The 229,107-nt window shown below is 63.3% G+C and carries 211 protein-coding genes and 6 pseudogenes (2 of these 217 running past the window's edge); 85 read left to right on the top strand and 132 right to left on the bottom strand.

The window, feature by feature from the left end:
* From JJC00_RS14005 to JJC00_RS13995, 3 genes are all read left to right on the top strand, one after another.
* Positions 1 to 1,067, top strand: partial view of a branched-chain amino acid ABC transporter permease gene (locus JJC00_RS14005; RefSeq protein WP_200473112.1) — the 3' portion only. Its footprint begins 7 nt before the window's first position; 1,067 of the gene's 1,074 nt are visible here — the last part of the coding sequence; the start codon falls outside the window, past its left edge; its stop codon occupies positions 1,065 to 1,067.
* A 44-nt stretch (positions 1,068 to 1,111) separates the two neighbouring features.
* Positions 1,112 to 2,395, top strand: a complete 1,284-nt coding sequence (locus tag JJC00_RS14000) for an ABC transporter substrate-binding protein (protein ID WP_200473111.1) — start codon at positions 1,112 to 1,114, stop codon at positions 2,393 to 2,395.
* A 149-nt stretch (positions 2,396 to 2,544) separates the two neighbouring features.
* Positions 2,545 to 3,384, top strand: a complete 840-nt coding sequence (locus tag JJC00_RS13995; protein ID WP_200473110.1) for an ABC transporter ATP-binding protein — start codon at positions 2,545 to 2,547, stop codon at positions 3,382 to 3,384.
* On the opposite strand, the gene JJC00_RS13990 is transcribed toward JJC00_RS13995, so the two are convergent.
* Positions 3,381 to 4,535: an AGE family epimerase/isomerase gene (locus tag JJC00_RS13990; RefSeq protein WP_200473109.1), complete on the bottom strand. Its 1,155-nt coding sequence runs from the start codon at positions 4,533 to 4,535 to the stop codon at positions 3,381 to 3,383. The two genes, JJC00_RS13995 and JJC00_RS13990, sit on opposite strands and share 4 nt — an antisense overlap.
* Positions 4,536 to 4,621: 86 nt before the next feature.
* On the opposite strand from JJC00_RS13990, the gene JJC00_RS13985 reads away from it, so the two are divergent.
* Both JJC00_RS13985 and JJC00_RS13980 read left to right on the top strand, forming a co-directional pair.
* Positions 4,622 to 5,845, top strand: a complete 1,224-nt coding sequence (locus JJC00_RS13985) for a phenylacetate--CoA ligase family protein (protein ID WP_200473108.1) — start codon at positions 4,622 to 4,624, stop codon at positions 5,843 to 5,845.
* 626 nt (positions 5,846 to 6,471) lie between these two features.
* The gene (locus tag JJC00_RS13980) at positions 6,472 to 7,029 is read left to right on the top strand and encodes an HAD-IIIA family hydrolase (protein WP_246774206.1); all 558 of its coding nucleotides are present in this window, start codon (positions 6,472 to 6,474) and stop codon (positions 7,027 to 7,029) included.
* A gap of 30 nt (positions 7,030 to 7,059) precedes the next feature.
* Here JJC00_RS13980 and JJC00_RS13975 read toward each other — a convergent pair whose 3' ends face one another.
* The 7 genes and pseudogenes from JJC00_RS13975 to JJC00_RS13945 all read right to left on the bottom strand — a co-directional run bounded on the left by JJC00_RS13975 (position 7,060) and on the right by JJC00_RS13945 (position 16,715).
* The gene (locus JJC00_RS13975) at positions 7,060 to 8,427 is read right to left on the bottom strand and encodes a hypothetical protein (protein ID WP_200473107.1); all 1,368 of its coding nucleotides are present in this window, start codon (positions 8,425 to 8,427) and stop codon (positions 7,060 to 7,062) included.
* A gap of 141 nt (positions 8,428 to 8,568) precedes the next feature.
* Positions 8,569 to 9,034 (bottom strand): annotated as a pseudogene (locus tag JJC00_RS38105) (carbamoyltransferase C-terminal domain-containing protein).
* A gap of 277 nt (positions 9,035 to 9,311) precedes the next feature.
* The gene (locus JJC00_RS13965; protein ID WP_200473106.1) at positions 9,312 to 11,438 is read right to left on the bottom strand and encodes a bi-domain-containing oxidoreductase; all 2,127 of its coding nucleotides are present in this window, start codon (positions 11,436 to 11,438) and stop codon (positions 9,312 to 9,314) included.
* Entirely contained in the window at positions 11,435 to 12,700 is a 1,266-nt protein-coding gene (wecC, locus tag JJC00_RS13960; RefSeq protein ID WP_200473105.1) for a UDP-N-acetyl-D-mannosamine dehydrogenase, read from the bottom strand. The genes JJC00_RS13965 and wecC overlap by 4 nt, the downstream gene beginning before the upstream one ends.
* Positions 12,697 to 13,770, bottom strand: a complete 1,074-nt coding sequence (wecB, locus tag JJC00_RS13955; protein WP_349643541.1) for a non-hydrolyzing UDP-N-acetylglucosamine 2-epimerase — start codon at positions 13,768 to 13,770, stop codon at positions 12,697 to 12,699. Before wecB ends, wecC begins: the two co-directional genes overlap by 4 nt.
* A gap of 232 nt (positions 13,771 to 14,002) precedes the next feature.
* On the bottom strand, positions 14,003 to 15,280 hold the full coding sequence (locus JJC00_RS13950) for a glycosyltransferase family 4 protein (protein WP_200473103.1): 1,278 nt from the start codon (positions 15,278 to 15,280) through the stop codon (positions 14,003 to 14,005).
* A gap of 1 nt (position 15,281) precedes the next feature.
* Positions 15,282 to 16,715 (bottom strand): heparinase II/III family protein, encoded by a 1,434-nt coding sequence (locus JJC00_RS13945; protein WP_210347359.1) that lies wholly within the window; start codon positions 16,713 to 16,715, stop codon positions 15,282 to 15,284.
* Positions 16,716 to 17,145: 430 nt separating this feature from the next.
* Between JJC00_RS13945 and JJC00_RS13940 the strand changes: the two genes are divergently transcribed.
* Positions 17,146 to 17,979 (top strand): class I SAM-dependent methyltransferase, encoded by an 834-nt coding sequence (locus JJC00_RS13940; protein WP_200473101.1) that lies wholly within the window; start codon positions 17,146 to 17,148, stop codon positions 17,977 to 17,979.
* A 107-nt stretch (positions 17,980 to 18,086) separates the two neighbouring features.
* Here JJC00_RS13940 and JJC00_RS13935 read toward each other — a convergent pair whose 3' ends face one another.
* The 4 genes from JJC00_RS13935 to JJC00_RS13920 are packed head-to-tail and all read right to left on the bottom strand — an operon-like array spanning position 18,087 to position 25,113.
* Complete coding sequence (locus JJC00_RS13935) at positions 18,087 to 19,307, bottom strand: oligosaccharide flippase family protein (protein ID WP_200473100.1); 1,221 nt, start codon at positions 19,305 to 19,307, stop codon at positions 18,087 to 18,089.
* Entirely contained in the window at positions 19,295 to 21,313 is a 2,019-nt protein-coding gene (locus JJC00_RS13930; RefSeq protein WP_200473099.1) for an alginate lyase family protein, read from the bottom strand. Before JJC00_RS13930 ends, JJC00_RS13935 begins: the two co-directional genes overlap by 13 nt.
* Positions 21,306 to 23,348: an asparagine synthase (glutamine-hydrolyzing) gene (gene asnB, locus JJC00_RS13925; RefSeq protein WP_200473098.1), complete on the bottom strand. Its 2,043-nt coding sequence runs from the start codon at positions 23,346 to 23,348 to the stop codon at positions 21,306 to 21,308. The genes JJC00_RS13930 and asnB overlap by 8 nt, the downstream gene beginning before the upstream one ends.
* A 31-nt stretch (positions 23,349 to 23,379) precedes the next feature.
* Positions 23,380 to 25,113: a glycosyltransferase gene (locus tag JJC00_RS13920; protein ID WP_200473097.1), complete on the bottom strand. Its 1,734-nt coding sequence runs from the start codon at positions 25,111 to 25,113 to the stop codon at positions 23,380 to 23,382.
* A gap of 509 nt (positions 25,114 to 25,622) precedes the next feature.
* Between JJC00_RS13920 and JJC00_RS13915 the strand changes: the two genes are divergently transcribed.
* Positions 25,623 to 26,939, top strand: a complete 1,317-nt coding sequence (locus JJC00_RS13915) for a hypothetical protein (protein WP_200473096.1) — start codon at positions 25,623 to 25,625, stop codon at positions 26,937 to 26,939.
* A gap of 68 nt (positions 26,940 to 27,007) precedes the next feature.
* On the opposite strand, the gene JJC00_RS13910 is transcribed toward JJC00_RS13915, so the two are convergent.
* The 7 genes from JJC00_RS13910 to JJC00_RS13880 are packed head-to-tail and all read right to left on the bottom strand — an operon-like array spanning position 27,008 to position 34,742.
* The gene (locus tag JJC00_RS13910; RefSeq protein ID WP_200473095.1) at positions 27,008 to 28,336 is read right to left on the bottom strand and encodes a hypothetical protein; all 1,329 of its coding nucleotides are present in this window, start codon (positions 28,334 to 28,336) and stop codon (positions 27,008 to 27,010) included.
* A gap of 27 nt (positions 28,337 to 28,363) precedes the next feature.
* Positions 28,364 to 30,217 carry a hypothetical protein gene (locus JJC00_RS13905; protein WP_200473094.1) on the bottom strand — a complete coding sequence of 618 codons (1,854 nt, stop codon included), beginning with the start codon at positions 30,215 to 30,217 and terminating at the stop codon, positions 28,364 to 28,366.
* 12 nt (positions 30,218 to 30,229) lie between these two features.
* Positions 30,230 to 31,228 carry a Gfo/Idh/MocA family protein gene (locus JJC00_RS13900; RefSeq protein ID WP_200473093.1) on the bottom strand — a complete coding sequence of 333 codons (999 nt, stop codon included), beginning with the start codon at positions 31,226 to 31,228 and terminating at the stop codon, positions 30,230 to 30,232.
* A 31-nt stretch (positions 31,229 to 31,259) separates the two neighbouring features.
* Positions 31,260 to 32,093, bottom strand: coding sequence for a class I SAM-dependent methyltransferase (locus JJC00_RS13895; RefSeq protein ID WP_200473092.1), 834 nt, complete (start codon positions 32,091 to 32,093; stop codon positions 31,260 to 31,262).
* Positions 31,991 to 32,455, bottom strand: a complete 465-nt coding sequence (locus JJC00_RS13890) for a GtrA family protein (RefSeq protein WP_200473091.1) — start codon at positions 32,453 to 32,455, stop codon at positions 31,991 to 31,993. Before JJC00_RS13890 ends, JJC00_RS13895 begins: the two co-directional genes overlap by 103 nt.
* Positions 32,452 to 33,483, bottom strand: a complete 1,032-nt coding sequence (locus JJC00_RS13885) for a glycosyltransferase family 2 protein (RefSeq protein ID WP_200473090.1) — start codon at positions 33,481 to 33,483, stop codon at positions 32,452 to 32,454. Before JJC00_RS13885 ends, JJC00_RS13890 begins: the two co-directional genes overlap by 4 nt.
* 26 nt (positions 33,484 to 33,509) lie before the next feature.
* The gene (locus JJC00_RS13880; protein ID WP_200473089.1) at positions 33,510 to 34,742 is read right to left on the bottom strand and encodes a class I SAM-dependent methyltransferase; all 1,233 of its coding nucleotides are present in this window, start codon (positions 34,740 to 34,742) and stop codon (positions 33,510 to 33,512) included.
* Positions 34,743 to 34,950: 208 nt separating this feature from the next.
* On the opposite strand from JJC00_RS13880, the gene JJC00_RS13875 reads away from it, so the two are divergent.
* Positions 34,951 to 36,843, top strand: a complete 1,893-nt coding sequence (locus JJC00_RS13875) for an acyltransferase family protein (protein ID WP_200473088.1) — start codon at positions 34,951 to 34,953, stop codon at positions 36,841 to 36,843.
* A 106-nt stretch (positions 36,844 to 36,949) separates the two neighbouring features.
* Here JJC00_RS13875 and JJC00_RS13870 read toward each other — a convergent pair whose 3' ends face one another.
* Positions 36,950 to 39,571: a M10 family metallopeptidase C-terminal domain-containing protein gene (locus tag JJC00_RS13870; RefSeq protein ID WP_200473087.1), complete on the bottom strand. Its 2,622-nt coding sequence runs from the start codon at positions 39,569 to 39,571 to the stop codon at positions 36,950 to 36,952.
* A gap of 196 nt (positions 39,572 to 39,767) precedes the next feature.
* On the opposite strand from JJC00_RS13870, the gene JJC00_RS13865 reads away from it, so the two are divergent.
* Together JJC00_RS13865 and JJC00_RS38960 are read left to right on the top strand one after the other, a co-directional pair.
* The gene (locus tag JJC00_RS13865) at positions 39,768 to 40,094 is read left to right on the top strand and encodes a hypothetical protein (RefSeq protein ID WP_200473086.1); all 327 of its coding nucleotides are present in this window, start codon (positions 39,768 to 39,770) and stop codon (positions 40,092 to 40,094) included.
* A 24-nt stretch (positions 40,095 to 40,118) separates the two neighbouring features.
* A pseudogene (locus JJC00_RS38960) lies at positions 40,119 to 40,301 on the top strand (chloride channel protein); the annotation flags it as partial.
* 285 nt (positions 40,302 to 40,586) lie between these two features.
* Here JJC00_RS38960 and rfbG read toward each other — a convergent pair.
* Together rfbG and rfbF are read right to left on the bottom strand one after the other, a co-directional pair.
* On the bottom strand, positions 40,587 to 41,660 hold the full coding sequence (gene rfbG, locus JJC00_RS13860) for a CDP-glucose 4,6-dehydratase (RefSeq protein ID WP_200473085.1): 1,074 nt from the start codon (positions 41,658 to 41,660) through the stop codon (positions 40,587 to 40,589).
* Positions 41,657 to 42,427 (bottom strand): glucose-1-phosphate cytidylyltransferase, encoded by a 771-nt coding sequence (rfbF, locus tag JJC00_RS13855; protein ID WP_200473084.1) that lies wholly within the window; start codon positions 42,425 to 42,427, stop codon positions 41,657 to 41,659. Before rfbF ends, rfbG begins: the two co-directional genes overlap by 4 nt.
* 413 nt (positions 42,428 to 42,840) lie before the next feature.
* On the opposite strand from rfbF, the gene JJC00_RS13850 reads away from it, so the two are divergent.
* The 5 genes from JJC00_RS13850 to JJC00_RS13830 all read left to right on the top strand — a co-directional run bounded on the left by JJC00_RS13850 (position 42,841) and on the right by JJC00_RS13830 (position 47,772).
* Positions 42,841 to 44,124 carry a CgeB family protein gene (locus tag JJC00_RS13850; protein WP_246774205.1) on the top strand — a complete coding sequence of 428 codons (1,284 nt, stop codon included), beginning with the start codon at positions 42,841 to 42,843 and terminating at the stop codon, positions 44,122 to 44,124.
* A gap of 102 nt (positions 44,125 to 44,226) precedes the next feature.
* Complete coding sequence (locus JJC00_RS13845) at positions 44,227 to 44,673, top strand: hypothetical protein (protein WP_200473083.1); 447 nt, start codon at positions 44,227 to 44,229, stop codon at positions 44,671 to 44,673.
* Positions 44,670 to 45,803, top strand: a complete 1,134-nt coding sequence (locus tag JJC00_RS13840; protein WP_246774204.1) for a DegT/DnrJ/EryC1/StrS family aminotransferase — start codon at positions 44,670 to 44,672, stop codon at positions 45,801 to 45,803. Before JJC00_RS13845 ends, JJC00_RS13840 begins: the two co-directional genes overlap by 4 nt.
* Positions 45,800 to 46,567 (top strand): class I SAM-dependent DNA methyltransferase, encoded by a 768-nt coding sequence (locus JJC00_RS13835; RefSeq protein WP_200473082.1) that lies wholly within the window; start codon positions 45,800 to 45,802, stop codon positions 46,565 to 46,567. Before JJC00_RS13840 ends, JJC00_RS13835 begins: the two co-directional genes overlap by 4 nt.
* Entirely contained in the window at positions 46,564 to 47,772 is a 1,209-nt protein-coding gene (locus tag JJC00_RS13830; RefSeq protein ID WP_200473081.1) for a glycosyltransferase, read from the top strand. The genes JJC00_RS13835 and JJC00_RS13830 overlap by 4 nt, the downstream gene beginning before the upstream one ends.
* 9 nt (positions 47,773 to 47,781) lie before the next feature.
* Here the strand turns inward: JJC00_RS13830 and JJC00_RS13825 are convergent, their stop codons facing one another.
* The 11 genes from JJC00_RS13825 to JJC00_RS13775 all read right to left on the bottom strand — a co-directional run bounded on the left by JJC00_RS13825 (position 47,782) and on the right by JJC00_RS13775 (position 57,736).
* Positions 47,782 to 49,362, bottom strand: a complete 1,581-nt coding sequence (locus JJC00_RS13825) for a hypothetical protein (protein WP_200473080.1) — start codon at positions 49,360 to 49,362, stop codon at positions 47,782 to 47,784.
* A gap of 108 nt (positions 49,363 to 49,470) precedes the next feature.
* Positions 49,471 to 50,169: a hypothetical protein gene (locus JJC00_RS13820; protein ID WP_200473079.1), complete on the bottom strand. Its 699-nt coding sequence runs from the start codon at positions 50,167 to 50,169 to the stop codon at positions 49,471 to 49,473.
* A gap of 108 nt (positions 50,170 to 50,277) precedes the next feature.
* Positions 50,278 to 50,871, bottom strand: coding sequence for a type II secretion system protein GspM (gene gspM / locus JJC00_RS13815; protein WP_246774203.1), 594 nt, complete (start codon positions 50,869 to 50,871; stop codon positions 50,278 to 50,280).
* Complete coding sequence (locus tag JJC00_RS13810; protein WP_200473078.1) at positions 50,868 to 51,905, bottom strand: PilN domain-containing protein; 1,038 nt, start codon at positions 51,903 to 51,905, stop codon at positions 50,868 to 50,870. Before JJC00_RS13810 ends, gspM begins: the two co-directional genes overlap by 4 nt.
* Position 51,906: 1 nt before the next feature.
* Positions 51,907 to 52,821 (bottom strand): general secretion pathway protein GspK, encoded by a 915-nt coding sequence (locus tag JJC00_RS13805; RefSeq protein ID WP_200473077.1) that lies wholly within the window; start codon positions 52,819 to 52,821, stop codon positions 51,907 to 51,909.
* The gene (locus tag JJC00_RS13800; protein ID WP_200473076.1) at positions 52,818 to 53,522 is read right to left on the bottom strand and encodes a general secretion pathway protein GspJ; all 705 of its coding nucleotides are present in this window, start codon (positions 53,520 to 53,522) and stop codon (positions 52,818 to 52,820) included. The genes JJC00_RS13805 and JJC00_RS13800 overlap by 4 nt, the downstream gene beginning before the upstream one ends.
* Entirely contained in the window at positions 53,519 to 53,926 is a 408-nt protein-coding gene (locus tag JJC00_RS13795) for a type IV pilus modification PilV family protein (RefSeq protein WP_246774202.1), read from the bottom strand. The genes JJC00_RS13800 and JJC00_RS13795 overlap by 4 nt, the downstream gene beginning before the upstream one ends.
* Positions 53,895 to 54,389: a type II secretion system protein gene (locus JJC00_RS13790; protein ID WP_200473074.1), complete on the bottom strand. Its 495-nt coding sequence runs from the start codon at positions 54,387 to 54,389 to the stop codon at positions 53,895 to 53,897. Before JJC00_RS13790 ends, JJC00_RS13795 begins: the two co-directional genes overlap by 32 nt.
* Positions 54,352 to 54,807: a type II secretion system major pseudopilin GspG gene (gene gspG / locus JJC00_RS13785; protein WP_200473073.1), complete on the bottom strand. Its 456-nt coding sequence runs from the start codon at positions 54,805 to 54,807 to the stop codon at positions 54,352 to 54,354. The genes JJC00_RS13790 and gspG overlap by 38 nt, the downstream gene beginning before the upstream one ends.
* A 27-nt stretch (positions 54,808 to 54,834) precedes the next feature.
* Complete coding sequence (locus JJC00_RS13780) at positions 54,835 to 56,046, bottom strand: type II secretion system F family protein (protein WP_200473072.1); 1,212 nt, start codon at positions 56,044 to 56,046, stop codon at positions 54,835 to 54,837.
* Positions 56,047 to 56,050: 4 nt separating this feature from the next.
* Entirely contained in the window at positions 56,051 to 57,736 is a 1,686-nt protein-coding gene (locus tag JJC00_RS13775; protein WP_433996506.1) for a GspE/PulE family protein, read from the bottom strand.
* Between the two features lie 224 nt (positions 57,737 to 57,960).
* Between JJC00_RS13775 and gspD the strand changes: the two genes are divergently transcribed.
* Positions 57,961 to 60,258 (top strand): type II secretion system secretin GspD, encoded by a 2,298-nt coding sequence (gene gspD / locus JJC00_RS13770; RefSeq protein WP_433996528.1) that lies wholly within the window; start codon positions 57,961 to 57,963, stop codon positions 60,256 to 60,258.
* A gap of 4 nt (positions 60,259 to 60,262) precedes the next feature.
* Positions 60,263 to 60,859: a prepilin peptidase gene (locus JJC00_RS13765; protein ID WP_200473069.1), complete on the top strand. Its 597-nt coding sequence runs from the start codon at positions 60,263 to 60,265 to the stop codon at positions 60,857 to 60,859.
* A 133-nt stretch (positions 60,860 to 60,992) separates the two neighbouring features.
* On the opposite strand, the gene JJC00_RS13760 is transcribed toward JJC00_RS13765, so the two are convergent.
* Positions 60,993 to 61,535 carry a tetratricopeptide repeat protein gene (locus JJC00_RS13760; RefSeq protein ID WP_200473068.1) on the bottom strand — a complete coding sequence of 181 codons (543 nt, stop codon included), beginning with the start codon at positions 61,533 to 61,535 and terminating at the stop codon, positions 60,993 to 60,995.
* Positions 61,536 to 61,736: 201 nt separating this feature from the next.
* Between JJC00_RS13760 and JJC00_RS38595 the strand changes: the two genes are divergently transcribed.
* Together JJC00_RS38595 and JJC00_RS13755 are read left to right on the top strand one after the other, a co-directional pair.
* Positions 61,737 to 61,862, top strand: coding sequence for a hypothetical protein (locus tag JJC00_RS38595; RefSeq protein WP_283816817.1), 126 nt, complete (start codon positions 61,737 to 61,739; stop codon positions 61,860 to 61,862).
* A 146-nt stretch (positions 61,863 to 62,008) separates the two neighbouring features.
* The gene (locus tag JJC00_RS13755) at positions 62,009 to 63,202 is read left to right on the top strand and encodes a CaiB/BaiF CoA transferase family protein (protein WP_200473067.1); all 1,194 of its coding nucleotides are present in this window, start codon (positions 62,009 to 62,011) and stop codon (positions 63,200 to 63,202) included.
* A gap of 24 nt (positions 63,203 to 63,226) precedes the next feature.
* On the opposite strand, the gene JJC00_RS13750 is transcribed toward JJC00_RS13755, so the two are convergent.
* The 7 genes from JJC00_RS13750 to JJC00_RS13720 form a co-directional block, all read right to left on the bottom strand.
* Positions 63,227 to 64,741, bottom strand: coding sequence for a tripartite tricarboxylate transporter permease (locus tag JJC00_RS13750; RefSeq protein WP_200473066.1), 1,515 nt, complete (start codon positions 64,739 to 64,741; stop codon positions 63,227 to 63,229).
* Positions 64,742 to 64,752: 11 nt separating this feature from the next.
* On the bottom strand, positions 64,753 to 65,295 hold the full coding sequence (locus JJC00_RS13745) for a tripartite tricarboxylate transporter TctB family protein (RefSeq protein ID WP_200473065.1): 543 nt from the start codon (positions 65,293 to 65,295) through the stop codon (positions 64,753 to 64,755).
* 135 nt (positions 65,296 to 65,430) lie between these two features.
* A complete protein-coding gene (locus tag JJC00_RS13740; RefSeq protein ID WP_433996505.1) occupies positions 65,431 to 66,405 on the bottom strand; it encodes a Bug family tripartite tricarboxylate transporter substrate binding protein in 975 nt (324 codons plus the stop codon).
* A gap of 144 nt (positions 66,406 to 66,549) precedes the next feature.
* Positions 66,550 to 67,347 carry an enoyl-CoA hydratase/isomerase family protein gene (locus tag JJC00_RS13735; protein ID WP_200473063.1) on the bottom strand — a complete coding sequence of 266 codons (798 nt, stop codon included), beginning with the start codon at positions 67,345 to 67,347 and terminating at the stop codon, positions 66,550 to 66,552.
* Between the two features lie 23 nt (positions 67,348 to 67,370).
* Positions 67,371 to 68,570: a pyridoxal-phosphate-dependent aminotransferase family protein gene (locus JJC00_RS13730; RefSeq protein ID WP_200473062.1), complete on the bottom strand. Its 1,200-nt coding sequence runs from the start codon at positions 68,568 to 68,570 to the stop codon at positions 67,371 to 67,373.
* A 115-nt stretch (positions 68,571 to 68,685) separates the two neighbouring features.
* The gene (locus JJC00_RS13725) at positions 68,686 to 69,969 is read right to left on the bottom strand and encodes an MFS transporter (RefSeq protein WP_200473061.1); all 1,284 of its coding nucleotides are present in this window, start codon (positions 69,967 to 69,969) and stop codon (positions 68,686 to 68,688) included.
* A gap of 52 nt (positions 69,970 to 70,021) precedes the next feature.
* A complete protein-coding gene (locus JJC00_RS13720) occupies positions 70,022 to 71,224 on the bottom strand; it encodes a pyridoxal-phosphate-dependent aminotransferase family protein (RefSeq protein WP_200473060.1) in 1,203 nt (400 codons plus the stop codon).
* A 133-nt stretch (positions 71,225 to 71,357) separates the two neighbouring features.
* Between JJC00_RS13720 and JJC00_RS13715 the strand changes: the two genes are divergently transcribed.
* The 3 genes from JJC00_RS13715 (at position 71,358) to JJC00_RS13705 (ending at position 75,597) form a co-directional block, all read left to right on the top strand.
* On the top strand, positions 71,358 to 72,095 hold the full coding sequence (locus tag JJC00_RS13715; protein WP_200473059.1) for a GntR family transcriptional regulator: 738 nt from the start codon (positions 71,358 to 71,360) through the stop codon (positions 72,093 to 72,095).
* A 105-nt stretch (positions 72,096 to 72,200) separates the two neighbouring features.
* Positions 72,201 to 75,176, top strand: a complete 2,976-nt coding sequence (locus JJC00_RS13710) for an FAD-binding and (Fe-S)-binding domain-containing protein (RefSeq protein ID WP_200473058.1) — start codon at positions 72,201 to 72,203, stop codon at positions 75,174 to 75,176.
* Positions 75,169 to 75,597 (top strand): GlcG/HbpS family heme-binding protein, encoded by a 429-nt coding sequence (locus tag JJC00_RS13705; protein WP_200473057.1) that lies wholly within the window; start codon positions 75,169 to 75,171, stop codon positions 75,595 to 75,597. The genes JJC00_RS13710 and JJC00_RS13705 overlap by 8 nt, the downstream gene beginning before the upstream one ends.
* 845 nt (positions 75,598 to 76,442) lie before the next feature.
* Here the strand turns inward: JJC00_RS13705 and JJC00_RS13700 are convergent.
* Complete coding sequence (locus JJC00_RS13700) at positions 76,443 to 77,225, bottom strand: enoyl-CoA hydratase/isomerase family protein (protein WP_200473056.1); 783 nt, start codon at positions 77,223 to 77,225, stop codon at positions 76,443 to 76,445.
* A 126-nt stretch (positions 77,226 to 77,351) separates the two neighbouring features.
* Positions 77,352 to 79,442, bottom strand: coding sequence for a molybdopterin oxidoreductase family protein (locus JJC00_RS13695; protein ID WP_200473055.1), 2,091 nt, complete (start codon positions 79,440 to 79,442; stop codon positions 77,352 to 77,354).
* A 252-nt stretch (positions 79,443 to 79,694) separates the two neighbouring features.
* On the opposite strand from JJC00_RS13695, the gene JJC00_RS13690 reads away from it, so the two are divergent.
* Genes JJC00_RS13690 through JJC00_RS13675 form a run of 4 tightly spaced genes read left to right on the top strand, consistent with a single transcriptional unit; the run spans position 79,695 to position 83,956 of the window.
* Positions 79,695 to 80,651 carry a Bug family tripartite tricarboxylate transporter substrate binding protein gene (locus tag JJC00_RS13690; protein WP_200474109.1) on the top strand — a complete coding sequence of 319 codons (957 nt, stop codon included), beginning with the start codon at positions 79,695 to 79,697 and terminating at the stop codon, positions 80,649 to 80,651.
* Between the two features lie 13 nt (positions 80,652 to 80,664).
* Positions 80,665 to 81,135, top strand: a complete 471-nt coding sequence (locus JJC00_RS13685) for a (2Fe-2S)-binding protein (protein ID WP_200473054.1) — start codon at positions 80,665 to 80,667, stop codon at positions 81,133 to 81,135.
* Positions 81,132 to 83,261, top strand: a complete 2,130-nt coding sequence (locus JJC00_RS13680) for a xanthine dehydrogenase family protein molybdopterin-binding subunit (RefSeq protein ID WP_200473053.1) — start codon at positions 81,132 to 81,134, stop codon at positions 83,259 to 83,261. Before JJC00_RS13685 ends, JJC00_RS13680 begins: the two co-directional genes overlap by 4 nt.
* On the top strand, positions 83,258 to 83,956 hold the full coding sequence (locus tag JJC00_RS13675) for a molybdate ABC transporter substrate-binding protein (RefSeq protein WP_200473052.1): 699 nt from the start codon (positions 83,258 to 83,260) through the stop codon (positions 83,954 to 83,956). Before JJC00_RS13680 ends, JJC00_RS13675 begins: the two co-directional genes overlap by 4 nt.
* 9 nt (positions 83,957 to 83,965) lie before the next feature.
* Here JJC00_RS13675 and JJC00_RS13670 read toward each other — a convergent pair whose 3' ends face one another.
* The 4 genes from JJC00_RS13670 to JJC00_RS13655 all read right to left on the bottom strand — a co-directional run bounded on the left by JJC00_RS13670 (position 83,966) and on the right by JJC00_RS13655 (position 87,719).
* Positions 83,966 to 84,772: an SDR family NAD(P)-dependent oxidoreductase gene (locus JJC00_RS13670; protein ID WP_200473051.1), complete on the bottom strand. Its 807-nt coding sequence runs from the start codon at positions 84,770 to 84,772 to the stop codon at positions 83,966 to 83,968.
* Between the two features lie 78 nt (positions 84,773 to 84,850).
* Complete coding sequence (locus JJC00_RS13665; protein ID WP_200473050.1) at positions 84,851 to 86,143, bottom strand: TRAP transporter large permease; 1,293 nt, start codon at positions 86,141 to 86,143, stop codon at positions 84,851 to 84,853.
* Complete coding sequence (locus tag JJC00_RS13660; RefSeq protein ID WP_200473049.1) at positions 86,134 to 86,682, bottom strand: TRAP transporter small permease; 549 nt, start codon at positions 86,680 to 86,682, stop codon at positions 86,134 to 86,136. The genes JJC00_RS13665 and JJC00_RS13660 overlap by 10 nt, the downstream gene beginning before the upstream one ends.
* Before the next feature lie 65 nt (positions 86,683 to 86,747).
* A complete protein-coding gene (locus JJC00_RS13655) occupies positions 86,748 to 87,719 on the bottom strand; it encodes a TRAP transporter substrate-binding protein (protein WP_200473048.1) in 972 nt (323 codons plus the stop codon).
* 528 nt (positions 87,720 to 88,247) lie between these two features.
* Between JJC00_RS13655 and JJC00_RS38095 the strand changes: the two are divergent.
* Positions 88,248 to 88,398: pseudogene (locus JJC00_RS38095) on the top strand (cyclase family protein); the annotation flags it as partial.
* 12 nt (positions 88,399 to 88,410) lie between these two features.
* On the opposite strand, the gene JJC00_RS13645 reads toward JJC00_RS38095, so the two are convergent.
* Together JJC00_RS13645 and JJC00_RS13640 are read right to left on the bottom strand one after the other, a co-directional pair.
* A complete protein-coding gene (locus JJC00_RS13645; RefSeq protein ID WP_200473046.1) occupies positions 88,411 to 89,139 on the bottom strand; it encodes a Crp/Fnr family transcriptional regulator in 729 nt (242 codons plus the stop codon).
* A 349-nt stretch (positions 89,140 to 89,488) separates the two neighbouring features.
* Positions 89,489 to 90,295, bottom strand: coding sequence for a class I SAM-dependent methyltransferase (locus JJC00_RS13640; protein ID WP_200473045.1), 807 nt, complete (start codon positions 90,293 to 90,295; stop codon positions 89,489 to 89,491).
* Between the two features lie 419 nt (positions 90,296 to 90,714).
* Between JJC00_RS13640 and JJC00_RS13635 the strand changes: the two genes are divergently transcribed.
* Positions 90,715 to 90,879, top strand: a complete 165-nt coding sequence (locus JJC00_RS13635; RefSeq protein ID WP_200473044.1) for a hypothetical protein — start codon at positions 90,715 to 90,717, stop codon at positions 90,877 to 90,879.
* Positions 90,880 to 91,480: 601 nt separating this feature from the next.
* Here JJC00_RS13635 and JJC00_RS13630 read toward each other — a convergent pair.
* Genes JJC00_RS13630 through JJC00_RS13620 form a run of 3 tightly spaced genes read right to left on the bottom strand, consistent with a single transcriptional unit; the run spans position 91,481 to position 94,497 of the window.
* Positions 91,481 to 92,584 carry an ABC-type transport auxiliary lipoprotein family protein gene (locus JJC00_RS13630; protein WP_200473043.1) on the bottom strand — a complete coding sequence of 368 codons (1,104 nt, stop codon included), beginning with the start codon at positions 92,582 to 92,584 and terminating at the stop codon, positions 91,481 to 91,483.
* A gap of 3 nt (positions 92,585 to 92,587) precedes the next feature.
* Positions 92,588 to 93,358, bottom strand: a complete 771-nt coding sequence (locus tag JJC00_RS13625) for an ABC transporter ATP-binding protein (protein WP_200473042.1) — start codon at positions 93,356 to 93,358, stop codon at positions 92,588 to 92,590.
* Positions 93,359 to 93,360: 2 nt separating this feature from the next.
* Complete coding sequence (locus JJC00_RS13620) at positions 93,361 to 94,497, bottom strand: ABC transporter permease (protein ID WP_200473041.1); 1,137 nt, start codon at positions 94,495 to 94,497, stop codon at positions 93,361 to 93,363.
* A 184-nt stretch (positions 94,498 to 94,681) separates the two neighbouring features.
* Between JJC00_RS13620 and JJC00_RS13615 the strand changes: the two genes are divergently transcribed.
* Complete coding sequence (locus tag JJC00_RS13615) at positions 94,682 to 94,957, top strand: hypothetical protein (RefSeq protein WP_200473040.1); 276 nt, start codon at positions 94,682 to 94,684, stop codon at positions 94,955 to 94,957.
* Positions 94,958 to 95,050, top strand: a pseudogene (locus JJC00_RS38090) (phage holin family protein); the annotation flags it as partial.
* A 74-nt stretch (positions 95,051 to 95,124) separates the two neighbouring features.
* Here JJC00_RS38090 and JJC00_RS13610 read toward each other — a convergent pair.
* Both JJC00_RS13610 and JJC00_RS13605 read right to left on the bottom strand, forming a co-directional pair.
* Complete coding sequence (locus JJC00_RS13610; protein ID WP_200473039.1) at positions 95,125 to 97,815, bottom strand: bifunctional acetate--CoA ligase family protein/GNAT family N-acetyltransferase; 2,691 nt, start codon at positions 97,813 to 97,815, stop codon at positions 95,125 to 95,127.
* A 71-nt stretch (positions 97,816 to 97,886) separates the two neighbouring features.
* Positions 97,887 to 98,726, bottom strand: a complete 840-nt coding sequence (locus tag JJC00_RS13605; protein WP_200473038.1) for a universal stress protein — start codon at positions 98,724 to 98,726, stop codon at positions 97,887 to 97,889.
* Between the two features lie 195 nt (positions 98,727 to 98,921).
* On the opposite strand from JJC00_RS13605, the gene JJC00_RS13600 reads away from it, so the two are divergent.
* Both JJC00_RS13600 and JJC00_RS13595 read left to right on the top strand, forming a co-directional pair.
* On the top strand, positions 98,922 to 100,445 hold the full coding sequence (locus JJC00_RS13600; RefSeq protein ID WP_200473037.1) for an AAA family ATPase: 1,524 nt from the start codon (positions 98,922 to 98,924) through the stop codon (positions 100,443 to 100,445).
* 25 nt (positions 100,446 to 100,470) lie between these two features.
* Positions 100,471 to 101,445 (top strand): CHAD domain-containing protein, encoded by a 975-nt coding sequence (locus JJC00_RS13595; RefSeq protein ID WP_200473036.1) that lies wholly within the window; start codon positions 100,471 to 100,473, stop codon positions 101,443 to 101,445.
* A 107-nt stretch (positions 101,446 to 101,552) separates the two neighbouring features.
* On the opposite strand, the gene JJC00_RS13590 is transcribed toward JJC00_RS13595, so the two are convergent.
* From JJC00_RS13590 to JJC00_RS13580, 3 genes are all read right to left on the bottom strand, one after another.
* Entirely contained in the window at positions 101,553 to 102,011 is a 459-nt protein-coding gene (locus JJC00_RS13590; RefSeq protein ID WP_200473035.1) for a RidA family protein, read from the bottom strand.
* A gap of 21 nt (positions 102,012 to 102,032) precedes the next feature.
* Entirely contained in the window at positions 102,033 to 103,724 is a 1,692-nt protein-coding gene (locus tag JJC00_RS13585; protein ID WP_200473034.1) for a benzoate-CoA ligase family protein, read from the bottom strand.
* Positions 103,725 to 103,872: 148 nt separating this feature from the next.
* Positions 103,873 to 104,391, bottom strand: a complete 519-nt coding sequence (locus JJC00_RS13580; RefSeq protein ID WP_027531946.1) for a MarR family winged helix-turn-helix transcriptional regulator — start codon at positions 104,389 to 104,391, stop codon at positions 103,873 to 103,875.
* A gap of 250 nt (positions 104,392 to 104,641) precedes the next feature.
* Between JJC00_RS13580 and JJC00_RS13575 the strand changes: the two genes are divergently transcribed.
* Entirely contained in the window at positions 104,642 to 105,814 is a 1,173-nt protein-coding gene (locus tag JJC00_RS13575) for an ABC transporter substrate-binding protein (protein ID WP_200473033.1), read from the top strand.
* Between the two features lie 30 nt (positions 105,815 to 105,844).
* On the top strand, positions 105,845 to 106,303 hold the full coding sequence (locus tag JJC00_RS13570) for a cupin domain-containing protein (protein ID WP_148752669.1): 459 nt from the start codon (positions 105,845 to 105,847) through the stop codon (positions 106,301 to 106,303).
* Between the two features lie 10 nt (positions 106,304 to 106,313).
* On the opposite strand, the gene JJC00_RS13565 is transcribed toward JJC00_RS13570, so the two are convergent.
* From JJC00_RS13565 to JJC00_RS13550, 4 genes are all read right to left on the bottom strand, one after another.
* Positions 106,314 to 107,564 carry a flavin-dependent oxidoreductase gene (locus JJC00_RS13565; RefSeq protein ID WP_200473032.1) on the bottom strand — a complete coding sequence of 417 codons (1,251 nt, stop codon included), beginning with the start codon at positions 107,562 to 107,564 and terminating at the stop codon, positions 106,314 to 106,316.
* A gap of 52 nt (positions 107,565 to 107,616) precedes the next feature.
* Positions 107,617 to 109,968, bottom strand: coding sequence for a bifunctional salicylyl-CoA 5-hydroxylase/oxidoreductase (locus tag JJC00_RS13560; RefSeq protein WP_200473031.1), 2,352 nt, complete (start codon positions 109,966 to 109,968; stop codon positions 107,617 to 107,619).
* A 96-nt stretch (positions 109,969 to 110,064) separates the two neighbouring features.
* Entirely contained in the window at positions 110,065 to 110,901 is an 837-nt protein-coding gene (locus tag JJC00_RS13555; RefSeq protein ID WP_200473030.1) for an enoyl-CoA hydratase family protein, read from the bottom strand.
* A gap of 43 nt (positions 110,902 to 110,944) precedes the next feature.
* Positions 110,945 to 111,706, bottom strand: coding sequence for an SDR family NAD(P)-dependent oxidoreductase (locus tag JJC00_RS13550; RefSeq protein WP_200473029.1), 762 nt, complete (start codon positions 111,704 to 111,706; stop codon positions 110,945 to 110,947).
* A gap of 197 nt (positions 111,707 to 111,903) precedes the next feature.
* On the opposite strand from JJC00_RS13550, the gene JJC00_RS13545 reads away from it, so the two are divergent.
* From JJC00_RS13545 to JJC00_RS13525, 5 genes are read left to right on the top strand one after another with little or no spacing between them, the layout of a single operon-like run.
* Positions 111,904 to 112,722, top strand: a complete 819-nt coding sequence (locus tag JJC00_RS13545; protein ID WP_200473028.1) for an alpha/beta fold hydrolase — start codon at positions 111,904 to 111,906, stop codon at positions 112,720 to 112,722.
* 7 nt (positions 112,723 to 112,729) lie between these two features.
* The gene (locus JJC00_RS13540; protein WP_200473027.1) at positions 112,730 to 114,019 is read left to right on the top strand and encodes an acyl-CoA dehydrogenase family protein; all 1,290 of its coding nucleotides are present in this window, start codon (positions 112,730 to 112,732) and stop codon (positions 114,017 to 114,019) included.
* A gap of 2 nt (positions 114,020 to 114,021) precedes the next feature.
* Entirely contained in the window at positions 114,022 to 115,548 is a 1,527-nt protein-coding gene (locus tag JJC00_RS13535; RefSeq protein WP_200473026.1) for a class I adenylate-forming enzyme family protein, read from the top strand.
* Positions 115,545 to 116,633, top strand: a complete 1,089-nt coding sequence (locus tag JJC00_RS13530) for an NAD/NADP-dependent octopine/nopaline dehydrogenase family protein (RefSeq protein ID WP_200473025.1) — start codon at positions 115,545 to 115,547, stop codon at positions 116,631 to 116,633. The genes JJC00_RS13535 and JJC00_RS13530 overlap by 4 nt, the downstream gene beginning before the upstream one ends.
* Positions 116,634 to 116,636: 3 nt before the next feature.
* Positions 116,637 to 117,629 (top strand): 3-hydroxybutyryl-CoA dehydrogenase, encoded by a 993-nt coding sequence (locus tag JJC00_RS13525; RefSeq protein ID WP_200473024.1) that lies wholly within the window; start codon positions 116,637 to 116,639, stop codon positions 117,627 to 117,629.
* On the opposite strand, the gene JJC00_RS13520 is transcribed toward JJC00_RS13525, so the two are convergent.
* From JJC00_RS13520 to JJC00_RS13495, 6 genes are all read right to left on the bottom strand, one after another.
* Positions 117,626 to 118,672: a peptidase M29 gene (locus tag JJC00_RS13520; RefSeq protein WP_200473023.1), complete on the bottom strand. Its 1,047-nt coding sequence runs from the start codon at positions 118,670 to 118,672 to the stop codon at positions 117,626 to 117,628. The genes JJC00_RS13525 and JJC00_RS13520 overlap by 4 nt on opposite strands.
* 37 nt (positions 118,673 to 118,709) lie before the next feature.
* Positions 118,710 to 119,477 (bottom strand): ABC transporter permease, encoded by a 768-nt coding sequence (locus JJC00_RS13515; RefSeq protein ID WP_200473022.1) that lies wholly within the window; start codon positions 119,475 to 119,477, stop codon positions 118,710 to 118,712.
* Positions 119,474 to 120,259 carry an ABC transporter permease gene (locus tag JJC00_RS13510; protein WP_200473021.1) on the bottom strand — a complete coding sequence of 262 codons (786 nt, stop codon included), beginning with the start codon at positions 120,257 to 120,259 and terminating at the stop codon, positions 119,474 to 119,476. The genes JJC00_RS13515 and JJC00_RS13510 overlap by 4 nt, the downstream gene beginning before the upstream one ends.
* Positions 120,256 to 121,101 (bottom strand): ABC transporter ATP-binding protein, encoded by an 846-nt coding sequence (locus JJC00_RS13505; protein ID WP_200473020.1) that lies wholly within the window; start codon positions 121,099 to 121,101, stop codon positions 120,256 to 120,258. The genes JJC00_RS13510 and JJC00_RS13505 overlap by 4 nt, the downstream gene beginning before the upstream one ends.
* Before the next feature lie 123 nt (positions 121,102 to 121,224).
* A complete protein-coding gene (gene ilvD, locus JJC00_RS13500; RefSeq protein ID WP_200473019.1) occupies positions 121,225 to 122,919 on the bottom strand; it encodes a dihydroxy-acid dehydratase in 1,695 nt (564 codons plus the stop codon).
* A gap of 78 nt (positions 122,920 to 122,997) precedes the next feature.
* A complete protein-coding gene (locus JJC00_RS13495; protein WP_200473018.1) occupies positions 122,998 to 123,981 on the bottom strand; it encodes an ABC transporter substrate-binding protein in 984 nt (327 codons plus the stop codon).
* Positions 123,982 to 124,157: 176 nt separating this feature from the next.
* Between JJC00_RS13495 and JJC00_RS13490 the strand changes: the two genes are divergently transcribed.
* The gene (locus JJC00_RS13490; protein WP_200473017.1) at positions 124,158 to 125,066 is read left to right on the top strand and encodes an NAD(P)-dependent oxidoreductase; all 909 of its coding nucleotides are present in this window, start codon (positions 124,158 to 124,160) and stop codon (positions 125,064 to 125,066) included.
* A 24-nt stretch (positions 125,067 to 125,090) separates the two neighbouring features.
* Here the strand turns inward: JJC00_RS13490 and JJC00_RS13485 are convergent, their stop codons facing one another.
* The 9 genes from JJC00_RS13485 to JJC00_RS13445 all read right to left on the bottom strand — a co-directional run bounded on the left by JJC00_RS13485 (position 125,091) and on the right by JJC00_RS13445 (position 130,702).
* Positions 125,091 to 125,654, bottom strand: coding sequence for a flavin reductase family protein (locus tag JJC00_RS13485; protein WP_200473016.1), 564 nt, complete (start codon positions 125,652 to 125,654; stop codon positions 125,091 to 125,093).
* An 8-nt stretch (positions 125,655 to 125,662) separates the two neighbouring features.
* A complete protein-coding gene (locus JJC00_RS13480; protein ID WP_200473015.1) occupies positions 125,663 to 126,892 on the bottom strand; it encodes an acyl-CoA dehydrogenase family protein in 1,230 nt (409 codons plus the stop codon).
* A 63-nt stretch (positions 126,893 to 126,955) separates the two neighbouring features.
* Positions 126,956 to 128,224 (bottom strand): CaiB/BaiF CoA transferase family protein, encoded by a 1,269-nt coding sequence (locus JJC00_RS13475; protein ID WP_200473014.1) that lies wholly within the window; start codon positions 128,222 to 128,224, stop codon positions 126,956 to 126,958.
* A gap of 225 nt (positions 128,225 to 128,449) precedes the next feature.
* On the bottom strand, positions 128,450 to 128,878 hold the full coding sequence (locus JJC00_RS13470; RefSeq protein WP_200473013.1) for a GNAT family N-acetyltransferase: 429 nt from the start codon (positions 128,876 to 128,878) through the stop codon (positions 128,450 to 128,452).
* Between the two features lie 64 nt (positions 128,879 to 128,942).
* On the bottom strand, positions 128,943 to 129,242 hold the full coding sequence (locus JJC00_RS13465; RefSeq protein ID WP_200473012.1) for a hypothetical protein: 300 nt from the start codon (positions 129,240 to 129,242) through the stop codon (positions 128,943 to 128,945).
* Positions 129,239 to 129,622 (bottom strand): hypothetical protein, encoded by a 384-nt coding sequence (locus tag JJC00_RS13460; protein ID WP_200473011.1) that lies wholly within the window; start codon positions 129,620 to 129,622, stop codon positions 129,239 to 129,241. The genes JJC00_RS13465 and JJC00_RS13460 overlap by 4 nt, the downstream gene beginning before the upstream one ends.
* The gene (locus tag JJC00_RS13455; protein WP_200473010.1) at positions 129,622 to 129,864 is read right to left on the bottom strand and encodes a hypothetical protein; all 243 of its coding nucleotides are present in this window, start codon (positions 129,862 to 129,864) and stop codon (positions 129,622 to 129,624) included. The genes JJC00_RS13460 and JJC00_RS13455 overlap by 1 nt, the downstream gene beginning before the upstream one ends.
* Positions 129,864 to 130,013, bottom strand: coding sequence for a hypothetical protein (locus JJC00_RS13450; RefSeq protein ID WP_200473009.1), 150 nt, complete (start codon positions 130,011 to 130,013; stop codon positions 129,864 to 129,866). The genes JJC00_RS13455 and JJC00_RS13450 overlap by 1 nt, the downstream gene beginning before the upstream one ends.
* A 2-nt stretch (positions 130,014 to 130,015) precedes the next feature.
* The gene (locus tag JJC00_RS13445; RefSeq protein WP_200473008.1) at positions 130,016 to 130,702 is read right to left on the bottom strand and encodes a hypothetical protein; all 687 of its coding nucleotides are present in this window, start codon (positions 130,700 to 130,702) and stop codon (positions 130,016 to 130,018) included.
* Positions 130,703 to 130,861: 159 nt separating this feature from the next.
* Here JJC00_RS13445 and JJC00_RS13440 point away from each other — a divergent pair, with 159 nt between their 5' ends.
* On the top strand, positions 130,862 to 131,584 hold the full coding sequence (locus JJC00_RS13440; protein WP_200473007.1) for an FkbM family methyltransferase: 723 nt from the start codon (positions 130,862 to 130,864) through the stop codon (positions 131,582 to 131,584).
* Here JJC00_RS13440 and JJC00_RS13435 read toward each other — a convergent pair.
* From JJC00_RS13435 to JJC00_RS38955, 9 genes and pseudogenes are all read right to left on the bottom strand, one after another.
* Positions 131,581 to 132,582 (bottom strand): phage tail protein, encoded by a 1,002-nt coding sequence (locus JJC00_RS13435; protein ID WP_200473006.1) that lies wholly within the window; start codon positions 132,580 to 132,582, stop codon positions 131,581 to 131,583. The two genes, JJC00_RS13440 and JJC00_RS13435, sit on opposite strands and share 4 nt — an antisense overlap.
* A 75-nt stretch (positions 132,583 to 132,657) precedes the next feature.
* Complete coding sequence (locus JJC00_RS13430; RefSeq protein ID WP_200473005.1) at positions 132,658 to 132,876, bottom strand: hypothetical protein; 219 nt, start codon at positions 132,874 to 132,876, stop codon at positions 132,658 to 132,660.
* Positions 132,845 to 133,141 carry a hypothetical protein gene (locus JJC00_RS38085; RefSeq protein ID WP_246774201.1) on the bottom strand — a complete coding sequence of 99 codons (297 nt, stop codon included), beginning with the start codon at positions 133,139 to 133,141 and terminating at the stop codon, positions 132,845 to 132,847. The genes JJC00_RS13430 and JJC00_RS38085 overlap by 32 nt, the downstream gene beginning before the upstream one ends.
* Before the next feature lie 185 nt (positions 133,142 to 133,326).
* Positions 133,327 to 133,593 carry a hypothetical protein gene (locus tag JJC00_RS13420; RefSeq protein WP_200473003.1) on the bottom strand — a complete coding sequence of 89 codons (267 nt, stop codon included), beginning with the start codon at positions 133,591 to 133,593 and terminating at the stop codon, positions 133,327 to 133,329.
* Positions 133,594 to 133,664: 71 nt separating this feature from the next.
* Positions 133,665 to 134,189 (bottom strand): hypothetical protein, encoded by a 525-nt coding sequence (locus JJC00_RS13415; RefSeq protein ID WP_200473002.1) that lies wholly within the window; start codon positions 134,187 to 134,189, stop codon positions 133,665 to 133,667.
* Positions 134,190 to 134,304: 115 nt separating this feature from the next.
* Complete coding sequence (locus JJC00_RS13410; RefSeq protein WP_200473001.1) at positions 134,305 to 134,763, bottom strand: hypothetical protein; 459 nt, start codon at positions 134,761 to 134,763, stop codon at positions 134,305 to 134,307.
* A 304-nt stretch (positions 134,764 to 135,067) separates the two neighbouring features.
* A pseudogene (locus JJC00_RS13405) lies at positions 135,068 to 135,382 on the bottom strand (phage terminase large subunit); the annotation flags it as partial.
* On the bottom strand, positions 135,370 to 135,744 hold the full coding sequence (locus JJC00_RS13400; RefSeq protein ID WP_246774200.1) for a hypothetical protein: 375 nt from the start codon (positions 135,742 to 135,744) through the stop codon (positions 135,370 to 135,372). The gene JJC00_RS13400 and the pseudogene JJC00_RS13405, both read right to left, overlap by 13 nt.
* A gap of 304 nt (positions 135,745 to 136,048) precedes the next feature.
* Positions 136,049 to 136,708: a M23 family metallopeptidase gene (locus JJC00_RS38955; RefSeq protein WP_200473000.1), complete on the bottom strand. Its 660-nt coding sequence runs from the start codon at positions 136,706 to 136,708 to the stop codon at positions 136,049 to 136,051.
* 456 nt (positions 136,709 to 137,164) lie between these two features.
* Between JJC00_RS38955 and JJC00_RS13390 the strand changes: the two genes are divergently transcribed.
* A complete protein-coding gene (locus JJC00_RS13390; RefSeq protein ID WP_200472999.1) occupies positions 137,165 to 137,974 on the top strand; it encodes a hypothetical protein in 810 nt (269 codons plus the stop codon).
* Between the two features lie 145 nt (positions 137,975 to 138,119).
* Here JJC00_RS13390 and JJC00_RS13385 read toward each other — a convergent pair whose 3' ends face one another.
* From JJC00_RS13385 to JJC00_RS13355, 7 genes are all read right to left on the bottom strand, one after another.
* A complete protein-coding gene (locus JJC00_RS13385) occupies positions 138,120 to 138,452 on the bottom strand; it encodes a hypothetical protein (RefSeq protein ID WP_200472998.1) in 333 nt (110 codons plus the stop codon).
* Positions 138,449 to 138,709 carry a hypothetical protein gene (locus tag JJC00_RS13380; protein WP_200472997.1) on the bottom strand — a complete coding sequence of 87 codons (261 nt, stop codon included), beginning with the start codon at positions 138,707 to 138,709 and terminating at the stop codon, positions 138,449 to 138,451. Before JJC00_RS13380 ends, JJC00_RS13385 begins: the two co-directional genes overlap by 4 nt.
* A 337-nt stretch (positions 138,710 to 139,046) precedes the next feature.
* Positions 139,047 to 140,690 (bottom strand): hypothetical protein, encoded by a 1,644-nt coding sequence (locus JJC00_RS13375; RefSeq protein ID WP_200472996.1) that lies wholly within the window; start codon positions 140,688 to 140,690, stop codon positions 139,047 to 139,049.
* Positions 140,691 to 141,023: 333 nt separating this feature from the next.
* Positions 141,024 to 141,530: an imm11 family protein gene (locus tag JJC00_RS13370; protein ID WP_246774198.1), complete on the bottom strand. Its 507-nt coding sequence runs from the start codon at positions 141,528 to 141,530 to the stop codon at positions 141,024 to 141,026.
* Positions 141,531 to 141,654: 124 nt separating this feature from the next.
* Positions 141,655 to 142,452, bottom strand: coding sequence for a DUF4261 domain-containing protein (locus JJC00_RS13365; RefSeq protein ID WP_200472994.1), 798 nt, complete (start codon positions 142,450 to 142,452; stop codon positions 141,655 to 141,657).
* A 326-nt stretch (positions 142,453 to 142,778) separates the two neighbouring features.
* A complete protein-coding gene (locus tag JJC00_RS13360; RefSeq protein WP_200472993.1) occupies positions 142,779 to 142,970 on the bottom strand; it encodes a hypothetical protein in 192 nt (63 codons plus the stop codon).
* A gap of 309 nt (positions 142,971 to 143,279) precedes the next feature.
* A complete protein-coding gene (locus JJC00_RS13355; protein WP_200472992.1) occupies positions 143,280 to 144,131 on the bottom strand; it encodes a dienelactone hydrolase family protein in 852 nt (283 codons plus the stop codon).
* A gap of 310 nt (positions 144,132 to 144,441) precedes the next feature.
* On the opposite strand from JJC00_RS13355, the gene JJC00_RS13350 reads away from it, so the two are divergent.
* On the top strand, positions 144,442 to 144,627 hold the full coding sequence (locus JJC00_RS13350; RefSeq protein WP_200472991.1) for a hypothetical protein: 186 nt from the start codon (positions 144,442 to 144,444) through the stop codon (positions 144,625 to 144,627).
* Positions 144,628 to 144,822: 195 nt separating this feature from the next.
* Positions 144,823 to 146,358, top strand: coding sequence for an FAD-dependent monooxygenase (locus tag JJC00_RS13345; RefSeq protein WP_200472990.1), 1,536 nt, complete (start codon positions 144,823 to 144,825; stop codon positions 146,356 to 146,358).
* 307 nt (positions 146,359 to 146,665) lie between these two features.
* Here the strand turns inward: JJC00_RS13345 and JJC00_RS13340 are convergent, their stop codons facing one another.
* Positions 146,666 to 146,914: a hypothetical protein gene (locus tag JJC00_RS13340; RefSeq protein WP_200472989.1), complete on the bottom strand. Its 249-nt coding sequence runs from the start codon at positions 146,912 to 146,914 to the stop codon at positions 146,666 to 146,668.
* A gap of 307 nt (positions 146,915 to 147,221) precedes the next feature.
* On the opposite strand from JJC00_RS13340, the gene JJC00_RS13335 reads away from it, so the two are divergent.
* The 3 genes from JJC00_RS13335 to JJC00_RS13325 all read left to right on the top strand — a co-directional run bounded on the left by JJC00_RS13335 (position 147,222) and on the right by JJC00_RS13325 (position 150,312).
* A complete protein-coding gene (locus tag JJC00_RS13335) occupies positions 147,222 to 147,407 on the top strand; it encodes a hypothetical protein (RefSeq protein WP_148753489.1) in 186 nt (61 codons plus the stop codon).
* Positions 147,408 to 147,615: 208 nt separating this feature from the next.
* The gene (locus JJC00_RS13330) at positions 147,616 to 148,863 is read left to right on the top strand and encodes an NRAMP family divalent metal transporter (RefSeq protein ID WP_200472988.1); all 1,248 of its coding nucleotides are present in this window, start codon (positions 147,616 to 147,618) and stop codon (positions 148,861 to 148,863) included.
* A gap of 234 nt (positions 148,864 to 149,097) precedes the next feature.
* On the top strand, positions 149,098 to 150,312 hold the full coding sequence (locus JJC00_RS13325) for a mandelate racemase/muconate lactonizing enzyme family protein (RefSeq protein ID WP_200472987.1): 1,215 nt from the start codon (positions 149,098 to 149,100) through the stop codon (positions 150,310 to 150,312).
* 3 nt (positions 150,313 to 150,315) lie between these two features.
* On the opposite strand, the gene JJC00_RS13320 is transcribed toward JJC00_RS13325, so the two are convergent.
* From JJC00_RS13320 to rocF, 4 genes are all read right to left on the bottom strand, one after another.
* On the bottom strand, positions 150,316 to 150,612 hold the full coding sequence (locus tag JJC00_RS13320; RefSeq protein WP_200474107.1) for a hypothetical protein: 297 nt from the start codon (positions 150,610 to 150,612) through the stop codon (positions 150,316 to 150,318).
* A 102-nt stretch (positions 150,613 to 150,714) separates the two neighbouring features.
* The gene (locus JJC00_RS13315; RefSeq protein WP_200472986.1) at positions 150,715 to 151,257 is read right to left on the bottom strand and encodes a c-type cytochrome; all 543 of its coding nucleotides are present in this window, start codon (positions 151,255 to 151,257) and stop codon (positions 150,715 to 150,717) included.
* Positions 151,244 to 152,515, bottom strand: a complete 1,272-nt coding sequence (gene soxC / locus JJC00_RS13310; RefSeq protein ID WP_200472985.1) for a sulfite dehydrogenase — start codon at positions 152,513 to 152,515, stop codon at positions 151,244 to 151,246. The genes JJC00_RS13315 and soxC overlap by 14 nt, the downstream gene beginning before the upstream one ends.
* 161 nt (positions 152,516 to 152,676) lie before the next feature.
* Positions 152,677 to 153,654, bottom strand: a complete 978-nt coding sequence (rocF, locus tag JJC00_RS13305; RefSeq protein ID WP_200472984.1) for an arginase — start codon at positions 153,652 to 153,654, stop codon at positions 152,677 to 152,679.
* A gap of 244 nt (positions 153,655 to 153,898) precedes the next feature.
* Here rocF and JJC00_RS13300 point away from each other — a divergent pair, with 244 nt between their 5' ends.
* Positions 153,899 to 154,153, top strand: a complete 255-nt coding sequence (locus JJC00_RS13300; protein ID WP_200472983.1) for a hypothetical protein — start codon at positions 153,899 to 153,901, stop codon at positions 154,151 to 154,153.
* Positions 154,154 to 154,169: 16 nt separating this feature from the next.
* Here JJC00_RS13300 and JJC00_RS13295 read toward each other — a convergent pair whose 3' ends face one another.
* The gene (locus tag JJC00_RS13295; RefSeq protein WP_200472982.1) at positions 154,170 to 156,914 is read right to left on the bottom strand and encodes an EAL domain-containing protein; all 2,745 of its coding nucleotides are present in this window, start codon (positions 156,912 to 156,914) and stop codon (positions 154,170 to 154,172) included.
* Positions 156,915 to 156,971: 57 nt separating this feature from the next.
* The gene (locus JJC00_RS13290) at positions 156,972 to 158,180 is read right to left on the bottom strand and encodes a FecR family protein (RefSeq protein ID WP_200474106.1); all 1,209 of its coding nucleotides are present in this window, start codon (positions 158,178 to 158,180) and stop codon (positions 156,972 to 156,974) included.
* Positions 158,181 to 158,309: 129 nt separating this feature from the next.
* Here JJC00_RS13290 and JJC00_RS13285 point away from each other — a divergent pair, with 129 nt between their 5' ends.
* The 3 genes from JJC00_RS13285 to JJC00_RS13275 all read left to right on the top strand — a co-directional run bounded on the left by JJC00_RS13285 (position 158,310) and on the right by JJC00_RS13275 (position 161,332).
* A complete protein-coding gene (locus JJC00_RS13285) occupies positions 158,310 to 160,106 on the top strand; it encodes a ShlB/FhaC/HecB family hemolysin secretion/activation protein (RefSeq protein WP_200472981.1) in 1,797 nt (598 codons plus the stop codon).
* A gap of 142 nt (positions 160,107 to 160,248) precedes the next feature.
* Entirely contained in the window at positions 160,249 to 161,079 is an 831-nt protein-coding gene (locus JJC00_RS13280) for an alpha/beta fold hydrolase (protein WP_200472980.1), read from the top strand.
* A 76-nt stretch (positions 161,080 to 161,155) separates the two neighbouring features.
* Complete coding sequence (locus tag JJC00_RS13275) at positions 161,156 to 161,332, top strand: hypothetical protein (RefSeq protein ID WP_200472979.1); 177 nt, start codon at positions 161,156 to 161,158, stop codon at positions 161,330 to 161,332.
* 212 nt (positions 161,333 to 161,544) lie between these two features.
* Here the strand turns inward: JJC00_RS13275 and JJC00_RS13270 are convergent, their stop codons facing one another.
* The 3 genes from JJC00_RS13270 to JJC00_RS13260 all read right to left on the bottom strand — a co-directional run bounded on the left by JJC00_RS13270 (position 161,545) and on the right by JJC00_RS13260 (position 162,777).
* Positions 161,545 to 161,886 carry a phasin gene (locus JJC00_RS13270; protein WP_200472978.1) on the bottom strand — a complete coding sequence of 114 codons (342 nt, stop codon included), beginning with the start codon at positions 161,884 to 161,886 and terminating at the stop codon, positions 161,545 to 161,547.
* Positions 161,887 to 162,033: 147 nt separating this feature from the next.
* Positions 162,034 to 162,219 (bottom strand): hypothetical protein, encoded by a 186-nt coding sequence (locus tag JJC00_RS13265; protein WP_027531907.1) that lies wholly within the window; start codon positions 162,217 to 162,219, stop codon positions 162,034 to 162,036.
* Positions 162,220 to 162,612: 393 nt separating this feature from the next.
* Positions 162,613 to 162,777, bottom strand: coding sequence for a hypothetical protein (locus tag JJC00_RS13260; protein WP_200474389.1), 165 nt, complete (start codon positions 162,775 to 162,777; stop codon positions 162,613 to 162,615).
* 51 nt (positions 162,778 to 162,828) lie between these two features.
* Between JJC00_RS13260 and JJC00_RS13255 the strand changes: the two genes are divergently transcribed.
* Positions 162,829 to 163,185, top strand: coding sequence for a hypothetical protein (locus tag JJC00_RS13255; protein WP_200472977.1), 357 nt, complete (start codon positions 162,829 to 162,831; stop codon positions 163,183 to 163,185).
* Positions 163,186 to 163,231: 46 nt separating this feature from the next.
* On the opposite strand, the gene JJC00_RS13250 is transcribed toward JJC00_RS13255, so the two are convergent.
* Positions 163,232 to 163,795, bottom strand: a complete 564-nt coding sequence (locus JJC00_RS13250) for a hypothetical protein (RefSeq protein WP_200472976.1) — start codon at positions 163,793 to 163,795, stop codon at positions 163,232 to 163,234.
* A 39-nt stretch (positions 163,796 to 163,834) separates the two neighbouring features.
* Positions 163,835 to 164,368 carry a GcrA family cell cycle regulator gene (locus JJC00_RS13245; RefSeq protein ID WP_200472975.1) on the bottom strand — a complete coding sequence of 178 codons (534 nt, stop codon included), beginning with the start codon at positions 164,366 to 164,368 and terminating at the stop codon, positions 163,835 to 163,837.
* A gap of 162 nt (positions 164,369 to 164,530) precedes the next feature.
* Here JJC00_RS13245 and JJC00_RS13240 point away from each other — a divergent pair, with 162 nt between their 5' ends.
* Positions 164,531 to 165,139: a S24 family peptidase gene (locus tag JJC00_RS13240; protein WP_200472974.1), complete on the top strand. Its 609-nt coding sequence runs from the start codon at positions 164,531 to 164,533 to the stop codon at positions 165,137 to 165,139.
* Positions 165,140 to 165,240: 101 nt separating this feature from the next.
* A complete protein-coding gene (locus tag JJC00_RS13235) occupies positions 165,241 to 165,516 on the top strand; it encodes a hypothetical protein (RefSeq protein WP_200472973.1) in 276 nt (91 codons plus the stop codon).
* A 39-nt stretch (positions 165,517 to 165,555) separates the two neighbouring features.
* Here JJC00_RS13235 and JJC00_RS13230 read toward each other — a convergent pair whose 3' ends face one another.
* Positions 165,556 to 166,530 carry a quinone oxidoreductase family protein gene (locus JJC00_RS13230; protein WP_200472972.1) on the bottom strand — a complete coding sequence of 325 codons (975 nt, stop codon included), beginning with the start codon at positions 166,528 to 166,530 and terminating at the stop codon, positions 165,556 to 165,558.
* A 226-nt stretch (positions 166,531 to 166,756) separates the two neighbouring features.
* Here JJC00_RS13230 and JJC00_RS13225 point away from each other — a divergent pair, with 226 nt between their 5' ends.
* The 3 genes from JJC00_RS13225 to JJC00_RS13215 all read left to right on the top strand — a co-directional run bounded on the left by JJC00_RS13225 (position 166,757) and on the right by JJC00_RS13215 (position 169,447).
* Positions 166,757 to 166,957 carry a hypothetical protein gene (locus JJC00_RS13225; RefSeq protein WP_200472971.1) on the top strand — a complete coding sequence of 67 codons (201 nt, stop codon included), beginning with the start codon at positions 166,757 to 166,759 and terminating at the stop codon, positions 166,955 to 166,957.
* A gap of 147 nt (positions 166,958 to 167,104) precedes the next feature.
* Positions 167,105 to 168,052, top strand: a complete 948-nt coding sequence (locus JJC00_RS13220; RefSeq protein ID WP_200472970.1) for an AAA family ATPase — start codon at positions 167,105 to 167,107, stop codon at positions 168,050 to 168,052.
* Positions 168,053 to 168,058: 6 nt separating this feature from the next.
* Positions 168,059 to 169,447 (top strand): vWA domain-containing protein, encoded by a 1,389-nt coding sequence (locus tag JJC00_RS13215; protein WP_200472969.1) that lies wholly within the window; start codon positions 168,059 to 168,061, stop codon positions 169,445 to 169,447.
* Between the two features lie 21 nt (positions 169,448 to 169,468).
* On the opposite strand, the gene JJC00_RS13210 is transcribed toward JJC00_RS13215, so the two are convergent.
* Positions 169,469 to 169,651, bottom strand: coding sequence for a hypothetical protein (locus tag JJC00_RS13210; protein WP_200472968.1), 183 nt, complete (start codon positions 169,649 to 169,651; stop codon positions 169,469 to 169,471).
* Positions 169,652 to 170,000: 349 nt separating this feature from the next.
* Here JJC00_RS13210 and JJC00_RS13205 point away from each other — a divergent pair, with 349 nt between their 5' ends.
* A complete protein-coding gene (locus JJC00_RS13205) occupies positions 170,001 to 170,222 on the top strand; it encodes a hypothetical protein (RefSeq protein WP_200472967.1) in 222 nt (73 codons plus the stop codon).
* An 8-nt stretch (positions 170,223 to 170,230) separates the two neighbouring features.
* Here the strand turns inward: JJC00_RS13205 and JJC00_RS13200 are convergent, their stop codons facing one another.
* From JJC00_RS13200 to JJC00_RS13190, 3 genes are read right to left on the bottom strand one after another with little or no spacing between them, the layout of a single operon-like run.
* Positions 170,231 to 171,622: an NCS2 family permease gene (locus JJC00_RS13200; protein WP_200472966.1), complete on the bottom strand. Its 1,392-nt coding sequence runs from the start codon at positions 171,620 to 171,622 to the stop codon at positions 170,231 to 170,233.
* A 13-nt stretch (positions 171,623 to 171,635) separates the two neighbouring features.
* Positions 171,636 to 173,501: an adenine deaminase gene (locus JJC00_RS13195; RefSeq protein WP_200472965.1), complete on the bottom strand. Its 1,866-nt coding sequence runs from the start codon at positions 173,499 to 173,501 to the stop codon at positions 171,636 to 171,638.
* A gap of 8 nt (positions 173,502 to 173,509) precedes the next feature.
* Complete coding sequence (locus tag JJC00_RS13190; protein WP_200472964.1) at positions 173,510 to 174,178, bottom strand: TetR/AcrR family transcriptional regulator; 669 nt, start codon at positions 174,176 to 174,178, stop codon at positions 173,510 to 173,512.
* A 242-nt stretch (positions 174,179 to 174,420) separates the two neighbouring features.
* Here JJC00_RS13190 and JJC00_RS13185 point away from each other — a divergent pair, with 242 nt between their 5' ends.
* Entirely contained in the window at positions 174,421 to 175,740 is a 1,320-nt protein-coding gene (locus JJC00_RS13185) for a dicarboxylate/amino acid:cation symporter (RefSeq protein WP_200472963.1), read from the top strand.
* Between the two features lie 16 nt (positions 175,741 to 175,756).
* Here JJC00_RS13185 and JJC00_RS13180 read toward each other — a convergent pair whose 3' ends face one another.
* The 5 genes from JJC00_RS13180 to JJC00_RS13160 all read right to left on the bottom strand — a co-directional run bounded on the left by JJC00_RS13180 (position 175,757) and on the right by JJC00_RS13160 (position 182,872).
* Positions 175,757 to 176,158: a hypothetical protein gene (locus tag JJC00_RS13180; RefSeq protein WP_200472962.1), complete on the bottom strand. Its 402-nt coding sequence runs from the start codon at positions 176,156 to 176,158 to the stop codon at positions 175,757 to 175,759.
* Between the two features lie 26 nt (positions 176,159 to 176,184).
* A complete protein-coding gene (locus JJC00_RS13175) occupies positions 176,185 to 177,744 on the bottom strand; it encodes a tetratricopeptide repeat-containing sulfotransferase family protein (RefSeq protein ID WP_200472961.1) in 1,560 nt (519 codons plus the stop codon).
* An 86-nt stretch (positions 177,745 to 177,830) separates the two neighbouring features.
* Positions 177,831 to 179,900: an alkaline phosphatase family protein gene (locus JJC00_RS13170; RefSeq protein WP_200472960.1), complete on the bottom strand. Its 2,070-nt coding sequence runs from the start codon at positions 179,898 to 179,900 to the stop codon at positions 177,831 to 177,833.
* A gap of 240 nt (positions 179,901 to 180,140) precedes the next feature.
* Complete coding sequence (locus JJC00_RS13165; protein ID WP_200472959.1) at positions 180,141 to 181,514, bottom strand: hypothetical protein; 1,374 nt, start codon at positions 181,512 to 181,514, stop codon at positions 180,141 to 180,143.
* Positions 181,515 to 181,612: 98 nt separating this feature from the next.
* Positions 181,613 to 182,872, bottom strand: a complete 1,260-nt coding sequence (locus JJC00_RS13160; RefSeq protein WP_200474105.1) for an allantoate amidohydrolase — start codon at positions 182,870 to 182,872, stop codon at positions 181,613 to 181,615.
* A 402-nt stretch (positions 182,873 to 183,274) separates the two neighbouring features.
* Here JJC00_RS13160 and JJC00_RS13155 point away from each other — a divergent pair, with 402 nt between their 5' ends.
* The 6 genes from JJC00_RS13155 to JJC00_RS13130 are packed head-to-tail and all read left to right on the top strand — an operon-like array spanning position 183,275 to position 189,150.
* Entirely contained in the window at positions 183,275 to 184,387 is a 1,113-nt protein-coding gene (locus tag JJC00_RS13155; RefSeq protein WP_200472958.1) for a BMP family ABC transporter substrate-binding protein, read from the top strand.
* A complete protein-coding gene (locus tag JJC00_RS13150; RefSeq protein WP_200472957.1) occupies positions 184,384 to 185,499 on the top strand; it encodes an ABC transporter permease in 1,116 nt (371 codons plus the stop codon). The genes JJC00_RS13155 and JJC00_RS13150 overlap by 4 nt, the downstream gene beginning before the upstream one ends.
* 1 nt (position 185,500) lies before the next feature.
* Positions 185,501 to 186,427 (top strand): ABC transporter permease, encoded by a 927-nt coding sequence (locus tag JJC00_RS13145; protein WP_200472956.1) that lies wholly within the window; start codon positions 185,501 to 185,503, stop codon positions 186,425 to 186,427.
* 11 nt (positions 186,428 to 186,438) lie between these two features.
* Entirely contained in the window at positions 186,439 to 187,122 is a 684-nt protein-coding gene (gene biuH, locus JJC00_RS13140; RefSeq protein WP_200472955.1) for a biuret amidohydrolase, read from the top strand.
* Complete coding sequence (locus tag JJC00_RS13135) at positions 187,119 to 188,651, top strand: ABC transporter ATP-binding protein (RefSeq protein WP_200472954.1); 1,533 nt, start codon at positions 187,119 to 187,121, stop codon at positions 188,649 to 188,651. Before biuH ends, JJC00_RS13135 begins: the two co-directional genes overlap by 4 nt.
* Before the next feature lie 13 nt (positions 188,652 to 188,664).
* Positions 188,665 to 189,150 (top strand): nucleoside deaminase, encoded by a 486-nt coding sequence (locus JJC00_RS13130; protein ID WP_200472953.1) that lies wholly within the window; start codon positions 188,665 to 188,667, stop codon positions 189,148 to 189,150.
* Positions 189,151 to 189,335: 185 nt separating this feature from the next.
* Here JJC00_RS13130 and JJC00_RS13125 read toward each other — a convergent pair whose 3' ends face one another.
* Positions 189,336 to 190,442 carry a hypothetical protein gene (locus tag JJC00_RS13125; protein WP_200472952.1) on the bottom strand — a complete coding sequence of 369 codons (1,107 nt, stop codon included), beginning with the start codon at positions 190,440 to 190,442 and terminating at the stop codon, positions 189,336 to 189,338.
* A 581-nt stretch (positions 190,443 to 191,023) separates the two neighbouring features.
* Here JJC00_RS13125 and JJC00_RS13120 point away from each other — a divergent pair.
* The 4 genes from JJC00_RS13120 to JJC00_RS13105 all read left to right on the top strand — a co-directional run bounded on the left by JJC00_RS13120 (position 191,024) and on the right by JJC00_RS13105 (position 195,730).
* The gene (locus JJC00_RS13120; RefSeq protein ID WP_200472951.1) at positions 191,024 to 192,595 is read left to right on the top strand and encodes an ABC transporter ATP-binding protein; all 1,572 of its coding nucleotides are present in this window, start codon (positions 191,024 to 191,026) and stop codon (positions 192,593 to 192,595) included.
* Complete coding sequence (locus tag JJC00_RS13115; RefSeq protein ID WP_200472950.1) at positions 192,579 to 193,670, top strand: ABC transporter permease; 1,092 nt, start codon at positions 192,579 to 192,581, stop codon at positions 193,668 to 193,670. The genes JJC00_RS13120 and JJC00_RS13115 overlap by 17 nt, the downstream gene beginning before the upstream one ends.
* Positions 193,657 to 194,574, top strand: a complete 918-nt coding sequence (locus JJC00_RS13110; RefSeq protein WP_200472949.1) for an ABC transporter permease — start codon at positions 193,657 to 193,659, stop codon at positions 194,572 to 194,574. Before JJC00_RS13115 ends, JJC00_RS13110 begins: the two co-directional genes overlap by 14 nt.
* Positions 194,575 to 194,653: 79 nt before the next feature.
* Entirely contained in the window at positions 194,654 to 195,730 is a 1,077-nt protein-coding gene (locus JJC00_RS13105; RefSeq protein ID WP_200472948.1) for a BMP family ABC transporter substrate-binding protein, read from the top strand.
* Positions 195,731 to 195,830: 100 nt separating this feature from the next.
* Here JJC00_RS13105 and JJC00_RS13100 read toward each other — a convergent pair whose 3' ends face one another.
* Complete coding sequence (locus tag JJC00_RS13100) at positions 195,831 to 197,180, bottom strand: 8-oxoguanine deaminase (protein ID WP_200472947.1); 1,350 nt, start codon at positions 197,178 to 197,180, stop codon at positions 195,831 to 195,833.
* A gap of 148 nt (positions 197,181 to 197,328) precedes the next feature.
* Here JJC00_RS13100 and JJC00_RS13095 point away from each other — a divergent pair, with 148 nt between their 5' ends.
* Positions 197,329 to 198,156: an FAD binding domain-containing protein gene (locus tag JJC00_RS13095; protein ID WP_200472946.1), complete on the top strand. Its 828-nt coding sequence runs from the start codon at positions 197,329 to 197,331 to the stop codon at positions 198,154 to 198,156.
* Positions 198,153 to 200,900 carry a molybdopterin-dependent oxidoreductase gene (locus JJC00_RS13090; protein ID WP_200472945.1) on the top strand — a complete coding sequence of 916 codons (2,748 nt, stop codon included), beginning with the start codon at positions 198,153 to 198,155 and terminating at the stop codon, positions 200,898 to 200,900. Before JJC00_RS13095 ends, JJC00_RS13090 begins: the two co-directional genes overlap by 4 nt.
* Here the strand turns inward: JJC00_RS13090 and uraD are convergent.
* The 4 genes from uraD to JJC00_RS13070 all read right to left on the bottom strand — a co-directional run bounded on the left by uraD (position 200,885) and on the right by JJC00_RS13070 (position 203,499).
* Positions 200,885 to 201,772, bottom strand: a complete 888-nt coding sequence (uraD, locus tag JJC00_RS13085) for a 2-oxo-4-hydroxy-4-carboxy-5-ureidoimidazoline decarboxylase (protein ID WP_200472944.1) — start codon at positions 201,770 to 201,772, stop codon at positions 200,885 to 200,887. The two genes, JJC00_RS13090 and uraD, sit on opposite strands and share 16 nt — an antisense overlap.
* A gap of 7 nt (positions 201,773 to 201,779) precedes the next feature.
* Positions 201,780 to 202,715, bottom strand: a complete 936-nt coding sequence (gene puuE, locus JJC00_RS13080) for an allantoinase PuuE (protein ID WP_200472943.1) — start codon at positions 202,713 to 202,715, stop codon at positions 201,780 to 201,782.
* Entirely contained in the window at positions 202,716 to 203,129 is a 414-nt protein-coding gene (locus JJC00_RS13075) for a DUF3830 family protein (protein ID WP_027531871.1), read from the bottom strand.
* A 91-nt stretch (positions 203,130 to 203,220) separates the two neighbouring features.
* Positions 203,221 to 203,499: a hypothetical protein gene (locus JJC00_RS13070; protein WP_200472942.1), complete on the bottom strand. Its 279-nt coding sequence runs from the start codon at positions 203,497 to 203,499 to the stop codon at positions 203,221 to 203,223.
* Positions 203,500 to 203,722: 223 nt separating this feature from the next.
* Here JJC00_RS13070 and JJC00_RS13065 point away from each other — a divergent pair, with 223 nt between their 5' ends.
* On the top strand, positions 203,723 to 203,941 hold the full coding sequence (locus JJC00_RS13065) for a hypothetical protein (RefSeq protein ID WP_200472941.1): 219 nt from the start codon (positions 203,723 to 203,725) through the stop codon (positions 203,939 to 203,941).
* Between the two features lie 835 nt (positions 203,942 to 204,776).
* Here JJC00_RS13065 and JJC00_RS13060 read toward each other — a convergent pair.
* Positions 204,777 to 205,154 (bottom strand): hypothetical protein, encoded by a 378-nt coding sequence (locus JJC00_RS13060; protein ID WP_200472940.1) that lies wholly within the window; start codon positions 205,152 to 205,154, stop codon positions 204,777 to 204,779.
* A 234-nt stretch (positions 205,155 to 205,388) separates the two neighbouring features.
* On the opposite strand from JJC00_RS13060, the gene JJC00_RS13055 reads away from it, so the two are divergent.
* Positions 205,389 to 206,633, top strand: coding sequence for an MFS transporter (locus JJC00_RS13055; RefSeq protein ID WP_200472939.1), 1,245 nt, complete (start codon positions 205,389 to 205,391; stop codon positions 206,631 to 206,633).
* A 58-nt stretch (positions 206,634 to 206,691) separates the two neighbouring features.
* On the opposite strand, the gene JJC00_RS13050 is transcribed toward JJC00_RS13055, so the two are convergent.
* From JJC00_RS13050 to JJC00_RS13040, 3 genes and pseudogenes are all read right to left on the bottom strand, one after another.
* Positions 206,692 to 208,479: a chloride channel protein gene (locus JJC00_RS13050; protein WP_200472938.1), complete on the bottom strand. Its 1,788-nt coding sequence runs from the start codon at positions 208,477 to 208,479 to the stop codon at positions 206,692 to 206,694.
* A gap of 12 nt (positions 208,480 to 208,491) precedes the next feature.
* Positions 208,492 to 209,139 carry an L-fuculose-phosphate aldolase gene (locus JJC00_RS13045; RefSeq protein WP_200472937.1) on the bottom strand — a complete coding sequence of 216 codons (648 nt, stop codon included), beginning with the start codon at positions 209,137 to 209,139 and terminating at the stop codon, positions 208,492 to 208,494.
* A 188-nt stretch (positions 209,140 to 209,327) separates the two neighbouring features.
* A pseudogene (locus JJC00_RS13040) lies at positions 209,328 to 209,477 on the bottom strand (MarC family protein); the annotation flags it as partial.
* Between the two features lie 133 nt (positions 209,478 to 209,610).
* On the opposite strand from JJC00_RS13040, the gene JJC00_RS13035 reads away from it, so the two are divergent.
* The 4 genes from JJC00_RS13035 to JJC00_RS13020 all read left to right on the top strand — a co-directional run bounded on the left by JJC00_RS13035 (position 209,611) and on the right by JJC00_RS13020 (position 213,302).
* A complete protein-coding gene (locus tag JJC00_RS13035) occupies positions 209,611 to 210,180 on the top strand; it encodes a ferritin-like domain-containing protein (protein WP_200472936.1) in 570 nt (189 codons plus the stop codon).
* 187 nt (positions 210,181 to 210,367) lie between these two features.
* Positions 210,368 to 210,751, top strand: a complete 384-nt coding sequence (locus JJC00_RS13030) for an Hsp20/alpha crystallin family protein (protein WP_200472935.1) — start codon at positions 210,368 to 210,370, stop codon at positions 210,749 to 210,751.
* An 8-nt stretch (positions 210,752 to 210,759) separates the two neighbouring features.
* Complete coding sequence (gene lon / locus JJC00_RS13025; protein WP_200472934.1) at positions 210,760 to 213,141, top strand: endopeptidase La; 2,382 nt, start codon at positions 210,760 to 210,762, stop codon at positions 213,139 to 213,141.
* A gap of 5 nt (positions 213,142 to 213,146) precedes the next feature.
* Positions 213,147 to 213,302, top strand: a complete 156-nt coding sequence (locus JJC00_RS13020; RefSeq protein ID WP_200472933.1) for a hypothetical protein — start codon at positions 213,147 to 213,149, stop codon at positions 213,300 to 213,302.
* Positions 213,303 to 213,376: 74 nt separating this feature from the next.
* Here the strand turns inward: JJC00_RS13020 and JJC00_RS13015 are convergent, their stop codons facing one another.
* From JJC00_RS13015 to JJC00_RS12995, 5 genes are all read right to left on the bottom strand, one after another.
* Entirely contained in the window at positions 213,377 to 213,679 is a 303-nt protein-coding gene (locus tag JJC00_RS13015) for an HU family DNA-binding protein (protein ID WP_008139488.1), read from the bottom strand.
* A 344-nt stretch (positions 213,680 to 214,023) separates the two neighbouring features.
* The gene (locus JJC00_RS13010) at positions 214,024 to 215,487 is read right to left on the bottom strand and encodes a GH1 family beta-glucosidase (RefSeq protein WP_200472932.1); all 1,464 of its coding nucleotides are present in this window, start codon (positions 215,485 to 215,487) and stop codon (positions 214,024 to 214,026) included.
* Positions 215,488 to 215,643: 156 nt separating this feature from the next.
* Positions 215,644 to 216,051 carry a hypothetical protein gene (locus JJC00_RS13005; RefSeq protein WP_200472931.1) on the bottom strand — a complete coding sequence of 136 codons (408 nt, stop codon included), beginning with the start codon at positions 216,049 to 216,051 and terminating at the stop codon, positions 215,644 to 215,646.
* Between the two features lie 141 nt (positions 216,052 to 216,192).
* Positions 216,193 to 218,658 (bottom strand): TonB-dependent receptor, encoded by a 2,466-nt coding sequence (locus JJC00_RS13000; RefSeq protein ID WP_200472930.1) that lies wholly within the window; start codon positions 218,656 to 218,658, stop codon positions 216,193 to 216,195.
* A gap of 166 nt (positions 218,659 to 218,824) precedes the next feature.
* Positions 218,825 to 220,195, bottom strand: a complete 1,371-nt coding sequence (locus tag JJC00_RS12995; RefSeq protein ID WP_200472929.1) for a histidine kinase — start codon at positions 220,193 to 220,195, stop codon at positions 218,825 to 218,827.
* Positions 220,196 to 220,385: 190 nt separating this feature from the next.
* On the opposite strand from JJC00_RS12995, the gene JJC00_RS12990 reads away from it, so the two are divergent.
* Both JJC00_RS12990 and fghA read left to right on the top strand, forming a co-directional pair.
* Positions 220,386 to 221,006, top strand: coding sequence for a response regulator (locus JJC00_RS12990; RefSeq protein ID WP_200472928.1), 621 nt, complete (start codon positions 220,386 to 220,388; stop codon positions 221,004 to 221,006).
* 88 nt (positions 221,007 to 221,094) lie between these two features.
* Positions 221,095 to 221,940, top strand: a complete 846-nt coding sequence (fghA, locus tag JJC00_RS12985) for an S-formylglutathione hydrolase (RefSeq protein WP_200472927.1) — start codon at positions 221,095 to 221,097, stop codon at positions 221,938 to 221,940.
* 15 nt (positions 221,941 to 221,955) lie between these two features.
* Here the strand turns inward: fghA and JJC00_RS12980 are convergent, their stop codons facing one another.
* A complete protein-coding gene (locus JJC00_RS12980; protein ID WP_200472926.1) occupies positions 221,956 to 222,459 on the bottom strand; it encodes a DUF3280 domain-containing protein in 504 nt (167 codons plus the stop codon).
* Between the two features lie 127 nt (positions 222,460 to 222,586).
* On the opposite strand from JJC00_RS12980, the gene JJC00_RS12975 reads away from it, so the two are divergent.
* From JJC00_RS12975 to JJC00_RS12950, 6 genes are all read left to right on the top strand, one after another.
* Entirely contained in the window at positions 222,587 to 223,768 is a 1,182-nt protein-coding gene (locus JJC00_RS12975; protein ID WP_200472925.1) for an ABC transporter substrate-binding protein, read from the top strand.
* 83 nt (positions 223,769 to 223,851) lie between these two features.
* Positions 223,852 to 224,820 (top strand): YVTN family beta-propeller repeat protein, encoded by a 969-nt coding sequence (locus JJC00_RS12970; protein WP_200472924.1) that lies wholly within the window; start codon positions 223,852 to 223,854, stop codon positions 224,818 to 224,820.
* A complete protein-coding gene (locus JJC00_RS12965) occupies positions 224,817 to 225,623 on the top strand; it encodes an ABC transporter ATP-binding protein (RefSeq protein ID WP_200472923.1) in 807 nt (268 codons plus the stop codon). Before JJC00_RS12970 ends, JJC00_RS12965 begins: the two co-directional genes overlap by 4 nt.
* Positions 225,620 to 226,468, top strand: a complete 849-nt coding sequence (locus JJC00_RS12960; RefSeq protein ID WP_200472922.1) for an ABC transporter permease — start codon at positions 225,620 to 225,622, stop codon at positions 226,466 to 226,468. Before JJC00_RS12965 ends, JJC00_RS12960 begins: the two co-directional genes overlap by 4 nt.
* Positions 226,465 to 227,079 carry a hypothetical protein gene (locus JJC00_RS12955; protein ID WP_200472921.1) on the top strand — a complete coding sequence of 205 codons (615 nt, stop codon included), beginning with the start codon at positions 226,465 to 226,467 and terminating at the stop codon, positions 227,077 to 227,079. The genes JJC00_RS12960 and JJC00_RS12955 overlap by 4 nt, the downstream gene beginning before the upstream one ends.
* Before the next feature lie 136 nt (positions 227,080 to 227,215).
* A complete protein-coding gene (locus JJC00_RS12950; RefSeq protein WP_200472920.1) occupies positions 227,216 to 227,515 on the top strand; it encodes a copper-binding protein in 300 nt (99 codons plus the stop codon).
* A gap of 168 nt (positions 227,516 to 227,683) precedes the next feature.
* Here JJC00_RS12950 and JJC00_RS12945 read toward each other — a convergent pair whose 3' ends face one another.
* Together JJC00_RS12945 and JJC00_RS12940 are read right to left on the bottom strand one after the other, a co-directional pair.
* Positions 227,684 to 228,256: a PQQ-dependent catabolism-associated CXXCW motif protein gene (locus JJC00_RS12945; protein ID WP_200472919.1), complete on the bottom strand. Its 573-nt coding sequence runs from the start codon at positions 228,254 to 228,256 to the stop codon at positions 227,684 to 227,686.
* Positions 228,253 to 229,107, bottom strand: the 3' portion of a protein-coding gene (locus JJC00_RS12940) for a substrate-binding domain-containing protein (protein ID WP_200472918.1). The gene runs 27 nt beyond the window's last position; only the last 855 of its 882 coding nucleotides appear in the window; its start codon lies beyond the right edge, outside the window — the gene reads right to left on this strand; the stop codon is at positions 228,253 to 228,255. Before JJC00_RS12940 ends, JJC00_RS12945 begins: the two co-directional genes overlap by 4 nt.

The following is a 229,107-nucleotide window of genomic DNA, read 5'->3' as shown; positions in this document are numbered from 1 at the left end:
GCCCTGCCCTCATCCCTGCTGGTGATTTCCGCACCTCCTACGCGGCCGACACCACGATCTTCCCGACCACGACCAGCCGCAACTTTGCGATAACAGGCGTGCTGCTGCTCTGCCTCGTGCCGCAAGTCCTCGGTGGCTACTGGCTCAGCATTCTCATTCAGATCGGCATCTTCTCGATTGCGGCGCTGGGGTTGAACATCCTGGTCGGCTTCACCGGCCAGATCTCGATTGGCCACGCCGCCTTCTTCCTGCTCGGCGCATTCACGTCCGCCTACATCTCCAACAACGCACCGATCCCGGTGTTCTTCGCGATCCCGCTCGCCGGTGTCGTCACTGCACTGGTTGGGCTGATCTTCGGCCTTCCGGCAGCGCGACTGAAGGGGCTGTACCTCGTCATCGCGACGCTGGCCGCGCAATATATCCTGCTCGATTTCTTTTCACGCGCCGAATGGTTTTCCGGCGGCTCCGTGCCGGCGAGCGCCGAGCCGTTCTCGATCTTCGGCTATGCGCTCCGCGGCGACCGGCAGTATTTCTACGTCGTGCTCGCCTATGTGCTGGCGAGCTACGTCCTCGTCACCAACCTGATGCGCACCCGCGACGGCCGCGCGCTGGTGGCGATCCGCGACCATTATCTCTCCGCGGAGATCATGGGCATCAACCTCACCAAATACCGCACGCTGTCGTTCGGCCTTGCCGCCTTCTTCGCCGGCATCGCCGGCGCACTCTACGCGCATTACCAGCTTGTCGTCTCGCAGGAGGGATTTGGCATCGAGCGCTCGATCCTGTTCCTTGCCATGATCATCATCGGCGGTACCGGCTCGATCATGGGCACGCTGATGGGCACCGCCTTCGTGGTGCTGCTGCCTGAGACGATGGAGCTGATCAGCTTGTATTTGAAAGGCGGCGCGATCGACAAGGCACTGTCGCTCAACAACAACATCACCTTCCTGCGCGAGATCGCGATCGGGGTGATCATCATCGCATTCCTGATGTTCGAGCCTGACGGGCTCGCGCATCGCTGGCGGCAGATCAAGGCGTACTGGAAACTCTACCCGTTCTCGCACTGAGCGCGGGCTGCTTCACTTAAACAATAAACCGGAGGAACCGACCCATGAAGATGAAGTCCCTTTTGAGCACCGCATCGTTCGCGCTTGTGATCGCGGCATTCTCCGCGAGCGCGCAGGCCCAGATCGCGATCGGGCATCTCGCCGATTATTCCGGCGGCACCTCCGACGTCGGCACGCCCTACGGCCAGGCCGTCGCGGATACCTTCGCCTGGGTCAACAAGAACGGCGGCGTCGGCGGCAAGCAGCTCAACGTCGACACCAACGATTACGGCTATCAGGTGCCGAAGGCGATCGCGCTCTACAAGAAGTGGTCGGCACCGGACAGCAAGGTCGCCGCGATCATGGGCTGGGGCACCGCGGACACCGAGGCGCTGACCGGCTTTCTCGCCCAGGACAAGATTCCCGACATGTCCGGCTCCTATGCCGCCGCTCTCACCGATCCCGAAGGCACCAGCGGCAAGGCCAAGCCCGCACCCTACAATTTCTTCTACGGCCCGAGCTATTCGGACTCGCTGCGAGCGATGCTGATCTGGGCGGCCGAGGATTGGAAGGCCAAGGGCAAGCCCGGCAAGCCGAAATTCGTGCACATGGGCGCCAATCACCCCTATCCGAACGCGCCGAAGGCCGCCGGCGAAGCCATGGCGCAGGAGCTCGGCTTCGAGGTGCTGCCGCCGCTGGTGTTCGCGCTCGCGCCGGGTGACTACAGCGCACAGTGCCTGAGCCTGAAATCCTCGGGCGCCAACTACGCCTATCTCGGCAACACCGCCGCCTCCAACATCTCGGTGATGAAGGCCTGCAAGACCGCTGGCGCCGACGTGCAGTTTCTCGGCAATGTCTGGGGCATGGACGAGAACGCCGCCAAGACCGCGGGCGATGCGGCCAATGGCGTGATATTCCCGCTGCGCACCGCAGTGAGCTGGGGCGGCGATGCCCCCGGCATGAAGACGGTGATGGAGATCTCCAAGATGTCCGACCCCACCGGCAAGGTTTATCGACCGGTACACTACATCGCCGCCGTCTGTTCGGCGCTCTACATGAAGGAGGCGCTCGACTGGGCCACGAAGAACGGCGGCGCCACCGGCGACAACGTCGCGAAGGGTTTTTACCAGAAGAAAGACTGGGTGCCGGCTGGCATGGAGGGCGTCTGCAATCCCTCGACCTGGACCGACAAGGACCATCGCGGCACGCTGAAGGTCGACCTCTATCGCACCAAGATCTCGGGCGCGACCGACGGCGATCTCAACGACCTCATGGCCAAGGGCACGATCAAGCTCGAGAAGGTCAAGACCGTCGAGCTGCCGCGCAAGCCGGAACTGCTAGGCTGGTGAGCGCCCGCTTTTTGCCACACACACACAACTGTCATCCTCCGCGAAAGCGGGGGATCCAATACGCCGCGGCTTCTCGTGAAACGTCAGGCGCCTCTGGAATACTGGGTCACCCGCCTTCGCGAGTGACGACATCGAGAAAGTAACCAACCATGAGTGAAGCGGCTCAAACGGAGCGCCCCTCGCCTAGCATCGTGCCCGCGCCGCCCCTCCTCGCCGTGCGCAACATCGAGGTCGTCTATGACGACGTCATCCTGGTGCTGCGCGGTCTCAGCCTTGACGTGCCCAAGGGCGCGATCGTGGCGCTGCTGGGGGCCAACGGTGCCGGCAAGTCAACCACGCTGAAGGCGATCTCGGGGCTGCTCAAGACCGAGGACGGCGAGGTCACGCGCGGCGAGATCCTGTTCGAGGGCGAGCCCATCGCCGGGATCGATCCCGACAAGATCGTCCGCCGCGGCATCTTCCAGGTCATGGAGGGCCGGCGCATCGTCGCCGACATGACGTCGCTGGAAAACCTCAGGCTCGGCGCCTTCACCCGCAGGGACCGCGAGGTCGATGCCGACCTCGACATGGTCTTCAACTATTTCCCGCGCCTGAAGGAGCGCACGGGACTGGCCGGCTATCTCTCCGGCGGCGAGCAGCAGATGCTGGCGATCGGCCGCGCGCTGATGGCGCGCCCGAAGATGATCTTGATGGACGAGCCGTCGATGGGCCTGTCGCCGCTGCTCGTGAAAGAGGTGTTCTCGATCATCCAGAAGATCAACCGCGACCTCGGCGTCACCATCCTGCTGGTCGAGCAGAACGCGCGCGCCGCGCTGTCGGTGGCAAGCCACGGCTACATCATGGAGCAGGGCAAGGTCGTGCTCGACGGCACTGCCGACGAGCTGCGCGACAACGAGGACGTCAAGGAGTTCTACCTCGGCGGCGCCGGCGACCAGCGCAAGAGCTTCAAGAACCTCAAGAGCTTCAAGCGGCGCAAACGCTGGCTCTAACTTTCCAGCACCTGCTCCGCTTCCGTGACCGCGCAGAGAACATGATAGAACGACGACGCAGGAATGGTGTCGATCAGCGATGTGCCGCCGCTGTCGAACTGATCGTACCAGCCGCCCCGCACGGGATGGCTGAGGTAATGCCGTTCGAGCCGCACCAGCGCCGCGCGCGCTTCTTCCGCCGCGCCCGCCTCGCCGGACTCGGCCTGCGCGATCCACGCTTTCGCGATCTCGGTCTGCGGCCACAGTCTGCGCGTCGAGCGGCGGATGTTGCCGGTGTCGCCGCCCTCGTCGACGAGACAGCCGGTAGTGGCGTCGCGATAGCGCAGCGCGGTCGCAAGCAGCTCGGCGCGCCGCTGTCCGGTCGGACAGCCCGTGATACGTTCAAACCCCTTCAACAGCCAGACCCATTCCGCCTGGTGGCCGGCCTCGATGCTGACAGGCTCGATCTTCGACCAGTCCTCCTCGAAATATTCCCCGAGTGCACACTTCCGCTTGTCGTAGAGATTAGCGAGGAACAGCGCGAAGAATTCACCGGCGCGATTCTGGAACGACAGATCGTGGGTCGCGTCGAAGCACGCGATCATCGCCTCGAACAGATGCATATGCGGGTTCTGCCGGCGCGGCAGCGACACCGGCAGGCTTTCATGCACGCCGCCATGGGGCGAGCGCAGATGACCGTCGAGGAAGGCGAGCAGCGCGTCGATCTCGGCGCGGATTTGCGCGTCCTTGTCGAGCGCATAGACGGTCGCCAGCGCAAACAGGATGAAGGCGTGGTCGTAGGCATCCCGCCGCGCATCCAGCACCGTGCCGTCCGGCGTGAGCCGGTGCACGTAGCCAGGCCGGCCGTCGGGCGCCTTTGCCTTCGCCAGCAGGTGCTCGAGCCCCTTCAGCGCGATGGCGCGCCCCTCGGGATACCAGCCCATCTGCGCGGCCTTGGCGTAGCACCAGATTTGGCGCGCCTGCACGAACACGCGCCGCGGCGCGGCTGTATCCGCGGAGCCGTCGCGGTGCAGCCGATCGATGAAGCCGCCCGTCGCGTCGTCCCAGCCGGCGGTCGACCACAGTGGAATCGCGTCCTCGATCATGCGGCGCTTCAGGCGCGCGATGACGTCGGCCGCCTCTTCCGCCGGAATGATGCTCTCGTCCGCCATTGCGTCCTCTCCACGCCCCGCCAATGGCCGTCTGATACCCATGCGAGCGGCGGCGTGCAACGGATGCCAACCCGGAAAGACTTGCCATGAGCGCCCATTACGACGCCCTCGAGACGCGTGAGCACGCGGCGCGCGAGGCCGAGCTGTTCGCCCGCCTGCCAGGCGTCCTGCGCCGCGCGATGAGCGCACCCGGCTATGCCGAGCGGCTGAAGGGCATCGATCCGGTCTCGGTGACCTCCAGGACGGCGCTGGCGGGCCTTCCCGTGCTGCGCAAGTCGGAACTGCCCGCCCTGCACAAGGCCTCCCAGCCTTTCGGCGGCTTCGTAGCGGAGGCCCCGGGGTCGTTCGCCCGCCTCTTCACCTCCCCCGGCCCGATCTTCGAGCCGGAGGGACGGCAGGCCGATCCCTGGCGCGGCGCGCGCGCGCTGTTCGCGGCCGGTTTCCGCCCCGAGGACATCGTGCTCAACACCTTCAGCTACCACCTCACCCCCGGCGGCTTCATCTTCGATGCCTCGGCGCGCGCACTGGGCTGCGCGGTGATCCCTGCCGGCCCTGGTAACACCGAGCAGCAGTTCGAGCTGATCGAGGCCTACCGTCCCGTCGGCTACAGTGGCACCCCGGACTTCCTGAAGATCCTGCTCGATGCCGCCGCATCCACAGGCCGCGATGTCTCCTCGATCAAGCGCGCGCTGGTTTCGGGCGCGGCGTTTCCGCCCTCGCTCCAGGCCGAGATCAAGGCGCGCGGCGTCGATGCCTACCAAGCCTTCGGCACCGCCGATCTCGGCCTGATCGCGTTCGAGACCGAGGCGCGCGATGGCATGATCGTGAACGAGGATCTGATCCTGGAGATCGTCAAGCCCGGCACCGGCGATCCCGTGGCGCCGGGCGATGTCGGCGAGATCGTGGTGACCTCGCTCGATCCGCACCATCCCTGGATCCGGCTCGCGCTCGGCGACCTCACCGCGGCGCTGCCGGGCCCGAGCAAATGCGGCCGCACCAACATGCGCATCAAAGGCTGGATGGGCCGCGCCGACCAGACCACCAAGGTCAAGGGCATGTTCGTCCGCCCCGAGCAGGTCGTCGAGATTGGCAAGCGCCATCCCGCGCTCGGACGGCTGCGCCTCGTCGTCACCCGCCACGGCGAGGCCGACGCGATGACGCTGAAGGCCGAATGCGCTCAGGCGAGCAATGCGCTGCGGGAGGAGATTGCCGGCACCTTGCGCGCGGTGACGAAGCTCGGCGGCGGCGTCGAATTGGTTGCCCCCGGTGCACTGCCAAACGACGGAAAGGCGATCGCGGACGAGCGGTAAGCGCTCAAATTCCAATTTCCTGGCAACAGGGATTTCTGCGCGAGACTGGTGTAAATAGGCAGGCGCGACGGCATACATTCTCGCGCTCTTTGGTGGCACGCACGTGCGTTGGTCGTTGTTGGCGGCGGGGATATTAAGGCATGTAAAATCGGAGCCGTAAGGTGCGCTCCTCGGTTAGGCAGAGGAACGGCCTGTCCGGATGACCCGTTAGGCAACTCCTGTACATTCGCTTCTCAAGTGCATCGTCGAAAAGGCCGAAAATGGCGAGTAACGCGAGCCCCGCCATCCCAATCGAACAGATGGCTACGCGACGCACGGAAAAATTCCTTACCCACGATAATTCACTACTATCCGAAAAATGCACTACCGGGAGTTGCTCCTCCTACCCTAAGGCACGATTCGGATCAATCAAGAAGTAGGCCTCGGCCAAGGTCCGGATGCACCCCCTCATGGGTTTTGGGCGGGTTGATTGGTCTTCACATATGGCGCCAAGCAAACTCCCATGACAGATTACATCATCGAGGCATTTCAGGGGTTGGGGCAACTTTCCGTCACATCGAGTGCTGTTCTCGCGCTGTTCTTCGGGTTGGCGGCGCTGATAGTCTTTCCTCGGACGATCCTTATTGTTGCGGCCGGCGCATCATTTGGAATTGGAGCGGCCGCGATCATCCTCGTGGCCGGCACGGGAGGAACGCTGGCGCTTCTACGTCTTCGAGGCGACCAAGTTCGAGTGGAAAGACGGCGCCCGTGAAGCGGTCAAGCTCGTCAACGACGCGGGCTATTTTGCCTTTGTCGTCACCAACCAGTCGGGTGTGGCGCGCGGGTTCTTTGAGGAGAGCCACGTCCAGGCTCTCCATCGCTGGATCGCGAAGGAGCTGGCGGTGATCGGCGCGCACATCGACGCATTCGAATACTGTCCCGACCATCCCGAAGCGACCGTCGAGCGCTATCGACGCGTCAGCGACCGTCGCAAGCCTGCGCCGGGCATGATCATCGACCTCCTCAAGCGCTTTCCGGTGGCAACCGACAGAAGCACAAGCCAAGCGACCTGGAGGCGGCCGAAGCTGCGGGCATTCAGGGCCTATTGTTTCAGGATGGAAATCTCGAAGCGTTCGTGCGGCAAGCGCTCTCCTTGCGCTGAGCGTGAGCGATTCAACTCAAGGCTAGCACGCCGACAAAGCTAATCGAAGTGGCCGCTTGCGACGCAAGGCGCGTCATTTTCGGAGAGTGATGCTGATCATCCATGTCAGCACACGCATTGCGGCAAGCGGAGCTATCAACCAAACGAGGCCGTAACTATCCAGCAGCGTCGCCGTTAGAGGTACCTGAGTCACGTAATACGCGTAGAGGCAGCCTGCCACCTGCGTGGCAATGCTCATGGGATCGTTGCCCCTCGCAAGGATTGAAATTAAACCAATTAGTGAACCGGCGATCACGGTCGCCAAGACAGCGTAAATGAGTCCCCCCTCAGCATAGCCTGACAGGCTCACACCGGCCGGTTGCGAACCCGTCGTGTATGTGATGGCGGGATAGATCACCGCGAACACTTTCGTGGCCGGATAGCAGGGCTGCGGAGCAAGAAGTCCGCTGAAGGTCGGCCGCACTATGCCGCAACGTTGATCGGAATCCGAAAAAATCTGCACATAGTATGGAATTCCAACCGCCATCCTGAATACGCCCGTTCGCACGATCCAAATTGCCTTCTTCAACAATCCACTGAATCCGCTCTCCTGCCGCTCTCCATCGGCGGTTGATGGCGAGCCAAGCGGGGACGATGAGTCCGAACCGGGCAGCGGAACCGAGAGCGACAGTCCCGGGGGACTCGCAGGCGGCTGGCCGGGGCTCTTAACTTCGCAAAATTGGCTCAGAGCCAGGGCCAGGTAGATCGTTCCTCCTGCCGCGATCGTCACGACCGCGCTGCGCACGAGGCCGAATCCAGAGAGCGCCAACGTCAATCCGAGCACCAGCACATAGAGAAGCGCCGGTGCTTTCTGAATAGTTGCGACATCAAGCCAAAGAACGATCACGCTCAGCGCCGCGCAGGCCCCGAGGCTGACCTTTTCATGCTTGAGCAATCCCCGCGCCAGCAGATAGCAACCGATGATGGGCAAACTCGAATAGACGAACGAATAGTACTTGTTACCAAGCAGCCTGAACAATTCGACCCTTCTCACGATCTTCGCCTCGTAGCATAGGCTCTGATCCCACGCCTCGCTCGCGGACAAGCCGCCGGCCTGCGCAAGCCGGTAAACGCAGAAAGCGATCATGGCGCCCGCCAACACCAGCGGAATCCACAGGGGCACCTCGTCGGAGAATGAGAGGGTTGCTGACGCAAAGACCTTCTCGGTAGCGATCGCAGCAATCGGCAGAACGACGAGCGTCAGCAGAAACAAAAGCCAGTAAGTTGGAGATCCGAGCGTGGTCATCCACGCGTAAGGAACTTCCTGAGGAAGGAACAATTGGCCGAGCTGTTCTTGTCCAACCGGAAACGGAATTAACGCAGCGGCACCCGAGGTCGCGATGTAGGCGGAGACCGCCACACCGACGGCCAGATTGCCCCGTCGCACCTTCCTGAAGCTCATGAAATCGCTCTAGCATTACATTCGTCGGACAAACGGCGTCAGATCCTTCATCAATTCAGGCGGATTTCGCGAGAAGCCCTGACCACAACGGACGAACTGCATCATCGGTCCGTTGAGCTCCCCCGGAGCGATCCCACTTGCCTAGCGCGCCTTCGACAGTCGGTAGGGCCCGAGATACAGCACGTCCAGACCGGAGCAAAAATAGGTGTGCAGCGCCTCCAGAGGCGCGTTCACCGTCGGCTGCTCGTTGATGTTGAGGCTGGTGTTGATCAGGACGGGCAGCGAGGTCGCCTTCGCGAACTCGCCGATCAATCGGCTGTAGAGCGGATTTGAGTTGGCATGGACACTCTGGATGCGCGCGGTGTTGTCGACATGGACCACCGCCGGCATGGTCTCCGCAACCTTCTGATTGACCGGGAATGTTACCACCATGAAGGGCGCGTGTGTCCTCGAAATATTCGGCTTGGCGCTCGTACAGCACCGACGGACAGAATGGACGGAACTCCTCGCGATATTTGATGGTGAGGTTGATGCGGTCCTTCATGCCCGCATGGCGCGGGTCAGCCAGGATCGAGCGGTTGCCGAGCGCGCGCGGACCGTGCTCCATACGCCCCTGGAACCAGCCGACAGTCTTCTGCTCCGTCAGGTCGGCGACACAGCGCGACACGGAATCGTCGAGCAGCTCAAACCGCGCGCCGATCTTGTCCAGCGTCTCCTTGATCGTGTCGTTGGAATATTCCGGCCCCCAATAGGCATGGGTCAGCGGTGCGATCGTGTAGCCAGCCTCCGCGCATTTCATCATCGCAGCGCCCAGCGCCACGCCCGCATCATGCGGCACCGGCGGAACGTAGAGACCCTTCACGGACGGCTCGGAACGCACTGCCTCACTCAGCGAGCTGTTTCTCGACCGCGAAACTGACCCGCGTCGCCGACAGCTGATCGGCGAGCGAGATCGGCCATTTGCCGCCCGGTTTGAAGGCTTCGGCGAGCGCCACCAGCTCCTCGAGCTGTCCCTTTTCAATGGTCAGGCCCTTCCATCCCCCGTTTGCGCCGGCGACCTCCAATCGCTTGTAGTCGTCGAGCACGAGAACTTTCCCGTCCACAAAGATATCAAAGCGCTCCTTGGGAAACTCCTTTGAGCCGAGCGAGGTATAGGTCAGCGTGCACAGCGAGCCGTCCGCATAGCGAACGGTCGCGACGAAATTGTCGTCGCGGCGCCAATGGCCGCTGGCCGGCACGATCGCCCGCGCCTGGACCTCGACGGGCTGGCTGCCGGTGAGCGCGTTGAATAGATCGTAAATGTGACAGGCTTCGCCGATATTGCGGCCTCCGCCGTGCGGGCCGTGCACCCAATGGTCGGAGGGAATGTAGCCGGCATTCATGCGGTAGTTGACGATCATCGGGGACAGACGCCCCTTGATCGTGTCGCGTGCAGCGCTGACGGCCGGCGCGAACCGCCGGTTGAAACCCGTCATCAGGAGCGGCCCGTTGGGATTGGCCTGGTAGAACGCTTCGATCGCGTCTAGCCCCTCCTCGGTCATCGACAGCGGCTTCTCAACGAATACGTGCTTGCCGGCCTTCAGCGCCGCCAGTGTCATTTCAGCGTGCAGGTCATGCCGTGTTGCGATGAGGACTAGATCGACCTGCGGGTCATCGAGAACAGCCTGAAAATCGGTGCTCGCGGTGCTGAAACCAAAGCGCTCGGCGGCCGTGCGCGCAGACAGGCCGGTGCGGCTCACGACACTGCGAAGGTCGAACTTGTCGCCGAGCTTCTTCAGGTTCGGCAGGTGCATGCCCTGCGCAAAGCTGCCCGCTCCGACAACCGCGATCTTGATGCGGCCATCGACAGGCTTAGGAGGAGCAATCTGCAGCACGGACCGCGTGGCCTCTTCCCGGTGCGGATATTGCAACAGGACCAGAAGTGGCTTCTCACCCTCGCCTGCCAGTCGGCCATACGCCTCTTCGGCGCGGTCGACCGGATATGGCTCATGCAGCATGTTCTCGAGCCGAACGCGGCCGACCGCTAGCAGGCGAAGATATTCGCCCATATTGCGGTTCTCGGTCCAGCGGACATAGGCGAGCGGGTAGTCTCCGCCTTCCTCCTCATAGACGGGATCGTAGCGTCCGGGTCCGTAGGAGCAGGAGATCAGGACATCGAGCTCCTTGGTGTAGATGTCCGATCGCGCCATGTTCAGGCCGACGTCGCCGACAATCACCACGCGCGCCTTCTTGCGGCAGGACTGAAAAGCCTGAGCGAGAATATCGCTGGAGGCAGAGGCAGCCGTGATGATCGCGACGTCGGCGCCGAAGCCATCGGTCAGCTTGATAATGCTATCGACCAGATTGCCGTCGTTCGGATTGATGCCGTGATCGAGGCCATTTTCCAGCGCGGTCGCAATACGCTTGTTGTCCACGTCGGTGCCGATGACGCGGCAGCCATTGGCGGTCAGGAGCTGCGCCGTGATCTGCCCGAGAATTCCGAGCCCGATCACGACGACTGTCTCGCCAAGCGTCGGCTGCGCGCGACGCACGCCCTGCATCGCGATGGCCCCGAGCGTCACCGTGGCGGCGGCATCGAAGGAGACCTGCTGCGGGACGGGAACGCACAGATTGACCGGGACGTCGATAACCTCGGCGTGGTTGGCGACGCCCGCGCCGGCGCAGGCAACGCGATCGCCGACCGCGATCCCGTCGACCTCCGATCCGACGGCGATGACGGTGCCGGCGGCCGAGTATCCGGTCGGCAGTCCCGCGTCGAGCTTGCCCTTGACCTGCTTGTAGACGCGCGCCACGCCCTGGTCGCGCATGAGCTGAAGCACGCGCTTGACATGGTGCGGCTGCTTGAGGGCGCGACGATACAGCGGCAGGCCCGACATCTTGACGCCGGCCATCTCGGTGCCGACGCTCACGCACGAACGCTCCACCCGGACCAGCACGTTCTTCGGGCCGGCGACGGGCGCCGGGACGTCCTGCAGGAAGACCTTACCCGACCGGACCAGCAGCTGCTTCACGACCATACTCCGCGCGTGTCGATTACCACCTTGCCGTTCAGTTCGGCCGGCGCGATTTCGTTGTAGGCACGATGATTGACCAGCATGACGACGATATGCGCCTCGGCGATCGCCTGGGCGACGTCATGCACCATGCGCACGTTCTTGTGCGTGGCAAGCTTTCCCGGCAACAGCTCGGCGAAGGGTTCCGACACCAGCAGTTCGCAGAGGTTCCACCGAGCCACCTCTTCGGCGATCTCGAGCGCCGGGCTTTCGCGGAAATCGTCGACGTCGGGCTTGAAGGCGAGACCGAGCGTCAGCACCTTCGGGTAGGCGCCCACCGACCGCGCGCCGGCGATGGCGGTCTTGATCTTCTCGAGAACGTAGGACGGCTTGCCGTCGTTGACTTCACGCGCGGTGCGAATCAGGCGGGACTCCTGCGGAGCCGCCTCGACGATGAACCAGGGATCCACCGCAATACAATGGCCGCCGACGCCTGGGCCCGGCTGCAGAATATTGACGCGCGGATGATGGTTGGCGAGCCGGATCAGCTCCCAGACGTTGATGCCGAGCTTGTCACAGACGATCGATAGCTCGTTTGCGAAGGCAATGCCGACGTCGCGGAACGAGTTTTCGGTCAGCTTGCACATTTCCGCCGTCCGGACGTTGGTCTTCAGCAGGCTGCCGGTACAGAAGATGCGATAGAGCTCCTCGGCGCGCGCCGAGCATTTGACCGTGATGCCGCCGATCACCCGGTCGTTCTCGACCAGCTCGACCAGCACACGTCCGGGCAACACACGCTCGGGGCAATAGGCAATGTGAACGTCGCAATCTTCGACATCCGACGTGGGCATGCGCAGATCGGGGCGCAGAGCCGCAAGCTGCGCGGCCATCCGTTCCGTCGTCCCCGGCGGAGAGGTCGATTCCAGCACGACGAGATCGCCGCGCTTCAGGACCGGCGCGATGGATGCCGCAGCGGCCTCGACATAGCTGAGGTCCGCCTTCCCATCATGAAATGGCGTGGGGACAGCAATGATGAAGGCATCCGCCGGCGCAGGCTTCGTCGCCGCGTGCAACTTTCCGACCTGAACCGCGCGCGCGGTCACCGCATCGAGGTCGGGCTCCACGATGTGAACCTGGCCACGGTTGATCTTGGCGACGACCGCCTCGCTGACATCGACACCTACGATCGAAACACCGCGCGAGGCGAGTACGACCGCAGTTGGGAGCCCTATATAGCCGAGCCCGACCACACAAATCGCTTTTAGCTTTACGTCGCTCACAATTGATCCTCGATCACCTTGCGAATTCGCTTTGCGGCGAGGCCGTCGCCGTAAGGATTAATCGATTGCGCCATCCGCCCATAGTGATCGCGGTCGGTCAACAGCCTGGTTGTCTCTTCGACAATACGCTCCCGGGACGTGCCCACGAGAATCACGGTTCCAGCGTCGACAGCCTCGGGACGCTCTGTGGTTTCGCGCATAACCAGGACCGGCTTGCCCAGCGACGGCGCCTCTTCCTGCACGCCGCCGGAGTCGGTGATGATGAGACGCGAACGCTCCATCAGATAGACGAACGGTTCGTAGTCCAGGGGGGCGATCAAATGAATCCGCTTCTGTGCACCGAGCACGCGCTGGACGGGCGCCAGAACGTTGGGATTGGGGTGGACAGGATAGACGATCTGCACGTTATGCTGTGTGACAATGTCGAGCAGCGCATTGCAGATATTTTCGAACCCGTCACCGAAGTTCTCTCGCCGGTGCCCCGTCACGAGGATGAGCGGAAGATCGGGATCGAGGAAGCCGAACCGCTCTCGCAGTTCGGTGCGGACGGAGGTCGCGCTCTTGAGCCGCTCCACGGTTTCCATCAGCGCATCGATGACGGTGTTACCGGTCAGGTGGATATGGATAGGATTGACCCCTTCAGCGAGGAGATTTTGCCGCGACTGCTCGGTTGGCGCGAAGTGAAACCGGGTCGCAAGGGTTGCGACGCGGCGGTTCATCTCTTCCGGCCACGGCGCGGACAGCGAGCCGGATCGCAGACCTGCTTCCACATGCCCCACGGGCAGCCTGCGATAGAACGCAGCCAGCGAACCGGCGAGCGTGGTCGAGGTATCGCCGTGGACCAGGACCAGGTTTGGCTTCTCCTGATCCAGCACCTCCCCGATCCCGGTAAGGAGCTTCGCGGTTAGCTGGTCCAACGCCTGGTTCGGCGACATCAGGTTGAGGTCGTGGTCGGGCTTGATCGCGAAGAGATCCAGCACCTGATCCAGCATGCCCCGATGCTGACCCGTCACACAGACCCGCAGATCGAGGCTTTGGCTGCGCCGCAGCTCGGTCACGACCGGTGCCATCTTGATGGCCTCCGGACGCGTTCCAAATATTGCAATGACTTTTCGCATCTTCGGGTTTGCTGTCCGCCTTGACGCCCATCAGGGCCCACCTAGCGGAGCGGTGTGTAACCAGTCGCGCGAAAATATACAAACTCAAACGAGGGGCGGCACCTAATCAATCGGGAGGAGCCAGCCCCACTGAAAAAACATTAGATTTCAAGCAATTGGAGCGGATGTCCTGGCGGTCTGCGGGTCATCCTGCCTTGTCCCGAACGATACTGCGACCAGACCGGCCTGATTCCTCGGGCTTCCCAGGGCACAACCGCTGTAGTGCTTCTAGCATACTGTCGGCCAGTACCGTGCGCTCGTAACGTTTGCCCCCGGCAGCGGCGTTTGCCGCAAGCAAACGCCGGCGCGCTGGATCTCGTGCGAGTTCCGCAATGGCGCGCACCAGTGCTTCCACGCTGTCGGGCTCGATGGTCTCCGCTGCATCAAGCGGCTCGAGCAGGCGCTCCAGTTCACCCCGCACGTTCGTGATGATCGGCGTGCCCGTCGCCAAGGCCTCGAAAACCTTGGACGGCAATACGGTCCTGAACAACGGGGTGTTCTTTAGCAAGACCAGCGTCAAGTCGCTCAGACGCCAATAGTCGATGGTCTCGTCGTGCGACACGCGACCGACAAACGATACGTTCCGCAGTCCCCGACGTTCGGCTTGTTGTTGCAGCTCCTCGCGCTCCGCACCGGATCCGACGATGATGAATTGTGCCTCGGGAACGCGGATCAGGCACTGGTCAGCCGCATCCAAGATGAGCTGCAACCCATGCGCCATGCCGACTGTGCCGATGTATGAAACGATGACCTTGCTCTCGGTTCCAAATTTCTCGCGCAATGACGATGTCGCGCATCCCGCGCTGAGCTTCGATGTGTCTGCGCCATTGGTGACGACCACGATCTTGTCGCCACTAATTCCCCGCGACATCAGCACGTCACGGGTCGCATGGGTCACCGTGACGATGAGATCGGAGTGTCGATAGAGAAAGCGCTCTACACGCCGGACGAGATTCAATACTCGCCCTTCCTTCATGGCGCCGACGGCGACGATCGAATCCGGCCATAGATCGCGCACTTCGAACGCGAAAGGCCTGCGGTGAACGCGGCTTGCGATCCATCCCGCAATAGCGGCAAAGATGTGTGGTGACGTCGCGACGACGACGTCCGGCCGCGCAACGAAAGGCGATGCAAGGCTAGCCATCACCACAAAGCTTAAATAGTCAAAGATTCGCAGCAACGAGCCACGATTGGGGAACACCAGTGTCGGCACGCGCAAGACGTCCACCGTATCAAACACCTCACGCTTGTAGAGCGATTGCCGATAGCCGCCGAACACCTTCCCATCCGGATAGTTTGGAAAATTGGTCAGCATCGTGACCTGATGACCGCGCGCGATCCAACGTTTCGCATGCGCGCTGCAGCGGACGGACGCCGCACTCGCCTCGGGCGGGTAGTGGTCGGTGATGAAGAGTATGCGCAAATCAGAGCTCGAACCGGGTTTCGACTTCCATCGGTAGCCCGCCCCTATAGCTCCAGGCAAGCACCGGTCGCAAAATTCGTTGGCCAAAGCTCGGCGCGTAGTAACCTTCGCCCAGCGAGAATTGAGAGGCTCCTTTCGCGGTCACACGGATCCGCTGCTCGTCCGGCAACTCGATCGACCAGCCTTGTCCGTCCGGGCAAATATGACCGACCAGCGGGTGCAGCGGAAAACGACCGATGATCGTGTGGTTTCCCTCGCCCGTGACACGGTCCCGAACAACTAGCGAAGTCGGCGACACCGTGACGCTGCGGCAGTGGACTGGTCGGCCAGGGAGCCAGCGGTACCCATCGTGACTGGCGGAGGCCGACTGGATGTGGCCGGTCGCGGATACCGATCTGCCGAACGGATGCGCACGCCGCCCGACGCGAAAGCTGGCCCACACTTCGGTTGAATTCTCTGCGTCGATCTCGACAGTCGCGTGGGCGCCGGTCGAACGCTCTTCATCTCGAATTGCATCGTGGGCGTAAGACGACGTTCCGGAGTTAGTGATCAGACGACGATCGCCAAACGACACTTCGAGCGAGAGCGTGTCTGCATGCGCATGCCCTGGCAGGTAGGAGGGGCCGACTTCGGCCGCGTCGAGGATCGCGAGCCAGGGACCGGAGCGCAGCCGTACGTACCCGCTGTCAGCCAGCCGACTGGTAGTGTCGTCTGCGCTCCGCAAGACGTGCAGCGATGCTCCATAGTCCGCAAGCTGCCTGTACGTCCTTGCGATGCCTAACGCCGCGTCATTGAAGAAGGCGATTTCCCCGTCCGGATGGACCATTTCACTCAGCCAGGCCAGCATACGCGCGGCCAAAGCCGGCCATTGCGCCGCCGGTTCAGCAAGCTCGTGCGGATAGATCTTCGAAAGCTGAATGAGATCCAGGGCATCCTCGAGCAGGATGGCGTGATACATCGGACTGAGCTCAAAGTGGCCGCCGTCCGGAAGCACCTGTTCGCGCCATTCTCGTTGCAGCAGATCCAGGCCGGTGCGTCGCCATCGGTCGGCTTCGACTCCCGAGAAATAGCAACCCGCGAACACAAGGGCTTTCGCGTTCGCGAGCAGATGGTTGCCCAGCAGATGATACTCGAGCGAGGAGTTCAGCGCGCGCGCCTGCGTTGCCAAGCTGTCGCGCACGGCGGAGCCCAGATCGTTGCCCGCCAGCGCCCATGCGACCCAGTTCACGATGCGCAGCGATATCGGATATGGTTCCCAGCCGTTTCCCGTTATGGGACGATTTTCGGCGATCCAGGCGTCGATCAGGTCGCGATGCCATGACGCACGGGCCTCGCTTGCCTCAGCGCGCAAATCGTCGAAATAGTGCAGGTTGTACAGCCACAGCTTCGGCATTGCCGGATTGTTCCAGCCGGCACCGTCCAGCAGCTCCGCCACCTGCCCAAGAATCCGGAAGCGCCGGGGGGACAGCATGGTGGCCGGCCGGCCCGCAGCATACCGCCATCTCGCCGTCGGCGTGCGCAAACCAGGTGCGGGTCCATGCGCGATGCTGGGCGGAAGAATTCGGCGCTTGAGGCGATTGATGATCTGTTCGGAACGCAAGTGGCGCACTGTTCGGATTAGGCGCGCGGGATCCCCCCATCTTTTTCCAAACATTCCACGTACCGGCTGTGTTTCGCCCAAGCGCTGATACCATTTCCGGTGCCGAGTTCAATAGCAAGGCCTGCATGAGACAGTGCGCTTGCGGCTTGCCGGTAGATTTTGAAGGCCGAGGGAGCCTTGCCCTGCCGGTGCGGAGGCTGCGGAACTCGGCAGATCGGCAATCGCCGGCGCCTATTCTTGTGCCAGGCTCATGGGGGGGATACAGTTGTGCCATGATGAGAGTGCTCCCATGAACAATAGGGTTGTCCGCGATTTCTGGAACGAGGCGGCCTGCGGCGAGGCCGCTTATGCCGTCGGCATCGACGCCTCAAATCGCTTCTCCAGCCAACGCGAGACGAGGTACGAGCTCGAGCCCTTCATCAAGCCCTTCGCCCGCTTCGAAGAGGGCCACGAGCAGGCTGTACTCGAAATCGGCGTTGGCATGGGTGCCGACCATGAACAATGGGCGCGCAGCGGACCCGCCCGCCTTTGCGGCATTGACTTGACCCCGCGCGCCGTCGACCTGACGCGCGAACGCCTCGCCCTCGCCCACCTTGAGTCCGAGCTCCGAGTGGCCGACGGGGAACGGCTTCCTTTTCCGGATGCGACGTTCGATATCGTCTACAGCTGGGGCGTTCTGCACCACAGTGCCGATACAACGCAGGCGTTCAAGGAGGTTGCCCGTGTGCTGAAGCCCCGGGGCACTGCGCGGATCATGATCTACCACAAGTGGTCGATCGTCGGTCTCCTGCTCTGGCTTCGCTATGGACGCTTCTCGTCCAGCCTTGCCTCGATCTATGCGAACCACCTCGAAAGCCCTGGCACCAAGGCCTACTCGACAAGGGAGGCGACTGCGATCGTCGAGGCCAGCGGCTTGCGGGCGGTCAAGATGGAAGTCGAGCTGAGTCCAGGTGACTTGCTCTCCGGCGCAACGGGCCAGCGTCATCGCGGGCGTCTCCTGTCGATCGCCCGGCGCCTTTGGCCACGATCGCTCCTGCTTGGCGTCGCGCGCCAGCTCGGCCTCTACCTCATGATTGAAGCGGTCCGTCCCTCGGAATAGGTTGCCGGAATATCTTGCTCGCGGCCTTCGCCGGAGCTGGAGCGCCGGTTCCGCGAGCCATCCGGAAGACGGGACGGCGGCGAAGTGCCTCGCTCCAATTCGTTGCGTCAGAGATCCGCGGAAAGGCCGGACCTGAGGCTGTTGAGAAGCAGCCAGACACAGACAAATCCGGCACTCGCACTCTGAATCCACGCCAGACCAACGGCACCGAACTGTCCGAACAGCGCAACCGAGAGCGCGGCCTGCAGGGTCGCCCCGCAGAGCCAGGCCATGACCTGCGACCAGGGAAATCCGCTCGCCGACAGGAACTGGGAGGCAGCGGAGGCGACGCCGATGAAGAATACGCCGGGAAGCAGTGCGAGGATGATGGCCACGGCCGGCTCGTACTCTTTCCCGAATATGATTGTGACGATCGGGCTCGCCAGCACGGCGCTGGCTGTGCAGACCAGCGCCATCAGCAAGGTGATCTGTAGCAACGCGACCTTGTACTGCTGCACGCGCGCCGCACCTTTCGCACGCACGAGCGCGGGAAACAGCAGAAGGCCGATCGTCGAGGGCAGGATCAGCAACGCGTCGGCGATCTGTGCCGCAATCGACCAGTAACCGATATCCGCAAACTCGCCGAATTGCCTGAGCACCATGACGCTCATGCGGCCCATGACGAAGCCCAGCAGAGTCGCGATATGAGCCCGCAGCGCAAATGCGATACCATTGCGAAACAGCCCGAAGTCGAAGCGTCGCGGAATGTCGATACTCTTCGCCAGGACGGCCCAGGCGGCGACGCAGGCGACGAGCGAGGCGATCACCGCGGCAACCAGGAAGCCCCCAAGCCGTGGAGCAAGCCAGGATGCCAGCAGCGCCGCACCAATGGCAACGACGCCGTTGAGGATGATCAGACCGTTGAAGGTCCTGGGGCGATTAAGAGCGACCGCGATGTTGGACAGGTAAAGGAACAAGAGGAGCGACGGTGTCAGCGCCGTCACGATGGCAACGAACATGACATTTTGCTCGGGACCGCCGATCGCCAGATCGACGGCAAGGACGCCCGCCGCCGCCGCAACCCCGGCCAGGCCCGCAAGCCACAACGAGTTGGCCATGATCTGAGCGAGCAGCGCCGGCGTCCGCGCAATCAAGTACGTGTTGCTAGACTGAACGCCGAGGGAGGCGATCTGCAGGGCAATCGCAGCGAGCGTCACGATGTAGTAATAGTGCCCGCGCTCGGCGGGACCGAGCATGCGCGCCGTCAGGATCGCCACGCCGAACGAGCCGAGGATAGCGAGGCCCCGCGCCAGCAGCATCTCGGCGTAGGTGTGGATCAAGGAGGGCACGAGGTATCGTCCCCGTCCGGCTTGATCGTTACCGCCAGCTTCGCCGGCAAGGCGCCCCGCCTGCGCCACACCAGCCGATGCGACGGCTCGACAACGCCGTAGCTCGGCGAGATCGACGTGGGCTCGATGGTCAGCTCCCAACCGTCACCGAATGCCGAAAGGGAGAACAGACGTCCGGCTGAAGCAAGGCGGACAGCGGCTCCGCTGCGGTCGACGCGGACGGAAGACGCCAGATGCAAGGGTACGGCGATCTCATGTTCGCCTTCGCCTTCGATGGTATCGATGATCTCGACACGGCCCGATCGCCTGTCCAGGCTGATTTCCCGCGCAACGTCGACGCCGAGGCGCCGGTAGCCCTTGTGCCTCCCGGCAAACAGGTCCTGCTCGTCGCCGGTCCGCCAGCTCGTGCATTCGGCTTGCGCATCGTCCTGGAGGTTCCAGAGATTGCCGGGGTCGAAGCGATTCATCTCCGCGCCATCGATCCCGGGCGTGTTGTGGGACGAGGTCGAACGAAACTCGTTCCGCTTCTCGAACGAGGCCGTATAGACGAACGAGCCGCGATCGATGACGACCGGCGCGCCGGCGAGCCAGGCTTCAAACGACAGCGCGTCGTTGTGTCCGTGGCCGCCGCGGCCGGCGAGGCCGACCGGGCCGCAATCAATGAATACGTGATGATCCCCGGCGCGCATGACATACGCACCGCCGTGCGGGAATGCCATCGACGACGCCGGCGAGCGAACGGCTGGCGCGAATGATGCGGCCAACTCGGGCCCGACCACCCAGACGAGTTCGGAGCGAGGCCCCTCCGCTTGCGCCGCCAGATCGCTATCGCCGAATGCGAGTGCAATCAGGCTGACCAGATAGCGATGGTCGCCGAGCTTCTGTCCACCGAATGGCAACGCTCTTGCGTCGTCGGCATCCCCCCACAGCGGGCTGGTGCCGTCGGGGCGCGAATAGGCCGCGGCAAATCGCGCCATCGCGCGCAGCCGCTGGACGTAACTGTCCGACAGGCTGGCGCCGCAGGCCTTGCGGAACAGTGCCGGCCACACGAAGAGTTCGCAGACCAGCCGGTGATAGGGCACCGACGCCTCGAAATCGACCCCGTCGGCGAAGACCTGTTTTTCGATTTCCTCTTGCAGCCCTCGCCAGCCGGCATCTTGCCAGCGACCGGCATTCCCCACGTCGCCGAAAAAGTGGCCGGCCATCACCAGGCCGGCAAGATCCGCGGTGTAGTGGTTGCCGTTGACATCGGCTTTCTCGATGTGCCTCAGCGTGAAGTCGCCGTGGAGGTAAAGGCAGGCCAGAAACTTCGCGCGAAAGTCCTCGTCACGCCACGAGGAGCTGTTCGCGAATACATGGAACAGCCAGGTCCAGATGAAGAGCCGCATCGCGGCTTCCATCGTGCAAGACCAGTTCACGGTGTAGCCGAGCGGATTGCCATCCATCCACTCCTGCAGGATATCGCGGGCGGCGACGGCATATTGCTCGTCGGCATCCAGCAGGTAGGCCTGTCCCGCCGGGATCAGCCATTGCAGTCGTGAAATCTCCCAGGGCACCTTGACGTCGCTGGGACGATCGCGGTTCACGTAGTCGATCGATCGCGCGAAGCCCCCCGGCCAGCCCATCCCCACCCGGTAGTCGCGGGCCCAGTCGATCGGCCTGCCCAGCGCCACCGGTCCGACGCCCAGGAGATCGACCGTTCGTGCGCAAGCCAGGTGCGCGGCGTCACGAATCCGCGCGCTCTCGCCGGGTTCGACACGGTCGAGCGCGGCGGGATCCATCGCCGATGTCCATGCCGGATACGGGCGCTGGCGCAGCCGCGTCCACAATTCATCGATGGAGGATGCCCGCGCCATCGCAAGCAGCCGCCCGCGAGAGAGGCTTCGCTCCCGCATCGGCGCGAGCCAGCGGTCGAGCTCGCGCTCCCCCTCCTGCAAGGCACGCCTGGCAACGTAGGCCGGAGATTTGCCGAGAATCCTCCTGGCGCGGCGCGCCGCGTCAAGCAACCGCATCGGACAACTGCGACGTATCGACCACCTTGCGATCGATCCACAAATCATACCAGGCGGTCAAATTGTAGATCGCCCAGAGATACAGGCTGGTATCGGTCCGCCCCGTGAAGTGCCAATCGAAGAGCTTCTCGATATAAGCGGCCTTCAGGAGGCCGCGCCGCATCAACCCTGACGAGAACACCGACGCACGGACCGCGCGGCCGAAATCGCTGCGCATCCAATCGCTCATCGGCGCGCCAAAGCCCATCTTCTTCCGATAGATGATGTTGTCGGGGATCAGGCCCTCGACAGCCTTCTTCAGAAGGTATTTCGGCTCGCCACCCTTGGTCTTCCATTCCTCGGGGATGTCCATCGAGAACTCGACGAGCTTGTGGTCGAGAAAAGGAACGCGCGCTTCCAACGATTCAGACATGCCGATCTTATCAACCCGCATCAGCAGCAGCTCGGGCAGGCGCAGCCTGAACTCGCTGTGAATCATGCGGGTCAGCGGATCAAGGTTAGAGAACTTGGCATCCAGAGGATCCATGAAGCTGCGGACAATGTTGAAGCTGTCGAGCTTCAGATATTCGGGGTCGAGCAACCCCGCCGCGTCCGCATGATCGTCGTTGGCGGCCGCGATGGCGGTGGCATCGACGAGCTGGCTTTTCATGAGATCGGGGAACACCATCGCGCCAGACCAGAAATGCTCGCGGCTCCGGGCCGCGCGATCGATGACGTCGGCATAGACGGGCAGCTTCGGATGAATGCCCGAAAGCAGACTGGCAGTGCCCGCTGCAAGGCGCTGCGCCGGCTGCGGCAGATACTTGCGGAATGGTGCCCAATATTTGTGATACATCTTCAGGTACGTCATGTAGCCTGAATAACCGCAAAACTGCTCGTCCGAGCCTTCGCCGACCTGGACCACCTTCATGCCGTTGTCGTGCGCGAGCTTGGAGACGAAGTAGAGCGGGATGCACACCCAGTCGGCGATCGGCTCGTCCTGCGAGAGCAGCATCTGTGGCAGGTAGTTGATCATGTCCTTCTTGCTGATCCCAATCTCATGATGATTGGTGCCGAACTGACGTGCGATCTGGTTCGCCTGCTCGTATTCGTTTAGATGCTTGTAGTCGCTGAATCCGATCGTGAAGGTCTCGACGGGGCGGCTTGAAAACTCACTCATCAGCGCCACGTTGGTGGACGAATCGACGCCGCCCGACAGGAACACGCCCATCGGCACGTCCGACATCATCCGCTTCTCCACGCTGGCGCGGAGCCGGTCGCGAATGCCGTTGACGTAGAACTCCTCGAGCGCCGCGTCCGAAAGATTGGCGGTCTCGCCCCGCTCGATACCGCGTCCGGGCACTGCATCCCAGTATCGCGATATCGTCGCCTTGCCGGAGCGATCGATCGTCATGCTGCATCCGGCCGGCAGCTTGTAGATGCCGCGCATCATCGTCAGCGGCGCCGGCGTCGTCAGGAACGAAAGATAGTGATACATCGCGTAGGGGTCGATCTCCCGCACGAAGTCGGGATGCTCGACCAGCGCCTTCATCTCCGAGGCGAAGGCGAAGCAACCCTTGATCCGGGCGAAATAGAGCGGCTTGACGCCGATGCGGTCCCGCGCAAGCGACAACAGCCCCCTGCGCTCGTCCCAGATCCCGAAGGCGTAATCGCCTTCGATCCGCTCAAGCAGGCCGTCGAGCCCCCACTCCTCGTAGCCGTGGACCAACACCTCGGTGTCACTGTGATCGGTACGGAACTTGTGCCCGCGGGCGACGAGCTCGGGCCTGAGCTTGGCGTGATTGTAGATTTCACCGTTGAAAGTGATGATGACCGCGCCGTCCTCGTTGCGCATCGGCTGCGTCGCGGCGACGTTGAGGTCGACGATCGAGAGGCGGCGGTGACCGAGGCCAATTCTGCGGTCGTCCGAAACCCAGCCGTCTCCGCCGTCCGGCCCGCGATGCGCCATGGCGTCGCGCATGCGATCCAGGACGGAGCGATCGACCCTGCCGGCGTCGCCGTAAGATAGCAAACCCACTATTCCACACATTCAGAACAATCCCCTTCGTTCGGAGACGAGATCATGCCGCGTCGCGATCCGGCCGACGCACGAGCAACCCGTTGCGGGCCATCGCGGTAAGGATAGCATCGACATGTCGCCTCCAGGTATAGCGATTCAGAACCTCGGCGCGGGCAGCCTTCGCCACCCCGGCGGCGGCCGGCATGTCATCCACGACCCGCCGCAACGTGTCCTTGAACGCCTTCGCATTGCCCGGTTCGTAAAGTAATCCGCAAGGCGCCCCCGCCCCCGGCGGCAGCGCCCCCAGGCGCGTGGCGCCGCGGCCGGTGATGACATCCTCGATCTGGCCGAGCGCTGATGCGACGATCGGCTTTTCCATCGCCATATACTCGAACAATTTGGTCGGCGATCCAAAAAATCCCGAGCCGTCCGCGTTCGGCACGTGCGGCGAGAGCAGCAGGTCCGCGCAGGCGAGATATCTGGGGGCCTCCGATTGCGCCACCAGACCCGTCAGTGTGACAAAGCGCGCGACCTCGGGCGGTCCGACCAGCCGACGCACCTCGGGCATCTTCAGACCGTCGCCCACCAGCATGAAATGCAGCTTGCTCCGCTCGAGCCAGGCGGCGTCGTTGCGCGCGAGGTCACGGATGCATTCGGCGAGAAACTCGATGCCATGCCACTGGCCGAACGTTCCGATGAACCCGGCGACCAGCGCATCTTTCGGGATGCCACACTGCTGCTTCAGATCGGCGAGATCGTCCGTCGAGAATCTCGTGGAATCAAAAGCGGCCGGATCGACACAGTTGGGATACACGAGAATCCGGCTATCGGGAATTCCTCGCCGCTTCAGCTCATCCCCCAACTCGTCCGAAACGGTGACGATCAAATCCGCAGCGTCCAGCGCGACTGCTTCTGCCTTCTCTGCGGCCCCGTGCAGGCGGAGCCGCGTTCCCCAATTCGCGGACGCCCAGGCCTCAGATCCGTTGAATTCGACGACGACCGGCACGTTCAAGCGGCGCCCGAGGTGAGGCCCGGTGAAATCGTGCAGGGAAAATCGTTGATAGATGAACGACCATGGATTGGAGCTGTGCAGCGGAACGATCCTTTCCTCGATCGCCTCCGCATACGGATAGAAATTCAACTCCGCCGGCATCGCAAGCAGCCCATCCGGCTGCAACTTCAGCCAGCGCGCGCCCGCGCGATCGGTGGGCAGCGACTTGAGACTTGCGTAGTCCACCTCGAAGGCGTTGTCGAGAAACCCTCCGATGACGCCAGCCGTGTGTCCGACCGAGCCGCCGACGGCCGCACCCAGCGAGATGTTGGCATCGAGATAGAGAATGCTCGCGCCGCAGCTGGGTGGGACCTGGCGGGGCATCGGCAACCGTCTCATCGCCTCTCCCTTGCGCAAACGGCGGAAAAGAGCACGGCGGGACGACAGGGTATCGACGCCGAGCTGCAGCAGGTTCTGCAGCCCGCCAAGCCGCCCGAGAGCCTCGACCCGCAAATCGGGCCAGACAACCGCAAGTGAGCCTACCCGGGTCAATGCAGCCGCGATCGAGAGCGGTGCAATCAGCGCCGTGGAAACCTCGCTTTCCAGCGCGATGACCAGCTTATCGGCACGGAGACTGCGCAACTGCCGAAGCGCCGCGACGGGCGACAATTTGCGCAGGTTCGCCGCGTCATAGTAGCTATCCACCGGACCGCAGACCTCCGTGATTCGATCGGCAAATGATCTCGTCACGGGATGAAAGCTCATGACGATCAGCTTGGGGCTTGTGGAGAGGTCAGGACGCATTTGCTTCGCGGAGGGGTTGGACATATGGGGTCAGGCTATACAAGCAATACAGTGTCAAGACCAGCTCCCAGGAGCCTCCAGCAAGGTTCGCGCGCCGCAGGCCCAAGCCATTCAGTTCCCGTCATTTTACCGGAACTCCGAAGACCCCGCCCGTCCCCCGCTAAAGCGCCGCCAATACGGTCCACGTGCTTGCCGCCACCCTTGGTCGCCGAGACGCACTGTCTCGCGCAATCGCTGGTATTCGCGGAACGACACATCAAGCCATCGGGCGAACAACCGAACGGCAGGCAATTGAGCTGCCCTGCCATTGCTTGGATATCGTGACGCACGTCGATGCCAGTGCACCAGGCCGTGCCGTTCGGCAGATCCTGACCGAGATCCGACGGAGCCGGGCAACTTTGCGCGGCTGGACGAGGTCTTCAGCAAACCACCTCAACCGCCGCACGCGTTGAACTTCCCTAGCTGTCAGGATACGTTGCTTTGGGGTTGTTGAAGTGAGATCGGGAGCAATGGCCGAGTCCGTCAATTCAGTGCATCGCGGGCTTGCCGGCCTGTTCGATCGAGACCAAAAGCGTCCGCTACTCCTCGGGCTTCTGATCTGTCTTCATATCGTAATCTGCGCCGCCTCACTTCGCATATCATTTCCGGTCTATCGATCAGAATACGTGATGTACGACCCCGCGGGGCTCGCAAACGCGATAGCGGCGACCGCGATCTTCTGCCTGATTGCTCCGCTCTTCGTGTTTGCCCGCTTCAGCTTCGGTTATCTCTGCGGATTCTACCTGTTCACCATGGTGGCCGGCTTTCTCTGGCTGAACTCGTTCTCGAAGCTTCAGTACGACCATGTCGCCGCAGGTATCTCCGCGGGCTTGTCCTGCCTGACCTTCCTGCTGCCTGCCCTGCTCATCACCTCCCGGATCGGCCGCCCCATCGAGATCTCGGAGCGCAGGTTCGAACGCGTCCTCTACGTCATCGTCGCGTTCTGTCTCGCAACGTCGATAGCAGCGGCCACATACGGCTTCCACGTCGTCGCGATCAACGACATCTACCACTATCGCAGCGAGCTGCAGTTTCCGACCGCGCTGAACTACGCTATCGCATCGACCATGACCGTGCTGATACCGTTCGCCTATGCGTGCTTCGCCCTGCGGCGTCGATACTGGATGGCAGCGGCGATGCTCGCCATCGCGATCTCATTTTATCCGAGTACGTTCACCAAGATCGCGCTGTTCACGCCGGCATGGCTGCTTTGCATGACGCTGCTTTCGATATTCCTCGGACGGATCGCAACGATCCTGTCCCTGTTTCTGCCGGTTCTCGCAGGCGTGCTTCTCATCATCACAATCGGCGAGCCGATGAGGCGCTATTTCGGCATCGTCAATGCCAGAATGCTGAGCGTTCCATCGGTAGCAATGGATGTCTACAACGAGTACTTTGCCCAGCACGAGCTGACCCATTTTTGCCAGATCTGGCTCCTGAAGCCCTTCGTAAGCTGCGCACTGAAACAGCAGATCTCCGTCGAGATGAACAGCACCTACCCGCTGGGTTTCCTCAATGCTTCCTTGTTCGCCACGGAGGGCATCGCATCCGTCGGTCTTTGGTTAGCTCCCCTCGCGACGTTCGCCTGCGGACTGGTCATTGGTTTGGGCAACCGGCTATCGGCAGGCCTGTCGGAGCGTTTCATTGTTATATCTGCGGCCATCGTGCCTCAGGTCATCACGAACGTACCGTTCTCGACACTGATCCTGACCCACGGCCTCTGGCTTTTGTTCTTGCTCTGGTACGTGACCCCTCGAACGCTGTTCGGTGGCCCTGCAGAACATTGAAGCCCGATCACGCCGAAGCTCGGTTCGCTATGGCGAAACCGATGAAGCGAGCGAGCCTTCCTACCAAGCTAGCTTGAACGGCTCGCTGGCTCGAATTTATCCCCTCTTGCCAGAGCGAGAAGAAGCTCAACTACAGCGCCAGACAGCAAGAGAAGGAAAATTTTGACCGGAGAGAGATAGAGCTCCGTGTAGTGAAAAAGACCCGCTTGCCCTAGAAAGGCCGCAACAAATACTGCACTCACGGTGAATACTGCGTCGTAGGGAGACCAGCCTGTAGAGCGGCGGGCAAGTGAAAGCCGCGCCCAGGCGAAGATAGCAGAGACGACTATGAGGACGTAGATCATATTATAGGTGGCGAGCGCTTTCGTCACCTTCTTCAGATAAATCGCGGCCACTTCGATCGGGTGATGAAGGACAATCTCGAAATACTTGCGCTTCAATATCGAATAATATTCAGCCGACAGATACACTGTTGTGGGGTTTACCTCCCTTACGGCTCGTATACCGTCGTCATCGTTCCACACGATACCGAACGGGTTCTCGACGACCCCCAGACCGATATACAGATTGTGCCATGCCCCGTGCTGCTCCATCCGGGTGGACGGCGCGATATCAAGGACGGCATCGCGAGCGCGAAGGATGGAGTATGGCGCCAGGATCGTCAGAATTGTTGCCGCGGCAACCACGAGATGGGCCAGCCCCGCACGCCGCATATTCATGAGCGAACAAAAATAACTGACGCCAAGGGCTAGAAGGGCCGTCACGACCCCCATAAGCCCGATCGCCTCACGGAAAATCATTCCGACAGCGAGACCAAGCAGACCGGCGATCATCCATAGCCACCAATTGGCGCGCGACGGGCCCGTGGACGGAACTCCGAGAACCGCCAACGGCAGCAATGCGACCAGACAGGCAACACCAAAGTGGCCAGGATGCGGCCCAAGCGAATGAAGCTTATTGGCAATCACGGCTCCGACCGTCAGGACGAGAAGCGAGAGAAATGGCAAGCGCAGACAGAAAAGCAGACCTGCCAGACTTACAATCCCGACATAATTCAAGATGGTATTCACCCTCGAGACATCAGTTTCGATTACGACCGCACCGCTAAGGGCCGCATAGAGATCCAAAACAAGGGGGAGCCCCGGATCGTCACCGGCCGAGACGTCCGCGATAGGTAAGAGACGGTCCCCCTGACAAATCGCCAGGATAGCCTTCGTCGTTCGCGCGCAATCGGCGCTTTTCACCCATACGGCGGCGGAGGACCAGGAATGCTCGAGTTTGCCGGCTTCGTTCAAGGAACGAAAGAAGCTAGGAACGGAGAATAACATCAGGACCACCAGAAACAGCGCGGCCTGGATCGGCCTGCGGTCCAGCTGTGCAATAAACTCGCGCAACAATTCAGGCCCCTCTCCGTTCAAAATACACTATTGATGACTGGCGCCGCAATCTGGCTCACGGCTGCTTTGACGGTAGACATATGCGATAACGCCTCCCGCGCTGCCTTCCGCAACATACTGATTGTCGATTCGTGGCCCATGCATGGTCTCGCGCGGCGGTCGCGTTCGTATCAGCAGTGCGGGACGTTCAAAAACCTTGCACCGTGCTGGAGACGAGAGATAACCCCGATAGCGTTGGATGATCGGAGCGACACTTTCCTTGAGTTCTGCCTGACGCACCTTGCGGTTGTCGCTCGCCGGATACCATGCATCGCGAAAGCTGAACAGGTAGCTCAGATTTGGTCCAGCCCCTTGCTGGATTTCCGCGCCCAGCAACTGCTCTGCCGTCTCGGGGCTCACGTCCGTTCGAAACCAGTGCTCGAAGAGCTCGTTCTCGTAACGGCTGGGATCGGCGCTCTTGGCCTCCGGCGCCATGTTCGGAATGAAGTTCATGGCAACCCGGTAGAAAGTCAGAACAACATCGTAGCGGTTGTTCGTTCTGACCTGCAGCATCGGCGCAATGCCCGCGTCATCCAACACCAAGCTCGCCTGGCTCGCCGTACCGGCGTCGACAGCCCGCAACGCGCGGACAACGGCGATGGACTCCATGTTGTAGGCCCGCCAAGCCAAAAACGAGGTCTTCTCCGCCTGCGCAACAACGACAGAAATGAGAGCCGAACATATCCACAACACCGGCGCAGGAAACGACAGGCGCGAGACGCAAGACTGCGCCATGACCGAAAGGGCCGTGACAACGCCGAACAGGAGTATCGGATAGCTTACAGTGCGCTCCCAATCCCGCGCGCTGAACATCAGCCCGGTCACGATCTGCTGATTGCTCAACACCAGGGGCATAACGAGACAGCCGAACGCCAGGAACGCCAATGGCCCCCTGTATCCGCGCAAGATCATCCAGAAGCCAAAGGCGACGCTGAAGGTGAGGCTGCCGATGACAGCAGGCGTAATAATCGGCAGACGCGTTGGGTAGGTAAGGCCGGCGAGCATCCCCGTCGTTGTCTGACCGCCATTGTGATCCCAATAAACTGCGCTGAGCGACACCAATGCGGCACCCAGCAAGCCGACTGCAATTGGGATGGCCGAGACCTGCCTGAAATATCCCTGCACCAGCAGGAATCCGCCAGCAATCGCCGCCACCGGAAGCGTCACGAACGTGTACCCGATCGGAAGCAGAGCTATGGTTATGACCGCTGCGGCAAGAGCCGCTCGTTCTCGAATTCCGATGACGACGGCGTATCGCGCGAGAAGCCCGAGACTCAGGAACATGAGCACAAAGCTCACCTGCGGCTCCGGCGTCCTAAGAACTGCGAGAAAGCTCGTCTCATAGAACGGGACAAGGTTGGGGTGAACCAATCCGACGATCTGGGAAAACCGCGAAATATTGAATTGGCCCGATGTCCAGAGAATCACATTGCCCAGCGAAAACAGATCATTCGCAAAAACCAGCGTCAGTGCCGCCAACACCCTTGCGGGCCGGCGGGATACGAGCTGACTGACGGCGAAATAGGCGGCACAGCTCGCCAGGAACGGAAATATGAAATCCGATGCGGCCAGCGTCGCGTCCAGCGAGGATCCGCAGACGCGATAAATGGCACTGAGCGCAAAGCCGGACAGCGCGCGCGTCGACCTCAGCGTTCCCAGCAACCAGCTTAGAACGTAAGTGTCCTCATCATAGGCACCCTGAAAATACCGGAATTCGCCAATCTCTCTGGCGAATTGCAGGTGCGGCCAAAGCCCCAGGATTCCGACGAAAGTCGCGACCAGGCCGGCGGCCAGCACGTCGGCGCGCGACCAGGCGCAAGGCAATGGACGGTTCTTTGTCACGTCGACTTCCAATCAAGTCCCGGCCGTTGCGAGCGTCCGTTTCAGGTCCTCCTGTACCGCAAGCAAGCCGGATACGTCTCCCCCAAAAACTGCTGCGTCTGTCGCACCCATCACCTGCGACAAGAACGCTCCAAGCTCAAGCCGCAAGGTGCTGGCCATCTCCGCCATGTGCGGCTCGAGCGCGTGCGGCTCGCTGTTGATCGTCATCAGCCCGTGGACGCCACTGAAGTCGATCGACGCATGACCGGATTTGGTCCGGATATTCAGCAACCTTCGACGCGCCTTTGCATTGGTGTGACAGCAAAATTCGTAGCGCCCTCCCCGATCATCGCGGAATTCGATACATCCCTGACGTCCATCCGGGCTCTCCTGTGCTGCGCCAATCCAAAGACCGGCGTTTGGGACAAAGACCCTGAAGATCGAATAGGCATGAGGCAACAAGTCGTACAGCAACCCTGTCTCCTCATGCCGGGTCTTTGTCGCGCCATGTCGCACTTCGTTTTCGACGTCTTCCCATATCAGCGTCATATCCGCGATGTCGGCGCCGGCGAGTTCCTCGGACAATTGATGGAAGGCTGGCAGGTAGGCGAATTCCGTACCCACCGCGAGAATGCGCTTCATGTGCTGAGCTGCAGCCACGAGCGTCCGGCCGCTTTCCGGATCGACACCGAGCGGCTTTTCGACAAGAACGTGCAGACCATGGCCGAGCGCGTCCATTCCGTCGCGCACATGATCGCGTGGCCGGCTTGATATGATCGCCGCTTGCGGCTGCCGATCGACAAGCATGGCCTCGGCAACCGTCGGCACGACCGTCAGGCCTGCAAGCTCGGCGCGCGCAGCGGCCCATGTCCGCACCTCGTCGGGACGGCTGCGGGCGGCTAGGACCACGCCTTCCGCAGAACCGCGCGCGGCGACGACGACAGAAAGCCAGGTGCGTCCCCAACGACCGCCGCCGACGATCACAAGCGGAATAGGCAGGGCCGCCGCGCGCCAGAAGTCAGCCAGTTTCAAAGCGATCGCGGTCAGATGCGTCCCTCCCGCTTCAGGACGGCGATTTCACGCCGCTGAGGTAGTATTGGGCGCCGAACGGAAGATGCCCTAAAAACGAGTCGAGGCGGCTGAGGAATGGGCCGGCGGGCGGCACCGAAATGATTGTCTTCGTTTCGACCTTGGCAAAGCCGCCGTCCGCAAACATTCGCCGCAGCTTCCCGGGCCGCAACAACACCGCGTCCTTGTCGATGTCGCAGGTCTTCACAATGTACTGTGTCGCCGGGTTATAGGGATTGTGCTCGAATACGAGCACCAGCCCGCCGGCCTTTGTCACACGAAATATCTCCGCGACGAACCCCGTCCATTGCGGCGGCGGCACATGATGCATGACGCATACGGTGAACACGATGGAGAATTGCCCGTCGCGATAAGGCAGCCGGGCTCCGTCAAACGTCGAATAGTGCACGAAAGGATGCCGCGCCGCGGCAAGCTCGACGCTCTGCGCCGATACGTCGATGCCGTGCAGTTCGCGGAACTCTCCTTCGAGGCCGGGATGATACGCGCCGAGCCCGCAGCCGAGGTCCAGAACATCCAGCTCTGTCAGATCAGGAAAATGCTCTCTGCCGAGCCGCAAGATGTGCTCACGCTTGATGTCGATGTAGAACGAGTGCTCACGCCCGGCAAAGGCAAGCGCCGAATTGATCTTGTCCTCGTAGTCGCCGGCGACGTTGTCAAAATCCGTCGCGACCTGTGACTGCGTCACTTGAGAGATCTTCTGTTCGGTCATTCCGACTCTCCCGTTGCAACAGTCTGCTCGCGCCTGCCGCGGACGGCAAACACCCAGCCGCGCAGCAGGAAGAAATTCAGCACGGGTATGATCACGCAAACGCCAATTGCGCCGGTCAGATAGGGCCAATGCAGCAGGTCGACGCTAAGCGCCATCACGCACCAGGAAACCACAAGCCCGGCCAGGGACATGACCACGAAGCGAGCAACCTGGTCGAAGGAATGGCCAGCGACCCGGAAGGTGAAGCAGCTCTGCATCAGGTACGAGATGGCGACCGAGATGACGTACGCGCACACCGACGAGAGGACCGGCGTCATCATGCGCGAAAGCACGAACGCGTTCGTAAGCACGAAATACGCGAGCGTGGTCGTCACGCCGGACACGCCAAAGCGCATGATCAGGCGCATGGAGGATGACGTCATCAGTGCGAATAAGCCGGACGTGGTGCCGGTGCCGTTCATCGGAGCAAATTCCGTTCGACGCTGTCGATCTGCTCGTTGAAATTGATCAGGTCGGAAATGATCGTCGGCGGCCGCAACCGGACCTGATCGTAAATTCGCCCGACATAGATACCCAGCACGCCGAGGAAAAGGCTGTTCAACCCAATACCGAACAGGATGAGGATCTGCGTGGTCGTGAATCCCGGCGGAACGATCTGGTGAGAGAACAACCTGACGACGAGATAGAAAGTCGCGAGCAGGACAGCGGCCAGCGCGATCACCAAGCCGATATAGAACGACACCCGCAGAGGCAGGCTCGAGTGCGCGATGATGCCGTCCATGGCCAGACGCACCAGGCTTCCAAATCGAAACTTGCTCTCGTTGTGCAACCGCGCAGCGCGATCGAAGGGAATGCCGGTCTGGCGCCTGGCGAGCGAGGAAATGAGACCGCGCAGATACATGTGCGGCTCGTGAATCGGACGGAGCCGCTCAATCACGGATCGGTCGATCAGCCGAAAATCGCCACCATCCGGAATGAGATGAGGCCCGCCAATCCGACGCATGAATCGGTAATATGCCCGCCTGCCGCGCCGCAGGAGCAGGCTCTCTTTCCGGCTTCGCCGCACGCCGACCACGACGTCAAACCCTTCGCTCCATTTTTGCAGGAATGCAGCGAACATCGATGGCGGGTCTTGAAGATCCGCGTCGATCTGGATTGCCGCCGCTCCGCGCGCCAGCCGGTAGCCGGTCAGAACAGATTGCTGAAAACCGAAATTTCTTGCAAAACGGGCGACCCGCACGGCCGGATCGAGGGCGGCAATGCTGGAGAGCTTTTTGAAGGTGGTATCGGTGGAGTGGTTGTCGGTAAACAGAAACTCGAACTGATAGTCCATCAGCTCTCCCGTAACCCGCTTCAGCTCCGCATATGTCCGATCGACGTTGTCTTCTTCATTGAAAACCGGAACGATGATCGAAATGAGAGGCCTGCTCGAGGACTCAGGTCTCCCATTCGCGGATTCGGCGTTTTCACCTGACGTCGTTTCAGCCATCAAAGCCATTCCCGTCACGCGCAGCACTAGGCCCGCTCAAACTCCTCTGGCGAAAATAGATCGATGATCTGACCGTCATATCCCTGCTTGCGCATGTACCCGTGAATTTCATCAGAGATGTGCCAAGCCAGATTGAGAAGCGGTACATCCCGGTTCGGCCGCTTGTCGAAATCATCGTCGGAAAGGATCGGGATGCGGGTGCCCGGGATGTAGTGCCCGATCTTCATCGAGCCCGGCTTCTCGTAGACCGCCTGCAGGGTGGACTGATCGAGATCGAGCAGCTCCACCAGGATAGCCGCGCGACCCGGAAAGGCCTTGCCGACGAGTGGACCATGGCGAGAAACGGCCGCTTCGATTTCGGCGCGCTTGCTCTTCTGCCACGCAGGTATCCGCTTCGCCATGTCGAGCAGGCGCTGCTCGAAGCCGCCTTCCGCTGCGTCCACCTTGGCGAGTTCGGGAGCAGCCTGCTCCTCACCGTCGCCTCGCCGCATCATGACGCGGATGTTGCCGCCATAGCGTGCCGGGAACTCCAGTGCCTCGATCCGCGCCTGAAGCGATTTGGCGATGTACCGGAAGGACGTCAGACTATAGGTGCGCGGATGCTCGTGATAGAACGTATCGAATTGATAGCGATCGAGCACGGAGCCGAGATAGTGGTTCTCGATGACCAGCAGCGTGGTCGGCCCCATGAGCGCACCGACGGCCGAGAGAACGCTCCGCAGATCCTCGATATGCGCGAAAACATTGGTGAACGTGATGATGTCCGGCAGACCACCGCTCGCCGCAATTTTTTCAGCCAGCGAAGGCGCGAAGTAGTCCTGATAAACCGTGTGGCCTGCCAGCTTCGCGTCTGCGGCGGCGCCGGTCGGCTCGACACCAACGGTCCTCGCGCCGCGTTCCCTGAAAATCGACAACAGGCTGCCGTCGTTGCATCCCACGTCGAGCACCAAAAGCTCGTTGAGTGAACCGACCTGCTTTTCGCATCGCTCCACCAGCTGACGCATTCCGTTCAGCACATCTGCGGTGTGCCGTGCCCTGTAGTGGTACGTACTCGGAAACAACGTCCGTTTCGGAACCTGATACGCCTGGTGAGCCGTCTTACAGGTCGGACAAAAGACGATATCTATTGGATATGTTTCAGGAATTGCCGGATTCCCGACCGGCACGAGATCGTCGCACAGCGGATGGCGTCCAAGATCCAGAACATCCTTGAGTTCGGACCCGCCGCACACCTCGCAACCTTTAATTGTACGCGCCATCTATAGTTCCAAATCGGGAGAAAGCAAGTCGCCTTATAAGTGAAGTCCGCGACATTGCAAACGTGCCATTTGATGTCACCGCCTCCCCAGTGAAACCAGTGTTTCTCGCGACAGGACCGGTGGTCAAGTGCAGGCCGCGCTTCTTCGTGCCCCTATCGTCACCACGAATGTTAGGGCTATAAGAATTGGCAGCAGCAGCGTTGAGATTATGACGATATACCGTCCCGACATCGATGGGTTACGCGCGGTCGCCGTATTCCTGGTCCTTGGTTTTCATGCCTTTCCGGAAGTTGTCCCCGCCGGTTTTGTCGGAGTTGACGTCTTCTTTGTCATTTCTGGATTCTTGATCACGGGCATCATTCTGGCAAATGATTTTTCATTTGCAGGTTTTTACGCGCGCAGGGCGCGTCGTCTGTTTCCGGCGTTGCTGTTAGTAACCACGACCGCGCTGAGCTTTGGCTGGGTCTTTTCGACGCCCAGTCTTTTCGAAGCGCTCGGGAAACAAGTGGCCGCCGCAGCCTTATTCCTACCCAACTTGCTGTTCTGGTCTGAAACGGGCTACTTCGATCTTGCCGCATCGACAAAGCCGCTCCTGCATCTCTGGTCGCTCGGGGTCGAAGAACAGTTCTATCTGGTCTGGCCGGTATTGATGCTTGTCGGCGTGAGATTCCGTCTCCGAATGGAATGGATGCTTCTCACCATTACTCTGCTGTCACTTCTGCACTGCTGGAGTCTCAGCCATTTCGGTCACACCTCTGCAGCTTTCTACTCGCCGCTTGCGCGGGCTTGGGAATTGTCGGCGGGAGGTTTGTTGGCGGTGATGAAAACGGGAAGCGCCAAGTCTGCCAACTCTACAATCGGTGTCATCGTTGGAGTGTCGATGATCGCACTCGTCGCATTCTTTGGCGGCGGCCAAGCGGCTTGGCCAAACAAGTTCGCGCTAGTGATCGTTGTTGGGTCGATGCTCGCGATCCGTTACGGCGCAACATCGAGACTTGCGATGCGGACGCTGGGTAGCGGCTTGATGGTTTTCCTGGGCAGGATCAGCTACCCGCTCTATTTATGGCATTGGCCAATCCTGGTTTTCGCCTATATCAAGAATGGCACTACACTCGCGCCATGGCAGGCATCGGCGTGTTTGGTTGCGAGCATCTGTCTAGCAATCCTGACCTACCTGGCGGTCGAAGTGCCGCTCAAGAAGCATCTTCGACTTTCGCCTCTCGCGCGGGGCGCTGTCGCGTCGCTTGCCGTTGTCGGACTGGCCGGCTTTTCAATTGCATTTGCGCATGGAGTCCCCAGCCGGCTACCGGACGCATTGCGAGCCGCTCTCGCCTACGAACGCTATGATTTCAAGACGGATGCCTACAATCCAGGGTGCTGGCTCGGAAATGACGAGGATACTTCCAAGCTGCTGCCGGTATGCCTGAAGACAAATCGCAGCGACGCCATCGTGATCTGGGGGGACTCTCATGCTGCGCGGCTCTCGCCAGGTCTTCGGGAGGTTTTCGGTTCGGAGCGCATTTCGCAGCTCACGAGAAATGGTTGCGCGCCCCTGCTCGGACTTGGCGAACCCGCGTCGTCGGGATGTCGCGACGGCAATGCGGCGGTCTTCGAGCTAATTCGGAAACATCCCCCCAAGACTGTCATCTTATTTGGTGCCTGGCAGAATTATCCGAACGATTGGAAGACCGGATCAGCGTATGCAGCTATGCTTGAGGACACGATCGCGAAGATAAGGGCAGCCGGCGTAGCCGAAATATTCGTCCTTGGACCTGCTCCGAGATTCGATCCGAGCCTTCCCTCGCGCCTGCTGCAATCTTGGTTGCAGCGCAGGTCGGATATGTTGCCAGGCCGCTTGCAAATTGACCTCAGCAAGACACTTGCCATCGAGAACGGAATTGAACGCGTCGCCAGAGAGAATGGGACGCGGTACATTTCCCTGATCAAGCTGTTTTGCAGCAACGAAGGTTGCCTCACCAAAATTCCAGGCTCAACCAGCGATCTGGTCACTTGGGACTACGGTCATCTGACAACGAATGGCGCAATCCTTGCTGCTCAGGCGATCCAGAAGATGGACACCGCACTATCGACAGCAAGGTGAATGGCGATCGCGTGACACGAGTCCCCCTGCCGCGATTTTGTCGTCGCCCAGGGAGAGCACACCAAGACGTTCCGGTTCATGAACGCAGGACGCGAACGACGGTCAACTAGAAAAAGAACCCCGAATGCTGCTCCCCATTCAAGACTGCCCCGTGGAGAGCTCCAATAACACCGTCCCCGTTCAGGTCTTGATGGAAATTGCTCTCTAAAGCGGCCAACGAAGCGCTTGAGCCCAGCACCCCACCGATCAGGTTGCCCGGCGGACCGTCCGCGAATAGCAAACCATCATGCTTCAGTTCCGGGCCAGCGCCGCCATTTCCAAGGTTGCCGAAATAGAACTTAGCGGAGGCCAGCTTGTTCGAACCGAAAGCTTCGATCCCCGTTGTCGGTGCTGGCGACGCACCAATGACCCCGTCTCCGTTCAAGTCCTGATGAAAACTGCTCTCGAAGGACACCAACGAAGCGCTTGTCCCTGACACACCACCGATCAAGTTGGAAATGTAGTTGCCATTGCTGTCGGTGCTCCAAACCGAGTAGTTATCGGCGCCGTCCACTTTCCACGCTACCTGATATCCGGAGCCGATCTGCTCGACCCCGATAGGACTCCAACCGCCCGCCTGGCCCGCCACAAATGGAGAACTGTTGTATTTCAGTTCTGGGCCCGCGCCGCTACCAATGTTGTCGAGATAGAATTTACTGCCGACCTGGACCAGCTTGGTCGAACCAAAAGATTCGATCACCGCTGTCGGTGCTGCCGACGCTCCAATTACTCCGTCTCCGTTCAAGTCCTGATGAAAACCGCTCTCGAATGACACCAACGAAGCGCTTGAGCCCGACACGCCGCCGATCAGGTTAGAAATATAATTGCCATTGCTGTCGGTGCTCCACACCGAATAGTTGTCAGCGGCGCCCACTTTCCAGGCGACCTGATAGCCGGAGCCGGTCTGCTCGACGCCGATCGGGGTCCATCCGCCTGCCTGACCGTCCACGAATGGCGAACCCTTGTATGTCAACTCCGGGCCAACGCTGCCGCTGCCGACGTCGCCAAAATAGAAATTAGAACCCACCTTGACCAGCTCTGTTGATCCGAAGGACTCAATCACCGTTTTCGATGGTAAACCAATGATGCCGTCCCCATTCAGGTCTTGGTGAAAAGCGCTTTCGAATGACGCCAACGAAGCACTTGAGCCGGAGACGCCACCAATCACGTTGGAGATGTAGTTGCCGTTGCTATCGGTGCTCCACACTGAATAGTTATCGACGCCAATCATCTTCCAGGCCACCTGATAGCCGGAGCCGATCTGCTCAACTCCGATCGGAGTCCAGCTGCCGAACTGCCCGGCCACATAAGCCGTGCCCTGATATTTCAGCGTTGGCCCTGTGCCGGCGCCAACCGGGTTAAGATTATAGAGGCCGCCCGACTGGACGAGCGCGGTGGTGCCCATTGCTTCTATCGTGATAGGGATCAACGACGAGCTGGCGAACGTGCCATCTGCGAACTGAAGGTACTCAATGCCCGTGTCGGTATCCATGCCATCGGGCGAGGCGCCACGCAAATCCGTGACGGTGAACGTCTGCGTGCTCGCATCGAACGAAATAGAATAGTTCGCCCTATTGCCCGAATACACCGCCGTATCGGTACCAGCGCCGCCAATAATGGTGTCGTTGCCGCCACCGCCAGTGATCGTATCGTTGCCGGAGCCGCCGTTCAGTGTGTTGGCGATGACGTTCCCGATGATCGTGTCGTTGCCGGAGCCGCCGGTGGCGTTGTCGATATAGGAGCGCGCGTCGCCATTGTAGAGATAGGCGTTGTAGACATTGCCTGACGCATAATGTCCGTCGCCCAGATTGGCGAGTTGCACAGTGGAGAACACCGACGAGGCGCCGGGATTGAGATTGATGCTCAAATTCGTCGTGTAGTTCGACAGGTCGTAGGTATCGACGCCACCGCCGTCCCAGACCGTGTCGTAGATGCGGTTGGCCGAACCGCCGGCGCCGCCACCAGGCGCGAGCTGTCCGACGCCGTTGATGAACTCCTGCCCCGTCGTCGGGCTCCAGGTGTAGACGGTGTTGCCGCTCTGGGTCGTGTAGTCCGCGCCATACAGTGTCTGCAGCGCGAGGATATCGTTGGCCATATAGGTCTGCGGATATCCGTAGGCCTCATTGGTGTAGCCGGTTAAGGGACCACCGACATAGCTGCGATAGCTCATGACGGTGTATTCGCTGTCGTCATGCGCACTCGGCACCGCGACATTGGCGACGCCGCCGGTCTCCTGGCTGTGCTTGAGGCCAAAAGCGTGGCCGAGCTCGTGCAGCCCGGTCGTGAAATAGTAATTGCCGAGCTGTGCCTGCGTGTAGTCGTACTGCGTGCCGAACCAGACGTCACCGCCGGCCGCGTAGTTGCCGGGGTAATAGGCGTAGGAAGTCGGATTCGCCGCCGGCGACTGCGCGACCATGATGTCGGCGCCGTTCGTGCCCGCGTACCGGATGTCGGCGTTGGTGTAGCTGAGGATCAGTCCGATCGCGTAATTGATCGCCGTCTGCATCTGGCTCGGCGCCGAGGCGAAGCCGGCCTGCGTCGGCTCGCTGCTGCCGCCGGAATAGGGACTGGCGTAGTCGCTAGGCGAGTCGGGAAAGCTGTAGGTGATGGTGCCGGACCATTCGTAGCCCGACAGCAGGCCGTCGATCTCGGCGTTGTTGGTGGCACTGACAGTGACAGAGATAGCCAAGGAACTCTCCGGGGCAGCGCTTCAGCAAGATTCGAAGTACAGGCGCATGATTCTAGCTTGAGAGTTATACATTTGGTTTAAATTTAGCATCGGCGCGCATCAATTTCCATTGCGCCGTGTTAGCTATCAAATCCCGTAGTGATACGGAGCACGGCAGGATGCAGGTTCCGCCTCGCGTGTCAATGGAAGGGAAGTCATGAAACTGGGTCCGCTTTCAGCCGGTCTGATCGGGGCGCTGGCAGTGCTTGCCGGACCGGACCAAGAGCCCTTCGGAGAACACCCTGTGATGGTCGGGAAAGCCAAAGCGGACGACAGCGCCAAGGAAAGCGCCAAGCAAAGCGCGAAAGCCGGACGCGCAGCCTCCATGCCGATGGCGCGCGATCCGTCCGCCGCGGTGGCGGAGGAATATGAAGCCGCCCGGCGAAGGGGAACTCGGGAGGCGTTCGAGCTCTTCATTGCGCGCCACAGCGATGACCCGCTGGCCGAGCAGGCGCGCGCCGAACTGAAGCGCCTGTCACGCTGATCTCCCGGGCATCGCTTTTCGGCAGGTGGCCTCGGCGCCGGCGGCCTGGTTGAGCCGCGCGCGCTCGGTGTCGGCTACGATATCATCGGCGACCTGCTAAACGACAACATTGCGGTATCGACCACGGTCCTGATCCTACTCGTGAAGTCTGCGATCTGGATCGCTGCCCTGGCATCAGGCACCTCCGGCGGCGGCCTCGCGCCGCTCGGAAGTACTGCGGTGACGCGCGGGAAAGCGCCGATGGTCGCACCACCCTGTTCAACTGCGCCTCAGACCGCTCGCTCACGCTCGGCTATCCGGACGAGCCCGTCTCGCATGTTGCCGATCGGATGGTTCTGGCCGACGTGGGGCGGGTGCCGATCGTCGAGCGCGCGACCGGGCATCTCGTCGGCTGGTTGCCCGCAAGGACCTCCTGCGCATTCGCGCCACCGCGAGATCGGTCGAGACGCGGCGGTCCACTTTCTTTGGCCCCGGCCGCCGCGAGCCGTCACATTACGCGGGCGTCCTCGACGATGCGCCGAGGACCTGGTCGAGCTGATCGAGCGAGAATTTGCGCAGGTCGCGTCCCTCGCGTAGCGCCTTGTACCAGTCGACGGTAAGCCGCAGACCCTGGGCCAGCTCGAGCCGCGGCGTCCAGCCGAGCTCACTCCGCGCCTTGGCGCAGTCGAGCCTGAGATAGGCGGCCTCATGCGGATGCGGGCCGGCATCGGCGGTCCAGCGCGCGTCCTCGCCCCACTGCGCAATCAGATGCTCGACCACGGTCCCGACCGGCACCTCGCTTGCGGCATCGGGCCCGAAATTCCAGCCGCCGATGCAACTCTCGTCGCGCGCCAGCCGCTCGACCAGCGTCAGATAGCCGAGCACCGGATCGAGCGCGTGCTGCCAGGGCCGCACCGAATTGGGATTGCGGATGCGCAACGCATCGCCGGCGAGGAAAGCCTGCATCGCGTCAGGCACCAGGCGGTCGCGCGCCCAGTCGCCGCCTCCGAAAACGTTGCCGGCGCGCGCCGTCGCGACGCGCGCGGCATCCGGCGCCCTGAAAAAGCTGTGGCGATAGGAATGCGTCACCAGCTCGGCGCAGGCCTTGCTGTTGCTGTAGGGATCGTCGCCGCCGAGCCGATCGACCTCGCGGAAGGCGACGCCCGCGCCGTTGTTCTCGTAACACTTGTCGCTGGTGACGTTCAGGATCACCTGCACCGAACGCAGTTGCCGCGCTGCCTCCAGCACGTGCACCGTGCCCATCACGTTGGTCGCAAACGTCTCGACCGGCTCCTCGTAGGACGGGCGCACCAGAGCCTGCGCCGCCATGTGGATGACGATGTCGGGATCGGCCTCGGCCATCGCGGCGCGCAAGGCGGAGAGATCGCGGATGTCGGCGATGCGGTGCTTGATGTCATCGGCAATCCGCGCCGTCACGAACAGCGACGAAGGATGCGTCGGCTCGAGCGCATAGCCGTAGACGCTGGCGCCGAGGCGGCGCAGCAGTAGCGAGGCCCAGGCACCCTTGAAACCAGTGTGGCCGGTGAGAAAGACCTTCTTGCCGCGCCAGAATGCCGGATCCGTCACCAGATCCTCCATTTGGCGCGATTGCCCGCCCACTCACCCTCGAGGAAATTTCGATCGCGCAGCGAATCCATCGGATGCCAGAAGCCGGGATGCACAAAGGCGCGCAAATCGTCGCCACGGACGAGCTGCTCCATCGGCTCGCGTTCCCAGATCGTCTTGTCGCCCGCGATCAACTCGCCGACTGATGGTGACAGCAGGAAGAAGCCGCCGTTGATCCAGCCGCCGTCATCGTTCGGCTTCTCCTCGAAATTGACCACCCGGTCGCCCTCGATCGCGACCGCGCCAAAGCGTTTGGCCGGCCGCACCACAGAGACGGTTGCTCGGCGCCCATGCGCCTTGTGGAACGCGATCTCGGCGGCCAGATCGATGTTGGCGACGCCGTCGCCATAGGTCAGCGCGAAGAAGGGCTCGTTCGCGACATAAGGCAGCACCCGCTTCAGGCGGCCGCCGGTCTGCGTATCCTCACCGGTGTCGACGAGCGTGACCCGCCAGGGCTCAGCGGTTTCGCGATGCACCTCCATCCGGTTCTCGGCGAGATGGAAGGTCACGTCGGACATGTGCAGGAAGTAGTTCGCGAAGTACTCCTTGATCATGTAGCCCTTGTAGCCAAGGCAGATCACGAAGTCGTTGAAGCCGTAATGGCTGTAGATCTTCATGATGTGCCAGAGGATGGGCCGGCCACCAATCTCGACCATCGGCTTCGGCCGCGTGCTGGTCTCCTCGGCAATTCGGGTTCCCAGACCACCCGCGAGAATTACGACCTTCATTAACCTGCTCCGAACGAGAGGCGCTCCCCGCGCATTCCAGGCGGCTTCTATACGAACCCGCGGGCCTGGAAAATCGTCCCAGCACAAATCCACAGATTTTAACGGTATTTTATTACCCAATACCAACTCTATTGGCGTTTGTGGCAGTAGCCGATACCACTCTGCCGGCCGTGCCTGGCAAGGGGTGCCGCCAAAACGCAGTTGGAAACCAATAGTGCCGTTTGAAAGCTACAAAAACAGCCACACCGTCGTGACCGGGGGCGCAAACTTCATCGGATCGCACGTCCGCGAGCGACTGCTCGATGCGGAAGCCGATCCACTGCCAATGCGACGGCGGCGCGAACTTCGGTCATCTTTTCGATCTTCATTTTCCCTGATGTCATCAGGCGTGCTGCCGTACGTCCTGGTCAACGTTGTCGCTCTCGGTCGCCATGCTCGCCCATGGCAACGCGATCCTGTTCCTGCTCTGGTGCGTGACGCCCCGCAGCCTGTTCGAACTGAGCCGTGACACCGTGCGCATCCTGATCCTTAACGCCGACTATCCGCGCTTCCTCTCCTGGCTCTACCGGCGCCATCCGGGCCTCGAGAATGAAACCTACGCGGCGCAGATGGGAGCGCGGAACGCCAGCCTGTTCGGCGTCGCCGACTTCTACTCGCGCAATTTCGCCGGCCTCGGGCATGTCGCCGCCGACATCCATGTCAACAATCCCTGGATGCGGGCGGCCTGGGCGCGCGAGCATGGCCTTGCCGTCACCGATCCGCCGCCGCCCGGCGCGCCGGCCGCGCGCGATGTCGTTCCCGGCTGGCTGCAACGCGCGGTCGCACCGTTCAAGCCGGTGCTGAGGCCACTCGCGCGCAAGGTCGGGCTTAGCCCGCGGCTCGACGCGGAAGCTGAAAATATCTTGCTGGCGCAGATCGAGGACTTCAAGCCGGACCTGGTCCTGAACCAGGATCTGTTCCACGTCGACACGCGCCTGGTGCGCCGGATTAAGCAGATCTGCTGCCCCATCATGGTCGGTCAGGTCGGAATCGTGCCCTCGCGCGGCGAAGACTGGTCGGTCTACGATCTACTGATCTCGCAGATCGCCGCGGTGGTGGATTTCTTTCGTCAACAAGGCGCCCGCTCGGAGGTCATCCATCTGGGATTCGAGCCCGCGATCCTCGACGTTCTTCCGCCTGCACCGGCGCGCAGCATAGACGTCTCGTTCGTCGGCGCCGTATCGGCCGATCACCAGCAGCGCGTGGCGCAGCTGGAAGCTGTCGCGCGGCGCTACGATCTGAAACTGTTCGGCAGCGGCCTGCATACACTGCCCGCCTCGTCGCCGCTTCACCGCTGCTATCAGGGCGAGGTGTGGGGCGTGGACATGTATCAGGCGCTGCGAGCCTCGCGCCTGACGCTCAACTCGCATATCGACATGGCCGGACCCGAAGCCGGCAATGCACGCCTGTTCGAAGCGACCGGTATCGGCGCCTTCTTGCTCACGGACTTCAAGGACAATCTTCACACGCTGTTCGAGCCCGGCCGCGAGGTAGCGACCTGGCGTTCGGCCGATGACTGTATCGCGCTGATCGATCGCTATCTCAACGATGAGCCCGCGCGCATGGCGATCGCTGCGGCCGGACAGGCACGCACGCTTTCGACCCACACATTCCGTCAGCGCGTGGGCACGATCTTGCAGCTTGCCGGCCACACGTAAGAGCCGCCGGCGCGCCCTTGACGGTCCCGGTCAAAATCGCCAAAGTGCCCCAGCGTGACGCTATGTCACTCTAATTGCAGCGCTTTTTGTCGAGGGCCCAGGATGGAACACGTCGAACATGTTCGATTCGGCGACCAGCTCTATGCGATCATCGTGCGCGCCTCGTTTCGCGAGCCGGGTATCCACTTCTTTTCGTCGCCGGAACTGTCGCAGCAACTCGCCTATATGAACCATCCGAAGGGCAAGAGCATCGAGCCGCATCGCCACAACAAGGTGACGCGGGAGGTGCACTACACCCAGGAAGCGCTGCTGATCCAGAAGGGCAAGCTTCAGGTCGACTTCTACACGGTCGAAGAAAAATACCTGGAAAGCCGCGTGCTCGGCGCCGGCGACATCATCCTGTTGTGCAGCGGCGCGCACGGCTTCCACGTGCTCGAGCCGGTCGAGATGTTCGAGATCAAGCAAGGCCCCTATTCCGGCGAGAACGACAAGACCCGCTTTGCCGAAGTCCCCCAGTCCGAAACCCGGATCAAGGGTCCAGGCCTGTGAGCACGCCTGTGACCGCGCCGTTCATTCCCGTCAACACGCCGCTGCTTGACGGCAACGAGGCCGACTATCTCGCCGAATGCATCCGCACCGGCTGGATCTCGTCGGAAGGACCGTTCATCAAGCGCTTCGAGCAGGCGCTGGCGGAGGCCGCCGGGCGGCGCCACGGCATCGCGGTGACCAACGGCTCGGTCGCGCTCGACATCGCCGTCCATGCGCTCGGCCTCGAGCAAGGCTCCGAAGTTATCATCCCGACCTTCACGATCATCAGCTGCGCCGCTGCCGTGGTCCGCGCGGGCCTCGTGCCCGTCGGGGTCGATTGCGATGAAGCGACCTGGAACATGACGGTCGAGGGCGTGGAGGCCGCGATCACGCCGCGCACGCGCGCGATCATGCTGGTGCACATCTACGGCCTGCCGGTCGATCTCGAACCGATCATGACGCTCGCCCGTAAGCATGATCTGAAGGTGATCGAGGACGCGGCCGAGATGCACGGTCAGACCTATCGTGGCGCGCCCTGCGGCAGCTTCGGTAACGTCTCGACATTCAGCTTCTATCCCAACAAGCATGTCACCACCGGCGAAGGCGGCATGATCCTCACCGACGACGACGCGCTCGCCGACCGGCTGCAAGGCTATCGCAATCTCTGCTTCCAGCCGCAGCAGCGTTTCGTCCACGAGGAGCTCGGCTGGAACGCGCGCATGACCAACCTCCAGGCCGCGCTCGGCGTCGCCCAGGTCGAGCGCCTGCCGCGCACGGTCGAGCTCAAGCGCCGGATCGGCCGGCTCTACGACGAGCATCTCGCCGGCGTCGACCGCATCCGCCGCCCGGTCGCCAGCACCAACTATGCCGACAACATCTACTGGGTCTACGGCGTCGTGCTGGACGACAGCGTGCCGTTCGACGCCAAGGAGGCGATGCGTCGCCTCGGCGAAAAGGGCATCGGCACGCGACCGTTCTTCTGGTGCATGCACGAGCAGCCGGTGCTGCGCCGGATGGGCTTGATGCTCGACGAATCTCATCCGAATGCGGAATACATCGCCCGTCGCGGGTTTTACCTGCCGAGCGGACTTGCCTTGACTGATGACGAGATCGCGCGCTCCGCACAGGTGCTCAAGGAGATCCTGGCGTGACGGTGTTCGCCGACTACGCGCCCTGGTATGACCTGCTCTATCAGGACAAGGATTACGCGGCGGAGACATCGTTCGTCGAAGCACGCCTGCGCGATCACGGCGTATCCTCCGGCAAGCTGCTCGATCTCGGCTGCGGCACCGGACTGCATGCACTCGCGTTCGCCCGCAATGGGTGGAACGTTGCCGGGATCGATCTCAGCCATGAGATGATCGCGAGCGCCAAGGCGCGCGCCGCGCAGGCCGGGCTCTCGATTCCGTTCCGGCAGGGCAACGTCTGCGAGACCGGACCGGAACGCGACTACGATGCGGTGGTGTCGCTGTTTCACGTGGCCAGCTATCAGACCAGCCGCGATGCACTGACGGCGATGTTCCGCACGGCGCATGCCGCGCTGAAGCCAGGCGGCCTGTTCTTCTTCGATTATTGGTATGGCGGCGCCGTGCTGGCGCAGGGCGTCGAGACGCGCGTCAAGGTGATCGAGCAGAAGCCGCTGCGCCTGACCCGGATTGCGCAATCCGAGCATGATGAGCAGGCCGCGACCGTCACAGTGAACTACACCCTGTTCTGCGAGGACACGGATCGCGCCACGATCCGTCGCGTCGATGAAGCGCACCACATGCGCTACTGGTTTCCGTTCGAGATCGACGCCGCACTCGAGGCGAGCGGCTTCCAGCCCGCCGCTCACGCCGCATGGCTGACGCAGGACGCGCCGAGTTCGAAGAACTGGGCGGCCTACGCGGTCGCCAGAAAGAGCGGCACGCCGTGAGGCCGCTGCGGCTCGCCGTCATGCTGGAACAGGCGCTCGAGGTCGGCGGCGGCTTCCAGCAGCCGCTCAATGACCTGCTCTGGCTGCGCGACTGGGCGGCCAAGTCCGGCAACGAGATCGTGGTTTACTCGCCCTATCCGAAGACGCTGGAGATCCTGAAGCAGTTCGGCGTCGCGGCCCACCTGCGCAAGTTCGGCGCGCTCGACTATGCTTTCCTGTTCCTGAAATATTGTGGGCCGTTCGATCTCGTCCAGATTGCGCTGAAGCTGAAATCACCGTTCGAGCGCGCTTTGATCCGCGACGGCGTCGACGTCGTGCATTTCACCTCGACCTCGAAACGGCACCTGCTGCTTCATCAGCTACCTTTCATCATCACGATCTTCGACGGCTGCCATCGCGATGCGCCGGAGTTTCCGGAAGTGCGCACCTTCGGCGAATTCGAGCGCCGCGAGATCCTGTTTCGCCTGGCCAGCACCAAGGCGGTCGCGGTGATCGTCAACGCGTCCGAGCTGATCGACGATCTCTGCCGCCGCTACGCCATGGAACGGGACCGCGCGATCTGCATCCCGTTCTCGCCATCGACCTATATCAGCAGGTCTGCGCCCGATGCCGCCGCCGATGCCGCCGTGCTGGCGAAATACCGGATCGAGCCGGGTTATCTGTTCTATCCGGCGCAGTTCTGGCCACACAAGAACCACATCACGCTGCTCGCTGCGCTCGCCCTATTGCGCGAACGTGGCGTCACCGAGCGACTGGTGCTGTGCGGCTCCAACCGCAGCGGTCGCGACAAGATCGACTTGGCGATCCGCACCTACGGATTGTCCGACCAGATCTCCATCATCGGCTTCGTCGAATCCGCCGAGCTCGGCGCGCTCTACCGCGGCGCATCGGCGCTGGTGATGCCGACCTATTTCGGCCCCACCAATCTGCCGCCGCTGGAAGCCTGGGCGGTCGGCACGCCTGTGATCTATCCCGAAGCCTTCAAGGCGCAGGCCGGCGACGCCGCGATCCTGTTCGACTATGACGACCCGCGCTCACTCGCAGACGCCATCATCAGTCTCCGCGCCGAGGGCACGCGCGGGCGCCTGAGCGCGGCCGGACATCTCCGGCTCGCGCAGTTTGCCGAGGAGACCAAGGCCGGTCACCAGGAATTCGGCCGTCATTTGGAACGGCTGAAGCACCGGCTGGCGCTGACTGCACGCTGAGATCATCGGCTACGCAGGAACCAGCGCCCGCAGCCGCTCGCGCAGCGCCGTGTTCAACAGCGGGCTTGCGAGCCCGCCGACCACCGCCATCCAGATCGCGCACTCCAGGACGAAATGCACGAGCCCGCTCCCCGGCAGGAGTGCGGTGATTGCGAGCCCGATCAGCCAGCCTGGCGCCACGATCCCCGCGGCCGTGAGCATCAGGAATGCGGCGTGCCTGAGCGGGTGGCGCAGGGTCTGCCATATGATCACCAGCGTCAGCAGTCCGAACTGAATGAGAACGTCGCTCGCGACTACGGCAAGTGCCGCGCCGAGCGGTCCGAGCCTCGGTATCAGGACGAAGGCCAGCAGCAAGAATACGACGAACTGGAGCCCCTTGGTCCGGATCAGAAGCGCGCCGCGATTGCTGTGATTGGCAAAGACCAACGCCATCAGCGAGGGCGCGCCTGCGGCCGAGCCGAGCAGCAGCGTCACTGCAAGCAGCCCGTCGTAGGGTATGCTGCCATGGGTCCACAGTGCGAAGAAATCGGGCCAGAACGGCAGAAAGCCCGCGACGACCAGGCACGCAAGCCCGGTGACGAACACCGATCCATGAGCGTAAAGACGGCGGAGCCGCTCTTTGTCTCCGATGGCATGATCGTGCCCGAGCTCGGCACCGAGCGGCAAGGCGGTTTGGAGACATAGCCCGCGCACCAGGCTCGCGATCGCGCGCGTCAGCCCCCACTGCACCACCGCGACGCGATCGGTGACAAGCGCCGAGACGAGCAGAACCGGAACGTTGACGAGCGCAAGCTCGGTGATGTTCGCGATCGCGAAGGGCAGCGCGCGGCCGAACTGGCCGATGCTCCAGCGCCAGGATGGCGAGACGGGTGGCGTCCGTGCGGCACGGCGCAGGAACGGAAAACGGTGCGGCGCGTCGAAGCCGACAATGAAGATCGTGTAGAGGAGCTGCGTCGACACGAAGGCGATCGCCACCGCGAGCAGGCTTCCAAACGTGGTGAGCGCTGCAAGCTGCGCGATCTGGCCGAGCAGCAGCGCGGCGTTTTGCAGCCACACGGCCCGGCCATACAGGCCCCGGACGCGATAGAGGCCGGAGCAGAGATTGGCGGGCAAACTCAGGAGCGTTCCCAGCGTCATCATCAGCATCGCGGCGTCGAATGTCGGCATCGCGTGAAAACCGAGCACGGCCGACGGCGGTGCGAGATACAGGGCCGCGCAGAGCAGGACGCCGAGCCCGGCGACGAGCGCGAGATAGATCCGCAGCATCCCGAGGTAGACGCTCGCCGTGCGCCCGTCGCAATCGGCGCAGGACTTGAAGGCGAGAAACCGATTGATGGCGCGAAACTGCAATCCGGCATCCGCTACGATGACAAGGTTTCCGGCGGCATAGATCGCAAGCCACCCCGCGAGCAGGTCGCCGCTCCAGACGTGCAGGAATGCGGGGATCAGCAGCAATTGCTGGGTCAGGCCCAACACCATCTGGACCAGATTGGCCGACCAGCCGCGAACGAGCCGGTGGGCCCGCCCGGCGCCGCCGGAGCCGCTCGGACTATCAGCCTTGCCGGGCGCGTCAGTCTGCGTGTCGGTCAAGCCGCATCCTTCCCGGCAATTGAGGCGTTGAAGCCGCGTCTTAAGGCGGTTGAACGGCTTAGGCAATGGCGTCCGAATGCGTCCACATCGCGCCAGCTGGTGCGGCGCTCAGAGCCCGTCCGCCTCGCCGTTCTTCGGCGTCGACCGCGGCACGAAAGGCGCAAACGACGTGTTGGCCGTGGTCGGCATGGTCAGCTTGCCGCCGGAGTCGGCGGGCGCCGCCGCCGTTGCCGGCGTGCCTGCCGGTGCGGACGTTCCGTCGGGCCGTTGCAGCGCCAGCACCTCGCTGCGATCGCCCTGCTTGAACGTCACCTCGCGCGGCTGGACCGAGATGAGCGACCAGCCGCCCAGCGATTCACCTTGCCGCAGACGGACGACTTTCTGGTCGGTGCGGTTGACCAGGATCGCGATGGCATCGCCCTCGCCCACCACGGCCCCGACCAGCATCAGCGGCGGCGGCGCGTCGACGGGCTTCGGCGGCGGCGCGTGGGCCTCTTCGATCGGGGCAGCCGCAACCGCGCGCGGTGGCGGCCGCCGCGTCGCCGAGAAAATCGGGCGCTCCTGGGTCCCGGTCAGCGCCGACAGCGGCACCGACCAGAGCGGATTGCCGCGCGGCGCAGGCTTGCTCGTAGCCGGCGCCGGCCGGGCAATCGGCCTCACCGCGCCGACATCGACGCTTTCGGCTGGGCTGCCAGCGCCATCGTCAGACAGGATGTCCACGCGTGACGACGTCGCAGCCATAGTCGCGGCGATGCCGAGCACCACGCACAGCACAGCCAATCCTGTCGATCTCAGCCAGACGGACATCGGGATTTCCTTGCGGCCGACCGCGCCAGCGCGCGGCAAGCCTCTCGCAGCAAACTAAATCCGATACGCCTTGCCTTCAACCCCACTCCGAACCACGGTCGATCCGCCCTACTTCCCCGCCTGCCATTGGCCGGAGACGCCCAAAATCACCCTGACGCGGCCGGTACTGGCTTCGTTCAGCGCCGTGGCCTGCGGCACCTGGACGTCAAGCTGGTCGACGAACAGGAACGGCATGCCGGCCTCGAGATCGTAGAGCACCTTCTGCAACGCGGGCTGCTCCAGCTCGCAGCTGACGACGAGGCCGACGAAGCCGTCCTTCATTTGCGCGCCGGAGACGTCGACCTGCGAGGACTGCACCGAGCCGCCGACATTGCCGACCGCGGCCGCAACCCGCTGCAGCAAGTTGGCGCCCGCGACCGTCACCGTCGGCCCTTCCAGGAACGGCGTGCCGGGATGCTCAGCCGAGATGGCCGCGGCATTCTTGGCGGCGCCCTTGCGGCCGCGCAGCTGGTCGAGCAGGTCGGAGGTCTGCGCCAGCGCCTGGCGGTGGGCGATGACGTCGGCGATCGACAGGCCCGCCATCAGCAACAGGGCGGCCGTCACCGCGAGGTAGAGCGTGACCGCGATCAGCGGCGAGCCGCTCAGCCACCGCGCGACCACGTTTCCGCTTGCCATCCCGCCGCTGCTCATGCCGCTTTTCATGGCGCGTTCCTCGGTTCGATCTGCGCCTCGATGTGAAAGCGCTCGCCGGGATCGGTCGAGCTGCGCGTGGTCGGGGCGTAGAAGGTCGCGCGGATGAAGTGCTGGGACTGCTCGATCAGCGGGATCAGCGAGGGCGCATCGCGGGTGATGCCTGCTATCTGGAGCTTGTTGCCGGCCAGATGCATCTCGGTGACATAGGTGTGGTCGGGCAGCAGACGGCTCAGCGATTCCAGCACGATCACGCTCGCCGGCGTGTCGTATTTGCGCCGCTCCAGCAGCGCCAGCGGCGATCGCTCGCCACCGTCGGCACCGCGGATCGCGGCACGGCGCTGGGTGATCTGTTGCTCGAGCTCGCTCTCCTGCGCGCTCAAACTGTCGGCCAGATAGCCCGCGACGATAGAACCGAATACGGCGGCGATCGCGGCAACCGCCAGCACCGCCTGCAGCGTCCGGCTCAACCGCACCGGGTCGATCGCGCCGCGCGACTTCTGCTCGAACACCTTGACGCGCCCGCCCTCGGCCGGCTCGGTCAGAACCGCGATCGCGGACGGATGAAAACCGGACACTGCCTCGACATAGCCCATCGCCAGCCGGCGCGGTGCGGCCGCGATCATCGTGGTGATGCTCTCGCTGCCCTGCGCGACCGGCGCGCTGCAACCGAACACGGCATCGCCCGCGCTCCACGGCGTCAGCCGATCGATCTGCGCCCGGACGATGCCGTCAAGGAAATCGGCCGCACGCGCCGGTAGCTCCAGCGGACGGAACAGGAAGCGCGCCGGCCGCAGCACGATCTCGACGCGGCAGCCGCGGACGATTGGCGCGAGATTGGCGCCGGTGAACTTGCCGTCCTCGAACGCGATCTCCCTCGGCGCGTTCTCCGGCTTCGCAACCTCCAGCGCGAACGCGCCGGTCTCGCCTTCGACCAGCCGCACCAGGCGCGGCGAGACCATGCGCTCCAGTCCGGCCACCGCAGCACCGGCCACCGTGCCGGTCCAGGCATCGAAGATCGCGCGCAGGGAATTGAGCGAACTCATCTCACAGAGGCTTTCCGGCAGAGCCGTCGAAGGCGTTGTGCCACGACAATACACGATAAGGCTCATCGCCGCTTTCAAGAAGCAGGATGACGATCTCGGCCGAGCTCTGCCGGTGCGACGGCGCCTCGGCGGCAACCGTCACACGGTAGGCCTTCGATCCCTCGATCGTCGCGCTGGCACTGCCGGCGAGCCCAATCAGGGACTGCGGGTCCACGTTGGGATCGGCACGGTCGCGCAGCAGGCGTTGCAGGGTCTCCGGTGTCATATTCGGCAACGCCGCCACCACCTGCGGCGCGGCATCCAGCACATTCACGGTGCGCATGTTGCTGAACACGGTGACGAAGGGCAGCACGCGCTCGATCACCGCCGGCGGGATGCCGCGCACCAGCCACAGCTCGTCGCTGTGCGGAAACGGCGCGTGGCGCGGCAGGTAGGGCGCGCCGAGCGTGCGGTAGTAGGAATCTTCCGGATTGTCCTGGCCTGGCTCCGTCGACGACCGCCACGCCAGGATCCTATCGGCGTAGTCGGGCGCATCCGACGCGGAGACGCCGAGCCCTGTCATCAGGCCTGCGAGGACGGCTTTTGACGCCATGTTGAGATCGATGCGCGCGGCCTCCGAGCGGAACGTCACGGCCACCCGGCCCGCCCCGACGCGGGCGTTGAAGGTGCCGCTGGTCGGGCGGGTCGCCTCGCTTTGCGCGGTCAGCCGATAGGCCGCGAGCTCGAGGCCCGCGTTCATCAAGGCATCGGCTTGCAAGCGGTCGGTGTTGACGGCGACCGTGACCGCGGTGTTGGTGACATAGGTCAGATAGATCAGCGCGAGCGTAGCGAGCGCAGCCAGCATCCAGAGCACCACGATGACGATGAAGCCGTGGTCATCGCGAAGCTCTCCCCGATCATGCGCCGCGCCGCTCACAGCTGCTGCTCCTCTTTTTTCTCCGCCTGTTGCGGCCCAGTGCCCGCCACACAGGTCGTCGGATTCTTGGCACGCGCGCATTCGGCCGGCGCTGTGATGTGCGGCAACACCGCGGCCGAAACCGCCAGCACCTGACCAGTGGCGCTATCGCGCACCGTGATGCGGATGCGATCCGGCAGTTGCGACTGACCGTGCCAGATCGGCTGCCACTGCCTGTCGGGCCCGGCATAGGCGAAGCTGACGCGGAACGGCGCGCGGATCAGCACCACCTGGTCGACGAAACGGATCTGTCCGTCGGTCGGCATCGGCTGGAACGGCGCGCGCTCGCGCACCAGCGCCAGCCCCTGCACGTCGGCCTTCTCGATCAGGCGGATGAATTCCAGGCCCGGGCGCGCGCTCGGGCCGAGCGCGGTGCGCAGGAAGGTCACCGACAATTCGGCGCCGTCGAACAGCGGCACTCTGGCATCGCCGTTCACGGTCATCTGCTCGGCGACGGAGAGATCGGCCACGATGCGGTCGAGCCCGGTGGCGAGGCGCTCGGCGCGCTGCACCCGCGCAATGCCGCGATTCCAGTTCGGCAGCCACTGCGCCGTCACGGTCGCGAGCGCGGCCAGGATCACCGTCATCAGCAGCGTTGCCAGTAGCACTTCGAGCAGCGTGAAACCCGCTTCGGACGCCAACGCGCGGTGCAGGCGCTTCATTGCGTTGGCCTCGGCACCAGCTTCACCGTCGTGACCTGGATCGCGCTGCCGTCGGCGCGCTGGAGGCGCAGGTTGACCGCCAGTGGCACGAAGCGATCGGTGGCGGGATTGCCGCCGGCAACGTTCATCGGCGCAATATCGACGCGCCAGCGGCTGCCGGCGAGCTGCCCGCTCTGCCGGCCGGGCTTCAGCAGGCCGCGCGCCGGCAAATCCGCAAGCAAGGTCTCGGCCGTGCCGGCCAGCGCCAGATGCTGGTCGATCGAGCGCGTGCCCTTGGTCGTGACGGCGATGACGGAGCCGATGGTTCCGAGCACGATGGCGATGATCGCAAGCGCGACCAGCGCCTCGATCAGCGTGAATCCGGCGGCGCCGTCAGAGCAGCTTCTGCGGGACAATCTCGACACCTCCGGTCAGCCAGTTGACGCGCACCTCGTAACCCATGCCAGGCCGCGCCAGCGCGATCGTCCCGCCGCACGACATGCCCGACGGAAAAAAATCGATCGACCGCCCCGTGGCGCGATCGGCGCAGCGCGCGGCCAGCGTCGCCTGCACGACCACGTCGCGCGGCAGGCGGATGGTCTGTCCGGTCACGCCGGAGCGGATCGCGCGCGCCTCCGCGTCGACCTGGGTTGCGACCCAGACCTGGCGGCGCAGTGCCGAGTTGCGATCGGATTTCAGCAGCGCCGCGGTTTCGACCGCGTAACTCTCAAGCTTCGCCCGCGTCGTCGAGCGCGGGATTGCCGGCAGAATGATCGCCGCGAGCAGGCCGATGATCGCGAGCACGCACAGGATCTCGATCAGCGCAAAACCGCGCGCATCGCGGATTGCCTCAGCGCGCGCCGCTGACAATGTCGGCCGCCGTTCCACTGCCGCCTTCCTGACCGTCCGAGCCAAGCGAGATGATATCGTAGGGCGCGCTCGCGCCCGGCGAGCGATAGACATAGACGTGGCCCCAGGGATCATTGGGCACGACCCCGCCGCGCAGATAGGGCCCGTTCCAGCCGGCCTGGTTGTTGCTGCGCGTCAGCCCGGTGAGGCCCTCATTCGACGTCGGATAGCGGCCGAGATCGAGATAGTAGAGATCGAGCGCGCTGGAGAAACTCTCGATCTGGATCTTCGCCGCCTTGGCCTTCGACTCGCTGAGATAGTTCAGCACCCGCGGGCCGACCAGCGCCATGATCATGCCGATGATGGTGATGACGACGAGCATCTCGACCAGGGTGAAGCCGGCCTCTCCTCCGGAGTCGCGCCGCAGGCGCCGCCTTGACGATCGATGTCTGGTCACTTTCACGCCCCTCCCGTTACCCTTCACCTAACCGACAATCTGGCTCACCGACATCAGCGCCGTCATCACCGATGTGATCAGGCCACCGACGACGAGCGAGATTGCGATGATCGCCGCAGGTCCGGCAATGCCGACCGCGCGGTCGAGCGTGCGTTGCAGCTTGGTCTCGTAGAATTCGGCGACCCGGCCGGACAGCATCGGCAGCTGACCGGTCTCGTCGCCCAATCTCAGCATCCGCACCGCCATCGGCGGCAACGCCTCGGTCTCGGCGAGCGCATCGGACAGCTTGGAGCCATGGCGGACGCGGTCGGCGGCATCGCTCCAGACCGTGGACGATCCTGTCGTCGCCATCATGTCGACCAGGATGCGCAGCGTGACGGTGAGATTGACACCGCTACCGAGCAGCAGGCCGAGATTGCGGCAGAACAGCGCCGTACGGTACGCACCCATCACGTTGCGGATCGCCGGCAGCCGCACGATCGCATTGGTTAGTCCGCGGCGGACACGCTCCTGCCGCAGCACGAGCCACGTCGCTGCGACGGCGGTCGTAAGCCCGGCCAACACCGCGTCGGAATTGCCGCGCAAGAACGTCGAGATATTGAGGAAGACGCCGACGATCGGATCGACCTTGGCGCCGAAATCCTGCAACACGCTGGCGAACTGCGGCAGCACGAATGTCAGGAAGAACAGCAGCACGCAGCCGGCCGCACCCAGCACGAACAGGGGGTAGCGGATCGCATCCGACAGCCGGCGCCGCAAGGCCTCGCTGCGCGCACGTTCGCCGGCCAGCACCTCCAGCACCTGGTCGAGCGATCCTGAGGCCTCACCGACCCGCACAAGCGCGATATACATCGGCGGAAACAGCCCCTCGTGCCGCGCCAGCGCTTCGGCAAAGCTCTCGCCCGAGACGACGCGCGACCGGATGTCGGCAACGACCGGACGCAGCCGGCCTAAATCGGGATCGGCCGCAAGCAGCTCCAGTGCGTCATTGATGCGGGCGCCGGCGCGCAGAAGCAGCGCGAGATCGCGGGTGAGGACGGTGACATCTTCCGGCTTCGGCCGGCTGAAGAGGCTGAACACGCTGCCCGCTACGCCGCCCTCTTCTTGCGTGACGTTGTCGACCAGCACCAGGCCGAGCCGCTCGATCCGCTGCGCCACGTCGCCCGGCGCCGGCGCGGCGATGGCCCCGGAGACCAGTTCGCCGTTGGCACTAAGCGCGCGATAGCGATAGTTCGGCATGTGTCTAACGCACCGTCGTGACGCGGAAGACCTCGGGCACCGTCGTCAACCCGGAACGGCATTTGGCGACCGCATCCTCCAGCATCGTCGTCATGCCGCCCCGCATCGCAGCGGCGTCGATGGAGTGGGAGTCGGTCTGCGGCCCGATCAGCGTACGGACCTCGTCGGACATTTCGAGGATCTCGAACACGCCGTTGCGGCCGCGATAGCCGGTGCCGCCGCAGCGTTCGCAGCCGCGGGCCTCGTGCACGACCTCGCCGCACCTGAAGCCGATCACGGCAAAGCGCGGATCCTTGGCAAGATCGGCCTCGGTCAGTGCGTGCGGCACCTTGCAACGGTCGCAGAGCATGCGGACCAGCCGCTGCGCCACCACCGCGCGTAGCGTCGACTTGAGCAGGAAACCCTCGATGCCGAGATCGATCAGGCGCGGCACGGCCGCAGCCGCGGTCTCGGTGTGCAGCGTCGTCAGCACGAGATGGCCGGTGAGCGCAGCATGGATCGCGATATGCGCGGTCTCGGCGTCGCGGACCTCGCCGACCATGATCACGTCGGGGTCCTGGCGCACGAAAGAGCGCATGGCGGAGGCAAAGGTCAGCCCGATCGACGGCTTGACCTGGGACTGGTTGATGCCGGGGATCTCGTACTCGACGGGATCCTCGATGGTGAGGATCTTGCGCGTCGGCTCGTTGAGGATCGACAGCATGGTCGCAAGCGTGGTGGTCTTGCCGCTGCCGGTCGGCCCGGTGATCACGATCATGCCGTGCGGCATCGCGAGCAGCCGCGTCATCACGCTCTCGTCTCGGGTCCGCAGGCCGAGCTTGCTCATCTCGAGCAGACCGCGGTCGCGCGGCAACAGACGGATCACGGCGCTCTCGCCATGCTGCGTCGGCATGGTCGCGACGCGGACGTCGAGCTCGTTGCGGCCGACGCGGACGCGCGCCGCGCCGTCCTGCGGCAAGCGGCGCTCGGCGATGTTGAGGCTGGCGAGAATCTTGATGCGGGAGATCAGCGCCTGCGGCGGGATGCCGTGCGGCGACGGTAGCGCGCGCAACAAGCCGTCGACGCGCATGCGCACTACGAGACCAGCCCGGAACGGCTCGACATGAATGTCGCTGGCGCGCAGATCGACCGCGCGCTCCAGGAGATCGTTGAGCGCGCGCACCACCGGCGCACCGCTGGCGAGATCGCGCAGGCTCTCGATGTCGTCGTCGGACTGCACCGCGCGGTCAGTGCTTTGGTCTGCATTCGCACCGTCGGCATCGGCTCGCTGATCCAAGACCGTCGTAATATCCTCATATGACGCTACGACGACATCGACCGGCGTTCCGAACACGATTTCGACGGCACGGACGGCCGCCGAGTCGGAGGGATCGGCAACAGCCAGGTGAAATCCACCATCCGGCGCGCCAAAGGGAAAGATGGTGGATTCTCGCAAAAATCGCCGCGAAAAACCTTCGAGGCGGGGCGTGGTCGTGAGCAGTTGCGGAAGGCTCATCCGCGGCAGAGCAAAATAATCGGACAGCTCGTCGGCGAACTCCGCCGCCGACAGATCAGTGGCCTCCCAAAATTCACGCAGTGGACGCGTCAGCGCCGGATTGGCTGACCGTTCGACACGGACGTGCGCTCGCGGCGGCAGTGAATATTTTTCGAGGAGATGCTGCCTGAAGCTATCGGCGGAGCGGTCGCGCATCGCATTCACGGCGTTGACCTTGCTATTACTTGAATACAACAGCTTCGACGGAGCACGGAAGGTCCTTTGCCCTTGACTTATTTCTTAGCAAAAACATAATCGTGTCGCAAATTATTGCGCGTCCGAACCAAGGGGATCGGATGCTTTTTTCTCGCAGCGTTGGTAGGCGTATCTTGTTCGAAGTGGTCCAGCCGCTTTTGCGCCGACACTCAGCGTTGACTGGAATGCTCCTCCTGTTGTCGTCCTCCTTCCTGCTCGCAGCCTGCATCGTCACCGCGGACCAGTCGGTCGAGGCGGACCCGAAGGACCCGCGCGCCCAGGATCTTGTCGACAAGATCCGCGGCCTCGACCTCCAGCCGCGGCAACCTGCGGATGCCGGGGCAACCGGCGTTGGCCAGCCGAGATCGTCGAAACCTGCGATCTATCTGAGCGATGGCGCACCGCAGGGCGGAGCGCTGGCCGAGCGCGACGACGGCGGCGGCAGCGGGTATGACCTCAATTTCGAGAATGCGCCGGTCGCAACCGTGGCCAAGGTCGTCCTCGGCGACGTCCTCAATATCGGCTACACGATCGATCCCCGCGTGCAGGGAACCGTGACGCTCGCGTCGGTGCGGCCGGTTCCGAAGGCCGACGCGATCTACGTTCTGGAAAATGCGTTGCGCATGTCAGGGGTAGCGCTTGTGCGCGATCGCACCGGCTATCGCCTGCTGCCGGCGCCGGAAGCCGGGCCCGGCGGCATCGACCGCTCGGCAAGCACCGAAGCAGGCCAAGGCATCACCGTCGTGCCGCTGCGCTACACGTCGGCGCAAAACATCTTCAAGCTGCTCGATGCTTTCGGCGTGAAAGCCTCAACCATGCGCCCCGACAATTCCCGCAACACGCTGATCGTCAGCGGCAGCGGAACGGACCGGGCGACTGCGGTCGACACAATTCTGTCATTCGACGCCGACTGGATGCGCGGACAATCGGTCGGCATCTTCCCGGTGCGCAATTCCTCGCCCGAGCCTGTCATCGCCGAGATCGAGAAGATCATGGATTCCGGCGAAGGCGGCATGGGCCAGAACGTTATCAAGCTGCAGCCGATCGCGCGGCTCAACTCGATCCTCGTGGTGAGCCAGAAGCCGGAATATCTGAAGCGCGCGCAGACCTGGATTGCGCGGCTCGACCGTTCCGATACTGATGGCGTGAACCTGAAATCCTATCCGTTGCGCTACGGCAATTCCAAGCTGGTCGTGGCGATGCTGAACGAGATGCTGTTCAACCAGAGCGCGGCGAGCAACTCGACGCTCGACAGCGCGTCGAGCCAGGTGGCGCCCGGCGCGGGGATTTCGACGTCGACCTCGACTAATCCTGTCGCCTCACTGAGCGCACTGCCGACAGCTGCGTCCGGCGCTGCGACCCCGGTCACCGGACCTCCGGGATCATCATTCGGCGCCCGCCCCGCGCCTGCCGCGTCCGCAACACCTGCGCAGGACAACAGCGCCGGTGGATTGTCGGGCAATGGCAACGGTGCGAAGTCCGGCATCAACGGCATCCTGCAGAACGTGCGGATCACCGCCGACGTCACCAACAATGCCGTTCTCGTCTATGCCAATCAGGACGCGCAGCGCGTCGTCGAGCAGACGATCCGGCAGATCGACCGGCCGCAGCGCCAGATCGCGATCGAGGCGACGATCGCTGAGGTGACGCTCAACGACCAGTTGAATTACGGCGTGCAGTTCTTCCTGGCGAGCCAGAAGGGCTCGATCTCCAACACCATCTCCGGCGTCAGCAATGCCGCGACCGTTGGCAGCGGCGCCGTCGAAGCGGCGTCCAACGCCGTCAACGCCGCGTCCGGCGCGCTGCTCGGACGCGTGCTGCCGGGCTTCAACTTCCTGATCGGCTCGGAGAACTCGCCGCGTGTCATTCTCGACGCGCTGCACGGTGTCACCAACGTCAAGGTGTTGTCGAACCCGTCGCTGGTGGTGCTCGACAATCAGCCGGCGACGTTGCAGGTCGGCGATCAGGTGCCATTCTCGACCGGCACCGCGACGGTGCTGACCGCCAACAACACCGTGGTCAACACCATCGACTACAAGAACACCGGCATCATCCTGCGCGTGCTGCCGCGCGCCAACGCCAACGGCAACGTCGTGCTCGACATCGAGCAGGAGATCTCGAGCGTGGCCGCCGGCAGCGCCAACTCGCTGACGCCGACGATCTCGCAGCGCCGGGTCAAGAGCTCGATCGCGGTGACGAGCGGGCAGACCGTGCTGCTCGCCGGCCTGATCAGCGAGACCGAGAACAAGCAGCGCCAGGGCATTCCCGTCCTCGATTCAATTCCCGGCGTGGGCGATGCCTTCTCGCACCAGACCAATGCGCGCGCACGCACCGAGCTGATCCTGTTCATCCGCCCGACCGTCATCAAGGACGGCGTCGATGCGCATGTCATCGCCGAGGAGATGCGCAGCAAGATGAACAGCCGCCTGGTCGGGACCAGCAATCCGGTGGTCACCGTCAGCCCGCCCAAGGCCGCGCGCTGACGGCGTGGCCGAGGAAGATCCGCATGACGGGATACGCGCTCCGCTGGTCCTCAGCTTCGCGCTGCTTGTCGGCGTGTTCGCAAGCCTCGTCACGGCCCCCGCCGCGGAAGGCCTCTATGGTGCGTTCCTGGTCGCTCTCATGCTCGCCATCGCCGCGAACGATGCCCGCCACTATCTGATCCCGAACGAGCTGACCGGGGCCGCCTTCGCGCTCGCCCTGCTCCGCGCCGCCGCCTTCGTGCCCGATGTCGGTGCCGAAGCGCTGTTCTGGCCGGTCGCGCGCGCCGTGGTCGTGGCGCTTCCGCTGCTGCTGCTGATGCTGGCCTACCGGTACTGGCGCGGCCGCGACGGGCTCGGGCTCGGCGACGTCAAGCTCGCTGCCGTCAGCGGGGCCTGGCTCGATCTTGCGACGGTGGCCGCGGTGATCGAGCTCGCGGCGCTGCTCGCAATCGGCGCCTATGTCGCCAATGCTGCCTTGCACAGGAGAGCGCTGCGCGGGACCGCCTTCCTGCCGTTCGGCCTGTTCCTGGCGCCGTCGATCTGGATCGGATGGCTGGGCGAGACCTGGTATCTAAACTGGCTTGCCGGCTGGCCCGGCTAAAGCCCGACGCGCTCAGGGTGAATCCTCGTCGCGGCGCAGGCGCCACGCATCCGCCGGCTGCGATCGTCTACTGTGCATGGGGTTGTTTTCGACTTTTTTGTCGGAGGGGTCGTGGACCCCCCGGCGCCCGGCGTCAGTGCTCGCGGCTCGGCGCCCATTCCAGCGCCCGCAGGCGGGCCTGGGCAATCTCCCCGCGCGTCATCTTGGTGGTGACGGCGTCGCGGATCCGGGCCCGGGACTCGCGCACCCGCGGCGGCGATGCCGCGGTCGACAGGTTCAGCCATTTGGAGGCTTCGACGATATCCTGCGGCACGCCCTGGCCGCGATCGTAGAGCAGCCCCAACGAATATTGCGCGCGGCTGTCGCCCTGCTCCGCCGCCCGCCGGTACCACATCGCAGCTTCGGTGTAGTTCTGCGGCACGCCGCGGCCGGTCTCGAACAGGAAGCCGAGATAGGACTGCGCCGCCACGTTGCCGCGCTCGGCGAGCGGAATGAAGACGCGGGACGCCGTCACATAGTCCTGCCGCTGGAACGCGGAGATGCCATGGCCGAGGGACCGGGCGTGGGCGTGGATCGGTGGCAGGAGCACGAGCACCGCGGCGACGGCCCAGCCGACCCATCGCAACAGCCGGGCATGGTGCCGGAAATCGGAATCGCGTTTGCCGCAAGATGTCATGCCGCCCCTTCCCTGCTCGCGCTCGATACTAGTTCCACGGTGTTAGGGAATCCAGAGGCACCGGTTTCGATGGGGATCGAAACGACGCACGATTTTGGGGAGGATTGACGTCGAGTGCAGATCGCCAAAGCGACTCCAGCGACCACGCGGTCGATGGTGCCCTTGGTCGTTCGGCCAGCTGCCGGCACAACGAGAATCTCGATGCCCATCGTGCCGCTGCTGAGCACAGTCGTGCGAGTGATCATGAAACCGATAGCGCCGCCGCGCCGCGGTGACGACCGGCTCGCCGACAAGGCGCGTGCCGACCTCAGGCGTCTGTCGCGCTAATCGGCGTCGAGCAATGCCGGCTCGTAGTAGCTCATCCTATCAGATCTTCTCGAGGTCAGCGCATGGCCGGCTGCTCCAGTCGACGCTTGCCGCATGATCTTTCGACACTATGGTAGGCCGGCAATCTGTTCTCGGAGCCACCAAATATGCCCTTTCCGCATGCCTCGGAAGCCCTGTCGCGCTTCACCGTGCTCGATCTGACCCGCGTCCGCTCCGGGCCCACCTGCGTGCGCCAGCTCGCCGACTGGGGCGCCACGGTGATCAAGATCGACGCGCTTACCGAGGATTCCGGCGGCGAGCAGCCAGGCGGGCCGCGGCGGGGCTCCGATTTCCAGAATCTGCACCGCAACAAGCGGTCGATGACGCTGAATCTGAAGGACGAGCGCGGGCTTGCGGTGTTCAAGCGCCTCGCCGCCAAGGCCGACGTTGTCGTCGAGAATTTCCGGCCCGACGTGAAGAAGAAGCTCGGCATCGACTATGACAGCCTGCGCGAGATCAACCCGCGCATCGTCTATGGCAGCATCTCCGGCTTCGGCCAGGACGGGCCCTATCACAAGCGGCCGGGCTTCGATCAGATCGCGCAGGGCATGGGCGGGCTGATGTCGATCACCGGCGCGCCGGGTGAAGGTCCGATGCGGGTCGGCATTCCCGTCGCCGACCTCACCGCCGGCCTGTTCTGCGCCATGGGCATCCTCACCGCACTGCTCGAGCGCGAAGTCTCCGGCAAGGGCCAGTGGGTGCAGACCTCGCTACTCCAGGCCCAGATCTTCATGCTCGACTTCCAGGCCGCGCGCTGGCTTATGGAGAAGGAGGTCGCCAAGCAGGCCGGCAACAACCATCCGACCAGCATCCCGACCGGCGTGTTCAAGACCTCGGACGGCTACATCAACATCGCCACCACAGGCGGGCGAATCTGGGAGCGTTGCGCGCAGGCAATCGGCGCGCCGGAACTCTTTGACCATCCCGACTACGCGACGGCCCCTGCCCGCTCCAAAAACCGCGATGCGCTCAACGCTGAGATCGAGAAGCGCACCGTGACGAAATCGACCGAGACCTGGGTCCGTGAACTGAACGAGGCCGGGGTGCCCTGCGGGCCGATCTACGCCATCGACCAGATGTTCGAGGACGCCCAGGTCAAGCATCTCGGCATCGCGCAGGATGTGCCGAACGAAGATAACCGCCATATTCGCCTCGTCGGCCAGCCCATGACACTATCGCGCACGCCGAGCAAGATGGTGGCGCGGCCGCCTGAATTCGGCGAGCAGACCGACGAGGTGCTGAAGGAGTTCGGCTTCGGCGCTGACGAGATCGCCAAGCTGAGGGATGCCAAGGTAGTGTGAGACCTCGCGCGAAGCTTTCGCGGGTCAACGCGCGGACTTCGCTCGGCGCGTCCATCCGACGCGGCCCAGCAAACCGTCGATCACCGGCCAGAACAGCAGCAGAATCGCCAGCGTCGTGATCGAGCCGACCAGACCGTTCGACCAGAACACTTTGAGGTCGCCACCGGAGCCGATCATCGACAGCCGGAAGGCGTCCTCGGCGCGGTTGCCGAGCACAAGCGCCAGCGTGAACGGCGCTAAGGGAATGCCAATCTTCTTGAAGACGTAGCCGACGACACCGAAGCCGAGCATCAGCCAGATGTCGAACATCGCGTTCTGGATCGCATAGGCACCGATCGCGCAGGACACTATGATCATCGGCGCGACGGCCGCGAACGGCACGCGCAGGATCGAAGCGAAGATCGGCACCGTGGTCAGAACCAGCACGAGGCCGACGACATTGCCAAGATACATCGAGGCGATCAGGCCCCAGACGAAATCCTTGTGCTCGACGAACAGCAGCGGACCCGGATTGAGCCCCCACACCATCAACCCACCGAGCAGGATCGCAGCGGTGCCGGAGCCGGGAATGCCGAGCGCCAGCATCGGCAGCAGCGCCGAGGTGCCGGAGGCATGCGCGGCGGTTTCCGGCGCGAACACGCCCTCGATGCGGCCCTTGCCAAAGCTCTCGGGCTCCTTGGCGAAGCGTTTGGCGAGATTGTAGCCCATGAAGGACGCCGCGATCGCGCCGCCCGGCGTAATGCCGAGCCAGCAGCCGATGAAGGAGGAGCGCAGCAGTGTCACCCAGTATTTCGGCAGGTCCTTCCACACGCTCAGCACCACGCGCAGCGAGATGCTCGCGGCATGACCGCGCAGCGCCAGCCGCTCCTCCATCGTCAGCAGGATCTCGCTGATGCCGAACAGGCCGATGACCGCGACCAGGAAGTTGATGCCGCGCAACAGCTCGGCCGAGCCGAAGGTCATGCGCAGCTGGCCCGACACCGTGTCCATGCCGACACCGGCAAGCAGAAGCCCGAGCGACATCGAGATGACCGTCTTGTGCTTGGCCTCGCGCCCGAGGCCGACGAAGGAGCAGAAGGTCAGCAGATACACCGCGAAGAACTCGGGCGGGCCGAACTTCAGCGCAAAGGACGAAATCATCGGCGCGAGGAAGGTGATCAGCAGCACGGCGACCAGCGAACCGATGAAGGACGAGGTGAACGCCGCGGTCAGCGCCTCGGCCGCCCTGCCCTGCTGCGCCATCGGATAGCCGTCGAAGGTGGTGGCAACCGACCAGGCTTCGCCGGGGATGTTGAACAGGATCGAGGTGATCGCGCCGCCGAACAGCGCGCCCCAGTAGATGCAGGACAGCATCACGATCGCCGAGGTCGGATCCATCGTGAAGGTGAGCGGGAGCAGGATCGCGACGCCGTTGGGGCCGCCAAGACCCGGCAGCACGCCGACGAAGATGCCGAGCACGAGCCCGACCATCATCAGCACGAGCGTCTTCCACGTCAGCAGGACGGCGAAGCCGTGAAGCAGAAGACCGAAAGCTTCCATCGCGGGTCCGCCTAGTAACCGAAGGCCGCTTCGAGCGGCCCTTTCGGCATGATGACGTCGAAGGCGACGTCGAAAGTGACGAACATGATCGCCGTGAACAGGAAGGCGGTGAGCAGCGACTTCCACAGCGCGATCTTGCCGACGAGGCGCATGAAGCCCGCGATCAGCAGGAAGCTCGCGACGTAGAGGCCAAGGAACTGCGTCACCACGCAGAACAGCAGCGTCGGCACGAACACCGCCATCACGCGGCGCGCCTGCGCGCGCGTGACGAAGGTCTCGGCGGCCCCGCGACGCGCAACCAGCGCGACGATCAGGCCGTAAAGGCTGCCGCCGGCGAGGATGACGGAGAGATAGAACGGAAAATAGCCGGGCTCAGGCCCGGTCGAATCCCAGGAGGCGCCGGTTCGCCAATTGTCATAGCCGAGGATGGCCGCGAGCGCGAGCAGCAGCAGGCAGACGATGATTTCGATCGTGCCCGAACTCGTGACGGAGGGAGAGTTTTCCTCAGGCGCGGTCGGATCGTCGACGACGATTTCAAGATCGGTTTGGGACATAAGCTGTCAAGTCAACTTGCGCTGTCATCATCTGCGAAGGCGGATGATCAAGTATTCAGAGACGGGCGAGGAATACGGATAAGCTGCGACCTACTGGATGCCCCGCCTTCGCGGGGCATCCCGTGGGAGGCGTGATCACTTCGCGACGAATCCGGCTTCCGTCATCAGCGATTTGTTGATGGCATCGTCCTCTTCGAGGAATTGCACCATGTCCTTGCCGGTGAGGAAGATCGGCTTCAACGCCTGCTTTTCCATGTAGTCCCTGTATTCGGCGGTCTGCGTCACCTTGTGGAACAGCTCGACATAGAACGCCTGCTGCTCCGGCGTGACCTTGCCGGGCAGGAACACCGCACGCAGCATCAGATACTGGATGTCGACGCCCTCCTCCTTGCAGGTCGGGATGTCGGCCCAGGACTGCGTGTCGGTCACCTTGCTGGTGTAGGCGATGCGCTCCTTGTCGAACACGCAGAGCGGACGCACCTGGCCGGCCCGCCAGACTTCGAGATTTTCAGAGGGGTTGTTGACGTTGGATTCGGTGTGGTTGCCGACCAGCTGGGTCGCGGCCTCGCCGCCGGACTTGTACGGCAGGTAGGAGAATTTCGCGCCGGTCTTCTGCTCGAGGAAGACGGTCAGCACGTGATCCTCGCGCTTGGAGCCGGTGCCGCCCATCTTGAACGGCGCGGCTGCAGCCTTCGCGGCCGCAACGAATTCCTTCACCGTCTTGGGGCCGGCGCTGTTGTCCCACAGCACGAACTGGTCGAGCGCGATCACCGAGACCGGGGTCAGTTCGCGCCAGTTGAACGGGATCTTGGCCGACAGCGGCAGCATGTAGATCAGTGAATAGGCGATCAGCACCTTGTTCGGATCGCCCTCGCTGGATTTCATGTACATCAGCGCTTCCGCTCCTGACGCGCCGCCCTTGAGCGAGACCACCATCGGCTGCTTCATCAGATTGTTCTTCTGGATCGCGGCCTGCATCATCCGCGCCATCTGGTCGGAGGCGCCACCCGCGCCTGCCGCCACGACGATCTCGACGGGTTTGGTGGGCTCCCAGCCGGCAAAGGCCGGCGCGCTCAACAACAAGGCCGTTGCGGCTCCAACGGCTTTCACTGGAATTCGCACGAGTTTCGTCCCCTGGTTATTATTGGCTTTGTGATGCCGGGAAATCTATCGCTGCATTGTGCGGACTAAAGATCGCGAGTTCAAGCAGGCGGACATTGCGCCGCATATGACTTTCGGCTGACGAAGCCCGCGCTACTTGCCCTTCCAGTTCGGCGCGCGCTTGTTGAGGAAGGCGTCCATGCCCTCGCGGAAATCTTCGCTCATATAGGCCTTGAGGATCAGGTCCTCGCCCTGTTCGCGCGACAGCGTGGGGCGGATGCGGCGGACCGATTCCTTGGTCGTTTCGAGCGTCAGCGGAGCGTGGCTCGCGACGAGCTTTGCGGTTTCGTCGGCGCGGCGCTGCAGCGTCTCGACGTCGGGTACGATTTCGGTCAGCAGGCCGAGCGACAGCGCTTCCTGCGCCTCGATCAGGCGCGCCCTGAAGATCAGATCCTTGGTGCGGGCGGGACCCACAAGCGACACGACGCGGCTGATGTTCGACATCGACAGACAGTTGCCGAGCGTGCGCGCGATCGGGAAGCCCATGCGCGTCGTCTCGGTGCCTATGCGGAGATCGCAGCAGGCGGCGATGCCGGCGCCGCCGCCGGTGCAGGCGCCTGCGATCGCCGCAATCACCGGCACGCGGCACTGCTCGAGCGTGCCGAGCACGCGGTCGATCCGCGCCTCGTAGTCGAGCGCGTCCTGTGCAGTTTTGAACGCGCGGAATTGCGAGATGTCGGTGCCGGAGGCAAACGCCTTGTCGCCGGCGCCGGTGAGGATCAGCGCCTTGATCGACCGGTCTGCGTTGATCTCGGTGCAGATCTCCGCCATACGGTCATACATGGCAAAGGTCATGGCGTTGCGCGCCTGCGGGCGGTTGAAGGTGATCCGCGCGATGCCGTCCGTGACGGAGTAGAGCAGGTCTTCGTTAGCAGTCGTCGGTGCGTTCATCGCGCGCTCACTTTCCAGTTCGTTCAGGCCACCTGAGCCTTCGTCATCGGCACCACGTCGCGTCCCTTCAGGACGTCCATGGCCGCCAGCACGCCGCCGCTCCGGTGCGGAATCTTAGCAAGATCCAGCCCCATCTCGACGCCGGCGAGCGTGCCCATCAGCATCAGATCATTGAAGTGACCGATATGGCCGATGCGGAACACCTTGCCCTTGACCTTGTTCAGGCCGGTGCCGAGCGACATGTCGAAGTTTTCCAGCACCACCTTGCGAAAGGCGTCGGCGTCGTGTCCGTCAGGCACGCGCACGCCGGTCAGTGCCGGCGAATGCGCGGCCGGATCGACGCACTGCGTCTCCAGGCCCCAGACCTTGGCCGCCGCGCGCGTCGCCGCGCTGTGACGCTTGTGGCGGGACCAGACGTTCTCCAGCCCTTCCTCTTCCAGCATCTTGACCGCTTCGCGCAGGCCGTAGAGCAGATTGGTCGCGGGCGTATAGGGGAAGGTGCCGAGCTTGTTGAAGGAGATGACTTCCTGCCAGTCCCAATAGGAGCGCATGCCGGGATTGGCTTTGGCGACGGCAAGCGCCTTCTCCGAGACGGCGTTGAAGCCGAGGCCGGGCGGCAGCATCAGGCCCTTCTGCGAGCCGGCGACCGAGACGTCGATGCCCCAGGCGTCGTGCTCATATTCCATCGAGCCGAGGCCCGAGATGGTGTCGACCATCAGGAGCGCCGGATGCTTGACGCGGTCGAGCAGCTTGCGCACGTCGAGCGGCGGCGTCACGCAGCCGGTCGAGGTCTCGTTGTGGACGACGCAGACCGCCTTGATCGCGTGCTGCTTGTCGGCGGCCAGGCGCTTCTCGATCTCGGTGAGGTCGGCGCCATGGCGCCAGTCGCTCGGGATGAAGTCGACGTCGAGCTTGAACTTCTCGGCGATGCCGCGCCACAACACGGCGAACTGGCCGGTCTCGCACATCAAAATCTTGTCGCCGGGCGCGAACACGTTGACCATCGCCGCTTCCCAGGCACCGGTGCCGGATGAGGGGAAGATGATCACCGGCTGCTTGGTGCGGAACACCCGCTGCATCGAGGCCAACACCGCAAAACCGAGCTCGGCGAACTCCGGACCGCGATGGTCCAGCGTCGGCATGTCCATCGCCCGCAGCACGCGGTCAGGCACGTTGGTCGGTCCTGGAATCTGGAGAAAATGCCTTCCAGTATGCACGGTCATAGGCGTCCTTCCCGGTCTAGCCTTGTTTTGATGGCCGCCGAATAGCACCATTTGACCGGCTTGTCCCCTCTCCAAAGGACGACTTCCATGCATAACCGGGGACCCTCCGCCGCCCCTACTCCGCGGCCATCACCTTGCCGGACGGCACCCGCCCGTCGACGTCCGTGAACGGGCGCTCCGGGTGCATCAGGAAGGCGGAAAAGCCGCCGAGTAGCAGCAGTCCCATCGACATCAGGAACGGCAGGTACCAGTTTCCGGTCGCGTCGATCACGAAGCCGGCGACCAGCGGGGAGACGATGGCGGCAAAGGCCGAACCGGTGTTCATGAGGCCCGACGCGGTCCCCGAATATTTCGGGGCGATGTCCATCGGGATCGACCACATCGGGCCGATCACCAGTTCGGCACAGAAGAAGCCGGCCGACAGGCACAGCGCGACGATCGTGATGTCGTGGACGAACAGGATCGGGAACAGCGAGAGCAGCGCGCCCGTAAATCCCGCAACGGTGACGCTGAGCCGCGCCAGGCGGACATTGCCGGTGCGGTCGAGGATCTTGTCCGAGATCACGCCGCCGACGCTGTCGCCAATCACGCCGGCGAAGAAGACGCCGGAGGCGAACAGCGCCGAGTTCTTGATGTCGAGATTGTAGTTGTTCTTGAAGAACAGCGGCAGCCAGTTGAGATAGAGCCACAGGCACCAGCCGTAGCAGAAATAGGTCAGCGTCACCGGCCACATCCGCCCGAACAGCGGCCGCCACGGCACGCGCGGCCGTTCGCCGGTCGGGCGCGGCGGCAATGTGGCGAGTTCGGCCTCGGTGATGGAAGCGTGCTCCTTCGGCTCGTTGCGGAAGTACCAGACCCAGATCACGCCCCAGACGAGGCTGACGAAGCCGAGCACGACGAAGGCGCCGCGCCAGGTCAGCCAGAGGATCAGGAGCGCCACTACCGGCGGCGTCACCGCATTGCCGAGCCGGGCAAAGGAATGGGTCAGGCCTTGCGCAAAGCCGCGGCGGTTCGCCGGCGTCCAGTATTGCATCGCGCGCGTCGCAGTCGGGAACGTCGCGCCTTCGCCGAAGCCGAGCGCGAAGCGCGCGACGAACAGCGCGCCGAGACTATTGACGAAGCCGGTCGAGATGGTCGCCACCGCCCAGATCATGCCGCACCAGAACAGCGTCTTGCGCGGGCCGAAGCGATCGCCGACCCAGCCGCCGATCACCTGGAACAAGAGATAGGGATAGGCGAAGGCGGAGAAGACGAGGCCAAGCTGGGTGTTCGACAGACCCAGTTCCTTCTGGATCTCGCTTGCCGCGGTGCCGATGTTCACCCGGTCGACATAGGTGATGAAATACATCGCGCAGAGCATCGCCAGCACCACATGCGTGGCCTTGAACCGAATTCCCATCTCCACCCTCGTGATCGCTTTTGTGATTGTCAGCCCGCGTGTCCCGCGCGGATTAAGTGCCGACCACTTTGAGATGCGGCGATGCATTGCCCTGCGGACGCTGCTCCAACAGCTTCATCGCGACGTCGACGCCGCCGGAGCGGTGCGGCACGCCGGCAACCGACAGGCCCATCTCCACGCCGGTGAGCGCGCCGAGCAAGGTCAACGCATTGCATTCGCCGAGATGGCCGATGCGGAAGACCTTTCCGGCGACCTTGGAGAGGCCGGAGCCGAGCGACATGTTGTAATTCTCGAGCACGATCTTGCGGAACTGGTCGGCGTCATGGCCGGGCGGCATCAGGACCGCGGTCAGCACCGGCGAGAATTCCGACGGCTCCTGGCAGAGCACTTCGAGCCCCCAATGATTGACAGCGGCGCGCGTTGCGGCGGCGAGCCGCTGATGCCGCGCGAACACGTTGTCGAGCCCCTCCTCGAGCAGCATCGCGATCGCCTCGCGCAGGCCGTAAAGCAGGTTCGTCGCCGGCGTGTAGGGGAAGAAGCCGTTGGCGTTCGGCTTGAGCATCTCCTCCCAGTCGAAATAGGAGCGCGGCATCTTGTTGGTCTTGGCAGCCGCGCGCGCCTTCTCGGAGATCGCGTTGAAGCCGAGACCAGGCGGCAGCATGAAGCCTTTCTGCGAGCAGCTGACGCTGACGTCGACCTTCCACTCGTCGTGGCGGTAGTCGACCGAGCCGAGCGAGGAGATGGTGTCGACCATCAGCAGCGCTGGATGGCCCGTGCGATCGACCGCGGCGCGGATCTCGGCGATGCGGCTGGTCGCACCGGTCGAGGTCTCGTTGTGCACGACCATGACGGCCTTGATCGCGTGCGCCTTGTCTTCGGTGAGCTTTGCTTCCACCACAGCGGGGTCGGCGCCACGGCGCCAGTCGCCCGGCACGAAATCGACCTCGATGCCGAAGCGGGCCGCCATCTGCCGCCACAGCGTGGCGAAATGGCCGGTCTCGACCATCAGCACCTTGTCGCCCGGCGACAGCGTGTTGACGATCGCGGCTTCCCAGGCCCCTGTCCCTGAGGAGGGGAAGATGATGACCGGACCCTTGGTCTGGAAAATCTTTTGGCTGCCTTCGAGCACGGTGCGACCGAGTTCACCGAATTCCGCGCTCCGGTGGTCGATGACAGGCATGTCCATGGCGCGCAGGACGCGCTCGGGGACCGGGCTGGGGCCCGGAATCTGAAGGAAATGGCGTCCTTGATGCATGAAAACCTCCCTATCGGCGGATTCTGGCCGGCTCTGCTAGCTATTTTGCATTCATTTTTTGTCATTACAATCGAAATTTGGTATTCGATTGTGGACGTCGACGCGGTCAATCGAGCAAACTATTGTGCTGCAAATGAAATCCACGATTCCCGACACCGGGGTCCCGATCGTCCCGCCCGCCACGAATGGCGGCGACCGCGAGGCGGCCTCGCTCCATGGCGAGGTCCTGCTGCGGCTGCGCGACTATGTCGTGGAAGGCAACATTCCCGACGGCGCCCGCGTTCCCGAGCGCCAGCTCTGCGAGATGTTCGGCATCTCCCGCACGCCCCTGCGCGAAGCGCTGAAGGTGCTCGCGGCCGAGGGCCTGATCGAGCTTTTGCCCAACCGCGGCGCCCGAATCCGCCAGCTCAGCCAGCGCGACCTGGAAGAGCTGTTCGACGTGATGGCCGGACTGGAGAGCCTGGCTGGACGGCTCGCCTGTGAGGCCATTACAGATGAGGAAATCACCGCGATCGAGCAGCTGCATTACGAGATGTACGGCCATTATCTACATCGCGACATGCACGGCTATTTCCAGGCCAACCAGCGCATCCACGAGAGCATCGTCGCGGCAGCGCGCAACGAGACGCTGAAGACCGCCTACGCGAATTTCGCCGGCCGCATTCGCCGCGTCCGCTACTCCGCCAATTTCGCCCGCAAGCGGCAGCGCTGGGCGGAGGCAATGCGCGAGCACGAGGCGATCCTCGACGCACTGCGCCGCCGCGCCGCCAGCGAGCTCAGCGACATCCTGTTCCAGCACCTGCGCAACAAGCGGGTGGCCGCGATCGAGCACTTGGCCGAGCCCGAAGAGGACGCGCCGGCGGCGCCCTGATGCGCAGCCGGCTTGCTCATTTTGAATTCATAATATAATCGGCCAGAAACAAGAATGCATAATCCAGCCGGACGCGCGCCGCGCTGGATCACTCCGGGACCAAGGATGACAAACGCCTCCTCGCTCGAACGGCGCCTGCGCGCGGACATGACCGGCGACGTCCTGTTCGACGGCTTCAGCCGCGGCCGCTACGCCACCGACGCCTCGTTCTACCAGATCGTGCCGTCGGGCGTCGTGGTCCCGAAGACCATGGACGAGGCGCTCCGGGCCCTGGCGATCGCCCGCGACGAGGGCGTGAAGGTCACGCCGCGCGGCGGCGGCACCTCGCAATGCGGCCAGACCGTCAATGACGGCCTCGTCGTCGATCTCTCAAAGCACCTCAACCGCATCCTGTCGCTCGACGTCGAGGGCCGCACCTGCATGGTCGAGCCCGGCATCGTGCTCGACGACCTCAACCGCCGGCTTAGAAAGCACGGCCTGTGGTTTCCGGTCGACGTCTCCACGGCCTCGCGCGCCACCATCGGCGGCATGGCCGGCAACAATTCCTGCGGCGGCCGCTCGCTTCGCTACGGCACCATGCGCGACAACACGCTGTCGATGGAGGCCTCGCTTGCCGACGGCACGCTGAGCCGCTTCGGCGAAGTCTCGCGCGATCTCGCCGATCTCGACGCCGGCGAGAGCATGCGCGCGCTGTTCCGCGACATGCTCGACCTCGGCACGCGCGAAGCCGACGAGATCGCGGCGCGCTTTCCCAAGGTGCAGCGCCGGGTCGGTGGCTATAATCTCGATGCGCTCACGCCGCGCAACGCGCGCAACAACATGGCGCATCTGCTGGTCGGCTCTGAAGGCACGCTCGCCTTCACCACCAAAGTCGAACTGAAGCTGTGGCCTGTGATCCGCAACAAGGCGCTTGGCGTCTGCCATTTCGGCAGTTTCTACGAGGCGATGGACGCGGCCCAGCATCTGGTCAAGCTGAAGCCGATCGCGGTCGAGCTGGTCGACCGCACCATGCTCGCGCTCGGCCGCGACATCGCGATGTTCAAGCCGATCATCAATGCGGCGATCAAGGGCGATCCGGACGCCGTGCTGGTGGTCGAGTTCGCGGAGGAGGATCAGGCTGACAATCTCGCGCGCCTCAAGCAGCTCAGCGAGCTGATGGGCGATCTCGGCTTCGGCTGGAACAATGACACGCGCAAATGGGGCGGCGTGGTCGAGATCACCGAGCCCGCCTTGCAGGCCGGCATCGCCGATTTCCGCGCTGCCGGCCTCAACGTCATGATGTCGATGAAGCAGGAGGGCAAGCCGGTCTCCTTTGTGGAAGACTGCGCCGTGCCGCTGCCGCATCTCGCCGACTACACCCAGCGGCTGAACGAGGTCTTCGCCAAGCACGGCACCAGCGGCACGATGTATGCCCACGCCTCCGAGGGTTGCCTACACGTGCGGCCCGTGCTGAATTTGAAGCTGGAGAAAGACGTCAAGGCGATGCGCGCCATCGCCGAGGAAGCCTTCGCGCTGGTGCGCGAATACAAGGGCTCGCATTCCGGCGAGCACGGCGACGGCCTGGTGCGCTCGGAATTCCACGAGAGCATGTTCGGGGAGCGCCTCGTCGCCGACTTCAGGGAGGTGAAGCACCGCTTCGATCCCGACGGCGTGCTCAACCCAGGCAAGATCGTCGATGCGCCGAAGATGGACGACCGCTCGCTGTTTCGATTCAAGCCCGACTATCGCGTCGCTGACCTCGAGACAAAGCTCGACTGGTCCGCCTATCCCGGCGCCGGCGGCGGCTTTCAGGGCGCGGTCGAGATGTGCAACAACAACGGCGCCTGCCGCAAGCTCGAGGGCGGCGTGATGTGCCCGTCCTATCGTGCCACGCGCAACGAGAGGGATGTCACGCGAGGGCGCGCCAACACGCTGCGGCTCGCGATCTCCGGCCAGCTCGGCCCCGATGCGCTCGCCTCCGACGAGATGATGGAAACGCTCAAGCTTTGCGTCTCCTGCAAGGCCTGCCGGCACGAATGTCCGACCGGCGTCGACATGGCCAAGATGAAGATCGAGGTGCTGGCCGCGCGCGCCGCCTCCCACGGCCTGACCTTGCGCGATCGGCTGGTCGGCTATCTCCCGCGCTATGCCGGCCTCGCCTCGCGCTTCGCGCCGCTGGCGAATTTGCGCAACCACAGCCCGTTCCTGCGAAAGCTGTTCGAGCGCTTCGCCGGCATCAGCGCGCGCCGCGCCCTGCCCGCGTTCCGCAGCGACGTGTTCGTGCCGCCGGCTGACAGCGTCGGTCCGGAGACGGGCCGCGAGGTCGTGATGTTCGCCGACACCTTTAATCGCATCTATGAGCGCGAGAACCTCGAGGCCGCGCTGCGCGTGCTCGCGGCCGGCGGCTATCGCGTGCATATGCCGAAGCCTGCGAGCGGCAGCCGCCCGCTCTGCTGCGGCCGCACGTTCCTGTCAGCCGGGCTCGTCGACGAAGCCAGGTCCGAGCTTGACCGCCTCGTGGCTGCGTTCGCGCCCTTTGCCGCGCGCGGCGTGCCGATCGTGGGCCTGGAGCCGAGCTGCCTGCTGACGCTCCGCGACGAGCTCGCCTCGCTGCGCAAGGACAACGACGCCAAAGCGGTCGGCGCCCATGCCCTCACCTTCGAGGAATTTCTGGTGCGCGAGGCTGAGGCTGGCCGACTGCAACTGCCGCTCGGCACCGTCGCCAAGAAGGCCGTTGTGCACGGCCATTGCCATCAAAAATCCTTCGGCGCCTTCAAGCCGGTCGAGCAGGTGCTGCGGCTCGTCCCAGGTCTTGAGGTCGAGACCATCGAGTCGAGCTGCTGCGGCATGGCGGGTGCTTTTGGTTATGGTGCCGATACCTACGACGCCTCGATCGAGATGGCCGAGCTCTCGCTGCTGCCGGCGGTGCGGCGGGCGGACCAGGCCACCCTGGTCGTCGCCGATGGCACCTCCTGCCGCCACCAGATCCACGACGGCGCGCGACGCGAGGCGCTCCACGTCGCGCGCGTGCTGGCACTGAGCCTCGACCGCGCCGAGACCCAATCCAATTCAACCGCTGTAAAGGAACCCAGCCATGGCTGACCTCACGCTCGACACCGCCCGCAAAATCCTCGACGCCGCCTTCGCCAAGTCCACCGAGCTGAAGCTGAAGCCGCTGGTCGTCTCGATCCTCGACGCACGCGGCGTGCTCAAGATCGCAGCCGCCCAGGACGGCACCAGCCTGATGCGTGCCGAGATCGCCCACGGCAAGGCCTATGGCGCGCTCGCAATGGGCATGGGCTCGCGCGCGCTGTACCAGCGGGCACAGGAGCAGGCCTATTTCATCGACGCCGTGAACACCATCGCCAAGGGCGCGCTGGTGCCGGTCCCCGGCGGCGTGCTGATCATGGACGGCACGACCATGCTTGGCGCCGTCGGCGTCTCCGGTGACACCTCGGACAATGACGAAGCCTGTGCGGTCGCGGGTATCCAGGCTGCCGGCCTGAAGGCCAACGCGGGATAGGTTGTCATTCCGGGTTCGCGCCAAGGGGCGAGCCCCGGAATGACGCTAAGTCTTGCGCTGCCCGCCGGGCGAAACACGCAAGCACTGGGTCAATCGGCACACGTCAAAATATTCCACTTTACCGAAATTCGGTTTTGTCGTACACACAACCCATCCTGATCCGGCGAAAGGGGCGGTCGTACGTCGTCACGAACCGCGGATCGGGCTGCGGTGGACGCTGGCAGCGCCGTCGCGGATGTGAGACGCAGGGCGGGCGATGGATTGAGCCGAACCCCGTGAGCGACTTGCAAGCCGCGTTGTACGAACGGCGCTCGATGCCCTGCATAGCCCTCGGGCGACGCAGGGAAGCTCGCGTACGGCAAAACCGCGTGGTCCTGGCCGTCGTTGCTACGGCCAAGTCTTGCGAATGCGGCGTCGCTTCAACCGGGGCACGTCCGTGACTTTCGCAAGGCGACGGAGGCAAGAACGAATTCGTCTCCGGGGAGAGCGCGCATATGCCGTCAAACCACTGCGCAGGGAAGGCCGGATGTTCGGCTGCCCTGTACCGCTCCTGTGCCTTGCGTGTGCATCATTCTTGCACGGGAGTTTTGCGGGTGCCAGCCGGCACCCGGCCTTCCCTGCGCTCTTTCTTCGGAGAGGGCGTGAAGCGGAGAGCAAAGCTCGGGCGGAGGACGCCGCGAGAAGGCGAAGGCGTGTCTGCTGTTTGAGATGTGAATTGGTGAGACGGCTTTGCCGCTTGCTCCGTCATTGCGAGCGCAGCGAAGCAATCCAGACTGCCGCTGTGGAAAGATTCTGGACTGCTTCGCTGCGCTCGCAATGACGATGTGGAGAGAGCGTCAGCCACTCTACTTCCCCGTCCAGACCGGCTTCCGCTTCTCGCCGAACGCTTTCAGACCCTCCTTGGCGTCCTCGGTCATCGCCAAAAGTGCGATCTGGCTTTCGGTGTAGGCGATGCTCTCGTCGAAGGACATCGAGGCGATCGCGCGCATGGCGTATTTGCCACGGCGGATTGCGGTGGGGGATTTGTCGACGATGCGGCCGATCAGCCAGTCGACCTTGGCGTCGAGCTCGGCCGTGGGCACGACGTAGTTGAGCAGACCCGCGCCCAGCGCGGCTTTCGCATCGAACGGCTCGCCGGTGAGCGCCCATTCGTTGACGAGGCGTCGAGGTGCGATCTCCTGCAACAGGCTCAGCACCTGCATCGGAAACACGCCGACCTTCACTTCCGGCAGGCCGAAGATGACGTGATCCGCCGCAACCGCCATATCGGTCATGCAGAGAAGACCCATGCCGCCGGCCATGCAGACGCCGCCGACGCGCGCGATCGCGGGCTTGGTGGCATTCTGCGACAGGCGCAGCAGATCGGCATAATCGACGTTTGGCCTGGAATGATCCATCGCGAAGGCCGCGCCGGAGTTCTGCAAGTCCGCGCCGGCGCAAAACGCCTTGTCGCCCGCGCCGGTCAGCACGATGACGCGGACGTCCCTGTCGTCATGCGCGTCGCGATAGCCGCGTGCGATGCCGGCGATGACGTCGCCGTTCAGCGCATTGCGCTTCTCCGACCGGTTGATGGTGATCCAGAACGCCTGCCCGCGCTTCTCGGTGATGACGCTTGTATTGTCGGTCATGACGCTGCTTCCTTGCTCCCGGTTTACAGACATTTGCGGCACCTCGGGTGCGCGGTGCAAGGGCAATCTGTCACGAGGCGCCGCTTTAGCGCCTCGACACAAATTTGCGCGCGATCAGAGCACGGCTCAGACCGCAGCCGCTTTCCTGATCCAGACCTTGTTGTCGTGGAACGCCGCGCCACCGATCGGGGCAATGGTGTCCGCACCGGTCAGCACGTTGATGCCGCGGCCACCGATATGATTCTTGTTCGGATGCACGGACTCCGCGATCAGCACACCGCGCCGCACGCCCTCGAACAGCGCGGCAATCAGCGTGGTCTCGCCGCGGGTATTGCCGAGCGTTACCGCGTCACCGTCGGCGATGTCGAGTGCCGCGGCATCGAGCGGATGGATCATCACGCTCGGCTTGCCCTCGCGCGCCTGCGAGGACGGCGTCTCGTTGAAGGTGGTGTTGAGGAAGCTGCGCGACGGGCTGGTCGCGAGCCGGAACGGATGAGCCTGATCAGCGTGCTCGATCACGGCCCAATGGTCCGGCAGCGACGGCATCTTGTCGAAATCGCCCATGGTCTGGCCGAACGGCGGATGCGCCCAATCGGCCTTGAAGTGGAATTTCTTGTCGGCATGGGCGAAGCCATCGAGATAATGCGAGGTGCGGAAGTCCGGCTGCAAATCGCGCCAGATGTCGGCCTCGAGTCCGGCGATGTCGCCGTGGTCGCTGAGCTTCAGCGTCGTGTCGATCAACTCGCGCGGCGTCATCTCGAAACCTGGATGCTTCGCACCAAGCCGCGGCGCCAGCCCCTCCAACACCTGGTGGTTGGAGCGACATTCGCCGGGCGGGTCGATCAGCTTGGGGCCGACCGAGATGTGCTGGTGGCCGCCGCCGTAATAGAGGTCGTCATGCTCCATGAACATGGTCGCCGGCAGCACGATGTCGGCCATAAGCGCGGTCTCGGTCATGAACTGCTCGTGCACCGCGACGAACAGATCCTCGCGGGCAAAGCCGCGTCGCACCAGCGCCTGCTCCGGCGCCACCGTCATCGGATTGGTGTTCTGGATCAGCATCGCCTTGACCGGGCCCTTGCCGAGCAGGGCCTCGGCATTGCCGGTGAGGATGCGGCCGATCTGCGACTGGTCGAGCGCGCGGGTCGACGTGTCGATTGCGTCGTGACCTTCGATGACGGATTCGTTGAATTGCCACAGCGCGTAATTGTTGAAGAAGGCGCCGCCGCCCTCATACTGCCAGGCGCCGGTCACCGCAGGAATGCAGTTCGCGGCGTGCATCTGCATTGCGCCGTTGCGCGAACGGGTGAAGCCGTAGCCGAGCCGGAAGAAGGTCCGCTTGGTCTCGCCGACGGACTTGGCGAAGGCCTCGATCTCCGCCACCGGCACGCCAGAGATTGCGGAGGCCCATTCCGGCGTGCGCGTCTTCAGATGCGCCTCGAGCTCGGCGGGGCAATCGGTGTATTTGTCCATATAGGCGCGGTCGGCATAGCCATCGCGGAAGAGCACATGCATCACGCCGCAGGCAAACGCGCCGTCGGTTCCGGGCCGCAGCAGTATCTTGATGTCGGCCTGCTTCATGGTCTCGTTGTCGTAGACGTCGACGGCTGCGATTCTGGCGCCGCGCTCCTTCCGCGCGCGCGCGGCATGCGTCATCACGTTGACCTGGGTGTTGACGGGATTGGTGCCCCAGATCACCACGAGATCGGACAGCGCCATCTCGCGCGGATCGACGCCGGCGATCTTGCCAGTGCCAATCGCAAAACCGATGCGCCCGACATTGGCGCAGATGGTCTGGTAGAAGCGCGAATATTTCTTCACATGCGTGAGACGGTTGAGGCCGTCACGCATCACCAGTCCCATCGTGCCGGCGTAGTAATAAGGCCAGATCGACTCCGCACCGAACTCGCGCTCGGCCTGATTGAAGCGATCGGCGATCTCGTCGAGCGCCTCGTCCCAGGAAATGCGCGCGAACTGGCCGGAGCCCTTCGGCCCGGTCCGGCGCAACGGATACATCAGCCTTTCGGGATGATGGATGCGCTCGGCATAGCGGGCGACCTTGGCGCAGACCACGCCAGCCGTGTAAGTCTGCTTCTTCGAACCGCGGACGCGGCCAATGCTGCGACCCTCGACCACCTCAATATCGAGCGCGCAGGCCGACGGGCAGTCATGCGGACAGGTGGAGTGGCGGATCTCGATCTTGGCGTGCTGGTTCATGGCCAATTTCGTAACACCAAAATACCTGACAGCCGAGGGCATTTATCCGGCAATGCCTATGCAAAATGCTCAAACCATGCACGCGTCGTGTTCCTCCCGCGACCGCGAAATGACCCGCAGCCACACCGAAAACGGCCCGATATTCCCTCCGAAATCGACTTTGTGAGGCGTCGACAGTCCGCGCCCGCTGCCGCTACAGTGCCGGCCAACAAAAACGAGTTGAGGGAGGCGGGTGTGACGGCCCCGAGATTTATGCTGGCGCTGGCCGCCGGCCTGCTCACCGCATTTTCCGCAAGCCCGTCCCCGGCGCAAGATTATCCCGCGCACGCGGTCCGCATCGTCGTGCCGTTCGGCGCCGGCGGCCCGGCCGACGTCGCGGCCCGGCTGATCGGCCAAGCGCTGCAGGAGCGCTTTGGCCAGCCCTTCGTGGTCGAGAACCGCACCGGCGCGGGCGGCGTCATCGGCACGGTCGAAGCCGCGAAGTCGCCGGCCGACGGCTACACGCTGCTGATGATGTCCAACACCCAGACCGCGAATGAATCGCTGCTGACGCCGGAGCAACGCAAATACGAGCTGATGCGCGACCTCGCGCCGATCGCACCGGTGAACTATTCCGATCTCGTGATCGTGGTGAACCCGCAAGTTCCGGCGAAGACGGTGCAGGAGTTCATCGCGCTCGCCAAATCGCAGCCGGGCAAACTGAACTACGCCTCCTCCGGCCAGGGCACGCCGTACCATATGGCCGGCGAGCTGTTCAAAGCGATGGCCGGCATCGATGTCGTCCATGTCCCCTATCGCAACAGCGGCGAGGCCCGCAGCGGCGTGATCGGCGGCCAGGTCCAGATGATGATCGACGCGGTGCCGGCGATGGCGCCGAACATCGCAGAGAATCAGGTCCGCGCGCTTGCGACCACCGGCCAGCAGCGATCCGCGGTGCTGCCCAATGTGCCGACTGCCGGCGAGGCCGGCGTTCCCGGCTACGAGGCGACGATCTGGCTCGGCCTGATGGCGCCGGCGGGCACGCCAAAACCTATCATCGACAAGCTCAATTCAGCGGTGAACGCGATGGTGAAGCGACCCGACATCGTCAAACTCTGGACCGAGCAGGGTGCCGTACCCATGTCGATGACGCCGGAGGAGTTCGAAAAATTCCTGCGAGGCGACATCGCGAAATGGGCCGACGTCGTCAAGAAGTTCGACAAATCCTGAGGCCTGACCAGTCGTGCCCACGATTCAATTCCACCTCAACGGCGCAGCAGTTTCCGTTGATGCCGATCCGGATCAGACGCTGCTCGATCTGCTGCGCGGCCGGCTTGGAATCACCAGTCCGCATTTCGGCTGTGGTGCCGGAGAGTGCGGGGCCTGTCGCGTCATGATCGATGATCGCGCGATGGCCTCCTGCGACCTGCCGATGTGGTCGGTGGAGGACAAGGACGTCGTCACACTGGAGGGCCTCGGCACGGCCGAGCAACCGCATCCGCTGCAACGCGCCTTCATCACCGAACAGGCGATGCAATGCGGCTATTGCGTCTCTGGGATCCTGATCAGCGCGGCCGCGTTGCTGAAGCGCAATCCGTCGCCGACCGAAGCCGAGGTCAGAACGGCGCTCGATCGCAATCTGTGCCGCTGCGGATCGCATAATCGCATGGTCCGCGCCGTGCTGCGGGCGGCATCGGAGATGGCGACGTCATGAGTGCTCCCTCCCCTGCCCCGAAACTGCCCGTCAGCCTCGCAGCCAATCCAAGATTGTCGTCCTGGGTGAAATTCACCGGCGAAGGCCGCGTGGCGATCTCGCCCGGCAAGGTGGAGATCGGCCAGGGCATCGTCACGGCGCTGGCGCAGATCGCGGCGGACGAGCTCGACGTCGAGATCGGACGCATCGAGATGATCCGCGCCTCGACGGCTGCGAGCCCGAACGAAGGCGTCACCTCCGGCAGCCTGTCGATTCAGCAATCCGGCCGCGCACTACGCCACGCCTGCGCCGAGGTGCGCCAGCGTTTTCTCGCAGCAGCCTCGGAGCGTCTTGGCGTCGATGCATCGCTGCTCGGCGTCGATGACGGCACGATCTCGGGCCCGGGGAACGTCAGGACCAGCTATTGGGAGCTGTCGGGTGACGTGTCCCTCGACCACGATGTGACTGCGGGCACCGTAGCGAAGTCCGCCGTCGCACGCCGCGTGGCCGGGCATTCGATCGAGCGCGTCGACATTCCCGACAAGGTATTCGCGCGGCCGCGCTTCATCCATGACTGCGCGTTGCCGGGGCTGGCGCATGGACGCGTGCTGCGGCCGGATATCTCCGGCGCCGAGCTGATCGCGCTCGAGGAAGCGGCCGCGCGCGCCGTTTCCGGGTTCATTGCGGTCGTCCGCGACGGCAGCTTTTCGGGCGTCGTTGCCGAGAGCGAGGTCGCGGCGGAAGCCGCGCTGAAAGCCTTGCGCAAGGGCGCGACATGGTCGGCCGGCGAGCCGCTGCCCGACGAAAACGATCTGGCTGGCTTCCTGAAAAGCCAGCCAGTGGAAACCATAATCATCGACACCAAGGCCGCGGCGACGACCAAGGCTGCGCGCACGCTCCGCCGGCAGTACACCCGCCCTTACATCGCACATGCCTCGATCGCGCCGTCCTGCGCAATGGCGCAATGGGACGGCGACCGGGTCCATGTCTGGACGCACAGCCAGGGCGTTTATCTGCTCCGCGCCGATCTCACGATCGTGCTCAGGCTGCCGGCCGAGAACATCGTCGTCGAGCACATGGAGGGCGCCGGCTGCTACGGGCACAATGCGGCTGACGATGTCGCGCTCGATGCCGTGCTGCTGGCGAAGGCTGCCGGCGGCCGTCCGGTGCGGGTGCAATGGTCGCGCCACGACGAGATGTCCCATGCGCCGTTTGGCGCCGCGATGGCCATCGAGATCGAGGCCGATCTCGATGCGGACAACGAGATCGTCGGGTGGCGCCATGGGATCTGGAGCAACGGCCACGCCGCGCGACCGGGGCGAGCGGCGGAGCCCGCGCTGCTGGCAGCGAGCGAGATCGCAAATCCCTATCCGCGCATGATCTCGACGAATCCCCCGGCCGCCAATGGCGGCGGTGGCGACCGCAACTCCGTTCCGCTCTACGATCTCCCGGCTTGGACGATTACGAGCCATCGCCTCCTGACCATGCCGGTACGCACCTCGGCGCTGCGAACCCTCGGTGCGCAGGGCAACGTGTTCGCAATCGAATCCCTGCTCGACGAGATCGCAGCATTGCGCGGCGAAGACCCGATCGCGTTCCGCCTGCGCCATCTGCGGGACGACCGCGCAAAGGACGTCGTCCGCGCCGCGGCGCGACGCGCGGGATGGAAGCCCGAGAGGCGGTCCGGCGTCGGACACGGCGTCGGCTTCGCCCGCTACAAGAACACAGGCGCCTATTGCGCCGCGATTGCCGAGATCGAAGGCGCCGACGACATCCGCGTGAAGCGGCTCACGCTTGCGGTCGACGTCGGCGAGGCCATCAATCGGGACGGAGTGATCAACCAGATCGAGGGCGGCGCGATCCAGGCGACGAGCTGGGTGCTGAAAGAGCGCGTTCGCTTCGACCGGACGCGGATTACATCGACTTCGTGGACGGACTATCCGATCCTGACATTCAGCGAGGTCCCGGCGGTAGACGTCGAGATCATCCAGCGGCCGGAGATCGAGCCGGTCGGCGCCGGCGAAGCCGCGCACGGCCCGGTGACGGCGGCCATCGCCAATGCGGTCCATGATTGCCTCGGCGTGCGCGTGCACGACCTGCCGATCACACGCGACAAAATCATCGCAGCCATGGAGCTTGCATCGTGACCACAGTGAACATTTTGAGCGGCGGCGCGGCGCAAGGCCTGGTGCGCGGCCTCAGAGAGGCCTTCAAGGCGAAGACCGGATTCGGCATCGACGGCGAATTCGGCGCGGTCGGTGTGATGGCGGACAAGCTGCGCGCAAGCACGCCAGCCGATCTCGTGATCCTGACGCAGGCCCTCCTTGCAAAGCTTGCCGCCGAGAAGCTTGTCGTCCCCTCCTCGATCGCCGATGTCGGCCGGGTCGAGACTGCGCTGGCGGTCCGCAGCCGCGATCCCCAGGTGACCGTGAAGACGGAAGCCGATCTGCGCGAGGTGCTGCGGTCCGCGGACGCCATCTACGTTCCCGACACCAAGGCGTCGACCGCGGGCAAGCACGTCGCAAAGGTGCTGGATCAGCTCGGCATCGCCTATGAGATCACGTCGCGCCTGAAGATATTTCCCAACGGCGCAACGGCGATGCGCGAGCTGGCGGCGTCCACCGCGACGCGGCCGATCGGATGCACGCAGGCGACCGAGATCATCGCAACCGACGGCATCGCGCTATCAGGGTCGCTGCCGCCGGGCTGCGAGCTGGTGACGATGTACACCGCCGGCATCGCCACGCAGGCGGCGCATCCGAACGAAGCCGCCGCGCTGATCGCACTGCTGGCTGGCGCAGATCACAGGGACCTGCGCCTGCGCATGGGCTTTGCCGGCTAGATGCGAACCTTACTTGTGCAGCTGGGTGAGACCGGTCGGCGGACCGTCGACCCCGGTCCAGCCGCCATCGACGAACAGCGTGCTGCCGCTGACGTAGCTCGCAGCATCCGAGGCGAGATAGGCCACCGCCGTCGCGACCTCGTCGGCGCTGCTCCAGCGGTTGAACACGGTATGGCCGGCGTAGAGATTGTAGATGTCGGGCCGCTGCTTGAACGGGCTGGTCAGCGCGGTCTCCACGATGCTCGGCGCGATCGCGTTGACGCGCACCCCGGCATGACCGACCTCGGAGGCAAAACCCTTCACCAGCAGGCCGATCGCCGCCTTGGTCGAGCCGTAAACGCCGAGGCCCGGCTCGATGGTCACCGCACGCACCGAGGAGCAGGCAATGATGCTGCCGCACTTCTGCTCGACCATGATGCGGCCAAAGGCCTGGAAGAACCAGACCGTGCCCTTGACGTTGAGGTTCAGGACGCGGTCAAGATCCTCCTCGGTGTAGTCGAGGATGGTCTTGCGGATGTTGAGCCCTGGCGTGGTCACCGCGATATCGAGCCGCGAAAACTTCTGCATCACGGCTTTGGCGAGCGCGTTGACGTCGGCAGCGCTCGCGGCGTCGCACGCGGCCGCCTCGGCCCAGCCGCCATTGTCTCGGATGCCCGCCGCCGTTGCCTCTGCCGCGTCAAGCGCGCGATCGGCGCACACGACGCGGGCTCCGAGCCCGGCCAACGCCTCGGCCGACGATTTGCCGATGCCCGAGGCGGCGCCGAGCACCACGGCCGTCTTGCCGGTGAGATCGAAGAGCTTGCGATAGTCAGTCACGGACAGATTCTCCCTGTTGCTGTGACGCAAACTATCGCAGGCGCGGTTCGCCGGCCAATGCCGGCGAACGCACGACAGCTATCCCTTGTATCCCATCAGCAGGCGGGGCAGCCACAGCGAGAAGGCGGGAACGTAGGTCACGAACATCAGCGCTGCGATCAGGGCGGCGTAGAACGGCAGGATGGTGCGCATCACCGCGCCCACCGAGATGCCGCCGATGGCGCAGCCGACGAACTGCGTGGTTCCGACCGGCGGGGTGTTCAGCCCGAGCGCGCAGTTGATCAGCATCAGCATGCCGAACTGCACGGGATCCATGCCCGCCTTCATCGCGATCGGCAGGAAGATCGGGGTGCAGATCAGGATGGTCGCCGCCATGTCCATGAACGTGCCGAGCACGAACAGGATCACATTGATCAGCAGGAAGATCATCCAGGGCTGCGAGGACACCTTGCTCATCAGGTCGCCGGCGAAGTCGGCGACTTCATAGAGGCCCATCAGGTATTGGAACATGGTGGAGACGCCGATCAGCAGCAGCACGACGCCCGTCGTCTTCACCGCCTTTGATGCGGCGCGCAGGAAGTTCGGCAAGGTCATGGTGCGGTAGATGAAGAACGTCAGCACGATCGTGTAGGTGACCGCGACGGCCGCGGATTCAGTGGCCGTGAAGACACCGGACAGGATACCCGACAGGATGATGCCGACGATCAGCAGGCCCGGCAGCGCGGCCGCGAACGAGCGGAACACCTCGGCCCAGCCCGGGAACTTGCCGGCCGGATAGCCGCGCTTCACGGCGACGGCGTAGGCGGCGACCAGCATGCACACCATCAGCACCAGCGCCGGCAGGAGGCCAGCCGCGATTAGCGCGCCGATCGAGACCTTGCCGCCGGCGGCGAGCGCATAGATGATCATGTTGTGGCTGGTCGGCATCAGCGCTCCGACCAGCGAAGCGTGAGTGGTGACGTTGACGGCGTAGTCGGTGTCGAACCCCTCCTTTTTCATCATCGGGATCATCACCGCGCCCATCGCCGACACGTCGGCCACGGGCGAGCCGGAGACGCCGCCGAACAGCGTGCAGGCGACCACGTTCGACATGCCGAGGCCGCCGCGGATGTGGCCGACGAGATTCTTGGCGAGCTGCACGATCTTGTCGGCAACGCCGCCATGGAGCATCAGCTCACCGCTGAAGACGAAGAACGGAATGGCCAGGAAGGAGAAGATGTTCATTCCCGACATCATCTGCTGGAAGATGACGGCGACCGGCAGGCCTTCGTAAAGGATAGTGCAAATCGCCGATAGCCCGATCGCGAAAGCGACAGGTACGCCGAGGACCAGGAAGCCGAAGAAGGTGGCGCCGAGAATAATCAGTTCCATGAGGGGACGACCTCTTCGCCACGCAGGAGAGCAATGATGTGCTCGATTGAAAAGGAGACAATCAGGACGCCGGAAGCGATCAGCGGCACGTAGCGGACAACCTCTGGGAGACCGAGATTGGGGATCTTCACGGTCCCGACCGACGCACCGAGAATCCAGCCGTTGTAGACCATCGCAACGCCGAAGATCGCCACCAGGACGTGGATCACGAGCTCGATCTTCTCACGTGCACGATCCGGAAGCATCACCAGCAAACTGTCCATGCCGATGTGTCCGGCATCGCGCACCCCGACGGCGGCGCCGATCAGGGTGACGTACAGGATCAGGACCAGGGCGAGGTTCTCGGTCCAGGTCGGGCTGGAGTTGAGGATGTAACGCCCGAACACTTGGTAGAACACGATGGTGACGATGACGAGCAGGCCGGTCACCGACAGATACATGCCGAGCCGCGCGACGACGGCATTGATCCGCGACAGCAAGCCGGTGGACGGGCGTCCTGCTACCTCCTGCTCGTGGTCTGCGACGTGCGGGTCTGTCATCATCGTCTCCTTGCAGAGGGCCCGGTGCCGCCTCGCGGCGACGCCGGACCCGATGCGCTATGGTCTTACTTCGTCGCCTGGATGCGCTTGACGAGGCTCTGCAGCTTGTCATCGCCGGCGAACTTGGCATAGACCGGCTTCATCGCATCGACGAATTCCTGCTTGTTCGCGATCGTGACGACCTGGACGCCGGCTGCCTCGACGGTCTTGCGGGATGCCTCCTCACGCTCGTCCCAGAGCTTGCGCATGACGGGCACCGATTCCTTGGCCGCCTTGCGGATCATCGCCTGATCCTCCTTGCTGAGCGTGTCCCAGACCTTCTTGGACATCACGAGCACTTCCGGCGCCAGCGAGTGCTCGGTGACGTTGTAGAACTTGGCGGCCTCGAAGTGGCGCGAGGATTCGTAGGAGGGCCAATTGTTCTCCGCGGCATCGACCAGACCGGTCTTGAGGGCGGTGTAGACCTCGCCATACGGCATCGGCGTGGGGTTGGCGCCGAGGCTCTGGATCATGCCGACCCAGAGGTCGGACTGCTGGACGCGGATCTTCAGACCCTTGACGTCCGCGAGCGACTTGATCGGTGCCTTGACGGTGTAAATCGAACGGGCGCCGCTGTCATAGTAAGCAAGGCCGATCAGCCCCGCAGGCTCCATGGCCGCCAGGATCTCATCGCCGATCGGCCCGTCGAGAACGGTTCGCATGTGCTGGGTGTCGCGGAAGACGAAGGGCAGGCACAACGCGACGGTTTCCGGCACGAAGTTGTTCAATGGCGAGGCGTTGATCCGCATCATGTCGAGCGCGCCGATCTTGAGCTGCTCGATGGTGTCCTTCTCCGAGCCCAGGGCTCCGTTGGGAAACACCTTCACGCCAAGCTTGCCGCCGCTCGCCGTCGCGAGCTGCTTGCCCATGAACTTGACGGCTTCGACGGTCGGATAGTCGGCCGGATGGACGTCGGCCGAGCGGAAATCGCGTGCGGTTGCGAGCGGCGCCGAGACTGTCAGTGCAGCGGCTGCGATGATACCGATTAGTGTCTTCATCTGGGGCTTCCTCCTGAGTTGATTATGTCGCCGTTGGGCACGTATTGCTGGCCGCCTTGGGTCGCTCCACTTCAGGTGTGAAGTCAAGCGCTGCAACTGCACCACCTTCGTAGGATTGCCTGGCGGAGTCGAGGGGATTTGGCTGATTGGTAATGTCTGCCATGGACAGTGCGGTGCTCGTCGCGCCCGCTCGTGCGGGGGACCTGTGCGGCAGGTGCCGGCTCCCCGGCGATCGGGCCGCGCCATCGGCCAATGCCGGATGCGCGGTAACGATGCTCATCGTATCCATGGACGTCCCTCTGGTTTGTGCTCGACCGCTATTGGTTGCGGCTTGGAGTTCGGGCGAGACGGTCGCCTCATTCATTTTGAACGCGCGGCATCGGCGCGATATCGCCAGTGTCGTCCCTAGGGCGGGCGGCATTCTGAGTCCAAGCCAAATGCGGCATTGATCGATGCTGGAGTTGCATTGATCCGCCAAAGGGCACTCAGGGAGCGATCGGCGCCAAATTTTGATTTTCAGAAAAGCTGCAGGATGCCGGCCTGATCTGGGAAGGCCACAAGGCCGGACGGCAATCTCGAGCAATTGCCCTCGACCGGGTTCACGATCTCATGCTTCCCGGTGAAGATCGAACGGGCGTCGGCGGGATGGACCCGCGCGGTCGCCATCATCGACGGCTAGACCGGCAAAAAATCACTCGCCGTCGAGACCACTTTCGGCAAGCTCGCGCAGCGCATCGGTGTCGAGCACGACGATGGCGCCGTGCTCCAGGCGAACCCAGTTGCGTCCAGACCACGCGCGCAATTGCTTGTTGATGCTCTCGCGCGTCATCCCCACCATCTCGCTGATCTCCTGCTGGGTGATCGCGAGGGTGCCACTGCCGGAGTCGAACTTGCGCTCTTCGGTGAGGCCGAGCAGCGCGCTCGCCAGCCGGCCCGGCAGATTCTGCAGGATCACTTGCTCGACCTGCTGGCTGGTCCAGCGCAGCCGCGCGCAGAGCAGTTCGATGAATTTCATCGCGAGCGCCGGCTGACTCTTCACGAACGGAAGGAAGTCGCGGCGATCGATGATGTAGAGCTCGCAATTGGTGTTGGCGGTCGCATCCGCCGACCGCGGTGCACCGTCAAGCACGGCGATCTCGCCGAAGATTTCTCCGGGACCGATCAGATTGAGAATAGCATTCCGGCCATCTGGCGACGAGGAGGATATTTTCACTGTTCCGGAGATCACCGCGAACAGATTGTTGCCGGGGTCGCCCTTGGCGGCGATCGTCGCACCACGCTTGACGGTGGTGTGCTTGGCATAGCGGCAGAGCTGATCAAGCGCATCTGGTTCCAGATCCGCGAAGATCGGATGCTTGCGCAGAACCGAGAGTTTGTTACCCGACGGCTGCCGGGGGTCGCCGGTCTTGTCCTGAGGCACGCCGGGACTCCTAAGACTGCGAGGCACTGGAGTTCCTGCGTAGTCAGTGTTGTCCGGCTTTTCAACCGGAAAGCATGAACACGGGTTGAGACGAATGCCACTAAAATGCCACGGTCACGCCATGGACCGCGCATCCGAAGGGTGCGTCAATGTGCTTCGGACCATGCAGAGTTGCCGAGAGGGCGCATGGCACGACTGCGGCAACCGATATTGGTCAACAAGTTGTTCCGTCGATCGTAGCGACTGGCACCCGAACCTTTGCGGGCCAGCGCAGAGCGGCACGACCACTTCATTTGCGCTTACTCAGCCAACGCATTTCGCGGATAAGCTGATCCGCATTATTTAAGGTTCAGCCCGGTCGGACGGCTTTTATCATGAGATAGAGGCCCAACTTCCGTCCGATCATACGGAGCAATGTGCGTGGCCAGAGTAGCTTGAGCGTATGGAGAAGCGGCCCATTGTGCCTCTGTCCAGCGGCCCCTGTTAGTAGATCGCCTGGGGACAATTCGGTTGAGACTTCGTAAACGTTGAGGCCGGCCGCTTTGAACATCGATACTGCCTCCTTGCGAGAGAAGGCTTTAGTTCCCGGGCTTTCTAAATGTTGCGCGTATATCGAATTCAGCGGCGCCGTAAGGCGTCCATACCGCAGCCAGAGCAGCAATCCTGTAATGGATAGCTTATGATAGATCATTACTCGCGCATATCCACCGGGCCGAAGCACACGGGCAACCTCCTTGATCGCCAAGGCCGTGTCGTCTGAGTGATGAAGAACGCCCCAACTATAGACAAGATCGAAAGATTGGTCAGCGAACGGCAACGCTTCGGCGTCGGCTCTCTGAAGCTCTGACTGAAGGTTCGAAAGACCTAGGCGCTCACGCGTCAGTTCGGTCGCACGTTCGGTGAGATCGATACCGCAGAGGCGGCGAGGCCCGCTCCTTGCCCAACGTTCATGGTCGGCGCCCATACCAACGCCGATCTCAAGAACGCGCACATTTCTCCCTTCGTCGAAGACGGCGAAGCTCTCGATATATGGCTCAAGTTTGAAGCGTGCAGCGGAGTGAGCGCCAAACCGCTGGAGTGGAGTGTGGCCTACTGCGTAAGCGGTTTCCCCACAGGCCGCCTCATCCCAGAAATCTCGCACTGCTGAGTTTTCCATCTCTTACCGTACCACCTCACTCCCCAATAGAGTCAACCCATGGTAGGCATGAACGCCCTGATTGCGGCGAACGCAAAGCGCTTCGCGAGTGCCAAGCTCACCAGGAATATGTCAGTATCGCCAATTCTCTGGTGACAGCAAAACGACGCTATCAAGCTGTAGAGACGGCCACAGACGTACCGTGGTGGGGCCATCGCATTCATTTATGAGCGCGAGCCCTCTCAGAACTGGTTCGGCTCGCTGGGGCAGGGCGACAATTGGCACTACGTTTCGGAGTTAACCCGTGCAACCGATGTGGTCCTGATTGCCGGTCGGACCCGTTAAGGGCTCAAGACCGCCCTCCGGTTCTTAACGTCGATGTGGGGTTCCCTAGTCCGCATTATGCACTATAGGTGGCTCAATTTTGGATCTATCTTGCAATGACTACGCGTAAGCAGATCAAGTACTATCGCCAAATGGAGCGCCTGTGCTCGGAGCAGGCAATGCAATGCCGTCCTTTCCTCGGCCGAGAAGCTTTAGAAGAGTTGGCCAAAAACTATCGAATGGCGGCGGAGCGTCTGGAAGGCGAGACTCAGTCAGATTGAGGCTTCCACACTCACGACAGACGGCAGCTCGTGAGCATTCCGAAGCCTCAGCCTAGTTTCTCGTCCCGAAGCTGCGTCTCCATTGCCCTTGCTGCGGCGCAACAATCTTCGGCAACGCTTAATAGGGCACTTCTCTCCAACTGCGAGCCCTTCTCGGCCTCCGCGCGACATATTAGCTCAAGCTTGCACAGCTCCTTGTAGTCTTGGAGCAGGCGTTTTCTGATCACGTCCTAGACCTCCTCAATCTCAAGTACAGGACCAGACTATCGGAATCACGCAACGGGCGTATTAAACCCCAATTGGGGTCCTCGGGCAAATGCACGCAGAGAGAAGAGGCCCGGGCCAACGCCATCGGGCCTCCTGGCCTTTGTGTCGAAACACAGACAAGGCAGCAGAGTTCCTATTTTAGAACCTTGCCCAGACCTTTGAGCGAGCTGGCACGCAGCAAGCATGTGGAGGTGATGTCCCATATTCGACCTCCGCGAAGTATTTCGGTTCGACCCAGGCAGCGCGCTGCATTTTACTGCACTGCGCCAAAGTCGATTGACCCAGATCAAATTTGGCGGACATTCCCGCCCTGTTCTATTGAAGAGCTCGAATGTCAGACCGCTTGCACCGTCCAGCCGACCAGCTCGTTGGCAATGCGGGCGAAGGCCGCGTCGAACGCCGCGACCGCTGCAGCCGGCTCGACCTTGTCGAGCTTCTCGCTGGTCTCGACGAGGCGTGATGCGATCACCTTGCCAGCGTTGTCGACGATCCGCGCCGACAGTCCGATTTCGACCCGGGTCTCGCCCTCCGTGGCGATCCGGAAGCGCCTGATGTCGATCAGGAGCTGGTAGTCCGCTTGCCCCAGGTCAGCCGTCCGCAGCGGGGCGTGCGCAATATCGTAATTCTCAAAGCTGTCGATCAGCCGCGCCTGCACCAGCTTTGGAATGCTGTCGGCCCACAGGAAGTCGGCAAAGCCCTGGTTGTCACCAACCGGCGCGAACAGCATGCGCTGCGTTTGAAGCATCGCGACCGCGGTCGGCTCGGGAATCGCCAGCGACGCCGAGAGCGTCCTGTCGGCCGGCCCGAGATTTTGCGGCGTGCGGAGATCATAGGTAATCTTCTGCGCGGGCGCGCCGCCGCCGGTCATTTTCTCGAGGCCTGCCAAAATGCCGTCCAGCTTGCCGCTGTTACGCGCAAGACCGTCGGCGAACGTCTTGAAATTGGCGATGGTGTCCTTGAGCGGGCCGGAATTGTCCTCCAGCACGGTATCGACGCGCCGCAAGGCATCGCGCGCCGCCTGGGTCATGCTCTGGCCCGCGCCGGCCTCGGCGATCAGGGTCAGCGGCTCGCCGGATTTGGCGACGATCACGCCGCCCTCGAGCGTCACCACCGGCACGCCGGTCAGCCCCTGGAAATCGAGCCCGACCTTGGAGTCGGGACGCACCGGCGTCGTCGAGGCAACCGAGATCGTCGCGTTAACGAAGCGCGGATTGTCAGGCGCAAGCCCGAGCTGCGTCACCTCGCCGACACGGATGCCGTTGAATAGCACGCCGGCACCGACCAGAAGGCCCGGCACCGGCCCCTGGAACTGCACATGGTAATTCGTGCGCGGCCCGATGCCGCCGGTGTTGTTCAGCCAATAGACGAAGCCGAACACTGCGAGGATCGCGGCCAGCACGAAGCTGCCGATCAGCACATAGGGAGCGCGGGTTTCCATGTCTCATCTCATTTGTGGTTGCAGCATCTGCGAGCGCTTGCCGTGGAAATAAGCGCGCACCCAGGGATGCTCGGATTGCAGCAGTTCGCGCATCGGACCGATTGCCACGATCCTGTCGTCGGCGAGCGCCGCAACGCGGTCGCACACCGTGGTGAGGCTGGCGAGATCGTGGGTCACCATGAAGACAGTCAGCCCCAGGGTCTTTTGCAGCGTCCGGATCAACGCATCGAAATCTCCGGCGGCAATGGGATCGAGGCCCGACGTCGGCTCATCGAGGAAAAGGGTCGGCGGATCGAGCGCGAGCGCGCGCGCCAGCGCCACGCGCTTGGTCATGCCGCCGGACAGTTCTGACGGATATTTGTCGCCGTCCCGCGCCCGCAGCCCGACCATCTCGAGCTTGGCGATCGCGATCTCGTCCATCAGCTCCTGTGACAGCACGAGATTTTCGCGGAGCGGAAATTGCACGTTCTGCCGGACCGTCAGGGAGGAGAACAGCGCGCCCTGCTGGAACAGGATGCCCCAAGTCGCTGCCCGGCCGCGGTCATGCGCGCCATCGATCGGCCGTCCCATCACTTCGATGGTCCCGCTGCGACGCGGGATGAGGCCAATGATGGTGCGCATCAGCACCGACTTGCCGCCGCCGGACGCCCCCACCAGCCCGAGGATCTCGCCGCGGCGGACGTCGAGCGACAAATGATCGAGCACGGTCTGGCGGCCGAAACCGACCACGAGGTCATGGACGCGGATCGCGAACTCTGCTTGCGCCTCGGGCATGGTCACATCCCGATCGAGGCGAAGAAGATCGCGAACAGGCCGTCGAGCACGATCACCAGGAAGATCGACTTGACCACCGAAGTGGTCGTCTGCCGACCGAGCGACTCCGCGCTGCCCTTGACGCGCAATCCCTCGCTGCAGGCGACGATGCCGATCACCAGCGCCATGAACGGCGCCTTCAGGATGCCGACCTCGAAATGGCTGACGGAGATGGCCTCATGCAACCGCGCGATGTAGATCGCCGGCCCCATGTCACCGTAGAACTGCGCAACCAGGCCGCCACCATAGAGCGCGGCAATCGATCCGATGAAGGCGAGAATTGGCAGCGCTATGACGAGCGCGGCCACGCGCGGCAAGATCAGGACGTCGACGGGATCGAGCCCCATGGTCGAGAGCGCATCGATTTCCTCGCGCATCTTCATCGAGCCGAGCTCGGCGGTGTAGGCGCTTCCCGAACGTCCCGCGACCATGATGGCGACGATCAGCACGCCGAGCTCGCGCAAGACGAGGATGCCGACCATGTCGACGGTATAGGACTCCGCGCCGAACCTGCGGAAATGAAAGAACCCTTGCTGAGCAATGATGGCGCCGATCAGGAAGGTGATCAGCACGACGATGGGAATTGCCTGAAACCCGATCCGGTTGAGCTGATAGACCAGCGATGTCAGCCGCAACGAGCGGGGCCTTCGCACGACGCCGGTGACCGCCATGAACAAAGCGCCCAGCATTTGCAGGAAGATCGTGACGTCTTCGCGGGCACCGATCGTGGCCCTGCCGAGATCGTTCAGCCTGAGCAGGACCGGATTGGGCGCGGCCGCCGACGCCGGCGTGTGCCGATTGACCTGCCGCACCTCCTCCAGCAGGCCTGTGAAATGGTCGGCCACACCGACGATCTCGGCGGGCCTACCGGATGATGATGCCTTGCGCGACAGCTTCTCCAGGATCCAGGCACCGAGCGTGTCGAGCGCGCTGATGCCAGACATGTCCAGCGTCACGGCCCTCGATCGACCGACATCCGCCCCGACCGATCGGGATAGAGTTTCAAGCTTTGCGACATTGGCCGCGATCCATGGCCCCTCGGGTCGCAATTCGAGCGCATCACCCAAGGGAGTTGCCAGCAGCAGAGGTTCCGAATTCACGCGCATATCCTCATGGGACGATCGGCCCCAATGGTTGTGTTCTAGACTAGGCCGGCATAGGGCGGCTCGATTGACTTGCGTCAAACAGACCTGTCTCAAACGGGTCCGCTCCCGTCTCCCTGACCCAAATCAATGGCCGTCACGCCCGCGCATAGGCTCACGCCATTCAATGGGAGACCCGCCAATGTTCGACACCGGCAGAATGAGCGACGAGCTGAAAGCACTGAAGGTCGACGTCGCACGTCTGCTGAGCACCGCCGGCGAGGAGATGTTCGAGACGTCAAAGGACCGTACCGAGGTCCTCGCCGATCAGATCAAGGCCGCGTTGGCCGAACTTGGCGAAACCGTCAGCGAGGAGCAGGAGCAGCTCCATGATCTCATCACAGAGCGCCCTGTCGCCTCGCTCGCGTCCGCCTTTGCGCTCGGCGTGGTCGTCGGCTTCATGCTGAGGAGGCACTAGGTGAATACGGAGAATGTGGTCAAGCATTTGCGCGCCCTGTGGCGCACGGACAGGATCATCGCGGATATCAGGCTCCGCCACCTGTTGGTCGGTCAAGAATATGCGGAAGACGGCCAGGGAGCCCGCCGCAGACGCATCGTCCGAAGCGCGCTCGTAGCCGGCGCGCCTCAGAGCTTCAGCCGGACGTCACAGATGTCAGGCTCGGTCGGATCCGGCTTGATCTCGAAGCCGAGCTGCCGGCACATCTCGAGCATCACGACGTTCTCCTTGAGCACGTCGCCCGAGATGGTCTTGAGCCCTTCCGACCTGGCGTAGTCGATGATCAGCTGCATCAGGGCCCATCCGAGCCCCCTGCCCTTGAGATCGGACCGCAGCAGGATCGCGTATTCGCCGCTCTCGTAGATCGAATCCGAGTGAAGCCGCACCACGCCGACCATTTCGTTCTTGTCATCGAACGCGATGAACGCCATGGCGCGCGCGTAGTCGAGCTGGGTCAGGCGGGCGATGAACTCATGGGTAAACTCCTTCATCGGCGCGAAAAAGCGTAAGCGGAGATCGTGGGGCGTGACGTGGCGCAGAAATTCGTGGATGGTCGGCTCGTCCTCGGGACGCAGGGGCCGCACCGAGATGCGCCAACCGTCCTTGAGGGCCAGACGGCGCTCCCATTGCGACGGATAAGCGCGGACGGCGAAATTGGCGGGACCGGAGCCCGCAAACTTCCGCTGCGGCTGCGCCACCGCGACACGGGCATCAACAGCAGCTACACCAGTTTCATCCGCGAGCAGCGGATTGATATCTAGCTCGTGGATTTCGGGGATGTCCGTCGCCATCTGCGCCAGCTTGACCAGCACCAAGGCTACTGCGTCCTGCTTGACGGCCGGCACGTCCCGGTACGCCGGCAACAACCGCGACACACGGGTGCGCTCGATCAGGTCACGGGCGAGTTGCAAATCGAGCGGCGGCAGCGCCAGGGCCTTGTCATTGATGATTTCCACTGCCGTCCCGCCGCGGCCGAACACGATAACCGTGCCGAAAGTCGGATCGTCAGCGAGACCCAGGATCAGCTCGCGCGCCTTCGCCTTGACGACCATCGCTTGCACAATGACGCCGTCAATGCGGGCTTCGGGCCGCAGCTTCTTCGCCCGGGCGAGAATATCGACAGCAGCCGCGCGTACCGCAGCCGGCGTGGTCAGATTGAGCACGACACCGCCGACATCGGACTTGTGCACGATGTCGCGCGACATGATCTTGAGCACGACTGTCGTGCCTTGCGCGAAGATCTCGTCTGCGTAGGCGACCGCCTGCTCGACATCTGCCGCCGCATAGGTCGGCACCATTGCGATGTCATAGCACCCAAGCAGATGCTTGATCTCGACGGGCTCAAGCCATTTCCGACCGTCCGCGATGGCCATCGTGACGATTTGCTTCGCCGCCGCCACATCCGGCACGAAGGTATCGGGCATCGCAGGGGGAACCTGACTCAACTCGTCCACCACCTCGCGATGACGGACCAGGTGCATGAAGCCACGCACCGCGTCGTCTTCGGTCGGATAGTTCGGAATGCCCGCGCCGGATAGCGTCGCAATGATCTCCTGATCAGCCCCGACCCAGGCCGCAAGCACGGGCTTGGCCCAACTGCGGTGCTTCTCGCGATATTTGCCGACGAGCTCGGTCACGGTGGTCGCGATCTCGGCGGCTGATGCGATCGCGGTCTGCACGTTGAGCACGAGGACCGCGTCATTGCCGGGATCGTCGAGCAGCACCTGCAGTGCCGCGGCGTAGCGCGACGCATCCGCGTCGCCGACGATATCGACAGGATTTGCGCCGGACCAAGTCGGCGGCAGCACCGCGTCGAGCTTCTGACGCGTGTCTGGTGTCATCGGTGCGGGTATCCCGCCAAGGTCCGCCAACCGGTCGACCGCCAGGACGCCGATGCCACCACCATTGGTCAGAATGGCGAGGCGCTTACCCGCTGGCGATCCGATGCGGCCGAGCGTCTCGGCACAATCGAACAGCTCGCGCAGATCGGACACCCGGAGGACGCCGGCGCGGCGGAAGGCCGCATCATAGACCGCGTCGGCGCCTGCGAGCGCGCCCGTATGCGTGGCGGCCGCCTTCGCGCCCTGTGCCATGCGGCCCGATTTCACCACGACGACGGGCTTCACGCGCGCCGCCGCGCGCGCCGCCGACATGAATTTCCGCGCATCCTTGATGGCCTCAATATAGAGCAGGATCGCGCGGGTCCTGTGGTCCATCGCGAAATGGTCGAGCAGGTCTGCGATATCGACGTCGATCTGATCGCCGATCGTGACAATGCCGGAAAAGCCGACGCCGCGCTGCGCGGCCCAGTCCACCATGCCGGCCGCGATCGCGCCCGACTGCGAGATCAGCGCGAGGTTTCCCGCCCCCGGCATGTGTGCCGCGAAGCTCGCATTGAGGCTGACGCCGGGCATCATGATGCCGAGGCAGTTGGGGCCGATCAGCCGCATGCCATATTTGCGGGCGGCAGCGGTGGCGGCATCCTGAAGCGATCCCGGTCCGTGACCAAGCCCGGTCGAGACGATCAGGGCGCCGGCCGAGCCGCAACGTCCGGCCCGGTCGATGATGTCGGGGACCTCTCGCGCTGGCGCTGTGATGACGACGAGCTCAGGTACGAATGGCAACTGCTCCAGACTGCTCACGGCCGCAACGCCGCCGATCTGGGCACGGCGCGGGTTCACCAAACCGAACAGCCCCTTGAATTCCGCCTTGCGAATGTTCTCCAGGACCGCGCGCCCAACGGAGACCGGGCGGGAGCTTGCGCCAACCAGCGCGACCGATCGGGGCGACAACAGGTTTTTCAGGCGGTAAGTCGACATGATTGCATTCGTCCGTTCGGCCGACGGGTCCGACGGCTGCGAGGCTAACCCGGATATCGGTTGGAACGCCCCTAGTGCGACATCATCACCCAGCACGGTGGCTGGCCGATGACGGTCTTGGTCACACCGCCCCAGACGATCTCGTTCAGGCGCGAATGGTGGTAAGCGCCCATGACGATGGCGTCGATGGCATGGGACTGCGCCCAGCTTCCCAGCACCTTGCCGATCGAGCTGCCGTTGCCCCTCACGGTTTCGAACGACGCATAGACCCCATGTTCCCTGAGATGATGAACGAGGCTGGTGCCAGATTGCGCGATCGCTTCGTCCTTGTCGTCCGCCACCGTGATTACGCGCACCACAGCGGCAGCTTGCAGGATCGGCAATGCATCGCCGACCGCACGCGCGGCGCGCGCCGAATGGTCCCAGGCGATCATGACATTCTCGAATTCCGGCCGCAGCGCCTCCACATGCTGCTCCGGGCAAAGCAGCAGCGGCCGGCCGGATTGGAACAGGAACGTTTCAACGATGTTTTCGGTTCGGCTGTCGTGCAGCTTAACGGGGATCAAAGTGAGGTCGCTAAAGCGCGCATGCTCGGCCAGAGTCGATGCGATCTGGTCCGCCGGCACCCTGCCCGATCGGCTTTGGGCCCGAATGCCGGCACGCGAGGCCGCATTGGTGAATGCATTCAGGAGCTGCTGCATGTCGCCGGCCTCGCGCATAACGCTGAGTTCGGCGGCCGGCGGGTCATCGGGAAATACCACCTTCGGCCGCACGAAAGCATCGTCCTCGAGCGCGAGACCGGTGATCCTGGCGCCGAGGTCGGCGGCAACGGCCACGCACTTCTCGATCGCGGCCAGCGTGGGGGCGCGCGGCTCGCCGAAGAGCGGCAGAAAGACGTCCTTGATGGGCATCGGATTCTCCTTGCCGGCCAGAATAGGCCGCCTTCGGTCCGGACGCTTGATCCTCCTCAAGCCGGGAAATCTCCGCGTCACCAGCCGACGACAGCCTTTGACGGAAGTCAAGGACTGGCCCCGGTCCCGGCTTAAGGGTTACCCTGGTTTGCGGCCGGACCGCTTGGCGCCCTCATCTGCAACAGGCCGGCAGGGATGACAGACAATTCTGCGACCCAGGAACGGATCTTCGCGGCACTGACCGCACATCCCGGCGTGAAGCGGATCGATACGCACGCGGCTTCGGTCTTCCTCGACGGGACGCGCGCGCTGAAGATCAAGCGGGCGGTCAAGTATCCCTTTCTCGATTATTCTACACTCGATAAGCGCAAGGCGTCCTGCGAGGAGGAGCTCCGGATCAACCGGCCGCATGCGCCCCAGATCTATCATCGCATCGTTGCCATCACGGAAGAGCCGGACGGATCGGTGACAATCGACGGCCGCGGTCGGCCGATCGAATATGCCGTCGACATGTCACGTTTCGACGAGAGCCGGACGCTGGATCATCTGGCGAAGGCCGGACAGTTCGATGCGGACTTTGCGTCGGCCATCGCCGACGCGATCGCGGCTTCGCATGCGGCGGCGACGCCCGCCGACGGTGAGGCCTGGATTTCCTCCATCCCCGCCCTGATCGACGGCAACAGCTCTGGCCTGCGGAACGGCAATCATGTGCCGGCCGCGGAGATCGAGCAGCTTGCGCAGGCCTCGCACGAGGCGTCGCTGCGCACCCGCAACTTGCTTGAAGAACGCGGCCGCCGAGGCTTCGTGCGCCGCTGTCACGGCGATCTGCATCTTGCAAATATCGTGCTGATCGAGCAGCAGCCCGTGCTATTCGACGCCATCGAGTTCGACGCGCAGATGGCGACTGTCGACGTTTTCTACGACCTCGCTTTCACCCTGATGGATCTGCTGCGCCACGCTCAGCCGCTGGCGGCCAACACCGTCCTGAACCAGTATCTTGCCGCGACGCCGCTGGAAAACCTCGACGCGCTCGGCGCGCTGCCGCTGTTCATGTCGATTCGCGCAGCGATCCGCGCACAGGTCGCGCTCGCACGGCTGAAGCCGCCACATTCCGATGATGCCGGCATTCTCGACCAGGCGCACCGCTATTTTGACCTTGCCCGGGCGTTGATTCAGCCTCCCGCTCCCCGCCTCATCGCGGTGGGCGGACTGTCCGGCACCGGGAAGACGGTTTTGGCACGCATACTCGCGCCGACCGTCGCTCCGCAGCCCGGCGCCGTCGTGTTGCGCAGCGACATCATTCGCAAGCAGATGTTCGGTGTCGCCGACACGGACCGGCTGCCGCCATCCGCATACACGCCCGAGCCTGCGGCCCGCGTTTACAAGGCATTGGCCGAGCGCGCCCGGCGTGTGCTGGCCCAGGGCCATTCGGCGATCGTCGACGGCGTGTTCGCCCGAGATGTCGAGCGGGACGCCTTCGCCACGCTTGCCCGGGATTGTAACGTGCCTCTCAGCGGCCTCTTCCTGGTGGCGGATCTGGCGACCCGGCAGGCCCGAATCGGCGGCCGCAGCGGCGACGCATCCGATGCCACGCAAGAGGTTGCCGCGTTGCAAGAGCACTATAATATCGGCCATATGGGTTGGACGACCATCGATGCATCCGGGACACCAGCGCAGACGCTCCAGAGCGGCCGGGACGCGATCGCTGAGGGCAGGTAAGGCAATCTGATTGGCGTGGGCTAGGATGGCGCGACCCACCACGAGTTCGACAGCGACCGCCCGCACAAGGCCGGCGGCGAACCGCAATACATTGCCCGGGCGCCTCAGCCCCGGCATGGCCTGCGACACCGCCTTTCGGATCATCGCCCGCCGTCACCTCGCCGCCGTCCTCGCCCAGCATGACGGGACCTGTGGTGGCGATCCGGAGGCGCTGCATCAGATCCGAATCGCGCTGACCCATCTGCGGACAGCGATCCGCTTTTTTTCGCTCATGGTCGAAGATGCGCTGCGCCCCAAAGTCTGGGCCGAATTGAAATGGCTGAACAGCCAGCTCGGCATGGTGCGGGACCTCGATGTGGCGATCGCGCGCGTGGTGGCCGAGACCGGCGACGAGTTCGCCGGGATCGCCGAGCTCCAGCACTGGGACGACAAACGCGCCGAGAGCCATCGCCTGCTGGCGCGCGCGCTGCAATCGGCGCGATATCGCCGCCTGGTCGAACAGACCTCGAGCTGGATCGAGAGTGGCCCCTGGTCGACCAGGCGCAGCAAGGAGGCCATCCGGCTGCGCCGCTGCCCGCTCGCCGACCACGCGACAGCGCAACTGTCCGAATGGGAGAAGACGCTGCTCAGGAAGGCCAAGACGCTGCGCAAGCTCGACGTCGAGAAACGGCACAAGCTGCGGATTCTCAACAAGCGACTGACCTATTCGATCGAGTCGCTGCAGGATTTGTTTGCCGACAAGTCGCTGACGAAGCAGAAGTCGATCCTCAAGCAATTGCGCAGGGCGCAAAAGTCGCTCGGACAGTTGAATGACGATGCGCGCGGTCAAACGCTGGCCGCGTCACTGAACGAGGCCGTCCCCGAGGCCGGCATTCGCTTTCTCGACCGCAAGCGGGAAAAGAGACTGCTGCGAACGGCTTCAACGGCCTATCGCAAGCTGGACAAGGCCAAGCCGTTTCATCCTTCAGATCTCGCACCGAATGCGGAGCCCGAGGACTAGGCGTGGACGAAGTCTCCCGGCGCCTCGGACGGCCGAAGCCGCCTCCAATGCCGATCTGCAGCGGATCGCGGGGCGCGACGATCTTGCCAAGGCAAGCTGAGCGTCGTTCAACGAGGAATAACGGCGGTGGCTTCGATCTCAACGCGCGCCGCTTTCTCCACAAGGCGTACGACCTGGACCAGCGCCATCGCGGGATAGTGCGCACCGAAGACGGTACGGTAGGTCTTGCCGAGCTCCTTCAGGTTCGTCAGGTACTCCTCCATGTCGACGACGTACCAGGTTAGGCGCACCAGGTGCTCGGGCCGCGCGCCGGCCTCGGCAAGGATTTCCGCGATGTTGCTCAGGGTCTGGCGCACCTGCGCGACAAAACCGTCCGCGAGACGCTCCTCGGCATCCCAGCCGATCACGCCGCCGGTCACGACGATGCGCCCTTCGGCGGCCATGCCATTGGCATAGCCCTTCGGCACTGGCCAGCCGGATGGTTGGAGCACCTCCACCCTCGGGCTGGCGTCATCCTCGGCTGCACTTGGCAGCACCGCGAGCTGTGGGCCTTTCGGCGTCGTCACGGACAATTCTTGATCCTCATCTCATTCTGCCGCGACGCCCGAAGACGTCGCCGCCGCCTGCGCCAATTGCCGCAAGGCGAAGCGTTTCAATTTGCCGGTCTCGGTCTTCGGCAGTTGCGTCACGAACTCGATCGCGCGCGGATATTTATACGGCGCGATCTCGCGTTTGACATGCTCCTGCAACTCGGCTGCGAGCTTCGCATCCGGCGTCACGCCGGGCGCGGCAATGACATAGGCCTTCACAATCATCCCGCGCGCCTCGTCCGGCGCACCGACGACGCCACACTCGGCAACCGACGGATGCGTGAGCAGCGCTGCTTCGACATCCGTGCCCGCGATATTGTACCCGGATGACACGATCATGTCGTCGGAGCGCGACTGATACCAGAAATAGCCGTCGCTATCCATCAGATAGGTATCGCCGGTGATGTTCCAGCCGTTCTGGACGTATTTCCGCTGCCGCTCGTCGGCGAGATAGCGACACCCGGTCGGCCCGCGCACCGCGAGCTTCCCCATCGTGCCCGGCGGCAGATCGTTGCCGTCATCATCGACGATCTTCGCCTCATAGCCGGGCACCGGCTTGCCGGTCGCGCCGGGACGAATTTCGTCCTCGGTCGCGCTGATGAAGATGTGCAGCAGCTCAGTCGAGCCAATCCCGTCCATCAATTTGATGCCGGTGGCGTTCAGCCATGCATCGAATGTGGGCTTGGGCAATGTCTCGCCCGCGGACACGCACTTCCGCAGCGAGGAGATGTCGCGGCCCGGAAGCTTGCCGATCATGGCGCGATACGCGGTCGGCGCGGTGAAGCAGACCGTGGTCTCGTACTGCTCGATCGCCGACAGCATGTCGTCCGGCGTCGTCTTCTCAAGAACGACGAAGGACGCGCCGATGTGCATTGGGAACAGCACGCCGCCGAAGCCGAACGTAAAGGCCAGCGGCGCCGAGCCGACAAAACGGTCTTTCTGTTCGGCCCGCAAGATGTTGCGCGCGTAACCGTCGCACACCGCCAGCATGTCCCGGTGGAAATGCATGGTGCCCTTGGGATCGCCGGTCGTGCCCGACGTGAAGGCGATCAGGCAGACGTCGTCAGAGGCGGTGTCGACCGCCCTGAACTCGGGACTCGCATCCGCGATCAGCGCCTCGAGCGAGTCGGCCGCGCCATTGCCCCAATAGACCACGTGCTTGAAACCGGGCGCAGCCAGCTTCGCCTTATCCATCTCATCGGAGAGTTTTCCGTCGCAGAGCGCGAGCGTGATTTCCGCCTTCTGAATCGGATAGGATAGCTCCTTGGCGCGCAGCAGCGGCATGGTCGCCACGCAAATGCCGCCGGCTTTGATCACCGCAAGATAGGTCGCGACCATCATCGGGCTGTTGGCGGAGCGCAGCAGCACGCGCCCGCCTGTGACAAGACCAAGCTTGCCGACCAGCACATTGGCGATGCGGTTCACCAACGCTTGCAGCTCGCGATAGGTGTAGCTGACGGCGGGACTGATGACACAAGGCGCATCGCCGTGCCCTTGCTCGACCCAGCGGTCGAGGAAATAGCTGACGCAGTTCAATCGCGGCGGGTAGCGTAGCTCCGGCCGCGTGAAGATGAAATCCGGCCAGAGCTCAGGCGGCGGCAGATGCTGCCGCGCGAAAGTATCGACATGGGCCGACGCGGCATTGCCGTCATGCGAGCCCGAGACTTGAACCTTGGCGGCGTTGGCCATCGCACGCTCCTTTGCGCATGGAAAGCACCCGGCAGCATTAACTCAGGAAACATTTTAGGCTTAAAACAATTCGGCGCAATAGCGGATTTTGGGCATCCCATGCATTTTCGCGCGGCAACGGGAATGAGAAGGGCGCGTCGGGCCGCGCCTAGGGCCGGCGACGCGCTGCCGATTTCTGCGCCGACGCCTTGGTCTTGGCCAGCAACCGCATCAGCTCGCGCACATCCTTTGGCGTGAGGTCGGCGAAGAGATCGGCGATCCAGGTTTCGTGTTCGGCAGCCATCCTGCGAAACTCGGCGCGGCCGAGTTTCGTGAGGCGGATGACCTGGACGCGGCGATCGGTCTCTGAGGTGCGGCGGTCGAGATGGCCGGATTCCACCAGACGCTCGACGAGCCCAGTGACGTTGCCGTTCGACACCATCATTCGTTTGGAGACGTCCGACAGCGTCATGCCGTCGGGCGCCTTGTCGAGCTGCGCCATCAGATCGAAACGGGGCAGCGTGACATCGAAGCGCTGCCGCAGCCGGCCGCGGACTTCTCCCTCGATCAGGGTCGTGCAGGTGAGCAGGCGCAACCACAGCCGAAGCTCTTCGGCATGGTCCTCCGGCGTTTCGACGGCCTTGGTCTCGGAATCGAGCATCTCGATGCAGTCACTCACGGCCGGCATTGGCACCGGCACGGATTCCCAACGTTTTGAGCTTCAAGTAAATCGACGCCGGCCGCAAGCCCAAAGCTGCAACAATCGATCGCAGGCCAGTTTCTTTAGGCTTCAAATAATTGGCGCGCCGCTTGCATGCACCGCTTCCCGCAAGACAGTGACGCCTTGAGCTTGGCTTGCCGCGGGTGCTGTCATCGGCATAAGCTTGGATCAAGGTGCGCGGCTTGCGGCACAAGCCCGATGTTGATGGGGACAGATCATGAAGACGCAAATGACTGTGGCTGCCGCCGCCTTGCTGCTCGGCACCGCGATGAGCCCTGCCCTCGCCCAGGAGAAGATCAAGCTGGGTGTGATTGTGACCCTGTCGGGCCCCGGCGCCGCACTCGGCCAGCAGGTTCGCGATGGCTTCGCGCTCGCAGTGAAGGATCTCGGCGGCAAGATGAGTGGCCGAGATGTCGAAGTCGTCGTTGTCGACGACGAGTTGAAGCCCGACGCGGCCGTGACCAAGGTCAAGGGTCTTCTGGAGCGCGACAAGGTCGACTTCGTTGTCGGGCCGATCTTCTCCAACATCCTCCAGGCGATCCACCGGCCGGTTACGGAATCGAAGACCTTTCTGATCAGCCCCAATGCCGGCCCGTCGACCTTTGCCGGCAAGGACTGCAACCCGTTCTTCTATGTGACGTCGTATCAGAACGATCAGGTGCACGAGATCCTCGGCAAGGTGGCGCAGGATCGTGGCTACAAGCGGATGTATCTGATGGTGCCGAACTATCAGGCCGGTAAGGATTCGGTCGCCGGCTTCAAGCTCGACTACAAGGGCGAGATCGTCGAAGAATCCTACATGCCGTTGAACACGCTGGACTTCCAGCCGGAGCTTTCCAAGATTTCGGCGCAGAAGCCCGATGCGCTGTTCACGTTCATGCCTGGTGGCCTCGGCGTCAACCTCGTCAAGCAGTACAAGCAGGCCGGTCTCGCCGACAGCATTCCGGTGCTCTCGGCTTTCACGGTGGATGAATCGACCCTGCCGGCACAGCAGGATGCGGCGGTCGGCATGTTCGGCGGCGCGAACTGGGCGCCCAATCTCGACAATCCCCAGAACAAGAAGTTCGTTGCCGCCTATGAGGCCGCCTATAACGGCGTGCCCGGTACTTACGCCTTCCAGGCCTACGACGCTGCGATGCTGATCGACAGTGCGGTCAAGGGTGTGAAGGGTGACCTCTCCAACAAGGAGGCCGTGGCGGCTGCACTGAAGAAGGCGGACTTCACGTCGCTGCGCGGGTCGTTCAAGTTCAACACCAACGGCTATCCGATCCAGGACTTTTACCTGACCAAGGTCGCCAAACGTCCGGACGGCAAATTCCAAACCGAGATCGTCCAGAAGGTATTTGAGAACTACGGCGACCGCTATGCCAGGGATTGCAAGGCAAACTAGGGCCGCGCGTCGCGTTTAGGGAGGACTGCAATGAAGAGTGAAATCACCGGCATCACGCGGGCCAATGAAGGAATCCAGGGCATTTCCTGGAACATCCTCGGCCAGACCTATGTGCCAAAGAGCAACACCGAGAACAGCTTCTCCTGGCACGCCACGCTGCCGCCGGGCACGTTCGTGCCGCCGCACATTCATCCCGACCAGGACGAATATCTCTACATGCTGGAGGGCAAGCTCGATTTCATGCTCGGCAATTCGGAGGCGCAGGCGACGCCCGGCGACCTGATCCGGCTCGGCATGGGCGTGCCGCACGGCATCTTCAACAAGTCGGACCAGACCGCAAAAGTGCTGTTCTGGGTCTCGCCGACCAAAAAGCTGTTCGACCTGTTCTGGGGCCTTCACAACATGAAGGAACAGAAGCCCGAGGACGTGGTGGCGATGGCCGCCGAGTTCAACATCCACTTCCTGCCGCCGCCTCCCGGCGCCGGCTAGCGGGTCAAGATCAAGCGCGCACAGCCGCGAGTCCCGGAACCGCGGCGAAGCCGGCTTTGGTCGCATAACCGCGCACGATCGCCTCGCGCTGGGAATAGCTCAGCACGTTGTCGACATTGTCAAACCCGTCGGGCGCAAGCTGCTCGACGGCGTCGATGACGCCCTCGGGCCCGCCGCGTCGGTTGGAGCGGACAATATCCGCCGTCATCGGCAGGCGCTTCTTCTCATATTCCATCAAGGCCTGACGCGGATGCTCGGCGCGCACCAGCGCGTCGGCGAGGCAGCGCGCGTCAAGGATCGCCTGCGAGGCGCCATTGGAGCCAACCGGATACATCGGATGCGCGGCGTCGCCGAGCAGGGTGACACGTCCGGACGACCAATAGGGCAAGGGGTCACGGTCGCAGATCGGATGTTCATAAAACTCGGGCGTCGCCGAGATCAGGCTCTTGACGTCGATATAGGGCACCGAGAAACGCGCCACATGTGGCATCAGCTCTTCGCGCCGGCCCGGGCGCGACCAATCCTCTTTCCGCGGCGGCGGCGCATTGCCCTCGCCGATCTTCACGAGCACCGCCCAGTTGGTGAGGCGGCTCGCAGGGCTCGATCCCTCCGCGATCGGATAGACCACCACCTTCGCGTTGAGGCCACCGGCGACGATCATCGACTTGCCGGTCAGGAACAGCGGCCAGTCGCGCGCACCGCGCCACAGCATCAGGCCGTTCCAGCACGGCGGCCCTTCGTTCGGAAACAGCGTATCGCGCACGCGCGAATGGATGCCGTCCGCGCCGATCAGGATATCGCCACGCGCGGTGTGAATATGCGAGCCGATGCGATCGAAGAAATAGGCCGTGACGCCGCCCTCGTCCTGCGTGAACGCGCCAAGCCGGCAACCGGTGTGGATCGCCTCCGCCCCGAGCCGTTCCTCGACAGCGCGATGAATGACACCCTGGAGGCGGCCGCGATGGATTGAGAATTGCGGCACATCGTGGCCGGCGTCCACGCCGCGGGCTTCGCGCCAGACCTCCTGACCATGACGGTTGAGGTAGTAGAGCTGGTCGGTACGGATCGCGACGTCGTCGAGTTTTTGCAGCAGGCCAAGACTGGCAAGCTCACGCATTGCGTGCGGCAGCGTGTTGATACCGACGCCGAGCTCGCGGATCGTATCGGACTGCTCGAAAATATCGCACCCGATGCCACGGGCCCGCAGCATCAAAGCCGTGGTGAGACCACCGATACCGCCACCGACGATAATCGCCTTCATCGCCCCTACTCCACTCAGTATACAGGCAATCGGGTTAGCGTCGCACGGGCGGTCACTCCGCCGCAAGCGGCTTTGTCGCCTCCGCCTTGAGCTCAGCTCGGGTCTTGGGCTTAGCCTTAATTCGCAGCTCCTCGAGATCCTGCCGATCGCGGACGCTGTTGCGGAAGATCTGGTCCTTTCCGGGTAGGTATTGCGGCGGACAGAACGCGTCGTTTGCGCCGTACCAGGCCGCCGCCTTCATGGTGAAGAAGGGGTCGACCAGATGCGGCCGGCCGAGCGCGACGAGGTCGGCCCGGCCGGCCGCCAAAATGGTGTTGGCCTGGTCCGCGGTCGTGATGTTGCCGACGCACATGGTGGCTACCCGCGCCTCATTGCGAACCTGATCGGAGAACGGCGTCTGGAACATGCGCCCATAGACCGGCTGCGCATCACGCACGGTCTGGCCCGTCGAGACATCGACGAGATCGACTCCAGCTTCGGCGAAGGCGCGTGCGATGGCAACCGCATCGTCACCGGTAATGCCGCCGTCGGCCCAGTCAGTCGCTGAGATGCGCACCGACATCGGCTTGTGCTTCGGCCATACCGCCCGCAGCGCCTCAAATATCTCGAGCGGGAAGCGCAGCCGGTTTTCGAGCGAACCGCCATATTCGTCCGTGCGGCTGTTCGTCAGCGGCGAGATGAAGCTCGCGAGCAGATAACCGTGGGCGCAGTGCAGCTCGAGCATATCGAAGCCACAGCGCTCGCCACGCTTGGCCGCGGCAACGAAAGAGTCTCGCACGGCGCTCATGCCGGCGCGATCGAGCTCGCGCGGCACCTGGCTGTCGGGGAAATAGGGCAGCGGCGATGCCGAGAATACCTCCCAGCCGCCCTCCTCCAGGGGACGGTCCATGCCGTCCCACATCAGCCTGGTCGCACCCTTGCGGCCCGCGTGCCCGAGTTGCAGGCAGATTTTTGCGGCCGAGTTGCCGTGAACGAAATCCACGATGCGCCGCCATGACGCCTCCTGCTCGTCATTCCACAATCCGGCACAGCCAGGCGTGATCCGGGCGTCGCGGCTGACGCAGGCCATCTCGGTGAAGATCAGGCCGGCGCCACCGATGGCGCGCGAGCCGTAGTGCACGAGGTGGAAATCACCGGGAACGCCCTCCTTCGCCGAGTACATGCACATCGGCGACATCACAGCGCGGTTCGCGATCTCCATCTCGCGCAAGCGGAATGGCTGGAACAGCGGCACCATCGGCTTGTCGGTGCTGACGTCGAAACCATGGCTACGCACTTGCCTGGCGAAGGACTTCTCGACTTCGGCGACGAAATCGGGCGCGCGGAGTTTCAGATTGTCATAGGTGATGGCCTTCGAGCGCGTCATCACGCCGAAGGCGAACTGCACGGGATCGAAATCCCAGAAGCGGTCGACATGCTCGAACCAGACCAGCGAGACGTCGGCAGCGTGCTGGGTCTTCTCGACCTCCTCGCGGCGGCCGTGCTCATAGACATCCAGCGCGGCCTTGATGTCGGGTGCCTTTGCCATCGCGTCGGCCAGCGCGATCGCATCTTCCATTGCGAGCTTGGTGCCGGAGCCGATCGAGAAATGCGCGCTCGCCTTGGCGTCGCCGAGCAGCACCATGTTGCCCTTGACCCAGCGCTTGCTGCGGATCATCGGGAAATTGCGCCACATCGAGCGGTTGGTCAGCAACTTGTGCCCGTCGAGGAACCAGCCGAAGATTTCAGCCATCCGTGCGGCGGACTGGGTCTCGTTCAGCCCCGTCAGCCCTGCCCGCTCGAAAGTCTCCGGATCGGTCTCGAAAATCCAGGTCGAGTGCCCCGCTTCATATTGGTAGGCGTGGGCGATGAAAGGTCCCCACTCCGTCTCCTGGAAGATAAAGGTGAAGGCATCGAGCGGCCTGGTCGAGCCCATCCAGGCAAACTTGTTGGTACGGAGATCGACCTCCGGTTGGAAGTGCTCGGCATATTTCTCACGGAAACGGCTGTTGACGCCATCGGCAAGCAGGATCAAATCGGCATCCGCAAAGCGCGACTCGTCGTCGATATCCACTTCGAAATGCAGGCTGACGCCGAGCTCCTGCGCCCGCTCCTGCAGGATCAGGAGCAGTTTTTGCCGCGAGCAGCCGCAAAAGCCATTGCCCCCGACCCGATGCACCGTGCCGCGAAAATGCACGGCGATATCATCCCAATAGGCGAACTCCTGGGTGATGCGGCGGTAGCTCGGAAGATCGTGCTTTTCGAAATTGTCGAGCGTGGCGTCCGAGAAAACCACGCCGAAGCCGAACGTGTCGTCGGCGCGGTTGCGCTCATAGACGATGACATCGGCGCTTGGGCGCTGCTTCTTGAGCAGGATTGCTGCGTAGAGACCCGCAGGTCCGCCACCGATGATCGCGACTTTCATGGGAGCCTCGCCAATTCACCCGGCCATGAAAACTATTTTAAGCCTAAAATAATTTCTGGCAAGTCCCCGTTCCGGCTTTCCCGCAGGAAAGGCAGCTCAGTCGCCCCGGAAGACCGGCTTGACCTTGTTGGCAAAAGCTTCGAAGGCACGCTCGAAATCAGCCGTCGTCATGCACAGGGCTTGTGCAACGGCCTCCGCTTCGATCGCTTCCTCCACCGACATCGCCCATTCCATGGCCAGCATCCGCTTGGTCATGGTGTTGCCGAAGGTCGGCCCTTCCGCCACCTGCTTGGCCAGCAATTGCGCCTGGGGCAGCACCTGCTCCGGCGTGACGATGCGGCTGAAGAAGCCCCAACGCTCGCCCTCTTCCGCGGTCATGAACCGGCCGGTGTACAGAAGCTCGGAGGCGCGGGACTGGCCGATGATCCGCGGCAGGATCGCGCAGGCGCCCATGTCACAGCCGCCAAGACCCACCTTGTTGAACAGGAACGCCACCTTGGCGCCGCTCGCGGCGAGCCGCATGTCGGATGCCATGGCGATGATCGCGCCGGCACCGGCGCAGATGCCCTCGACCGCGGCCACGATCGGCTGCGGGCACGCCCGCATCGCCTTGACCAGATCGCCGGTCATCCGGGTGAACGCGGTCAGCCCCTTGGTGTCCATCTTTACCAGAGGGCCGATGATCTCAAACACGTCGCCGCCAGACGAGAAATTGCCGCCGGCGCCGGTGACGACGATCGACTTGACCGTGTCGTCGAACGCGCAGGCACGGAAGAAATCCGTCAACTCGCGGTAGCTCTCGAACGTCAGCGGATTCTTTCGCTCGGGACGATTGAGCGTCACGGTCGCAACGCCGTCGACCACGGCCAGCAGAAAATGTTGCGGCGAATAATCCGCGAGCGGCACGGTGACGGGATTGGCTGGTCTGCTCATGCGATCTCCTTAGCTTCCTTGTTCCGTACCTCGGCCACGCACGCTAGATTTCGCCACCGGCGACCGCAATCGCCTGCCCCGTGATCGCACTGGCATTCTCACTGCACAACCACAGCACGGCATTCGCCACTTCCTGCGGCGTGATCAGGCGTCCCTGCGGATTGTGCTTCGCGAGTTCGGCAATGGCCTGTTGGCGGGTTCGCCCGGTCTTCTTCATGATGTTGTCGATGCTGCCGGCAACCAGATCGGTGTCGGTGAAGCCGGGGCAGACCGCATTCACGGTCACGTTGCTGCCGGCCATCTCCAGCGCAAGCGAACGCACAAGACCGATCACGGCGTGCTTCGCCGCCGCATACGCGCTCACATAGGCATAACCCTTGAGCCCGGCCGTCGATGCAATCGCAACGATGCGCCCATAGGGGCGATCCTTCATCCCCGGCAATACTGCGCTGACGGCGTGAACAACGCCCATGAAATTGACGTCCATCATCCGCGCAAAAAGGGCACTGTCCGATTTCGCGAACGGCGCGGATTCGGCGCTGCCGGCGTTTGCGATCAGGATATCGATCGGCTTTCGCACATGCGCTGCGGCGATCGCTGCCTTGAGCGCCGCTTCGTCCGAGACGTCGGCGACGGCTGCACAATGCGCGGCGCCTGCGCTCACCGCCTCTTCGAGAGTAGCGGCATTCCGGCCAAGCACCGTCACGGTGGCACCGGCGCCGACAAGAGACGCTGCGATCGCGCGGCCGATGCCGCGACCGCCACCGGTCACCAGCGCGTGCGGCGAATGCGGCAATGCGGACATGCGCGGGCTCCCTCAAGATCTGCTGATCGTTCCTCCGATATATTTTAACCTTCAAACTTTTGCAACGAAAGCGCGGATCGACGCCGCAAACACTCTCTTGCAAGAGACCGGCTCGAAAATTGCTTTAAGTATAAAATTATCTCTTTCCATCCCCCACAGGCCTGTTAGCATCACGTAGCCAAGCAAAAGGATGTCGCGTGTCGCAGCCTGCGCCAATGATAACAAGGGACGGACGCTTCGCCTATGAAGCCGCGGGCGATCCGGACGCGATACCCCTGATTTTCCTGCATGGCATTGGCGGCGCGGCGCGGGCCTGGCGGCAGCAGCTTGCCACATTCGGCAATCGTTTCCGCGCGATCGCGTGGGACATGCCGGGCTATGGCGGCTCGGCGCCGCTCGCCAGTGTCAGCATCGCTGCCCTGGCCGATGCACTCCAGCAATTCATCGAGCAGACCGGGGCGACAAGCCCCATTCTGGTCGGCCATTCGATCGGCGGCATGATCGTCCAGAAATGGCTGGTGCAATCGCCGAAACTCGCGCGCGCCGTTGTCCTCGCACAGACCAGCCCGGCCTTCGGCAAGGCCGACGGCGACTGGCAGAAATCGTTCATCGCGGCGCGGCTGGGCCCGCTCGACCGCGGCGAGACCATGAAGTCGCTGGCACCGTCCCTGGTGAAGGAGCTCGTCGGCGACGACCCCGATCCCAAGGGAATGGAGCTTGCACGCGATTGCATGGGGAGTGTGCCCGAAGCGAGCTATCGCGCCATGATGCTGGCCTTGATCGGGTTCGATCAGCGCAGCACGCTCAAGGACATTTCCGTGCCGACGCTGCTGCTGTCTGGTTCCAAAGACAACAACGCGCCTGCGCCAATGATGGCGAAAACAGCGACCTACATTCCCGCAGCTGAGTATATCGAACTCCCCGGCGTCGGCCATCTCGCCAATCTTGAACGACCTGATGCGTTCGACAAGGCTCTCGGCGGCTTCGTCGATTCCGTTGCTGCAAAACACAGGTGACTGCGCCATGACCATGCAAGTCAGCAAGACCGTTGGCGCCACCGACAGGGTCGTGCTGGATGCGCCGATCTTCGATCCCGTGGCGTTCCGCGTGAGCGACGAGCAGGCTGGCATCATCGCGCGGGCGCGCGAGATCGGCCAAAGCGTGTTCGCGGGTCGCGCCGCCGCCTACGATCGCGAGGCGATCTTCCCGACCGAGAATTATCGCGACCTGCACCGCGTCGGCCTGCTGGGCATCGCCGTACCGAAGAAACACGGCGGGCTTGGCGCAAACTACCAGACCTACGCCTTGGCAGCCGCTGAGATCGGCCGCTATTGCGGCGCGACCGCGCTGACCTGGAACATGCATGTCTGTTCGACGCTATGGTCCGGGCCTCTGGCTGATGATCTCGACATGGACCCGGAGACCCGCGCGGAACACGAAAAACGGCGCGCCGTCCATTACAAGCGCATCGTCGCGGACGGCGCGATCTACTCGCAGCCGTTCTCCGAGGGCGGCGCGGCAGCCGCCGGCGGCGTCGCTTTCGGCACGGAAGCAAAGCCCGTCGAAGGCGGCTGGATCGTCAACGGCAAGAAGATCTTTGCATCGCTCTCCGGTCACGCCGACTATTACGGCGTGCTCTGCACCGAGATCGAGGAAGGCGAGAAGGCCTCACGCCGCAATACGCTGTACCTCGCCATCCCCGCGGAGTCGCAAGGCGTGTCCGTCGTCGGTGACTGGGATCCGCTCGGCATGCGCGGCACGGTCTCGCGGACGCTGCTGTTCAAGGACGTGTTCGTCCCGGAGGATTCCGCGCTGATGCCGCGCGGCGTCTATTTCCAGGCGGCGATGCGCTGGCCGCACATGTTCCTGACGCTGTCGCCGACCTATATGGGCCTCGCGCAAGCCTCTTACGATTTCACGGTGCGCTATCTGCGTGGCGAGGTTCCAGGCACGCCGCCGGTCAAGCGGCGGATGTATCCGACCAAGCAGATCGCGGTCGCGCAGATGCAGATCAAGCTCGAGCAAATCAAGGCGATCTGGTTCCAGGCCGTGACCGAGGCGCGCGCCAATCCGAGCAAGGAGCAGGTGCTACGCGCCTATGCCGCGCAATATTCGGTGATGGAAGGCGCCAATGAGCTCGCCGCGCTCGCGATCCGCACCTGCGGGGGGCAGGCCATGCTCCGCTCGCTGCCGCTGGAGCGCATCTATCGCGACAGCCGCTGCGGCTCGCTGATGCTGCCCTGGACAGCCGAGCTCTGCCTCGACCGGATCGGTCGCGAGGCGTTGTACGAGGCCGGCGAAACGGACGACTGACGGTGGATCTCTGCAGTCTGATCGATCGCAACGCGGCGTTTTCGCCGGACAGGACCGCCATCGCCTTCGAGGGGGAGCGGCTGAGCTACGCAGCGTTCGCCGATCGCATCGAACGGGCCGCAACGGCCTTGAAGCAGGAATTGAGTGTCGGCCGCGGTGACCGCGTCGCGATCCTGAGCCTGAATCGGCCGGACTATCTGGTCCTGCTCTATGCATGCGCGCGGCTCGGCGCAATGCTGGTGCCGTTGAACTGGCGGTTGGCTGTCGCCGAGCAGCTCTTCATCCTGACCGATGCCGGCGCCAAAGTGCTGGTGCTCGAGCAGGCATTTGAGGGAATCCTTCCCCAACTTGCGCCGGGGACCACGGTCATCGGCCTCGATTTCACGCCACCGTACGGAACGACTTTCGAAAGCCTCCTGACGCGCAAGGCGAGCAGCGGACGCAACCCGCACACCGATCTCTCCTGCCCGCTGCTCATCGTCTACACCTCGGGAACAACCGGGCGGCCGAAGGGCGCTGTGCTGCGCCAGGAGGCGCTGTTCTGGAACGGCGTCATGAGCCAGCACATGCACAACATGACGTCCGACGATCATGTGCTGACGGTGCTGCCGTTCTTCCACGTCGGCGGGCTCAACATCCAGACCACCGCGGCGCTCCAGCTCGGTGCCACCGTGACGATTCATGCCCGCTTCACGCCGGACACGGCACTTGCGGCCATCGAACGGGAGCGGCCGACGTTGACGGTCATGGTGCCGGCGATCATCCAGGCCATCAGCGATCAGCCCGCCTGGGCGACAACCGATCTCTCGTCTTTGAGAGCCGTCGCGACCGGCTCGACCATCGTGCCGCCCCACCTGATTGATCGCTTCGTCGCGCGCGGTGTGCCGGTGCTGCAAGTCTACGGTTCGACGGAAACCTGCCCTATCGCCGTTTACACCCGCCTCGGCGGCGATCTCTCGCGCGTGGGGTCGACCGGACTTGCCGGCCTGTGCTGCGAAGCGAAGGTGATCGATCAGGCTGGCAACGAAGTGCCGGCGGGCACGCCCGGCGAGATCGCGGTGCGCGGCCCCAACGTCTTCTTCGAATATTGGGGCAATGCGGACGCCACGCGAGATGCGCTGCACGACGGCTGGTATCGCACCGGCGATATCGGCCTGTGCGACCCGGACGGCTACTTCTGGGTCCGCGACCGCAAGAAGAACATGATCATTTCCGGCGGCGAGAACGTCTATCCGGCTGAGGTCGAACGGGTGCTGCTCGAACATCCTGATGTCAGCGAATGCGCCGTGATCGGCCGGCCGGACCCGCGCTGGGACGAAGTCCCCGTCGCTTATGTCATCCGACGATCCGGCTGCCGGCTCGAAGCGGACGAGCTGAGGGCACACGTTCAGGCCCAGCTCGCCCGCTACAAGGTCCCACGCGACATCGTTTTCGTCGCCGACCTGCCGCGTACAGCGCTGGGCAAGGTCCAGCATTTCCTGCTGAAGCAACTCGATGCGCAGTCACGCGCGCAAGGAGAAGCAACTTGAAGATCGCGGTTCTGGGTGGCGGGAACGGTTCTTTCGCGGCCGCGGGTGACTTTGCGCTGTCGGGGCATGAGGTCCGACTCTGGCGCCGTGACGCAGAACAGGTCGCCACACATCGTGCTGCCGGCTCGCACATCCTGGTGAAGGATCACAATGGCGAGCACGACGTGAAGCTGGCGCTGGTAACCACCGACATCGCCGAAGCCGTCAGCGAGGTCGAGTTGATCCTGTGTCCCGCCCCCGCCTTCGCGCAGGCGGATATCGCCCCGCTCCTCGCGCCGCATCTGCGGGATGGCCAGGTCGTGTTTCTGCCGCCCGCAACATTCGGCTCGATGATCTTTGCGCAGGCCGCGCGGGACGCCGGCAATCGCGCAAAGGCGAGCTTCGCTGAAACCGGCACGCTGCCGTGGCTCACCCGCAAGCACGGCCCGTTCGAGGTCGCGATCACCATCCGCGCCAAACGACTGCCGGTCGGCGTGTTCCCGCTCGATCAGGCGCCACATGCGCTCGAGGTGATTGGACGCGCCTTCCCCGATGTGATCGAGCCTTGCGGTGACGCGCTATCCGGCGCGCTGATGAATGCGGGCTGCATCATTCATCCTCCGCTGATCGTGATGAATGCGGGTCCGATCGAGCATTTCGAGCGGTGGGACATCCACAAGGAGGGCACGCAGGCCGCAATCCGACGGATGACCGATGCCCTCGACGCCGAGCGGATCGCCGTGCGCGAGGCGCTTGGCTACGGCGCACCACATTTTCCGCTCGCTCATCACTATGCGAAGGAGGGCGAGATCTGGATGTATGGCCGTGGCTCACATGATCGCCTGACCGATTCCGGCGACTGGCGCGAGCAGATCGTGCTGACCGAGCACCGCTACATGCGCGAGGATCTGCGGCTCGGCTTGTCGCTGCTGGTATCTGTCGCCCAGCTAGCCGGGGTGGCTGCTCCGCTCGCCAAGGCTTTCCTGGCCATCGGCGGCGCAATCTGCGGCGAGGATTTTACGCAAGGCGGCCGGACGTTGGAGACGCTGGGGCTTGGCAAGCTCCACAAGGCCGAATTGCAGATGCTGCTTCGTGAGGGATTTTGACCGATGATCCGTCGCGCCAACATTGCCTGTCTTGGGGCCGGTCGCATGGGCCGCGGCATCGCTGTCGCGTTCGCCTATGCGGGGCACACGGTCACGATGATCGACATCAAGGCCCGTTCAGCGGAGGACTTCGCCAGGCTGGAGGCGGATGCACTCGGCGAGATCAGGAAGACCTTTGCCAGCCTGTCCAAGCTGGGGCTGCTGAACGAGACCGACGTTGATCCGCTGATCGCGCGGGTATCGGTGGTGCCGGCGAGCCAAAGCGGCGCCGCGTTGTCTGGAGCCGGATTGGTGTTCGAGGGCGTTCCGGAGGTCGTCGAGCTCAAGCGGGAGGTGCTGGGGACGGCTTCAAAGCAGGTCGGCCCTGACACGATCATTGCATCGACGACGTCAACCATCCTCGTTGACGATCTCTCGGGCGCGATCGCGAATCCCCGCCGTTTCCTCAACGTGCACTGGCTCAACCCGGCCTATCTGATCCCGCTGGTCGAGGTTTCGCCCGGCAAGGCCACCGATCCCGCCATCATCGATGAGGTCAAGGCCCTGCTCGAAGGCATCGGCAAGGTGCCCGTCGTCTGCGCGGCAACGCCCGGCTTTATCGTTCCGCGCATCCAGGCGCTGGCGATGAATGAAGCGGCGCGCATGGTCGAGGAAGGCGTCGCCAGTGCGGACGAGATCGACAAGGCGATCCGCTACGGCTTCGGCTTCCGCTATGCCGTGCTCGGACTGCTCGAATTCATCGACTGGGGCGGCGGCGACATTCTGTATTACGCCAGCCGGTATCTGGAGGGCGCACTCGGCAGCGACCGCTATCGCGCACCAGATGTCATTTCACGCAACATGCACGAAGGCCGGATCGGCCTGCGCACGGGGGCCGGCTTCCTCGATTATTCAGACATGGACGTTGACGCCTATCGCGCAAAGCGCCTCCAGGCCATGGTCGACCTGCTCCGACACTTCGACCTCGCTCGCCCGCCCGTGCTCGACCGCAGCTAGCCGAAGACGTCCTGAAGCACGCCTTCCCGCACCACCGCGACGTCATCGAGCTCGATCGTCGTTCCCATCATTGGCAGGTCGAAATGGCCTGCGGTATAACGGCCGGCAAACTCATTGGCACCGGTCGAGAACAGAAAATTGCCAGAGACGGCGCGGATCTCGGTGCCGTTGGTGTCGCGCTGGTCATACATTGACAGCGCCTCGTAGCGCGCAGCGGGGTTCATGCCGAAGCCGACATGCGACACGGCATAAGCCTCCCGATCGCCCCAGGCCGCGAGATAGGCGCGCATCATGGCAGCATCCGTGCCCTCGCCTTCCAGCTCGACCACGTAATCGTCTTTCAACGTCATCTTCACCGGCGATGTCAGGTAACGCTTGAATGTGAGATTGATGTCGCCAGGGGCCATCACCAGCGTGCCATTGATCGTCCCGCTCTTTGGAAAGCTGACGACGATGCCGCCCGGCCAATGCGCCAGCGTGCCGGGTTTGTCGGTCCAACCCCACACGCCGACCGTCGAAGCGCCGACCATGTCCACATCGAGCGCCGTGCCGGCCTTCGAAGTGACCCGCATCCGCTTGGTCCCACGCAGCATCTTTGCCGCGGCGCGAACGCGATTCTCCAGCGCCGGGTCCGGCACCATCCGCTCCAGCGCCTCAGGATGCTCGTTGGAGATCACCAGAATCCGCGCGCCGGCCTTCAGTATCTCGGGCGTCTCCGCCGCGTGCATCAGGCCTTCGATGGTGCAATCGACCACGAAGCCAGCTTGCTGAAGCGCAGTGATGACAGGCCCAAGCTTTTGGATCGCTTCGCTGGCGCCGGTTGAGCGGACCGGAACGATGTTGCGGTTACGCGGCGTCGGCATGACGACGTGAAACGGTTTTGCTCCCATTCGCAGCAGAGCGAGTTCCGCCAGATGCACATTAAGGGCGCGCGACTGGGTTTCCGAGAGGATCGCCGCGGTGTCGCCGGCCTTGACCGCGCATCGCTCAAAGATCTCGCAAAACGCGTCGATCCACTTTGCCTCGATACGATCAGCCAGCATGGTTTACTCCCGGTCTTCTGTTTTCTTGTTCGTCAGTTCACGCTTCGGGGAAGCCCCGCAAGAGGTACGACCTCAGCGCGCCCAACAAGGCATTCAGGATCAACCCTAGCAGCGAGATCGTGATCAAGGGTACGAACATATCGACCGCCTGGAAGGTGCGGGCCGCCGTGACCAGCACATGCCCCAAGCCGTCCGTCGATGTGATCATCTCAGCCAAAAACACCACGATACAGGAAATGACAAGACCGATCCGGCACCCGGTCAGGATCGACGGCATCGCCGCCGGCAAGACGACCTTGAACAGGAGTTCATAGCGCGGCGTTCCCGCTGCCATAGCCGACCAGATCAGCTTCTGCTCAACCATAGAAGCCCCATAGTAGGTGGACAACAGAATGGGAAAGAGCGCATCCGCGGTCACCAGCGTGATTTTCGACCCGTGGCCGAAACCAAGCAGCAGCAATAGCGCCGGATAGAGCGCGACTTTCGGCAATGGTGCCAGCACCCGCACGATTGGCCGAACAATGGCGTTGATCGCCGGGCTGGCAGCGGCCGCAATGCCGATGCTGACGCCAAGCACGACTGCGATCGCGAAGCCGGCGAACAACCGGATCAGGGTCGCCGCGATCTCCTGCTGAAACGTCCATGTCACGAGCTGCTGGAGCAGCCGGCTGAAGACGATGCCCGGCGGCGGCAGCAAAACCGCGGGCGCGAAGCCGAATGACACCAGGCCCTGCCATAGCGCGATCACCAGCACGATTGGCGCGAGCCCAAAGACGACGTTTACTGAGAGAGGACGGGGCATCATGAGAAACTCAGCGGCATGTCGAACTGAGGCTCGGACCAGCGCACGAGCCTTGCGCGGACGCGCTCGAAGATCGCATCGAGACAGATGCCCATCGCCCCGACGATGATGATCATCGCGTAGACCGTGTCGTATTGACCCATGTCGAGCGCGTTGAAGAGGATGTTTCCTGCGCCCGATTGGCGTGCGATCATCTCGCTGGTGATCATCGTGATCAACGCCAGTACCAGGCCGGTGCGGCACCCGGTCAGGATCTCGGGAAGCGCGGCCGGCAACACGATCCGGACCAGGCGCTGCAAGGACGAAAGCCCCATCGCCGCGCCCGACCACAGCATCTTCTCCTCGACGGCCTTGGCGCCTTCGAAACTGTGATAGATCACCGGAAGGCTGACGCCGAGGAAGATCACCAGCGTCTTGGTGATGTCACCGACGCCGAGCCACAGCATGATGATCGGCATCAGCGCGGCCTTCGGCACCGGATAGATCACCATCAGCAGCGGATTGAAGAAGGCTGCGACTGCCCGGCTTCGGCCCATCAACAGTCCCAGCGGAATCGAAACCAGCACCGCGATGCCGAACCCGATCGCCATGCGGCGGAGCGAGGCCAGGATATTGATCAGGGACTCCTTGTCACTGAGGATATCCGGGATTGCGCGAATCGACTCGAGCGCCGTCGGAAAACTATCGTTCTTCAGTGCGAGCGACGCGACCTGCCACACCGCCAGCAATCCGATGCAGGCAAGCACCGGCGCACCACGTTTCAGCAAGGCCGCCGGCCAGATCATGACGGTGGTCCGCTCTCGTCGACCTCATCGAACATACGCTCGATGTCGACGACGTATTTCTGGTAGCGCGAATCGAGCAACAGCTCGTTGCGGCGCCGCGGCCGCGGCAGATTGATATCGATGATCTCCCGGATACGCCCGGGGGACTTCGACATCATCACGACCTTGTCCGACAGGAACACGGCTTCATCGACCGAGTGGGTGACGAACAGCACCGTCTTGCGGTCACGCTCCCAGATACTCAGGAGATCGTTCTGGAGGCGCGTCCGGGTGTGCGCATCGAGCGCGCCGAACGGCTCGTCCATCAACAGGACTTCGGGATGGTAGGCGAGCGTCCGGGCCAACGCGACGCGCTGCTTCATGCCACCCGAGAGCTCCTTGGGATAGAAGTTCTCGTAACCCTTGAGCCCGACCATTTCGATCAACGCGTGGCTCTGCGCTTCTGCCTCTGCGGCTCGCACGCCCTGCTGGCGCGGGCCATACATCACATTGCCCAGCACGGTCTTCCATGGAAACAGCGCGAACTCCTGGAACACCGGCCCGCGATCCGGCCCCGGGCCCGTGATCGCCTGTCCCTTCATCGTCGCCGCGCCGCTGGTCGGGCTGACGAAACCACCCACGATGTAAAGCAGCGTCGACTTGCCACAGCCGGACGGCCCCAGGATGGAGACGAACGCCCCCTCCTCGATCGTCAAGGAAATATCCGATAGCGCCAAATGATCCTTGCGCGCCGAGGTCTGGAAGACCTGCGAGACGCGGTCGATCTCGATGATTGCAGAAGCCGGCTTTCGCGATGTCACCGGTCTCACCCATTCGCTCGATCTCGAAGGCACTACCTTCATCCCGTCTCTCGATTCACTCACGCGCGAACGTCACGCAACCGATCTGCGGAAAGTCCTCCATCAGCGGCACGAGCTTAGCAAGAAACCTGCCAAACAGGTCGCCATTTTCGCGCGCGCGACTTCTCAGTCAAACCACGGCCACTCCGCCGGTCCCTTATGCGTGACCGCTCCACCCGGTGCCTGGCCGACCAGACGCGCATATTTTGCCAGCGCACCTGCGCGATGACGCGGCGGGCGTTGCTTCCAATCGCCTCGGCGTGCAGCGAGTTCCTGCTCGTCGACCAGCAGGTCCATCCGGCGGCCTGCGGCGTCAATCCGGATATTGTCGCCATCGCGAACAAGCGCCAGCGGGCCACCGACGAACGCTTCGGGCGACACATAGCCAATACACATGCCGCGCGTGGCACCGGAGAACCGTCCATCGGTGATCAGAGCCACCTTCTCGCCCATGCCCTGGCCGTAGATCAGCGCAGTGACGCCGAGCATCTCGCGCATGCCGGGACCACCGACCGGCCCCTCATTGCGGATCACCAAAACCTCGCCAGCCTCGTAGCTGCGGTCACGAACAGCCGCGACGCAAGCCTCCTCATCCTCGAAGACGCGCGCCACGCCCTCGAAGAACTGGCTCTTCAGGCCCGCGACTTTGATGACGGCGCCATCGGGACAGAGATTGCCCTTCAGAACCGCCACACCACCATCGGGCATGATCGGCGCGCGCGCCGTGTAAACAACTTCGCCATCGGGCGCGTTGGCCGCGCCATATTCTTCCGCGAGCGTACGGCCCGTGATGGTCACGCAGCTACCATCGATATGCCCGCCTTGAATCAACTCGCGGATCACAACGGCCGCACCGCCGATGTCGTAAACATCCTTCGCCGTGTATTTGCCCCCCGGTCGCAGGTTTCCGATCAGCGGGGTCCTGGCAAAGACCTCGCCGACATCATCGATCGTGAACGCAATGCCGGCTTCGTTCGCGATCGCAGGCAGATGCAGCGCGGCATTGGTCGATCCGCCCGTGGCGGCAACGATCGCGGCACCATTTTCCAGAGATTTCCGCGTCACGATGTCGCGCGGCAGCGGCCCGCCGCGTTCGAGCATCTCCATGATCATCCGCCCAGCGCGGCGTGATATCTGCGCGCGCTCGGCATAGACGCCGGGCACCATCGACACGTTGGGAATGGTCAGGCCCATCGCCTCCGACACCATCCCCATGGTGTTCGCAGTGAACTGACCGGCGCAGGCGCCGATGGTCGGCAGGCAGGCGCGCTCGATCCGTTCGAGCGTCGCAGCGTCGATCTCTCCAGTCATGAAGCTGCCAACAGCCTCGTAGGAGTCGAGGACGGTTAGCGTGCGTCCATCCACGCGGCCTGGCAGCGAACTACCGCCATAGATGAAGATCGACGGCACGTTGCAACGAACCATGCCCATCATCACGCCCGGAAGCGTCTTGTCGCATCCGCCGTATCCGATCAGCGCGTCGTAAGCGAGGCCATGGACGACGGCCTCGATGGAATCGGCGATCAGTTCTCGCGAGAACAGCGAAAACTTCATCCCCTCGTGATTCATGCTGATGCCGTCAGACACCGATATGGTTGAGAATTCACGCGACGTCCCGCCGGCTTCCTCGATTCCGGTCTTGGCCGCGGCCACCTGGAAATCGTGAGTCATATTGCAGGGCGTCTGCTCGCCCTTCATGCTGACAACGCCCACCATCGGCTTGGCAATGGCCGCGTCGTCCAGCCCCATGGCGCGCATGAAGGCGCGGTGCGGAGCCCGGTCGAGGCCGTCAGTCGTTATCCGTGATCGCAACTTCTTCATGCTTGCATCATCTTCACGCAATGTCCCGCACGCGGCGGGACATTGCGACCTCATGGGTCCAGCGAATAGCCCGATCGCCTATTGCAGTGGCGCGACGATCGTCGGGTGCTTGAACTGCGCAACATCCAGCTTCGGCAGCATTCCCGTGTCCGCGTAGATGTCGAGCATCTTCTGGATCGCCGGGAAATTCGGCGCCGCACCGGGATCGCGACCGAAATCATTGTCCTTAAGCAGATAAGTCTCGAGCACCGGGATGGGCGCTTTCAAGACCTCATTGACAACCTTCAACGTCTCTTCGCGATTCGCCAGCGCCTTCTTCATGCCCGACGTGATGTCGCGGACATAGGCTTTGACCAACTCCGGGTTCTTGTCGACGAAATCGGCACGGCAGGCTTCCAGGATGTGCACAATGTTCGGCATGGCCTGCGACAGCGAGAACAGTTTTCTTGTGCCGCCCTTGGCCTCGGCTCGCGCCGCAAAGGGCTGGTTCATGTTGACCGCATCGACCCGGCCCTGACGCAGCGCATCCTCGGAGACGGCAAAACCAACCTCAACCAGCTTGATGTCCTTGGCCGGATCGATGCCGTTCTGCTTCAGAAGCAGGTTGAACGGGCCTTGCGTGCCGCCGCCGATGACGGAAATGCCGACCGTCTTGCCCTTGAGATCTGCCATCGTCTTGATCGGCGAGTCATCCATGACCGCCCAATAAACCGAGAAGCCACCGGGCTTCTCGAAGACGTGCTGCGCCACGATGTAGGCCTTGAGATTGCCGCCGACCACGCCGTTGGCAAGCGAGAGCGGCGCCTGCGTCGCGCAATCCAGTGCGCCGGCCGCCAAGGCCTGCGTCATCGGCGCGGTGCCCTGAAACTGGGTCCACTCGATGTTATAGGTCTTGCCGATATCGGGAAATTCGGCCGGCCTGCGCATCATCCAGTATTTGGATTCCTCGGCCGGGATGGTCCAGCCCACGCGGATCGTCTGCTGCGCCCGTGAAGGGCTTGCGCCCGCGATTATGGCCGCCACAGCCCCTGCTGCCAGCATCCACCTCGAAACTGCCCGCATCGTGCCCACTCCGTTGCTCCGGCGCCGACCGACGCCACCCAACCCGACCGGCCCAAATGTTTCATGGTTCAAACAATCAAGCAAGCTATGCATGCCGGCCCGTTTCGCTGCACCATGCGTTATGTATGGTGCGCAGCGGTCGCGCGGCGTTGCGCCGCGACACAAGGAGGCAACCTATGGCTGATGCGAGCAAGGCAAACCCGCAGGGCGTCGAGAAGCTCGGCTATCTCGGCCTCGGACTGATGGGGACGCCGATGACCCGGCGCCTGCTCAAGGCCGGCCATGACATCAGCATCTGGAACCGTACAGAAGGCAAGGTAACTCCGCTCGTCGAGGCCGGCGCCAAGCGCGCAGGCACGCCTCGTGACCTGTTGGCGAACTGCGACATCGTCTTCATGTGCGTGACCGATGTCGCAGCCGTCGACGAGGTGATCTTCGGCCCGGAAGGTCTTGCGGCAGCTCCCGGCGCAGGTAAGCTCGTGGTCGATTTCTCGTCGATCCACCCCGATGCCACGCGCGAGCTGGCAGCGCGATTGAAATCCGCGAACGGCACAGGCTGGATCGATGCGCCGGTGTCCGGTGGTACCAAGGGAGCCGAAGAAGGCACGCTCGCCATCATGGCTGGTGGTGCAGCCGATGATATTGAGAGGGCGCGGCCTTACGTGCTCGCCATGGCGCGCAGGTTCACCCACATGGGTCCGACCGGTGCGGGGCAGACCACAAAACTCTGCAATCAGGTGATCGTCGGATGTGCGATGGCCGTGCTTGCGGAGGCAACGCGCCTTGCCTCGAATGCTGGAATTGATGCAAGCCGGCTGCCCGAGGCACTCGCCGGCGGCTTTGCGGATTCGATTCCGCTTCAGCTCTTCGTGCCGCGGATGGTCCAGGGCATCCACTCACCGCCGCTCGGCCACATTGCGACGATGCTCAAGGACCTCGACACGATCGCCGACGTCGCCCAGGCGACGTCAACGCCGGTGCCGATGGCGACTCTCGCCGGACAGATCTTCAGGCTGGCCAAGGCTGCACGCGGTGCAGACGCGGACGCTCTGGAAATCTACAAGCTCTCGGCCACAGACCGTTGAACCGACCGGCGTTCCTGGATCGCCCTAGGGCGACTTCTTGCGCTCGTCGTCAGCCAGAAACCGGCCATACGTCCCCCGCGCAAACAGCAACGGCTCTGTTGTGTTGTAGGCATAGGCCTCGACCGCGCCGAGAAAGATCACGTGATCGCCGCCATAATAGCGATTGACGGATCGGCACTGAAAATTGGCCACGCTCTCGGCAAGCACCGGCGTGTTGCCGAGGCCCGGGGTCCAGTCCACGCCGGCGAATTTGTCGTCGGACGATTTTGCGAATTTGTCTGCAAGCGCCTGCTGCGAAGTGCCCAGCACATGGACGGTGAAATGGCTGGCGTTCTGAAACACGATCAGACTCGATGAATACACTCCAAGGCTCCAGAGAACCAGGGGAGGATTCAGGGAGACCGACGCAAACGAGTTGCAGGTGATGCCATACGGTTTTTCATCAGCGGCCGTAGCCGTGATGATCGTTACGCCTGTTCCATACGTGCCGAGCGCGTTGCGAAAATCACGTGGATCAATCTGCGAGCTGTCGCTCGCGAGCTCATTGGCTGGATCGGGAACGGCCGGCCGTTTTGGCAAATCATTCATCCGCGGCCTCACAAGGTGAGATTCTCGGACGGCAGTCCAAGCGCCACACGTCCATAATTGGTTCCGGCCGCATCGAAATTGAATGCGAGGTGCGAATTGATTGCATGCGCATCGCGGAATTGCCGCTGCAACACTCCCGTCGTGAACAGGCCACGCGCCCCGCTCGCCGCGAACAGCATCGAGACGGCATCCGTGCACAGATTGACCGAGAACGCCCCATCACGCCGATATCTGGTCTTGGTTGCCATGTCGGGCGTGCGGTTGCGTCGCGCGTCCTGCATCGCCTCGATACAGGCCGCGCGCATGATGAGACGCGCAGCATCGATCTTGGCGGAAGCCTCAGCGATCTTGATTTGCGTGCTCTGGAAATCGCTCAGCTTGGCGCGGTTGTACGTCGATATGCGGTGACGCGCGACTTCCGCGTAGTCGTCGAGGCACGCCTGCGCATTCCCGAGCGCGACGCCGGAGAGAACATAGGGAAACAGCGAGAACACCGGCAGCGCGTACAGCGGATTGGGGTTCACCTTGCTTCCGGGCGCTGCGCCTCCCGCAAGGTCACCAACGGCAACCGTCATATGTTCGGGCACAAAGGCGTCCCTGACTTCGACATCCGATGACCCGGTGCCGCGCAATCCTGCGACGTTCCAGGTATCGAGGATTTTGTAGTCGGCATTGGGCAACAGGAAGATGCGGTATTCGATGCCGTCGGCCTCGTCGTCGGAGGACACGACGCTTGCGAGCATGTTCCATGCACAGGAGCCGACGCCCGACGAGAACGGCCAGCTTCCGCGCAGCCGGTATCCGCCCTCGACCTTGCTGGCGCGGCCGGCGGGGAAGATGAAGGACGATGCGATCAGCACGTCCGGGTCTCGGCTCCAGACCAGATCCTGCGCGCGCTGCTCGAACATGCCGAGCATCCAGTGATGGCTTGCCAGATTGGCCAGATTCCAAGCCACCGACGCGTCGGCTCGCCCGAGCAGCTCGGCGCAATCGATCAAAGCGACGTAGTCGAGCTCGGCCCCGCCGACGCGCTTCGGCTGGAGCATCCGGAACAGGCCGGCATCATGCAGGTCCCGCTCGGTCTCCGGCGGCAGGTGCCGCAGCTCCTCGGTGCGAGCCGCACGTTCCCGCAATTGCGGCAGCAGCGACCGGGCCCCGGCAATCATCGCCGCATAGGCTCGTTCGCCGGAGTCTGTCGCTACCGACTGACCCATATTCGGCTCTTGACCAGGCGCCATTCGTGTCCCTCGCTCTCATGTATTTATGCGGCGGGAACCTTGCCAAATCAAGCTGTGCCGCGCTTAGTCCGATGTCGTGGCCTTTCGCAGCCCGAATGCCCCCTTTTCGGTCAAGGCCGCAATCCGGCCCCGGTCATAACCAAGCGTCTCACGCATGACGACCTCGGTATGCTCGCCCAACAACGGCGCGGCCGCGGGATCAATTGCTGCCGTTACGCTCATACTGATCGGCGGCTCGATGTTCGGCACCCACTGCGCTGTGCGATGCGGGATCCGGCTCAGGCGTGCGCGTTCGCGAGCTTCGGGCGCATTGAATCCCTCTTCGACGGTTCGGAGATAGCCGACCGGAATATTGGCCAGCTTCATCTTCGCCATCCAGTTCTCGAGCGTGTCGTTCGCGAACACCTCGGCGATGGCGCTACGCAGGAGCTCCTTGTTCTCGGACCGCGCTTTCCGCGTCGCAAATTTCGCGTCGATAATGAGATCCGGACGGTTCATCACGTCGATCACCAGTCGCCGATACAGTCGGTCATTGGCGCAGGCCATGTAGAGCGGACCATCGGATGCCTCGTACACGCCGACGGTCGGAGACCCGCTCGGCGAGTTGCCAAACCGGCCGGGGTTCTCGCCATTGATCAGATAGGCCATGCCATAGAAGCCCGTCATCCCCATGGCGACGTCGAACAGCGCGACCTCGACATGCTGTCCGCGGCCGAGCCGATCCCGCGCTAATAACGCCAGCAGGATGGCATTGCAGGCCGACATCCCCGTAGCCATGTCGACGATCGGCGGGCCGGTGCGAACTGCCGGGCCATCGGCAAACCCGTTGAGCGACATAAAGCCGCTCTCGGCTTGCGTGATGGGATCGAAGCCGGGGCGCGAGGCGAATGGCCCGGTGCGTCCGTAAGCCGAGATCGAGCAATAGACCAGTCGCGGGTTGAGTGGCGCCACAGCCTCATAGTCCAGCCCGAACTTCTTCATCACCCCGCTGGAAAAATTTTCCACGACCACGTCCGCCTTGCGGATCAGATCGAGCGCAATCTCGCGCGCCTCAGGCACGGCGAGATCGAGCGCGATTCCGCTTTTGTTGCGGTTGAGGCTGAGATAGGCCGCGCTTTCCCCGCCAATCTCGGCATGCTCATAAGCGCGCGTGTCGTCGCCACCATCGGGGTTTTCGATCTTGATGACCCGCGCGCCAAAATCGGCGAGCGTCTGTGTGCAGGCGGGACCCGCGACCACGCGCGTGAAATCGACGACCAGCAGACCATCAAGTGCGGTTGGTCCTCCCGCCGCCCGCGACGGACGTTCCGGCAATTGAGGCTTGGTGGACATTCCTGGGGCTCCCTTACATCGGCTTGTGCTCGCCGAATTTCCTGCAAGCGAACTTAAAGCCCGGGAGGGCCAACTTCGCAAGTGCTTCAGCAACAACGCTTCAAAACGCAAAAAAGGGCCCGGCAGCGGTCAAGCTGCCGGGTCCAGGTGAACAAGGCCGCGCTTGCGTCGGCAGGCGCCGCTTGATGCTGCGAAAAGCACCTTCCGCACCGCGGGAAACCCCGTTCAGCGCAGCGACCTTCGCCAATAGAGCGTGTGCGACCAGGCCCAGGGCACCTCGGGTTCGAAGAGCCGATAACCCGCCTTGATGAAGTTATTCGCAGAGAAACTGTTATCCGTTGTATCCGAAACGATACTGTCCCATCCGATGCGCCGCCCTCGTGCTTCAACGGCCCGCATCAGCCGGAGCTGAAGTCCGCTGCCCCAGTGCCGCTGCAGGACGCCGACCCTGGAGAGGTAACCGCTGTTGCGCGCATAGGTGGACGGCACGACGCCTGCAAAGGCGACCGCATCATCGCCTTGATAAGCGAGCCACCACGCTCCGAGCTCGAACTGCGGCATGGCCGCGGCATCGAAGAACGTCAGCCGATGCAGATCATCTAAGGTATCGGCAACGTCATCATCTGATGCGTCGACCATACGAATTCTGTACATGGCGTGCCCCATAGCATCGCAACGACCTGCCCCACCACGCGGCGATGTTACCGCCACGAGAAGCTCACTTGCTCAGCACGACCTTCACGCCGAGCCAGACGGCCCCCATCAGGCCGGTCGCAATCACCGTAGTCACGGCCTTGAAGGTGTAGCTCTGCGCCTGCTCGACGCTCTTTCGCCACCGCCGCAGGTGCTGGAAATCCGCCCTCACCTCCTTCCGGTCATCATCTTCGATGCCGAAGGAAGCCAGCACCGATGCCACCGCCCTCAACACGATCGCATCGATGCTGTCCTGCTGGAGCCTGTGCTGTTCGGCGAGCGTCTCGGCCACGATCGCCCTGATTTCGTCATCTGGCATCTTCACCGCTTGATGATCCTTGCAACGTTCTCAAAGCCGCGCTTGGCGAAGTAGAAGGAGACGACGAGATTGGCGGTGATCGCCGCGAACCCCGCCAGGGGATCTGTTGATCCGAGACCGAGAACCTTGTCCCAGACAAGAAGCTTCGCGAAATAGATCGACACGCAGTAGCCGATTAACTTGTCTGGCTCGTACCAATAGCCGAGCTCCGCCGTTCGATATTGCATGACGGCTTTGGTTTCGGCCGTCTGCGCCGCGATCTCGCTCGCAGCGAGATCCGCCGCGATCTTGCTGTCGACGCTCTCGGCCTTCAGCTTCGCGCTATAGGCGTCGATCAGCGCCTTCACGACAGGACCGCCAAGAAACGAGATGATCGTCATCCACATCAGTTTGTCCTCCTTAGCGTTCGCAGCCGGGCGATGATTGTCACGACGGAGATCGCAAGCAGGATGCGTCCCGTGACCTTGACATCGCCGATCGCTGCGCTGATCTGATCCTTGATGCCGGGATCGCCAAGGGCGTCGGCAAGGTCATCGACGATCGCGGCCAATGCACCGGCGAGCGCGATGCAGTAGCTCCAGGCGATCGTCATGGAGTGCAGGCAGGCCGCCTTGATCCGGACAAGCATCACAGCATGGCCCGCAGCAAAGCGAGCTTGGTCTCGAGCGACTTGACCTGGGCCTCGGTTCCGGTCACGAACCTGAGTATCGTGTCCTTGCAAGTCCAGCAGGCGCCGAAGCCGGCGGCGAAGACGATGACGTCAAAAATGGTCTGCATGTTCATGTCCTTCTAAAAATGGCTCGGATCAAATTGACGACGAACGCGCCGATCGAGCCCTTAGACGGGTTCGTCAGTGAAGCTCTGGTCGGATCACTACTCGCAAAACTCTTTGCGATCCTTGTCCCTGCAAAGCTGATGTCCGGATCGAGCTCCGCGAGCGCCATCAACAGCGCTGCGCCCCCCAACTGCGGATCGACCTTGCCGGGATCGTAGACGCCATCGCGCACGTACTTTCCGGCCCGGTACTGGTTGGTCCCCGACCAGAGATACGGCGACGGCACAGCGCGCGCGGCGTAACCGATGCCGTTGTAGGTCTCGAGCGCTGTCAACGCGCCGGCGATGGTCCAATCCTTGTGGCGCGCCAGAAACGGCGGACACTTGACCAGCGCGTCGATTGCGGCCGCCTCCCAGGAGTCAAAAGGACCTCGACCAGCCGGGACGTGAACCGAGACTCGATTCCAGGGATCGCCCTGAGCCAGGGAGGCATTCCATTGCTGGGACGACTCGCGTTCGTGGATGACCGCGATCGCGGGCCAAGGAACGCCCGTCTGCCGCTCGACCGCCTGATAACGTTGCCGCACCTTGTAAAGGCGCAACGCGACATTGGCGGCTTCTGCCTTCCGGGTCAGCTTGGCATTCGCCCAGCGTTTTGCGTTCGCCGCAGAAAGGGCGTTGAGGTCTACCATGGGTTGACTCGGTTGGGGGTGAGGCGGGGGCGGTGAAGCGGTCCGTTATAGGTGCCGTGGCCGCCTTCGGGAAAAGTTGCCGGGATGATTGTTTCGCTTTTGCTTCCCGCTCATGTCTGTGTATTGCGCTATCTGCGGCTGTGAGGCATAGTTTGGTCCATGCTCAAGATGCTCAAGAAAAGCGCACCCCTACGCCATATCTATTATCGGTCCAAGCTGGGGAGGGCCTCCGGACAATCGGATGAGGGGCGGATTATTACAGAACTCGCCGCCGACGTTCCGCGGACGTTTGTCGAGATCGGATTCCACCCGATCGAATTCAACTGCGTGAAACTTGCGCAGATCCCGGACTGGCGCGGCCTCCTAGTCGATGGCAGCGAAAGGCAGGTTGCTGACGCAAGGCGCCTGTTCCCTGATCGCGTTCGGATCGTCCAGCGCTTTCTAACCTTGGACAATCTTGGCTTTGTCAAAGAGGCGTTTCCTGAAATCGGAGTTCTATCGATCGACGTGGATGGAAACGATTACTGGTTTCTCAAAGAGCTGCTGTGCACCAGGCCGCGCGTGATCTGCGTCGAATACAATTCGACTTTCGGCCTCGCCCCTATCTCTGTCCCCTATGATCCAGCCTTCGATCGCCACAAATCTCACCCGCGTGGCTGGTATCACGGCGCGTCTCTGACCGCTCTCGCCGCCCTCTGCCGCGCAAATGGGTACGGTCTGGCGGCTGTGTCGGCCGGTGGTACGAATGCGTTTTTCACTCCCGATGGAAATTTAGAGCCTGCCTACGCATGGAGGCCAAATACCTTCCGAGAGAGCTTTTCGGGGGTGGCCCACGATGCCCAATGGGCCAGCGTGAGCCACCTTCCATTTGTCACCGTCTAGATGATGCGAATGATGTAGTTGCAGACGATCGTCGGCGGCACAATCGAGAACGGCGTGCTCGTGCCGCCTTGCGGCGTACCCGATAGTGTTCCAGACATGCTGGAAGAAAGAGCGCTGAATGATGGCGTGTTGTTGAGACCGAAGCCAAGAAGTGACCCGCCGCCGGCGCCTTGGATCGAAATGACAGGACCGCCGTTTTGCATAACGCTATTGCTGCTTGTCGCCGTCCCAGAAACGCTTCCGCTTGGCGTGTAAGCCGGGAGATTTCCCGTTACCAGTGTCGCGTATTGGGAGCCCCCGGCAGAGCCGAGAGTAGCTGCACTCACGCCGCCAGTGTTGAGTCGAGCCGTCGCGTTGCCGGTATCAAATCCGGCTGAAATGCGCCCTCGCTTGTCCGGCAGATTGAACGTGGTCGAGCCGTCACCGCCACCATAGGTCGTTCCAATCAGCGCGAACAAGGTTGAATACGTCGTTCGAGAAATCGCCTGCCCGGTCGGAAACGCAAACGAACTGTTCGGCGTGGTCGCGGCCCAATAGTCCATGCCCGCCGCGAGCGGAATGTTATACGGATTGCCGTAGAAGCCATGCAGGTAAAAGACCCCATCGGCGTTGTTGTAGAGCGCCACATAGGGCGTGCCCTGAACGACGGTGCCAGCCGGCAATTCTACATTCGGCGCCGCGCGCAAGGGCTTCGCGCCTAGGCCGTCAACGTTGATTGTTACGGTTGCGCCGTTCGTCGCGTGCGGCGTGAATGCGACAGCCTGCCCGCTGAGGTGCGCCAGTGTGTCGAACTGCTGATAAGATGCAACGGTGTAGGCGGTACTGGTACCGCTTGTCACGATCGCGCCGGCGATGTCATCGCGGTGTTTCGCAATAGCCGCCATCATCGCTCGCGCGGAATCGTTCACGCTGGAGGGGGATTGCCCCTCGGCCCAGTTGATCGTCGAATCCGCCGTTGCGTCGGCGGACGCCGTTTGGGACCACTTATAGAGAGTCATCTTGCTTCCTTGATGTAGGGGCGCGCATCATCGTCGCCATTGTGGTTGCGGAGGGCGTCACCTGCCCTGCGACTGTCAGTCCGGATCCTTCGCCTTGCTGCCACACAGCTCGATATATTGTGCACAGCGGCAGGACGGCGCCCGGGCCGTGAGCAGGTTGCGGATCACGCCGGGCGGCACTCCAGGGCTCTGGCTTGCGATCTTGGCCACCCGGTCGTCGATAATGCCGTCGATCTCGGCGCGCAGGTCCTCGATCCGCTCTTCAAGTCTCGTCGCGCGCTGTTGCTTCGCCATGCGTCGTTCCGTCCTTCAATTGGGTTTCAAGCGCCGCCAGCTTGCGGCTGGCGGACGCAGCTTCGTTCTGCGCACGGCGGAGCGCACGTTCGCGCTGCGTCTCGTGAGCTGCGAGATAGGCCTGGATGTCGTAGGGCAGCGCGCAAAACCGCTCCTTGAAGCGCCCCGGCCAGGACCGGGGCGGAGCGATCGCGGCCACCGCGCTCATCGCATCCGCGGCGGGGCCGCCAAGCGTGGGATCGGCGAGGCCGAGCGACGCATGCATCCGCGATATCTCCTGCACGGCCGGCCACAGCCGGCTCACGCCCAGGGATGAACAGTCGGAGACAAATCGGGCTACCGACGCAGGCGCCGCTGGACAGGCGATCACATTGTTCAGCTCACACCATCTCACAAACATCGGCGCATCGCGACGCCGCGCCTGCGCGAGCGCTGTCAGCAGAGGATGGGTCATCGCTTCGCTTTACGCAGCTCCTCGTGGAGACTGCCCAGGCGCCGGCGCAGTTCGACGAGCTGAACGCGCCGCCGCAAGCTATGGGGACTCGAATCGATCTCGCCGCCTAGCTCTGCATCGAACCGCTCGAGCGCGGCGACGCGCTTCGTCAAGCCGTAGAGCGCAAAGTTCTCGGCGATCCGATCCGGTGACATCGGCTCGCCGTAGAGATTTCCGGTGATGGAGGCGGCGCGTTCGATGAAATTTCTGTCGTCCTCGCTCATGGTGCGTAGTCCTGTCGTTAATCTACTTTGATTGGCCGGTCGGTACGGTGAGAAGACCGACGGAAGCTTCCCTAAAACGGGAAGAATATTGGTGGCGCGATGCGCCGCTCCGGCCTGGTCGTCCCGCTGTCGGGCAGGCCCCTGGAGGTTGTCGAAACTGCCCACTCCTCTCGCCGATGAGGATCAGCATCCATCGGGGGTGCAACCGGATTCGGCTCGAGATACAGCTCGTTCTTGTCTCGGGTTGTTGGCGATAATCCTGGCGGCAACTCGATTGGATCGGAGGGGCCCGCGGCTCCGATTTGATCGCGGAAGGTCTTGGCATGTTGGCGGAGATACCTGATCACATCTCCGAGGATGTCAGCAGGATCATTGGCGCGTCCTCGCAAGCTCTTGAACGATCTAATGTATCCGTCGAGATCTTCGGCCCGTGCCTGCCAATCCTTCTGGACCCCATCCGGATAGTAGGACTGGTCTCCTTCCAGGAGATCAGCCAACTGCTTGCGAACGATATCGTACACACGTGGGCGATCCGCCTCCGCGATCGTCGTCTCGGGATTCAGGGGAGGCAGGTATTGTCGCTCGATGGTGGCCATCATGAGTTCCTGTGGAAGCATGCCGATCCGGCCCCGCGATCAAGACAAGGATCGCAGGAGGACTCGGCTGACGAATAAGGACAACGGTGGATTAGCGGCGTTCTCGAACGCCGAACTATCTCAAATTTGAAAATTGGAGATACAGAAGCCCCAAATGGATATTTTGGACGACTTCGTTTCTCTTGCGAGCGTGCCCATCGTAGATGCGCAGCCAAAGCATTGGCTGAGTAAGGTCGCCTTCAGCGCGCTGCTCCCCGCCCGAAAAATAGCAACAACCGATACTGCGGCTACGACCGCCGTCGGCGAAGACGACCACCTTATGGCGCCCCGAACGTTGTACGTTCAACGATATCGTCAGATCCGACTTCGTCAGCTCTATCGTGCAAGGGCTGTCATACTGGCATTCCTTCGCGGTCCCCACTTCGTTGAGCGGGTTCGCTGCACCCGTGGCGACACCCTCCGTCGTCGTACCGTCGAAGGCATAGGAAACGGTGTAGTCACCGGCAAATGCATCGACCGATCGGAGAAGGCCTGTCGCGACAATCATGACGGGCAAAATACGTCTCAACAGCATGGGCATCCTATCCTGTATGCACACCGTCTCTATTCAGAGCCAGAGAAAAACATTTATCGCCTTTTCATTCGGCGAAGGGCTGCTCGCGCAGACTCCCTCACCGCCGGCCAGCTGTCTTCGCCTGGTAGAGCGCGACCGCGTCCTTGAGATCACCCGAGCTGGAGAGCCGGGCGCTCAACGCACGCAGATCATGCTGATCACGCTCGCCTCGGCCGACTGCCATACCCGGTCTTTGCACTGGCGGTATCGGCTTTGCCGTGACGGCATCCCTCGCTTTCATCATCAGCCGGTATTTGCCCGCGTCATCCAGGAGCCCGCGGAAGATGATCAGCCCGTCGCCGGGCGTCTCGATCTTGTCGCTGTAGAGCTTGAAACCGTGGCCGAGGCCGAGGCTCGCGATCTTGGCCTCGATCAGCCGTTTCGACGATTGCGCCAGCGTCCGCTGCGCCTCGCGAATGCAAACCGCAAGCGTACCGCGCTCGGCCTGGCAGGTCTCGACCAGGAGTTCACCGAAGAAATGCGATTTCCCCGAGCCGCGGCCGCCGTAAATGCCCTTGTAGCGTGCAGGCTTCAGCAGCGGCTCGAAGATCTCTGCCGTTGGAATTTTCAGGATCGACAATGGATACGCTCGCTCGCCCTAGCGCAGGCCAGTGCGCCTGCGTCGCGCCCGGCATCACCATCGCCAGAGCCTGTCGGATGCACGATGATGCGTTCGATCCGGTGGATCAATTCCAGCACGTCGTCCTCCCCGTTCTCGATCGATTGCGCGAGCGATATCAGATAGACGGTCATCTTCTCTCCAACCAAAACAACAATGCGGCAGATCGCGAGACGACGCGCGATCGTTTCGGCGCGAACCTTATCCCCATCTTTCGGAGACCGCGGCGGCGCAAGCACAGGGCTCGCGCCGCGGGCCGGCACGTTCGCGCGTGCTCGGCCAATAAAATGGTTCGGACGGCGGCGCGCTTGTCGGCGCTCCATGAACGCGTTTCAACGAGGGCGAGGCCGCGATGCGCGGGACGCCGTCCGATGGCTGCAATCGAAACGAAAAAGCCCGCAGCGGATGCTTCCCGCGCGGGCCTGACAAACTCGTTTCGATGATGCCATTGTGCCGGTGTTTTGCCCGACGGGTCAACTTCTTTTTTGAGGATAAACCGAAACTGCTCAATACCGGGGACGCTTCAGGCATTGCGGTGACGGTGCACTCAATGATGCGAGCCACTGTCGTGCGCTCGTAGGCTTACCGAATTTAAGTGCACTGGACCCGTAGTGCTTGTCGGAATTCTCAGGATCGACAATGGATGTGCTCGCTCGCCCTAGGGCAGGCCGATACGCCTGCGCCACATCGCGGACCAGTCTTCGTCGTTTGGTGTGTCGGGTTGTCCTGCGGAGCTTGATTGACACCGGGAAGGGCGCCGTCTCCGGAAGACGAAGGCCAGGTCCTGTATCGTTCCTCGAAGTCGCTCCTTGACAAAGACGGAAACGAAGCGTCGGGAGGAATAGCGGGCACCGGTACGGGATCATTCGAATTGAACACGGATCGATCCGATTTTCCGACTGGCATCCTTCTCAGAATCCGCACATCTTCGGGACGCGTTGCAGGCATAACATCCCCGTTTTGCAGATACTGCAGATACTCCGGAATGTAAGCCGGCGCGGGGACTGGATCGAACGGTCCTTGCGCATCGGCAAACGCACCGGGGTCAAGAACATTACCGGCGGGATCCTTGATTCGATAATGGACGCGCTGCTGCCCTGGATTGCCATCCTTATCAGAAAGACCGGTATTCCCCATCGTGCCAATCACTTGACCCGCCGCAACCACATCGCCAACCTTAACGTGGCGCGAGTTGGTATGCAGGATCTGGTGCCGCAATCCATTGTTGTCCCTGATCGAGATTGTCCCCCACTGATCCTCACCGGCGTGTTCAACGACGCCATTCACGGGCGACCGCAATTCCGGGTGATTCTTGTTCAGCCGACATAATTGAAGTCGATTCCCCGGTGCGGGTTACTTGATCCGCGCGGCCTGCCTGTTACGGCACCGTATGGACTTGTAACGTGAGGCGATATGCCCCCGATGGGCCCAAGTATTCGCCGCATCATGTCGTCCCACATGTTGAGATTCCCTTTGAGAGAGATCTTCCCGCTAATTGACAAACCGCGGTCCACCCCGCTTCGCTGGCGGGCAACGGCTTGCTCAACTCTAGCTAATCAATTAACTAGTTTGCGCCAGGTAGTTACGTCGAAGCCACATGCCGCATTCGTCGAGGAATGGGGAGACTTAGGTGAACAGAGATATTTGTCGCGGAATTCTCGGTCAGGCTATCTCTGCGACCGCGCTGATCGCTCTCGCACTTCCTGCCTTCGCACAGGAGTCGCTCGCTCCGACATTCGACAAATGGCGTCCCAAGGGCGGCGCCTACGCCGAGCCGGGCAAAAATTTCCAGGCTCCGAATGGGGCTGCGACGTCAAGAAGATCGTCGATCTCGCGCCGGGTTCGCTGAAGATCGATATGATCTGCAGGGACTACAATTTGGCGCAAAACCTCGACCCTCGCGATCCCAACTGGGAGAACAGGCATTTCAAGGAGGTCATGTTCATCAAGCGGCTAGATGAAACGACAATCTCCGTTCAGAAGAGCTTGAATGGGAAGCTCAAGAGTTCTCCTTGGCGTGAAGCCTACTGCCCTCTAGGGACGCAGCGCGCGCTTGCCGAAGCCAAGCTGACAGCCAAGGTTGAGGCCAATCAAAAGGCTGAGGAAGCCAAGCGGAAGGCCGAAGAGGAACGCACTCTCAAGAGTGCTCATCCGCAAGATGGCGTCTACGCCGCGGCGGGTGCCGATTTCGAGGAACGTTGCTCGAAATTCGGCGACACGGTCGTTGCGTTCGCCAGGAAGTCTATCGTTACTGCCTCGAACAAGTGCGATATCCACCGCACGCGGGTTCAGCTCCCCGATACCGTCAGGGTCGGTGCCGATTGCGTATTGCAGCCGGCTTCAGACGGGAACGCCGTTAGCGTACAAAATGTCGACACCACGCCGGACCGCGAGAACCTGATGTTCAAGAAGGTCGACGACAAAACCGTCATCCTCTGGATCATCAATGATGGACATTTCTCCGGCGACGGCAGGACGCTGTCCTATTGCAGCGCCCAGGTTCAGCGCGCCTATGCCGGACAACGCCAGACCGGGAAGCAGAGCAAGAAATAGCAGAACTGAGGGTACGAAAAACCCGCGACCGACTGCCCGGCGCGGGCTGAACCAACATGTCTCGATGATGTCATTCTGCCGGTGTTTTGCCCGACGTGTCAAACGTTCAATCGAATGGAATTTTCAAATCGAAATTTCTAACGACTCACGCGCTGGCATCACCATCGCCAGAACTTCCCGGATGCACGATGATGCGTTCGATCCGGTGGATTAATTCCAGCACATCGTCCTCGCCGTTCTCGAGCGGTTGCGTCGCCTTGCCCCAGCCGCGATCGAGGATCGCGTTGGCGGCCGAGACACGCACCGCCGGCGTCGCATCGTCGCTGCGCATGACACCGACGAGGACACGGATAGCCGTCCTGGTGTGGCTGCGCGCAATCGACCGGATCTCGGTCAGCGTTCGTGCTTTCGACGCCTTCCTGGCAACAGGCCGGTAGACGTCCCCGACCCCAGGCTCGTCTTCAAGACCATCGCTCATGCAAAACTCTCCCACACAACAATCGCGACCAGGCCCGCAAGCGCGAGCGATATCAGATAGACGGTCATCTTCTCTCCAACCAAAACAACAATGCGGCAGATCGCGAGACGACGCGCGATCGTTTCGGCGCGAACCTTATCCCCGTCTTTCGGGGACCGCGGCGGCGCAAGCACAGGGCTCGCGCGGCGGGCCGGCACGTTCGCGCGTGCTCGGCCAATAAAATGGTTCGGACGGCGGCGCGCTTGTCGGCGCTCCATGAACGCGTTTCAACGAGGGCGAGGCCGCGATGCGCGGGGCGCCGTCCGATTGCTGCAATCGAAACGAAAAAGCCCGCAGCGGATGCTCCCGCGCGGGCCTGACAAACTCGTTTCGATGATGCCATTGTGCCGGTGTTTTGCCCGACGTGTCAAACTTCAAATGCAATTGGGTCGCGGTCGTCGCGATGACGACGTTGCGATCTGCGACGGCATGAAAAAGCCCGCCGCGGATCATTCCGCGCGGGCTCGACCAACTCATCTCGATGATGCCACTCTGCCAGTGTTTTGCCCGACGTGTCAAACGATGTTGGCTGAGTTGAAGGAAATCGGCAGGCTTTCAATCCTGGCGAAGCAGCGGCTGTATCCAGCGAGAGAACCATTCTTCTGCATCATTTCGCCGATTGGCTGAGGCTTCCAATCCCCAAATCGGCGGCGGAATAACATAGTCCGGCTCATCAGCGAAGGTGCCGACCGGACTGCTCACCTGCTGTGGCCGCTTTTCTTTCACTCGCCAATTACCAAATCGATCGTTGAATTCAGGAGAAGGCAGATACGGCACTGGAGCGCTACCAGACTCAAACACGCTGCCAGCGTTCGAGGCGTTCGCGCGGGTGAGGCGCCTGACCTCTTCGGGCGCAGCGACTCCGGCAGTGGGAGTAGCCGGCGCATCCAGCTTGCTTAATAGCTGGGGCGGTGTGGCGACAGCCGCAGTTCCTGGCCAGTTGCCAAAACGATCATTGAACGTACCGGAGCGCGCCGTTTCCTGATCAAGAGTGTTGCCCGTCAGCGGATGTGCACTGGATTGGGTTCCGAACGGCTGACCACCGTTGCTGTTGGCGTTCGGTACGCCGCTTGGGCCGAACGGATCGTACGGAGGCGCACCTGCGGCAAAAACTCCGCCGCTGGAATTGTTCCTTGGTTCTGCCTTAGCAGCTGATCCTGCCGCCATGCCTGCTCCGCCCAGAGCGCCCAATGTCGATACCCACGCCGGCAACGTGGGTAGCAGCGCGGGGGCGGCCATCGCCCCCGCGAATATTCCCAGCCCAAGAAGCGGGGACGGATCTGCAGGGTCACGAGGCATCTCGTACGGGTTCGGCCCCATCATGGGCGAACCATCGGACATGAACATCTGCCGGCCAGTTTCCGAATGGAATTGGAGAATCTGGGGCATCGATGGCGCGGCCGTACTTGGAGGCGGCTGTCCGATCCGTTGCCAATCCGGATTCAGCGCCGGAAGTCCGCGCAGTCCATAGGTTCGTAGGGGATCCCTTGGTGCAAATCCTTCCGGCTGATTTAGATCGCCGGGCGGAATGGGATTGAAGCCAGGCAGTCGGGTGTTAACAAAGCTTGGCACCAGACCTGGAAGCGCAGGAACCGGTCCAACGGCAGTAAAATGTTGGGTGATCGGAGAGCCCTTAGGAAACCGCTTCATTATCTCGATTCGATCTGCAAGCTTGAGCGCGCTGGTGGGAGAAAGAATGGGCCAGTGGAGAGCGCCGTCCAAATTTCCAGAAGCGTTCAACTGGTCGACCGTGTCCTGCATCTGCCGGATCGGTTCTTCATTGTCTTCGGCATACTTTCTCCAATTCGAAAACCATTTCGTGTTCGCTTCATTCGCCTGCTCGCGCGTCATGCCCGTCGGAGTGTTGGCAAACAGATGGCCATTCGCCTGTGCGTACTTGGCAGCAGCAAGAAGCTTGTTCAGATCGGAAACGGCATCGTCGAGCTGCCATTGGCGGCCGGCTACGCCTGCCTTGAATTCGTCAGAACTGATCTTGTCAAGATAATCGGAAAACCCATCGTAGTACGATCCAAGATGTCCGCCCGTGTGCGGGCTCGACTTGAGAAGTTCGGACAGCTCCTGCGTGGCAGGCAGCGCCATACGATTTCTGATCCCGTCAATGTCGAACCGATTGGCCAGGAAATTAATGACCGGGTGACTTGCAAGATGCTGGGGCAAAATATGATGGATCGGAAACATGCGACCGTTACTTTCTGGCGCACGCCGGCATCCGAGCTGATCGTGAGCTCAGCCGGCAATTTTGATTGGAAATGTTTGGTGGGACGGCCAGCGATGTGAGCTGGCTCTAGATCTGCGCGCGGCACGTCGATGCAGCTACGCCAGCCGACGTCGCCGCTTAAGCCGATGTCAAGACAACGACATTCTGTGCCGCCGCAACTGGGGTTGCGGCACGCGCCTCGTTATGCCGATTTCGTAAAAAGGCTTCTCTTGAGAGAGAGCTATCGCGCAGGTCAGCAAATGACCACGGCTGGCCTTGCGTCTCTCAACGTAAGAGATTGCAAAGTGCGACCATTAACCAGCGGCATCTCGGAAGCGTATTCCCCTCATGCCTGCGGCCTTACAGGCGTCCTTCATAGCGTCATCACAGATGATGTCTCCCCAGAATCGCGGCCTGAAGATATGGGCCAGACCAACAATCTCTTCCTTGAAGACAAGACTGGGCCCTCCCATAGGGCTATATCGTCTGGACTCGGTCCCATCGTCCAAGATTTCGCCCCGCGACTTTTCCTCGTCGATGGCATCGAGGACCCGAATGACATCGCAAAGCCAGTAATCCGGCGCGGGCTTCCGACCCAGAGACCGTGATTCACATTTAAGAAATGCGACGCCTTCTCGATCTACGGCCTTGAGAAGGCCCTTCATCCGATCGGAGACGAGCCAGAAGTCGTGAAAAAGCTCCCAATCGTTGGGGGCACGGCCGAGAGACCGATCGATCAGCAGTCGCGGCGGCTCGGAGAGCGTCGGAAAGCTTCGCTCGCCCGGCGGCGACATCAGAGTGCGGCTTCCGATATTTTCCATCCGCAGCCCTGGCGGAGTGTGAAATCTAAAATCGAGCCCTACGCGGTAGAATTTTCTCGCCTTTGGCTTCCGCAAGCGCTTCTCAGTAGAGGGTGTAGCCATGAACTTTCGCTCTCTCTGCCAGTCAGCTGTGTCCGAGGGTGACGGGACTGTCAGTACAGAGAAACACAGGTATGCCGTTAAACTTATCAGAATTCTTATAGCGAACAGCGATGCGCTCCTGCGCATCGCCTCCAAACGTATCGCCGTCTCTGAGCACGCGTCCATACTCGATTAGATAGACGGCTAAGCCCAGCACCTTTTTGATCAGCGCCCCAAGCGTCAGACTGGAGGTCTCGAACTCAATCTCACGGTCGACAAAAGCGGATAATCCCATCGTCACTGCACCGATGCCCGGTTCAGAGCGGAACGGTAGAACATCGATCCAGAGCGGGAAAGGATAGTCAGGGAACGGCGCATAGGATTGCGTCGACAGATGCAGCCAGAGATCGGCAGGTCGTGCGATCTTCCCATCCCAGACTACAGCACAGCATTGCGGCATGGTTGCAATCAACGCGCCGAGAACCGCTGTCAACAGACGAGCGGTGGGCAACGATTGCTGTTTTTGGCCAAGTACCGAGACGATCAAATGGCCACGGTGCCGCGCAGCGACTGCTTTCGCCTCCGGCCACACGGAAGCGGCACGCGACCAGAGGCCGGAGTCCTGCGGAATCGGCGTCGGCATCGACATCACCGCAATGAGTTGGTCGCCAAAGCGGATAACGGACGCCCCTGCAGAATTCTGGCGGATGCCGGGCGCGTCACCGTCATCCAGATTCGCCGCCAACTCAGGGTGCCGACTGCGAAGCGCCGCGGCAAGCGCGACCATGTTCGGAGTTGCGGGTCTTTCCAGCAAGACAAAGGTAAGAAACGATCTACTCATCGCTCGCCCACAGGTTGAATTTCGGTGCTGAAATAGAACAAACCACGAACGGTGTCAACTTCTTTTTGTTGAGAGGCGCAACGGGACACACGCGCCCGCGTCGTGCCACGCGCGACATCGGAGGTCGACTTCAAGGACATCGCCGCCTTCTGTCGAAGATTGGCCTCGTGGTCTTAATCGCGGACTGCGTCTTCACAAATGAAAGCTTGCGACTGATCACTCCCGGCGGGCTCAGCCTGATTTTTGATTTTCCGATAATACCACTCTGCCAGTGTTTTGCCCGACGTGTCAAACCTCTTTTGCGATCTTATGCGCAAAAACCGAAATCACGCCTCGTCCAACCCCGCCCCGCGATCCATCACGACCGCTTGCCCCTTCGCGGTCAGCTTGTAGATGTCGCCATCCCTCTCGACGTAGCCATCCGCGATCAGCTCGAACAGCTCGCCGTGCCTGTCATCGCTGAAGGCGATGGACTGGCCGATGTCGCAGAGGATGGCGATCTGGGCATCCGTCAGCATGATATCCTCCTGACGGTATGAAATCCGAGGGCGGTGGACGGTTCCTCAGCCGCGAGGCCGGAGGCCATTCCAACATCAAAAGCCCGCGGCGGATTACCTCCGCGCGGGCGCGACCTGATTTTTCGACTTTTCCGATGATGGCATTCTGCCAGTGTTTTGCCCGACGTGTCAAACGAATGAATTCGCCAAATATCCGGAGTCAGCATCAGGACCGGATATCGGTCTGAAAGCGGTCACTGCCCGGTCGCACCTGTTCGTCTGGGCCAACCGGAAGATCTCCAGTTACGCGCGTACATTGCCGATCTCAATCTATTGAGCAGATTGATCGAGCATCTGTGCAAAGTATTCCTTTGTCCGCTTGAACGAATCCTCCGCTGCTTTCGGATTTCCGCCCATCTTGTGCTTCTTCACTCCTCCACCGACGCTCCAACCATTAACCTCGGTGACACTCTGTGTTCGGTCAAACCCATGGTACGCTCCGGGGTAGAAGACCATCTCTACCGGAGCGGCCTTCTTCAGGTCTCCATCGGCCTGCAACTCGTGGCACAGCGAAGCTGGAGTCCAGTTATCCTCTTCTCCTATGAGCACGAGCAGCGGCATATCAACTTTGGTGTCAAGCTTTGGGTTGCAATACGGATAGTAAGCTACTGCGGCTCGCACGCCGAAAAGCTTGAGTTGGTACTTCACCTGTACTGCTTTCATGATTGTCCAGGCGCCGTGTGAAAAGCCGAGAAGGCCAATCCGATCTTTCGCGACATATGGAACATTTCTTAGATACTCAGCTGTTCCATAGATGTCGGAAACTCGCATCTCGGGAGTGATAGCGGTGGTTTCCTTGCAGATGTTGCCAAAACCACGCGAGCCAAAGCTATCAATGACGACAGCCACGTAGCCCCACGACACTAGCCGTTCGGCCCAAAGCTCGTGATGATCATCATGCCCACCGCAACCATGCAAGACGATAACCGCCGGGGAAGGGCCGTTTTCCCGAGGCCGATATATTTCGGCGCGAACGGTCACCTGCTGGATAGTGGTGCCTGGCAACACCACGTTTGGGTACCGGACGTTATCCTTGGCGACCGCGGGCTGATTTATTCCAATAACTGTGCCAAGGAAGCACGCCAAAGCCATCACAAGCTTCGTTCTGATCTGCATGGTCATTCCTACCCCCAGCGAAAATGTCCGTTCATCTTGCCTGATTCGGATTGGCAGGAAACTTTGGATGTGGTGGCGATTTCGCTCCGGGTCACAGGACATCCGCTATTGTGGACCAAGCGACATCAAGCGAGTGCCGGCTCACAGAAAAGCCCGCGACGGATTGCCTCCGCGCGGGCTCGACCCGACATTTCCAATTTTCCGATGATGGCATTCTGCCAGTGTTTTGCCCGACGTGTCAAACGAACGATTGGGCAAGCCTGCGCGTTGGTCGAGCAGGAGAATCCGCCAAGAGACCTCAACAGGACACCAAACCATGACACCCAAGACTTCACGCAATCTGCCGGGACCCAAGCCGCGCAAGGACAAGGACCGCGACAGGCAGGAGGCGGTGATCGAAGACGCCGGCGAGACCGAGGACAACAGCCGCGACCTCGTGCACGGCGATGGCGGAACCATCGACCTTCCCACTAAACCCGGCGATTTGTCGAAAGACGATTAGGCCCCCGGCTGTGCGCCTCCCGTTGAGGCCATCCTGCCGGCGTTTTGCTGCCGGTGTTGCCTGGCGGCCCGAGGGCGCCGACCCGAACGGAGAACGCCTCTCCTCCCAGCTCAATATGTGGTGTGCAAGGGCCTTGCTTCAAGCTCCCGGCCCCGGTGTACACCCCCGCCTCACAACCAGCCGAGGGGTCACCACATGCCTGTCCTGCTTCCGATGTCACGCCCGCGCGCCCTCGCCTCGCACACCCGCACCGGCAAGGCGGCCCACCATGCCGTCGTGATCGCCGGCGGCGGGCCGACCGGATTGATGCTGGCGGCGGAGCTGGCGCTCGCCAAGGCTGACGTCGCCATCGTCGAGCGCCGCGCCAGCCAGGACCTCACCGGCACGCGGGCCGGCGGCCTGCACGCGCGCAGCATCGAGATCCTCGATCAGCGCGGCGTTGCGGATCGCTTCCTGCGCGAAGGCAAACTCACCCAGCTTGCCGGCTTCGCCTGGACGCGGCTCGACATCAGCGATCTCCCCACCCGGCACGCTTACGGACTGGCGCTGCGGCAGAACCATATCGAGCGCATTTTGGCCGATCGGGTCGAGGAGCTGGCCGTCCCGGTCTATCGCAACCGCGAGGTGACGGGTTTCGTGCAGGATGAAACCGGCGTCGACATGATGCTCTCCAGCGGCGAGACCTTGCGCGCGGATTACCTGGTCGGCTGCGACGGCGGCCGCAGCCTGGTTCGCAAGACGGCCGGCATCGATTTTGCTGGCTCCGATCCGACGCTCAGCAACCTCATGGCCGAAGTCGCGATGCGCGAGGCGCCGGCATGGGGGCTGCGTCACGATGCACTCGGCTTTCACGGCCTCAGCAAGACGGAGGACGGGCGCGTGCTGGCCGTCATGACGGAAGCGACGCTCGCGCGCACCGGCGATCCCGGCTTGCGCGATCTCAGCGATGCGCTGATCGCCGTGTACGGCACCGATTTTGGCGTCCACAGCCCGTCCTGGATCTCCCGTTTCACCGATGCGGCGCGACAGGCCGTCTCGTATCGCAGGGGGCGGGTGCTGCTCGCCGGCGACGCCGCGCATATCCACCACTCCGTCGGCGGACAGGGCCTCAACATCGGCCTGCAGGATGCCGTCAATCTCGGCTGGAAACTGGCGCAGGTGGTCAAGGGCACTTCGCCCGACGGCCTGCTCGACACCTACCATGCCGAGCGCCATGGCGTTGCCGCGCGCGTCCTGCGCAACACCAGGGCGCAGATCGCCCTGCTTCGCCGCGATGACGACGGCCGCAAGGCCGCCCGCGAGGTGATGTCCGAGCTGCTCGCCATGGACGAGCCGCGCAAGCGCTATGGCGCGATGATGAGCGGGCTCGACATCAGCTACGATCTCGGCGAGGGGCATCCGTTGCTCGGCCGCCGCATGCCCGATCTGGCGCTGACCGTCGAGGGCCGCCCTCTGCAGCTGTTCACGCTGCTGCATCATGCACGCGGCGTGCTGTTCAATTTCGGCGGCCCTGATGGTCCTGACATCTCGCCCTGGGCCGATCGCGTCACACGCATCGATGCCGACACTGACGACGCGTGGGAGCTTCCGGCGATCGGAGTGGTCACCAAACCTGCGGCGGTGCTGGTGCGGCCCGACGGGCATGTGGCGTGGGTGGGGCATGCGAGCCAAGCCGGACTTCAAGCCGGACTTGCGGAGGCGCTGACGACCTGGTTCGGTCTGGCCAATTGAAGCGCAGGAACGTCGGAGGCGTTGCGGAAACAAAAAGCCCGCGACGGATGCGTCCCGCGCGGGCCGAGCTGTTTCGATGGTGCCATTGTGCCGGTGTTTTGGTGCCGGTGTTTTGCCCGACGTGTCAAATCAAGAGGACGGCCCCGGCGCGGACGGGGGCTCGGGCGCCGGAGCCGCCATTCCAGGCCGGTCCATCGGCGGGCGGACCGACCACCTAACCAAATCAGCTTGGAAACCGGAAGTTCCTAACCGAGCTATCGGCCGTTACGCAGCGTGCGACAATTCCGCCGCGCGGGGCCTGGGTGCCTCACTCCTCCGCCAGCTTCCGCTCGATATAGGCATCAACCGTCTCCGCAAATGAGCGCTGCACGCCCACTGAGCTGACATGCAGCTCCAGCGCATCCTGCTGAAGCACGCGCAGGCCGCGGCTGCGCGCGCTGACCGGCGCCATCGCGAGATAATCGTCGATGGCGCTCATCGCCAGCGGAATGCCTTTCGGATCTCCCCTTGCGATCAGCAAACGCAGAAAGCTCAGGCAATCGGCCAGACCCGGCATGGGTTGGTATCTCAGCCTTGCTGCGATTTCCGCTTGGGTCTCCTGACGGGCTGGGTATGGGTCCCGAACAGCGCCAGCAGCAACGCAACTTCTTCCTTCGAACCGATCTGGATCATGGTGATCTCCTTTTCGCTCCGTTGGTCGGGCCCAACAGCAAAGACGTTCAGGACGATCTGGTTTCAGGACTGTTTCAAAACTGTTTCATCCCGACGGATCGCACTTTAATCAAAAGCAACGTAGCGGATTTGGCGAAATGAAATTTGTTCGCGCCATGCTGGCACATACGCGTCTTGAGGAGACATGCGCGATGTACTACGTCGCCGCCGCATTGCTGGGACTGTCAGGACTGTTCTATTCCGCGAGCCATCACGAGCTCGGCCAGTTCGGCTCGAACGTGTGCAGCTATGGCAGCACGTTCTGCGAGAATCCGGTGGTCGTCTTCACCGGCGCGGCGCTCGCCGCCGCCTGGGGCATGTTCGTCAGCATCAAGTAGCCCGCCGCCGATAACGGCGAGCGTCCCCACCCCGCGCGCCGGAGAAGACCGCGGGCACGGCATGTCGCTGGCCGGCCGAGGAACTTTCCGGCTATGATGGCGCTTGAGCCTTGAATTCGTCATTTCCGGAAGGTCAACCCTGTCGAACCGATCGCAACACCGGCCCACCAAGCACGGTCGCTCGGACGCGCCGGCGAAGTCCGCTCCGATGTGGCTGCGGCGGCTCGGTCCTGGCCTCGTCACCGGCGCGGCCGACGACGATCCGTCGGGCATCGCCACCTATTCGCAGGCTGGCGCGCAATTCGGCTACGGGCTGCTCTGGACGGTGTTCCTGACCACGCCGTTCATGATCGCCATCCAGCTCGTCAGCGCCCAGATCGGCCGAGTCACCGGCAAGGGGCTGGCGGCCAATGTGATGGAGCTCGCACCACGCTGGCTGGTGCTGGGGCTCGTGGCGCTGCTGGTCGCCGCCAACACCTTCAACATCGCCGCCGACATCGCGGCGATGGCGGAGGCGCTCTCGCTGGTCATCGGTGGGCTCAATCATGAGCACGCGCTGATCTTCGCGGCCGGATCGACCCTGCTCGAGGTGTTCGCGCCCTATCGACGCTATGCGCCGGTGCTGAAATTCCTGACGTTGACGCTGTTCGCCTATGTCGCCACCGCCTTCACGGTGAACATCCCGTGGAGCACGGCGCTGCTTGCCACGGTGTGGCCGAAAGCGACCGTCAACGCAGATTATTTCATGATGGTCGTCGCGGTCCTCGGCACCACCATCAGCCCCTATCTCTTCTTCTGGCAGGCGTCGCAAGAGGTCGAGGAGATGAACCAGGGCAAGCGCGACAAGCCGCTGCGCGATCTGCCGAACGGCGGCGATCCCGAAATCGCGCGCATCAAGGCCGACACCACCGTCGGCATGCTGCTGTCGAACGGCGTCGCCTTCTTCATCATCCTGACCACGGCCTCGGTGCTGAACGCCAACGGCGTCACCAACATCAGTTCGGCGACGCAGGCGGCCGAAGCGCTGCGGCCGCTCGCCGGCGACTTCACCTTCGCACTGTTCGCGCTCGGCATCATCGGCACGGGCCTCTTGGCGATCCCGGTGCTGGCAGGCTCGGCGGCTTATGGCGTTGCGGAGATTTTCGGCTGGCGTGCCACGCTGGAGGCAAAGCCGGAGAAGGCGGTCGGCTTCTACACCATTATCGCAGCCGCGACCGTGATCGGCTTCGTGCTTGGTTTCACCGGCATCAGTGCGATCCACATGCTGGTGTGGAGCGCCGTGCTCAACGGCATCGTCGCCGTTCCGATCATGGCGATGATGATGTTGATCGTCTCGAACGGGACGATCATGGGGCGCTTCAAGGCCCGGTCGTGGATCGTCACGCTGGGCTGGCTCGGCACCGCGCTGATGGCGCTTGCCGTCCTCGCTCTGCTCGGCTCGTCCGCGATGGGTTAGTGCGGCGACAGCGCTGCCGAGATCTGCGAGGCGATGACGAAGGCCGCGAACACGGCCGGCACGCTGATGAACCGCAAGAACTGGTCGACTGAAAGCATTGTTGTCTCCCCAAAGACAAAGCGCCCTCGCGAGGCTTCACGGCAGTCGGTGGTTAGCTTAACAATTGGGGCTTGGGCCGGGCTTATGACCGGACCAAAAGAAAAACAACGCCCGGCCGGGCGACAGGGAGCGATTATGACAAAATCATCAAAAGCAACAAATCTCGAGATCCTCGCTTGCGACGCCGGCTGGAGAAACTATCACTTCGTCAAAGTGACGACCGAAGACGGCATCGTCGGCTGGAGCGAGTTTGATGAGGGCTTCGGCTCGCCGGGCGTCGGAGCCGCGATCCAGCGCCTCTCCGCGCGCGTGATAGGCCAAAACGTCTTCCAGCACGAGCGCATCTTCGCCGAACTGTTCGCCGCCACCCGCCCTGCGGCCGGCGGCGTGGTGGCGCAAGCGCTCGGCGCGATCGAGAATGCATTGCTCGATGCCAAAGCGAAATGCCTGGGCATCCCCTGCTACGAGCTTCTCGGCGGCAAGATCCGCGACCGTATCAGGGTCTACTGGTCGCATTGCGCGACTTGGCGGATCAACCATCCGTCCTGGTACGGGCCGCCGATCGAAAACCTCGACGGCGTTAAGGCGATGGGGCGCGAGGTGCGCGAGAAGAAGTTCACCGCGCTCAAGACCAACATCTTTTCCTATGACGACGGCAAACCGACCGGCTGGCGGCCCGGCTTCGGCTCGCCCTTTGCGCCCGAGATCAACGTCGATCGCAAAATCCTGCACGACCTCCGCATGCATCTCGAAGCGATCCGCGACGGCGCGGGTCCCGACGTCGACATCCTGCTCGACTGCAACTTCAACGCCAAGACCGAAGGCTATTTGAAGATCCTGCGCACGATCGCCGACCTCGACATGTTCTGGATCGAGATCGACAGCTTCAATCCGCAAGCGCTCGGCCATATCCGCAGACAGAGCCCGCATCCGATCTCGTCTTGCGAGACGCTGTTGGGCCTGCGCGAATTCCTGCCCTATTTCCACGAGCAAGCGATGGACGTCGCGATCGTCGACACACCCTGGAACGGTGTTTGGCAATCAATGAAGATCGCCTCAGCCGCGGAAGCATTCGAGGTCAACGTCGCGCCGCATAATTTCTACGGCCATCTCTGCTCGATGATGAACGCGCATTTCTGTGCGGCAGTGCCGAACTTGCGCATCATGGAGATCGACGTCGACCGCCTTGCCTGGGACCGCGAGCTGTTCACGCATGAGCCGGAGATCCAGAACGGCCATCTGATCATTCCGGACCGACCGGGCTGGGGCACCGAGCCGAACGAGGAGGCCCTTCGCACCCATCCGCCGAAGACCACCGGCGGGCTCCTCAGCTACGGCCGCAAGAGCTGACGCTTACGGCGTCACCGGATTGACGGTCGGGGACGTCTTGGGACCCGGCCGCTCCGGTTCGACCGGCGATTTGGGCTCGGTCGGAAGCACCTTGGCGCCTGCCGCATGAGCGGCTTCGCCCGTGGTCGCATACATCGCGACATGAGCCGGCTGGGTCTTAGCGCGGTTCCACGGCCCGTGATCAACGATCAACATCGCAGCAATTGTCACGCCCGCCACAATCATCGCGATCACGCCGGGATGGCGAAGCGCTGAGGACATGGAGTTTGCGAAGCGGTCAGTTGGCATCGAAAGACCCATCATTTTTCCTCTCGCAGGTTAATTCAAATATGGCCCACGAGTTCCGCACCTGACTTAAGCAAGTTCCGAGCCAATGCCTGGAACTTGACCATTTCCATTCGTTCACTTTTTCACGTCGGGGCGCGCATCACCGACGAACTTGTCGCGGTTTGGCATTTTGATCGCCGCGAGCGATTTGGCATCGAGCGTCGCATCCGCTCCGACCAGCCCATTCAGATTCAAGACATAAGCGGACACCGCGTAGACGTCCTCATCGCTCAACGACTGCGGCGCGTTCTGCGGCATGGCGCGACGGATATAGTCGAACAACGTTGGCGCATAAGGCCAGTAGCTTCCGACAGTGCGGATCGGCTTGGCAGTCCCGATCGTGCCCTGCCCGCCGACGAGGCGATCGCCCAGACCGCCCTCGCCGTTGTCGCCATGACATGACGCACATTGCTGCGCGAACACCTCCCGTCCATGACTGACCGAACCGCTTCCCTTCGGCAGATTGCTGCCATCGTGCCCGACATCGATATTCCAGCCCGCGATCTCGGCCGCCGTCGCCGGTCGCCCGATGCCATAAGGACTTTGCGCCCGCGCGGTGTTCGCTGAAGCGCAGAGTAAGAACGCGAGAACGCTGCCGCAGATATTACGCCAGCGCATTGGTCACCTCCCCGTCGGCCGCGATGCGCCAGGGCCAGATCGCATTGTTGTGGTAGAAATAGTTCTCGCCGCGTACTGCGAGCAGCTCGGCGAGCGTCGGCTGCACATACTCTGTTTCATCGATTGCGCGGCTCTGGATCACCGCAGGCTTGCCGTCCCATTGCCAAGGCAGGCGGAAGCGCGTGAGGGCACGGGTCAGCACCGGCTCCTGCAAGTGCGCAGCCTGCCAGCTCCTACCATCATCGACGGACACCTCGACCCGCTTGATCTTGCCATGGCCACTCCAGGCGATGCCGGTGATTTCGTGGAAGCCGGGTGCGCCCAGATGCTGGCCGCCCGATGGACGCGTGATGATCGACTTCGCTTCCATGTAGAAAGAGAACTCTCTTGCCGTACCGTCCGGCAGGAGGTCGGTGTATTTCGAGGTCTCCTCGCGCGAATATGCGGGCTCTGCGGTCACGTGCAGGCGCCGCAACCACTTCACGTTCATATTGCCTTCGAACCCTGGCAGGAGCAGCCGCAACGGATAGCCCTGCTGCGGACGAAGCCGCTCGCCGTTCTGGCTATAGACGAGCATGGCATCCTCGAGGCATTTCTCGATGGGGATGCTTCGGGTCAGCGCAGCAGCGTCGGCGCCTTCAGCGATGATCCATTTGGCTTCCGGCTTCAGCCCGGCCTCCTGAAGCACCAGCTTCAGGCTGACGCCGGTCCATTCGGCGCAGCTCAGCAGGCCGACGAGGTCCGACGCCGTCTTGCCATAGGGCTTGGCGTAACCGGGATTGCCGGAGCATTCGAGAAAGTGAATGCGCGACTCCGACGGGAAGCGCCGCAGATCGTCCATGGTGAAGATCAAGGGCCGCTCGACAAGGCCGTGAAGCATCAGCCGGTGCTGCGCCGGGTCGATGGTCGGAACGCCGCCGTGATGCCGCTCGTAGAACAGGCCATTCGGCGTGATGATGCCATCGAGCTCCTGCAATGGCGTCCGGCCGGATGCGGAGATGTACTGTTTGAGGTTCTTCGAGATATTCTTGACGACGCCCTTCTCGAACGGCGACGGCGCGCCGTAGGGCTGGCTTCCCATCGGTTCGCCCGGCGCTTTCATCCAATCGGGGACATTGGGCGGAAGATTTTCGGTCTCGGCGGCGGCTGATGCTCCGGCTCCCAGAACAAAGCCGCCTGCCACGGCGCTGCTCCCTTGCAAGAAGCGGCGCCGTGTGGACCTCGTGGATTTGTCGCGGTTGTCGATCGTGCTGCTCATTGCGGACCCTCGGCTCAAGCTCGGCCCGCATGAAACCTTCCGCGAAGCGCATTTGCAATTCGCGTGCATTTCAAAAGCAGTCGATTTCGATCAGGACTGATCTATATCCGCCCCGCCGCGACAGCAGTTCCATTCTTCGCAACGCACAAACGGCTCGCGTGTCACTCACCCGGCGCGATTGCATTGCTGGGTGTCGGCCGATCGGTGATCTGCTGGCCGAACAGGCTGCCGATCAGTTCGACCGCGGTGCGTGCAGTGCGGCCGCGCTCGTCCAGGAACGGATTGAGCTCGACAATGTCGAGCGACCCCACCACACCGGAATCATGCAGCAATTCCATGATCAGATGCGCCTCGCGATAGGTCGCCCCTCCCGGCACCGTGGTGCCGACACCCGGCGCGACGCAAGGGTCGAGGAAATCGACATCGAAGCTGACATGCAGCACGCCGTTGCTCGCTTTGACACGTTCGATGACGCGCCGGATCAGCACCGCGACGCCGAACTCGTCGATCTGGCGCATGTCGACAACCCTGATCCGGCGCGTGCGCATCAGCTCCTTTTCGAGCTTGTCGATCGAACGCGCGCCGAACAGGTCGAGCCTGTCCGGATCAATCGAGGCGCGCGGATCATCGCCCAGGAGGCCATCGAGCCCCGCCTCGCCGCACAGGAACGCCGCCGACATACCATGCATATTGGCTGTGATCGTCGTCTCCGGCGTATTGTAGTCGGCATGGGCATCGAGCCAGAGCACGAACAGCTCACGTCCACGCTCCTGCCAATGCCGCGCCATCGCATTGACCGAACCCATTGACAGCGTGTGATCGCCCCCGAGGAAGATCGGCAAGGCGCCCGTTTGCGCGATCTCGTAGCCGCGACCACTGAGCATGCGCGTCCAGCGCTGGATTTCGCGGTAGTGATTGGCCTTCTCCGGCGGCCGGTCGACGAGGTCCCAGACCTCGGCCACAGAAAGATCGCCGTAATCGACGACTTCGAAATCCAGGCTTTCAAGCAGCGTTGCAAGGCCGGCAGTCCGCAGCGCCGCGGGACCCATCAAGGTGCCGCGCTGTGAAGCGCCCATATCGATGGGCGCACCCAGCAGCGCGATGCGCCTGGCTCGATCCGTGATGGTTCGATCGGTCACGGCAATCTCCTGAGGTCAGCAAGGCTGCACCAGCGTAACAGAGATTCGCATCCGTCGTTTCACGGGGAGCCGGAACAAAATCCCGCGCCCCGCATTTCCCCCGCAAGGCCGGCACCCGCCGTTCAAAACGGCGCCTGTCGCGGATAGCCAAAGGTCTTCGGGCCCGCTGTTCAAAACGAGCGCACGCGCGGATAGCCAAAGGTGCCGGCCTCAGGTTCGTCAGGTCTGGAGGTCTCGCTTGAGCATGGACATACCCCAGCCCAATCCTCAGCCAGGCATGGCCGAGCGCGCCATCGATGCGGCGACCGACGTGTCCCACACCATCGGCGAGGTCACCGGAGGTTTGCGCGCTGCCGTCGATCGCCTCACCTACGCGATCGACGAAGCGCGAAGGCCCGGACGGCCGCTCTCGACAGTGGCGGCGATCACGCGCGAAGCCCCCTTGGCCAGCCTGTTCGTGGCTTTCCTCCTTGGCGTGGCGGTTGCGCGCCGGCGCTAGAGCCAAACAGGCGCACTTAGGCAGCGCTGACAGTTTCCAGCTCGCCCACCAGAAATTGCTTCTCGAACGCGCCGGCAGGCATCGGACGGCCGAAAAAGTAGCCCTGTCCTTCCTGGCAGCCCATGCTGACCAGGAAATCCGCCGTGGCGCGATTCTCGATACCTTCGGCAACGACCGTAAGACCGAGCTGCTTGCTGAGGCCGATGGTCGAGCCGACGATCGCCGCGTCGTCGGAATCCGCGAGCAGATCGAACACGAACGAGCGGTCGATCTTGAGCCCGTCGAGCGGAAACTTCTTCAGGTAGCTCAGGCTTGCATAGCCCGTTCCGAAATCGTCGAACAGGATGCGGACGCCGAGTTGCTGGATCCGCTTGAACATGTCGAGCACCCGGCCCTCGTCGCGCAGCAGGATGTCCTCTGTGACTTCGATCTCGAGCAACGAGGGGGTTAGCCCCGTCGTTTTCAGCAACTCCGCAACCGAACGCGCGAGATCGCCGGAGTGGAGTTGCGACGGCGAAAGGTTGATTGCGACGCGTACGGCGTTGCCCGAGAGCTCCCACGCACGCGCCTGCCGGCCGGCCGTCTCCATCACCCAATTCGCGATCCGCTCGGACAGGGCCGAGGTGTTGACCACGGGCATGAACTCTCCGGGCGAGACATAGCCGCGCACCGGGTGCCGCCAGCGGATCAGCGCTTCGGCCCCGACCAGGCCGCCATCGATCAGGCGAACCTGAGGTTGGTAGAACAGTTCGAACTCGCCGCGGTCGGCGGCAAGCGCCAGTTCACTCTCAAGCGTCAGCCGGTTCTCCAGTTCCTGCCGGATGACGCTCTCGAAGATCACATGACTGCCGCGCCGGGTCGCCTTGGCGCGGCTCAGCGCCAGATGGCCGTTGCTCAGGAGATCATCCGCGCTTTGTCCGCCTTCCGGATAGATTGCGACGCCGACGCTGATCCTGACGCGGTGCTGGCGCGTGCCTGTCACAAGCGGCGCCTCGAATGCGCGCGCAATTCGCTCGGCGAACGCGGTCATCGGCTCGTCGCTCTCTGCGCAATTCAGCGCTATCGCAAACTCGTCGCCGCTGAGCCGGGCGACCACCGCCTTGCCATCGGCCTCGGTCCGCAAGCGCTCAGCCACCGCCCGCAGCACGAGATCGCCGGCCGAGTGTCCAAGCATATTGTTGATTTGCTGAAAGCCATCGAGCCCCAGCACGAGAAGTGCGACCTCTGAGGACCGCCGATGTGCCCCGGTGATCAGGCTGGCAAGCCTCGCATGCAGCGTGTTGCGGTTGGCAAGCCCTGTCAGCGCATCGTACTCGGCGAGATATCTGACGCGTTCGGCCTCGCGCTTGCGCACGGAGATGTCGCGCAGGATCGCGCCGTATTGGAAGCCGTCCGTTCCCTGCCAACCCGAGAAGCTCGCCTCGACCGGGAAGGTTTCGCCAGTCTTGCGCCTGCCCTCGAACTCGACGACCACGGCACCACCCGGGACCAGCAGCGCCTGGCGCGCAGCGCCGCGCATGGCGAAAGTCCTTGCAGCTGCCTCTGCCGGCATCGCGCAAAGCGCTTCGAAGGGTCGGCCGATCATCTCGGTCGGCATGTAACCAAAGATCGCACTCGCGCCGGGATTCCAGACCGTGATCCGGTGATCTTCGTCGGTGCAGACCAGACCATCGCCGAGCGACATCGCGATACGGTGAAAGCGGCTCTCAGCGATGCGTCCCAAGAGACCGCGGAAATCGATCTCGTCCAGCGCGATGGCCGCGAGATAAGCGACGATCGCAATGTGGAACAGCGACGTGTCGATGACGAGTGGCCAACGTTCCTGCACAAGGACCGCGGTCATTTCGATGCCTGCTCCGGCTGCGACGAGGATCGCAACGCGGACACCCGGTGCGACGCGGCGCCATGAATACATCATCAGCAGGCAGATCACGCCGAAGCCAGCGATCATGCCGGCATCGGACGTCCAGCACAGCATCCGGTTCTGAAGGACCGATTCTGCCGCCAATGCCTGAAGGACGGGCCCCGCGACGATGCGGCCATTTGGAACACTGAACCGGTCGCCCAGCTCGAGTGCCGTGGCGCCGACGATGACCTTCTTATCCCTCAGCTTGTCGAGCGCCGCGGCGTCTCCCCGGAGCACGTCGACATAGGAAACGCTCGGAATGGAAGCCGCACGAATGCTGAAGTCGATCAGGAAGGGTCGCCGCCGATTGGCATCCTGCCCGGCCAGCACGACGGCCATCGACGGCATCTGCGCGTCGCCGAGCTTTTCTGCAACCGGATAACGGCGAACGAGCCCATCGGATTCGACCGCGACATTGACGACGGCCGGCCACGACTGGTTGCTGAACGATTTCAGCGGACGATTGATATGCGCCGCGCCGCCATTTGGCGTCGGCTGCTTGAAGGATGGCAGGATCGTCGAGCCTCCAACCTCCCGAAGCGCAGTGGCGAAAGCCTCGTCGGAAGCCGGATCCGACGGCGAACTGAAATCGATGTCGAAAGCCACGTCCTGCGCACCGGCGGCCTCGAGCCGGTGCAGGAGGTCGGCGTGCAGGCTGCGTGGCCAGGGCCACACGCCGATCTGATCGATCGAGGGAGCGTCGATAGCCACCACGACGACATTCCCGCTGGCGGAGCGCGACTGCCAGGCGAAGCGCAGATCAGTGAGCGCGCTGCGAAGCGAGCCGTGCCATCCCGTGGACAGCACAACCGCCAGCGCGATCACGACAAGGATATGTGGCCGATAGCGTTTCACCCGATCCTCCCGCACCCGCTTCGACGGGTGCGCCCCCTCATCCCCTAGCGAATCACCTTAGTGGTGATGACCATTCCCGTTGCCGTTCCCGTTGCTGCCATTCCCGCCGCCATTTCCGTAGCCGTTACCTTGATTGCCCTTGCCGTTACCGATGGGACCGCCATTGCCGTTGCCGTTGTTGGTGCCGTTGTTGTTCCCAACCGAATTATCGCTAGTCGACCCAGCGGTGGTCGCAACAGTGGTTGATGCACTTGATGACGTCGATAAGGCGCTGGCCGCAGATCCACTGCTGCTCACGGTGACTGCCGTAACCGTGGAGCTGTTGGCGGCCGTAGTCGTCGCGCTCGCCTTGCTCTCGCTCCACACCGTATCGGTGCTGGGATTCGCGTTCCGTACACGCCCCGGTACGACGGCGTCGTGGGCGAGCCCATGGGTAACCTTGTGGAAGTTCAGCTTGACCTCGCCGAGCGAGCTCGAGACGCGCACGGCTCCGGCCTTCGGCGCGTGAGCCCCAGATGCCTGGCGCGATTGCGTCGGCGCGCCGGCCGTCTTGGTGCCCTTGTCGATCGTGCCAAGCGCATGGATCGCAGGGCCGTTCGCCGCATTGCGCGGCACTGACAGGCCTGACTTCGGCACAGGGACGCGCTCGATCGTCGACGCGCGCGGCTTGCCTTGCTCGATCGGATTGAGCGTACCGGAGCCGCTCAGGCTAAGACCCGGCTTGCCGTGTTCGAAGGCGGTGGCCACCTGCCCCGGCATGACCTGCGCAATCTGGCCGGTCTTGAAATCGGAGACTTCAACCTGGCCGCGGAGCACGCCCACCTTGGTGCTGCCCGCGCCCACTGTGACGCTGAAATGCGTGCCCTTGACCACGGCGGCGAGGTACGGCGTCTCGACCTCGAAATGCTTGACGTTGCGCTTCTCGACCTCGAGCAGGATCGAACCCGCCTGCTGGATGATGGTGGTCGAAAGTCCCTCGTTCTTCTCGGCCGGCACACCGACCACCGAATTGGGGGAGATCAAAATCGTCTCTTCGCCCCGAACGAGCAGCACGCGGCCGTTGCGCCCGGTGCGGATGGTATCGCCCGGCTTCAGCGTCTCTTCCTGTTTCAACGACACCTGCTGGGTGCCGCTGGTGGCGAGCCAGACCTCGCCCGACGACTTGCTGACCGACCAGACGCCGTCATCCGCAGCCGATGCACCTGACACCGTTCCCAGGATCAGCGCTGCCATTAAGGCGCACTGCATTCCAATTCGAGCAAGCATGATGACCCTCAGTCTGAGTTGCTGCGAGCCTGAGGCGTATCCGAGATCACTCAAGATTGGCTTAGCGGAATCCGGGGAGTCCGGCGGCGCCATTAACCGATCATTGACCATAAAAAACTAAGAAAAATCATGCGGCTACCAAATCCCTACCGGCGCCTGGCGACATCTCCGTCAAACTACGTAGAGCGACCCGCGCATGGCTTGACCGGACGGTATCTTGCTGCCGCACTGGTTCTGTTTGGACCGACATTTGCGGGAACTCCGCAGGCGTTCGCGCAACAGGCGAACCAGCCGGGGTTCGATCCGCGCCAGCCGGAGAAGTATTTTGAAAACCAAACCGAGCAGGAATCTCTGAGCCGGGCTCCGGTGAAGTTACCCTCGGTAGGCCAGCCGAACACTGGCGGCGACACCAGGCCGCAATTCGTGCTGCGCGGCATCAACATCAGCGGCGCCCACGTCATCCCCTACGACCACATCGCCGCCGTCTATCAGACCTATCTCGGCAAGAAGGTCTCGCAAGCCGACCTCGCTGCGATCGCCGGCGCAATCAGTGATCTCTACCGCGCCCGGGGATTCCACCTGAGCCGCGCGATCGTGCCGCCACAGGACATCGCCGACGGCCGTGTCCGGATCCGGGTGATCGAAGGCGCCATCGTGCAAGCCGATCTGAAGGGTGACGGCGCCGAGCAGTTCGGCGTGAGGCCAATGCTCGGGCCGGTCCTGGCCGAGCAGCCGTCGCGGCTGGCTACGCTCGAACGCCAGCTTTTCCTTATCAACGGCAGGCCGGGCGTTCGGATCACCGATACCGCGCTGGAGGAGATCGGCGGCGCGACCGGTCGTTTCCGCCTCATCGTCTATCTGAAGACCTGGCACGTCTTCAGCTCTTTCGGCCTGGACAACCTCGGCTCGTCGTCGGTCGGTCCATGGCAGACCTACGCGACGGGCGCCTTCAACTCCTATCTCACGCCGGGCGACACCCTCGCGGTCAACCTGTCGACCATTGCCAACGATCCGCGCGAGCTCGGCTTCGCGCGGCTGTCCTATGACGCACCGGTCGGCGTCGACGGCGTACGCCTCGGCGCCTCCGTCCTCTATAGCGCAGTCCGGCCGGGCGACGCGCGCCGCCTCGACAGCGACATCACCACGACGGAGGCTTTCGAGGTGCGGGCAAGCACCGTGCCCTTCATGTCGCAATCGTCGGGACTGACGCTCACCATGGCTGGGACCTTCAGCAACGTGTCGGAGCACGATCTCTACGGCCCCTGGTACAACGACCACATCAGGACCGCGAGCCTCACCGCCGATTACCGCCTTCAGGATCGCTTCGGCGGCACCAACTACGCGACGATGACCCTCCGCCAGGGCCTCGACGTCTTCGGCGCCTCGCATTTCGACGATGATCTGTTGTCGCGCGATGGCGCGTCGTCGAATTTCTCTGTGCTGAATTTCTGGTTCACACGCTACCAGACGCTCAACGACGCCTGGTCGCTCAAGCTGTCTGCGGCGAGCCAGACCGCGTCGCGGCCATTGTTCACCTCGCAGCAATTCTATCTCGGCGGCGCAGCCTTCGGCCGCGGCTATGGTGCGGCCGAGATCAGCGGCGACAACGGTCTTGCCGGCTCGCTCGAGCTGCGCTTCGACCAGAAGCTCAATTTCCCCTACTGGAGCGGCTACCAGCTCTACGCTTTCGGCGACGCCGGCGCAGTCTGGAACGACGGCTACCGTCTGAGCGACGGCCTTGCGCTGACGTCCGCCGGTGCCGGCGTACGGTTCTTCCTGCCGCAGGATTTCCAGGCGGATTTCGGCGTGGCCGTGCCCCTGAGTTACCGGGCGCCGGACAATGAGCGCCGCAGCCCGCGCTTCCTGTTCACCCTGTCGAGCGCGTTCCGGCTTTGCCCCGAACGCGGCAGAGGCGGCTGCCTCTAGCCGCGCGATCCTCGCCTCGATGCGACCCTTTTGGGGTCCTTCTCACAGACTTGCCTAAATTTAATCCCGTATCGTGCTCACGATCGCTCGATCCGGGGGTTTTCAATAGCCATGTTCAGTCAAAAGTGATTGAGACGGAACCATGAAGAGGGTGTTTGCAATCCTGGCTTTTCTCTGCGTCCTCGGGGCGGGCCAGTATGTCGTCGTCAGCAAGTTCGCGATCCGTCACGAGATGCTGTCCTTGTTCGACGCCGCGCGCCAGCGGCCGATCTCGGTCGAGATCGCGGTGCGGCGCGACTACGAGACCAAGGCCAATCTCGGCCTCTGGAAGCTTCCGGTCGCCATCATCAGCAACGGCAACACGGTCAAGGCCACCGAGTATTCCTTCCTCGCCAACGTGCTTGCCGCGCGCGGCTATCTCGTTGCCAGCATCCAGCAGGATCTGCCGAGCGATCCGCCCTTGATGACCCGTGTCGGCCAGAAATATGTCGGCCGGCGCGAGGTCTATATGCGTTGCGAGGCCAATATCCTCTACGTGCTGCACACGTTGAAGGGGCGGCAGGAGAACGCCGACTATGATCACATCACGCTGGTCGGTCATTCCAACGGCGGCGACGTCTCGATGTATGTCGCCCAGCAGCATCCCGAACTCGTGTCGAAGGTGATCACGCTCGACAATCTCAGGGTGCCCTTCGTGCTCAACGACCGTATGAAGATCCTGTCGTTCCGCTCCAAGGATCCGCATTTCCAGACCGACCCCGGCGTGCTGCCGACGCCCGAAGAGGCCAAGGCGCGCGGCATCGACATCATCCATACCGGTGCGCAGCATACCGAGATGAGCGATCGCGGGCCCGACTCGGTCAAAGAGAAGATCCAGGCGACACTTGACCGCTTCCTGCGCGACAGCGCCAGCAGCGCGCTCGCGCCGGCCGATACGACCTCCCCGATGATCATGAATCCCGGCGACTATTAGCCGGAACGCTTTGCGGCAGATCAACGCAGCTCCATGCCGGCCATCATAGAAGGGCGGTACAGCATGGGAGAGGCACGTGTCGCACCATATCGAAGGGCTTGATACGGCGAGCCTTGATACTCGGGGCCTTGGCCTGTTCCCGGCGCGGGTGCCCGGGCTCGCACGCCACCTCTATCGTTCGGCCCGCAGGCTGCTGCGGTCGATCATCGCCCGCATCGACCTCTCGCAATCTCCGGGCTCGTGTTGCGGCTGAGCTTTGCGCCAAGGGCGCAAACAAGCCCTCAAAATGCAAATCCCTGCCGGGTGAACCGACAGGGATCAGCAGAAAGGACGACGGACGGCGAATGAGGGTTCATCCGGTGGCCCATCATGGACCTGCACCAGGATTGAAATGCGCAGCGCGTCACTGCGCAAGATCAATTTGTGAGCACACGGTTATGGCGCGGGAAATCGGAACTTCCCTTGTCAGGATTTGCCCTTGCCCGGCTGCATGAAGTTGCCGGTCATCTGGCGCATGTGATCGCCGGCATTGGTGAACTGGCTGCGCAGGAATTCGGACTGAATCCGCATCGCTTCCTGAAGGTCGGTTGCGTGAACCAGCTTGCGAGCGTGTTCGAACGCCGCCTTCATGTTCTGCTCGGTGAAAGCAAGCGCCTGCTTGGATACGTCCGCGCTCGCTCCGGGAACGGACGACATCGATTTGGTGGCGGCATCGAAAAACATGCCGAATGCCTGCTCGGCCTGGTCGATGGTTTTCTCAGCCAAGTCGCGCAGTTCGGCCGGAACTTCGAGCTTCGGTTCGATCATGGTCGCACTCCTCCCTCTTTTTCCTGACTGATTACCACATTTGCCGCACCGTCTTCCAGCGCCCAAGCGCCGGCAACGGACGCCACCTGGCGGTCCGCTTGCCGGTCTGAAAGATGGACAAAGCGCAACGTCGGCCCGTGGCCGGGCTCAGGACAGCGGATGTTCGGGGATGGTTTCGTCGGTGACGAGGTCTTCGACGAGCTTGATGACCTCAAAGCGCTGCCGGGGGGCGAGCTTGAGAAAGGCGCGCAGCAGGCGGAGACTTTCGACGGTACCGTTCGCGGGTGCGCCGAGCTTAAGGTGCAGTTCAGCCGCGAAATTGAGGTTTTTCATCTCGCACCTATGACAGGACTGGGCTCTTCGGGGTCGGGCGTCGGGAGCCCCGATCGAGAACCGCACGCCGTCACCGAATGCCATGGCAACGACGAACTCTAGGTCGGGGCACCCCAGCAGATTGGTACGCTGAGCTGCATTTCTGGAGAGACTCGGCCCGACCCGAGAAGTTGCAATTATGGCAAGGAACAACCCCTCGATCAAGCCAAACCGTAGACTTAGCGATGCTTCGTCGGCATCATGCCACGGCGATTCCGGATAACAGGAATACGCGCTGCCGTCACCCACCTGCGTCAAGAAGCAGCAATCAGTCACCACACGGCCCCGATCGCTGTCAATTGGACCTGCGTTTCACTACGTTTCCCGGCGTGAACGGAAATTGGCAACCGCGGACTAGCGCTTCAGCGCATACACGTAATCGTTGAGCCCGATTTCGGCGGTTGCATCGTCCACAAAATGAACATCGATTCCGCAGCCGCTCTCCAGCGTCCATGAACCGTCGTTCAAGATCGTACGACCAAGCGGTTGCGAAACGGCCACGCAGATCTCGGGCGCCATGGCTGATGGACTGTTTGATTCGGGCGCGCGTCAGCACCAAAGGACGACGGCATGCTTTTTCGCTGCGATCTCATCAAGGGCGCCGCGGTTGCGCTTCTGACACTCTCGGCACAGGGCGCATGGGCGCAGGAGACCAAAATGAACCTTTTCAAGATCGTCACCATCAAGGACGAGATCATCGTCGGGCTATCGCCCGAGGAGCTTCAGGCGCTCGGCGGCAATGACGCGAGCGCGGTCGCGCACGCACTGGCGCAGAAGGGCGACCTCACCGTCTGGCAGTACAACGTGCATCGCGGTCAGAACGGTGAGATGCAGCAGGCGCCCACGGCCAAGATCGGGCTGCTGGCCGCCGCCTCGCTCCGCGTCGAGCCCTACACCACGCCCTACCAGATCATGCCGCATCCGTGAGGAGCGACGGAACAATGCCGGCGGCGGAAGCCGCCGGCAGCCACATTCAGGGGCGCCGCGCCGACGCATCGGTGGCAAAGCCGTAGACCAGCGCCAGCCGGTCGAGGCATTCGCGAAAACGCCGCGCAAAATAGTCGTTCCAGCGCTGGGTGCGCGCGGCGCGTCGCTCCCCGATCTGGTCCATCGTCAAGCCCAGCACCAGCACGTCATGCACCAGCGCGGCGCCGTCGGTGCCGAGCTCGCGCTCGACCCGGTTCAGCCGTAATACGGCCTGGCGTTGGCTCTCGGTGACGGGCTCGCGGGAGCGTGTGCCGTCGACATATTCGCGGGTCGGATCCATGGCCTGCGGGCCCCGTTCCGCCCGCTCCCAGTCGCTCTGGTAGGCGCGGCCACCCCGATATTGCGCCTCGTCGATCTGGTGATGCGAGTGCAGCCGGCCGAGCGGATCGTTGCGAATCGACCGCATCGCCACGATCTTCTCGTCCGGATCGAGCGCCAGGGGATTGTCGACCGCGACCTCCGCCAATTCTGCATTGAACGGCAGATCGCGCGATCGGCGGTCGTGAAGCCCGGTCAATTTGTAGGACATGTTGCGTCTGGCACGTGCCACTCGAGTACTCCTTGCGACACCAGAAGGGACACTGGCTGGTCAGGCGGCGGAGACCAGCCTCAGCACGACGGCACCGGCGGTCCGGCCGGACGCTGCTCCGGAACTGCGGGTCAGATGCGCATGCGGCGCGCAATAGCTCGAGCCAGGCTGACGCGGATGACCGCAGAAGCTGATCTCCTCTCCCTCCCTGTCACCGCCATAGGGATAGCGGCAGTCGCCTCGCTCGAGCTCGAGCAGCGCGATCAGTCGCGGCTGGACGCCGACGCAGCGCAATTTGACCGGATTGGCCGGCTTGAGTGCCGATGGCGGCGGCAGGTTCAGGCCGGGTATTGCAACACGAGGCGGCGAGTGCAGACCGGGCTCGCCCGGCAAGGACGGCACGATCGATGGACTCGTCATCCTTTCGGGCTCGGCGAGCCCGAGCCGCTTGGCGCGACCGACCACCGCATTGCGCGTGTAAGCCGTTCCAAACCTTGCGTTAATCTCCCTTCCGATCTCCGCATATGACAATCCCTTGAGAAAATAGTCGCGAAGCGCGTCGGAATGCTCCGACGGCCAATGGCCCGGTTCCATGCTGCTGTCCTGTGATGCGCCTCCCCGATCGATCCGGAGGCGGGACACACATTCCGGTATTCCGAAGAGAAAGTCAAGCCAGATTTCTGATATTCATAATTGCATCAATTCCGAATTTCGGATTATAAGAGAGACAAGGCGATTGGAATCGAAGGAATCACCATGTTGGACGTTGCAATGATCGAGCGGGGCCTGGAAAAGACAGGCAAGAGCAAGGGCGGCCTGGCAGCGGCCATGGGCGTGCGCCCGGGCGCGGTGTCGGAGATCCTCGGCGGCGAACGTCTTGTAAAGGCCTCGGAAATTGTTCCGATCATGGAATATCTCGAGCTCAATCTTGCGCCGATCATGGGCCGGGTCGGCGCCGGCGCCGTGATCGAGCCGGACTACGAACAGGTTCCTCCGGAGGGACTTGGCGACATCGCACTGCCGTTCCCGATCATGGAAGAGACCGTCGCCTTCGAGATTGTCGGTGACTCGATGCTGCCCAAATACCAGAGCGGCGACGTGATTGTGGTCTACAAGGATCAGCGCCACCCCTTGTCGAGCTTCTACGGTGAGGAGGCCGTGGTTCGGCTCAAGACCGGCGAGCGCTATCTGAAGACCATCGAGCGGGGCAAGTCTCCCTCCGTCGTCAACCTCACCAGCTTCAACGCCAAACCGATTGTCGGTGTGAAGCTCGATTGGGTCGGGGAGATCTGCATCTCCATGCCCAAGGGCCAGCTCGAGCGGCTGCGCGCCAGGTCGGCCCGCCCCCGCAAGAAGGGCAAGTAGGCGCCGATTTCCGATTTTTGGAAATCCAACTTGACTTAATTCCGTTTTTCGGAAATAAATCTGCCGCGCCCCGGGCTTGGGGCGCGCGGCAGGATCGTTTCATGCAGTATTTCGTCGTGATGATCGATTACGGGCGGCGCGGTCGCGAGGCGATCGTCGACCCGGAGATCACAAGACGCGAGGTCATCTCCCGCGTCACCTCCGGCGAGTACCGGAACATCTCGTTCATCCACGAAATCGCAGAGAATTCGGTCGAGGACGTGACCGAGGCGATCCTGGCCGAGGCCGCCCTTCCCCAGGTCCCGCCTGAAGATGTCGACCTCCAGGCGATCCGCCACGATCATGCCCGCGACCTGCGCAAGCACGAAAAGGCGTGACGCAGGCTCAGGCAGCCTGCGCCACTGCTCTATCTGAGATCACACCGTCAGAACGGTCGATCCCGTGGTTTTGCGCGCGGCGAGATCGGCGTGCGCCTTGGCAGCGTCCTTCAGCGCATAGGTCTGGCGCACCTCGATCTTGACTGCACCGGACTTCACGACGTCGAACAGCTCGTTCGCCATCGCGACCAGGTTCTCGCGCTTGGCGGCGTAAGTGAACAGCGTCGGGCGGGTGACGTAGAGCGAGCCCTTCTGGGCGAGCAGTCCAAGATTAAGCGGCTCGACCGCGCCGGAGGACGCACCGAACAGCGCGGCAACGCCGAGCGGCGCGAGGCAGTCCAGCGACTTCAGGAACGTGTCCTTGCCGACAGAATCGTAGACCACCGGCACCTTCTTGCCGCCGGTGATCTCGTCGACACGCTTCACGAAATCCTCGCGCGTGTAGATGATGACATGGTCGCAGCCATGCGCCTTGGCGAGCTTTGCCTTCTCGTCGCTGCTGACCGTGCCGATCACGGTCGCGCCGAGATGCTTTGCCCACTGGCTCAGGATCAGGCCAACGCCACCGGCCGCCGCATGCAGCAGAATGGTGTCGCCGGCCTTCACGCGATAAGTCTGCCGGATCAGGTACTGCGTGGTCAGCCCCTTCAGCATCATTGCGGCCGCGGTCTTGTCGTCGACGCCGTCAGGCAGCTTCAACAGCCGGTCGGCGGGGATCAGCCGCGCCTCGGAATAGGCACCGAGCGGTGCTGCACCATAGGCGACGCGATCGCCCGGCTTCAGATCGGTGACGCCTGGCCCGACCTCCTCGACGACGCCCGCGGCCTCGCTCCCGAGCCCGCTCGGCAGTGGCGCGGGATATACACCCGAGCGGTTGTAGATATCGACAAAATTAAGACCGACGGCAGTGTGGCGGATGCGCGCCTCGCCCTGCCCCGGCTTGCCGACGTTGACCTCCTCCCAGACCAGGACTTCCGGACCGCCGGTCTTGTGAAAACGAATCGCATGGGTCATGGGCGTTGCTCCCTTATCGTTGCGTTGATGGTCCGAGAAAAGCGGATCGGCCGGAGAAATAGGCATTTGGTCCGCCGGTTACAGTACAGAGACGTAACAAGAATGTCACAGCGAACGACAAACCCTCGCCGTTCCGTCTCTGTTCGAAAGAGTTGATGACGGCATCTACGCGACCGGCAGTAGCCTTTGCGCGGGGTTTGGTGGTCGCCTGCGAAGGAGAGCCGAGATGCCAGCTTATGTACAGCATCATCTGGATATCGAAATCGCGCCTGTGATTTGCCCGACGTGCATGGGGTTCCTGCCGATGTATGTGCGCGAGGTCGAGCCGCACTGGAGCCTTGCCAAGATCGACTTCGTCTACGAATGCGCCGATTGCGGCGCCGAGGTCAGGCAGACCATCCGCAAGCCGGAGCTGCTGCAGCACTGACCGCACCATAACTCGCCCGTTAAGTATTTGCGCTGAACGGAAAAAGCAGCCGTCAGCGCGGATCAGGCCCGTCCCAAACGAGGCTTGTTCTTTGCCGGGAACGCAGGCAGAACAAGCCTCAAGCAAGACCTTTGGGAGCGCCCTTTCGTGGCTGAACAGAAGGCCTCGACCTCGATCGAGGCAGTGGAGAGCGGCCTCGCTGCGCAAGGCTATATCGCGAGCCGGCAGATCGCGACCGCCGTCTATTTGTCGCAGCAGATCGAAAAGCCGATCCTGGTCGAGGGTCCTGCGGGCGTCGGCAAGACCGAGCTTGCCAAGGCGATCGCGGCCTGGCGCGGCATGAAGATGATCCGTTTGCAGTGCTACGAAGGCCTCGACGAAGCCAAGGCGCTCTATGAGTGGAAATACGCCAAGCAGCTGCTCTACACCCAAATCCTCAAGGACAAGCTCGGCGAAGTCCTTGGCGGCGCGCAGACGCTGCACGCCGCGCTCGAACAACTTCATGATTTCGGCGACGTGTTCTTTTCCAAGGAGTTCGTCGAGCCGCGTCCCCTTCTCCAGGCGCTGGAGCAGCCGGGCGGCTGCGTGCTGCTGATCGACGAGATCGACAAGTCGGATGCCGAATTCGAATCGCTGCTGCTGGAAATCCTCTCGGACTTCCAGGTCACGATCCCGGAGCTCGGCACCGTCTCGGCGATCACGCCGCCGACGGTGATCCTCACCTCCAACAGCGAGCGCGACCTCGGCGACGCCCTGAAACGGCGCTGCCTGCATCTGCATATCGGCTTCCCCGAGCAGCGGCTTGAGGAGCGTATCGTCGAGAGCCGCATTCCCGGCATCTCGCAGACCCTGCGCCGGCAGATGGTCGGCTTCATCCACGAGATCCGTTCGCTGGATTTGAAGAAGCTGCCCTCGGTCAGCGAGACGATCGACTGGGCCCGCGTGCTGGTGCTGCTTCAGGCTTCCGAGCTCGACACGGAGATCGTCAAGGACACCCTCAACGTGCTCCTGAAATACGAGGCCGATATCGAGGCAGCGCACCCCCAGATCACGACCTTCATTGCCAAGGCGGCACGGTCCAACGTCTTCGGTTGACGCCCGATGCGCGAGAACCTCCATCGTTTCTTTCGGGCGGCGCGCGGGGCCGGCGTCCATGTCTCGCCCGCCGAAAGCGTCGATGCGATGCGCGCCGTCGCGCAGGTCGGTCTCACCGACCGTGCCATCCTGCGCGACGCGCTGCTTCTGACGCTCGCAAAGTCGCAGGACGAGAAGCTCGCGCTCGGCGACTGCTTTGATCTATTCTTCAGCCAGCCCGAGCCGCGGCAGGATCAGCCCGAGGCCAATAGCGACGATGCTTCGCAGGATGCGGATCAACAGGCTGATCAGTCTCCGTCATCAGGCCCGGTGAGCGAGCCCGGCGAAGGTCAACCTCCCGAGAGCCTGGGCCCGCTTGCCCAGATGCTGCTGTCGCAAGACCGCAACGCAATCCAAGCCGCGATCGCCAGCGCCTCCGGTGCGGCCTCGCTGTCCGACATCCGCTATTCGACCCAGCGCGGCATGTTCTCCAGTCGCATCCTCGACGCCATGGGCCTTCAGCGCCTGCGCGACGATCTCGACGCGCTGACCGCGACCAACCCGTCGCTGGCCGAGCGTCTGCGGGCCGCGCTCGACGCCCTGCGCGAGGCGGTGCGTGATACCGTCTCGCAAGGGCTTGCGCTCTATGCCCGCGAAGAGGCCGAAAACCTCCGCAACGACATCCTGCGCAACGCGCCGCTGGCCCGCATCGAGCGGCGTCAGGTCGCCGAGATGCGGGCTCTCATCCGTCAGATCGCGCGCCGCCTGCGTGAGCGCTATTCGAAACCGCGCAAGCGGCAGCGCCGCGGTCACCTGGATGTCCGCCGCACGCTGCGCCGCAACGCCGCCTGGGGCGGCATCCCCTTCCTTACCGCATGGAAGCGCAAGCACCGCGACCGACCGAAGATCGTGGCACTGTGCGATGTCTCCGGCTCGGTCGCGCAGGTCTCGGATTTCTTCCTGCTCCTGATCCACTCGCTGCATGAAGTCGTGGATGACGTCCGTTCCTTCGCATTCTCGTCGCATCTGATCGAGGTCAGCGAGATCCTGGAGAAGAAGTCGCCCGAAGAGGCGATGGCCGAGATCATGTCCAAGGTCGGCTTCGGCTCGTCCGATTACGGCTCTTCGCTGGTCGATTTCGAAAAAGACTTCATGAGCACGCTGACGCCGCAGACCACGGTGATCGTGCTCGGCGACGCCCGCAGCAATAATCTCGACCCGCGCGCCGATATCCTGCGCCGAATCTCCGAACGCTCGAAGCGGCTGGTCTGGCTCAACCCCGAAGGACGGCTCGCCTGGGGCTTTGGCGATTCCGAGATGCCGCGTTATGCGACCTTTTGCAGCGTGGTGCGGCAATGCGCCACCGCGCAGCAGCTCGAGCGCGCGGTGTCCGATATCGTTGCGACTTACCAGTAAGTCCTGAGCTGGCGGCCAACGTCAGCTTCGCGCAAGCTCCGCCCGAGGAATGTTCCCCTCGCGAAAGTGATAGGCAATTTCGTCGAGCGCGCGCTGTTCCCATTCCTGGGCTTGCGCAAGCCAGAAAACCCGACGCTCAAAATCGAGCGCGGCGCGCTCACGGCACAGGGATTCCTGACTGCGAATTTCGACCAGCCTGTTCATGCACTCACACTCCTGTGTGTGAAGCTATTCCCCGCGAATCAGCCTAACAGAATCAAGACCGGCCGCCCCATCAATTTCTGTGCGTATCGCGACGCAGAATGAGACAGCAACACTTCCCGTGCACTGCGACGTCGCATCGCAACATCAAGTGAGATCATCAATTAGTGATCAGCGATGGGGACGATATCCGTATCCGAACGATCTTAACCATTGTGGCGCAACAGACTGCGGCAATTCGTGAAGAGAAGTTCTAAACAGCTCACCGAATTCCCGACTCATTGTCGTCGCATGGTCTTCATGCAGTGCCGCTAACAGGGGCGCTGCGAACGTGACTATCGCTTGAGGCAACATGAACGACGATTTCGACTTCGATCTTTCGCCGGATCAATGGGCAGCCCTGCGCACACTTCGTAATCCCGTAGTGAGCAATCGCCTCTCGAAGGCCTATCTCGTCGACAGCCTCGTCAAGCTTGGCCTCGTTGTCATTGATAATGGCGTGCCCACGATGACCCCCATCGGACGCAAGGTGCTGGTGCGCGGATCGTGCCGATTGCTGGACCTCGCGGCGTAACGTACGCATCAAAAGATCTGTGCGATCACGATCGCATATGCGACGAATACGACCCCGAGTCCCCACACCATCGCCGGAATCTGCGACCGCCGGCCGACGGCCACTTCCAGAGCGATGTAGCTCAGTGTACCCAGCGCCATTCCGTTGATCAGGTTATTGGTCAGCACGGTGACCAGCAGCGTCAACGTGATCGGAGCCGCATTGACGAGGTCGGTCATGTCGATGCGGGCGAGCCCTTGCATCATCAGCACGCCGACGAGCACGAGTGCGGGCGCGGTCGCTTGCGGCGGGATAACGACGAAGATCGGCCAGAAGAACAGCGCAAGAAAGAAGAATCCCGCGACGGTCAACGAGGTCAGGCCGGTGCGACCGCCGGCCTGCACACCGGTGATGGATTCGATATAGGCCGTGACGACGGAGGTTCCGAGCAGCGGTCCGACGATTGATGCTGTCGCATCGGTCGCAAACGCGGCGGTGGCATTCGGGATTGAGCCGTCTGGCTTGCGCAAATTGGCGGCTCCGGTCACGCCGATCAGCGTGCCCAGCGTCGAGAAGAATTCGGCGCACAAGAAATAGAACAGCAGCGGCAGTGCGACGACGAAATGGCTGAAGAGATAGCCGATGTCGAGCGCCATGAAGGTGCTGGTCGGCCAGCGCGGCCACGCCATGATGGCTGATGGCACTGACGTCACCATCTTGCCGTTGGCGCTTGGGACGAAGAAGCCGATCAGCGTGAGCACCGCGATTGACAGGATCAGCGCCGCCGGCACCCGGCGCACCACCAGCACCGGCGTGAGCAGGAGACCGAACAGCGTCAGCAGCACCGGCGGGCTGCGCAAGGAGCCCATGGCGATATAGGTTGACGGATTCTGGACCACGAATCCGGCGCCCCGTAGCGCAATGAAGACGATGAGAGTGCCGACCGCCGCCTGGATGCCGATCTTCAGCGCTTCCGGCACGTCCTTCGCGACTTTCTCGCGCAGCTTCGACAGGCTGAGGATCAGGAACAGCACACCGGTGAAGGCGACCATGGCGAGCGCGCCCTGCCAGGGCATGCCCATCTGCTTGACGATGACATAGGTGAAGATGACGTTCGAGCCCATCGCGGGCGCCACCGCAAGCGGCAGATTGGCCCACAGCCCCATCATCACCGAGCCGACGATCGCGGCGAGCGCCGTGGCGCTGACGAGATCGGCACGGTCCATCCCGGCGTTGGACATGATCGCGGGGTTGACGGCGATGATATAGGCCATCGCCGCGAACGTCGTCGCGCCAGCCATCACCTCGCGGCCGACGCTCGTGCCACGCGCGGTGAGACCGAAGGTGCGATCAAGCAGCCCCGAGGCTGCGCCCGGTGCCGGCTCGGCGGGAGCGGCTTGCGGCTTCGTCATTTCGTCCATCGCCGTCTTCCCCCTACCAGACCACCGGATGCGCTTCGCCGGTCTGCACATCAATGAACCCGAGCGGCGCCTGCTCGCACGGCGCCACCAGCACCCAGCTCCAGGGCGCACAGGTCAGCGTCGCAAACATGAGCCTCTCCGGGAATCCCGGATACCAGCGCGGCCGGAACGTCGGCTCGTACATCCAGTCGATCTTGCGACCTTCCGCATAAAGCGCCTGCATCTCGGCATCGAGCGCTTGCGCCGAGCGACAGCTCATCAGCCCGCCGACCTCGAAACGCACGGTGGCAACGAGCTCGCCCTCGCGCACCAGCGCCCAGCCGCCCTGAAGCTCGATCAGCGCGTTGACCGCCTTTGCCATCGCCGCGTCGGACGAGCCGACCACCCAGATGTTGTGCTTGTCGTGCGCCACCGAGCAGGCAACAGCCGTCTCCGGCGTGCGCGGGCCACAGCCGCGCCAGAACATCTTGGCGACGCGCCCGTCGCCGGAAAAGCGATCGACGATGGCGAATTTGGTGATGGCCTCGCTCTCGTCGCGCTGCACGGCACCGTTACGCACCGGCAGCTCGAGGGTGTAGAATTCGGGATGCCAATGGAAGGGACGGATCACCGCCGCCTTCATCGTGCTACGGCCAGGCTCGGCCGGCAGTTCGAAATCCTGAGGCTTGATCGCGCGCTTGATGTTGACCGTCTTGGTTGCCCAATCCGGCCACTGGATCTCGGGCACTTGGCCGAGATAGCGTTTGCCCTCGGAGACCTGCGCGCCATCGGCCCACACTTCGGCGATCGTGAGCTTGGCCACGTCCGAGAGCAGCACGACATCGCCGAACCGCCCCGGAGCCAGGCTGCCGACGAACGGCGTGAGGCGCATGTGCCGCGCCGGGTTGATGGTGAGACACTGGATTGCGATCTCGGGCGCAAGGCCGGCCTCGATCGCGACCCGCGCATTGTGATCGCTGGCGCCGAGCTCGAGCGTGTGGCTGGCACTGCGGTCATCCGTCGTGAACGCGATCTGCGACCAGTCCTGCAGACCCTTCGCGAGCAGCCATTTCACGATCTCATCCATCGCGTAGACTCGCAGCTCGACGAACAAGCCGCGGGTGAGCTTGTCCCAGGTCTCCTCCGGCGTCTGCACCTCGTGGTCGGAGGCGAGCCCGGCCGCGGCAAAGGCGTTGATGGAGGGCAGATCCCGCAAGCCCGAGGCGTGGCCTTCGACGACGCCACGCGCTGCGAACGTCGCCTCGATCATGCCCCAGAGCCGCTTGTAGGAGGGATTGTCGGGATTCCACACCGCCGGCCAATCCATGACTTCGTCGAGCCCGGTGACCATCAGGCTCTCGGCCATGAAGCCCGCCTGCTCGTCGTGGCCATACCAGCCGCCACCCCACTCATAGGCTGTCGGCGGCACCGCCGATCCCGGCTGCGGAAATATCTTGAGCGGCGAGCCGCGGCGGCGTGCTTCGAACCAAAACTCGAGATTGCGGGCGCCGTTGACGTTGGAGAACTCGTGGCTCGCCTCGCAGGTCCAGGTATTGCCATGCGGCAGCACCAGCGCCGCCTCCCATTCCGGCGTCAGATGCGAGCTTTCGATATGCTTGTGCACCTCGCCGAAACCGGGGACCGCCGCAAGATCCGGCCGATGCACGCGCTCGCGGACCTCGCCGGGATAGCTGCCGGCCGGCCCGACCCAGGCGATGCGCCGTCCCTTGAAGACGATCTCCTGATCCTCGCTCCAGCTGCGGCTGTGCACATCGAGCAACCTGCCGACCCGCAAGGCGCGATCGGCCGTGCGACGACCGAGCGCCGTCAGCACCAGGACCTGACGAATGCGAACCTCGTCGGACGCGTTGATCAGGAGGTCGTCGGGAATCGCGTTCATGGCCTGCCTCACTCCACGCCGGTGCGTTCGCGCGCAGTGCTTCGCTTGCGCGGCGATTTGCCATCCTTGCCGTTGCACGCCGCAGCGGCATCGCGCTGACGGACATCTTTCAAAAGGGTCGTGAGCGCCCACTCGACCGTGTCGGCGACCTCGGCGCTGGACATGCCAAAGTCCTCACGCATCGCATTCCAGGCCAGCACGTTGTTGAGATAGGATGCGAGCGCCTCCGCCTGGCGGACCTCCTTTGCGGGGAGATGCCGCACCAGCGGCGCCATCGCCTTGCGATGCTGGTCGATCAGGTGCCGCCGGAAGCCGGCGCGCACCCGCCGGCCAGCCCGCGTCATCGCAATGGCACGCGCCAGATGCGGATGACGGTCAAATCGTTTGCACAGCTTGCGGAAAATATCCGGCAGTTCGTCGGGCGAGGTAAAGGGAATATAGCTGAAGACGTTGTCCTCGATCCACTCGCCGGCCGCCGCAAACAGCTCCGCGCGGGTCTTGAAATGCCGGTAGATGGTTCGCTCGGCCACCTTTGCGCGCTTGGCTACCGCGGCCATGGAAATGTCGTCGGCCGCCTCGTCCTCCAGCGTCTCGACAAAAGCCGCGACGATGCGCTGCCGCGTCATCTCGGCATATTCGTCGCGAAGGCTGGCGATATGTCGCTTTACTGTACTCATGTCATAAGTCTGACATCGGTCAGATTGGAGGGTCAAGCCGAGACTTGAGGCACACCGCGCCGCAACAATGGGCGTCGGCATGGCCTGGGGCCGGCGGCCCCGTGCGAGCACCGCTATCGCCATCGCAGACGTCTGCATGTGCAGGCCGGAAAACCAGACGTTCTCCTGGATAATCCGCGACAATCTGGCACGTTAGTTGCTCGTTCTTGGGACGAAACGTCGTCAGAATCGAGGGATTTGTCATGTCGACCATTGCCGCGGCCCCGGCCGCAGAGCGCAAACCACTTTACGGCTCGCTGTTCGTCCAGGTCCTCGCAGCGCTGATCCTCGGTATCATCCTCGGCGTGGTCGCGCCGGACTTCGCCATCAGCCTCAAGATCCTCAGCGATGCCTTCCTGAAGCTGATCTCGATGATCGTGGCACCGATCGTGTTCTGCGTCGTCGTCCACGGCATTGCCGGCGCCGGCGACCTCAAGAAGGTCGGCCGGGTCGGCGTCAAGGCACTGCTCTATTTCGAGGTGATGACCACCGTGGCGCTCGTGGTCGGGCTGATCCTCGCCTACATCTTTGGCCCCGGCCATGGCATGAACATCGATCCCTCGACGCTCGATGCCAAGGCCCTCAACACCTACGCCGACAATGCCCACAAGCTTCAGGGCGCAGGTGTCGGCGCTTTCCTGCTCAACGTCATTCCAAGCACGTCGTTTGATGCGCTGTCGCGCAACGACGTGCTCCAGGTGCTGTTCTTCGCCGTGCTGTTCGGCATCGGCCTCGCACTGGTTGGCGGCGAGAAGGGCAAGCTGGTCACGTCTGTCATCGACGCGGCCTCCACGGTGCTGTTCCGCGTCATGGGACTTATCGTCCGCGTCGCTCCGCTTGGCGTGCTCGGCGCGGTCGCCTACACCGTCGGCAAATACGGCGTCGGCTCGCTGAAGCAGCTGGTCTCGCTGGTCATGCTGTTCTACGTCTCGGTCGGCATCTTCGTGCTGGGCGTGCTCGGCGGCGTGATGGCGCTTGCCGGAATCAACATCCTCAAATTCCTCGCCTATCTGCGCGAGGAATTGACCATCGTGCTCGCGACCGCCTCGTCCGACGCGGTGCTTCCCCAGATCATGAAGAAGCTGGAGCGCATGGGTGTGAAGGATTCCGTCGTCGGACTGGTGATTCCGACCGGCTATTCCTTCAATCTCGACGCCTTCTCGATCTATCTGACGCTTGCCGTCGTCTTCATCGCGCAGGCCACCAACACGCCGCTGTCGTTCGGCGATCTTCTGCTGGTGCTGGGGGTCTCCCTGATCACGTCAAAGGGCGCGCACGGCGTACCGGGCTCGGCGATCGTGATCCTCGCCGCGACGCTGAACGCGGTGCCGAGCATTCCGGCGATCGGCCTCGTGCTGGTGTTGTCGGTCGACTGGTTCATCGGCATGGCTCGCGCAGTCGGCAACCTCATCGGCAACTGCGTGGCGACAGTCGTCGTGGCCGCCTGGGAAGGCGACCTCGACCGCGCCAAGGCGGCCAAGATGCTCGAAGGCGGCGAGCTCGTGGACGTGACGGCAGGCTAAGGCGTTGTCGTTCGTCCTAGCGCAGATGCCCGCGCTCGAAATGCCTGCGTTCCTCGCGCGTCAGCGGAGGCCTGGCCGCATTTGCCGGCGTCACCGCAGCGACCGGGGCGGCGCCGGGTTGTTGCGGCGCCAGTACAAGTACGTCGACGCCGTCAGCGGTGACCTGCATCGCATAGTCATGGCCGCTGAGGAGCCGGGCCACCACGCGCCGCAATGGTCCATCGAAGACTCCCGTCGTCGGCGTGTCGAGCGCATCGGTGGTGCGATAACGCAGATTGAAGCGCTCTTGCAGCGCCGTTAGCACATCGCGGAGCGAAGCGCTCTGGACTTCGAGATGCACGGCCTCCGGCCTGCCTCCGACCTTCACCTCGGCTGACGCGGCTCGACCGAAGGCCAGGAGGACGGCAGACGCGATCACGAGGAGCCTCGATGGTCGCAGCATCGTCACGCCAGCTCCGCTTCCGGAATCTCGCGTGCCAAGCGTTCGCGAAGCGGCCACAACCGTTCGGCATGGTGACGCCATTTTCCGACCGAAGACGCGTAGACCGGCCGGCGCACCTGAACGGCGCTGGCAGTCGCCGATGGCGCCGGGCTTTCATGAAAGCGCATCACCCCATCTTCCCAGGGCAGCCCGAGAAAGCCGATGATATCCCGGCTTGCCGCCGCCTGATCCCGCACAATGTCCTCGTAGTTGATTTCCATGAGCACATTCGCCGGCAGCACGGTGCGCCAGTGTCGCGACAGACGGCGGTACGCAAGATAATAGTCCGCAAGCTCGGTCTGCTGATATGAGAATGAGAACTTGCCGCGGAAGTGCGCCTTGTAGATCGCCCAGCACGCGTCCATCGGATGCCGCTGCACGAGGATGATCTTCGCGGACGGCAGCGCCGTGTGGATGAGACCACAATAGAGGTAATTCTCCAGCGTCTTGTCGATGAAACGCACATTGGCTGGCACGCGAAGCGCCGCGGCCGAGTCCAGATAGCGCCTGCCGATGCCTTCGGGGTCGCGGCCGCCCGGCCGCCCTGCCAAGGCGCGGCGCATCTCGGCTGCGAACGCGCCGGTCTCGCCTGCCGAATGCATCGCCGAGTGGCTCGCGATGATGCGCTCTACCAGCGTCGTGCCGGTGCGCGGCAGGCCGGTGACGAAGAAAGGCGCAGCGTCGACGTAGCCGCGCGGCGCTGCTTCGATCCAGCGTCGCGTGTGCGCCTGGATGATGGCATCGATCTCGCCAATTTCGGCGGCGGGGTCGCGAGGAAGCGATCGGCGCTGCAGGTTGCAGCCAGCCTCGACATGATCGAAGGCGCGCTCCCAGAGCTCGATGTCCTCGCACTCCTTGCCGAGCGCAAAGCGCAGCATGATCTCACTCGGAGCAGACAAACCTCCCTCACCGATCAGCGCTTCCATCTCGTCGATATGGTTGCGATCCGGGCTCTGGATACGCAGGTCCGACCGCAAATAATGCGCAAGGCCGTAACGGCGGTCGCTGGCAATGGCCGCGTCGCAATGCGCTTCGGCATCGCCGAGTGCGCCGATCATCCGCTCGGTAGCGGCCAGGTTGAAAAGATATTGCGGCACGTCCGGCCGGCCGAGGACGGCGCGACGAAAGAGTTCTCTCGCCCGTTGCTGTAGCCCGAGCAGACCGAACATCGCACCGACCGCATCGAGCGCATCCGGCGCATCGTCGAGATGCTGTGCCGCGACGTCGGTCGCCGCACAGGCCTGGCGCGTGTCACCGGTCATGAACAGGCATTTCGCGCGCAACACCAGCGCAATCGGGTTTGTCGGCGCCAGAGCGACGGCCCGATCGGCGCTGACGGCCGCTGCATCCTGCCTGCCCCGCAGCAGCGCCGTCTCTGTCAGCAGCGCCCAGGCACGCCACTCGGAGGGATTTTGGCCGAGAATCCTGGCGCAGATCTGTTCCGCGGCACCCACGTCGCCTCCGGCAAACGCGTCACGCGCGACGTCGATCGAAGCGGCACTCATCGAGAGCGCAACATCCACGCAAATGACTCCATGACACGACGAGTGATGAAATCGACCCGGTGGCCAATCAGCCCCAGGTCGATTGGTGGACCCATCAGTTGTGGTCAGTCGTCGTCGCGGTCATCGTCGCGACGATCGGCAAAGTTGAAATTGCCGAAGAGATCGCCGATCGACGGCCGGTTGACGGGAACGTAGGGATTGTCGTCCGACGCTATCGGGTTGGGCAGAGTGTCGCGCGTCTTGGGCCCGAGCGGCTTGAGATGCCAGTTGCGCTCGATGAACTTGGTGATCGAGACGTGATCGCCATATTCATGCGACATGTGTCCGCCGCGCGAGTATTTCGACACCACCAGCAACGGAATCCGCGTGCCATCGCCGAAGAAGTCGACCGGCTGGATATAGCCGGAATCGTAGTAGCCGCCACCCTCGTCCATTGTGATGACAATCGCGGTCGACTTCCACAGCTCCTTGTTGGACTTCACCTTGTCAACGATGTTCTTGGTGAAGGCCTCGAAGAGATCCACACGGGAGGACGACGGATGTCCGTCGTTGAACGTGCTCGGCTTGACGAAAGACACTGCCGGAAGATTGCCATCGGCGATGGCGTCGTAGAGATCGAGCGTATCCTTCATGTGCGCATTGCGTTGTGCCGCATTGGTCATGACCGAGGCGGAGAACAGGAACGGATTGCAGATGTTGCAATAGAGATAGGCGACCGGGTCCAGAGCGCCAAAATTGGTGCCTTCACCAGGCGCGGTCTTGAAGTCATTCCAACGCTCGCCGAAATAGGCCCAGGAGACATCGACCTGGGTCAGCGCGTCGCCGATGTGCCGCTGCTTGATGACAGGCGGCAAGGTGAAGGGACCGTTGTTGTTCGGATCGGTGGCGCCGCTGCCGATATAGGCCGGCACGTAGTTGTTCAGGAGATAGTAGGCGTTCGGCGCACAGCGCGGCGGCACATGGATGGCGTTGAGGTAGGTGACGACCGGACCAACGCCCGGCTGGCCCGGATCGGAGCAGTTCGAATAGCTGCCACCACCATATCCGTCATTGAGATACCAATTGTTGGTGCCGGGCGCCGGGTTCGGGTTCTCGATCTCGTTGACATATTGCGGCGGATTGGAACCCGGGACCTGCACGTGGTCAGGCTTCGCGGGGTCGCCCTTGTCGTCGGCATAGTAGAGCGCGTCGGCGTAGCCGATCATCATGTGATTGGCGAAAGTGCCGCCCATCACGCTCTGGTGGAAATTGTCGTTGAGCGTGTACTTGCGCGCAAGCTCGGTCAGATATGGCGCGTCGCCCTTGGCGACATTGTAGAAGCCGAGCGCGATCGCGCCTTCCTTGAGGGCGTGCGGCGTTGGATTGCCGTTGCTCCCCGAGGAAACGCTCGCTTCCACAAAGGTGAAGAGATCGGCTTGGCAGCCGCTCGGATTATGATGCGTGGCCTTGGCGGCATCGCAGTCCAGCTGCTGCCACATCTGGTAGAACCGGTGCACCGGACTGCCACCATAGGTCTTGTAGAGGCTGGTCGGGGTCTCGCCGGCCTGCGCCAGCGTCACCAGCGGATAGGCTCCGTTCGGCAGATTGTCGAAATCCAATATGCGCGAGTCCGGCGAATTGCCCGGCAGTCCTGTGGCGCCCGTCGTGAGCAGCGGCAGATCCTGCTGGCGGAGGCCGTAATCCGCCTGCTGGGCGACTTGCAGCGTTGCGACGCACCCGGGCCCGTTGAGCGCGGCCTGATCAACGGAGGTGTAGCAAGATTGCGGCGCGTAGGAGGTTCCCGGCGCCTGCACCTTGTTGGTCGTGCTGTTGTACGGAGCCTTCTGACCGGGGTTGATGGAGTAGGTGTTGTTGACCACGGCGGAGAATTGTGCCGACTTGGCGTAGTTCGGTCCGGGCAAGCCGTCCTTGGTGATAATGCCCTTGGAGAGCAGATTGTCGACACGCTCGCCCGGACGATGCGGCTCATAGGTGGCGAAGACGTGGTCGAATGTACGGTTTTCGCCGAGGATGACGATCACATGCTTGATCGGCGACTCAGTCCGATCGCCGTTCTTGTTGCTCCCGCCGAGCAAATTGGTGTCGGCGGCATAAACGTCATATCCCATCAGCGACAGGATCGCGGCGGTGATCACGGTGCGATCGCGTAGACGTCGTGTCGTTCTCGAAAGCATTGCACACCCCTCTGCTCGTTTCTGAAGGCTGAAATTATTCAGTGCACTTCAAGCTAGGGGTCGCACTTGTCAGACATGCTGCACGAGAATGTCACTTGCATTACGCGATTGTGACGGCGTGCAGAGACACGTTGTCGCAACCGGCCGGCAGTTGCGGATTGCTGTCAATGGCTTGCTAGCCATCCATCCAAGGGTTCCATTGCGAGAAGGGCCAGACCGCGAGCTCGCGCTGCGGTGCCTTCAGTCATTCCACTGGAGGAGCGGCGTCCCAAACGCCCTCCTCCAGACTGACAGGAAGCGCGGAAACCAGGAGTGGGCCACCGCGCCTTTGTAGGCCCAGGTGCGATATTTCAGGCCCTGCTCGGAGATCAGCTCCTGATAGCCGCCGTGGACTTCGGTCGCGGTGCGAATGTCTTTCAATATCCCTTGCGCGCAGCCGCGGTAGGTATCGCTCGCCGCGAACTCGTCAAAGTCCAGCATGCGGTCCGCGAACTCGACGTTGAACGTCGGCCAGGACGAGCGCCCTTGATAGGCCGGCGCCGCGATCTTGTGGATCATCTTGTTCCGCGGATTATCGGCCGACACCAGGAAGTGGAATGTGCTGGGGATGCGGAAACGCGGCTCGGCAATGATCAGATCCGTCGTGGCCGCAAACAAGGCGCGCTCGCTCGCATCGCTCATATCCCAGAAGCCGCGATGCACGCTGACGAAATCCAGCGCGACCAGGGACACCGGCGTGCCCGCCGGTCCATCCAGCGAATGCCTGATATAGCCGTCCTTGCCGAACAGACGGAGCAGGCCCTTCTTGTACTCTGCGAGGTCGCGCCCGAGCAGCCGCTTCAGCTCGTTCTCGTCGACCACGCCGAGCTGCACGCCCCACACGAAGGTCGTGTAGACGCAGGCATTGGTGACAAAACGCCGGCGCTCGGCGCGGGTGTCCGTTGCCGCAGAGCGTGGCCCGCCGGCATCGCACAGCAAATATCGGACGCCGTCAGCCTCGAACGGCTCGAGCTCGCTTGCGAGCTTCAGGATCGCGCGCTTCAGATCGCCGCCGTATTCGGCCAGCAGCAAACGACCGGCATGCGCGCATTGCGACATCGCCAGATAGGACGACGCCCGCTCCTCGGCGGAGAGCATCTGCCGGAGGCCCGCGAGAATGCCGAGCAGCGTATCCGAGGGACGCGAGAAATAGTTCACGCCGAGATACCGGCCGCGTCCCGCGGGAACGATGGTCGTCGTGACGACGTCGGCGCGAACCGCCTCCAGCAACAGGCGCACGCTCTTTTCAAGCAGGCGCGCCCGGCGCACCGCGTCCTGTGCATCCATGATGGTCTCAGGGTCGAGAACGTCGGGATAGAACCAGGCGAAGTCGCGCGGGTAATAGGCGGAGGCGTGCGGTGCGCCCGTGACGAGGAACGCCTCGGTCACCGAAAAGGCGCTATCCATCGAGTGCCGGTAAAGGTCCTCGATGGCCGACAAGGAATGATGCGACTGTCTCAGGAACCGATCACCGAGAAAATTGAGCGCCTGAAGCGCATTCGCGACAAAGGTCGCAGCCCTGCCCTGGTAAAACCGGTTCTCTCGATGGGATGGAAAGGAAATATCGCTGTTCATCTGTGTGGGTCGGCTGATATCTGGTGATCCCGGGGCTGGCAGTCGCCATTCTAGCCCTGCCTGATTCGTATCTCTACCCGGTGACTTGCGGGGTGGGCTTACCCCTCCCGTGGCCTGAAATTCTCGATCACCCGTAGCAGCACCCGCGCGCCGGCATCGGCGTCCGCGAGCTCGACATGCTCGTCCGGATGATGGCTGATGCCGCCGCGGCAGCGGACGAAGATCATGCCGACATCGGCGATGTCGATCATCGCCATGCCGTCGTGCCCCGCTCCGCTCGGCAGCTCGAAGGCGGACAAGCCTTCGGCGGCGATCGCTTGTGCGATTTGATCCTTCAGCCAGGGCGCGCAAGGTGCGGTGCGGTTCTCATGGGTGACGTCGAGCTGAAGCGCCAGTTGCCGGCGCTTGGCGATCGCCTCGATCTGGCGGACGACGTCGGCGACCGCGCGCTTGCGATGCATATCGGTCGGCGCGCGCATGTCGATGGTGAAGGATACTTCGCCCGGAATGACATTGGTCGCGCCGGGCCGCGCCTGGATGTAGCCGACGGTGCCAACCAGGCCACCCTCGTCGGTCCGGCAAAACTGCTCGATCGCACCAATGCATTCGGCAGCGCCACTGAGCGCGTCACGGCGCAGCGCCATCGGCACGGTGCCGGCGTGACCAGCCATGCCGGTGAGCCGCGCCGCCAGCCGTGTCGCGCCCGCAATCGCGGTGACGACGCCGACAGGGAGATTCTGGGCTTCGAGCACCGGCCCCTGCTCGATGTGCAATTCGAGATAGGCCAGCAGCTCGCGCCGCGCGCGCGCCGCCGCGCCGATATGGTCAGGGTCGAGGCCGAACTTGACAAGCGCATCGCGCATCGACACGCCGTCGCTGTCGCGCGTGTTCAAGACGCTCTCGTCGAAAGTGCCCGCCACGGCGCGGCTGCCGAGCAGGGTCGAGGCGAAGCGCACGCCCTCTTCATCGGCAAAGCCCACCACCTCGATCGCAAACGGCAAACGCTTGCCGCGGCGATCGAGTTCGGCAACACAGGCGATCGCCGTGATCACGCCCAGCGGTCCGTCCCATTTGCCGGCGTCACGCACCGTGTCGTAATGCGAGCCGAGCATCAGGCACGGGGCCCCCGGCCGCTCGCCTTCGTAGCGGCCGCAGACATTGCCGATCGCATCGAGATGCGCGCTCATGCCGGCCTCGCGCATCCAGCCAAGGATGAGGTCCGAGGCCGTGCGCAACTCCTTCGTGAGATAGATACGGGTGAGCTTGCCGTCTTCTTCCGAGATCGCCGCGAGCTCGTTGATCCGACGCACGATCTCCTCGCCGAGCGATGCATGTTGAACGGCGGTCACGGCAGCCATCTCGGTCAAGCCTTCCATCCTGGAGACCGCGCGGGCGGTCCCACCCAATCGATACAAGTTCGGTGCCAGCGAATTCAGGCGGCCGGCGCCGCTTCAACTCAGCGCGTGGTTAGCATGAATGGGGGTGGTCGGCCGACCGCCCCAGTCGCATCATGCACACGCGAGAGCCGGTTAAGATTGCTTAACCACTTTGCATACAATGGGACAATACTGCTCATAATTTAATCTGACGATTTCTTGATCAGGATTTCTGCATCAGTAATATTTGATATTTTCCAATTACTTATGTCGAAATGCCCGCTCCACAGCCTCTGGCACGAAGCTTGCGACATCCTATCCGGGCTCCGCCATACCGGCGCAGCCGCGAGATTGGGGCGGTCCAGCCGCCAAGGGGAGCAAGCAATGGATTTTGGCAGGATTTCACGACGTCACTTGTTGCGGGGCGGAGCCGCCCTCACCCTCGGCGCGGCGGCCGGCGCCCGCCCGGCCTTCGCGGCCGACACGACCATCGGCTTCATCTATGTCGGCTCGCGCGACGACTACGGCTACAACCAGGCACATGCGCAGGGCGCGGCGGCGCTGAAGAAGATTCCCGGACTGAAGGTCGTCGAGGAAGAGAAGGTGGCGGAGACTGACGCGGTCGAGAAGACGATCGAGTCCATGATCAACCTCGACGGCGCCACCCTGCTCTTCCCGACCTCGTTCGGATACTACAATCCGCACATGATCAAAATGGCCACCAAGTACCCGAAGCTGCGCTTCGAGCATTGCGGCGGCCTGTGGAGCGACAAGGATCCGAAGAACGCCGGCAGCTATTTCGGCTACATCGACGAAGCGCAGTATATCTCAGGCATCGTCGCCGGCCTGACGTCGAAGAGCAGCAAGCTCGGCTTCGTCGCAGCCAAGCCGATCCCGCAAGTGCTGCGGAATATCAACGCCTTCGCGCTCGGCGCGAAGTCCGTCAATCCGAAGGCGACGACGCAGGTGATCTTCACCGGGGACTGGTCGATGCCGGTCAAGGAGGCCGAAGCGACCAATAGCCTGATCGACCAGGGCGTGGATGTACTGACCTGTCACGTCGACGGCCCCAAGACCATGGTCGAGAACGCCACGCGGCGCGGCGCCTTCGTCTGCGGCTATCACACCAACCAGTCGGCGCTTGCGCCCAAGGCGTATCTCACCGGCGCCGAGTGGAACTGGGAAGCGCTCTATCCGAAGTTCGTCAAGATGATCGCCGCTGGCGAAGGCATCCCGAATTTCTACCGCGGCGGCCTGAAGGAAGAGATCGTCAAGGTCTCGCCCTATGGCGAAGCCGTCTCGGCCGAAGCGCGCAAGGCGGCCGACGAGGCCAAGGCAAAATTCCTGTCCGCGGAAGGGTTTGCCATCTTCAAGAGTGGGCTGGTCGACAACAAGGGCAAGACGGTCATCGCGGCCGGCACCGATCGCGGCCAGAAGGATCCCGAACTCGAGAAGATGGACTATCTCGTCGAGGGCGTGATCGGAGCGACTTCGTGACAGCGGAAGCGGCGGCGGATTCTGCCGAGGCGGTCGGGACAGTTGCCCCGGCCGCCGACCCGGGGTTTCTCCAACGCCACGGCGGCACGATCGAATATGTCCTGATCCCGGGCGCGGCGCTCGCGGGCGCGCTTGTGGTCTTCGGCATCTTCGTCATGCTGTTCGGCAAGAACCCGCTCGACCTCTATTTCTACATGTACTACGGCGCCTTCGGCACCTGGTTCTCCTGGCAGAATACGCTGACGCGTGCTGCGCCCCTCATCCTCACCGCGCTCTGTACGGCGCTGCCGGCGCAACTCGGCATGGTCATCATCGGCGGCGAAGGCGCCTTGCTGATCGGCGCGTTGTCGGCGACGAGCGCCGCACTGTTGCTTCCAGGCATGCCGCCGCTCGTCGTACAGATCGCGATGGTCGTCGCCGGCGTCATCGGCGGTGGGTTGTGGATCATGCTGGCAGGCGCGCTTCGGCAGTATCGCGGCGTCAACGAGACGATCTCGAGCCTATTGCTCGTCTACATCGCGCTCGCAATTCTCAATCACCTCGTCGAAGGCATGATGCGGGATCCCGCGAGCCTCAACAAGCCATCGACCCGCGAGATCGGCGTCGCCAACATGATCGGCTCCATCCCCGGCACCGACGTGCATTGGGGCCTCGTCTTCGGCCTGATCGCCGCGATCGCCGCCTACATCCTGATCTATCACACGGTGTTCGGCTTCGCCGCGCGCGTCGCCGGCGGCAACATCCGCGCCGCGAAGATCGTCGGCCTCGGTGTCAGCAAGCTGATCCTGACCATCTGCTTCCTCGCCGGCGGCGCCGCGGGTCTTGCCGGCATGGTCGAGGTCGCCGCCGTACAGGGCCGTACCAATGCCAATCTCGCGGCCGGCTACGGCTTCACCGGAATTCTGGTTGCCTTCCTGGCGCGGCAAAATCCGCTTGCGATCATTCCTGTCGCGATCCTGCTCGGCGGCATCAGCGCCAGCGGTGGCCTGCTGCAGCGCCGGCTGGGACTGCCAGATGCTTCCGTGCTGGTGCTCCAGGGCATCATCTTCGTCTTCGTGCTCGCCAGCGATGCACTCTACGGCCGCATCGGTTTCCTGAAGGGAAAATCCTGAGATGGCAGACGGATCGATCGGCCTCTGGACCGTCCCGCTCGCCGTGCTCGGCGGCGCCATCCGCGTCTCCACGCCCTTCCTGTTCGTGAGCCTGGGCGAATGCATCACCGAGCGCTCGGGGCGCATCAATCTCGGCCTTGAAGGCACGCTGGTGATGGGCGCGATGAGCGCCTACGGCATTTCCTATCTCACGGGATCGCCGTGGCTGGGCGTGCTCGCCGCCGGCGTCACCGGCGCCCTTCTGGGCGCGCTGCACGCCGGCATCTGCTCGCTGCCACGCGTCAACGACGTCGCGGTCGGCATCGCCCTGATGCTGTTCGGCACCGGCCTCGCCTTCTATCTCGGCAAGCCGCTGATCGAGCCGACCGCGCCGCGCCTGCCCGCGATCGATTTCGGCTGGTGGAGCGACATCCCGCAGGTTCGGGCCGCGCTGCGCGTCAACGTGTTGTTCCTGATCGGCGTCGCACTTGCACCGATCCTCTATTGGGCCTTCCGCACCACGCGCTGGGGCTTGCTCATCCGCACCGCCGGCGAGAGCTCAGACGCCGCGCGTGCAATGGGCCACTCCGTGCTCCTGATCCGCCTGCGCGCCACCATGGTCGGCGGCTTCCTCGCCGGCATCGGCGGCTCATTCCTGTCGCTATTTTATCCCGGAAGCTGGAACGAGGGCCTCTCCTCAGGCCAGGGCATCACGGCGGTGGCCCTCGTGATCTTCGCGCGCTGGGATCCCCTGCTCTGCCTGTGGGCCTCGCTCGCCTTTGGCGGCGCCGCGGCGCTCGGACCGGCGCTGCAATCGGTCGGCGTCACCTCCGGCTATCACCTCTTCAACGCCGCGCCCTACATCCTGACGCTGGCGATCATGATCATCACCTGCTCGCCGAAACGCACGCTGACCGGAGCCCCGGCCGAATTGTCGATCACCCGCTAGAGAGCAAAATCATGCCCGAGCGCTATATCAAGTCCGAGCCTTACGCCTGGCCCTACAATGGCGATCTCCGTCCGCAAAACACCGCGCTCATCATCATCGACATGCAGACCGATTTCTGTGGCATCGGCGGCTACGTCGACAAGATGGGCTACGATCTGTCGCTGACGCGAGCGCCGATCGAGCCGATCAAGAAGCTGCTCGCGGCGATGCGCAAGCAAGACTTTCACATCATCCATACCCGCGAAGGCCACCGCCACGATCTTTCCGATCTTCCCGCCAACAAGCGCTGGCGCTCGCGCCAGATCGGCGCCGGCATCGGCGATCCCGGCCCGTGCGGCCGCATCCTGGTGCGCGGCGAGCCCGGCTGGGACATCATCGAGGAGCTTAGCCCCTTGCCGGGCGAGCCTGTTATCGACAAGCCCGGCAAGGGCTCGTTCTGCGCCACCGATCTGGAGCTGATCCTGCACGTGCGCGGCATCGAGAACATCGTTCTCACAGGCATCACCACCGATGTCTGCGTCCACACCACCATGCGCGAGGCCAACGACCGTGGCTTCGAATGCGTGCTGCTGCACGATTGCTGCGGCGCGACCGACAAGAGCAACCACGACCATGCGCTGAAGATGATCAAGATGCAGGGCGGCGTGTTCGGCGCTGTCTCGACGTCGGATGCCTTCATCGGAGCGATTTCGTGATCATCGGCGAACCGCCTCCGCCCTCCGGTGCCTTCGGCGTCGATGCCATCGCCATGACCATGCGCTTCGGCGATTTCCTGGCGCTGGACAATGTCGAGCTGAAGGTGCGGCCCGGCTCGTTCCATGCGTTGCTCGGCGAGAACGGCGCCGGCAAGTCGACCCTCGTCAAATGCATCATGGGCTATTACCACGCGACCGAAGGCGACATCCTCGTCGGCGGCCGCGAGCAGGCGATCGCCAATCCGAAGGACGCGCATGCGCTCGGCCTCGGCATGGTCTACCAACATTTTACGCTGGTGCCGGCCATGACGGTCGCCGAAAACCTCGTGCTGGCGCGCGATGACGTGCCGGCCGTGGTGAGCTGGCCGAGGGAGATGAAGGAGCTCGAAACGTTCCTCGCCCGCATGCCCTTCAAGGTCCCGCTCTCAGCAAAAGTCTCCGACATCTCGGCCGGCGAGCGGCAGAAATGCGAGATCCTGAAGCAGCTCTATCTGGAGCGCCGCTTCCTGATCCTGGATGAGCCGACCTCGGTGCTGACGCCGGCAGAAGCCGACGAGGTGCTCGGCATGCTCCGCGACATGGTCGTCGAGGGCGAGCTGACCATCCTGATGATCACGCACAAGTTCCGCGAGGTCATGGCCTTCGCCGACGAAGTCACGATCCTGCGGCGCGGCAAGCTCGCCGGTGCCGGCAGGGTTGCCGAGCTGACGCCGGACGCAATGGCGCGCACCATGATCGGCGCCGAGGAGTTGACCGTGCAGCCGCCGCGGACCGGCGAGGCCGGACAGGCGCGGTTGGAGCTGGCAAAGGTCCGTGCGCTCGACGATGCCGGCGCCATCGCCGTGCATGACGTCTCCCTCACCGTGCGTGCCGGCGAGATCGTCGGCATCGCCGGCGTCTCCGGCAACGGCCAGCGCCAGCTGGTCGAAGTCCTGGCCGGTCAGCGCGACGCGGAGGGCGGTGAGATCCGAGTCGCAGGCGATCCCTATCGCGCCAGCCGCGAAGAGATGCGGCGCCACAAGATGTCGCTCCTGCCCGAGGAGCCGTTGAAGAACGCCTGCGTCGGCGGCATGAGCGTCGCCGACAACATCGCCTTCCGCGAATTCGACCGCGCACCCTTCGCCAGTGGCGGCTGGTGGCTCAACCGCGGCGCCTTCCGCGACGACGCAACGAAGAAGATTGGCCAGTACAAGATCAAGACCCGCACGCCGGATACGCCGATCTCGGCGCTATCAGGGGGCAACGTGCAGCGCGCCGTGCTCGCCCGCGAGCTTGCGGGCGATGTCGAGGTGCTGATCGCGGCCAATCCCTGCTTTGGCCTCGACTTTGCGGCCGTGGCGCAGATTCACGCCGAGATCATGGCTGCGCGCAACCGCGGCGCCGCGGTGCTGCTCGTCAGCGAGGATCTCGACGAATTGCTCGAACTGTCCGACCGGCTGGTGGTGATGTTCCACGGCGAATTCGTGTATGAAGCACGGACCAGCGACGCCGATCTGACCGAGATCGGCCGGCGCATGGCGGGACATTGACTACGGAGGCGCGATGGACGGCCTATCCGAACGCGACGAGCACTTCTTGCGTCTGTCCTTCGCGGTCGCCCGCCGCTCCCTCACGCACGGCAACCATCCCTTCGGCTGCATCGTCGTCGATGCTGACGGCAAGGTGCTGATCGAGACCGAGAACGGCTACATGCCGGACCACGACGGCACCGCGCATGCCGAGCGTCTGGCCGCCACGGAAGCGTGTCGCACGCTCAACCGCGAGACGCTGGCGACCGCAACGCTCTATTCCTCCGCCGAACCCTGCGCGATGTGCGCTGGCGCGATCTACTGGGCCGGCATCGGCCGCGTGGTCTACGGCCTCAGCGAGCACCGCCTGCGCGCCGTCACCGGCAATCACCCGGAGAATCCGACGCTCGACCTGCCCTGCCGTGAGGTCTTTGCCAGCGGTCAGCGGCCGACGACGGTGGTCGGCCCGCTACTCGAAGACGAGGCCGAAGCGCTGCACGACGGCGTGTGGACGAAGTAGACCGCGCCACGAACTCGGAAGCGTAGGGTGGGTGAGCCCTGCGGCTGCGCGAAGCGCGGTTGCAGGGCGTAACCCACCGCTTCTCTCTCGACTGGGGAACAAAAGATGGTGGATTACGCCTTCGGCTAATCCACCCTACGACGCAAATGACGCCGCGCATTCCCGCGCGGCGCCATGCGTACCCATCAGAACTTCACAGTAATGCCGCCATAAACCGTCGACTCGGTGCAGCTCTTGGTGCTCTGGCCCGTCGCGGCGACCGTGCAGACGCCGGGCATGGCGTTGTGGTCGAGGCCGAACTTGTTCTGCCAATAGCGATAGGCAACCCAGAGGTCGACGAAGTGCGAGTACTTGTCACCCCAGGCCGCTTTCGACGCGTCGAAGGTCAGACGGATCGGCTCGCTGTTCAGCTCGGTCTTGGACGCCGTGGAGAACCTGCCAATACCCGAGAGGGCAGCGAGGCCGTTGGAGTCGCCCTTCGGGCCGTACCAGCCGGCGCGGCCGCTGATCGACCAGAACTGCATGTTCGGCGGCAGGAAGCCGAGGTCCATGTAGTAGTTGATTTCGACGGCCCAGGTCGGGTTGTAGCTGACATTACCGTCGGAGTTACAGGTCACGCCGGCAACGCCCGCGCCGAACAGGCCGCACTGCGTGAAGGCGTTATGGTTCGAGAACTCCCAGTACATCAACGGAGCGACGTTGATGTAGCCCTTGTAGGGAAGGTCGAAGGCGAACTGCAGACCGGCGACGACGTCGCGCTTGGCCGGCGCCAGGAAGGTGTTCTCGGTGTTGGCATCCATACCGACTTCGAACGAGATGTTGTGGAGCGGCCCCATGGTGAAGGCCTTGGTGTTGAAGATCTCGTTCCAGCCGAAGGTCGAGCGGAACAGGCCGTAGATCTCGGTCGCGCCCGCGCAGTCGCTGGCGGTGCCGTTGATGTTCACGCCTGGAGCAGTACAGGGCGAAGCGGGGTCGTTATGGCCCGACTTGAACATCGAGATGGTGAAGAAATTGGTGCCATAGGCCCAGAGGTCGAAGTGAGTGAAGGAGTAGACCTGCTTGGCGGTGGTGCCGTTGATGCTGCCATCCGGACGGACGCTCCACATGCCGGGATCGGTGCCCTTGGGCATCCAGGAGAACGACACGCGGTTATCGATCACGAGGAAAAACGGGAGGTCAGACGCCTTCTTCACGGCCTTGACCGGCAGATCCGCCGCATGAGTCCAGCCACCGATGGCCAGCGTAGCAAGTGACAGCGCCATTGCTGCAATTGCCTTGAAACGAAACGACATCCTGAATACCCCCAAGTTTGGACACGTAAAATCAACGTCCCCTTGGGTGCGACACTTGCGCTGAAGTTCCGGAGTGAGAAGCCTCAACTTTTTTCAAGGCATGCCGCTTGTTTCGGCAGCGCGCCGCGTTTCACTGCGGAATCTTGAGGGGTTTGGTGCCGCACCATCAGCGGCCGTCGACAACGCCGGAGACGCCATTGCCGAACATTCCCGTTTGATTCTGTTTGTCTTTTGCGTCAACGCGACGACCCAACCGCGACTGTCGAAGACAGTCGCCGCCGTCACGACGAAATGCATACGAGCGATGGCGCGACGTTGCTCAACTTCACGTCAAGCCTGCATAGCGGGTTCCGATTTGGCTTGAACCGTCACAAATTTGCAACAGCCGCCACGTGCAGCGCGCGACCGCAAGAGCCGTGTGGGGACAGTTGGGGACGCCTGGCGTCTGGAAACAGCCGCGACTCGCGCGACCGGCCTCCTGCCGAAGCGTTGAGCAAGGGATGACGCATTTTCACACCTTACGCGGCGGTTCAAACTAGCCCAGTATTGAGGCACTTCATCCCATGCAAGCGTACCAGCGAATGTTAGATCCGACGCCTAACGGCCCGCATTCCGGCGAGTCCCCGTTACTCAGGACGGTGGGGCTCACCAAACGCTATGGGGATTTCCTCGCCAACGATTCCATCGACGTCGACATCTGGCCGAAGGAAATCCACGCCTTGCTCGGTGAGAACGGCGCCGGCAAGTCGACACTGGTGAAGGCGATCTATGGGCTGATCCAGCCCTCTGCCGGCGAGATCCGTTGGCAGGGCGATCGAATCGTCCTGTCCGGCCCGTCGGAAGCGCGCAGCCGCGGCATCGGCATGGTGTTCCAGCACTTTTCGCTGTTCGACAATCTCACCGTCGCCGAGAACGTTGCGCTTGGGCTCGACGGCAAGGAATCCTTCAAGGACATGTCGGCACGGCTGGAGCAGGTGTCGAAGACCTATGGCCTGCCGCTTGATCCCAGGCGCGAGGTCTGGCAGCTCTCCGTCGGTGAACGCCAGCGCATCGAGATCGTCCGCGCGCTGATGCAGGACCCGAAATTCCTGATCCTGGACGAGCCGACCGCGGTGCTGACACCGCAGGAGGCCGACCAGCTCTTCATCGTGCTTGAGCGGCTCACGGCCGAAGGCCGCGCCATCCTCTACATCAGCCATAAGCTCGAGGAAGTGAAGCGGCTCTGCGATACCGCCACGATCCTGCGCGGCGGCAGGAAGATCCAGACCTGCAATCCCCGGCTCGAGACTGCGGCCTCGCTCGCACGCATGATGGTTGGCGGCGAGATTAGGGAGGTGAAGGCGGCCGCCGGACGTCGGACAACGATACCGCGGCTGGTCGTTAACGATCTCTCGCTCCCGCCTGACGAGGCGCATGGTGTGCGGCTCGAGCACATCTCCTTCGAGCTGAAGGGCGGCGAGATCCTCGGCATCGCAGGCGTCGCCGGCAACGGCCAGGACGAGCTCTTCGCCGCACTGTCCGGCGAGCGGCTGTCGAAGGATCCCAGCACGGTGGTGATCGAGGGCATCGCCGCCGGCCACCTCTCGATCACCAAGCGGCGGAAGCTCGGCGCCGCCTTCGTGCCCGAAGAGCGGCTCGGGCACGGCACCGCACCGCGCATGAGGCTGTCGGAGAACGCGCTGCTCACCGGACACGCGGCCAGCGGCATGGTCAGTCACGGATTCATCGATACCGCCGCCACGCTGAAGACCGTGGACCAGGCGACCGAAACCTTCGACGTGCGCAAGGCCAAGCGCGATCCGGAAGCAGCCTCCCTCTCCGGCGGAAACTTGCAAAAATTCATCGTGGGTCGCGAGATCCTGCGCAATCCAGCTGTGCTGGTGGTGAGCCAGCCGACCTGGGGCGTCGATGCCGGTGCCGCCGCCGTCATCCGGCAGGCGCTGCTTGATCTCGCCACCGCAGGTGCCGCGGTGCTGGTGACCAGCCAGGATCTCGACGAGCTCGCCGAAATCGCCGACCGTATCGCCGTGATGTTCCACGGCCGCTTGTCGGAGCCGCTCGCCACGCCCGATGCGACACGCGAAAAGCTCGGCCTGTTGATGGGCGGCAGCAGCCTGGAGCCGAAGGAGGCCGCGCATGCAGTTGGTGCTTGAGAAGCGCGCTGAGCGCTCCAACACGATCGCGCTGGTCTCGCCGCTGATCGCGATCGGCTTGACGATCGTGACCATGACCATCCTGTTCGCGATCCTCGGCAAGAATCCGCTGCTCGCCCTGCAAGCCTATTTCATCGCGCCCTTGACGGACGGCTATTCGCTCCAGGAGATCGCGGTGAAGGCGACACCACTGGTGATGATCGCGATCGGGCTGTCGATCTGCTATCTCGCCAACGCCTGGAACATTGGTGCCGAAGGGCAATTCCTGATCGGGGCCGTCGCCGGAAGCTGGATCGCGGTGAAGACGCAAGGCACCGACGCCGGCGCCTGGGTGCTGCCGGCGATGCTCGTGCTCGCAGCCGCCGCGGGCGCGCTCTATGCGCTGATCCCGGCGATCTGCAAGGTGAAGTTCGGCGCCAGCGAAATCCTCACCAGCCTGATGCTGGTCTATGTCGCCGACCTGCTGCTGGACTATCTCGTCCGCGGCCCCTGGCGCGATCCGAACGGCTTCAACTTCCCGACCACGGCCGAGTTCGATTCCGTTGCGACGGTGCCGCTGCTGATCGAAGGCGGCCGGCTGCATCTCGGCTCAATCATCGCGCTGCTGGTCGTTGCGGCGGCAGCAATCCTGCTCGGGCGCACCATCAAGGGGTTCGAGATCCGCGTCGTCGGTGCCGCGCCGCGCGCGGCACGGTTCGGCGGCTTCAACGCCCATCAACTGATCATCCTGACCTTCGCGGTGTCGGGCGCGTTGGCTGGCCTTGCCGGCATCATCGAGGTCGCGGGCCCTGTCGGACACCTCCAGCCGGGTATCTCGCCCGGCTACGGCTTCACCGCGATCATCGTGGCCTTCCTCGGCCGGTTGAACCCGATTGGAATATTAATTGCAGGCCTTTTTCTCGCACTGACTTTTATCGGCGGCGAGCAGGCGCAGATTGCAATGAAGATCCCGTTGGACGTCACCAAGGTCTTCCAGGGCATCCTGCTGTTCTACGTGCTCGCCTGCGACTCGCTCATTCTCTACCGCTTCAAGCTGGTCTTCCCGAACCGTCAGGTGGCCCGTGGAGCTGGTTGAAGCCATCATCCTGTCGGTGCTCGCCGCCTCGACGCCGCTGCTGATCGCGGCAACGGGCGAGCTCGTGACCGAGCGCTCCGGCGTGCTCAACCTCGGCGTCGAGGGCATGATGATCGTCGGCGCGGCCTGCGGTTTTGGCGGCGCCTGGCTGACGGGATCGATTCTGATCGGCGCGCTGTTCGGCATCGTCGCGGGAACGCTGATGTCGCTGATCTTCGCGCTGATGGCGCTCGGCCTCGCCGTCAACCAGGTCGCGACAGGGCTCGCGCTGACCATTCTTGGCGTCGGTCTCTCGGGCCTGATCGGTGCCGGCTTCGTCGGCGAGCGCATCACGCCGGCGATCCATCTCCACATTCCAGGCCTCACCGACATTCCGCTGCTCGGCCGCGTGCTGTTCGGCGAAGACGCCTTCGTCTATTTCTCCATCGCACTCATCATCGGCGTCTGGTGGTTCCTGTACCGCACACGCGCGGGATTGATCCTCCGTGCCTGTGGCGACAACCACATCTCCACGCATGCGCTCGGCTATCCCGTGCTGCGTATTCGCACCCTCGCCGTGATGTTCGGCGGCGCCTGCGCCGGACTTGCGGGAGCCTATCTTCCGCTTGCCTACACGCCGTTCTTCATTCCGGGCATGACCGCGGGCCGCGGCTGGATCGCGCTGGCGCTGGTCGTGTTCGCGTCCTGGCGGCCGGGCCGTCTCGTGGTCGGCGCCTATCTGTTCGGCGCGGTGACGATCCTGCAGCTGCACGCGCAAGGCTGGGGCGTCGGCATCCCCTCGCAATTCATGTCGGCGCTGCCGTATCTCGCGACCGTCATCGTGCTGGTGCTGTTGTCTCGCGCGCGCACCGGCGGCTCGACCGCACCGGCCGCGCTCGGCACCGTGTTCGTGCCTGACCGCTAGAGTTTTGATTTTCGCGGCGTGCGCGATGGGGCGCGCACGTCGCGGATCGTGGCTTTCCCCTGATGTTTGGAGATTGATGATGAGAAAATCACTTCTTGCGCTGGCTGCCGGCCTTCTGCTCGCCGGGAGCGTCAGTGCAGCCTCCGCTGCCGACAAGCTGAAAGTCGGCTTCATTTACCTCGGCCCGATCGGCGATCTCGGCTGGACCTACCAGCATGAGCTTGCCCGCCAGGCTCTCGTGAAAGAGCTCGGCGACAAGATCGAGACCACCTATCTCGAAAACGTGCCGGAGGGACCCGATGCCGAGCGCGCCATCGAGCAGCTGGTCCGCGCCGGCAACAAGCTGATCTTCACGACGTCGTTCGGCTACATGGACCCGACGCTGAAGGTCGCCAAGAAATATCCGAACGTGCATTTCGAGCACGCCACCGGCTACAAGCGCGACAAGAACATGTCGACCTATTCGGCCAAATGGTATCAGGGCCGCTACATTCAAGGCCTGATCGCGGCCAAGATGTCGAAGTCCGGCGTGCTCGGCTATATCGGCTCCTTCCCGATTCCCGAGGTCGTCTCCGGCATCAACGCGACGATCCTCGCCGCACAGACCATCAACCCGAACATCAAGGTCAAGATCATCTGGGCCAACACCTGGTTCGATCCGGGCAAGGAGGCCGACGCCGCCAAGGCGCTGATCGACCAGGGCGCCGACGTCATCATGCAGCACACGGATTCGCCCGCCGCGATGCAGATCGCCAGCGAGCGCGGCAAGCTCGCTTTCGGCCAGGACTCCGAGATGATCAAGTTCGGGCCCAAGACCCAGCTGACCTCGATCCTCGACACCTGGGGCCCCTACTACATCGAACGCGTCAAGGCCGAGCTCGACGGCGCCTGGAAGTCCGAGGACAGCTGGGGCGGTCTCGACAGCCACATGTTCGCGATGGCGCCGTATACCAACATGCCTGACGACGTGAAGAAGATCGCCGAGGATGCGCAAGCCGCGATCACCGCGGGCAAGCTGCATCCGTTCAAGTGCCCGGTGATTGGGCAGGACGGCAAGGAGGTCGAGTGCAAGGGCGGCGCCAATCTCGCCGACGGCCAGATCCTCGGCATGAATTTCTACGTCAAGGGCATCGACGACAAGCTGCCGGGCAAGTAGCACGCTTCTTGCATTGCCTAAATCACCTGCTCCTCCCGGAGGAGGTTCGGAGGGGGTGGCCAGAAGCACCCGGCACTTGTGGTCGCCCCCTCTTTCTATTTTACCCCGCCTGCATCGCCCGCGCCGCGGAGCTGTGCCGGCGGATGAGGTCCGGCACGTCCAGTCCCGGGATCGCGCCGTCGACGACGGCCCACTTCCCCGCCACCATCACCCGATCGGCCCGATGCGCCCCGCACAGCACCAGCGCCGCCAGGGGATCGCCATGGCCGGAGAAGCGCAGCTCGTCCAGCCTGAACAGCGCGAGGTCGGCCGCCTTGCCGACCGCGATCTCGCCGAGTTCCGGCCGACCGACACACGCCGCCGAGCCCTTGGTCGCCCAGCGCAGCGCATCCTTGTGGCTGACCCTGGTCACGCCATAGCGCGCCCGCTGCAGCAGGAACGCGGCACGCACTTCCTGCATGAGATTCGAACCGTCGTTCGACGCCGAGCCATCGACGCCGATCCCGATCCCGACGCCGGCCTCCTCCATCTCGCACACCGGGCAGCAGCCGGAGGCCAGCAGCTGATTGCTGCAGGCACAATGGCTAATGGTCGTCTTCGCTTTGCCGAGGCGCTTCATCTCGTCGGCGTTGAAGAAGATGCCGTGGGCGAGCCAGGTCCGCGAGTTGAGCCAGCCGCATTGTTCGAGATAGTCGAGCGGACGGCAGCCATACATCTGCTGGCAGAATTTGTTCTCGTCCTCGGTCTCGGCGAGATGGGTGTGCAGGCGCACGTCGAGCTTGTCGGCGAGATCGGCGGTGGCGCGCATGAGCGAGGTCGTCACCGAGAACGGCGAGCACGGCGCGAGCGCAATCTGCACCATCGCATCCGCACCGCGCTGGTGATGTTTTGCGACCACGCGCGCGCTGTCGGCGAGGATGGTGTCCTCGTCCTGCACGACGCTATCCGGCGGCAGGCCGCCGTCGCGCTGCGACCGGTTCATCGAGCCGCGCGTCAGCAGCACGCGCACGCCAAGCCGTTTTGCAACGCCGACCTCGATGTCGACGGATTCTTCGAGCCCCGCCGGGAAGACATAGTGATGATCGGTCGTGGTGGTGCAACCCGACAGCAGCAGCTCGGACATCGCCACGGTGACGCCGAGCTCCAGCGATTCCGGGGTGAGCTTCGCCCACACCGGATAGAGCGCCTGGAGCCAGGGAAACAATTCACGGTCCATCGCCGCCGGCAGCGCTCGCGTAAGCGTCTGATAAAAATGATGATGGGTGTTGATCAGGCCCGGCAGCACGGCGTGCTCGCTTGCATCGAACACCGTGACATCGGCCGTCGCCGGTGTTCCGCCGGCCGGCACGAGCTCAACGATACGGCCATCCTTAACGACGATGCCGCGCCCGGCGCCGTCAGCGAGGATGGCCAGGGGATCCCTGATCCAGATCGGCTTTGCGTCGCTCATGATCCTGTGTCTCCTCGCCCTCGTTAACTAATGGCCTGCAGGGCAGAGGCCATCCCGAGAGCCTTATTTGCTGCGACTTGTTGTTGCCACTTGGCGCTGGTCTTGCAAGACTTTCCCTCGACACAATTCACCCGGCACAGGCGCAGCCATGGACTTGAATACCATCACGGCGGTCGTCCATCCGCAAACGCGCAGCGACCTGCCCGTTTGGACGCCAGGTGATGCTTGGCTCGCGGGCGGCACGTGGCTGTTCTCGGAGCCCCAAGTCCATCTGACGCGGCTGATCGATCTCACCGATCTGAAATGGCCGGCGTTGACGATCACCGAGCGCCACCTCAGCATCGCCGCCACCTGCACCATCTCGCAACTCGACCCGCTCACCTGCCCCACCGACTGGCTCGCAGCACCGCTGATCAGCCAATGCTGCCGCGCGTTCCTTGCCTCGTTCAAAATCTGGAAGACGGCGACGGTGGGCGGCAATCTCTGCATGTCGCTGCCGGCAGGGCCGATGATCTCGCTCACTGCTGCGCTCGACGGTGTCTGCACCATCTGGAAAGCCGGCGGCGGCGAACAGAGGATTCCCGTCGCCGAGTTCGTCACGGGCAACCAACGCAACCGTCTGTCGCCGGGCGATCTGCTGCGGCAGATCGACATTCCGATTGCCGCACTGAAGCGTCGCTCCGCGTTTCGCCAGATCTCGCTCGCGCCGATCGGCCGCTCCGCGGCCCTTCTGATCGGCAGCGTTGACAGCGCTGGTGCGCTGAAGCTGACCGTGACCGCATCGACCGTGCGTCCCATCGTACTATCGTTTCTAAAGCCGCCCGATGCGAGTGCGCTTCGCACGGCAATAGCCGAGGCAATCACCGACGATCTCTATCATGCCGACATTCATGGCAAGCCGCTCTGGCGCAAGCACATGACGCTGCGGCTCGCAGAGGAGGTCCGCGCCGAGCTCCTGGGTGCAACGCCGCCATGAGCTTCGAGATCAATGGCACGAATTTTCCGCAAGCGCCGCGCGCCGGCCAGTGCCTGCGCACGTTCCTGCGCGAGCTTGGCCATTTCGGGGTGAAAAAAGGCTGTGACGCCGGCGACTGCGGCGCCTGCACCGTGCTGCTCGACGGCGAGCCCGTGCACAGCTGCCTGATCCCTGCGTTTCGCGCCGAGGATCGCGCGATTACGACGATCGAAGGTCTTGGCGGCGAAATTGGCGCGCATCCGATGCAGCAGGCCTTCCTGGACGCGCAGGGATTTCAGTGCGGCTTCTGCACCGCCGGCATGATCGTGACCTGCGCCGCGCTGAACCAGGCGCAGCGCACCGACCTCGGCGCTGCGCTGAAGGGAAACATCTGCCGCTGCACCGGCTATCGCGCGATCGAGGATGCGATCCACGGCAAGACCAATGTCGAGGCAAGCGTCGAGGCCGGCGATGCCTTCGGCCGCAGCCTGGCGGCGCCCGCGGGCCCGGACGTCGTTCGCGGCATGGCGCGCTACACGTTCGACACCGAAATCGAAGGCCTGCTGCACGTCAAGCTGCTGCGCTCGCCGCATGCGCATGCGAGGATTATCGCGATCGACAGATCGGCGGCGATGACTGTGCCCGGCGTGCACGCGGTCCTGACGCATGAGGACGCGCCTTCGGTGCTGTTCTCGACGGCGCGGCACGAGAAAGACTGGATGGACCCCGAGGACACTCGCATCCTCGACGACATCGTCCGCTTCGTCGGCCAGAAGGTCGCTGCCGTCGTCGCCGAGAGTGAAGGCGCTGCCGAGGAGGCCTGCCACCGGCTGAAGGTCGACTACGAGATTTTGCCTGCGCTGATCGATCCCGAACAGGCGATGGCGCCAGGCGCTCCGCTCGTTCATCCCGATCGCACCAGCGCGAACCGCGTTGCCGACGCGCAGCGCAATCTCGTCGCGGAGACGCATGGCGAGTTCGGCGATGTCGCAGCAGCGCTTGCTGCGTCTGCTGTCACTTACGAGGCCACCTTTCACAGTCAACGCGTGCAGCACGCGGCGCTGGAGACCCATGGCGGCCTCGCCTGGCTCGATGATGCCGGTGTGCTCAACGTCCGCACCTCGACGCAGGTGCCGTTCCTGACCCGGCGTGCACTCTCGGACATCTTCCAGCTTCCCTTGGACAAGGTCCGCGTGTTCTGCGAGCGCGTCGGCGGCGGTTTTGGCGGGAAGCAGGAGATGTTCGTTGAGGACATTCTGGCGCTCGCCGCGCTGAAGACCGGTCGGCCGGTCAAGCTCGAGCTCACCCGCGAGGAGCAGTTCACCGCGACCTCGACGCGGCATCCGATGCGAGTCCACATCAAGGCCGGCGCCGATGCCGACGGCAGGCTCACCGCGCTGCAGCTCGACGTGCTTTCCAACACCGGCGCCTACGGCAATCACGGCCCTTCCGTGATGTTCCACGCGGTGTCGGAGTCGATCGCCGTTTACAACTGCCCGAACAAGCGGGTTGACGGCTTCGTCGTCTACACGAATACGGTGCCGGCCGGTGCGTTTCGCGGTTATGGCCTGCCGCAAGCATTGATCGCGGTGGAGGCAGCGATCGACGAGCTGGCGAGGCAGCTCGGCATCAGCCCGTACGACATGCGCCGCCGCAACATTATCAAGCAGGGCGATCCCATGCTGTCGCCGCCACCGTCCGAATATCACGACGTGCTCTACGGCTCCTACGGGCTCGACCAGTGTATCGACCTCGTCGAGCGCGCGATGCAGGTCGATCAGCCACAGCCCGAATTGTCGCCAGAATGGCTGACCGGCGACGGCATCGCGCTGACCATGATCGACACCGTGCCGCCCGCCGGCCATATCGCCGACGCGATGATCGCGCTCAACGACGATGGCGGCTTCGATCTCACCGTCGGCACCGCCGAGTTCGGCAACGGCACCAGCACCGTGCACCGGCAGATCGCCGCGACGGTTCTCGCGACCACCGTCGACAGGATCCGCCTGCGCCAATCCGACACCGCCCATGGCGGCCATGATACCGGCGCCTATGGCAGCACGGGCACGTTCGTTGCCGGCAAGGCGACGCAGGCCGCCGCGATACAGCTTGCGACCGAATTGAAGGCGGCCGCCGCCGGCGCGTGGCTTTGTGATACAGCGAGTTGCACCCTCGAGGGCGAATTCGTCGTCAGCGGCGTGCGGCGCATGTCCTTTGCCGAGCTGGCCAAGCTCGCGCGCGAAGCCGGTCGTCCGCTCGTGGCGCACGGCAGTTCCGAGGGAACGCCGCGCTCGGTCGGCTTCAACGTGCACGGCTTTCGCATCGCCGTGAACACCGGCACCGGCGAGATCAAGATTCTCAGGAGCGTGCAGGCGGCCGATGCCGGCGTCGTCGCCAATCCCATGCAGTGCCGCGGCCAGGTCGAGGGCGGCGTAGCCCAGGCGCTCGGTGCGGCGCTCTACGAGGAGATGGTGATCGATGCCGAGGGCCGCGTCACCAACCCCAAATTCCGTGACTACCATCTGCCGTCCTTCGCGGATGTGCCGCGCACGGAGGTGTTGTTCGCCGAGACGTCCGATACGATCGGACCGCTTGGCGCCAAGTCGATGAGCGAGAGCCCGTACAATCCCGTCGCCGCCGCGCTCGGCAACGCGATTGCGGATGCCACCGGCATCCGCTTCACCGCGCCGCCCTTCAAGCCGGACCGGCTGTTTCCGGCCCTGCACGAGAAATTCGGCGACTCCGGTGGTCAGCTCCCGCGATAGGTCGAGTAGCTCCACGGTGTCACCAGCAGCGGCACGTGGTAGTGCCCCTCAGGCTCGCTGATCGCGAAGCGCAGCGGGATCACGTCGAGGAACGGCGGATCGGCGAGCTGCACGTTACGCTCGGCGTAATATCTGGCGACGTTGAAGCGGAGCTCGTAGCGGCCGATCGGCAGCGGACGGCCGCCGATCAGCGGCTGGTCGGTGCGGCCGTCGGCGTTGGTCACCGCACGCGCGATCACGCGGCTCTCGCCGAGATTCGCGAGCTCGACCAGCTCCACCGCAATTCCGGACGCGGGCTTGCCGGCGTGATTGTCCAGCACATGGGTCGAGAGCCGGCCGTGCACCTTCAACTTGTCGTCGGCGATGACGAGCTGATCGAGCCGCAGCGCCGAGATGCGGCCGATCTCCTCGATCGCGCGGCGCGTCTCGGTCTTGGCAATGTTACGCAGGCGCGTCTCGAAGTCGCGCAGCACGGAATCCTTGGTGTGACGGCGCACGCAGACGATATAGGGGAAGCCGAATTTTTCGCGGTAGGCGCTGTTGACGCGCTCGAACGCCGCATATTCGGCCTCCGACAGCCGGTCGAGGCCGGCGCTGTTCTGCTCGTCGGCGGATTCCGCCGTCAAGCCCGCCACGCGCTGGGTCTTGTTGGCGAGATCGGGATGCGCACGGATCAGCGCCAGCTGCACATCGGGCTCGGCAGCCTGGATCGCCGCGATCAGCGCGGCGTGCAGCTGGTTGACGCCGGCGAACGGCCGCTGCGCGGCGAGCTGCTCGGCGATCCAGGGCGAATATTCGACGACGTTGACGAGCGCGGCGACGAAGTCGGCTTGGTTTGCGGCGTTGAGATCAGTGAGCGAGATCTGCGGCATCGCGCTCTCACCCGATCTCGAATGCATCGGCGGCCAGATGCGCATGCCTGTCGTGCCAATGCTGCGCGATCTGCAGCCGCGTCGGCACCCAGACGCCATCGTGCTTGCCGATATAGTCGAGAAAGCGGATCAGGCCCGCGGCACGACCCGGCCGGCCGGCGAGGCGGCAGTGCAGCCCCACCGACATCATCTTCGGTGCTGTCTCACCTTCGGCATAGAGCACGTCGAAGGCATCTTTCAGATAGGTGTAGAACTGCTCGCCCTCGGCAAAGCCCTGCGGGTTGATGAAGCGCATGTCGTTGGCATCGAGCGTATAGGGAATGATGAGCTGCTTGCCGCCCACGCCCTTGACCCAATAGGGCAGATCGTCGGCATAGGAATCGCAGAGATAGAGGAAGCCGCCCTCCTCCATCAGCAGACGGTTGGTGTTGATCGAGGAGCGCCCGGTGTACCAGCCGAGCGGCCGCGAACCGGTCGCCTCGGTGTGGACGCGGATCGACTCGGCAATCTCGGCGCGCTCCTGCGCTTCCGTCATGTCCTTGTGCTCGATCCATTTCAGGCTGTGGCTCGCGATGTCCCAGCCGGACTCCTTCATCGCGGCGACGATTTCCGGATTGCGCTTCAGCGCCGTGGCGACACCGAACACGGTGGTCGGCCACTTCCGCTCATTGAACATCCGCCACAGCCGCCAGAACCCGGCGCGCGAGCCATATTCGAACATGGATTCGATGTTGGCGTGACGCTGGCCGGGCCAGGGCTGCGCGCCCAGCACGTCGGACAGGAAGGCTTCCGACGCGCGGTCACCGTGCAGGATGTTGTTCTCGCCGCCTTCCTCGAAATTGATGACGAACTGCACCGCGACCCGCGCGTTGCCGGGCCATTGCGGATGCGGCGGATTGCGGCCGTAACCGCGGAGATCGCGGGGGTAGCGGGCGTCAGTCACTCAGACTTCCTCGAAGCGGATCGGCAGCGCGCCCTTCCACAGCACGCTCTTGCCCAGCGTCGCGAGATTCTCGAGGCCCGAGGTCACCGTGATGAAGTGATTGCCGGCGAGCTGGCCCATCTTGCTGGCGAAATGCACGCCGCCATAGGCCATCAGGATCTCGGTCTCGCTGATGCCGCCGGGATAGAGGATGATCTGGCCGGGCGCGGGATAGCTGGTGTGGTTCTCGTAGCCGACGCCGAAGTCGAGATCGCCGAGCGGCATCCAGACGCCCTCGCCGCTCCAGCGCACATGAATGATGTGGCTCTCGAACGGCAGCGCCTTGCGGAACGCCGCGACGGTCTTGGGCGCCGCCTGCTCCTCGAAGCGGGCATCGAAGGTGAAATCGCCGGCGCGGATAACGAGTTTGCTCATCTCATCTCTCTGGATCGGGGGCCGCGGCCCCACGGGGAATTTGCAAGCAAAGAGCATTCCAGCGGGCTTCGCGCAAGTGGCGCCGGGCCCCTCACCTGCGGTCGTAAGACCAGCCGAACAGGCCGCTCCGCCGCACTTCCGGCTCGGACTCTGCGGCCGGTGCCGGTACCTCCTTCAGTTCCGCCTGCGGCGGGGGCGGAGGCGGCGCCGGCAGGCTCTCGCACTTCATGGAATAGACCAGCTTGCCATCCGAGGTGCGCCCGATCGGCGCGCAGGAGTCGGGATGCGCCGCGGAGGTTTTGGCAGCAGGCTTCACCTGCGCCACGGCCGGCGAGGCGATCAAAAGCAGGACCAGCAGATATTTCGACATCGTTGTCGCGCCTGAAACCTTGATTGGCCCCATTCAACCGGATTGCCGGGGGCAAGTCCACCGGGCCCGGCTGGGCGGTTGCCGAATATTTAGCCGGGACCAAAAAATTTGCTCGCCCCATCGTGAAGCTGGCGACGATGATATTCGGCCGGACGTGTTGCCATATCAGCGGCGACGACAATGAAACCTCTCGAACCGGGACGTCGTCACGGGAGAAACAACCATGCAAAAGACTCTTGCCAATCTCGGCGCCACGCTGATCACCGCCGTCACCATCCAGACCGCCGCGGCGAGCGACCGTCACCACGTTCGCAAGGCGCAGCCTGTCCCCACCACCCAGTCCGTGCGCGACTCCAACGCGGCCATGTGGCCATCGCAGCCAACCGCACCCGACTGGTCGCGCTACGCCAACGGCGCAATGTCGGCGCCGGCCGGACGGTGATGCAGGACGCCTAGCGCGGTAGAACGCAACTGCTTCCACGTCGTCATTGCGAGGAGCCCTTGCGACGAAGCAATCAAGACTGCCCGCGCGGATTGCTTCGCTGCGTTCGCAATGACGGAGTGTGAGGCAACGGCTTCGCTCTTCCGGTTCGCGTTTTTGAGTCATAGACACGCCTTCGCGTTCTCGCGGCTTGTCTCGCCCGAGCTTTGCTTGATCACTCCACCCTCTTGACCAAGAGGGCGCAGGGAAGGCCGGGTGCTGACCTCGCACCCGCGGTCCGCTGCGCGAAAAGCACACGCAGGAAGAACCGCACAGCAGCATACAGGTGGTGCCAATCACTCGGCCTTCCCTGCGCGATGGGTTGACGGCTTATGCCGTGCTCTCCCGGGAGCCGAGTTCCTTCTGGCCTCCCTCGCCCCGCGAATTGACGATGTGGTTGACCCGGTTGGGCGCTCCACATCTCCGCGACAGGCTTGACCGTAGCAACGACGGCCAGGACCACACGGTTTTGCCGTACGCGCGTTCGTCTGTTGCCACAGGGTTCGATGGCATCGTGCACGTAGCCATCGAAATGTTGGCGAGACGAACTGAACAGCGCCGCTCATCCGCACGCGGTTGCGGGCTCACAGGGACTACCCGCCCTGCCCGCACCTTTTCGTGCCGACGCTGCCGCGTCCACCGCAAGCCCGGCTCGCAATTCGTGACGACGTACGATCGCCCCTCAAGGATGAGCCGGGATGGGCGACACATACGACATTTCCGAATTTCGGTAAAGCGGAATATTTTTACCTGGAGGCATTGACAGGCCGGCAGCTGTTTTGCCCGTCGTGCACCCTCAATACGGATTGTAGTAACGCGGTCCGCCGTAATAGCCGTAGCCGGGACCGTAATAGCGCGGGCCGCCATAGTAATAATTATCGTAGTACTCCTGGCGCCGGCTCTCGGCGATCGCGCCGCCGATCAGACCGGCCGCGATGCCCATGAAGGCAAGGCCCGCAGCGTTCGGTCCGCGCCGGTAGTAGTGACGACGCCGTGCGGCGCTAAAATCGGTCGCGCTGGACGAGCCTTGCCCTGCCACTGCAGCCAGTGCCTTGGCCGCGGTCGGAGACGCGGCAGCCGCAGGCGACAGGGACGCCGCGACCAGGGCGAAACTGGCGAACGCGGCCAGCGCAGTGTTGCGGCCAATTCTCGAATTCACGGACCTGTCACTCATCTTAGCGCCCTCTGTTCTCGCCAAATAAAAGATATGGAAACAACACTTAACGCGCAAAGCACTGAAATGGTTTCGTGATCGCGGCAATCTGCCACGCTTTGAACGATTGTAAACCGAACCGCCAGATCCAGCTTGATCCATCCAACCTGAGCGGATAATGAACGGCCGCGCCACTTTTCCGGCCGCCGTAAGCGTTCACGTGAACCAACGCATCAACCGACGTCGTCGGGATCGATGCCAATTTTGGGGTTCAACGTGACTGCTTCTACACTTCCCACCTCGTCCGTCGCGCTGGTGCGACACCCTCCGCTGCTGCTCTACATCGCCTCGCGCACCCTGTCGGAATTCTCCTATCAGGTCGCCACAGTCGCTGTCGGCTGGCAGATCTATGCGCTGACCGGCAGCGCCTTCTATCTCGGCCTCGCCGGTCTCGTGCAGTTCATTCCGAGCGCGCTGCTCGTGCTCGTCGCCGGCCACGCCGCCGACCGCTACGACCGCCGCCGCATCGTCCAGCTCTGCGAGCTGACGCAGGGGCTCGCCGCTGGCTACCTTGCCATGCGGCTGCTGATGGGGACGCTGACCGCGCCCGAGATCTTCATCATTCTCGGCGTGTTCGGGCTTTGCGGCGCCTTCGAAAGCCCCGCTTCGTCCGCGCTGCTGCCAGCCGTCGCGCCGGATGGCATGCTGCAACGGGCGACTGCGCTTGCGACCGGCACCTGGCAGGTCGCGACCATCGGCGGCCCGGCCGTCGGCGGGCTCGCTTATGCCCTCTCGCCAAGCGCGCCGTTCGCGTTGATGGCAGTGCTGTCGCTGATCGCGTGCGGCCTCAGCGGCCTGATCCGGGTCGAACGGGCCGCTCCTTCCGAGCATGAAAGCGTCGACGGGCTGTTTGCCGGCCTGCACTTCGTCCGCAGCAATCCTGCGATCCTCGGCACGATCTCGCTCGACCTGTTCGCGGTCCTGCTCGGCGGCTCCACCGCGCTGCTGCCGATCTATGCCAAGGACATTTTGCAGGCCGGGCCCTGGGCGCTTGGTGTGATGCGCGCGGCGCCTGCGGTTGGTGCGCTCTGCATGACCGCGATCATCGCACGGCATCCGATCGCGCGACGCGCAGGCTTGCGGATGTTCCAGGCGGTGATCGCCTTCGGGCTCGCGACCATCGCGTTTGCGCTGTCACGCAACATCTGGCTCTCGGTGATCGCGCTCGCCGCGATGGGCGCCGCCGACACCATCAGCGTCGTCGTCCGCGTCGCGCTGGTGCAGCTTTCAACACCGGATGCGATGCGCGGCCGCGTCGGCGCCGTGAACTTCCTGTTCATCAACGCCTCCAACCAGCTCGGCGAGTTCGAGAGCGGTATGGCGGCGGCCCTGCTCGGCGCGATGCCGGCCGCCGCGCTCGGCGGTCTCGGCACCATCGCGATCGCACTGCTCTGGATGAAGCTGTTTCCGGTGCTGCGCGAGGTCGATCAACTCGAATGAACCTGCGCCCCCTAGTGGGCGCGATAGCTCCAGTGCCAGCGTCAACTGGCCCGGGCGCCTACGACAACGCGCCAAGCACGCCGCGCGTCGCCTTGTCGATCTCCTCGACATAGCGGCGGCGGGCAAAGGTCTCGGTGAGGAAGCCGACCACCTTGCGGCTGTCGGTGGAATCCACCACCGCCAGCATCTCGGCCTCGGCCTCGTCGAACACCGCCATCGCGCTCTTCACGTTCATTTCCGGAATCAGCACGATCTCGGTCAGGCGCGCGAGCTCGACGACCTGGATCTCGTCGGCGATGGCGTCGAGGTCGCTGGAGAACAGATCGGGCAGCAGGACGAGGCCGACATATTCGTCAGCATTGTTGACAATGACGATCCCGGGCCGCGACCCGAGCGCAAATTCACTCCGTGTCGCGGCGATGGTGGTGGTCGACGGCACCTTGCCGACGTCGGAGCGCATCAGGCGCTCGACGGTGAGGTTGCGCAGCCAGCCGACGTCGTTGGCGCTGCGGATGGTCTCGCCGCGCAGATGCAGGCGCCAGGTCGAGAAGGAGTGGCCGAACATGAAGCGGACGCAGATCGAGGTGACGATGCAGCCGGCCAGCACCACGGCGGTGACGTCGACGTTGCGGGTCATCTCGAGCACGAGGAACGACATGGTCAGGGGACCGCCGACGATGGCGACGCCGAGCGTCGCCATGCCGGTCAGCATCGCCACCAGCGGATCGATCACGAAGGTCGGGCTGATCAAGAGCAGCACCGCAGAGAAGAACTTTCCGATCAGGCTGCCGACGAACAGCGAGGCGAAAAACAGTCCGCCGCGGAAACCGGAGGCCAGCGAGATCAGGCAGGCCGTCACCTTCAGCGCGATGATGATCGCGATCAGGCCGATCGTCATGTCGTGGAAGAGATCGAGCACCATGGCGCCGTGGCCGGCCGCGAGCACCTGCGGCGTCACGATGGCGAAGCCGCCGACGATGAGGCCGCCGATCACCGGCCGCAGCCAGACCGGCAACCATTTGAACAGCCGCTCGAACATCGAGGACGAGCGCATCACGGCGATGCCGACGCCACTGGTGACGAGCGCGAGCACGATCAGCGCCAGATATTGCTCGACACCGACGGCGCTGACCTTGGGGATTTCGATCGAGTAAGGCGCGCCGCCGAGCCATTGTGCGGTCAAGGCGCCGGCGAGCGAGGCCGCCAGGATCGGCGCGGCGCTGCCGACCGAATAGACGCCGACAATCAGCTCGCAGGCATAGAACGCCCCGGTGATCGGTGCGCCGAAGGCCGCCGCGATCGCCGCCGCCGCGCCGCAGCCGACGATGAGGCGGAGGTCGTTGCGGCGGAGATTGAAGAACTTGCCGAGCAGCGAGGCAATGCCCGAACCGATCTGGGTATAGCCGGCCTCGAGGCCGACGGAGGCGCCGCATCCGTTCGAGATCAGGGTCTGGCTCGACACCACCACGCTGTCGCGCATCGACAGATTGCCGCCGCGCAGCGCATTGGCCTCGATCGGGTCGACCGCGCTGGAAATCTTCAGCCGTCGGCGCCACCATTCCATGACGCCGAGCACCAGGCCGCCAAGCGCGGGGGCGATCAACGCCGCCCATGGATTGATATAGGTGTGGGCGGAGAGGCGCACGTCGATCGGAATGCCGTAGATCACGACATGGGCGATCTGCGCGATCTCGGCCATCAGCGTGACGATCGCGCCGGCCAGCGTGCCGATCACGAGCGCCAGCGGGATCAGGTAGAACTCGTTGCTGCGCAACAGGGCGCGCAGCCGGACCATGGTGCGGTTGGTTGCCTTGCCGTTGACGAAATATCTGATCCGCGCGAACACCTGCTGCCAGCCCTACCCTTCCGACAGGCCGTAGCCGGCCATGCGCTGGCGGACCCGTTCAATTTCGGCGCTGGAGAGCAGCGGTGGTTTGCCGATCTGGAGACAGCCATGATATTGCCGCGCCAGCGTCTCGACCTCGACGGCGAGCCACATCGCCTTGTCGAGCGTGTTGCCGACCGCGATCATGCCGTGATGGTCGAGCAGGCAGGCAAGCCGGTCGACCAGCGCGCGCACCGCGTGCTCGGACAGTTCTGCCGTGCCGAAGGTGGCATAGGGCGCGCAGCGGATGCTGTCGCCGCCGGCAGCCGCGATCATGTAGTGCACGGGCGGGATGTCCATGCCCATGATCGCCAGGATGGTGCAATAGGTCGGATGGGCGTGCACGACGGCGTTGACGTCGGCGCGCGCCTTCAGGATGTCGAGGTGGAAGCGCCACTCGCTGGACGGCTTCTGTTCGGGGGCATGCGAGCCGTCCATTGCCATGAACACGATCTGGTCCGGCGTCATGGCGTCGTAGGGCACGCTGGTGGGCGTGAGCAGGAGCCCATTGCCGAAACGCACGCTGATATTGCCCGATGTGCCCTGGTTGATGCCGAGCGCGTTCATGCGGCGGCAGGCGTCGATGATGGCCTGTCTCGTGGCGAGTTCGTCCGCTGTCATCGACACCTCGATTTCATTTCGGCCTTCTTGGCGATGGGCGTTTGTTAGACCGGAAGTACGTCAAAGCAATATGGCAGCGCAAGCGAAAGCGGCCCTGTTCGGGCGCCATCTTGCCGACGGGTCCGCTACGCCACGAATTACATCGTAAAATCAAGAGATTAACAGATTGTCGCGACCCCAAGAAAACCTCAAGACAGGCTCGCCCGGACGGCCGCAATGCCGTTGATCACAAACTGCACCGAATAGGCCGCGAGCAGCATGCCGAGGACGCGCGACAGCACGGCATTTCCGGTTCGCCCGAGCGTCCGCGCGATCAGGCCGGCTGAGACGAAGCAGAGCGAGCGTTGGTCGGATGGCCAGCCATAGCGGCTCGCGAAGGCCTTCGCGAGGAACATTTGCAGACGCCGGCTCTTGATCGCGTGAGGATTGAGGAAGGACGTGCCTTCCCGTGTCACCTCAAGAGGAGGATTTATGGCCAAGAAAGCAAAGAAACGTGCACCTAAGAAAAAGACCGCATCGCGCCGCCCGCGTCAGGCGCCTAAGCTGCTGAGCGATCTGTTTCTGGAAACGCTGAAAGACATCTATTTCGCGGAGAACAAGATCATCAAGACGCTGCCGAAAATGGCCAAGGCTGCCCACTCGAAGGACCTTGCGGCCGCCTTCAACAAGCATCTGCGGGAGACGCAGGGCCAGGTCAAACGTCTGGACCAGGTCTTCAAGATGCTGGGCAAGCCCGCGCGCGGCAAGCCGTGTGAGGCGATCAACGGCATCACCGACGAGGGCGCCGGGATCATGAAGGACTTCAAGAACGCCCCTGCCCTCGACGCCGGCCTGCTCGCCGCGGCGCAAGCGGTCGAGCATTACGAGATCTCCCGCTACGGCACGCTGCGCACCTGGGCCGAGGAGCTCGGCATGCCTGACGCCGCAAGGCTGCTTCAGGAGACGCTGGACGAGGAAGAGGCGACCGACCATGCGCTGACCGAGCTCGCCACCTCGGTCATCAATCTCGAAGCGGAACAGGAGTACCGCGCCGCCGCCTGACCATAGAGTCCCGCCCAATTGTTGCCTCCGGCGCCGCGGAATGTCTCCGCGGCGTCGATGCGTCTGAGCGCAAGGGCCTCGTCTGCTTCGAGGGCCAGGCATGCTCTGAACGCGCGATGCTGGAATTTGCGGGAACCATCACCATATCCCCGTTTTCCAACCGCAGCGCCTTCCCCCGAGTTTTGCCATGCAACCCAAAAATCCCTTCGACTGGATGCTGTCCGAAGCCCTGGACTCGCTCAACCGCGCCGAACGGATGCGGCAGCAGTTCGGCCGTCAGGAGGCCTGCTGGGAGCCGCCGATCGACGTGCTCGAAACCGAGCATGAGCTCCTGATCCTGGTGGCACTTCCCGGCGTCAATCCGGACAATGTCGAGACGGTGATCCAGGACGGCGCGCTCATTATCTCTGGCCAGCGCACGCTCCCGCCGGAGCTTCGCAACGCCCGCATCCACCGGCTCGAGCTGCCGCAGGGGCGTTTTGAGCGCCGCATTGCATTGCCGCTTGGCCGCTACGCCATCAGCCGCTTCGTGATGGACGGCTGCGTCGCACTGCGCCTCGCCAAATCCTGAGGTCGATCATGGCCACCGAACAGATGAATACCGCACAGACCAATACTGACGTGAATATCCCCGAAGACGCACTGATCATCATCCCCGTGCGCGAGATGGTGCTGTTCCCCGGCGCCATCGCGCCGATCGCGATCGCCCGGCCGAAGTCCGTCGCCGCCGCCCAGCAGGCGCTGCGCGAGCAGCGGCCGATCGGCATCGTCCTGCAGCGCAGCCCCGAGACCGAGGAGCCCGGCCCGGACGATCTCTATCGCGTCGCGACCATCGCCAACATCGTGCGCTACATCACCGCGCCCGACGGCACTCATCACATCGTCTGCCAGGGCGTGCAGCGCGCGCGCATCCTCGACTTCCTGCCGGGGGCGCCGTTCCCGGCTGCGCGCATCCAGCAGATTCCGGAGCCGACCACGTCCTCGCCCGAGATCGAGGCGCGGGCGCTGAACCTGCAACGCCAGGCCATCGAGGCGGTCGAACTGCTGCCGCAGGCGCCGCCCGAGCTGGTCGCGATGTTCCAGAGCACCACCGCGCCCGGCGCGCTGGCGGATCTGGCGACCTCGTTCATGGACATCAAGCCGCAGGACAAGCAGGAGGTCCTGGAGACCATCGACCTCGCTCTGCGCGTCGAGAAGGTGTCGAAGCACCTGGCCGAGCGGCTGGAGGTGCTGCGCATCAGCAATGAGATCGGCCTGAAGACTCGCGCCAGCTTCGACGAGCGGCAGCGCGAGGCGATCCTGCGCGAGCAGATGGCAACCATTCAGCGCCAGCTGGGCGAAGGCGACGGCAAGGCCGCCGAAGTCGCCGAGCTGACGGCTGCGATCGCCAAGGCCAACATGCCGCCCGAAGCGGATGCGCACGCCAAGAAGGAGCTGCGCCGTTACGAGCGCATGCCCGAGGCCGCCGGTGAGGCCGGCATGGTCCGCACATACCTCGATTGGCTGATCGAGCTGCCGTGGGCGCTGCCCGCGGAGAAGCCGATCGACATCAAGGAAGCGCGCCGCATCCTGGATGCGGATCACTTTGGCCTGGAGAAGATCAAGAGCCGGATCATCGAATATCTGGCGGTGCGCAAGCTGGCGCCGCAAGGCAAGGCCCCGATCCTGTGCTTCGTCGGCCCGCCCGGCGTCGGCAAGACCTCGCTCGGCCAGTCGATCGCGCGTGCGATGGATCGCCCCTTCGTGCGCGTCAGCCTGGGCGGCGTGCATGACGAGGCCGAGATCCGCGGTCACCGGCGCACCTATATCGGCGCGCTGCCCGGCAACATCATCCAGGGCATCAAGAAGGCGGGCGCACGCAACTGCGTCATGATGCTGGACGAGATCGACAAGATGGGCCGTGGCGTGCAGGGCGATCCTTCTGCCGCCATGCTGGAGGTGCTCGACCCCGAGCAGAACGGGACGTTCCGGGACAATTACCTGGCCGTGCCCTTCGACCTGTCGCGCGTGGTGTTCATCGCGACTGCTAACATGCTGGACCAGATTCCCGGTCCGCTGCTGGATCGCATGGAGCTGATCAGCCTCGCCGGCTACACCGAGGAGGAGAAGCTGGAGATCGCCAAGCGCTATCTGGTGCGGCGGCAGCTGGAGGCCAACGGCTTGACCGCCGAGCAGGCGGAGATCGAGCCGGAGGCGCTGAGGCTGATCGTCAAGGGTTACACCCGCGAGGCCGGCGTGCGTAACCTCGAGCGCGAGATCGGCAAGGTGTTCCGCCATGGCGCGGTGCAGGTCGCCGAAGGCACGGCGGCCAAGGTCGTGGTGACGGCGAAGGACATCGCCGATGTGCTGGGACAGCCGCGCTTCGAAGGCGAGATCGCGCAGCGCACCAGCGTTCCCGGCGTAGCCACCGGCCTTGCCTGGACGCCGGTCGGCGGCGACATCCTGTTCATCGAGGCCTCGCGCGTGCCCGGCCGTGGCGGCATGATCCTGACTGGCCAGCTCGGCGAGGTCATGCGCGAGAGCGTGCAGGCTGCGCTGACGCTGGTGAAGAGCAGAGCCACCCAGCTCGGCATCGATCCCCAGGTGTTCGAGAAGAGCGACATCCATGTTCACGTTCCCGCGGGTGCGACCCCGAAGGACGGACCGAGCGCGGGCGTGGCGATGTTCACGGCGCTGACGTCACTGCTTACCAATCGCACGGTGCGGAGCGACACCGCGATGACCGGCGAGATCTCGCTGCGTGGGCTGGTGCTCCCGGTTGGCGGCATCAAGGAGAAGGTGGTGGCTGCGGCCGCCGCCGGACTGAAGCGGGTGATGCTGCCGGCGCGCAACAAGCGGGACTATGACGACATCCCGAAGAGCGCGCGGGACAACCTCGAATTCATCTGGCTGGAGCGCGTCGACGAGGCCATCGCCGCGGCGCTCGAGCCGGCGGAAGCCAAGGTCGAAGCGGCGGAGTGAATGCGATGAAAAAGTTGCTCGAAGAAGCGAAGCGATCGCGGACAACGCAGCGGCTACGCCAGCTGCTCGATCGTGCCATCGATCGGGTGCGCGACGCACTCGCAGGACCGGAGCCACGGCTTCAGCCGATCCCGGTCCGGGTGAAGCGCCGCAAGGGCTGAACCCCTCCGTCTCAGCCCTCGCGGTCACATACTCAGTACAAAAGGCCCCCTCTCATCGAGGGGGCCTTGCGTTATCAGGCCACTGCGTCCTTGGCGGCCTTGACCGGGCGGGCGCGGACGATCTTCCGAGCCGGCTTGGCCTTGAACATCATCTCTTCGCCCGTGAACGGGTTGGTGCCCTTGCGCGCCTTGGTCGCGGGCTTCTTTATGACGACGAACTTGGCGAAGCCCGGCACCAGGAACAGGCCGTTCTTCTTGAGCTCCTTGTGGCCGACGTCGGTCAGCGTCTCCATGACGCTCTTGACGTCGCGCTTGGAAAGCTCGGTGGCGGTCGCAATCTTTTCGATCAACTGCGATTTGGACATTTGGGCTGGCATCGTGTCTCCTCTGATTCGTTGCCGGTTGCATATTAGACCAACCGGCGAAGGCCTATAGCCTTCTGCACAGTTTTGTCGCGGTTTTACGGGCTTTTTTGGCCCCCTGAGGCAAAAAACCCCTGCATTTTAGCTACTTCCTGAGCGGAAGGTGCCTCGAGCAGCGGTTTTTGCCTTGTTTCAAAGGCCCGCAAGCAGCCTTGCTAAAGCTGATTCGATGCTTTCGACAAGCGACGACCGGCCTCTTTGCCGGAGGCGGAGCGCGATTCACCCTGAAAATAAGCTAGATCGACGCACTGTGGCCGCGCAATCTTGCGTCACCTCGCCGCGGTTGCGGGGAGAGAGACCTACGCTCCCGCCGCGTTGTTCGCGATGACGTTGCGATAGAAGCTCGCGCTGAGTTTCGGCGTCCGCACCTGGGTCTCGAAATTGACGTGATAGAGCCCAAAACGCTTATTGAGCCCGAACACCCATTCAAAATTGTCCATCAGGCTCCAGAGGAAGTAGCCGCGCACCGGTACGCCTTCCGTGGTTGCGCGCTGGAGTTGGGCGAGATAATTGCGCAGATACATGATGCGGTCGGTGTCGTAGATCTTGCCGTCCTGCATCACCTGGTCGTCGCCGGACGTGCCGTTCTCGCTGATATAGATCGCATCCGTCTTCCAGATATTTGCAGCCAGCTTCGGCACCCAGTAGATCGTCTCGGGGCCGACGCGCAGCCAATCCGAATTCATGTGTGGAAAGGCTTTCGGGATCGGCAGCGGCATGAAGCCCGCCCCCTGGTCGGAGGCGACGATGTAGTGCTGCGGCGCGTAGATGTTGAGGCCGAGGAAGTCGACCGGCGAGGAGATGATCTTCAGCTCGGCGTCGGTGTATTTCGGCGCGTCGGCGCCGGCGTAATTCAGGAACGCGTCGGTGTAGCGCCCCGTCATGATGACGTTGAGATAACCGGCATTCAGCTCGCGCAACGCAATCTCGGCGGCGCGGACGTTCTCGGCCGTATCGATCGCGGGAATGCAGGCATCGACGTTCTCGGCCGGCCCGACGCGCGTGCCGCGGCGGCCATGGGCGCGCACTGCCTGCACCGCGAGCCCGTGCGCGAGCGCGCTGTTGTGCCGGATCTGGTTCAGCTCAGCCTGCGGCAAGGTCAGGCCCGGCGCGTCGATGCCGATGCCGTAACCGAAATAGACGAAGCGGCCGCTCTCGTTCAGCGTGAACACGTTCTTGACGCGGTCGGTCAGGTGCTCGGCGACATAGGCCGCGTAGTCGCCGAAGATCTTGCAGGTCTCAGTCGAGCGCCAGCCGCCAAAACGGTCCTGCAGCGATTGCGGCAAGTCCCAGTGATAGAGCGTCAGCCACGGCTCGATGCCGTTCCTGAGGAGCTCATCGACCAGGCGATTGTAGAAGTCGAGCCCTTTCGGGTTCGGCTTGCCGTCTCCATCTGGAAACACCCGCGGCCAGGCCACCGAGAAGCGATAGGCCTTGCAGCCGAGCTCCCTGATGAGCGCGATATCGTCCTTATAGCGGTGAAAATGCTCGTTGGCGCGGTCGCCGGTCGTACCGTCCTCGATCTTGCCGGGGATGCGGACGAACTCGTCCCAGATCGAGGCCCCTCGCCCATCCTCCTCGACCGCGCCCTCGACCTGATAGGACGAGGTCGCCGTGCCCCAGAGAAAATTTTGCGGAAAGCCGCCGGCGCTGCGCGGCGCCGCCGCCGACATCGCGTCGGCGAGCTCCAGGGGGGCCGCCATTCCGGCTGCGGACACCCCCGCGATTTTCGCGAACTGGCGACGCGAGACCCTGTCCGACATTGATGCTGCCCCAAGATGATTGATGCGGCGGCACAATGACGGGACGCAGGCGGTTTGAGAAGCACCGACACCGAAGTTTTCGGATGCAGAATTGCGCTGCCCGACGGCGCGACATGTCGATGCAGGCGAAGCGGCGGGCTGCGATGGTCCCAGCGATCAGCGCGAGCGTTTCGGCAGCTTTGGGAGCTTGGCGGGATCGAACGCCGGGATCTGCCCGGTTTGTTCAGGTGCCGCCGCCGGCTGTTCCGTCAGAATGAGCGTTCCCTGGAGGACGACGCCCCCTGCCTGCCCGGCCGTCGCCGTGTAGGTCGCGATCTTGTCGGGGCACGTGCCCTCGATGTCCAGCGTCAGTTCGTCATAGACGCCGAAGACGGTGACACGTCCTTCGGTATGACGCTTCGTCGACACGGTCGCGGTGAAGCGATCGCCGTCGACCTTGCAGGAGCCATGATACGTCATCAGGCTGTCGCGGCCCCAAATCTGGCCGTCTGCAACATGGACGATGCCGGTGCCCTGGTCGAATGGCGTCTTGTACCACGCCGCGTAGGTACCATCCTTCAGCATGGGAGCAGTCTCCCTTGGTCTCCCCGCCCTGATCATCCGCACGGTCAGCACTAAGGAACGGTTAATCGCGCGGCCCGTGTGAATCCGGCCTCCAACGAGCGTGGGGCCGACGTCACCAGGCGTCCGCACCTCCATCCGGTCTCAGAATGTCACCCGCGCGCCCACATAGAACGCTCTTGGCCTGGCCGGGCTCAGCGAGCGCGGGTCGGTGAAGGGGCTTCCGCCGTTGGTGAAATTCGGCAGAGCGCCGGTGTCGAAGAACTGTCCGTAGGTCGCGTAGCGGTTGTCGAAGATGTTATCGACCTTGCCGTAGAGCTGGAGGTTCTTGGTGACCTGGTAGGACGTGTGCAGGTTGAAGACCGTGTAGGATGGCAGCTTCGAATATTGGTTGGATTCGTCGCCGACCAGGTATTGGCTGGAGACGAACAGCGCATGACCGCCAACCTTCCACTCATCGGTGACGGCATATTCGACACCGACCTTGACGCGGTGGCGCGGGATCGCGGGGATCTGGTTGCCGGGCAAAACCTGGATGTTGCCGTCGGCATCGGCGAACGGGCTGTTCGAGCCGAGCGTCAATGCGTCGAGAAAGCGGGCATCGACGAAGGTATAGCTCCCCTGGAACTGAAGCGTCGGTGACTTGATGTTGACCTCGGCCTCGAGCCCTTGCCGACGTGTCCTGCCGACGTTGGTGAAATAGCCAAAGCCGGTCCGGCCGGGAACGGGGACGGCCAGGATGTCATCATAGTTGGTGGCGCGGAAACCGCCGATCTTCCATCCGAGCGTGCCGATGTTCAGCTCCCTGGTCCCGCGCAGACCTGCTTCCACGGTCTTGGACACGACCTGCTTCAACGGCGGGTCGGAGACCAGGAATGCTGCGATGAGACAGGGATTGTTCGGATCGGCGCAGCCGAGCTCGAGCGGCGTCGGCACGCGGTTCGCCTCGGAGTAGCCGGCATAGGCGGTCAGCTCCGGCGTGATCTTGTAGGTCCCGCCGATCACCGGATTGAAGCGGGTGTAGGTGTAATCGCCGTTGAGCGCGGTGCCGAGCTGGTCCTCCAGCGTGATGCGCGCCACGTTGAAGCGGCCTCCGCCGGTAATCGCGAAGGCATCCGTGACGTTGAACGTATCCATCGCATACAGGCCGTTATATTGATTGACGGTCCGCAGCGAGACGGGACCGGCAAATCCGGTATCGATCGTACCGGTCGGCCCCAGGAAGAGGCCGCCGCCGCTCACGACATAATTCTCTCCGATCGAACCGATCTCGGCGGTGGCATCGTAGCGCGTGACGCTGGCATCATAGCTTGTCCCCATCACGAAGCGGTTCTCGTGCCCGAGCAACTGATCGGTGTTGGTGGCCTGCCCGGATACGCCAAAGCTGGTCGACCGTATCGAACTGCGGTCGATCTCGCCGAGGATCGTTCCCGACGCAAAGGGATTGCCAAGCTGCACGCCGTTCGTGCCATTCGCGGGCGTCGCGCCGTCGCCAAAGCACAGCAGCGTCGCGTCCGCCGTGCACGCGCCGACGTCGGTTGGATTGCCGTCGACGATCTTCTGCTCGTACCTGCGCACATGCGCGGTGCCTTCGAGCGTCCAGGTCGGCGTCGCATCGGCCTTGGCGGTCAGGTTGAGATAGCCGACGCGGTTGGAGCTGATCTGCGGTGTCGTGTAGGTCGCGCCCCAATATTGATCCAGCAGCTCTGCCGGAGCAGTGGCGTTGGCGCCGAAATCGTTCTTGGCGACCCCCATATTGACGTGGAATTCGCTGTCGCCCGCCTTGTAGCCGACGTCACTGTAGAAGCGCCGCACGTCCGATTGGGAAAAGTTGCGGAAACCATTATCGTGCAGGCCTTCGAGCGCGGCGTAGATGCCGTAGTTCTGGTCGACCTGCTTGCCCCATTGCGCCGAGCCCTGGAGGCGGCCGAACGAGCCGCCCATGACATCAAGCTCTGCGCCTTGATAGGTGAAGCCATCCTTCATTTGCAGATTGATCGCGCCCCCGAGCGCGTTGAGGCCGAAGGCGGGGTTGTTGGTCACCAGCGTCACCGACCTGATCGCTGCGGTCGGGATCAGGTCCCAATTGACGGCGTCCGAGAAGGCTTCGTTGATGCGCACGCCGTTCTGGTACACCGCGAGTCCTTGCGGCGTGCCTGTCACGGGCGAGGCGACAAAGCCGCGAAACTCGACGCTTGGCTGGAACGGGTTGCCGGTGACCTCGCTGATGCTGACCCCGGCGATGTTGTCGCGCAGCGCATCCGTGACGTTGAGCGAGCCGGTGCGCTTGATCTGGTTGGCGTCAACGGCGTTGATCGCCGACGGAACCTTGTCGACCTCGATACCCCTGCCGGTGCCAGGTGCTGTCGGATAGACGTAGATCCTGCCGGTCGCGGGCTTGCCGACGCTTGCAGCCGTCCGCGCAACCGGTCGTGACGGGGCACGTCGTGCGGTCGGCCGCGGCGCCACCACCTCGACCGCGGGCAGGTTCTGGACGTTGGTCTCCTCGTCCTGCGCAGCGCGGGCGTTGGTCCCGAAACAGGGGCCGGACACCAACCCGGCCAAGACCGAGGCCATCAGCAGACGTCGCCTGTGTCCCAGCTTGCGCATTCCTATCGCCCCACCCGTAACCTTCGGCTGTTCTGGTTTTCGCCGTTTGGTTGCGATGAGTGTAGTCGGCGGCAGCTCATGCACTAGCCACAAAAGGTCGGGCACGATCCGCTCCCGTTTTCCCGACGAAATCGGGAATTTTTCCCGATCGGGAATTTTCCTCGATTTAACCAGGCGCGATCAGGCCACCGGTCGGAACCAGCGCCTCCACGGTGACACCGCCCTCGCCCGACGCCACGTTGAGCGTGCCGCCCAGCGCCAGAATGCGCTCGCGCATGCCAACGAGACCGAAGCCGAGTTTTTGGCCCGGCTCCATGCCGTGGCCGTTGTCGCTGACCCGGACCCGGGCGCAACCGCGACCATTGTGCCCCGGCTGCTCCGCCGGCTCGATCACGACATTGATCGCGGTCGCGCCGGCGTGGCGGAACGCGTTGGTGAGCGCCTCCTGCACGACCCGGTAGATGGTGAGGTCGGCGGTCTCGCCCGTAACCCCCAGCGCCGGCGAGATCGTGGTCTCGATGGTCACGTCGGGATGCGATTCCCGCCACAGCCGCGACAGCGATTCCAGCGCCTTGCCAAGGCCAAGCTCGGCAAGGCCGACGGGCCGCAAGCGCTCCAGCACGCGACGGGTGAACTGCTGCAGCGCGTTGATCTGCTCGAGAAGCGCGCCGCCGTGTTTTCGCACCGCGTCTGCACTCGGCGCACGCCCGTCGACGAGCTTCGCCAAAGCGCTGGCATGCGCGCGCAGCGAGAACAGATAAGGCCCGAACTCGTCATGCAGCTCACGCGCGATCTCCTTGCGCTCGAGGTCCTGGAGCGACACCGCGCGCTCGGCAAGCCTTCGCTTGTCCTCGACCGCCTCGCCAAGCGTCGCCGCGAGATGATTGAGCTTGGTGCAGATCGCAGCCAACTCGGGCGCGCCGCCGGGCGTCGCGCGCGCGTCGTAACGGCCGCCCTCGAGCTCGCCCATCGTCTGTGTCAGCGACTCGAGCGGCGCAAGCGCCCGGCCGACGACATTCATCATCACCAGGAACAGCGCCAGCGCGATGACAGAGCCGACCTCGAGCTGCGTCACGATGGCGTCCCAGATCTCGGCGATCTCGTCATTGGGATGCGAGGTAATCACCAGCGAGCCGGGCTTGCCATGGACCGAGACCGGCACGCTGACCGCGGTCTGCTCAGGATGAACCAAGTTGACGAACCAGGCCGGCGGCCCTTGCGCATCGTCATCGGTCTCGGGCCGCGGTGGCGTCAGCGGGTTCCCGCCGGCGTCCCGGAGTGCAATGCTGACATGGCGGAGCCGATTGAGGTCACGCGCGATCTGGTTCAGCCTGGCATCGGGATCCGGCGCCTCGTTGAGATCGGCAACGATCATCTCGATGAACTCGCGCGCCAGCCGGATCACGCTCTGGTCCTCGGCCTGCACGCGGGGACCGGCCTCCGCGACCTGTCGGCCGATGTTGACGGCGAGCCCGAGCGCAAGCAGCAACGCCAGCAGGAGGTTGATGCGCCCGCGCAAGGATAGATTTTGCCACATTGCTTTCGCCTGCCCCACCAAGGATCGCTCGGGCCTGTCCGATAGCGTTGACAGAGACGAAGCGCCCGATATCTAATCGGAAGCGTACAGCAATCCCGGCCGGGTTGCATGACCCGACATGAGATGCGCGTCTGTCTCGTCCGGAATCATGCGGCACGTAAACAGGCCGGCGCTGTCACGGGGAACGCTTATGCGCATTCTGATCGTCGACGATCATCCCATTGTCGCCTCCGGCTGCCGCGCCGTGCTGGCCGACGAAGGCGAGATCGAGATTCTGGAGGCCGCCGACGCCGAGGACGGCGAGAGCATCTTCATCGTCGAGCGCCCCGATCTCTGCGTGGTCGACATCAACCTGCCGACCGTCTCCGGCTTCGAGCTCGCGCGCCGCATCCTCTCGCGCGCGCCGGAGGCCCGCATCATCATGTTCAGCATGAACGACGACCCGGCCTTCGCCGCGCGCGCGATCGAATGCGGCGCCAAGGGTTATGTCTCCAAGACCGGCGACCCCGACGATCTCGTCGAGGCAATCCGCACCGTCGGCGGCGGCGGCACTTACCTGCCGAGCGCGATCGCGCGCAGCATCGCCTTCGCAGGACCCGCGCTGGCGCAAAGCCCGCTGTCGAAGCTGAATGCGCGCGAGATGGAGATCTTGCGGCTGCTCAGCGCCGGAAAAAGCCTGTCCGAGATCGCCTGGCTGGTGCAATCGTCCTACAAGACGGTCGCCAACACCTCCTCGATCATGCGCCAGAAGCTCGGCGTGAAGACCTCGGTCGAGCTGGTGCGGCTGGCGATCGACAGCGGTGTGGCCTGATCTTGCGCCCGCTCTGGCGCGCGCCGCAAATTTCGGTCACACAAGCATTGCATTCTCGATGTGGTGAGATGCCACGGAGCACAACGGCATGACGATCCAGACTGTCTCGACCAACACTTCCTATGGCGGCGTCCAGGGCGTGTATCGCCATGCGAGCCAGGCGACCGGAACCGACATGGTGTTCTCGGTCTATGTCCCCCCGCACGCCGACGGCGCCAAGCTGCCTGTGGTCTGTTATCTCTCCGGGCTCACCTGCACCCACGCCAACGTCACCGAGAAGGGCGAATTCCGCAAAGCCTGCGCCGAGCTCGGCCTGATCTTCGTGGCCCCCGACACCAGCCCGCGCGGGCCCGACGTGCCGGGCGACGCCAACAATGCCTATGATTTCGGCTTGGGTGCCGGCTTCTATGTCGATGCCACGGAAGCGCCGTTCGCGCGCAATTATCGCATGTGGAGCTACGTCACCGACGAGCTCCCCAAACTCGTGGCGGGAATTTTTCCCGTCGATGCCAAGCGGCAATCAGTGATGGGCCATTCCATGGGCGGCCACGGCGCGCTCACGGTGGCGCTGCGCAACCCGCATCGTTATCGCGCGGCCAGCGCCTTCGCGCCGATTGTGGCGCCGTCGCAGGTGCCGTGGGGCATCAAGGCCCTGACCGGCTATCTCGGTCCGAACAAGGATGCCTGGCGCAGCCATGACACGGTGGCGCTGATCGAGGACGGCGCGAAGTATTCCGGCTTCCTGGTCGACGTCGGCGAGGCCGATAATTTCCTGAAGGAGCAGCTTCGTCCGGAACTGCTCGAGGCCGCTTGCAGCAAGGCCAACATCCCGCTGACGCTGCGGCGTCAGCCGGGCTACGACCATAGCTATTATTTCATCTCGACCTTCATGAGCGACCATCTGCACTGGCATGCGGAGAGATTGAAGGGGTGAGTTTTCGACTCTATCCTACTCCGGCTTGCCGTAATTCGGCGCGAGCAGGCGGTTGCGGATCAGGTAGCTCATCGTGCGCGACCAGGATTCATCGGTGTTGCCGCGCATGTCGGCGCTCGCCGCCGTGATCATGTTGCCGGTCTTTACGTCGCGCAGATAGATGTTGAGATTGATGATCAGGTTCGAGACCTTCTGCACCATGCCGGTGATCTCGAGGTCCGCCCCGAGCTGCCCGGCAAGCTTGAGATCGCAACCGCCGCAGGCCTGCAGATTGCCGTGACGGGCGGCATCCCGCACCGGCGCGATATCGAGCAGCTGGAACCGGCCTGATTCAACCAGTTCTTTGCGCAGCTGGTCACTGATGTGCGCAAGCCGCGCCTCCTCCGGCTTCGAGCCGTAGAACTCGCCGGGCAGGCTGGTGTCGATCAGCTCGAAATCGAACACGGCGAGCTTTGGCGGATCGGCGGCGGCCTGCGAACCCATCAGCAGCAAGGCTGCGAAACATATCAGCGCTCGCATGATCGTGATTCCGCTTGCCATGTCGCGACGACCAAATGCGGGGTTGCAAGCCCGGCCAAATCCGTCATGCTTCAGGAGAGACAATTCTTCACCGACGGTCAAGCCGGGGAGAACGTCAGGAGGAAGCATGATCCGATGGTTGCTCGGCCCGATCGGTCTGTGTCTGGCGGCAGCGCAGGCGCTCGCGGCCGACCCGGTCACGATCGGCGTCGGCTATCTCGGTCTAGCCGGCACCAGATCGACGCTCTCGCTGGTCGAGCAGCCCGCGGACAATGACGGCGTCGCCGGCGCGAGGCTCGCGATCGATGACAACAACACCACCGGAAAATTCCTCAACCAGCGCTTCACGCTGGAGGAACGCCGCATCAAGGAAGGGGAGGACGTGGTCCAGGCCGCGGCCGCGCTTGCCGAGCACAACGGCTTCATCGTCGCCGACTTGCCGGCCGATGCACTTCTGAAAGTCGCCGACGCCTTGCGCGATCGCGGCACCTTGCTGTTCAATGCCGGCGCCATCGACGAGCGGCTGCGCGAGGCCGATTGCCGCGCCAATGTCATCCACGCCGCGCCGACGCGCTCGATGCTGGCCGATGCGCTCGGCCAGTACCTGGTGTGGAAGCGATGGCCGCGCTGGCTGCTGGTGGTCGGCTCGCATGACGAGGACAAGCTCTACGCCGATGCACTCCGTCGCGCCGCCACGCGGTTCGGCGCCAAGATCGTGCAGGAGCGCACCTTCGAAGACGCCGGCGGCGCGCGCCGCACGGACTCTGGTGTGACGCTGATCCAGCGCCAGATGCCCGTGTTCACGCAGCAGGCGCCCGCCTACGACGTGCTGGTCGCCGCCGACGAGAGCGAGGTGTTCGCAGCCTATCTGCCTTACCGCACCTGGGATCCCCGTCCCGTCGCGGGCTCGGCCGGCCTGGTGCCGCGCAGCTGGGACGCCGCGCAGGACCAGTGGGGCGCGACGCAGATGCAGAACCGCTTCATGAAGCTGAATTCGCGGCGCATGACCGCGCTCGACATGCAGGCCTGGACGGCGGTGCGCATGATTGGCGAGGCCACCTCGCGCACCAATTCCGGCGACGTCAAGAAGGTCACCGATTTCATCAAGGGACCGGATTTCTCCGTCGCCGCCTTCAAGGGCACCAAGCTGACGCTGCGCGACTGGAATCTCCAGCTCCGCCAACCGATCCTGCTGGTCGACGGCCGCATGGTGGTGTCGGTGTCGCCGCAGGAAGGATTTCTGCACCAGGTCTCCGAGCTCGACACGCTCGGCTACGATCGCCCGGAGAGCAAATGCAAGCTGAAATGAGCAATGTGATCCGAAGGAGCCGTCGCAGAGATGGTGCGCTCCCTCCCCTGCCCGCGGGGGAGGTAAGAACCGCCCGCGGACAGATGTTACGTATGCTGATGACAATGGTGCTCGTCGCACTCGCGTTCGTCGCAGCGCCCGCCCACGCCTTCATCGCCTATGTCTCGAACGAAAAGAGCAACACGGTGTCGGTGATCGACACCGACAGTTGGACCGTGACGAAGACCATCAAGGTCGGCCAGCGCCCGCGCGGCATCGAGTTCAGCCGCGATGGAAAGTTCGTGATGGTCGCGGTCGGCGACGACGACACCATCCAGCTGATCGACGCCAAGACGCAAGCGGTTGTCGACACCCTTCCCTCCGGTCCCGACCCTGAATTGTTCACCCAGGATGCCGCCGGCAAAACGCTCTATGTCGCCAACGAGAACGACAACACGGTGACCGTGATCGACCTGGAGAAGCGCGCGCGTCTCGGCGACATCCAGGTCGGCGTCGAGCCGGAGGGCATGACCATCAGCCCGGACGGCAAGATTCTGATCAACACGTCGGAAACGACCAACATGGCGCATTTCATCGACACCGCGTCGCGCCAGATCGTCGCCAACGTGCTGGTCGATGCCCGGCCGCGCTTTGCCGAGTTCAAGCACGACGCGTCCGAATTGTGGGTGTCCTCCGAGATCGGCGGCACCGTGTCGATCGTCGACCCGCAGAAGCACGAAGTGATCGGCAAGGTCAATTTTGAGATTCCCGGCTTGAGGAAGGAGGCGATCCAGCCAGTGGGCATCGGCATGACCAAGGACGACAAGACCGCCTTTGTTGCGCTCGGCCCCGCCAACCGCGTCGCCGTGGTCGATATCGCTTCGCGCAAGGTGACGAAATATCTGCTGGTCGGTCAGCGCGTCTGGCACATGGCGTTCACGCCGGACGAGAAATACCTGCTCACCACCAATGGCGTGTCGAACGACGTTTCCGTCATCGACGTCGCCGCGCAAAAGGTGATCAAGACCATTCAGGTGGGCGAACTGCCCTGGGGCATCACGATCGCGCCATGACCAGCCCCGCCCCCATCGCCGAACCTCGCGAGACACCACGCCCTGATCCGGCCGCGGTGCCGGCGCTGTCGATCGACGGCGTTAGCCATTCCTATGGCGCGCGCCGCGCGTTGGTAGACGTCTCCTTCAACGTGCAGCCCGCGAGCTTCACCGCCCTGCTCGGCCTCAACGGCGCAGGCAAGAGCACGCTGTTCTCGCTGATCACGCGGCTGTTCGGCATCCAGACCGGGCGCGTCGGCATCTTCGGCCATGATATCAGCCGCACGCCCGGCGAGGCGCTGCGGCTGCTCGGCGTCGTGTTCCAGCCACGCACGCTCGATCTCGATCTGTCGCTGACGCAGAACCTGCTCTATCACGCAGCCCTGCACGGCATCAGCCGTCGCGAGGCGGCGGCGCGCAGTGCCGAGCTGCTCGCGCGCATTGGCCTCTCCGACCGCGCCGGCTGCAAGGTGCGCGATCTCTCCGGCGGGCAGATGCGGCGGCTGGAGATTGCCCGCGCGCTGCTGCACCGGCCGCGGCTGTTGCTGCTGGACGAGCCGACCGTCGGGCTCGACGTCAAGGCGCGGGCCGACATCATCAGCCATGTCCGTCAGCTCGTGACCGAGCAAGGCATCGGCGTGCTCTGGGCCACGCATCTGTTCGACGAGATCTTGGCCGGCGACGATCTCGTGGTGCTGCACCAGGGCAAGGTGCTGGCGCAGGGCCCGATGAGCCGCGTCATCACCGAGGCCGGCGCGCAGGACGTCAACACCGCCTTCATGCGCCTGACCGGCGCGCAAGTGATGCCGGGGGGCGGCGCATGAGCAGCATCACCACGCACAACGCGCCGCGCGGCTTCTCGGCCTCCGAGTACATGACCTGCCTGACCGGCATCGTCTGGCGCGAGGGGCTGCGTTTCCTGCACCAGCGCGAGCGTTTCGTCTCGGCGCTGGTGCGGCCGCTGGTGTGGCTGTTCATCTTCGCCGCCGGCTTCCGCCAGGTGCTCGGCATCTCCATCATCCCGCCTTACGAGACCTACATCCTCTACGAGGTCTTCATCGCGCCGGGGTTGATGGCGATGATCCAGCTCTTCAACGGCATGCAGTCCTCGCTCTCGATGGTCTATGACCGCGAGATGGGCAATATGCGCACGCTGCTGGTGAGCCCGCTGCCGCGCGGCTTCCTGCTGTTCTGCAAGCTGCTCGCGGGCACCGCGGTGTCGCTGCTCCAGGTCTATGCGTTCCTGATCATCGCCTGGTTCTGGGACATCACCCCTCCGCCGGTCGGCTATCTCACCGTGCTGCCGGCGCTGATCCTGTCCGGGCTGATGCTGGGCTCGCTCGGCATGCTGATCTCGTCCGGCATCAAGCAGCTCGAGAACTTTGCCGGGGTGATGAACTTTGTCATCTTCCCGATGTTCTTTGCCTCCTCCGCGCTGTACCCGCTGTGGCGGGTACAGGAGGGCAGCCCTTATCTCTACTATGTCTGCCAGGCCAATCCGTTCACCCATGCGGTGGAGCTGATCCGCTTCGCGCTGTACGGACAGATCAACTGGGTCTCGCTGACCGTGGTCGGAGCTTGCACAATCGTCTTCATGGTCGCCGCGATCTATGCCTATGATCCCTCGCGCGGGCTGGCACGGCGCGGGCCTGCGGGAGGCGAAGGATGACGGTTCGGACACTTGCCATGGCAGCGCTAGCGTTGGCGATCTCGGCCACAGCCGTGCGCGCGGCCGATCCGCGCTATCCCGACTGGCCCTGTTCGCAGGCCAAGGTACCCGAGATCTCGCTCGCGGCGGTCTGGGCGGGCCCTGCGCTCGACGACGCCGCGAGCAAGTGGAAGGACGACAGCAAGGTCAGCGCGCTGGTCTCGAAGCTGGCGGCACGCAAGACGCCGCTGGATGAAGCCGAAAAGTCGGTGAAGGAATTTTTGACCGGGTCTGCCGCCGACAAGACCACCAACGCAAAACTGCTGTTCGCCGGCCTGTTCGACACGCTGAACGCCCAGCGCTCCCAGGTCATGAGCGGGCTCGAGCGCGTCAGCCGCAAGCAGCGCGAGGCCGCCGACAAGATCCGCGAGGAGACCATCCAGCTCCAGGCGCTGCAGGACGCAACGCCGCGCGACGACACCAAGGTCGACGCGATGAGCAACGAGCTGATCTGGGAGACCCGCATTTTCGAGGACCGCCGCAAGGTGGTGCGTTTCGTCTGCGAGGTTCCGACCACGATCGACCAGCGCTTGTTCGCGCTCGGCCGCGTCATCCAGCAGGAAATGGAGTAGCGTTAGCCCTGCTGACGGCTTTCATGAAAGTTCCCGCGATATCAACGCGATCATTCATGTTTGCCGGGCTATCTGCCGGAACCAAAACGATCTAGGATGGCTTGTCGATGTGAATCTCCAGGAACGGGAGGCCTCGATGGGAACAACAAAATTCATCTTCGCAAGCGCTGCAGCCATCACCATGCTCGCATCCAGCGCCTTTGCTGACGACATGACCGGAATGGTCACCAGGATCGATCGACTCAACAACACGATCTCGATCCAGCAGACCCAGAAGGGCACGGTCGGCGGCAGTGCCGGCGGCGCCGGCGCGCTGCAACAGTTCAAGGCCAAGGACGCCGCCATGCTGGATGCCGTCCATGCCGGCGACAGGGTGACGTACGCTGCGACCGACACCGACGGTTCGGGCACGCTGACGAAGCTGCAGAAGCAGTAGGGCGACGCTCCACCCACATCGTCATTGCGAGGAGCCCGCGACAAAATTGCGAAGCAATTTGCGATGATGCGACGAAGCAATCCAGAGTCCCTCGGCGGAGAGATTCTGGATTTGCTTCGCTGCGGTCGCAATGACGCGGAGAAGGCTGTGCGCTTCTAACCGAGACGCCTATTGCTCAGGCCGCGGCTCCGGCTGTGCTTCCTCCGTGGGGAGCTTCGCAAGCTCCCAGCCGTCGGTGCCCTCGGGATACCACGCAATGTTGGAATAGCCGTAAGCGAGCGCGCGCTTGGCGGCGTTCCAGGACATCCAGCAATCGGCGAGGCAATAGATCACGAGCAGCGCGGCCTTGTCGCCATGCGACGCCTGCGCGAGACCGCGCTGGAAATAGTCGTCCATCGCCGGCGCCAGCGCGCCGTAGCCGGTATCCGGCAGCCAGATGCTGCCGGGAATGTTTTTCCGGGGCGCATCTCGCCACACCGTGCCCGCGGGAAGGTTCTTCGGCTTCGGGGCGCGCGGCAGCACGTCGATGAAGGCACCGCCCTTTGCGCGCCAGATCGCCTCGGTCTCCGCCGTCGTCAGCACGCGTGCGCCTTCGAGCGTCGCCGGTACCGGTGCGCGGTAATTGTCGGTGCGATAGCCCTCGGGCTCGAACGGCTCCTGCTGCTGCGCCGAATCTTGCTGCGCGACGGCCGGCGCCGCCAGCATGGCGGCGACGACCGCAGCGGCAAGATGTCGCCTCATTGCGCTTTCTTGGCCGTCTCCGCGCCGAGCGGCCGGTCGTTTTCGTCCAGCAGCGGCACGCCGAAGTCGAGCAGGATCTTGTTGATCTCGCCCTGGTTCTCCTGGATCAGCTTGTTGAGCTGCCGCTTCCAGTTCTGGTCGGCGGCGCGCACGCCCATGCCGATGCGATAGACCAGTTTTGGACCGGTGGTTTCCTTCACCAGCGGCGTCACGTGCAGCGAGCCGACCTTCTTGGCGTAGTACCCCGCCATCGGTCCCCACAGCACGCCGGCGTCGATCTTGCCGGCGGCGAGGTCGTCGATCATGGCCTGCGCCGAATTGTCGTAGCGCGTGTCGATCATCAACGGATAGGGTTTTGCATCGCCCATCAGGCCTGCGATCGCCATGTTGGTCGCCGGTGGCGTGCCGGCGACGATGCCGACATGCTTGCCTTTCAACTTCGGATCTTCGAGCGTGTCGACATCCTCCAGCCCGCTGCCCGCTTTCGCGACCAGCGCGTACGACGTGCGATAGTAAGGATTGGTGCCCTGCACGAGCTCGTCGCCCTGCGGAAAGCCCATGATGACGTCGCAGCGATGCGCGCCCAGCGTCATCCGCACGAAGCCGGTGGCTTGCGGGAAAAACACGTAGTCGAGTTTCTTCTGGAGCTTGTCCGCGAACAGCTCGGCGAGCTTGTTCTCGATCCCTTCACCTTTCTCGTTGGAGAACGGCAGATTGCGCGGGTCGGCACAAACGCGCAGCACCTTGGGGTCGACCAGCTCGAACGAGAGATCGCCACTATCAGTCGTTTGCGCGACGGCAGCGTCACCGATCAAGCAAGACGCCGTCATCACACACAGCGAAAACAACCA

This window comes from Bradyrhizobium diazoefficiens, from assembly GCF_016616885.1.
GTDB lineage: Bacteria > Pseudomonadota > Alphaproteobacteria > Rhizobiales > Xanthobacteraceae > Bradyrhizobium > Bradyrhizobium diazoefficiens_F.
This window is presented reverse-complemented; position numbering and strand designations above follow the sequence as displayed.

Bases quoted from the DNA above. Each gene is read 5' to 3' on its own strand.
- JJC00_RS13045 (WP_200472937.1), bottom strand. From the start codon at position 209,139: ATGACAGCGGACGAACTCGCCACGAGACAGGCCATCATCGACGCCTGC.
- JJC00_RS13340 (WP_200472989.1), bottom strand. From the start codon at position 146,914: ATGCCGGGTCTGGCCGATTGCCTGAGCTTTCTGCGTTTGCTGATCGCA.
- JJC00_RS13605 (WP_200473038.1), bottom strand. From the start codon at position 98,726: ATGCCCATCAAGGACGTCTTTCTGCCGCTCTTCGGCGAGCCGCGCGCC.
- JJC00_RS13360 (WP_200472993.1), bottom strand. From the start codon at position 142,970: ATGCTGACGGATGCCCAGATCGCCATCCTCTGCGACATCGGCCAGTCC.
- JJC00_RS13315 (WP_200472986.1), bottom strand. From the start codon at position 151,257: ATGCGCTGGCGTAATATCTGCGGCAGCGTTCTCGCGTTCTTACTCTGC.
- JJC00_RS13010 (WP_200472932.1), bottom strand. From the start codon at position 215,487: ATGTCGGACAGGGTCTCGCGTCGCCAGTTCGCGAAAATCGCGGGGGTG.
- JJC00_RS13470 (WP_200473013.1), bottom strand. From the start codon at position 128,878: ATGTACAGAATTCGTATGGTCGACGCATCAGATGATGACGTTGCCGAT.
- JJC00_RS13715 (WP_200473059.1), top strand. From the start codon at position 71,358: ATGAAATCCACGATTCCCGACACCGGGGTCCCGATCGTCCCGCCCGCC.
- JJC00_RS13190 (WP_200472964.1), bottom strand. From the start codon at position 174,178: ATGAGTACAGTAAAGCGACATATCGCCAGCCTTCGCGACGAATATGCC.
- JJC00_RS12950 (WP_200472920.1), top strand. From the start codon at position 227,216: ATGGGAACAACAAAATTCATCTTCGCAAGCGCTGCAGCCATCACCATG.
- JJC00_RS13380 (WP_200472997.1), bottom strand. From the start codon at position 138,709: ATGGAGCGCCGACAAGCGCGCCGCCGTCCGAACCATTTTATTGGCCGA.
- JJC00_RS13800 (WP_200473076.1), bottom strand. From the start codon at position 53,522: ATGAAGCGCCTGCACCGCGCGTTGGCGTCCGAAGCGGGTTTCACGCTG.
- JJC00_RS13600 (WP_200473037.1), top strand. From the start codon at position 98,922: ATGACAGACAATTCTGCGACCCAGGAACGGATCTTCGCGGCACTGACC.
- JJC00_RS13810 (WP_200473078.1), bottom strand. From the start codon at position 51,905: ATGAGTTCGCTCAATTCCCTGCGCGCGATCTTCGATGCCTGGACCGGC.
- gspM (WP_246774203.1), bottom strand. From the start codon at position 50,871: ATGAAAAGCGGCATGAGCAGCGGCGGGATGGCAAGCGGAAACGTGGTC.
- JJC00_RS13375 (WP_200472996.1), bottom strand. From the start codon at position 140,690: ATGTTTCCGATCCATCATATTTTGCCCCAGCATCTTGCAAGTCACCCG.
- JJC00_RS13610 (WP_200473039.1), bottom strand. From the start codon at position 97,815: ATGTCGACTTACCGCCTGAAAAACCTGTTGTCGCCCCGATCGGTCGCG.
- JJC00_RS13350 (WP_200472991.1), top strand. From the start codon at position 144,442: ATGACACCCAAGACTTCACGCAATCTGCCGGGACCCAAGCCGCGCAAG.
- JJC00_RS13205 (WP_200472967.1), top strand. From the start codon at position 170,001: ATGAACGACGATTTCGACTTCGATCTTTCGCCGGATCAATGGGCAGCC.
- JJC00_RS13515 (WP_200473022.1), bottom strand. From the start codon at position 119,477: ATGATGCCCCGTCCTCTCTCAGTAAACGTCGTCTTTGGGCTCGCGCCA.
- JJC00_RS13595 (WP_200473036.1), top strand. From the start codon at position 100,471: ATGGCGCGACCCACCACGAGTTCGACAGCGACCGCCCGCACAAGGCCG.
- JJC00_RS13690 (WP_200474109.1), top strand. From the start codon at position 79,695: ATGCTGGCGCTGGCCGCCGGCCTGCTCACCGCATTTTCCGCAAGCCCG.
- JJC00_RS13435 (WP_200473006.1), bottom strand. From the start codon at position 132,582: ATGACTCTCTATAAGTGGTCCCAAACGGCGTCCGCCGACGCAACGGCG.
- JJC00_RS13440 (WP_200473007.1), top strand. From the start codon at position 130,862: ATGCTCAAGATGCTCAAGAAAAGCGCACCCCTACGCCATATCTATTAT.
- JJC00_RS13200 (WP_200472966.1), bottom strand. From the start codon at position 171,622: ATGGACGAAATGACGAAGCCGCAAGCCGCTCCCGCCGAGCCGGCACCG.
- JJC00_RS38595 (WP_283816817.1), top strand. From the start codon at position 61,737: ATGCCCATCGTGCCGCTGCTGAGCACAGTCGTGCGAGTGATCATGAAA.
- JJC00_RS13655 (WP_200473048.1), bottom strand. From the start codon at position 87,719: ATGAAGACACTAATCGGTATCATCGCAGCCGCTGCACTGACAGTCTCG.
- JJC00_RS13820 (WP_200473079.1), bottom strand. From the start codon at position 50,169: ATGTCCGTCTGGCTGAGATCGACAGGATTGGCTGTGCTGTGCGTGGTG.
- JJC00_RS13635 (WP_200473044.1), top strand. From the start codon at position 90,715: ATGACTACGCGTAAGCAGATCAAGTACTATCGCCAAATGGAGCGCCTG.
- JJC00_RS13155 (WP_200472958.1), top strand. From the start codon at position 183,275: ATGGATTTTGGCAGGATTTCACGACGTCACTTGTTGCGGGGCGGAGCC.
- JJC00_RS13090 (WP_200472945.1), top strand. From the start codon at position 198,153: ATGAGCTTCGAGATCAATGGCACGAATTTTCCGCAAGCGCCGCGCGCC.
- JJC00_RS13880 (WP_200473089.1), bottom strand. From the start codon at position 34,742: ATGGCGCGTACAATTAAAGGTTGCGAGGTGTGCGGCGGGTCCGAACTC.
- JJC00_RS12975 (WP_200472925.1), top strand. From the start codon at position 222,587: ATGATCCGATGGTTGCTCGGCCCGATCGGTCTGTGTCTGGCGGCAGCG.
- JJC00_RS13130 (WP_200472953.1), top strand. From the start codon at position 188,665: ATGGACGGCCTATCCGAACGCGACGAGCACTTCTTGCGTCTGTCCTTC.
- JJC00_RS13760 (WP_200473068.1), bottom strand. From the start codon at position 61,535: ATGACATCTTGCGGCAAACGCGATTCCGATTTCCGGCACCATGCCCGG.
- JJC00_RS13730 (WP_200473062.1), bottom strand. From the start codon at position 68,570: ATGACCGTGCATACTGGAAGGCATTTTCTCCAGATTCCAGGACCGACC.
- JJC00_RS13585 (WP_200473034.1), bottom strand. From the start codon at position 103,724: ATGGCCAACGCCGCCAAGGTTCAAGTCTCGGGCTCGCATGACGGCAAT.
- JJC00_RS13455 (WP_200473010.1), bottom strand. From the start codon at position 129,864: ATGCTTGTCCGGATCAAGGCGGCCTGCCTGCACTCCATGACGATCGCC.
- JJC00_RS12995 (WP_200472929.1), bottom strand. From the start codon at position 220,195: ATGTGGCAAAATCTATCCTTGCGCGGGCGCATCAACCTCCTGCTGGCG.
- JJC00_RS13100 (WP_200472947.1), bottom strand. From the start codon at position 197,180: ATGAGCGACGCAAAGCCGATCTGGATCAGGGATCCCCTGGCCATCCTC.
- JJC00_RS13565 (WP_200473032.1), bottom strand. From the start codon at position 107,564: ATGAAGGCGATTATCGTCGGTGGCGGTATCGGTGGTCTCACCACGGCT.
- JJC00_RS13070 (WP_200472942.1), bottom strand. From the start codon at position 203,499: ATGTCGAAATATCTGCTGGTCCTGCTTTTGATCGCCTCGCCGGCCGTG.
- JJC00_RS13235 (WP_200472973.1), top strand. From the start codon at position 165,241: ATGCAGTATTTCGTCGTGATGATCGATTACGGGCGGCGCGGTCGCGAG.
- JJC00_RS13420 (WP_200473003.1), bottom strand. From the start codon at position 133,593: ATGAGCGAGGACGACAGAAATTTCATCGAACGCGCCGCCTCCATCACC.
- JJC00_RS13240 (WP_200472974.1), top strand. From the start codon at position 164,531: ATGTTGGACGTTGCAATGATCGAGCGGGGCCTGGAAAAGACAGGCAAG.
- JJC00_RS13505 (WP_200473020.1), bottom strand. From the start codon at position 121,101: ATGAAGGTAGTGCCTTCGAGATCGAGCGAATGGGTGAGACCGGTGACA.
- JJC00_RS12945 (WP_200472919.1), bottom strand. From the start codon at position 228,256: ATGAGGCGACATCTTGCCGCTGCGGTCGTCGCCGCCATGCTGGCGGCG.
- JJC00_RS13990 (WP_200473109.1), bottom strand. From the start codon at position 4,535: ATGGCGGACGAGAGCATCATTCCGGCGGAAGAGGCGGCCGACGTCATC.
- JJC00_RS13145 (WP_200472956.1), top strand. From the start codon at position 185,501: ATGGCAGACGGATCGATCGGCCTCTGGACCGTCCCGCTCGCCGTGCTC.
- JJC00_RS13890 (WP_200473091.1), bottom strand. From the start codon at position 32,455: ATGAACGGCACCGGCACCACGTCCGGCTTATTCGCACTGATGACGTCA.
- JJC00_RS13865 (WP_200473086.1), top strand. From the start codon at position 39,768: ATGAAACTGGGTCCGCTTTCAGCCGGTCTGATCGGGGCGCTGGCAGTG.
- JJC00_RS13510 (WP_200473021.1), bottom strand. From the start codon at position 120,259: ATGATCTGGCCGGCGGCCTTGCTGAAACGTGGTGCGCCGGTGCTTGCC.
- JJC00_RS13875 (WP_200473088.1), top strand. From the start codon at position 34,951: ATGACGATATACCGTCCCGACATCGATGGGTTACGCGCGGTCGCCGTA.
- JJC00_RS13560 (WP_200473031.1), bottom strand. From the start codon at position 109,968: ATGAAAGTCGCGATCATCGGTGGCGGACCTGCGGGTCTCTACGCAGCA.
- lon (WP_200472934.1), top strand. From the start codon at position 210,760: ATGGCCACCGAACAGATGAATACCGCACAGACCAATACTGACGTGAAT.
- JJC00_RS13625 (WP_200473042.1), bottom strand. From the start codon at position 93,358: ATGCCCGAGGCGCAAGCAGAGTTCGCGATCCGCGTCCATGACCTCGTG.
- JJC00_RS13415 (WP_200473002.1), bottom strand. From the start codon at position 134,189: ATGGCCACCATCGAGCGACAATACCTGCCTCCCCTGAATCCCGAGACG.
- JJC00_RS13290 (WP_200474106.1), bottom strand. From the start codon at position 158,180: ATGCTTGCTCGAATTGGAATGCAGTGCGCCTTAATGGCAGCGCTGATC.
- JJC00_RS13775 (WP_433996506.1), bottom strand. From the start codon at position 57,736: ATGCGCGACCGCTCCGCCGATAGCTTCAGGCAGCATCTCCTCGAAAAA.
- JJC00_RS13020 (WP_200472933.1), top strand. From the start codon at position 213,147: ATGAAAAAGTTGCTCGAAGAAGCGAAGCGATCGCGGACAACGCAGCGG.
- JJC00_RS13540 (WP_200473027.1), top strand. From the start codon at position 112,730: ATGACCATGCAAGTCAGCAAGACCGTTGGCGCCACCGACAGGGTCGTG.
- JJC00_RS13055 (WP_200472939.1), top strand. From the start codon at position 205,389: ATGCCAATTTTGGGGTTCAACGTGACTGCTTCTACACTTCCCACCTCG.
- JJC00_RS13075 (WP_027531871.1), bottom strand. From the start codon at position 203,129: ATGAGCAAACTCGTTATCCGCGCCGGCGATTTCACCTTCGATGCCCGC.
- JJC00_RS13490 (WP_200473017.1), top strand. From the start codon at position 124,158: ATGGCTGATGCGAGCAAGGCAAACCCGCAGGGCGTCGAGAAGCTCGGC.
- JJC00_RS13460 (WP_200473011.1), bottom strand. From the start codon at position 129,622: ATGTGGATGACGATCATCTCGTTTCTTGGCGGTCCTGTCGTGAAGGCG.
- JJC00_RS13285 (WP_200472981.1), top strand. From the start codon at position 158,310: ATGCGGCTACCAAATCCCTACCGGCGCCTGGCGACATCTCCGTCAAAC.
- JJC00_RS12960 (WP_200472922.1), top strand. From the start codon at position 225,620: ATGAGCAGCATCACCACGCACAACGCGCCGCGCGGCTTCTCGGCCTCC.
- JJC00_RS13570 (WP_148752669.1), top strand. From the start codon at position 105,845: ATGAAGAGTGAAATCACCGGCATCACGCGGGCCAATGAAGGAATCCAG.
- JJC00_RS13700 (WP_200473056.1), bottom strand. From the start codon at position 77,225: ATGACCGACAATACAAGCGTCATCACCGAGAAGCGCGGGCAGGCGTTC.
- JJC00_RS13665 (WP_200473050.1), bottom strand. From the start codon at position 86,143: ATGGAACTGATTATTCTCGGCGCCACCTTCTTCGGCTTCCTGGTCCTC.
- JJC00_RS13780 (WP_200473072.1), bottom strand. From the start codon at position 56,046: ATGCCGAACTATCGCTATCGCGCGCTTAGTGCCAACGGCGAACTGGTC.
- JJC00_RS13095 (WP_200472946.1), top strand. From the start codon at position 197,329: ATGGACTTGAATACCATCACGGCGGTCGTCCATCCGCAAACGCGCAGC.
- JJC00_RS13660 (WP_200473049.1), bottom strand. From the start codon at position 86,682: ATGACAGACCCGCACGTCGCAGACCACGAGCAGGAGGTAGCAGGACGC.
- JJC00_RS13755 (WP_200473067.1), top strand. From the start codon at position 62,009: ATGCCCTTTCCGCATGCCTCGGAAGCCCTGTCGCGCTTCACCGTGCTC.
- JJC00_RS12955 (WP_200472921.1), top strand. From the start codon at position 226,465: ATGACGGTTCGGACACTTGCCATGGCAGCGCTAGCGTTGGCGATCTCG.
- JJC00_RS13280 (WP_200472980.1), top strand. From the start codon at position 160,249: ATGAAGAGGGTGTTTGCAATCCTGGCTTTTCTCTGCGTCCTCGGGGCG.
- JJC00_RS13725 (WP_200473061.1), bottom strand. From the start codon at position 69,969: ATGGGAATTCGGTTCAAGGCCACGCATGTGGTGCTGGCGATGCTCTGC.
- JJC00_RS13060 (WP_200472940.1), bottom strand. From the start codon at position 205,154: ATGAGTGACAGGTCCGTGAATTCGAGAATTGGCCGCAACACTGCGCTG.
- JJC00_RS13640 (WP_200473045.1), bottom strand. From the start codon at position 90,295: ATGGAAAACTCAGCAGTGCGAGATTTCTGGGATGAGGCGGCCTGTGGG.
- JJC00_RS13485 (WP_200473016.1), bottom strand. From the start codon at position 125,654: ATGAATGATTTGCCAAAACGGCCGGCCGTTCCCGATCCAGCCAATGAG.
- JJC00_RS13030 (WP_200472935.1), top strand. From the start codon at position 210,368: ATGCAACCCAAAAATCCCTTCGACTGGATGCTGTCCGAAGCCCTGGAC.
- soxC (WP_200472985.1), bottom strand. From the start codon at position 152,515: ATGAGCAGCACGATCGACAACCGCGACAAATCCACGAGGTCCACACGG.
- JJC00_RS13385 (WP_200472998.1), bottom strand. From the start codon at position 138,452: ATGAGCGATGGTCTTGAAGACGAGCCTGGGGTCGGGGACGTCTACCGG.
- JJC00_RS13230 (WP_200472972.1), bottom strand. From the start codon at position 166,530: ATGACCCATGCGATTCGTTTTCACAAGACCGGCGGTCCGGAAGTCCTG.
- JJC00_RS13330 (WP_200472988.1), top strand. From the start codon at position 147,616: ATGTGGCTGCGGCGGCTCGGTCCTGGCCTCGTCACCGGCGCGGCCGAC.
- JJC00_RS13525 (WP_200473024.1), top strand. From the start codon at position 116,637: ATGATCCGTCGCGCCAACATTGCCTGTCTTGGGGCCGGTCGCATGGGC.
- JJC00_RS13120 (WP_200472951.1), top strand. From the start codon at position 191,024: ATGTTAGATCCGACGCCTAACGGCCCGCATTCCGGCGAGTCCCCGTTA.
- fghA (WP_200472927.1), top strand. From the start codon at position 221,095: ATGACGATCCAGACTGTCTCGACCAACACTTCCTATGGCGGCGTCCAG.
- JJC00_RS13265 (WP_027531907.1), bottom strand. From the start codon at position 162,219: ATGAAAAACCTCAATTTCGCGGCTGAACTGCACCTTAAGCTCGGCGCA.
- JJC00_RS13520 (WP_200473023.1), bottom strand. From the start codon at position 118,672: ATGCTGGCTGATCGTATCGAGGCAAAGTGGATCGACGCGTTTTGCGAG.
- JJC00_RS13630 (WP_200473043.1), bottom strand. From the start codon at position 92,584: ATGGAAACCCGCGCTCCCTATGTGCTGATCGGCAGCTTCGTGCTGGCC.
- rfbF (WP_200473084.1), bottom strand. From the start codon at position 42,427: ATGAAGGTCGTAATTCTCGCGGGTGGTCTGGGAACCCGAATTGCCGAG.
- JJC00_RS13710 (WP_200473058.1), top strand. From the start codon at position 72,201: ATGACAAACGCCTCCTCGCTCGAACGGCGCCTGCGCGCGGACATGACC.
- JJC00_RS13450 (WP_200473009.1), bottom strand. From the start codon at position 130,013: ATGCAGACCATTTTTGACGTCATCGTCTTCGCCGCCGGCTTCGGCGCC.
- JJC00_RS13720 (WP_200473060.1), bottom strand. From the start codon at position 71,224: ATGCATCAAGGACGCCATTTCCTTCAGATTCCGGGCCCCAGCCCGGTC.
- JJC00_RS13325 (WP_200472987.1), top strand. From the start codon at position 149,098: ATGACAAAATCATCAAAAGCAACAAATCTCGAGATCCTCGCTTGCGAC.
- JJC00_RS13580 (WP_027531946.1), bottom strand. From the start codon at position 104,391: ATGCCGGCCGTGAGTGACTGCATCGAGATGCTCGATTCCGAGACCAAG.
- JJC00_RS13915 (WP_200473096.1), top strand. From the start codon at position 25,623: ATGGCCGAGTCCGTCAATTCAGTGCATCGCGGGCTTGCCGGCCTGTTC.
- JJC00_RS13550 (WP_200473029.1), bottom strand. From the start codon at position 111,706: ATGTCCGCATTGCCGCATTCGCCGCACGCGCTGGTGACCGGTGGCGGT.
- JJC00_RS13680 (WP_200473053.1), top strand. From the start codon at position 81,132: ATGAGTGCTCCCTCCCCTGCCCCGAAACTGCCCGTCAGCCTCGCAGCC.
- JJC00_RS13005 (WP_200472931.1), bottom strand. From the start codon at position 216,051: ATGCTGAAGGATGGTACCTACGCGGCGTGGTACAAGACGCCATTCGAC.
- JJC00_RS12965 (WP_200472923.1), top strand. From the start codon at position 224,817: ATGACCAGCCCCGCCCCCATCGCCGAACCTCGCGAGACACCACGCCCT.
- JJC00_RS13410 (WP_200473001.1), bottom strand. From the start codon at position 134,763: ATGCTGTTGAGACGTATTTTGCCCGTCATGATTGTCGCGACAGGCCTT.
- JJC00_RS13735 (WP_200473063.1), bottom strand. From the start codon at position 67,347: ATGAACGCACCGACGACTGCTAACGAAGACCTGCTCTACTCCGTCACG.
- JJC00_RS13845 (WP_200473083.1), top strand. From the start codon at position 44,227: ATGGAACACGTCGAACATGTTCGATTCGGCGACCAGCTCTATGCGATC.
- JJC00_RS13345 (WP_200472990.1), top strand. From the start codon at position 144,823: ATGCCTGTCCTGCTTCCGATGTCACGCCCGCGCGCCCTCGCCTCGCAC.
- uraD (WP_200472944.1), bottom strand. From the start codon at position 201,772: ATGCCGCAGATCTCGCTCACTGATCTCAACGCCGCAAACCAAGCCGAC.
- JJC00_RS13745 (WP_200473065.1), bottom strand. From the start codon at position 65,295: ATGTCCCAAACCGATCTTGAAATCGTCGTCGACGATCCGACCGCGCCT.
- JJC00_RS13015 (WP_008139488.1), bottom strand. From the start codon at position 213,679: ATGCCAGCCCAAATGTCCAAATCGCAGTTGATCGAAAAGATTGCGACC.
- JJC00_RS12990 (WP_200472928.1), top strand. From the start codon at position 220,386: ATGCGCATTCTGATCGTCGACGATCATCCCATTGTCGCCTCCGGCTGC.
- JJC00_RS13210 (WP_200472968.1), bottom strand. From the start codon at position 169,651: ATGAACAGGCTGGTCGAAATTCGCAGTCAGGAATCCCTGTGCCGTGAG.
- JJC00_RS12970 (WP_200472924.1), top strand. From the start codon at position 223,852: ATGTTACGTATGCTGATGACAATGGTGCTCGTCGCACTCGCGTTCGTC.
- JJC00_RS13105 (WP_200472948.1), top strand. From the start codon at position 194,654: ATGAGAAAATCACTTCTTGCGCTGGCTGCCGGCCTTCTGCTCGCCGGG.
- JJC00_RS13170 (WP_200472960.1), bottom strand. From the start codon at position 179,900: ATGCTTTCGAGAACGACACGACGTCTACGCGATCGCACCGTGATCACC.
- JJC00_RS13995 (WP_200473110.1), top strand. From the start codon at position 2,545: ATGAGTGAAGCGGCTCAAACGGAGCGCCCCTCGCCTAGCATCGTGCCC.
- JJC00_RS13985 (WP_200473108.1), top strand. From the start codon at position 4,622: ATGAGCGCCCATTACGACGCCCTCGAGACGCGTGAGCACGCGGCGCGC.
- JJC00_RS13390 (WP_200472999.1), top strand. From the start codon at position 137,165: ATGGCGTCCCAAGGGCGGCGCCTACGCCGAGCCGGGCAAAAATTTCCA.
- ilvD (WP_200473019.1), bottom strand. From the start codon at position 122,919: ATGAAGAAGTTGCGATCACGGATAACGACTGACGGCCTCGACCGGGCT.
- JJC00_RS13575 (WP_200473033.1), top strand. From the start codon at position 104,642: ATGAAGACGCAAATGACTGTGGCTGCCGCCGCCTTGCTGCTCGGCACC.
- wecB (WP_349643541.1), bottom strand. From the start codon at position 13,770: ATGGCACCGGTCGTGACCGAGCTGCGGCGCAGCCAAAGCCTCGATCTG.
- JJC00_RS13750 (WP_200473066.1), bottom strand. From the start codon at position 64,741: ATGGAAGCTTTCGGTCTTCTGCTTCACGGCTTCGCCGTCCTGCTGACG.
- JJC00_RS13695 (WP_200473055.1), bottom strand. From the start codon at position 79,442: ATGAACCAGCACGCCAAGATCGAGATCCGCCACTCCACCTGTCCGCAT.
- JJC00_RS13400 (WP_246774200.1), bottom strand. From the start codon at position 135,744: ATGGAGCGCCGACAAGCGCGCCGCCGTCCGAACCATTTTATTGGCCGA.
- JJC00_RS13255 (WP_200472977.1), top strand. From the start codon at position 162,829: ATGCTTTTTCGCTGCGATCTCATCAAGGGCGCCGCGGTTGCGCTTCTG.
- JJC00_RS13365 (WP_200472994.1), bottom strand. From the start codon at position 142,452: ATGAGTAGATCGTTTCTTACCTTTGTCTTGCTGGAAAGACCCGCAACT.
- JJC00_RS14000 (WP_200473111.1), top strand. From the start codon at position 1,112: ATGAAGATGAAGTCCCTTTTGAGCACCGCATCGTTCGCGCTTGTGATC.
- JJC00_RS13975 (WP_200473107.1), bottom strand. From the start codon at position 8,427: ATGAGCTTCAGGAAGGTGCGACGGGGCAATCTGGCCGTCGGTGTGGCG.
- JJC00_RS13920 (WP_200473097.1), bottom strand. From the start codon at position 25,113: ATGCGTCCTGACCTCTCCACAAGCCCCAAGCTGATCGTCATGAGCTTT.
- JJC00_RS13705 (WP_200473057.1), top strand. From the start codon at position 75,169: ATGGCTGACCTCACGCTCGACACCGCCCGCAAAATCCTCGACGCCGCC.
- JJC00_RS13215 (WP_200472969.1), top strand. From the start codon at position 168,059: ATGCGCGAGAACCTCCATCGTTTCTTTCGGGCGGCGCGCGGGGCCGGC.
- JJC00_RS13160 (WP_200474105.1), bottom strand. From the start codon at position 182,872: ATGGCTGCCGTGACCGCCGTTCAACATGCATCGCTCGGCGAGGAGATC.
- JJC00_RS12980 (WP_200472926.1), bottom strand. From the start codon at position 222,459: ATGCGAGCGCTGATATGTTTCGCAGCCTTGCTGCTGATGGGTTCGCAG.
- JJC00_RS13615 (WP_200473040.1), top strand. From the start codon at position 94,682: ATGTTCGACACCGGCAGAATGAGCGACGAGCTGAAAGCACTGAAGGTC.
- JJC00_RS13225 (WP_200472971.1), top strand. From the start codon at position 166,757: ATGCCAGCTTATGTACAGCATCATCTGGATATCGAAATCGCGCCTGTG.
- JJC00_RS13065 (WP_200472941.1), top strand. From the start codon at position 203,723: ATGCAAAAGACTCTTGCCAATCTCGGCGCCACGCTGATCACCGCCGTC.
- JJC00_RS13115 (WP_200472950.1), top strand. From the start codon at position 192,579: ATGCAGTTGGTGCTTGAGAAGCGCGCTGAGCGCTCCAACACGATCGCG.
- JJC00_RS38085 (WP_246774201.1), bottom strand. From the start codon at position 133,141: ATGCATGCGTCGCTCGGCCTCGCCGATCCCACGCTTGGCGGCCCCGCC.
- JJC00_RS13445 (WP_200473008.1), bottom strand. From the start codon at position 130,702: ATGGTAGACCTCAACGCCCTTTCTGCGGCGAACGCAAAACGCTGGGCG.
- JJC00_RS13035 (WP_200472936.1), top strand. From the start codon at position 209,611: ATGGCCAAGAAAGCAAAGAAACGTGCACCTAAGAAAAAGACCGCATCG.
- JJC00_RS13165 (WP_200472959.1), bottom strand. From the start codon at position 181,514: ATGAACAGCGATATTTCCTTTCCATCCCATCGAGAGAACCGGTTTTAC.
- JJC00_RS13885 (WP_200473090.1), bottom strand. From the start codon at position 33,483: ATGGCTGAAACGACGTCAGGTGAAAACGCCGAATCCGCGAATGGGAGA.
- JJC00_RS13185 (WP_200472963.1), top strand. From the start codon at position 174,421: ATGTCGACCATTGCCGCGGCCCCGGCCGCAGAGCGCAAACCACTTTAC.
- JJC00_RS13320 (WP_200474107.1), bottom strand. From the start codon at position 150,612: ATGGGTCTTTCGATGCCAACTGACCGCTTCGCAAACTCCATGTCCTCA.
- JJC00_RS13000 (WP_200472930.1), bottom strand. From the start codon at position 218,658: ATGCGCAAGCTGGGACACAGGCGACGTCTGCTGATGGCCTCGGTCTTG.
- JJC00_RS13430 (WP_200473005.1), bottom strand. From the start codon at position 132,876: ATGGCGAAGCAACAGCGCGCGACGAGACTTGAAGAGCGGATCGAGGAC.
- JJC00_RS13260 (WP_200474389.1), bottom strand. From the start codon at position 162,777: ATGGCGCCCGAGATCTGCGTGGCCGTTTCGCAACCGCTTGGTCGTACG.
- JJC00_RS13270 (WP_200472978.1), bottom strand. From the start codon at position 161,886: ATGATCGAACCGAAGCTCGAAGTTCCGGCCGAACTGCGCGACTTGGCT.
- biuH (WP_200472955.1), top strand. From the start codon at position 186,439: ATGCCCGAGCGCTATATCAAGTCCGAGCCTTACGCCTGGCCCTACAAT.
- JJC00_RS13245 (WP_200472975.1), bottom strand. From the start codon at position 164,368: ATGGAACCGGGCCATTGGCCGTCGGAGCATTCCGACGCGCTTCGCGAC.
- JJC00_RS13555 (WP_200473030.1), bottom strand. From the start codon at position 110,901: ATGAGCAGACCAGCCAATCCCGTCACCGTGCCGCTCGCGGATTATTCG.
- asnB (WP_200473098.1), bottom strand. From the start codon at position 23,348: ATGTGTGGAATAGTGGGTTTGCTATCTTACGGCGACGCCGGCAGGGTC.
- JJC00_RS13480 (WP_200473015.1), bottom strand. From the start codon at position 126,892: ATGGCGCCTGGTCAAGAGCCGAATATGGGTCAGTCGGTAGCGACAGAC.
- JJC00_RS13125 (WP_200472952.1), bottom strand. From the start codon at position 190,442: ATGTCGTTTCGTTTCAAGGCAATTGCAGCAATGGCGCTGTCACTTGCT.
- JJC00_RS13495 (WP_200473018.1), bottom strand. From the start codon at position 123,981: ATGCGGGCAGTTTCGAGGTGGATGCTGGCAGCAGGGGCTGTGGCGGCC.
- JJC00_RS13300 (WP_200472983.1), top strand. From the start codon at position 153,899: ATGGACATACCCCAGCCCAATCCTCAGCCAGGCATGGCCGAGCGCGCC.
- JJC00_RS13475 (WP_200473014.1), bottom strand. From the start codon at position 128,224: ATGTCCACCAAGCCTCAATTGCCGGAACGTCCGTCGCGGGCGGCGGGA.
- JJC00_RS13195 (WP_200472965.1), bottom strand. From the start codon at position 173,501: ATGAACGCGATTCCCGACGACCTCCTGATCAACGCGTCCGACGAGGTT.
- JJC00_RS13370 (WP_246774198.1), bottom strand. From the start codon at position 141,530: ATGGAAAATATCGGAAGCCGCACTCTGATGTCGCCGCCGGGCGAGCGA.
- JJC00_RS13335 (WP_148753489.1), top strand. From the start codon at position 147,222: ATGTACTACGTCGCCGCCGCATTGCTGGGACTGTCAGGACTGTTCTAT.
- gspD (WP_433996528.1), top strand. From the start codon at position 57,961: ATGCTCCTCCTGTTGTCGTCCTCCTTCCTGCTCGCAGCCTGCATCGTC.
- JJC00_RS13355 (WP_200472992.1), bottom strand. From the start codon at position 144,131: ATGACCATGCAGATCAGAACGAAGCTTGTGATGGCTTTGGCGTGCTTC.